At 42.3% G+C, this 230686-nt stretch carries 200 protein-coding genes, 3 tRNA genes and 1 riboswitch (2 of these 204 running past the window's edge); of the genes, 89 read left to right on the top strand and 114 right to left on the bottom strand.

The window, feature by feature from the left end; all coding sequences use genetic code 11:
- From FTD44_RS08045 to FTD44_RS08025, 5 genes are all read right to left on the bottom strand, one after another.
- On the bottom strand, positions 1–114 hold the start of the coding sequence (locus FTD44_RS08045) for a penicillin-binding transpeptidase domain-containing protein (protein WP_222165965.1). 753 nt of this gene lie to the left of the window's left edge; only the first 114 of its 867 coding nucleotides appear in the window; the start codon lies at positions 112–114; its stop codon lies beyond the left edge, outside the window.
- 117 nt (positions 115–231) lie between these two features.
- Positions 232–2970 (bottom strand): BamA/OMP85 family outer membrane protein, encoded by a 2739-nt coding sequence (locus FTD44_RS08040; RefSeq protein WP_222165964.1) that lies wholly within the window; start codon positions 2968–2970, stop codon positions 232–234.
- 49 nt (positions 2971–3019) lie between these two features.
- Positions 3020–3772 carry an isoprenyl transferase gene (locus tag FTD44_RS08035; RefSeq protein ID WP_222165963.1) on the bottom strand — a complete coding sequence of 251 codons (753 nt, stop codon included), beginning with the start codon at positions 3770–3772 and terminating at the stop codon, positions 3020–3022.
- 120 nt (positions 3773–3892) lie between these two features.
- Entirely contained in the window at positions 3893–4615 is a 723-nt protein-coding gene (locus FTD44_RS08030; protein WP_222165962.1) for an outer membrane beta-barrel protein, read from the bottom strand.
- Positions 4616–4711: 96 nt separating this feature from the next.
- Positions 4712–6616 carry a polysaccharide biosynthesis protein gene (locus FTD44_RS08025; RefSeq protein ID WP_222165961.1) on the bottom strand — a complete coding sequence of 635 codons (1905 nt, stop codon included), beginning with the start codon at positions 6614–6616 and terminating at the stop codon, positions 4712–4714.
- A gap of 120 nt (positions 6617–6736) precedes the next feature.
- On the opposite strand from FTD44_RS08025, the gene FTD44_RS08020 reads away from it, so the two are divergent.
- The 6 genes from FTD44_RS08020 (at position 6737) to FTD44_RS07995 (ending at position 12027) form a co-directional block, all read left to right on the top strand.
- Entirely contained in the window at positions 6737–7219 is a 483-nt protein-coding gene (locus tag FTD44_RS08020; protein ID WP_262901663.1) for a low molecular weight protein-tyrosine-phosphatase, read from the top strand.
- Between the two features lie 94 nt (positions 7220–7313).
- Entirely contained in the window at positions 7314–7712 is a 399-nt protein-coding gene (locus FTD44_RS08015; RefSeq protein ID WP_129020468.1) for a DUF3276 family protein, read from the top strand.
- A gap of 135 nt (positions 7713–7847) precedes the next feature.
- Complete coding sequence (locus FTD44_RS08010; RefSeq protein ID WP_222165959.1) at positions 7848–8246, top strand: RNA-binding S4 domain-containing protein; 399 nt, start codon at positions 7848–7850, stop codon at positions 8244–8246.
- Positions 8247–8377: 131 nt separating this feature from the next.
- Complete coding sequence (locus FTD44_RS08005; protein ID WP_222165958.1) at positions 8378–10642, top strand: reprolysin-like metallopeptidase; 2265 nt, start codon at positions 8378–8380, stop codon at positions 10640–10642.
- Positions 10643–10767: 125 nt separating this feature from the next.
- Positions 10768–11532: a L,D-transpeptidase family protein gene (locus FTD44_RS08000; RefSeq protein ID WP_161971229.1), complete on the top strand. Its 765-nt coding sequence runs from the start codon at positions 10768–10770 to the stop codon at positions 11530–11532.
- A 21-nt stretch (positions 11533–11553) separates the two neighbouring features.
- Positions 11554–12027, top strand: a complete 474-nt coding sequence (locus FTD44_RS07995) for a 23S rRNA (pseudouridine(1915)-N(3))-methyltransferase RlmH (protein ID WP_222165957.1) — start codon at positions 11554–11556, stop codon at positions 12025–12027.
- 2 nt (positions 12028–12029) lie between these two features.
- Here the strand turns inward: FTD44_RS07995 and apaG are convergent, their stop codons facing one another.
- Positions 12030–12416: a Co2+/Mg2+ efflux protein ApaG gene (apaG, locus tag FTD44_RS07990; RefSeq protein ID WP_129020463.1), complete on the bottom strand. Its 387-nt coding sequence runs from the start codon at positions 12414–12416 to the stop codon at positions 12030–12032.
- 186 nt (positions 12417–12602) lie between these two features.
- Between apaG and FTD44_RS07985 the strand changes: the two genes are divergently transcribed.
- Positions 12603–13490 (top strand): helix-turn-helix domain-containing protein, encoded by an 888-nt coding sequence (locus FTD44_RS07985; RefSeq protein WP_222165956.1) that lies wholly within the window; start codon positions 12603–12605, stop codon positions 13488–13490.
- Between the two features lie 88 nt (positions 13491–13578).
- The gene (locus FTD44_RS07980; protein WP_222165955.1) at positions 13579–14013 is read left to right on the top strand and encodes a DUF983 domain-containing protein; all 435 of its coding nucleotides are present in this window, start codon (positions 13579–13581) and stop codon (positions 14011–14013) included.
- Positions 14014–14021: 8 nt separating this feature from the next.
- On the opposite strand, the gene FTD44_RS07975 is transcribed toward FTD44_RS07980, so the two are convergent.
- Entirely contained in the window at positions 14022–14486 is a 465-nt protein-coding gene (locus FTD44_RS07975; protein ID WP_246625372.1) for a regulatory protein RecX, read from the bottom strand.
- Between the two features lie 93 nt (positions 14487–14579).
- Here FTD44_RS07975 and ruvB point away from each other — a divergent pair, with 93 nt between their 5' ends.
- Complete coding sequence (gene ruvB, locus FTD44_RS07970) at positions 14580–15608, top strand: Holliday junction branch migration DNA helicase RuvB (protein ID WP_129020460.1); 1029 nt, start codon at positions 14580–14582, stop codon at positions 15606–15608.
- Here ruvB and FTD44_RS07965 read toward each other — a convergent pair whose 3' ends face one another.
- The 3 genes from FTD44_RS07965 to FTD44_RS07955 all read right to left on the bottom strand — a co-directional run bounded on the left by FTD44_RS07965 (position 15609) and on the right by FTD44_RS07955 (position 16793).
- On the bottom strand, positions 15609–16106 hold the full coding sequence (locus tag FTD44_RS07965) for a carboxypeptidase-like regulatory domain-containing protein (protein ID WP_222165954.1): 498 nt from the start codon (positions 16104–16106) through the stop codon (positions 15609–15611).
- Positions 16107–16121: 15 nt separating this feature from the next.
- Positions 16122–16265, bottom strand: coding sequence for a hypothetical protein (locus FTD44_RS07960; protein ID WP_222165953.1), 144 nt, complete (start codon positions 16263–16265; stop codon positions 16122–16124).
- Positions 16266–16331: 66 nt separating this feature from the next.
- The gene (locus tag FTD44_RS07955; RefSeq protein ID WP_222165952.1) at positions 16332–16793 is read right to left on the bottom strand and encodes a hypothetical protein; all 462 of its coding nucleotides are present in this window, start codon (positions 16791–16793) and stop codon (positions 16332–16334) included.
- Positions 16794–17018: 225 nt separating this feature from the next.
- Here FTD44_RS07955 and FTD44_RS07950 point away from each other — a divergent pair.
- Together FTD44_RS07950 and FTD44_RS07945 are read left to right on the top strand one after the other, a co-directional pair.
- Positions 17019–17100 (top strand) — tRNA-Leu (locus FTD44_RS07950).
- Between the two features lie 73 nt (positions 17101–17173).
- Positions 17174–18553, top strand: a complete 1380-nt coding sequence (locus FTD44_RS07945) for a trigger factor (RefSeq protein ID WP_222165951.1) — start codon at positions 17174–17176, stop codon at positions 18551–18553.
- 175 nt (positions 18554–18728) lie between these two features.
- Here FTD44_RS07945 and FTD44_RS07940 read toward each other — a convergent pair whose 3' ends face one another.
- The 3 genes from FTD44_RS07940 to scpB all read right to left on the bottom strand — a co-directional run bounded on the left by FTD44_RS07940 (position 18729) and on the right by scpB (position 20967).
- On the bottom strand, positions 18729–19364 hold the full coding sequence (locus FTD44_RS07940; RefSeq protein ID WP_222165950.1) for a hypothetical protein: 636 nt from the start codon (positions 19362–19364) through the stop codon (positions 18729–18731).
- Positions 19365–19438: 74 nt separating this feature from the next.
- Positions 19439–20191, bottom strand: coding sequence for an MlaE family ABC transporter permease (locus FTD44_RS07935; protein WP_222165949.1), 753 nt, complete (start codon positions 20189–20191; stop codon positions 19439–19441).
- Between the two features lie 137 nt (positions 20192–20328).
- Entirely contained in the window at positions 20329–20967 is a 639-nt protein-coding gene (gene scpB, locus FTD44_RS07930) for an SMC-Scp complex subunit ScpB (RefSeq protein ID WP_129020454.1), read from the bottom strand.
- Positions 20968–21147: 180 nt separating this feature from the next.
- On the opposite strand from scpB, the gene FTD44_RS07925 reads away from it, so the two are divergent.
- The gene (locus FTD44_RS07925; RefSeq protein WP_129020453.1) at positions 21148–21621 is read left to right on the top strand and encodes a ribonuclease H-like YkuK family protein; all 474 of its coding nucleotides are present in this window, start codon (positions 21148–21150) and stop codon (positions 21619–21621) included.
- 30 nt (positions 21622–21651) lie between these two features.
- Here the strand turns inward: FTD44_RS07925 and FTD44_RS07920 are convergent, their stop codons facing one another.
- Positions 21652–22287 carry an MBL fold metallo-hydrolase gene (locus FTD44_RS07920; protein ID WP_222165948.1) on the bottom strand — a complete coding sequence of 212 codons (636 nt, stop codon included), beginning with the start codon at positions 22285–22287 and terminating at the stop codon, positions 21652–21654.
- A 185-nt stretch (positions 22288–22472) separates the two neighbouring features.
- Between FTD44_RS07920 and FTD44_RS07915 the strand changes: the two genes are divergently transcribed.
- The 3 genes from FTD44_RS07915 to FTD44_RS07905 all read left to right on the top strand — a co-directional run bounded on the left by FTD44_RS07915 (position 22473) and on the right by FTD44_RS07905 (position 24285).
- Positions 22473–22545, top strand: a tRNA-Lys gene (locus FTD44_RS07915).
- A gap of 39 nt (positions 22546–22584) precedes the next feature.
- Positions 22585–22657, top strand: a tRNA-Lys gene (locus tag FTD44_RS07910).
- 218 nt (positions 22658–22875) lie between these two features.
- Positions 22876–24285: a site-specific integrase gene (locus tag FTD44_RS07905; RefSeq protein ID WP_222165947.1), complete on the top strand. Its 1410-nt coding sequence runs from the start codon at positions 22876–22878 to the stop codon at positions 24283–24285.
- 308 nt (positions 24286–24593) lie between these two features.
- Here the strand turns inward: FTD44_RS07905 and FTD44_RS07900 are convergent, their stop codons facing one another.
- The 28 genes from FTD44_RS07900 to FTD44_RS07765 form a co-directional block, all read right to left on the bottom strand.
- Complete coding sequence (locus FTD44_RS07900) at positions 24594–24941, bottom strand: hypothetical protein (protein ID WP_222165946.1); 348 nt, start codon at positions 24939–24941, stop codon at positions 24594–24596.
- 92 nt (positions 24942–25033) lie between these two features.
- Positions 25034–25465, bottom strand: a complete 432-nt coding sequence (locus FTD44_RS07895) for a hypothetical protein (RefSeq protein ID WP_222165945.1) — start codon at positions 25463–25465, stop codon at positions 25034–25036.
- Positions 25462–25770, bottom strand: a complete 309-nt coding sequence (locus FTD44_RS07890) for a hypothetical protein (RefSeq protein WP_222165944.1) — start codon at positions 25768–25770, stop codon at positions 25462–25464. Before FTD44_RS07890 ends, FTD44_RS07895 begins: the two co-directional genes overlap by 4 nt.
- A 37-nt stretch (positions 25771–25807) precedes the next feature.
- On the bottom strand, positions 25808–26653 hold the full coding sequence (locus FTD44_RS07885) for a DUF3560 domain-containing protein (RefSeq protein WP_222165943.1): 846 nt from the start codon (positions 26651–26653) through the stop codon (positions 25808–25810).
- A gap of 47 nt (positions 26654–26700) precedes the next feature.
- Positions 26701–27537 (bottom strand): DNA adenine methylase, encoded by an 837-nt coding sequence (locus FTD44_RS07880; RefSeq protein WP_222165942.1) that lies wholly within the window; start codon positions 27535–27537, stop codon positions 26701–26703.
- Between the two features lie 31 nt (positions 27538–27568).
- A complete protein-coding gene (locus FTD44_RS07875; protein WP_222165941.1) occupies positions 27569–28510 on the bottom strand; it encodes a hypothetical protein in 942 nt (313 codons plus the stop codon).
- A gap of 41 nt (positions 28511–28551) precedes the next feature.
- Positions 28552–29481 (bottom strand): hypothetical protein, encoded by a 930-nt coding sequence (locus tag FTD44_RS07870; RefSeq protein WP_222165940.1) that lies wholly within the window; start codon positions 29479–29481, stop codon positions 28552–28554.
- 49 nt (positions 29482–29530) lie between these two features.
- Positions 29531–30325 carry a hypothetical protein gene (locus tag FTD44_RS07865; protein WP_222165939.1) on the bottom strand — a complete coding sequence of 265 codons (795 nt, stop codon included), beginning with the start codon at positions 30323–30325 and terminating at the stop codon, positions 29531–29533.
- Positions 30326–30370: 45 nt separating this feature from the next.
- The gene (locus tag FTD44_RS07860; protein WP_222165938.1) at positions 30371–30892 is read right to left on the bottom strand and encodes a hypothetical protein; all 522 of its coding nucleotides are present in this window, start codon (positions 30890–30892) and stop codon (positions 30371–30373) included.
- A 25-nt stretch (positions 30893–30917) separates the two neighbouring features.
- Positions 30918–31751 (bottom strand): conjugative transposon protein TraN, encoded by an 834-nt coding sequence (gene traN / locus FTD44_RS07855; protein WP_222165937.1) that lies wholly within the window; start codon positions 31749–31751, stop codon positions 30918–30920.
- A gap of 13 nt (positions 31752–31764) precedes the next feature.
- A complete protein-coding gene (gene traM, locus FTD44_RS07850) occupies positions 31765–33054 on the bottom strand; it encodes a conjugative transposon protein TraM (RefSeq protein ID WP_222165936.1) in 1290 nt (429 codons plus the stop codon).
- Positions 33055–33066: 12 nt separating this feature from the next.
- Positions 33067–33387: a hypothetical protein gene (locus FTD44_RS07845; RefSeq protein ID WP_222165935.1), complete on the bottom strand. Its 321-nt coding sequence runs from the start codon at positions 33385–33387 to the stop codon at positions 33067–33069.
- A gap of 2 nt (positions 33388–33389) precedes the next feature.
- Positions 33390–34010: a conjugative transposon protein TraK gene (traK, locus tag FTD44_RS07840; RefSeq protein WP_246625371.1), complete on the bottom strand. Its 621-nt coding sequence runs from the start codon at positions 34008–34010 to the stop codon at positions 33390–33392.
- 39 nt (positions 34011–34049) lie between these two features.
- Positions 34050–35069 (bottom strand): conjugative transposon protein TraJ, encoded by a 1020-nt coding sequence (locus FTD44_RS07835; RefSeq protein ID WP_222165934.1) that lies wholly within the window; start codon positions 35067–35069, stop codon positions 34050–34052.
- Entirely contained in the window at positions 35066–35692 is a 627-nt protein-coding gene (locus tag FTD44_RS07830) for a TerB family tellurite resistance protein (protein ID WP_222165933.1), read from the bottom strand. The genes FTD44_RS07835 and FTD44_RS07830 overlap by 4 nt, the downstream gene beginning before the upstream one ends.
- 24 nt (positions 35693–35716) lie before the next feature.
- Positions 35717–36583 (bottom strand): hypothetical protein, encoded by an 867-nt coding sequence (locus FTD44_RS07825; protein ID WP_222165932.1) that lies wholly within the window; start codon positions 36581–36583, stop codon positions 35717–35719.
- Between the two features lie 5 nt (positions 36584–36588).
- Positions 36589–37242 (bottom strand): hypothetical protein, encoded by a 654-nt coding sequence (locus tag FTD44_RS07820; RefSeq protein WP_222165931.1) that lies wholly within the window; start codon positions 37240–37242, stop codon positions 36589–36591.
- Between the two features lie 16 nt (positions 37243–37258).
- Positions 37259–37669, bottom strand: a complete 411-nt coding sequence (locus FTD44_RS07815) for a hypothetical protein (RefSeq protein ID WP_222165930.1) — start codon at positions 37667–37669, stop codon at positions 37259–37261.
- A gap of 6 nt (positions 37670–37675) precedes the next feature.
- A complete protein-coding gene (locus tag FTD44_RS07810) occupies positions 37676–38359 on the bottom strand; it encodes a conjugal transfer protein TraI (protein WP_222165929.1) in 684 nt (227 codons plus the stop codon).
- 13 nt (positions 38360–38372) lie between these two features.
- Positions 38373–40901 (bottom strand): TraG family conjugative transposon ATPase, encoded by a 2529-nt coding sequence (locus tag FTD44_RS07805; protein WP_222165928.1) that lies wholly within the window; start codon positions 40899–40901, stop codon positions 38373–38375.
- Positions 40843–41235 (bottom strand): DUF4133 domain-containing protein, encoded by a 393-nt coding sequence (locus tag FTD44_RS07800; RefSeq protein WP_222165927.1) that lies wholly within the window; start codon positions 41233–41235, stop codon positions 40843–40845. Before FTD44_RS07800 ends, FTD44_RS07805 begins: the two co-directional genes overlap by 59 nt.
- Positions 41236–41238: 3 nt before the next feature.
- Positions 41239–42036, bottom strand: coding sequence for a hypothetical protein (locus FTD44_RS07795; protein ID WP_222165926.1), 798 nt, complete (start codon positions 42034–42036; stop codon positions 41239–41241).
- A 10-nt stretch (positions 42037–42046) separates the two neighbouring features.
- The gene (locus tag FTD44_RS07790; protein WP_222165925.1) at positions 42047–42418 is read right to left on the bottom strand and encodes a hypothetical protein; all 372 of its coding nucleotides are present in this window, start codon (positions 42416–42418) and stop codon (positions 42047–42049) included.
- A 20-nt stretch (positions 42419–42438) separates the two neighbouring features.
- Positions 42439–42750: a DUF4134 domain-containing protein gene (locus FTD44_RS07785; RefSeq protein WP_449505913.1), complete on the bottom strand. Its 312-nt coding sequence runs from the start codon at positions 42748–42750 to the stop codon at positions 42439–42441.
- 38 nt (positions 42751–42788) lie between these two features.
- Positions 42789–43214, bottom strand: a complete 426-nt coding sequence (locus tag FTD44_RS07780; protein WP_222165924.1) for a hypothetical protein — start codon at positions 43212–43214, stop codon at positions 42789–42791.
- A 99-nt stretch (positions 43215–43313) separates the two neighbouring features.
- Positions 43314–44162 carry an RteC domain-containing protein gene (locus FTD44_RS07775; RefSeq protein WP_222165923.1) on the bottom strand — a complete coding sequence of 283 codons (849 nt, stop codon included), beginning with the start codon at positions 44160–44162 and terminating at the stop codon, positions 43314–43316.
- A 40-nt stretch (positions 44163–44202) separates the two neighbouring features.
- Positions 44203–45231 (bottom strand): hypothetical protein, encoded by a 1029-nt coding sequence (locus FTD44_RS07770; RefSeq protein ID WP_222165922.1) that lies wholly within the window; start codon positions 45229–45231, stop codon positions 44203–44205.
- Between the two features lie 17 nt (positions 45232–45248).
- Positions 45249–45599 carry a hypothetical protein gene (locus tag FTD44_RS07765; RefSeq protein ID WP_222165921.1) on the bottom strand — a complete coding sequence of 117 codons (351 nt, stop codon included), beginning with the start codon at positions 45597–45599 and terminating at the stop codon, positions 45249–45251.
- Between the two features lie 529 nt (positions 45600–46128).
- Between FTD44_RS07765 and FTD44_RS07760 the strand changes: the two genes are divergently transcribed.
- From FTD44_RS07760 to FTD44_RS07735, 6 genes are all read left to right on the top strand, one after another.
- On the top strand, positions 46129–46767 hold the full coding sequence (locus FTD44_RS07760) for a hypothetical protein (protein WP_222165920.1): 639 nt from the start codon (positions 46129–46131) through the stop codon (positions 46765–46767).
- Positions 46768–46801: 34 nt separating this feature from the next.
- A complete protein-coding gene (locus FTD44_RS07755) occupies positions 46802–47929 on the top strand; it encodes a restriction endonuclease (RefSeq protein ID WP_222165919.1) in 1128 nt (375 codons plus the stop codon).
- Positions 47919–48974, top strand: coding sequence for a hypothetical protein (locus FTD44_RS07750; RefSeq protein ID WP_222165918.1), 1056 nt, complete (start codon positions 47919–47921; stop codon positions 48972–48974). The genes FTD44_RS07755 and FTD44_RS07750 overlap by 11 nt, the downstream gene beginning before the upstream one ends.
- Positions 48975–49092: 118 nt before the next feature.
- On the top strand, positions 49093–49806 hold the full coding sequence (locus FTD44_RS07745) for a hypothetical protein (protein WP_222165917.1): 714 nt from the start codon (positions 49093–49095) through the stop codon (positions 49804–49806).
- A gap of 418 nt (positions 49807–50224) precedes the next feature.
- Positions 50225–50524: a hypothetical protein gene (locus FTD44_RS07740; protein ID WP_222165916.1), complete on the top strand. Its 300-nt coding sequence runs from the start codon at positions 50225–50227 to the stop codon at positions 50522–50524.
- Positions 50525–50527: 3 nt separating this feature from the next.
- A complete protein-coding gene (locus FTD44_RS07735) occupies positions 50528–51355 on the top strand; it encodes an SOS response-associated peptidase (RefSeq protein WP_222165915.1) in 828 nt (275 codons plus the stop codon).
- A gap of 55 nt (positions 51356–51410) precedes the next feature.
- Here FTD44_RS07735 and FTD44_RS07730 read toward each other — a convergent pair whose 3' ends face one another.
- The 4 genes from FTD44_RS07730 to dinB all read right to left on the bottom strand — a co-directional run bounded on the left by FTD44_RS07730 (position 51411) and on the right by dinB (position 57584).
- On the bottom strand, positions 51411–52262 hold the full coding sequence (locus tag FTD44_RS07730; RefSeq protein ID WP_222165914.1) for a DUF4365 domain-containing protein: 852 nt from the start codon (positions 52260–52262) through the stop codon (positions 51411–51413).
- 39 nt (positions 52263–52301) lie between these two features.
- Entirely contained in the window at positions 52302–53405 is a 1104-nt protein-coding gene (locus FTD44_RS07725; RefSeq protein ID WP_222165913.1) for a hypothetical protein, read from the bottom strand.
- A gap of 83 nt (positions 53406–53488) precedes the next feature.
- Complete coding sequence (gene dnaE, locus FTD44_RS07720; RefSeq protein ID WP_222165912.1) at positions 53489–56428, bottom strand: DNA polymerase III subunit alpha; 2940 nt, start codon at positions 56426–56428, stop codon at positions 53489–53491.
- Positions 56406–57584, bottom strand: coding sequence for a DNA polymerase IV (gene dinB / locus FTD44_RS07715; protein WP_222165911.1), 1179 nt, complete (start codon positions 57582–57584; stop codon positions 56406–56408). Before dinB ends, dnaE begins: the two co-directional genes overlap by 23 nt.
- A 75-nt stretch (positions 57585–57659) precedes the next feature.
- Between dinB and FTD44_RS07710 the strand changes: the two genes are divergently transcribed.
- Complete coding sequence (locus tag FTD44_RS07710) at positions 57660–58463, top strand: XRE family transcriptional regulator (RefSeq protein WP_222165910.1); 804 nt, start codon at positions 57660–57662, stop codon at positions 58461–58463.
- 228 nt (positions 58464–58691) lie between these two features.
- Here FTD44_RS07710 and FTD44_RS07705 read toward each other — a convergent pair whose 3' ends face one another.
- Both FTD44_RS07705 and FTD44_RS07700 read right to left on the bottom strand, forming a co-directional pair.
- Entirely contained in the window at positions 58692–60647 is a 1956-nt protein-coding gene (locus FTD44_RS07705; protein WP_222165909.1) for a DUF4365 domain-containing protein, read from the bottom strand.
- Between the two features lie 228 nt (positions 60648–60875).
- Positions 60876–61736 (bottom strand): LytTR family transcriptional regulator DNA-binding domain-containing protein, encoded by an 861-nt coding sequence (locus FTD44_RS07700; protein WP_222165908.1) that lies wholly within the window; start codon positions 61734–61736, stop codon positions 60876–60878.
- 88 nt (positions 61737–61824) lie between these two features.
- On the opposite strand from FTD44_RS07700, the gene FTD44_RS07695 reads away from it, so the two are divergent.
- Positions 61825–62208 carry a hypothetical protein gene (locus FTD44_RS07695; RefSeq protein ID WP_222165907.1) on the top strand — a complete coding sequence of 128 codons (384 nt, stop codon included), beginning with the start codon at positions 61825–61827 and terminating at the stop codon, positions 62206–62208.
- Positions 62209–62245: 37 nt separating this feature from the next.
- On the opposite strand, the gene FTD44_RS07690 is transcribed toward FTD44_RS07695, so the two are convergent.
- Complete coding sequence (locus tag FTD44_RS07690) at positions 62246–63076, bottom strand: LytTR family DNA-binding domain-containing protein (protein ID WP_222165906.1); 831 nt, start codon at positions 63074–63076, stop codon at positions 62246–62248.
- Between the two features lie 281 nt (positions 63077–63357).
- Between FTD44_RS07690 and FTD44_RS07685 the strand changes: the two genes are divergently transcribed.
- Positions 63358–63747 carry a hypothetical protein gene (locus tag FTD44_RS07685; RefSeq protein WP_222165905.1) on the top strand — a complete coding sequence of 130 codons (390 nt, stop codon included), beginning with the start codon at positions 63358–63360 and terminating at the stop codon, positions 63745–63747.
- A 181-nt stretch (positions 63748–63928) separates the two neighbouring features.
- Here the strand turns inward: FTD44_RS07685 and FTD44_RS07680 are convergent, their stop codons facing one another.
- Positions 63929–64375 (bottom strand): hypothetical protein, encoded by a 447-nt coding sequence (locus tag FTD44_RS07680; RefSeq protein ID WP_222165904.1) that lies wholly within the window; start codon positions 64373–64375, stop codon positions 63929–63931.
- Between the two features lie 391 nt (positions 64376–64766).
- Here FTD44_RS07680 and FTD44_RS07675 point away from each other — a divergent pair, with 391 nt between their 5' ends.
- The 5 genes from FTD44_RS07675 to FTD44_RS07655 all read left to right on the top strand — a co-directional run bounded on the left by FTD44_RS07675 (position 64767) and on the right by FTD44_RS07655 (position 73223).
- Positions 64767–65342 (top strand): RNA polymerase sigma factor, encoded by a 576-nt coding sequence (locus tag FTD44_RS07675; protein ID WP_222165903.1) that lies wholly within the window; start codon positions 64767–64769, stop codon positions 65340–65342.
- Positions 65343–65441: 99 nt separating this feature from the next.
- On the top strand, positions 65442–66599 hold the full coding sequence (locus FTD44_RS07670; RefSeq protein WP_222165902.1) for a FecR family protein: 1158 nt from the start codon (positions 65442–65444) through the stop codon (positions 66597–66599).
- Positions 66600–66777: 178 nt separating this feature from the next.
- Positions 66778–70335 carry a SusC/RagA family TonB-linked outer membrane protein gene (locus FTD44_RS07665; protein WP_222165901.1) on the top strand — a complete coding sequence of 1186 codons (3558 nt, stop codon included), beginning with the start codon at positions 66778–66780 and terminating at the stop codon, positions 70333–70335.
- Positions 70336–70339: 4 nt separating this feature from the next.
- On the top strand, positions 70340–71722 hold the full coding sequence (locus tag FTD44_RS07660; RefSeq protein WP_222165900.1) for a RagB/SusD family nutrient uptake outer membrane protein: 1383 nt from the start codon (positions 70340–70342) through the stop codon (positions 71720–71722).
- A 67-nt stretch (positions 71723–71789) separates the two neighbouring features.
- On the top strand, positions 71790–73223 hold the full coding sequence (locus FTD44_RS07655; RefSeq protein WP_222165899.1) for a thioredoxin family protein: 1434 nt from the start codon (positions 71790–71792) through the stop codon (positions 73221–73223).
- Positions 73224–73280: 57 nt separating this feature from the next.
- Here the strand turns inward: FTD44_RS07655 and FTD44_RS07650 are convergent, their stop codons facing one another.
- Positions 73281–73589, bottom strand: a complete 309-nt coding sequence (locus FTD44_RS07650; RefSeq protein WP_222165898.1) for a DUF6520 family protein — start codon at positions 73587–73589, stop codon at positions 73281–73283.
- Between the two features lie 879 nt (positions 73590–74468).
- Between FTD44_RS07650 and FTD44_RS07645 the strand changes: the two genes are divergently transcribed.
- Both FTD44_RS07645 and FTD44_RS07640 read left to right on the top strand, forming a co-directional pair.
- On the top strand, positions 74469–75509 hold the full coding sequence (locus FTD44_RS07645; RefSeq protein WP_222165897.1) for a histidine kinase: 1041 nt from the start codon (positions 74469–74471) through the stop codon (positions 75507–75509).
- Positions 75496–76206, top strand: a complete 711-nt coding sequence (locus FTD44_RS07640) for a LytR/AlgR family response regulator transcription factor (protein ID WP_222165896.1) — start codon at positions 75496–75498, stop codon at positions 76204–76206. Before FTD44_RS07645 ends, FTD44_RS07640 begins: the two co-directional genes overlap by 14 nt.
- Here the strand turns inward: FTD44_RS07640 and FTD44_RS07635 are convergent.
- The 8 genes from FTD44_RS07635 to FTD44_RS07600 form a co-directional block, all read right to left on the bottom strand.
- A complete protein-coding gene (locus tag FTD44_RS07635; protein WP_222165895.1) occupies positions 76192–78954 on the bottom strand; it encodes a lantibiotic dehydratase in 2763 nt (920 codons plus the stop codon). The genes FTD44_RS07640 and FTD44_RS07635 overlap by 15 nt on opposite strands.
- A gap of 324 nt (positions 78955–79278) precedes the next feature.
- Complete coding sequence (locus tag FTD44_RS07630) at positions 79279–80106, bottom strand: hypothetical protein (RefSeq protein ID WP_222165894.1); 828 nt, start codon at positions 80104–80106, stop codon at positions 79279–79281.
- Positions 80103–90398, bottom strand: a complete 10296-nt coding sequence (locus tag FTD44_RS07625) for an RHS repeat domain-containing protein (RefSeq protein ID WP_222165893.1) — start codon at positions 90396–90398, stop codon at positions 80103–80105. Before FTD44_RS07625 ends, FTD44_RS07630 begins: the two co-directional genes overlap by 4 nt.
- A gap of 23 nt (positions 90399–90421) precedes the next feature.
- A complete protein-coding gene (locus tag FTD44_RS07620; protein ID WP_222165892.1) occupies positions 90422–91153 on the bottom strand; it encodes a hypothetical protein in 732 nt (243 codons plus the stop codon).
- Between the two features lie 29 nt (positions 91154–91182).
- Complete coding sequence (locus FTD44_RS07615) at positions 91183–97194, bottom strand: hypothetical protein (protein ID WP_222165891.1); 6012 nt, start codon at positions 97192–97194, stop codon at positions 91183–91185.
- A gap of 1 nt (position 97195) precedes the next feature.
- Complete coding sequence (locus tag FTD44_RS07610) at positions 97196–97786, bottom strand: hypothetical protein (RefSeq protein ID WP_222165890.1); 591 nt, start codon at positions 97784–97786, stop codon at positions 97196–97198.
- Positions 97786–98913: a hypothetical protein gene (locus tag FTD44_RS07605; RefSeq protein WP_222165889.1), complete on the bottom strand. Its 1128-nt coding sequence runs from the start codon at positions 98911–98913 to the stop codon at positions 97786–97788. The genes FTD44_RS07610 and FTD44_RS07605 overlap by 1 nt, the downstream gene beginning before the upstream one ends.
- Positions 98914–98932: 19 nt before the next feature.
- Positions 98933–101824, bottom strand: coding sequence for a hypothetical protein (locus tag FTD44_RS07600; protein WP_222165888.1), 2892 nt, complete (start codon positions 101822–101824; stop codon positions 98933–98935).
- A 413-nt stretch (positions 101825–102237) separates the two neighbouring features.
- On the opposite strand from FTD44_RS07600, the gene FTD44_RS07595 reads away from it, so the two are divergent.
- Positions 102238–103080 (top strand): RteC domain-containing protein, encoded by an 843-nt coding sequence (locus tag FTD44_RS07595; RefSeq protein WP_222165887.1) that lies wholly within the window; start codon positions 102238–102240, stop codon positions 103078–103080.
- 130 nt (positions 103081–103210) lie between these two features.
- Here the strand turns inward: FTD44_RS07595 and FTD44_RS07590 are convergent, their stop codons facing one another.
- The 4 genes from FTD44_RS07590 to FTD44_RS07575 all read right to left on the bottom strand — a co-directional run bounded on the left by FTD44_RS07590 (position 103211) and on the right by FTD44_RS07575 (position 108240).
- Positions 103211–104329 (bottom strand): MBL fold metallo-hydrolase, encoded by a 1119-nt coding sequence (locus FTD44_RS07590; RefSeq protein ID WP_222165886.1) that lies wholly within the window; start codon positions 104327–104329, stop codon positions 103211–103213.
- Between the two features lie 7 nt (positions 104330–104336).
- Positions 104337–105335 (bottom strand): ComEC/Rec2 family competence protein, encoded by a 999-nt coding sequence (locus tag FTD44_RS07585; RefSeq protein WP_222165885.1) that lies wholly within the window; start codon positions 105333–105335, stop codon positions 104337–104339.
- Positions 105325–106638 carry a patatin-like phospholipase family protein gene (locus FTD44_RS07580; protein ID WP_222165884.1) on the bottom strand — a complete coding sequence of 438 codons (1314 nt, stop codon included), beginning with the start codon at positions 106636–106638 and terminating at the stop codon, positions 105325–105327. Before FTD44_RS07580 ends, FTD44_RS07585 begins: the two co-directional genes overlap by 11 nt.
- Positions 106639–106803: 165 nt before the next feature.
- On the bottom strand, positions 106804–108240 hold the full coding sequence (locus FTD44_RS07575; RefSeq protein WP_222165883.1) for a hypothetical protein: 1437 nt from the start codon (positions 108238–108240) through the stop codon (positions 106804–106806).
- Between the two features lie 307 nt (positions 108241–108547).
- Here FTD44_RS07575 and FTD44_RS07570 point away from each other — a divergent pair, with 307 nt between their 5' ends.
- A complete protein-coding gene (locus FTD44_RS07570; RefSeq protein ID WP_222165882.1) occupies positions 108548–111214 on the top strand; it encodes a DUF7948 domain-containing protein in 2667 nt (888 codons plus the stop codon).
- 201 nt (positions 111215–111415) lie between these two features.
- On the top strand, positions 111416–113491 hold the full coding sequence (locus FTD44_RS07565) for a gliding motility-associated C-terminal domain-containing protein (protein ID WP_222165881.1): 2076 nt from the start codon (positions 111416–111418) through the stop codon (positions 113489–113491).
- A gap of 75 nt (positions 113492–113566) precedes the next feature.
- On the opposite strand, the gene FTD44_RS07560 is transcribed toward FTD44_RS07565, so the two are convergent.
- Both FTD44_RS07560 and FTD44_RS07555 read right to left on the bottom strand, forming a co-directional pair.
- Positions 113567–115033 (bottom strand): hypothetical protein, encoded by a 1467-nt coding sequence (locus FTD44_RS07560; RefSeq protein WP_222165880.1) that lies wholly within the window; start codon positions 115031–115033, stop codon positions 113567–113569.
- Between the two features lie 347 nt (positions 115034–115380).
- Entirely contained in the window at positions 115381–115902 is a 522-nt protein-coding gene (locus tag FTD44_RS07555; protein WP_222165879.1) for a hypothetical protein, read from the bottom strand.
- A 70-nt stretch (positions 115903–115972) separates the two neighbouring features.
- Here FTD44_RS07555 and FTD44_RS07550 point away from each other — a divergent pair, with 70 nt between their 5' ends.
- Complete coding sequence (locus FTD44_RS07550) at positions 115973–116731, top strand: hypothetical protein (protein WP_222165878.1); 759 nt, start codon at positions 115973–115975, stop codon at positions 116729–116731.
- 41 nt (positions 116732–116772) lie between these two features.
- Here FTD44_RS07550 and mobC read toward each other — a convergent pair whose 3' ends face one another.
- The 9 genes from mobC to FTD44_RS07505 all read right to left on the bottom strand — a co-directional run bounded on the left by mobC (position 116773) and on the right by FTD44_RS07505 (position 126815).
- Complete coding sequence (gene mobC / locus FTD44_RS07545; protein ID WP_222165877.1) at positions 116773–118761, bottom strand: conjugal transfer protein MobC; 1989 nt, start codon at positions 118759–118761, stop codon at positions 116773–116775.
- A 25-nt stretch (positions 118762–118786) separates the two neighbouring features.
- Complete coding sequence (locus tag FTD44_RS07540; protein ID WP_222165876.1) at positions 118787–119962, bottom strand: relaxase/mobilization nuclease domain-containing protein; 1176 nt, start codon at positions 119960–119962, stop codon at positions 118787–118789.
- A gap of 23 nt (positions 119963–119985) precedes the next feature.
- The gene (locus FTD44_RS07535) at positions 119986–120378 is read right to left on the bottom strand and encodes a plasmid mobilization protein (protein ID WP_222165875.1); all 393 of its coding nucleotides are present in this window, start codon (positions 120376–120378) and stop codon (positions 119986–119988) included.
- A gap of 231 nt (positions 120379–120609) precedes the next feature.
- On the bottom strand, positions 120610–122196 hold the full coding sequence (locus FTD44_RS07530; RefSeq protein WP_222165874.1) for a hypothetical protein: 1587 nt from the start codon (positions 122194–122196) through the stop codon (positions 120610–120612).
- Positions 122197–122211: 15 nt separating this feature from the next.
- Positions 122212–123465, bottom strand: a complete 1254-nt coding sequence (locus FTD44_RS07525) for a hypothetical protein (RefSeq protein ID WP_222165873.1) — start codon at positions 123463–123465, stop codon at positions 122212–122214.
- Positions 123466–123474: 9 nt separating this feature from the next.
- Positions 123475–124086 carry a hypothetical protein gene (locus tag FTD44_RS07520; RefSeq protein WP_222165872.1) on the bottom strand — a complete coding sequence of 204 codons (612 nt, stop codon included), beginning with the start codon at positions 124084–124086 and terminating at the stop codon, positions 123475–123477.
- Between the two features lie 77 nt (positions 124087–124163).
- Positions 124164–124772: a hypothetical protein gene (locus FTD44_RS07515; RefSeq protein ID WP_222165871.1), complete on the bottom strand. Its 609-nt coding sequence runs from the start codon at positions 124770–124772 to the stop codon at positions 124164–124166.
- Positions 124773–125214: 442 nt separating this feature from the next.
- Entirely contained in the window at positions 125215–125676 is a 462-nt protein-coding gene (locus FTD44_RS07510) for a hypothetical protein (RefSeq protein WP_222165870.1), read from the bottom strand.
- Between the two features lie 116 nt (positions 125677–125792).
- Entirely contained in the window at positions 125793–126815 is a 1023-nt protein-coding gene (locus FTD44_RS07505) for a DNA cytosine methyltransferase (RefSeq protein WP_222165869.1), read from the bottom strand.
- Positions 126816–126969: 154 nt separating this feature from the next.
- Here FTD44_RS07505 and FTD44_RS07500 point away from each other — a divergent pair, with 154 nt between their 5' ends.
- Positions 126970–128271 (top strand): toll/interleukin-1 receptor domain-containing protein, encoded by a 1302-nt coding sequence (locus FTD44_RS07500; protein WP_222165868.1) that lies wholly within the window; start codon positions 126970–126972, stop codon positions 128269–128271.
- Between the two features lie 58 nt (positions 128272–128329).
- On the opposite strand, the gene FTD44_RS07495 is transcribed toward FTD44_RS07500, so the two are convergent.
- Entirely contained in the window at positions 128330–130942 is a 2613-nt protein-coding gene (locus tag FTD44_RS07495; protein WP_222165867.1) for an AAA family ATPase, read from the bottom strand.
- A gap of 191 nt (positions 130943–131133) precedes the next feature.
- Here FTD44_RS07495 and FTD44_RS07490 point away from each other — a divergent pair, with 191 nt between their 5' ends.
- From FTD44_RS07490 to FTD44_RS07475, 4 genes are all read left to right on the top strand, one after another.
- Positions 131134–131412 carry a helix-turn-helix domain-containing protein gene (locus FTD44_RS07490; protein WP_222165866.1) on the top strand — a complete coding sequence of 93 codons (279 nt, stop codon included), beginning with the start codon at positions 131134–131136 and terminating at the stop codon, positions 131410–131412.
- 312 nt (positions 131413–131724) lie between these two features.
- Positions 131725–134520, top strand: coding sequence for an AAA family ATPase (locus tag FTD44_RS07485; RefSeq protein WP_222165865.1), 2796 nt, complete (start codon positions 131725–131727; stop codon positions 134518–134520).
- Positions 134483–135514: a hypothetical protein gene (locus FTD44_RS07480; protein ID WP_222165864.1), complete on the top strand. Its 1032-nt coding sequence runs from the start codon at positions 134483–134485 to the stop codon at positions 135512–135514. The genes FTD44_RS07485 and FTD44_RS07480 overlap by 38 nt, the downstream gene beginning before the upstream one ends.
- Positions 135515–135822: 308 nt before the next feature.
- Positions 135823–136332: an ATP/GTP-binding protein gene (locus FTD44_RS07475; RefSeq protein WP_222165863.1), complete on the top strand. Its 510-nt coding sequence runs from the start codon at positions 135823–135825 to the stop codon at positions 136330–136332.
- A 5-nt stretch (positions 136333–136337) separates the two neighbouring features.
- On the opposite strand, the gene FTD44_RS07470 is transcribed toward FTD44_RS07475, so the two are convergent.
- A complete protein-coding gene (locus tag FTD44_RS07470) occupies positions 136338–137123 on the bottom strand; it encodes a PhzF family phenazine biosynthesis protein (protein WP_222165862.1) in 786 nt (261 codons plus the stop codon).
- 233 nt (positions 137124–137356) lie between these two features.
- On the opposite strand from FTD44_RS07470, the gene FTD44_RS07465 reads away from it, so the two are divergent.
- The gene (locus FTD44_RS07465; protein WP_222165861.1) at positions 137357–137854 is read left to right on the top strand and encodes a MepB family protein; all 498 of its coding nucleotides are present in this window, start codon (positions 137357–137359) and stop codon (positions 137852–137854) included.
- A gap of 78 nt (positions 137855–137932) precedes the next feature.
- On the opposite strand, the gene FTD44_RS07460 is transcribed toward FTD44_RS07465, so the two are convergent.
- Positions 137933–138616 carry an acetyltransferase gene (locus FTD44_RS07460; protein ID WP_222165860.1) on the bottom strand — a complete coding sequence of 228 codons (684 nt, stop codon included), beginning with the start codon at positions 138614–138616 and terminating at the stop codon, positions 137933–137935.
- Positions 138617–138968: 352 nt separating this feature from the next.
- On the opposite strand from FTD44_RS07460, the gene FTD44_RS07455 reads away from it, so the two are divergent.
- The 5 genes from FTD44_RS07455 to FTD44_RS07435 all read left to right on the top strand — a co-directional run bounded on the left by FTD44_RS07455 (position 138969) and on the right by FTD44_RS07435 (position 141755).
- Positions 138969–139856, top strand: a complete 888-nt coding sequence (locus FTD44_RS07455; RefSeq protein WP_222165859.1) for a pentapeptide repeat-containing protein — start codon at positions 138969–138971, stop codon at positions 139854–139856.
- A 167-nt stretch (positions 139857–140023) separates the two neighbouring features.
- Positions 140024–140188: a hypothetical protein gene (locus tag FTD44_RS07450; protein ID WP_222165858.1), complete on the top strand. Its 165-nt coding sequence runs from the start codon at positions 140024–140026 to the stop codon at positions 140186–140188.
- 30 nt (positions 140189–140218) lie between these two features.
- Positions 140219–140767, top strand: a complete 549-nt coding sequence (locus FTD44_RS07445) for a hypothetical protein (protein WP_222165857.1) — start codon at positions 140219–140221, stop codon at positions 140765–140767.
- A 24-nt stretch (positions 140768–140791) separates the two neighbouring features.
- Complete coding sequence (locus tag FTD44_RS07440) at positions 140792–141466, top strand: hypothetical protein (RefSeq protein WP_222165856.1); 675 nt, start codon at positions 140792–140794, stop codon at positions 141464–141466.
- Positions 141459–141755, top strand: a complete 297-nt coding sequence (locus FTD44_RS07435; protein ID WP_222165855.1) for a T9SS type A sorting domain-containing protein — start codon at positions 141459–141461, stop codon at positions 141753–141755. The genes FTD44_RS07440 and FTD44_RS07435 overlap by 8 nt, the downstream gene beginning before the upstream one ends.
- A gap of 86 nt (positions 141756–141841) precedes the next feature.
- Here FTD44_RS07435 and FTD44_RS07430 read toward each other — a convergent pair whose 3' ends face one another.
- From FTD44_RS07430 to FTD44_RS07415, 4 genes are all read right to left on the bottom strand, one after another.
- Positions 141842–142618 carry a T9SS type A sorting domain-containing protein gene (locus FTD44_RS07430; protein WP_222165854.1) on the bottom strand — a complete coding sequence of 259 codons (777 nt, stop codon included), beginning with the start codon at positions 142616–142618 and terminating at the stop codon, positions 141842–141844.
- 37 nt (positions 142619–142655) lie between these two features.
- A complete protein-coding gene (locus tag FTD44_RS16195; protein WP_222165853.1) occupies positions 142656–143843 on the bottom strand; it encodes an exosporium glycoprotein BclB-related protein in 1188 nt (395 codons plus the stop codon).
- Positions 143844–144263: 420 nt separating this feature from the next.
- Positions 144264–148553 (bottom strand): T9SS type A sorting domain-containing protein, encoded by a 4290-nt coding sequence (locus tag FTD44_RS07420; protein WP_222165852.1) that lies wholly within the window; start codon positions 148551–148553, stop codon positions 144264–144266.
- A gap of 654 nt (positions 148554–149207) precedes the next feature.
- On the bottom strand, positions 149208–149459 hold the full coding sequence (locus FTD44_RS07415; protein WP_222165851.1) for a hypothetical protein: 252 nt from the start codon (positions 149457–149459) through the stop codon (positions 149208–149210).
- A 306-nt stretch (positions 149460–149765) separates the two neighbouring features.
- Between FTD44_RS07415 and FTD44_RS07410 the strand changes: the two genes are divergently transcribed.
- The 3 genes from FTD44_RS07410 (at position 149766) to FTD44_RS07400 (ending at position 152928) form a co-directional block, all read left to right on the top strand.
- Positions 149766–150773, top strand: a complete 1008-nt coding sequence (locus tag FTD44_RS07410; RefSeq protein ID WP_222165850.1) for a bestrophin family protein — start codon at positions 149766–149768, stop codon at positions 150771–150773.
- Positions 150774–150891: 118 nt separating this feature from the next.
- Positions 150892–152220, top strand: coding sequence for an MFS transporter (locus FTD44_RS07405; RefSeq protein WP_222165849.1), 1329 nt, complete (start codon positions 150892–150894; stop codon positions 152218–152220).
- A gap of 84 nt (positions 152221–152304) precedes the next feature.
- A complete protein-coding gene (locus tag FTD44_RS07400) occupies positions 152305–152928 on the top strand; it encodes an HPP family protein (protein ID WP_246625370.1) in 624 nt (207 codons plus the stop codon).
- A 3-nt stretch (positions 152929–152931) separates the two neighbouring features.
- Here FTD44_RS07400 and FTD44_RS16190 read toward each other — a convergent pair whose 3' ends face one another.
- On the bottom strand, positions 152932–154524 hold the full coding sequence (locus FTD44_RS16190) for a helix-turn-helix domain-containing protein (protein WP_222165848.1): 1593 nt from the start codon (positions 154522–154524) through the stop codon (positions 152932–152934).
- A gap of 230 nt (positions 154525–154754) precedes the next feature.
- Between FTD44_RS16190 and FTD44_RS07390 the strand changes: the two genes are divergently transcribed.
- The 5 genes from FTD44_RS07390 (at position 154755) to FTD44_RS07370 (ending at position 162561) form a co-directional block, all read left to right on the top strand.
- Entirely contained in the window at positions 154755–155171 is a 417-nt protein-coding gene (locus FTD44_RS07390) for a hypothetical protein (protein ID WP_222165847.1), read from the top strand.
- A gap of 135 nt (positions 155172–155306) precedes the next feature.
- A complete protein-coding gene (locus tag FTD44_RS07385; protein WP_129020432.1) occupies positions 155307–156389 on the top strand; it encodes an efflux RND transporter periplasmic adaptor subunit in 1083 nt (360 codons plus the stop codon).
- A 25-nt stretch (positions 156390–156414) separates the two neighbouring features.
- Complete coding sequence (locus FTD44_RS07380; RefSeq protein ID WP_222165846.1) at positions 156415–159663, top strand: efflux RND transporter permease subunit; 3249 nt, start codon at positions 156415–156417, stop codon at positions 159661–159663.
- A complete protein-coding gene (locus tag FTD44_RS07375; protein WP_246625369.1) occupies positions 159656–161092 on the top strand; it encodes a TolC family protein in 1437 nt (478 codons plus the stop codon). Before FTD44_RS07380 ends, FTD44_RS07375 begins: the two co-directional genes overlap by 8 nt.
- A gap of 170 nt (positions 161093–161262) precedes the next feature.
- Positions 161263–162561 carry a chloride channel protein gene (locus FTD44_RS07370; protein ID WP_222165844.1) on the top strand — a complete coding sequence of 433 codons (1299 nt, stop codon included), beginning with the start codon at positions 161263–161265 and terminating at the stop codon, positions 162559–162561.
- Positions 162562–162578: 17 nt separating this feature from the next.
- Here FTD44_RS07370 and FTD44_RS07365 read toward each other — a convergent pair whose 3' ends face one another.
- Both FTD44_RS07365 and FTD44_RS07360 read right to left on the bottom strand, forming a co-directional pair.
- Positions 162579–163430, bottom strand: a complete 852-nt coding sequence (locus tag FTD44_RS07365) for a VOC family protein (RefSeq protein WP_222165843.1) — start codon at positions 163428–163430, stop codon at positions 162579–162581.
- Between the two features lie 44 nt (positions 163431–163474).
- A complete protein-coding gene (locus FTD44_RS07360; protein ID WP_222165842.1) occupies positions 163475–163969 on the bottom strand; it encodes a DinB family protein in 495 nt (164 codons plus the stop codon).
- Between the two features lie 244 nt (positions 163970–164213).
- On the opposite strand from FTD44_RS07360, the gene FTD44_RS07355 reads away from it, so the two are divergent.
- The 3 genes from FTD44_RS07355 to FTD44_RS07345 all read left to right on the top strand — a co-directional run bounded on the left by FTD44_RS07355 (position 164214) and on the right by FTD44_RS07345 (position 166979).
- Entirely contained in the window at positions 164214–164609 is a 396-nt protein-coding gene (locus FTD44_RS07355; protein ID WP_222165841.1) for a hypothetical protein, read from the top strand.
- A gap of 76 nt (positions 164610–164685) precedes the next feature.
- Positions 164686–165870, top strand: coding sequence for a TlpA family protein disulfide reductase (locus FTD44_RS07350; protein WP_222165840.1), 1185 nt, complete (start codon positions 164686–164688; stop codon positions 165868–165870).
- 98 nt (positions 165871–165968) lie between these two features.
- Entirely contained in the window at positions 165969–166979 is a 1011-nt protein-coding gene (locus tag FTD44_RS07345; protein ID WP_222165839.1) for a helix-turn-helix transcriptional regulator, read from the top strand.
- A 54-nt stretch (positions 166980–167033) separates the two neighbouring features.
- Here FTD44_RS07345 and FTD44_RS07340 read toward each other — a convergent pair whose 3' ends face one another.
- From FTD44_RS07340 to thiS, 8 genes are all read right to left on the bottom strand, one after another.
- Complete coding sequence (locus tag FTD44_RS07340; protein ID WP_129020424.1) at positions 167034–167240, bottom strand: hypothetical protein; 207 nt, start codon at positions 167238–167240, stop codon at positions 167034–167036.
- Between the two features lie 67 nt (positions 167241–167307).
- Positions 167308–168027, bottom strand: a complete 720-nt coding sequence (locus FTD44_RS07335; RefSeq protein ID WP_222165838.1) for a HesA/MoeB/ThiF family protein — start codon at positions 168025–168027, stop codon at positions 167308–167310.
- A 12-nt stretch (positions 168028–168039) separates the two neighbouring features.
- Entirely contained in the window at positions 168040–169158 is a 1119-nt protein-coding gene (thiH, locus tag FTD44_RS07330; protein ID WP_222165837.1) for a 2-iminoacetate synthase ThiH, read from the bottom strand.
- Positions 169159–169161: 3 nt separating this feature from the next.
- Entirely contained in the window at positions 169162–169929 is a 768-nt protein-coding gene (locus FTD44_RS07325; RefSeq protein ID WP_222165836.1) for a thiazole synthase, read from the bottom strand.
- Positions 169917–170543, bottom strand: coding sequence for a thiamine phosphate synthase (locus FTD44_RS07320; RefSeq protein ID WP_222165835.1), 627 nt, complete (start codon positions 170541–170543; stop codon positions 169917–169919). Before FTD44_RS07320 ends, FTD44_RS07325 begins: the two co-directional genes overlap by 13 nt.
- Before the next feature lie 2 nt (positions 170544–170545).
- Positions 170546–171133 carry a thiamine phosphate synthase gene (locus tag FTD44_RS07315; protein ID WP_222165834.1) on the bottom strand — a complete coding sequence of 196 codons (588 nt, stop codon included), beginning with the start codon at positions 171131–171133 and terminating at the stop codon, positions 170546–170548.
- Between the two features lie 12 nt (positions 171134–171145).
- A complete protein-coding gene (gene thiC, locus FTD44_RS07310) occupies positions 171146–172963 on the bottom strand; it encodes a phosphomethylpyrimidine synthase ThiC (protein WP_222165833.1) in 1818 nt (605 codons plus the stop codon).
- 46 nt (positions 172964–173009) lie between these two features.
- Positions 173010–173213 (bottom strand): sulfur carrier protein ThiS, encoded by a 204-nt coding sequence (thiS, locus tag FTD44_RS07305; RefSeq protein WP_222165832.1) that lies wholly within the window; start codon positions 173211–173213, stop codon positions 173010–173012.
- A 67-nt stretch (positions 173214–173280) separates the two neighbouring features.
- Positions 173281–173378: riboswitch (TPP riboswitch) on the bottom strand.
- A gap of 80 nt (positions 173379–173458) precedes the next feature.
- Between thiS and FTD44_RS07300 the strand changes: the two genes are divergently transcribed.
- Genes FTD44_RS07300 through FTD44_RS07290 form a run of 3 tightly spaced genes read left to right on the top strand, consistent with a single transcriptional unit; the run spans position 173459 to position 175186 of the window.
- Positions 173459–173893 (top strand): GNAT family N-acetyltransferase, encoded by a 435-nt coding sequence (locus FTD44_RS07300; protein WP_222165831.1) that lies wholly within the window; start codon positions 173459–173461, stop codon positions 173891–173893.
- Positions 173894–173934: 41 nt separating this feature from the next.
- Complete coding sequence (locus FTD44_RS07295; protein ID WP_222165830.1) at positions 173935–174597, top strand: NAD-dependent epimerase/dehydratase family protein; 663 nt, start codon at positions 173935–173937, stop codon at positions 174595–174597.
- A 4-nt stretch (positions 174598–174601) separates the two neighbouring features.
- Positions 174602–175186, top strand: coding sequence for a HutD/Ves family protein (locus FTD44_RS07290; RefSeq protein ID WP_222165829.1), 585 nt, complete (start codon positions 174602–174604; stop codon positions 175184–175186).
- Here FTD44_RS07290 and FTD44_RS07285 read toward each other — a convergent pair.
- Entirely contained in the window at positions 175183–176379 is a 1197-nt protein-coding gene (locus tag FTD44_RS07285) for a sialidase family protein (protein ID WP_222165828.1), read from the bottom strand. The genes FTD44_RS07290 and FTD44_RS07285 overlap by 4 nt on opposite strands.
- Positions 176380–176565: 186 nt before the next feature.
- Between FTD44_RS07285 and FTD44_RS07280 the strand changes: the two genes are divergently transcribed.
- Both FTD44_RS07280 and fabD read left to right on the top strand, forming a co-directional pair.
- Positions 176566–177924, top strand: a complete 1359-nt coding sequence (locus tag FTD44_RS07280; RefSeq protein ID WP_222165827.1) for an FAD-dependent oxidoreductase — start codon at positions 176566–176568, stop codon at positions 177922–177924.
- A 29-nt stretch (positions 177925–177953) separates the two neighbouring features.
- Complete coding sequence (fabD, locus tag FTD44_RS07275) at positions 177954–178835, top strand: ACP S-malonyltransferase (RefSeq protein WP_222165826.1); 882 nt, start codon at positions 177954–177956, stop codon at positions 178833–178835.
- Between the two features lie 533 nt (positions 178836–179368).
- On the opposite strand, the gene FTD44_RS07270 is transcribed toward fabD, so the two are convergent.
- Entirely contained in the window at positions 179369–179659 is a 291-nt protein-coding gene (locus FTD44_RS07270) for a hypothetical protein (protein ID WP_222165825.1), read from the bottom strand.
- 566 nt (positions 179660–180225) lie between these two features.
- Positions 180226–180792 (bottom strand): cob(I)yrinic acid a,c-diamide adenosyltransferase, encoded by a 567-nt coding sequence (locus tag FTD44_RS07265; RefSeq protein ID WP_222165824.1) that lies wholly within the window; start codon positions 180790–180792, stop codon positions 180226–180228.
- A 62-nt stretch (positions 180793–180854) separates the two neighbouring features.
- Between FTD44_RS07265 and ispE the strand changes: the two genes are divergently transcribed.
- Positions 180855–181667 (top strand): 4-(cytidine 5'-diphospho)-2-C-methyl-D-erythritol kinase, encoded by an 813-nt coding sequence (ispE, locus tag FTD44_RS07260; RefSeq protein ID WP_222165823.1) that lies wholly within the window; start codon positions 180855–180857, stop codon positions 181665–181667.
- On the opposite strand, the gene FTD44_RS07255 is transcribed toward ispE, so the two are convergent.
- On the bottom strand, positions 181660–182325 hold the full coding sequence (locus FTD44_RS07255; RefSeq protein WP_222165822.1) for an aminotransferase class IV: 666 nt from the start codon (positions 182323–182325) through the stop codon (positions 181660–181662). The genes ispE and FTD44_RS07255 overlap by 8 nt on opposite strands.
- A gap of 69 nt (positions 182326–182394) precedes the next feature.
- Between FTD44_RS07255 and FTD44_RS07250 the strand changes: the two genes are divergently transcribed.
- Positions 182395–182805: a RidA family protein gene (locus tag FTD44_RS07250; RefSeq protein WP_129020406.1), complete on the top strand. Its 411-nt coding sequence runs from the start codon at positions 182395–182397 to the stop codon at positions 182803–182805.
- Between the two features lie 80 nt (positions 182806–182885).
- On the opposite strand, the gene FTD44_RS07245 is transcribed toward FTD44_RS07250, so the two are convergent.
- Positions 182886–183365 (bottom strand): hypothetical protein, encoded by a 480-nt coding sequence (locus FTD44_RS07245; protein WP_222165821.1) that lies wholly within the window; start codon positions 183363–183365, stop codon positions 182886–182888.
- Positions 183366–183507: 142 nt separating this feature from the next.
- Here FTD44_RS07245 and FTD44_RS07240 point away from each other — a divergent pair, with 142 nt between their 5' ends.
- The gene (locus FTD44_RS07240) at positions 183508–183771 is read left to right on the top strand and encodes a rhodanese-like domain-containing protein (protein ID WP_222165820.1); all 264 of its coding nucleotides are present in this window, start codon (positions 183508–183510) and stop codon (positions 183769–183771) included.
- 20 nt (positions 183772–183791) lie between these two features.
- Here FTD44_RS07240 and FTD44_RS07235 read toward each other — a convergent pair whose 3' ends face one another.
- Together FTD44_RS07235 and FTD44_RS07230 are read right to left on the bottom strand one after the other, a co-directional pair.
- Entirely contained in the window at positions 183792–186677 is a 2886-nt protein-coding gene (locus FTD44_RS07235; RefSeq protein WP_222165819.1) for a ligand-binding sensor domain-containing protein, read from the bottom strand.
- 73 nt (positions 186678–186750) lie between these two features.
- Positions 186751–187356: a fumarylacetoacetate hydrolase family protein gene (locus FTD44_RS07230; protein WP_129020402.1), complete on the bottom strand. Its 606-nt coding sequence runs from the start codon at positions 187354–187356 to the stop codon at positions 186751–186753.
- A 70-nt stretch (positions 187357–187426) separates the two neighbouring features.
- Here FTD44_RS07230 and FTD44_RS07225 point away from each other — a divergent pair, with 70 nt between their 5' ends.
- From FTD44_RS07225 to FTD44_RS07210, 4 genes are all read left to right on the top strand, one after another.
- A complete protein-coding gene (locus FTD44_RS07225) occupies positions 187427–187864 on the top strand; it encodes a thioesterase family protein (RefSeq protein ID WP_222165818.1) in 438 nt (145 codons plus the stop codon).
- A 10-nt stretch (positions 187865–187874) separates the two neighbouring features.
- Positions 187875–188675, top strand: coding sequence for a nitrilase family protein (locus tag FTD44_RS07220; protein WP_222165817.1), 801 nt, complete (start codon positions 187875–187877; stop codon positions 188673–188675).
- 89 nt (positions 188676–188764) lie between these two features.
- Entirely contained in the window at positions 188765–191593 is a 2829-nt protein-coding gene (locus tag FTD44_RS07215; RefSeq protein ID WP_222165816.1) for an outer membrane beta-barrel protein, read from the top strand.
- Positions 191594–191616: 23 nt separating this feature from the next.
- Positions 191617–192369 carry a GLPGLI family protein gene (locus FTD44_RS07210; protein WP_222165815.1) on the top strand — a complete coding sequence of 251 codons (753 nt, stop codon included), beginning with the start codon at positions 191617–191619 and terminating at the stop codon, positions 192367–192369.
- Between the two features lie 63 nt (positions 192370–192432).
- Here the strand turns inward: FTD44_RS07210 and FTD44_RS07205 are convergent, their stop codons facing one another.
- Positions 192433–192882 (bottom strand): Hsp20/alpha crystallin family protein, encoded by a 450-nt coding sequence (locus FTD44_RS07205; RefSeq protein ID WP_222165814.1) that lies wholly within the window; start codon positions 192880–192882, stop codon positions 192433–192435.
- Positions 192883–192921: 39 nt separating this feature from the next.
- Entirely contained in the window at positions 192922–193209 is a 288-nt protein-coding gene (locus tag FTD44_RS07200; protein ID WP_222165813.1) for a hypothetical protein, read from the bottom strand.
- A 149-nt stretch (positions 193210–193358) separates the two neighbouring features.
- Here FTD44_RS07200 and FTD44_RS07195 point away from each other — a divergent pair, with 149 nt between their 5' ends.
- The 4 genes from FTD44_RS07195 to FTD44_RS07180 all read left to right on the top strand — a co-directional run bounded on the left by FTD44_RS07195 (position 193359) and on the right by FTD44_RS07180 (position 196688).
- Complete coding sequence (locus tag FTD44_RS07195) at positions 193359–194264, top strand: SDR family NAD(P)-dependent oxidoreductase (RefSeq protein ID WP_246625367.1); 906 nt, start codon at positions 193359–193361, stop codon at positions 194262–194264.
- Positions 194265–194285: 21 nt separating this feature from the next.
- Positions 194286–195206 (top strand): AraC family transcriptional regulator, encoded by a 921-nt coding sequence (locus FTD44_RS07190; protein ID WP_222165812.1) that lies wholly within the window; start codon positions 194286–194288, stop codon positions 195204–195206.
- Positions 195207–195267: 61 nt separating this feature from the next.
- The gene (locus tag FTD44_RS07185) at positions 195268–195849 is read left to right on the top strand and encodes a TetR/AcrR family transcriptional regulator (protein WP_222165811.1); all 582 of its coding nucleotides are present in this window, start codon (positions 195268–195270) and stop codon (positions 195847–195849) included.
- A 47-nt stretch (positions 195850–195896) separates the two neighbouring features.
- Entirely contained in the window at positions 195897–196688 is a 792-nt protein-coding gene (locus FTD44_RS07180; protein ID WP_222165810.1) for an SDR family NAD(P)-dependent oxidoreductase, read from the top strand.
- Between the two features lie 96 nt (positions 196689–196784).
- Here the strand turns inward: FTD44_RS07180 and FTD44_RS07175 are convergent, their stop codons facing one another.
- Together FTD44_RS07175 and FTD44_RS07170 are read right to left on the bottom strand one after the other, a co-directional pair.
- Positions 196785–197111 carry a hypothetical protein gene (locus FTD44_RS07175; RefSeq protein ID WP_129020395.1) on the bottom strand — a complete coding sequence of 109 codons (327 nt, stop codon included), beginning with the start codon at positions 197109–197111 and terminating at the stop codon, positions 196785–196787.
- A gap of 11 nt (positions 197112–197122) precedes the next feature.
- Positions 197123–197698: an RNA polymerase sigma factor gene (locus FTD44_RS07170; RefSeq protein ID WP_222165809.1), complete on the bottom strand. Its 576-nt coding sequence runs from the start codon at positions 197696–197698 to the stop codon at positions 197123–197125.
- Positions 197699–197903: 205 nt separating this feature from the next.
- On the opposite strand from FTD44_RS07170, the gene FTD44_RS07165 reads away from it, so the two are divergent.
- The 5 genes from FTD44_RS07165 to FTD44_RS07145 all read left to right on the top strand — a co-directional run bounded on the left by FTD44_RS07165 (position 197904) and on the right by FTD44_RS07145 (position 204005).
- Positions 197904–200861, top strand: a complete 2958-nt coding sequence (locus FTD44_RS07165) for a glycoside hydrolase family 3 N-terminal domain-containing protein (protein WP_222165808.1) — start codon at positions 197904–197906, stop codon at positions 200859–200861.
- A gap of 139 nt (positions 200862–201000) precedes the next feature.
- On the top strand, positions 201001–201930 hold the full coding sequence (locus FTD44_RS07160) for a type II CAAX endopeptidase family protein (RefSeq protein WP_222165807.1): 930 nt from the start codon (positions 201001–201003) through the stop codon (positions 201928–201930).
- 3 nt (positions 201931–201933) lie between these two features.
- The gene (locus FTD44_RS07155; protein WP_222165806.1) at positions 201934–202758 is read left to right on the top strand and encodes a phosphatidate cytidylyltransferase; all 825 of its coding nucleotides are present in this window, start codon (positions 201934–201936) and stop codon (positions 202756–202758) included.
- 46 nt (positions 202759–202804) lie between these two features.
- On the top strand, positions 202805–203470 hold the full coding sequence (locus FTD44_RS07150) for a phosphatidylserine decarboxylase family protein (RefSeq protein WP_129020390.1): 666 nt from the start codon (positions 202805–202807) through the stop codon (positions 203468–203470).
- Positions 203471–203519: 49 nt separating this feature from the next.
- Positions 203520–204005, top strand: coding sequence for a hypothetical protein (locus tag FTD44_RS07145; RefSeq protein ID WP_222165805.1), 486 nt, complete (start codon positions 203520–203522; stop codon positions 204003–204005).
- A 104-nt stretch (positions 204006–204109) separates the two neighbouring features.
- Here FTD44_RS07145 and yidC read toward each other — a convergent pair whose 3' ends face one another.
- From yidC to FTD44_RS07125, 4 genes are all read right to left on the bottom strand, one after another.
- Positions 204110–205915, bottom strand: a complete 1806-nt coding sequence (gene yidC, locus FTD44_RS07140) for a membrane protein insertase YidC (protein ID WP_129020388.1) — start codon at positions 205913–205915, stop codon at positions 204110–204112.
- A gap of 80 nt (positions 205916–205995) precedes the next feature.
- A complete protein-coding gene (locus tag FTD44_RS07135; RefSeq protein WP_222165804.1) occupies positions 205996–207288 on the bottom strand; it encodes a cation:proton antiporter in 1293 nt (430 codons plus the stop codon).
- Between the two features lie 21 nt (positions 207289–207309).
- Positions 207310–208800: a glycoside hydrolase family 10 protein gene (locus FTD44_RS07130; protein WP_222165803.1), complete on the bottom strand. Its 1491-nt coding sequence runs from the start codon at positions 208798–208800 to the stop codon at positions 207310–207312.
- Between the two features lie 49 nt (positions 208801–208849).
- Entirely contained in the window at positions 208850–209584 is a 735-nt protein-coding gene (locus FTD44_RS07125) for a shikimate dehydrogenase family protein (protein WP_222165802.1), read from the bottom strand.
- Positions 209585–209632: 48 nt separating this feature from the next.
- Here FTD44_RS07125 and FTD44_RS07120 point away from each other — a divergent pair, with 48 nt between their 5' ends.
- A complete protein-coding gene (locus FTD44_RS07120; RefSeq protein ID WP_222165801.1) occupies positions 209633–210520 on the top strand; it encodes a transglutaminase-like domain-containing protein in 888 nt (295 codons plus the stop codon).
- A gap of 1 nt (position 210521) precedes the next feature.
- On the opposite strand, the gene FTD44_RS07115 is transcribed toward FTD44_RS07120, so the two are convergent.
- Positions 210522–211034, bottom strand: a complete 513-nt coding sequence (locus FTD44_RS07115) for a gamma carbonic anhydrase family protein (RefSeq protein ID WP_129020383.1) — start codon at positions 211032–211034, stop codon at positions 210522–210524.
- A 13-nt stretch (positions 211035–211047) separates the two neighbouring features.
- The gene (locus tag FTD44_RS07110) at positions 211048–211842 is read right to left on the bottom strand and encodes a thymidylate synthase (protein WP_222165800.1); all 795 of its coding nucleotides are present in this window, start codon (positions 211840–211842) and stop codon (positions 211048–211050) included.
- Positions 211843–212002: 160 nt separating this feature from the next.
- On the opposite strand from FTD44_RS07110, the gene FTD44_RS07105 reads away from it, so the two are divergent.
- From FTD44_RS07105 to FTD44_RS07075, 7 genes are all read left to right on the top strand, one after another.
- Complete coding sequence (locus FTD44_RS07105; protein WP_222165799.1) at positions 212003–212281, top strand: hypothetical protein; 279 nt, start codon at positions 212003–212005, stop codon at positions 212279–212281.
- A 169-nt stretch (positions 212282–212450) separates the two neighbouring features.
- The gene (locus FTD44_RS07100) at positions 212451–213926 is read left to right on the top strand and encodes an OmpP1/FadL family transporter (protein WP_222165798.1); all 1476 of its coding nucleotides are present in this window, start codon (positions 212451–212453) and stop codon (positions 213924–213926) included.
- A gap of 124 nt (positions 213927–214050) precedes the next feature.
- Complete coding sequence (gene trxA, locus FTD44_RS07095; RefSeq protein ID WP_129020379.1) at positions 214051–214368, top strand: thioredoxin; 318 nt, start codon at positions 214051–214053, stop codon at positions 214366–214368.
- Between the two features lie 75 nt (positions 214369–214443).
- Complete coding sequence (locus tag FTD44_RS07090; protein ID WP_222165797.1) at positions 214444–215007, top strand: DUF1572 family protein; 564 nt, start codon at positions 214444–214446, stop codon at positions 215005–215007.
- An 81-nt stretch (positions 215008–215088) separates the two neighbouring features.
- Positions 215089–215907, top strand: coding sequence for a hypothetical protein (locus FTD44_RS07085; RefSeq protein ID WP_222165796.1), 819 nt, complete (start codon positions 215089–215091; stop codon positions 215905–215907).
- Positions 215908–216029: 122 nt separating this feature from the next.
- Positions 216030–217445, top strand: a complete 1416-nt coding sequence (locus FTD44_RS07080; RefSeq protein WP_222165795.1) for an alpha/beta hydrolase family protein — start codon at positions 216030–216032, stop codon at positions 217443–217445.
- 249 nt (positions 217446–217694) lie between these two features.
- Positions 217695–219275, top strand: coding sequence for a T9SS type A sorting domain-containing protein (locus FTD44_RS07075; RefSeq protein ID WP_222165794.1), 1581 nt, complete (start codon positions 217695–217697; stop codon positions 219273–219275).
- A gap of 97 nt (positions 219276–219372) precedes the next feature.
- Here FTD44_RS07075 and hisS read toward each other — a convergent pair whose 3' ends face one another.
- A complete protein-coding gene (gene hisS, locus FTD44_RS07070; protein ID WP_222165793.1) occupies positions 219373–220752 on the bottom strand; it encodes a histidine--tRNA ligase in 1380 nt (459 codons plus the stop codon).
- A 139-nt stretch (positions 220753–220891) separates the two neighbouring features.
- Between hisS and FTD44_RS07065 the strand changes: the two genes are divergently transcribed.
- Positions 220892–222088 carry a pyridoxal phosphate-dependent aminotransferase gene (locus FTD44_RS07065; protein WP_317196831.1) on the top strand — a complete coding sequence of 399 codons (1197 nt, stop codon included), beginning with the start codon at positions 220892–220894 and terminating at the stop codon, positions 222086–222088.
- Positions 222089–222171: 83 nt separating this feature from the next.
- On the opposite strand, the gene FTD44_RS07060 is transcribed toward FTD44_RS07065, so the two are convergent.
- The 4 genes from FTD44_RS07060 to FTD44_RS07045 form a co-directional block, all read right to left on the bottom strand.
- Positions 222172–224754, bottom strand: a complete 2583-nt coding sequence (locus FTD44_RS07060; protein ID WP_222165792.1) for an adenosylcobalamin-dependent ribonucleoside-diphosphate reductase — start codon at positions 224752–224754, stop codon at positions 222172–222174.
- A 260-nt stretch (positions 224755–225014) separates the two neighbouring features.
- Positions 225015–225785, bottom strand: a complete 771-nt coding sequence (locus FTD44_RS07055; protein WP_222165791.1) for a TIGR03915 family putative DNA repair protein — start codon at positions 225783–225785, stop codon at positions 225015–225017.
- Entirely contained in the window at positions 225785–227029 is a 1245-nt protein-coding gene (locus FTD44_RS07050; RefSeq protein WP_222165790.1) for a putative DNA modification/repair radical SAM protein, read from the bottom strand. The genes FTD44_RS07055 and FTD44_RS07050 overlap by 1 nt, the downstream gene beginning before the upstream one ends.
- 137 nt (positions 227030–227166) lie before the next feature.
- Positions 227167–228444 (bottom strand): aminotransferase class I/II-fold pyridoxal phosphate-dependent enzyme, encoded by a 1278-nt coding sequence (locus FTD44_RS07045; protein WP_222165789.1) that lies wholly within the window; start codon positions 228442–228444, stop codon positions 227167–227169.
- 116 nt (positions 228445–228560) lie between these two features.
- Here FTD44_RS07045 and FTD44_RS07040 point away from each other — a divergent pair, with 116 nt between their 5' ends.
- Positions 228561–229055 carry a 3'-5' exonuclease gene (locus FTD44_RS07040; RefSeq protein WP_129020369.1) on the top strand — a complete coding sequence of 165 codons (495 nt, stop codon included), beginning with the start codon at positions 228561–228563 and terminating at the stop codon, positions 229053–229055.
- Positions 229056–229095: 40 nt separating this feature from the next.
- Positions 229096–230686: the 5' portion of a site-specific recombinase gene (locus FTD44_RS07035; RefSeq protein WP_222165788.1), read on the top strand. 476 nt of this gene lie beyond the right edge of the window; 1591 of the gene's 2067 nt are visible here — the first part of the coding sequence; it begins with the start codon at positions 229096–229098; its stop codon lies off the right edge, out of view.

Genomic DNA, 230686 nt, shown 5'->3' with positions numbered 1-230686 from the left:
ATCAAACACAGGCTTCCACTCATCATGATCATTGATCCTTACATCACTGCAGGAGGCCAGACCCAGTGCGATACCTAATGCTGCAACAGCTACTTTTATTTTATGCATCATCATGCTCAGTATATTTTTGCCGCAAATTTACGGCTTATTCGATCAATATCACTGTGTATCATATAAAAAAGCTGCCGCGGTATCGCGGCAGCTTTTTTATATCCAATTCGGATGCAAATATTATTGTGGTTCCTGACCTAACATGAAGGTGAACTTCGCAGCAGAACCCAGTTTTACTTTATTACCATTGACATCGGTCAGGTTATCGATACCGATACCGTAGTCAAGACCTAACAGACCAAACATTGGCAGGTAAACCCTTAAACCCAGACCTACTGAGCGTTTCAGCTGCAGTGGGTTATAGTCTTTCATACTGTTAAACCCGTTTGCTGCCTCGAAGAAGGCCAGACCGAAGATGGTCGCACTCGGATCCAGGGAGAACGGATAACGTACCTCCGCGGTGTATTTATTAAAGATCGTATAACTGTTGGTTGTTGTGCTGGTTCCGTCAAAGCTGCTGTATACATCATAACCTCTGTGTGCTACGATATCGCGACCTACGAAGTAGTTGAAGCCGGAAAGACCGTCACCACCCACCTGGAAGCGCTCAAACGGAGAGAAGCCCAGGTTTTTGTTGTAGTAGCCAAGGAAACCGTATTTAGTACTCAGTTTCAACACCAGGTTACCGGCAATGCGCTGGTACCAGTCAGCAGTGAATTTATATTTATGATACTCTACCCATTTATATTTCTCACGGGCCGTCATCGTGCTGTAATCATTATCGCTGAATGCAGATACCGGTGGGGTAAATGCCAGGCTCAGCATAATGTTGGAACCGGAACGCGGATAGATTGGCTGATCAATTGTATTTCTGGCCAGTGTTAATTTTAAAGCCAGGTTATTGGAATAACCGTTGCGATACTCCGGCATTTCTGTTTGCAGCAGCGGATAATCTTTCAGCTTAAAGTTCATATAGTCTACCCCTACAGAAAGGATAAAGTTATTATCCGGCCAGGTCAAACGACGGCTTAGTGTTACGCCACCACCGATGTTACGGATATATTTATCGTACGGAGAAGCGATCGGACGTCCTGTAGTACTGTTATACCCCTGATCGTTCAGTGCATAACGGCCATAAGTAGCACTTACACTCAATGCGATCGGTTTCTTACCACCTAACCATGGCTCTGTAAACGAGAAAGACAAGGAGTTATACCATAAACCGCTGGACTGATAACGGAAAGACAATTTCTGTCCGTCTCCCATTGGCAATGGATCCCAGTTCTTTGTTTTAAATAGGTTCTTCAGGGAGAAGTTATTAAATGTAATACCTGCTGTACCGGTGAAACCGATACCTCCACCGTAACCGGCAGATAATTCCAGCTGATCTGAAGACTTTTCTGCAATATTAAAGTCAATGTCCACTGTTTTATCCTGCATATTCGGTTTAGGAATAGGATTCACTTTAGTTGCATCGATATAACCCAGAGCAGAAACGCGACGGATTGAACTTACCAGGCTGGACTGATTGTAAATATCACCAGGCATGGTCTCCATCTCTCTTCTGAGTACATAATCATTGGTACGGTCATTACCGATGATATTGATATTTTTCACACGGAACTGCGGACCTTCATTTACGATGATATCGAAATCGATAGTATCCTTACGGATTGCTCTTTCCACTGCTTCTGCACGATAACCCAGATACCCATTGTTCAGGTAAATACTACCTACATCAATACCTCCGGTCATTGTAGCCTGACCCCTGATTTTGGATTCCAGCAGTTCTTTATTGTATACATCACCACGCTTAACGCCCAGTAACTGATTCAGTACAGAGTCGCTATGTTTGGTATTACCTTTCCAGTTGATGTCACCGAAATAATATTTCTGTCCTTCATCTACCTTAATATCAATATTGATATTACCATTCTCTACATTATAAACGGTATCTTTTACGATCTGTGCATCGCGGTAACCAGAAGTATTGTAAAAACTGATTACGCTTGCCTTATCCTCATCATATTTTTTCTCATCAAACTTTGAGGCAGACATGATGCCGTAACGGAAATACGGATTCACAGCGTCCAGTGTCTTACTTAAAGACAGCGGTCCGCTCTGGTTCATATAATTACTGAACTTTCTTTCCGGTTTCGGGTAAGCAGTAAATTCATCTGCAGGATATAAAGAGATGCGGGCCATTTCTTTGGTGCCTTTCATATTCCTTTTCAGGCGGGCACCGTAAAATGATTCATTGCCGACAAAGTTGATATTATTGATCTTCACTTTGCTGCCTTTTTCTACGTTAATAGTCAGGCTGGCGCCGTTCAGCACTTTAGGGTCTACTGCTTCAATGATGCTCACGCTGGCATTGCGAAAGCCCTTCTCCATCAGGTAATGACGGGTTCTGCTTTCAATATCCTTCTTCATGGCATTGGTGATCATTTTATTGCTCACCAGGCCAAGCTTTTCTTTTATTTCTGCTTGCTGAGTATTGGTAATTCCAGTAAACTTGAATGTAGTCAGGCGTGGACGTTCGTCGAGATGGATGGTAAGGTATATTTTATTCCCGTCGATCTTGTTGATGATGATTTCAACATTAGAGAACATGGCCTGGTTCCATAATACACGGATGGATCTTGCAATCTCCTGATCATATGGCAACTTTACATGCTGTCCGACTTTCAATCCGGCAACTTCCAGAACAGTAGCAGAATCGGCAAATTTGACTCCGCTCACCTTCACTCCTGCAATCTGGAACTCTCCTTCGATATCTGTTTCACCGAAATTGACTTCCTTAGTCTGAGTGTTGTTATTGCCCGGATCGCTCAGGTGCTGTGCATCTGCCGAGGTAATAGCAAAGGTAACAGCCGCACAGGTTAGGGTTGCTACACTTTTTATATACTTAAGATCCATTAAAATGGTTTTATAATTTTATTGTTTTAACGCAAAAAGCGTGAAATAATTACTTTTCGTCTGCATTTAACTGCTCGCTGGTCATTCCGAAGCGTCTTTCTCTCTGCTGATAGTTCAAAATAGCTTCATATAATTCCTGTTTCCGGAAAGCCGGCCAGGGTACATCTGTAAAATACAGTTCGCTATACGCAATCTGGTATAACAGGAAATTACTGATCCTATGCTCACCACTGGTACGGATCAGCAGTTCCGGATCCGGAAAGTCTGCTGTCGTCAGGCATTGGCTGAAATAGGCATCATTTATATCTTCTTCTTTCAGGGTGCCTGCTGCTACTTCTCGGGCTATGCGTTTTGCTGCTTCGATGATCTCCCATTTGGCACTATAGCTCAGAGCAAGGATAAGGGTAAGACCGGTACAACCGGCTGTAATATCCATTCCCTCCTGCATCTCCTTCTGACAGGTCTCCGGCAGATCGTTCATATTACCGATCAGTCTCAGGCGTACATTATTCTTTTTCAATTGTTCTGCTTCCAGGCGTATGGTACTGACCATAAGCTCCATCAGCGCATCCACTTCTGCCTTAGGGCGATTCCAGTTTTCTGTAGAAAATGCATATAAGGTCAGGTATTTGATACCCAGCTCTCCGCAACCTTCTACAATATCCCTTACAGACACTACGCCTTCATAGTGGCCCACAATACGGCTCTCTCCTTTTTCTTTTGCCCACCGGCCGTTACCGTCCATAATAATAGCTATATGGTCCGGTAAAGTAGCGCTCTGTATTGCAGCTTTAATATCCATTCTGACAATAGAATATTTAAAAAATATAAAATTAAGGTGGCAAAGGTACAAAAATAGACGCAGTATTGCGTCTATTCCTTATATGATATCCAATTTATTTAAACGTATGTGTGAAATGCGTTAGTACTTGTATTTCTCAAATTTTTTGAAGAAAAAACCAAGACTAAGGCCGGCTTCATAAGTATTGAAGCGATTGCGGGAGTCTGCAAGCGGGTGAATGTTCAGCAGACCTAACTGGCCATAAGCTTTTATATAGAAGCCTGACTTATCTTCATAACCCAGCATTACTGCTGCATCTACGTTGATAGGGGCAATGTCTTTATACTCGCCGGTACCGATTACCAACGGGTCATTATTATCACGAACCCGCTCACTGCCGTTCAGTGAGTTGGAATAAATCTGGTGCAGACGACCTCCTACTGTATAAGATAATGACGGTCCTACGCCTACAAAGAAGTGATTGTAATCAAACTCAGGATCTCCGGATTTGAATACAAAATATACAGGCACCTGTACCTGGTTCAGTACATATTTTCTGTAATCACTTTCATATGTCGGAGTACCACTTCCGGTTGCAGATTGTTTATAGTAACTACTTTCGGAGCCCAGCATACCTCTGTATAATACACCAGGTTGCAGGTGAAAGCGACTCATGCTGCCTAAAGGAATATTTACATTCACGCCACCTTTATATCCTACCATACCGGTAGCATTGCGGTCAGCGCTGTTAAGATATTGAGTCATTCCTCCGTATGCGGCACCTGCTTCTACTCCTATACTAACCTGTGCAAAGGCACTTACACCTAATGCCAGACCTAATATGGTAGTAACTATTTTTTTCATAATAAACTGTTTATCTATATCCAACAAAGATAATAGAGAAGTTGTGATTTCAAAATACTAATCAGAAAAATAAATATTTATAATATTAAAGCAATCTTACTTATCTAATTTGGAATAAACGGAGTTATTGCTGACATATTCCGGTACGATTTCTTTCATCTTAATTACCGTATCCAGGACAATATGCCCTTCGGCCAGTCTCAATAACTCATCTATCTGGGTTTGAACCCATACGAAATCATATTCACGCACCTTAGCGATCAGGATCTTTTCGTGATAAGTAGGTAAGGTATTTTCTGAATTATTCAGCAGTTCCTCATAGAGCTTCTCGCCAGGTCTCAGACCGGAATATACAATGCGGATATCCACATCCGGAACTTTACCTGCAAGGCGGATCATTTTATAAGCCAGGTCAACGATTTTAACCGGACGACCCATATCAAATACGAAGATTTCACCACCTTTACCCATAGATCCTGCTTCCAGGACCAGCTGACAGGCTTCCGGTATGGTCATAAAATAACGGGTGATCTCCGGGTGTGTCACCGTGATCGGGCCACCTTCCTCTAACTGCTTCTGGAATCTTGGGATTACCGAACCATTTGAACCCAGTACGTTTCCGAAACGGGTAGTAATGAAACGGGTATGTGGTAATACATTTGCTGCACCTTTGTGCTGCGATGCCATGGACAAATGTTTGTATAAAGATTGTGTATATATCTCGGCAATCCGCTTGGAGGCACCCATTACATTTGTAGGATTCACGGCCTTATCGGTCGATACCATTACAAATTTTTCCACGCCATAGTCTACTGCCAGTTGCGCCAGGATGCGGGTACCGGATACATTATTTACAATTGCCGCAGAAGGATGCTCTTCCATCAGGGGCACATGCTTGTACGCCGCAGCATGGTACACGATATCGGGTTCATAGATCTCAAAAATCTGCTCCATGCGTACCTTGTCTTTGATATCGCCGATAAAACTTCTTACCGGGGCTCCTTCATCAAAGCTCAGCATCAGTTCATGCAATGGTGTTTCTGCAATATCACAAAGTATCACTACAGCAGGACTATATTTAACCAGCTGTCTTGCGATCTCACTTCCGATCGATCCGGCAGCACCGGTTACCAATACTTTCTTGCCCTTGATTTCCCTTACCACACTCTCATTACGAATAGAGATGACTTCACGATCCAGCAGCTGTTCAATATTGATATTTTTCAACTGTGTATCATCCAGCTGGTTATTGGTCCACTTTTCACTTGGCGGCACCTGCTGTATCTTGATATTCAGTTCCAGGCAGGCATCCACCAGGAAGTTCAGTTTTTCTTTATTAATAAACGGTTCTGCCAGGATCAGCAGTTCGGTACCGTCCTTTTTTAATTTTTGCAGATTTTGACGGGTTGCATTAAATACCGGCACATTTTCGATCTTTTTACCGATAAGGCGCGGATTATCATCCAGGAAAGAGATAATTTTTATCGTAGACCGTTCATTGTTGGCAAACATTCTTTTGGCTAGCATACCTTCATAGCTTGCATTATAAATAACCGCTTTCACCGTCTTTTTACGTAAGGTAAACATCCCTTCGTAAATTGTCTTAATCACGATACGATAGGCAAGGAGCGAGAAGTTGGCACAAAGGAAGTAGATCGCGGTAACCGATAAAGGGAACAACAGCAGATTTTCAGAGTGCAGCCTGGTGTAATTCAGCGCCAGGAAAAGAACACTCGCAGTAAGATTCAGCAGCAGTACACGCTTGGCATCTTCCAGTGTGGTGTAGCGTACAACGCCTTTGTAGTTCTTGAAAAGCAGCAGTAAAACAACATTTACCCCGGCCACAATGCCGAAAGAAGCACGCAGGTCTACAAACTCGACGAATCGGTTAAGGTTAAAGTTGAGTCTGATGATATAGGCTATGAGTATGGATATGAGTACACACGTCAGATCAATTAAAAAGATAATCCATCTGGGTGCAATCGCCAGTTTTTTAAACATAAAGTGTATAATTATGTTAAATTATCACAAAGCTAGGCAAAAGCCTTGTATTGTCCGAGTATAATTTAGTTTTTCCAATGTTAATTTACCTTTTATTGAGAAAAACCCCATAATATATAAATGAAAATTTTAATGGTATGCCTCGGAAATATATGTAGATCTCCTATTGCTGAAGGAGTTATGCAACATATCGTACGAGAACAAGGCCTTGACTGGCAGGTTGACTCTGCCGGCACCAACAACTATCATACGGGAGAAAGTCCCCATCGTTCTGCTCAGAAAGTCTGCCGGCAATACGGAATCGACATCAGTCATCAACGGGCAAGGCAATTTCGCAGCAGCGACTTTGATACCTACGATCATATCCTCGTGATGGCAGCAGATGTTTATGATGATGTAAGCCGTCTTGCACCCTCTGAAACGGCCCTCCGAAAGGTCCATTTCTTTCTCGACAGCCTCTCTCCCGGCGAGCAGGCATCTGTGCCTGATCCATGGTACGGAGATGAGTCGGGATACGCGCCTGTATTTGATCTGATACAGCGCAGCTGCAATGCCTGGTTGACTTTTTTTACGGGAAATACACCCATTTTTAACCGGGGTTAACCATCATAAAAAAATAATTTCAAATATTTGGTAAAATTCTTTACTTTATTATTTTTGCATACATATTCTCATTCACATTAAAATCAACAGAACGGTGTCGTACGAAAACAACAAAAATTACGATGATAAGCGTAACACAGAGGTAGCTTTTAGTAAAAAGATCAAAGCCGGAAAAAGAAGAACTTATTTCTTTGATGTGCGCGAGACGAGAGGTAATGATTATTTCATCACTATCACAGAGAGCAAGAAGAGATTCAACGACGATGGTTACGATCGCCACAAAATGTTCTTGTACAAGGAAGATTTTAATAAATTTCTGGCAGCGCTGACCGAAACTATTGATTTCGTGAAAACGGATTTAATGCCTGATTTTGATTTCGATGCTTTCAACCATGATGAGACAGAGCAATTTGTTGCAGAAACTCAGGAAGGAAGCTACGATACAACTCCTGTAGAGTTGAAAGATACTACTGTTGATGAATGGAAAATGTAATTAGCTGAGTAATACCTTACTACTCATAAAAATATATTAAGAGCGCCCGTTTATAATATAAACGGGCGCTCTTTTATTTAAGATAACTGAAGTCTAAAATCGTACATTTGACAATAGAATTTTAATTTGAGTATTATGGCAGAAAAAACAGAAAAAGAGAAATTAAGGATTGATAAATACCTGTGGAGTATCCGTATTTTCAAAACAAGAAGTATGGCTACTGATGCCTGCGATGCCGGCAGGGTAAAAATGCATGAATCTGCAGTAAAACCATCCAGAAATGTCGCTATCGGAGATACTTATGAAATACGGACCAGTGACCGCAAATGGATTATTAAGGTGACCGGACTGCTGCTGCAGCGTAAAGCCTATAGTGAAGCGATCAATTTTTATGAAGACCTGACCCCGGAAGAGGACAAAACAAATACGAAAAGTGAATCATCCAGCTTCTTTACCGGTAAGCGCCTGAGCAAGGTGGGCAGACCTACAAAGAAGCAGCGTCGCGACTGGGATGACATTATGGACGAAACTTAAAAAAGAATACAAACCTGTAGCGCTTAAATATCGTCTTTATAGTAGGTGAAATGGAAATTATGAAATCTCGCCTACATTTTTTATATTGCAACTTAATAAATTTTAAATTGAAACATATTTAATTTTCAAAAATGAGAAAATTTACATACCTCGCTTTCGCTAGCATATGCATTGCCGCCTACAGCCCATCATTTGCTCAGCAAGGTTTATGGGGCAGCTTTTATGGAAAATCAGCGCCTACAGCAAACCCTAAATCGTTTCTTCCGTCTGAATATTCCATTGTGACCTTAAACCAGCAAGGTATCAACGCACTGCTGGCAGGTGCCGGAACCAGCCCGGAAACTGGTGTAAAAGTGTCTATTCCGGCTCCGGACGGCACTTTCAGAACATTTACCGTATGGAATACACCTGTACTGGACGAGGCTTTGCAAAGTCAGCACCAGGATATCCAGACCTATACCGGTATATCCACTACCGACGGTGGCGTAACGGTTAAAATGAGTGCTACTCCAATGGGATTCTTCGCAAGAGTATTCTCATACAACAACAACGAGTCTTTTGCTATTGAGCCATATGGCTACGATGCCAATGGATATTATACTGTTGCTTACAGCAAGAACGTTAATAGCTTACCGGTATCATCGGCCTGTAATCCTGCAAAACTGGGCAACCTGACAGAAGGAACTCCGGTAGAGCTGGACGGAACAGGAGGCAGTACGGCACAACGCACCAATGGTAGTTCCCGTCACACATACAGACTGGCTATGGCTTGTACTGGTGAATATGCACAGGCGGTTACCGGATCTCCGGTGCCTACTGTATCTCAGGTACTGGCTGTGATCACTGCTACAATCAATAATGCCAACGCGGTTTGGGAAAGAGAAGTATCTGTATCCCTCAAACTGGTGAGCAGCACCACCAGCGTAATCTACCTGGATGGCAACTCCGATCCTTATACTAATGATACCAATGATATCCTGATTGATGAAAACCAAACCAACGTAAATAACGTTATTGGTTCGGGCAATTATGATATCGGTCACGTATTCAATACTGCCGGTGGTGGTCTGGCTGCACTGGCCTCTACCTGTAGCAATGGCTCTAAAGCCAGCGGGGTGAGCGGTTCCAGCGGCCCTTCTGACATCGGTACTGTAATACACGAGGTTGGTCACCAGTTAGGTGCCGGCCACACCTTTACTTCAGAGGCAGGTGGCTGTAGCGGTAATGGTATGGACGAATCTGCTTACGAACCGGGAAGTGGTACCTCTATCATGTCATATAATGGTGCCTGCGCTGCAGATAACACACCATCTGTAAGCACGGATTATTACAACCGCTATAACCTGCAGCAGATGAATATTTTCCTGACCAGTACAGGTATGAACTGTGGTAATACGACTGTAGGTCAGACACCGATTACTATGGCTAACCTGTCTGTTCGTCATATTATCCCGGCTAACACTCCATTTGAACTGATCTCTCCTGAAGCATTTAAAACAGTGGCGAGCAATGCAACCACTACTTATTGCTGGGAGCAGTCCGATAAAGGACCGATCACCATGGTAGAAGCTAATGGTGCTTCAGTAACAACTGGTCCTACCTTCAGCAGTCTGGATCCGGATACCAGCAGAATACGCGTATTCCCATCTTACCTGTTATTATCCAATAACCAATACTCTTCTTCAGGTGCACGCCTGCCGAATGTATCGAGAAATATGTCCTTCAAAGTAACTGCAAGAAGCATTGCTACTGACGGATGGGGTACACACAATATCATCGATAGCTTTGTTCGCCTTAAAGTAGTAAAAGGCAATACCGGTGATTTCCGTGTCCTGACTCCTAGTACAAATGTAACCTGGACTCCTGGTCAGAAATATACTGTTACCTGGAGCATTGGTAATACCATGACTCCGGCTGATAGTATTATGGCTGGTTTTGTGAATATCTATTTATCTAAAGATGGTGGTAAAACATTCCCGATCATCCTGGCTACCAATGTTCAGAATGATGGAAACTTCGATATCACTGCACCGGACCTGTTCACTACAGAAGCCCGTATTAAGATTAAAGCGGTAGGTAATGTATTCTTCGATGTATCTCATGCCAACTTCAAAATCAACGGTAATCCTAACTCCGTTCGTGACATGGAGCTGAATAACAACATCAGTGTATTCCCTAACCCGGCTACACAAAACCTGAATATCAGAAACGACCAGTATAACGGTGAAATACTGCAGGTACAGATGCTGAATGCTCTGGGTCAGCGCGTATGGTCAGGTGATCTGAAAGAATCATTAAGTATCCCGGTAACTGAAATGGGCAGAGGTATTTATTACCTGCACTTCCAGAACCTGAAAGCTAACCAGTACGGAATGAAACAGGTGATCTTAAAATAAGATAGCTTATCATATAAAAAATAAAAGGAGTGATGTTTCACTCCTTTTATTTTTTTAATATATGTTTAGGACAAGTACACTAATTTTTTTCGTTATTTTTGTATGTTCATAATTGCTTTATTTACATGAATAAATACTTTCTAAATATCATTTTATTGCTTGCATTCGGCATTACCGGAGCGCAGGCCCAGTTTACAGATGTAAATACGCTCAGAAGCTATCAGATGTCTATGCCTCGTGTAGTCAGTGCTTATGCCAAATATGACAATACACTGCGCAATGATTTCAAAAGCAAAGGCCTGGAATATCCTGCCAGTAACATTTACCTGCGCTCTTTCAAGGCACAGAATGAGCTGGAGGTTTGGGTAAAAAACAAGAATGCAGATACCTTTACTTTATATAAAAAATATAAGGTTTGTGCCTTATCAGGTGTATTAGGTCCTAAGCGTGCTGAAGGAGATCGTCAGGTTCCGGAAGGATTGTACTTCCTGGCTGATTTCAACCCGAAAAGCGATTTCTACCTGTCTATGCTGGTGAACTATCCTAACTATTCTGATCAGATCCTGAGCCACCAGGAAAAGCCGGGTGGTGACATCTATGTACATGGTGGTTGTCTGACCGTTGGTTGTATCCCTATGACGGACGAGGGTATACAGGAGATTTATACTTTATGCCTGTCTACCCGTTTAAACGGGCAGGTAAATATTCCTTACCACATCTTCCCGACCCGCTTCGATAAAGCCGGACTTAACTTCCTGGGTCGCGAGTACCGCCACGAGGTAGATAAACAAAAATTCTGGGTGAACCTGAAATCTGCTTACGATTACTTTGAACGTAACCACAACATTCTTCCGGTAATGTATGACGAAAAAGGCCGTTACGTATTTTAATCAAAAGCAGCAACAGAATAGATGGATATTGAGATCTGGTCGATAGGAAAAGAGAACGACAGCTTTATTGAAAACGGCATAGCACATTACTTCAAAAAGACTATGCCCTGGAATAAGATCAAACTGGACACTTTTCAGCTTCCCAAAAAGTTGGTGAGTACTGATGTACAGCGCACCAAAAAGCTGGAAGAGGAAATGATCCTCAAAAAACTACAGGCACAACATTACCTGATCCTGCTGGATGAGCGGGGTAAAATGCTGGATTCAACCCAATGGGCGAGCCAGTTTCAATCTTTTATGAATCAGGGAGTACGCACTTTGGTGATCCTTATCGGCGGGGCCTTTGGTGTTACAGATGCAGTACGTGATCGTGCCAACCAGGTATGGTCTTTATCTAAATTAGTATTTCCCCATCAGCTCGTTCGCCTGATGATTGCAGAACAGGTGTACCGCGCATTTAGCATTTTAAACAATACCCCTTATCATCACGAGTAGGCTTAATTACTTTTAAAAGGCGCCAGTAACATAAATTCGGGAATGACCACATCAAACTTTTGATGGGAGTACAGGTTCAGCATCTGGTAAGAACCGTACATTTTGCCCATATCGCTGCGCAGGTTTGCAGCAGATACATACTGAAAGGTTTCATTGGGCTCAATAATAGGCGTTTGTCCGACTACACCTTCGCCTTCCACTTTTCTCAGGCCCAGGGTACTGTCTACAATATACCAGCTGCGGCGGAGCAGCTGCACAGGCACTTCGGTATAATTATCGATGGTGATGCGATAGGCAAACATATATTCCCCATTTACCGGACTGCTTTGCGCATCCTGATAAAATGTTTCTACCGTAACACAAATCCCCTCTGTAATTTTCTTTACCATATAGCCTTGTTACTGCAAATCTAATCAATCGGCTGATAAAATGGTACTGTACCTTGCAAAAAGAATGGTAATTTATCACGATGCTTTGCCTGGTATTATTCCTTGCCGCTCAGGTCACTAAAGCATTGTAGCGGACTATTGTCTCGGAGGAAGACTGTATATTTGTTACGGATTTTCTCAAACAGTATGGCGCAACATGTATACCCCAGTTTTGATATCTGTAACCTGAATACGGATAAGATACTGAAAGACCTGATCAGCATCGAGCCTTTCGGAGGATATGTAAGCCGCAATCCGCACCTGCAGGGCATTCATACCCACAGCTTCTATCACCTGACCTATTTCCGGAAAGGCAGCGGCCAGCACACTATAGATTTCCACACCTTTCCTGTGCGCAATGATTCCTTTTATATTATGAAACCCGGCCAGGTGCATAACTGGGAGTTCAGTGCAGAAGAGGCGGAAGGCATTGTAATTAACTTCTCTCCTTTATTTTTTGACACACTGAAACTTTCATCTGCACTGCTGGTACAATTGCCGGTCCTGGAAGATATACATTCCGGCACAATACCCTTTTCTGATGCAGATAAAGCTAAGGCCTGGTCTATACTGGAACAAATACTCCGGGAGAAACAGGAAGGAGGCAAACAAAGCGCACTATACATGGCTACACTGCTGCTGCAGTTCCTTATACTTGCCGGCAGACAAGTGCAGTCCACAGATCTGGCCAATGCCACAGAACATATACACTACGCGGCTTTCAGACAATTTGAGCAATTGACAGACCTGCACTACCGACAGAAAAAACTGCCGAAGGAATATGCCGAAATGATGTTTGTCAGCACTCATCAGCTCAATGTCATCAGCAAAAGCTTCAGCGGTGTACCTGCCGGCACTTATATCCGCAATAGATTACTGCTGGAGGCCAAGCGCCTGCTGGTGAATTTCGGTATGCATATCAATGAAATAGCCTTTGAGCTGGACTTCAGTGATGCCTCTAATTTCGGGAAGTTCTTTAAGAAATATACGGGAATGACACCGGAGCAATTCCGTAATGCCTATAAGCCGGAATAGGCTTCTCAATCATACCATACAAGCTACTGTTCGTACCATTAAAATTATCAGAAGGGTCGGAACTTTGCAGTATCAAATACCTGATATTATGCAAACCGTAACCGAATATAATACGACAGAACATAAACAAAGCCTGCTGCAGATCGTTCAATGTAAATGCCCAAATTGTGGCAAAGGAAGTCTATTTACCTACAGGAATCCATATAACCTGGCCCATACGCTGGATATGCCGGAACAATGCACCAAATGTGGCGTACAATTTGATGCCGAACCAGGATTTTTCTTTGGTACCGGTTATGTGAGCTATGGCTTATCTGTAGGATTGACCATATTTTCCTTTATCATCTCTTATCTGTTTTTCGGTCTTTCTTTTATGGGCAACAGTCTGTATTACTGGCTGGCGGCTACAGCGCTTTTACTGATCATTGTGCAACCGGTAATGATGCGACAATCCCGTTCTATATGGCTGTATTTTTTCCGTCATAAATTGTTTGTTCCGGAAGCGAAACAGAAAAAGGCCTAAGTACATGATTACTGGCTGTCAAATGCCTTCCAGGTATCCTGTACCAGATCCGACTCATACCCTTTTTGTAATAGGTGCTGGTATACTTTCTGCTTACGTATCCATTCGTTACGTTCGCCAGAAAGGGTGGCCAGCTTTTTTTGCATGAGCTCATGCAGGGTATGGGCATACTCAACCTCATCCAGCTGAGCCAGGGCTTTCCGGATACAATAATCCGATACCTTTTTCAGTTTCAGTTGTTGCTTTATACGTATGCGCCCCCATTTGTTCATACGAAACTTGCCGCGGGCATAGGCCTGTGCATACCGTTCCTCATTCAGAAAATCTTCTTCTATCAGTATACTGATGGCTTCTTCCAGATCTTCTCCATAACATTCCATGCCCAGCAATTTGCTCCGGACTTCGCTGTGACAACGATCCTGGTAAGCGCAATAATGCCTGATAGCGGCCATGGTTGCTTCTAATACTCCCAATGTTTTTTTAAGGTCAAAAATAACGCTTTTTAGCGAGGGTCCTGTAATTGCAAGAAGCGGTACAATCATTTTACTCCTTATCTTTGTACAGATATGGAACCTTCTAATGTACGCCCGAACAATAACCTGACTAATAAAGAACGTGAGTTCGAAAATACCATCAGACCGCAGTCTATAGAAGACTTCTCCGGCCAGCCTCAGCTGATCGAGAACCTGCGTATATTCATCAAGGCGGCCAATATGCGGGGCGAGGCATTGGACCATATCCTTTTTCACGGCCCTCCGGGCCTGGGAAAGACTACACTATCGCGCATTGTAGCCAATGAGCTGGGTGTGAATATTAAAGAAACCAGTGGTCCAGTACTGGAAAAGCCGGGTGACCTTGCAGGTATCCTGACCAATCTTGCGGAGAGGGATGTATTGTTTATTGATGAGATACACCGCCTCAGTGTAGTGGTAGAGGAGTATATGTATGCTGCAATGGAAGATTATAAGATCGATATCCTGATCGATAGCGGCCCGAACGCCCGTACTATTCAGATCGACTTATCGCCCTTCACTTTAGTGGGAGCAACGACCCGCTCGGGCTTACTGACAGCACCTTTGCTTTCGCGCTTCGGTATTAAATCAAGACTGGATTATTATTCTAAAGAGGTATTGCAGAATATCGTGATGCGCTCTGCTACACTATTGCATGTAAAGGTAACTTCTGATGCCGCTATTGAAATTGCCGGCCGTAGCCGTGGTACACCAAGGATTGCCAACGGACTACTGCGTCGTATGCGCGATTTCGCACAGGTGCTAGGAAATGGCATCATTGACCTGGGGGTTACAGAACATGGCCTGAAAGCATTGCAGGTTGATGCCAATGGTCTGGATGAAATGGATAACCGTATCCTGTCTACTATTATTGAGAAATTCAAAGGTGGTCCTGTAGGCATCAGCAATATTGCAACTGCTGTGGGCGAGGAAAGTGGTACTATTGAAGAAGTATATGAACCGTTCCTGATACAGGAGGGCTATATCATCCGTACTCCACGCGGGCGCGAGGTCACAGAGAAGGCATACAAACACCTGGGCCGCGAAGGATATAATAAGGGTGGGGTGGGAATGTTATTTTAGTTAGAAATATTTTGGTTTCCAGAACTGCCACCAATGGCGTTTTTTTGTAGCACAAACGCCACCGACCTGACTTCCAATTGACATATCATAGTACAAGGTAATCAGCAATTGATTTTGTTGATATTGCACCGGAGCTATTATTTTCTCTATCGGTTCATTACCAAAATATTTTACCACAATAGTAAATGTTTGCTGTTGTAGATTTAGAGGTATAGAAAGGGAGAATATGCCAAAATCATCTGAAAGCACCACCACGTCTATATCTTTTATCTGAATTACAGCACCGGGCAGCTCGTTTCCATCCTGATTTGTCACCCTTCCCATTAGATATTCTTTCGCACTATCAATTTTAGACATATCTGCCGGACTAATAGGCACTAATTCTATTTTGTTGGAATGCTTTTCTTGAGCGATCGCATTATTAGTTCCCAAAGCAAACAGCAGTCCCGCTGCAGATCTCCAGACCGCGGAAAACCAATTTGAACTAGGCGTGATCATCTTCAGATCTCTCTGCTACTTCGATGCCCGCATGCGTCCGCAAATAGCACCACTGCTTTGTTCCAGTACACGTACAATCTGGGCATCACTCATACTGCTGAAATCGACAACAGACTTCTGGCAGGATAAACAGAATTTCCCTTTTTCTTCGGGAAGCATAGCAGCCCAGTCTTCAGTGCAGGGGCTACTAATCTGTAATTGATAGGTACGGGGACATGTATAATACTAATAGCGCTCGATAAAGGCCTGGATAGGGGTAGTATAGTTATTTTCTTCGTGGGCCACCGTAATGACTTTGGTACAGGCGGTCTCACAGGTATTAGTACACAGCCAGACACCATTGGACAACTCGGGTGAGCAACCTGTAGTACAACCCAGGCAACTTGCCGAACCTTTGACCAGAGAACTATCGTTCAGGACAATACTATTACCCTCCCGGAATACCTGGGTGGCAATATTAAAACTGTAGTCCTTATTGGCTCCGATCAACAGATAGTAAGACTCTCCTGTCTGCAGATCTTCTTTGCCGATAATTTTAAAATTCTCTAACCGGGCATCCATTTTATTATGCTCCAGGATCATGCTCCAGTAGTTCTTTACCTTATCTATATTTCCTACTGCACATGTGTTATTCACGAAGGTTCCTACCGTCAGTGATTTCTGTTCGGAACATCCGCTTAACAGCATAAGGAGCACAATGCATATCCCCCAAAACGACTTAATATTCATTAAATAATTTATTGCTCTGTCCCTAAGATAAGGTATTTTTCGACACCGTGCACATTCACAGAATGGAAATATTACAATGTTTGGTATAGTGTCTCCGGAACAGATATATTTTTTCAGAAATTATGAGGAAATATGTATTTTGAATATAAAAAAACATTACCTTTGCCTCCCTTTTAAGAGGATGCGGATGTGGTGAAATTGGTAGACACGCTAGACTTAGGATCTAGTGCCGCGAGGCTTGGGGGTTCGAGTCCCTCCATCCGCACAACACGATGCTCCGCACCTGCGGAGCATTTTAGTTATTTTAAAAATTTGTATAAACTATAAAACTGAGCTCAATGGCAACGGTAACACGCGAACCAATAGCAAAATTACACGATAAACTGATCGTGACTATTAATAAAGAAGACTACTTACCTTCTTTCGAAAAGAACCTGAAGCAGTACGGCAAACAAGCTAACATCCCAGGATTCAGAAAAGGAAACGTTCCTGCTGGTATGGTTAAAAAAATGTTCGGCCAGTCTGTATTCACTGATGCAGTAATCCAACAAGCAAACGAGCAGTTACAACAATATTTAACTACTGAAAAACCTAGCATTTTTGCTCAACCATTACCTCTGGAAAACGCTGGTATGAACTTTGACATGAATGCTCCTCAGGATTTCGTATTCAATTTCGAAATCGGTCTGAAACCAGAGTTTGATGTAAAACCAATCAACGATAAGAAAGGTAACCTGAATAAGTTCCTGATCAACGTTGATGATAAAATGCTGGATGAAGAAGTAGAAAACATCCGTAAGCGTGCAGGTAAAGTTGAAAATCCGGAAACACTGGAAGAAGACAGCGACATCGTTTATGCTTCTTACCAGGCTACTGATAAAGATGGTAATGCCGCTGCTGATGCTGCTGTAATCGAAGATGTAGTTACTCTGGACAAAATGCCTAAGAAACTGCAGGAAATGCTGAAGGGTGCTGCAACCGGCACTACCTTTACATTCCAGCCATCTGCTGTTGCTGAAGGTGATGAACTGAAAGAATTACTGAAAGATGCTTTAAAGCAAGATGCAGAAAGCAAAGAAGCTGCTGATGCATACTATACCCTGACCCTGACTAAAGTTGGTCGTCTGGCTCCTCGTGAACTGGATGAAGCTTTCTTCGAAGAAGTATTCCCAGGTCAGGAAGTAAAAGATATCGAAGCTTTCAGAGCTCGTATCAAAGAAGAAATGGGTAAAGAGATCAACCGTATCGGTAGCGATCGTTTACAAAACGATATCTTCGAAACACTGGTTCACGGAACTGAGATCGAACTGCCTGTTGACTTCCTGAAAGCATGGTTACAAAAAGGTCAGGAGCAAGTTAAATCTGATGAAGAAGTTGCTAAAGAATGGCCTTCATTTGAACACCAACTGCGCTGGACTTTAATTTCTGACAAACTGATCAGCGAATACCAGATCAATGTAACCCTGGAAGAAGTTAAAGAAGAAATGAAAACCCGCGTACTGGCTTACTTCGGTAACACTGCTGCTGACGCTCCTTGGTTAGAAGAGTATGTTGACAAAATGGTGAACGATGAGAACACCCTGAACGAAACATACCGTCGACTGCTGATGGATAAATTGTTTGCAACAATCAGTGAGAAAATGGAAGTTAGCGAAAAAGCTATTTCCCTGGAAGAATTCCAGAACCTGCCTAGCGCACACGATGCTCACGCACACTAATCTTAATTGATTTATTATAGAAAAGCCCGGAATTGTTTCCTGGCTTTTTTTATTGACTGGAGCCAGGTACCCAAACAATACCTGGGCTTTACCCGGGAATGGAAGAGTTTGAATAAGGAACATAAATAAAGCAGGACCAAGGTCCTGCTTTATTTATGTAATCAAATGGTATTTCTTATTTGTTTTGAGCTGCATCCAGTAAGGATTTGGCTTTATTCAGGTCTTTTTCTCTTTCTGCAAGCTTAGACTGGTTATCGGCTATTTCCTTTTCCAGTTTCGTTTTCTGCTTGTTGAGGTCTTCTGCTTTTTTAGCATATTTATCATACTCCTTCTGGGCTGCTTCCAGGCCCTTGGTACCGGCAGCAACTGCAATACCTTTAGTATATTCACCCACTTTTACATTCAGTCCGGAAAGGAAATTTTTAATGCCTGCAGCAGCTTGTGCATCACTCTGGTTACTGATAAAATTATCGTAGCCTTTAGACACCAGCATCGTTACTTCACTCTTTCCTTTTCTACCCTCTACTTTATAATATACATCCAGCTTCTCTGTAGAAACTTCCGGCCAGGAAACGGCTTTAAACACCCGAAATCCTTTACTGCTGGCTGATTTTACGGTAAATGTATTTTTGAAATAATCTTCAACGGCGTTGGATACATCTCCTTTATCCGCATCCAGCGGCATAGTAAATGCAGCGGCATCGATGCTATTGTACTTTATAGTAGTTTCCTGCTGCGCAAAAGCATGGGTACTTGCAGCCGTCATCATGCCACCAAAACCTATACAGGCCAATAATACTTTCTTAAACATAAATATGATTTTATTACACAAAAATAACTGCAATTATTCTCTATGCAATTAAATAATATGTCAATAAGGTATTATTAACCATTGCTCAACATGAGCGCGGTAATACCATAGTCGGCCAGCAGGATAGTAATACAGCTCACCACCACTGATGTAGTGGAAGAGCGACCAATCTCCAGGGCACCACCTTCTACATGGTATCCATAATAGGCTGGTATCGTAGAAATGATAAAGGCAAATGTAAAAGACTTGGCTAATGCCACATACATATTGAAGGGAACAAAGTCTGTGGTTAGACCGTAATGGAACTGATCCGGCAATACGGTTCCGGTCATAGACCCTGCGGCATAACCACCAACCATGCTGATCACGATAGCCAGGATAATGAGGCAAGGCACCATAAATAAGGCTGCCACGATCTTCGGCATAATCAGGTAACTTTTGGTATTGATCCCCATGATCTCCAGGGCATCGATCTGCTCACTGATACGCATATTACCCAGCTCAGAAGCGATCTTAGAACCTACTACACCGGCCAGTACGACACAGATCATGGTAGGAGCTAATTCCAGGATGGTAGAGTCCCGCACGATCTGCGCGATCACATAGCGCGGAATGACAGGGCTTACCAGCTGATAGGCTGATTGCAGCGTCATTACGGCACCCAGGAAGGTAGAAATAATCAGCACAATAGGCAATGACCGAAAACCGATATCATTACACTGATGCATGAATTCTTTCCAATATACCTTACGGTTCTCCGGCTTACTCAGCATGCCCATAAGCATCAGTATAAACCGGCCTACATGTGACAGGAATTTAGTTAACATAGCAACAAAAGTAATTAAAGATTGTGGATTAAATACAAATTTTCCTGCCTGTGCGCAAACCTTAACGATGCTTGTATTCCGATATAAAAATGCCTGCAGTAAAGAATACTGCAGGCATTTACTTATTATTATTGTTCTTACTGTTCCATTGTTTTCAGCAGGCCGTCGTCGCCAATGGCCATTTGCTGTTCCTGCTCCGGAACGGCATCTGCAGCATCTGTAGGCAATACGATTTCCATATTAGCCACTTCTTTCAGCTTAGGCAACTCATGGGGAGAGTTTATGCCCAGGTAATCCATAAAATGCTTAGAGGTAGCATAAATCAGGGGTTTACCTATTGCCTCTTCATTGCGGCCGGCAATGATGATCAATTCTTTTTCCAGCAATTTCTGGATCGAATAATCGGCACTTACGCCCCGGATAAATTCTATTTCTGCTTTTGTCACCGGTTGCTTGTAGGCAATGATGGATAAGGTTTCCATTGCTGCTGCAGAAAGCTTCTTGATATACTTATCACCGTTCAGCTGCATGATTGTCTGGTGATATACAGACTTGGTCAGGAACTGATAACCGCCACCGGACGACACCAGGCCGAAAGGATAATGCGGCGTATCATACTTCTCACGGATGGTCTCCACTGCCAGGGCAATACGGTCACCGTGTATCTGTTCTTCAATAACATTAGAGATCAGCTCGATAAGCTCTACCTGAGTTATCGGTTGCTGACTGGAAAATATCAGGGCTTCCACATGTAATATCAACTGTTCTAGTTCCATATGTTAGAGATCATTTTGAATCCGGAATGAGTACCGAAAGTACTATATATAACAATATATTTATTTAAAAGTAATGCACAGGTGTGCGTAATTAAATTACACTTAACAACAATATAATACATTCACATTATATTTTTTGTTAATTTCAGGGAATGAATTTATATACACAACTTTTTAATTATGGAATGGAAACGTTTAAATGGTACCCGGCTCAAGAAGCCCATTACAGAAGTAGTTGAAGAAACTATCATCGCTGAGCATGCCCTCGGCAACCGTATTAAACTGTACATCGGCACAGACTCACAGGTGTTTGGCGGTACCACAGAATTCGCAACGGTTATTGTTTTTCTCCGTGAAAAAAAAGGCGGATTTATGTTTATCCACCGCCAGAGCGAAAAATGTACTTACCAGATCCGGGAGCGTATGCTGCTGGAGGTAACCCGAAGCATACAGATCGCTTATGAGCTCTGCGAGATCCTTACGGCGTATGATGTAGCGATGGAGGTCCATGCCGACATCAATACCGATCCTCATTTCAAAAGCAATGTAGCCTTGCATGAAGCTATGGGTTACATTATGGGAATGGGTTTTGCCTTTAAAGCCAAACCCGATGCCTTTGCCAGCACTTCCTGCGCAGACCGCATCATCCATTAAGGATAACTGAAATTACTTCTTCACCGCAGCCTATTGTAAAAATGGGTTGTGCAGTTTCTCTTCCCCAATTGTAGTGGATGCACCGTGTCCGCTCAGTACAATCGTCTCTTCAGGCAAATCCAGTAATTGTGTACGAATGCTGTTGATCAGGGTATCATGATCACCGCCCGGCAGGTCGCTGCGCCCTACACTGCGTTGAAACAATACGTCTCCGGCAATTACAAAATTATCTGCTTCGTTATAAAATACAACGCTACCCGGAGAGTGGCCCGGAGCCAGTCTTACCTCTACCGTATCTTCACCCAGTGTCATGGTACCGGTCTCGATAAAGAAGTCAGGAGTTGGAGACACCGGAAAATTAAATCCGAACATTACTGCAGTATTTGCAGCATTGCGTAAAATCGGCTCTTCCAGCTGATGTACGCCAAATGGTATATTATATCTTTGCTTTACACTGTCTACCGCGAAGATGTGATCAATATGCGCATGCGTATTGATGATCTGCTGCGGTACCAGTTGCTTTTCTGCTATAAATTGAAACACCTGCTGTTCTTCTTCCACACCGTACATACCCGGATCAATGATCCAGCATTGACGCTGATCGTTGTACAGGATATAGGTATTTTCCTGGAAGGGATTGCAGGTAAATTGTTTTATGTGTAACATGATAATTAAAGAATCTGTTTTGCGGATACAAAGAACGTAATTTTTCAGCACTTCTATATTGTAAAAGGGTCTTAAGAGATTTATTTTCAGAATTATTTAAATTTTTTTTGGTGAATTCGCTTTCTTTTTCATACCTTTGCATTCCATTTACGGAACGCCACAACGGCGGAAAGTGAATAAGGGCTGATTCCGTAGCTCAGTTGGTAGAGCAATACACTTTTAATGTATGGGCCCTGGGTTCGAGTCCCAGCGGGATCACAAGATGAAGGAAAACATCTCTAATAAATACCCCGGATTGATTCCGTAGCTCAGTTGGTAGAGCAATACACTTTTAATGTATGGGCCCTGGGTTCGAGTCCCAGCGGGATCACAAAAAGCGCACTAAGGTGCGCTTTTTTAGTTTAAATCCTATCTAAAACAGCGATTTTCAATAATTTCTAATTCATTTGAATACATCTAAATTCAATCTAAATGGTGGCTATTGTGGTGGCCATTTGATTAGTTTAAATTTGGCCACCACGAATTGTATTTGATTGTGACGATTGGCAAAAGGCTTAGCCTCGGTTAACCTTTAAAATGTGTAGAAAGATGAAAATCAAGCAAGATTTGGACTTGTTACCTATGGTCTTGAAAAGTAAACAGAGATCGAAAGGCAAGGCTCCCATTATTATTAGAATTACGCTGAACTGCGACAGCAATGAAGTATCTCTCTCCAGAACGGTATCCCCGGAAAACTGGCTTGTTAAAGAAAAGGAAGTAAGCAAATCTGAACCTGGATTCAAAGAAATCAATAAAAGGTTAACAGAAGCATTGGTTGATCTTCAAAGGATCTATGATCAATTATTTCTTACTTACGATTTTGTAACCCCTTTGATGATCAAAAGGGTATTTAAAGGACAAGAGCCTATTGAGAAGCCTACTCCTATTCCAGAAGAATTAATTGAAGAATTTACGCTGACAAAAGCCTTTGACGGCTATATTGAGGAATTCACAAAATTAGTAGCATCAAAAGAAAGATCGAAAGGAACCTTAAGGCAATGGAAATCTACAAGAAAAAAAGCAATTGAGTATTTAACATACAAATACCCCAAAAAAGAAATTAAGGATATCACTTTTCCTGAAATAGATGGTGAGTTTGCGATCAATATGTATAAATACTTTACAATACATCTTCCCAAACCGCTATCAGATGCAACTGCAAAAAAGCATATCAAAAAAATAAAGCAGATAATTAATATTGGCGTTACCAAGAAAATAATCCCAACAAACCCAATTGCTGGTTTTAAATGCGGTGGGGATACTAAAGATATTCCACCATTGGAATTGGAAGAAGTAATGAGAATTTACAATAAAGATTTTGGCTGTGACAGGCTAAACGAGGTAAGAGACTGTTTTATATTCCAGTGCTTTTCCGGATTCGCCTTTCAGGATATCTACGGGTTATCGCCAGAAAACATTATTTATGTTGGAATCGAAAAGGAACGGTGGCTTGCCAAGCATAGGGGTAAAACCGATGGCTATGAAATCGTCCCTATTCTGGACATAGTTGATGATCTTATTGACCGATACAAAAGCCATCCTAAATGCATCGTTAGAAATGCCCTAATGCCGGTTAATTCCAATACTATTTATAACGGATATCTAAAAGAAATTGCGGTAATTGTTGGAATCAATAGAAAACTAAACACACACCTCGCCCGCCACACATTTGCCGATTTTATGCTAAATCATGGCATGTCATTGGAAGAAGTGAGCAGAATGCTAGGTCATAAAGTAATCCGCACAACCGAAAGGTATTGTAAAGTAAGTAAAGGAAGAATTAAGAAAAGCTTTAATGAAAATGTAAGGCCTGAGCTTACAATACAAAAGTTGAAAGGAATAACTACCGAAATCATTAAAAACAAAAACGAACCTGCCACAATACCAACACCATTTGTACGGTATTCAATTCCAAGCAGTACAACGCCATGCAATTATAACTTTAATTATATAGGGTAAAATATATAAAAAGGAGCAGTTATGAAACTGCTCCTTCCTTATCCATTTACTTCAATTGGTTCCTTTATGGGGTAATCAGAATTTATTGCTTACTCTTCATTAAAATCTGTAAAGAAACCCTACTCCTCATTGATGAAACTAAACTAAAAATAATTCACAAGGACCACCCTCTCTCGTTACCAAGTGCTTAAGTGTGCATTGGATTAATTCCAATTAGAATCAACTTAGTCCTGCGATATCACCTGTAAAATTCTTTCTTTAAGGATTATTAGACAAGGGGATAAATACCCTAAAAATAACAGTATGATTTACCGTTTTCTTTTACCGTGGCGTTTAAACCCCTCCCTTATCTGATTAAATGACTTTGCATTCAATAGGCAAACCTGCCTGGTTACTCTGTTTTCCATTGCTTTTAATAACGCAACAGATTCTTTACCCTGACGGTAAAGATTCGCTATTTCTGTAATTTTATTAAAGTCAATATTAGGCAAATTCAGGTACCTGATGATATTTTGTATAATAGCAGATCGATCCTTCAGCATCCATAACTTACTTGTCGGTAAACTGGTTTTAAACCCATTAATTGATTGAACAACAGCAATATCTGTCAATGGGTCAAGTTCAACTATAGATCCAATCTCCACAACTACGCCCATTTTATTCTGCTGCGGATATACCTCCCAGGCAACTAGTTTCTTATAGAGGTTGTGATTCCGATCCAATTCCTTACTCCCTTCAAATCCCTATATCACTTTTTTATACCTGCATATTTTCTTAAATCACGCTTCATTTCATAGAGCTGATCCAAACGGGTTACTGCAAACTCCTCGGTCCTTAAATTTGAATAAGCCAGTTTTAGTGCAGCCAACTCTGCTCCTTGAATTACCAATGATACTATTTTGCGAAATGTATCAATCTCGTCTCTATATTTTTGAGCCCTAACCATACTTAAACTGTACAATAAAGCCTTTTTGGGATAAAGCGTTTCCAATGCATTGAACTGGTAGTAACCAGTATTTCCGCCTTCAAACTGAACTATTGCCTTATCCTGCTCCCAATCCGCTTCCAGGATAATACCGAAGGAACCTTTGTGTTCAGCAGGGTCGGTTGTTAAAGATAAAGGTACGCGCACGGGCCTTCCCAAAAACAATTCGCTTCTATGGACTTTCTTTTTCATCATATAATGGCCTCCTTCACAAATACCTTAACGCTATTAATCCCATATTTACGGATACTATCCTTTAAATCCATCCACAGTCTGATCTGAAAATCTGCTAACTCCAGTAATTCTTCCTTGGTTAATCCATGTGGATTATAGACCTCCGGAATCGCCTTATCATCTTTTTGTGACACAGAATAAGCAAATAGGTTCGGAGCATACCCTTCCCCTATTTCCAGACTTTTACTAATAGCTACGCTATTGCCCCATAATTTTAGGGTCTTACCGTTTTCAAACGATAAGACCTTCTTTTTCAGATCAGCCATAAACGCTTCCTTAAAAATTATTATACATTTGATATCACTATAACCCTTTGCCTTTCTTAATTTGCTTTTTGGGCGGCTTATCGACCTGGTAACCAGGATCGATTGCTACCATACAGTTGATATAATAATTCAACTTCTCGGTATGTTCCTCCAGTTTGGAGGTGTAGTGTGTCTTTTCCCGCTCACTGATCTGCCTTGGTTCTGCACCACGCGAAAACTTCCCTTCCAGATACCTGTTCAGCTGCCTGATGTCAGCTCTCTCTTCTTTTATTCGTTTTTCCAAATACCTGGGGTTTTTATATTTGTCTCCTGCCGCAGTTATTGCTGCCGTTTCTGCTTTATCTTTATAATACTGGGCTTTCTTCTCCTCTTCAACAGAGCGCCCCATTGTATTATGTATCCTTTCACGATATCTTCGGTCCCGGTGTTCACTATGATGGCCAATTAATATTGGTTGCCCCATAGGAATGGCTTTTCCCATTTCTGATGCTCGTTCATAGAGTTCATTAGACCGTTTTGTAGCCTGTTCCGCCCTTTTTTCCGATCGTTCGGCACGATTGGCGGCTCTTTCCTGTTGCCTGGCAATCTGCTCGGCAAAGGGTAAACGCGTTCCTTCTGCACCACGGCTATAAAAACCCAACTCAGATAATAACTGAATCAAGTATCCTGCATTTCCAGACTTCGCCTTAGATATCCAACAATCCTGTTTCCGGCTAAACAGACAGAAACGGGTGAAGATCTTCTTTTGATCTATTGGCAGCGCCTCATAAAATGCCTTTGAAGTATAAATATTGATCTTATCTGTTTCTTGATTCTTTATGTAGTAATTGCTGTTTTCCATATCTTCTCCATTTACAATTGTTTCAAATAAACCTATCTTCATCCAGGCATTTCAGTCTAGCAGTTAATCCTTTCCTGACCAATATTTGCCTATAGCTTATATTGCATAAATCCATTACCTTCGGACAGCGGGTAATTTGCTGTGAGGACTTCAACTTTCTTCTTTTGGTTACCACTCTTGGCATTGACACTTACCAGTATTTCCTTTTTCATGCTAAACCAACCATACTGCTGCGAAAACTCCTTTAGCAGATCAGATGGGTATGAAGAAAGTAGGAATTTACCTTTAATAGAGGAAAGCATTTCTAACAAGGCCTTAAAGTCTGCTTCCGTATAGCCCTTATAATGGCCCATATCACTTCCAATATACGGCGGGTCACAGTAAAAAAAGGCTTCGGGAAAATCTCTACTTTGAATTACATAAAGTGCATCGGCACATTCAACCTGAACCCGCTCCAGCCTTTTCATGAGCTCTTGTGTGAAAGCTTCTTTCTTAAAACTCAATCGACCGGCCTGCGATCCACTAGCCCGGTCATAGCCAAAGGGGCCATCCATCCTGGATGAAAACCCCATGGCACAGAGTACCCATACAGCCCAGGCCCTGCGCACTTCATCGAATAGGTCGGGATTATGATATACAATTGTAGCTTTATGATGAAGATCCCTGCTAGCCAGGCTAAGGTCAATTAAAGTATGAAGCGGTTCAAACTTCGTTTTAACAACCTCATAAAAATTCATAAGCTCTTTATTGCTATCATTGATTACTTCCACAACCGAAGGTTCTTTTAAAAAGAAAACGGCTCCCCCTCCGAAAAAAGGCTCTCCATATAACCGGTGCTCCGGTATTAAGGTTTCTATAAAAGGGGCCAATGTCTGCTTGCCTCCGTAATAAGTAAGCGGTGGTTTAATTCTTTTACGCTGTTCCATATTCACTATCCATTTCCTAAATTAAATGAGCTTACAGCCCTAATCCCTTTCGGTTAACCTTTTCCTTAACGATAAACTCTTTTAATGCCTGCTGATCCCTTTGTAGTAAGGCCAGATCTACCCTTTTGCCTGCCTTATCCAAAACGGCAATGGAGCCCGTCCGCGGATCTGCATAATAGGAACCACGGAAAGTATGCCCTGAAATGGTAAATCTGGATTCCAGGATTTTTCCGGCGCTTAAATGCATGATGACCTGGGCAATTGAGGTATTATTCTTTGGACTTGCAAAGGGTAATTTTGCCAGTTCTCCAGACAGATCAAAATCTGGTAGCTGCCGTACCGTATCCCCCTCCTTTATCAGCCAGCCAAGCTGATTGGGGTTATCATTCAAATACCTCGTCACCCCTCGTCCGGCCAACAGTCGAAAAGAATCATCTAGTCCCAAATCCTGCTCATTTCCGTTAAGATCTATAAATATTGAAGATTCATATTTTTTTCTTTTATCGTCAACCGTAAAATGCATAGTTATTGGTGTACCGGTCAGATATTTTAAGGATAGCAGGTCAGCAATATCGCATAGCTTCTGATTGTGGGTAGCATACAGTAAGCCAAGCTGTAAGATTGCCGAACGCGGATGGGAATCTTCACTCAGCACAAGCGGTGATAAATGTTGCCAATCAATTGAGGCAAACCTCTTTTCAATGTCCGCAGTATTTAATCCCGAAATTTCTATATGGTCAATTTCGCCAACATGTAATACAGTGGCCCGATACCCTGGAAGACAATACACCCCCAGGTTCTCCTTTTTTTCCACGGTGACCTCATAAAAGAAGGTATCTGTACCTTGTCTTTTAGTAGCTAGTATCGTAAAATCTTCACCCTTGCTGACCAGGTGATCTATTAAATCTTTTGGTATCAGCCCAGCTTCTGCAAGACACTTGGGTATCTGATCCAATTCTTTCTCTTCAATCATAATTGTATTGATTTATGTATTCCAATAATGAACACAGGTAACTACAATCCCTTCTTCCTACCCCTGTCCTTTTTGTTTAGTGGCTCTTGCGATTGCTGTTTAGGTTTATTGATGGAGGCGAGATCTACCTCCTGACCATCGGTATCATATATGGCAATCCTTGAATGCTGCCCATCCATTTCAATAAAGGCGTTCTTTGCGGTTCCATCCACAATCAATTCAACCGCCTCCCTCTGACCGCAAAGGAGCCTTTTTAAAATATCATTTGGTGGTAAGGCGGCGAAGGGCAATTGCTGCAGACAAAAAGAAACATTAAAGTCAGGATATCGTGTTAACAATCCGTTCTCCAGTTTTATAATATAATTCCGGGCAAATAAATCCGTATTAGAGAAATCAAACTGAACCAGGCTTCGTCCATGAAGCAAATTGTTTATCCTTAAAATATCAAGATCATTCAGGTCCCCATTCAAATCCATCACTACCGAAGTGATATAGTTTCCCCGGTTCGGAAATACCGCGACTTCCGATACCGGAGCTGCCTCCCAATACTTTAACATTAGCATCTCCATCACCTCCTGGGCATGACCACTCCCGTTTAGTTGCAGAAATTGAACATCGGTTATAATTGCCGATATTTTATCCTCCAATAACTCTTCCTTACTTACTTGCTTCCAATTGACTTCCGAAATCCTCTGTTCCAGCATCGCAGTATCCATTCCCTGGGAAACGGTATGCTCCAAAGTAGGAATACAAACCAGCTCTGCGCGAAACCCAATAACCTTATACGCATTATCTTCCCATTCAATCCTTACCTCTAAATTGATTATTTCATTTTCGAGTTCAACATTGCCTTTACAGACCACATCCTTATTGATCTCCCTATGAAGCATCATGGTATGGGTGTTTGCTCCGATCAGCCCCAACATGAGCAAATAGTCCAGTAATTCCTTTTTGTTCGCACTGTATATCATAAGATCCTTTTAAATCCACTACCTGTATTTAATCATTACAGTTGCAATCCTACATATGTGGTCTATTCCTGTTCTGGTTGCCCGGATTGCTCCTTACTTGCTGTCCCTTGCTGAAGGAGTTTTTTTTTTCGCCGGCCGGTGTCTGTTCGGTCTGCTGGGTAATTTCAGGTCGTTTCGTTAAGGAGATCGGCTCCATTTCGCTATCCAGCACATCTATCCGTCCGACTTTAGCATTGACGGTAAGAAAACAAGGTTCTGGCCCATTTCCATTATCATGTTCGACAGCAACCAGTATGCCATGCTTTAATGAAGTTGTCAGGATACTTTCCTTACCCTTGTATTGCTCCAGGATTGATGCCGGTAGTTTAGACACCTCAACTTCGAGGTTAAAAGGATGCTTTTGATAGTAATTATCATGATACAGGTTAAGGTTCAAAGTCCCATCCTCTTTCAGTGGCTCTTCCGTATGAACACTGATCCAGGCATTAAACGGCTTTCTTTCTTCATTTAATAAGCCTTCCTTATAGATTGCTACCTTGCTTCCATACTCCAGGACGCGTCCCATTTCTTCAGGGGCCATCTTCCAGGATTCCCGAAAGGATGCCTGGGAAAGGACTTCATCGCCGCTTACCAGGGCAGCATTGATCCGGTTAAAATAATATACCGGCTTTTCTGCATGCTTTTTAAACTGCAATTCAAAGTCCAGTCTATTGGGCTGCCCATCCGTATTCGTATAAAGTGAAAACTCAGTGACACCGCTGTTTATTTTTTCTGCAAGTTCTGCCTTAAGGTGCTCCCAGCCCCTTTCTGACAACTGCTGTTCCAAATATTCTATATTTTCCATATTCCTTATTGCTTTATTTATATTAAAAAATGAGTATTATTTATGCTAGACGGAATGTCCTTTTCCCTGCCCGTTTTCATAGCTATTTCTCTGTCCCAGATCCGGGCCGACTCTTGGCTTCTGTTCCATTCGTTTTTCAACGGCCGGCTTCTGGCTGGCTTGTTCTCCTTTAGTAAACAAACCCTCAAAACGCAGATTACTGCTGGCAAATGCCTCGCTATTATAATCATATGCCGTTCTCCTATTGAACATTTTAGCAAACGACAGCGCAAAAAAATTACGGATACGGTACAGCAAACGGCTGACAGGCTTTGGATAAAGGATCTTCCTGATCTTTGTACATTGAAAGCGCAACATCACCACTAGCGCCCGCTCGTCTTTAGAAAGCTCCAGATCATCCTTATACCGGTCATACAGGCGCTCATATGTTGCCAGCTTCATTTTTCGGAAATACTTATCTTTTAAAGATTCATCGCCAAAGGTGCTCTGAAACATAGCTTCCAGCCGGTTCCAATCCCCCAAATCGGTCAGTAATCTGTTGTCTGCTGTACTTAATCCGTAATCCATCTTCCCCTCCCCTTTATCGCGTTTTTTAATTCAGGGTCTTTGCCTGCAATAGTTTACCCTGGTCAAAGCGGCATTCCAGATTACGATCTCCACCTTGCTCCATAAATTCGGTTACGAAATACTTGTTTTCTGCTATCGTAAACTTGGGAAAGGCCACTATAATCGATTGTCCCTCCGGATCTTCTGGCTTACCACTACGCTGCACATAAACCGCTTTTACTTCAGTATCTTGCACTGCTGTACGCTTAGCTCTTTTCTTATCACGGATATAAAAGCGGGGTGTTGCGCCATCATAACGGATCTGGCTTCCATTTTTAATCTTATAATGCATCATCAGTACATCATCTTTTACAAAAATGCCCTCAAGTCTAAGGTCCATATCATATTTATCCTGCTTTACCTTCGAAATAAATGGGGCTATCCCGCGAATGGTGGCCGCTTTAAGTTCCAGCTCTTTACTGTTGAGCGAAATCCCCTCAAAGGTTACCGGAGAATGTGGATAAACTTTACCCATATCGATAAGATAGGTACTCGGGTTTTCGGCATAATTAACCGTAAAACCATAAACCTTTCCATCTGTAGTGACCACATGGAGGTTACTTTGTAAAAAATGCTGCTGTCCGGCCTTTACCTTCAGCATGTTTTCTACCCCCTCGGCTTTTTCCGCCTTCACGTAATGGTCCCCACGGTCTGCATCCTGAATCGCAGCAGGAAATATCAGCACCGTTGTTTTATGCCAGGTGATGTCCAGTGGATAGTCCGTAATAATTTCCTTAGCCTTAATCGGCTCTTTTTGTTGGGCTACCGATACAGAAACCGTACAAAAAAGGGCTATGGCCCATAATAAAAGCTGTTTCATTGTATTATTATTTTTATTGTTTATTAGATTGTTGATCATAGAGTAATACCGGATGTCCGGCTTTGACGGTCACCTTGGTCAGCTTTACCTTCTTTGAAAAAAGGCTCTTTGCTGCCTCTATACCTGCTCCTGCAGCCTGAGCCCCAATGGACGGATCCATTGACATAAACTGCATAGATTGTATGGCATTCTCAGAGCTTTCCTTAGCTACATCCCTGGAAATTGCTCCTGGAATCCGGATTCCCTCCACACCATCAAGGTCAAATACCGATAATCTGACCGGTAACAGGAAGTTTCCATAGCGAATGCCACTGATCGCAACAGATAGTCGTTCACCATTCAAAGTACAGGTACCCGTGATAAACTGGCCAGCGGGTATCATAATACCGTTGATATAAATATCTTCTGTAAGCCGCATCTTCATATTCGAGCCTGAAGTAATCGTCTGGCTTTCATGTATCACTGCCGGAATGGCGCTCATTTCTTTACTCTGCTCCATACTACCATTACCTACATGATAAAATCCATTTGTTTCTGAGCTGTTTTCCTTTTGGAAATCCGTTGCCTTTTGACTGGCTGCTGTTTCAGCCTCATTTTCATCGCGCTTCATGTAAGCAACTTCGTTACTCCTGGCTTGCCGGGTTACGGCATACACTACGCCTCGATTTTCCAGGGATGCAGCTCTTAGTTTTTCCCTTGAACGTTCCGGATTCTGGATATCCATAATTTTTTCGAGCATGCCATCTAAAACCTGGAGCTCCTGATCTGGCTCAGCAGGTCCTGCCATCTGCCCCATCATTTGTTCCAGTCGCCCGACAGATCCATCACTAGCCCCATAAAGATTGCTGTTATACTGTTGGCTAAAATCGGTGGCGCTCATATTATTTTGCATGCTCATAATCCGCTCCAGCTCTTCAAGACGCTGACGAACCTTTTGTTCATTGGGATCACCATATCCCTGACCGCCAAATCCAACTGGTCCGTAAGCCCCATATGGAGAGTCCATACTAAATACTCCTGTTGAATCTGGCCCAAGGACAAGCTTACCTGAATCAATGCCCTGCTGTCCTGCGGAGTCAAGGGCGGATTTACCGTACAGGCTCATCTTATCGAGGGTACCGCTCTCCAGCTGCGCTCCGGGCAGTTCCTTGTTGATGCCCTCATGAGCGGCTACTTCTTGATCTGTTGTGCCCTTTCCACCACCAAGCTTCCAGAATGCCATGGTAATAAAAGGCAGTACCAACAGGGGAAGTACCAAAAGGAACTTCTTTCTCTTTACTAGTTGTGCTGTTTGTTGCTCCATTTTCTTTTGTTTTTAATTGTTCTTTTCAATTTGTACACTGTCCAAATGCTTATGCTTTATTGAAGGGTATGGATTTACCCTGATCATATTATTTCTACCTGTGACATGGCTACTACTACCCAATGCTCTGATGAGCAGGTGGCCATATGCGATCACCCCTATGGTAACCAGGGTAAAGAAAACAGCCTTCACCAAGGCTTTACTACCCGTCTGTACCCAAAGGGATAAGCGACGGCTGATGCTTATCTGGGCCCTAACGATATAGCCCGCAATCCATTCGGCGATTTTATCTTTGACGCTGTTTCTGCTATCCGTTTTTTGCTCCCTTTTCATGACTACCGTTTCTGGGAGTTGATATCCCTGTTATCGATAATATGCCAGCGTTCGATAAGAAACCCATGGGGATTATTATCTGACCGGCTCACGTTACGCAGATAGCCTTCGGTGATCAGACTGCGATTAACCAGTGCTGTGGGGCGTATGATCTGCTGCTGTCCATAAAACCGGAAGCGATAGGGGTGCTCCTGCAGGTCCAGAGCAATACTATCCGTCGTAATTTTCTGGCTGATGTTTCCGCTGATAATGCTGGAATAGAAATTACCCTCTTTCAGATCTTCATATTGTTTCCGAGCCGTTCCATCAGCCAGGTACAAGGCCCTACCTATATTTTGTTCAATAACTTTATCGTCCGGGTCCAGCGTAAAAAAGTAATGATGGAACATCCTGATATGGTCTTTTGCCTCTACCGGAATATTATCCTTTCGATCTGCCGAAAAAGCTTCCAGTGCTTTACCATTAGCCAGCAGATAAATGCGTTCCTGTGTCCGGCTAACGAATTTGTAACTCTCAAAGACCGCAAAACAGCAGGTGGCCATACAGGCGGCAATAACTACAAAGGTGAACAGGCGCACATGCCTGAAGGCTGTTTCAATATTATTAAAGTGCTTAAACATCATTTCTCCTCTTTTTCATTCTTCTCTACAATACACTTGCTTTTATACGATCACCTTTGCGGCCAAAGCTGCCCCCTGATGCACTTTGTCGTTTATCTTACCCAACAGGGAGTCATTGCCCCCACCCTGGACGATATAGCCTGCTACCGTAGGCACTGTAGTATATCCTACAATGGCTATAACCATAAAGATGATATAGGCTGTTGAGCTCAAAAAATCACCGTCCAGCACCATCATGTTCTCGAGAATTTTCGAGCAGATCGCACCAAAGACATTAGCGACCGGTAGCCAGAGGTAGACATGGATATAGCGGGCAAACCAATTACTGAGCGAGGATTGAAAACCGTCAAAAACACTAAGCCCCATTACAATAGGTCCCAATATGGCCAGAATCAGCAGGTAAAACGTGCGGATAACGTTAATACATAAACTGGCCGCTGAGTATAAGATATGGGCAATTTCACTGACAAATGTCTTTACCATTCGGGTGATCATACTAAAGCTAAAGGCACTCTGTAGTCCTGAGAAGAAGCCCCCGCCCTGTGATGAGATATTATCAGGCTGTTCATATTTTTCTGTTTCCGGCAGACCGTTTGGATAGATCACATCCTGAGGGGTTTCCTTCACCTGCTCCTCCCGGTGCCGTATATGTTCCTGTATCGCTTTATGTGATTCGGAAGCCATTTCCCTGGTTCCGGTTTCCAAGGGCTGCAATACCCCATTCATCAGCCCGATAACATCCTGGTAAAAAAGCAGTGCAAGCCCTATGGCAAATGGCCTGAGCAACGGAAAAAAATCGATACTTTCGGCATTAGCCATATTTTTCCATACCCTGACTGAAATATACCAGAGTGCAGCAAAGCCGGCTATTGCCCTGCCTATATCAACCAGCTTTCCCGATAAGGGTAGCATCTGGTTAAATAACTGCTCCAGTACACTATTAAAACTATAAAGACTATCTCCTATGGCCTGGCCATAACTTATATGAGGAACAAATAGGCTGGTAATTACCATAAAGGCTGCCCTAATAATCCATTTACCCTTGTATAGTGTATGTTTCATTTCCCGTACATTTTCTTAATTAACACCTGTTCACTTTGCGCTTTTGCCCGGTTATGATCCAGGGCGGTTGCCTGCTTATTAAATCTCCGCAGGAAGACCAGCTTTCCGCCCATATCTTCATAAAGCCTGTCTATGGACCTTAACCGTTCCTCGTCACTCATCCTGAGCTTACTTGCCGTAAGGATCATGGCCAGCTCTTCCAAATTATCGACACTCTGATCAAAGAGGTTTTTATATACCTGCTGCAGGTACCTGATCTCTTCGGGTCGGAAGCGACCACCAGCTGTAAGCCTCTGATAAGCAGATTTATATTCTGAAAGGATTGCCGACTGCAAACGGATAATTTCGGCGACTTTCCGGTAACGGGCAATTTCCGGGTTCACTTTAAGCAGGCCGTCCAGAAACGTTTTATGCAGATCGAAATTCCCCTGCGATATGTTCTTAATCGCATTATAGCCCTTATAGGTCACCTGGTAACCCTTTTTCATATCAGAGAGGATCTGTTTAAACTGGGCCAGTTTCTCCACGTTCAGCAGCAACTGTTGCACCTCCGCCGATTGGGCGGAAACAAGGTGTAGCTGCAGGCAGCAAACCCCTATCAGTAGTAAAAGCAATCTTTTCATCTTCTTTCCTTTTATTCATCTATACTAAGTATGACAGGTGCCCGAGCACTCTCCCCATTCTACCTTTTGGGACTGGTCAAATTGTACCTCGCTCAGGGGGATGCAGGACCGGTGCAGGTAAACCGGGTTATGCACGCCTTGTCGGGTACTGTTCCGTATGGCCTCATCCACGCTTACCGCATCAGCAAAATCCTCCGGTGCCTGCGCTTTGCGCATCGCCCAGGTATGATCTGACTGGTAAGGGCAAAACACACAGCTTGACTTCGGAGGCACGGGAAGTCCTTTTTGATGGTACCATTTTATCACTGCCGCCCTGTCCATCGGTACCGTCCAGGGGATACGCTCCACATTCCCATAACTGTCCACCTTCATTCCCAGAAATGGGTATACATTTACCTTCCACCGTTCTCTTGGAATACTCATCCGTTCGGCTTCATCCAGGGTAATACCAATACAAACATTGGTCACAGGCCGCCTCGCCCCTTTAGGAAGCCCATAAATCTCATCCCGGATATAATTATCAACCGATTTGATCTTATAATCCCCTGTACATTGCCTTTTGAGCATGCCTACCTTGCCATTCTCATTTTTCGTAAATGCTGGTATAGACGCAAACCTGCTGCCCTGACCTGAGTACAACAGATCATGATACAGGTTCTTTTCTGTGCAAACGGCGATTTTAATACCCTTGTTCTGCTGCTGCCAGTTCTGTAAATAATTCAGATAATCATAAGTTGCCCTACTTTCTCTCCCGGTATCAGAAAAGATTGCAACCGTTGCCTTTGGCATCTCGTTCATGCTGGCCATATAATACAGGGCCGTACTCTGGATACCCAATCCAAGTGAAATTACTGTTACCATACCCACCATCTCTTTCTTCACGTGTTCCATAATTTTCAGCGATCCTTTTGCTGAATTTTCTTTAATAATTCCACTTCTTTTAGTTCCTGCTGCCTGCCTGTGGAAAGTGATGCAAGCACCCGCACTGTGCGCTTATGTTGCTGGTAAAGGCTGATGGTTGCATTATAAATTCCGTCAATTCTTCTGATCCGTTCATCATCTCCCATCTCTACCTTTCCATCATTAAGCACCATTTCCAGTTCGCTAAGTAGTCCATTGCAATCTTTTGCCATTCCATCAAAGAGGCCCTTGATCGCAATACGCTCGCCAGAGGTAAACAGATCACCCAATCCTACCTGCTTCCAATACGCAATGCGCATTTGGTCCATCTCCTTTTGCATACGCAGTATAGCATCCACCTTTCCGTTTTTAAGCAGCGCCGGATTTACCGATTTCAGACTCAGGAAATAACGCTGATGCAAGTCAAACTCTCCCCCGGTAATACTGCCGATCAGACCGGAGCCTTCCTTAACGATGCCATAGCCACTACCCAGGTATTTCTTATAGGCCTGTAGCGCCGCTATCTGCTCCAGCAGGTATTTCTTCTGGGTTTTCTTCTGCTTAAAAAGCTCGCCATAGGTCTGTGCTGATACCGACAGGCTCAGCAGGTTTACTACTCCCAATGCTATCCATTTTCCACCTTTCATCATCGTCTTCTTTACAGTCCTACATTCTGTATTTGCCTTTCATATTCCATTCCCAGGGCTTTGGCTTTTTAAATAATCCTTCTAGGCTCATGCTCCCCGGTATGTCCTGGCCTGTAGCGCAGGGAAAAGTACGGGACGGATAGCCAGGCTTCCCTACAGTAAGTTCCTTAATCTTAAAACCCTTATCAGGCTCATAGTCCAAAGCGAAACGGCAGGTAATCTGATCATTGTAAGGGGCCATTGTTTCCAGTTCCAGCGATACGATACCAGAGCACTGCTGGCCCAAAAACTGCTCGAGGCATTCCGTTATTTCACCGCTACATTGCCGCCTGCCGATTGCCCTTAGAGTAAAGCGTCTGCGGTATCCCTTTTGGTTCAGTAACATCCTGAGCTTGTCTGCCAATAAATTTCCCCGTTTTTCTTGTTTCATAGTACCTTATTTTAAACCGTAGATTTCCTTTAAGTGATCGGCCTCTTTCTGATCAGCTGACCGGGAAATACTTAGGCGAAAATTGCGGTCGCTGAACTTCCTAAGGTCAATAAGGGTAGTTTCCATATCCTTGTCTACCTGGGCAATAAGCTCCATACGCTTCCCGTCGCTCATTTGTGTACGGAAAGAATTGATCACCAGTATGAGCTGATCGAGGTTCCGCATACTTTCTTCCAGCATTCCAGAATATACTTTGTACATATACTCCAGCTCCTTTGGCTCAAAATGCTTATCCTTTTGCAATAGCGACCATGCCCTTCTGTATTCTTCAATAATCTGAAGTTGTCTCTGCGTTACAGTCTTTACCTTTTTATAAGTTGCCAGGGCGTTCTTTACCCGCCAGAGCTCCTTGAAATAGGCATCATACTGTTGCCGCTGTTTTTCTGTCCACTGCGATATCTCGCCAAGTTTTAGTTTGGACATCTTGTTCTCCAGTTCTTTTTGAGCATTCTGCAACCATATCGTCTTGTTCTGCATGCGCTGAATCTTCAGGTCAACAGCCTTAATTACCTTGGTAACAGCCGCTTTTATGATTTCATAAATACCAATCGCATGGGACTGCTTCGCTGGTGCGCAAACCATTACTACAATCAGCAGCAGCGCCAGCATTGTTCTTGCTTGTTTTTTCATAACCTCTATACCCTTATTTTTTCTTCTGATCGGCCACCAGTGCCGCGATTCCTTTCTGGATACTGCCATATTTTTTGGCGTACTGTTCTACCAATACCTTTTCACTCTGTTCCGTAGTAAAGGCATAATATTCATAAGGAGATGGCTCGTAACGGTACACTTTCATCTGAGTCCCACCCAGATCAATAAATACTTCCCTATAGCGATAGGCCGGGTCATTTGATTTATTGATCGACAATACCAGATCCCTCCCCTTATCGGTCATGCCCAGCACTTTCTGTATGGCTTCAAAATTGTTCTGGTACTTTTTCATGTCCAGTATAATCTTACAATCCGCACTATTGATGATCGCATCCTTTACAATCTCATTACCGATAATATCATCCAGCTCCTGGGTCACCGTGACCGCTTCGCCAAAATGCTTGCGCACCGTTTTATACAGGTATTTCATAAATTCAGCCATGCCACCTTTGCTGATGGCTTTCCAGGCTTCTTCAATCACAATTACCTTCCGGATACCTTTTAGCTTACGCATCTTTGAGATAAATAACTCCATTGTAATCAGGGTCACGATCCCAAAAAGGATAGGATGATCCTTAATATTGTCCAGCTCTATGACCACAAATGGCTGGTGCAGCAGATCCAGGTTCTCGGTCGCATTGAGCAAAAAATCAAACTCCCCGTTCCGGTAAAATGGCCTGAGCACATAAAGGAAATTATGCATATCGAAATCCTTATCCTTGACATGATCTGCTTCTAGCTCTTTTACAAATTCAGTCTGCAGGAATTCATAAAAGCTGTTAAAGCAGGGAAATATCTCCGGATGGCTACCCAGGTATATGTAATAGGATTGCAGGGCATTGGATATCGCTACGTATTCACTTCGCCTGAAGGACTCATCTGCCTGTTTCCATAATGCCACCAGTAAAGTCTTGATGCTTTCCTTCTTTTCGGTATCCAGAATGTCGCCCGGTGGCAGGTAAAAAGGATTGAACCGGATCGGGTCATCTTCCCTATAGGTAAAATAGTATCCCCCCAACAGCTCGCAGAGACCAGAGTAGCTATGGCCTACGTCTACAATCACACAATGGGCCTGCTGCTGGACATTGGTGTGCAGGATATGATTCATCAGAAGGCTCTTACCAGATCCCGATCCGCCAACCACGAGTTTATTCCTGTTACTGACAATACCTTTGGACATCGGTTCAAAACTGAGGTCTACCAATACAGGAGTACCCGTAAGGCGGTCTCCAAAGCGGATACCATAAGGACTGTTGGAACTCCGGTATGCCGTTTCCATATTCAAAAAGCAGGTCGCCTGTTCGGCAAAGGTGTCAAAGCAATCATTTTCCGGCAGTTCGCCTTCATTGCCGGCCAGCCCCGCCCACCAGATCTGTGGGGCACCGCTGGTTTCCAGGTGTGGGGTAACATCCATCTTTGCCAGTGCAGATGCTGCCTGGTTACGCAGTTCCTTAATACCTTCCCGGTCATCTGTCCAGCAAAGCAGGTTAAAATGTGCTTTAATAAGCGTGCGTCCCTGACCGATAGCTTCATTTAAATACTCCTGTATGGCTTCTTTACCTATCGCATTTTCCCTGCTGTACAAAGCCAATGACTGCATCCGTTTTCTCTTGGCCTCCAGTCGTTTTAAGGTATTGGTCGTATCGGCTATCACCATATATTGGTTGTAGATATGATTTACCGGTAATAACTGCGCTACCGGTGTGGCAAAACCAACCGCAAACTTTGTTTTGTCGGTAGAATACTTACCATATTGTTTCTGAGGGCCACAGCTTGCCGGCATATTTTCCGTATCAGCCATCGTGTACAGCTGGCAATATTGCTCCCCTACCTTCCATTCCGGTTTAAAGGTGATATCCTTTAGTTCCGGTTTTTCTTCTTTGGATAGCAGAAACAGGTAGCGCTCCAGTAATCCGGGAACTGCATCCGTTCCAACCAGATCTTTTTCCAGTAATTGCTCCAGCGATAAGAATCCGCCATCAGAAAGGATACTGCGGAATTGTCCTACAATATCAAGGAGTTGTTGCAGTCCTTTGGCATCAATGCTTTCTTTGACCATGCTTTTTCTCAGCAGCGAGGATACCGCAGACGTTGATGGCCGCCGGTCTTTAGCCTTCAGGGTAAGCATCAAAAAACTATCATGAGCCAGATATGGCCGTTCGTTAAAATGCAGTTCACTTGCCCTGTCCAGGAAATTACTATCCTCGCCAAAAGCAGAACGATAGTTTTGTTTGGTAAACCAGTCCTGCTGGTGCAGGATCGTTCCTGCCGGAAGGACCTTTATAGCCTTTAACCAGATCTGGTGCAGATTATCGTATTCACTGCCTGAAAGTGTAAAGATCTCCGGATGCTGCAGACGGAACGCAATCGTGACATCCCCTTTTTTAGAAAGAATACAATCCTGCTCAATCTTCCAGATGGGCAATAGTGTTTCCAGCTCACCGGCTCCCGATAAGGGCTCTTTACTTTGAAGCAGTACTGCAGCCAGCAGCAGCCCTGATAGTATTAATATTATGATCATCCTTTTTCACCTTTTCTATGCACAAACCATGTTTAAAGACGCTCCTGGAGCGACAAATAATAGCGGAGGGTACCTTTCTATGAGCAAGGGCTTTCATTAAGCCGAATGCTCCATACCTATTGCTCAACCGGTAAACAACCATAAACAACACAGATCCTGACAACACCACCATCGGCAGGCATAGGTATATGGGTACCCCCGCTATATAAGTTGACACGAACAGGACCAGCAACACGGCCAGTCCTACCGCAAGTATATATATGTACTGGGCTTTTAGCCCCCTGAATTCTATGGGCCGGTTCACCCCTTTATTGATCGTATATTTTGTTTCCATGCCCTATCTGCCCATTCCTTTACTCTTCCGGGGCTTCTTTACTACACCTGTCTTCTGCTCCAACTGTCGCCTGTTCTCTTCGATCAGCCTGGGAATTGGGCTCTGGTTCCAGTCCAGCTCCATGGCTTCCATATTAAAGCGGACAGGGAATTTGCCTATCCTTTCAGGATGATCTTCCCAGCCCATGTATCGTAAGTGTATAAATGGATCCAACACGCGTTCATGAGGCACCCTGATCAGCACAGCTCCCTTGGGAATATCCAGGATCTGACCCTCATCATAGGCAATTAGGGCCATTGATTTCTTATCGAGCATACCGTAATAGAAGGTATTGGTAGGGTCTTTTCTGAACTGCTCCAAACGTATAGGATTAAACCATAGATTCTTTGGTTCCAGCTGACCTAAGCGAACGTTGACAAAATAAAGTTGCCCCAGTATTTTCATGGTGGGCAGTGCACCTAACTTCCGGTTGTTATACCAGACAGGGTCCATTTTTAATTCATGGTCATAAACAGGTAGATCTCTAACCTTCATATTATATTTTGCGGCCATACCCTCGGGATCCAGCCGTACCATCGGCGGAATTTTAGCCGTCACCAGACCTCTGCCTCCAACACCATATAAATCAGCTATGCCTGTTTTCATATTGATATCGATTTCATAATGGGTTCCCTTATCGATCATATCACCAAACTCGATAAAGTGCGCCGGATCATGTACACTCCTGAGCAGCCCAAGGTCCACATCCACATAAAAAGGTAACTTTCCCTCGATTTTGTAAATCGGTAATGTCTTTTTCATAACCAAGTGTTTAGTGCTTTCCTTTAATCGTTAAGGGTCTGATTTCTGCCGTAATCTCCTCCGGGATATGGGCTGTTCCTTCGGGACACAGAATTTCCAGGGGTATATCATAGTGACGGGCAATGCCTTCGGGGTCCAGCTCCATAAGCGCAGGCAGCAGTACCCAGCAATATCTTTCAGGACTTGCCAATACCTCTTTTTTACTTTTCGCCACATTCCTGGTTTCCATATCATAAAGCAGGCGGTAACCGTCTCCCTCCGGTTCAAAAAGCTGGAAGGCAATCCGGTTATTCGGCTGATCCTTTTGGCGCAGCACCTCTTTAAATGCGTCCACTTCAAATAGGGTTCCTTTAATATTTACCCTGGTCAGTTTCCTTCCCATAAATCAATTATTTATTTTGTCTATACACCGAAGAACCCTTGCAGGATGGTGGCTACAACCACCAGAAATATACAGGCCCCAAACCAGCTGGAAGCAACTTTGGAGGTATCCGGTTCCCCGTTACTCCATTTACTGTATACCTTTATGGCCCCTACAAGACCTATCACCGCACCGATCGCATAGACCAGGTTGATCGCTATGTTAAAGTATTCCTTTACCTTATTTGTCGCGTTGGTGATCCCCGCTGATCCATTCTGGCCATAAACCATCGTCGTAATGATCATCAGTGCAATCACAATGGCACCATATTTTACTATACTTTTCCTCTTCACAATGCCCTCCTCTTTCCAGGTATACTTTTGATTAATTCTTATGATAAATTGCCCCAGGTACGCTCCAATTCTAACTCTGTAAGGTCTACTCCGCATTGCTCTTCTGCTTCCCGGATGATATGATTGCTCAGGGCTGCTTTAAATGCCGGACGTTCCAGTCCCTCGAATCCGGTCAGCACCCGTCCAATTTCAGCAAGGAGTGCTTGCTTATCGGCCTGGCTGCCCGCATCCTTAAATATGGTATTGATCTGCTGAACCTTTTGCTGCAAGGTTTCAATTCCTGGGCCAGCCACCACGTTATCCTCTCCCGTCTTGCTACTCCCAGCCATTCGCTTCCGGTTCAGTTTCCTGATCAGTATCGGGAGATCTCCGCGGAAATACAGCACGCCGATCACCAGGTAATAGAGCAGCAATAAAATGATCACCGCTGTCCAATAGGTACTCCATGTAATTTGCTCTAACATTGTTCTTTTGTTTTATTGTTCTTTTATTGATAGCAAAATTCAGTCTGGCGGCACTTCGTTTTTGATACCGTAGCAGTGCCTACTAAAAATTCTTTTTTTTCAGGTAGCAAAACGCGGAAACTCATCGGACTCATCCATCCTGCGGATGGTCTGCTCTACCAACCCATTTAAAAATGGGGTACGGTCCTTTTTCCGGATACGCATGCCCTGGAAATAACCATAGTAATTGGCTACCTTATCCACCCCGAAGCAATACTGGAAGTACTCCATTACCTCCTTTACATTCGTTTTACCGTTATTAAATACACCATAACTTTCCAGAGCATAGACCAGCTCAATAAGCTGGGCCTTCGAGCCGGTCCATACCAGCCCAGCTTTCTGATCTTCCTTTTCCGGTATCTTCGAGGCCAGAACATAATTAACCTGTATCCAGCTGGTGAGCTCTGTTAGGGCCAGCAAGCGGGAAAGCTTATGGCTTGCAACGGTCGTAAAACGGCCATCCAGATCCGAAGAATCCTCATCCAACAGCTGATGACCAGAAGCCTGGCGAAGGAAAAGTTCGGTATCAGCATAAGTGCTACCCTTACGCCGGTAAGTATCCAGCCAGCGATAACGGCCGTATTCCGCTTCTATTTCTTTAAGTTTTTGCTCACCGTAACGCTTTAGGCTCCGGCCATCACCGAGCGGTTTATGGGATTCTATATAGATAAGCTCAGACCAGAAGATGAGCTCTTTATGAAAGGAAGGCTTTACCTCTTTGAAAAATTCAATTTCGTCTTCAATGGTGCCAAAGTCACCCGCGGAAATATAGTCCTTCAGCTCAGTTAGGTGTGTTGTGGCAATACCTATACAACGCCCGGCCTTTTCAAGCGTGGTCTCCGGCCCGGCCGTTGCCTGCCGCAAAGCCTGCTGCATTCGCTCGTACAGCGATTGGATATTGATATTCATAAGCCGTCATTAAAAGCGTAAGAGAATTAAAAACAGAGGTTTATTCGTTGATATAGCGTTCCACCGGTCTGCCCCGAAATAGTGCCTTAAAATGAAAATTAAAATGCTCTGGCATCACCTCGGTATGCATGGGCGCTGCTGACCATTTCAGGGTCTTTTCCAGCACATTGGTATTATCTGCACTCAGGATGGCATTTTCATGAAATGGTACCGGAAATATCCCTGGTGTGATAATCCTTCCTTCTGTGCAGGCCTCCATAAAGACTTTATCCATTCGGATATTGGACATCCAGCCACCAAAGCGGGTATCTTTCCAGATCTTTACCCGGATACCGATAGAGGAATAAAACACGTATCCCACCCGCCAGCGGTGATAGTCAATACGGATTCTTCTGCCATTATCCCTAGGCAGTTCGGCACCGGAGTCGTCATGATAGACCGCCCCACCCTTTTGTCCCCACCAGGGAATCATAAATGAGTCGGGAAAGCGGCACAGCTCCCAGGTTGATGGATCGTCGATCTTTATAGGATCATCTGCCCATTTAGGAAAAGGCAGCATGTTCATCGTAGTCTGATAGATCGCTACTCCTTTTATCTTTTGGGGTGGGGTCTTACCTGATAGCAGTTCCTTGGCCGAAGCCATAGGTACTGCATAGGCTATACCTTGTTCCTTACCCGGTTCAAACTGATAAAGGGTATCGGCAATCCGAATCCTGCCTTCTGCGCTGAGCACGGTCCTAAAATATGGGTCAGGGATATTGGCCTGTGACCAGATACTGCCTGATTGATCTTCCAGACCTTGAATGGAGTCCTGGAGCAAACGCATCGACCGATAGCCAGGATACCTTTTTTCAAAGAGTTCAGGGCTTTCTTTATCTCCCTGCATCTGTTCCATCGCACGGTTAAAGGTCTGCATGCTGGCAAAAGCCAGGTAATCCTGTTCTTTTACAATAGCAGAAGGCAGTGGATTGCTTTCTTCGGGATTTTCCTTTGCCGGAAATACATCCTGGCGGCAGCCTGCCAGCACAGTAATGGCCAGCAGCATTGCTGTTTTGATTTTTTTGTTCATAAAATTATGGGTTTTAATTAACTGAAGCGGGGCATGGATATCCAGGTCTGTTCCAGATCTGCTTTGGTGATCACAAGCCCGCAGATACTTTTTGAATGGGAGATGATATAACCATCAAGGGCATTTTGGTAGGCAGGATGACTTAAGCCGCCAAAGCTGACCACGATATCCTTAACTCCTTCCAGAAGTTCTTCGGTTGTGGTATCCTTTCCTGCCTTTTCCAAAACCTCCCTGCGTATCCTTGTAACCAGGTACTCCAGCTGGTCCAGGTATTGCGCTGCAGTTTCTTCCTGTGGCTCGCTACTTCTCCTGATTGCAATACTGAATTCTGTATCCTGAAGATGATTTTCCAGCGCGTCACAAAACATGTTGATTAGCACTATAAAAAGGCAAAGCAGAAGTGCAAGTAATATGATCGTTAGAAATTCCGTTTTTTGTATATCCTGTATCATTGTTTCAAAGTGTTTAGTCCGATATTGTTGTTTGTTTACGATACAAAAATGCTATTGCCAATTTGCATGGATTGACACCGAAATAGTTAGCAGTAAAAGCGCATTACAGAAGGATACAATAGCCTAAAGCATAAATTTTGTATTCAGTGATGAATAAAAACTGAACTTTTATACTTTTTACGATTTATTAAATGATATGGGAATGGTATCAGGATAGTTATAACTATTTGAGGAATTCTAGTATTTAAAACCGCAAAACCCCATAGAATTTTTAAACTTTTTTTTTCTTTTAACCCGGGAACAACGATTTATTTTGCACTTTCTTAAAACCATCTTTTGAATTCCATACCAAAAAATACATTGAAAATGCATTGCCTGTCGGCCACATTTCAATTTAACTGTTAACTTTATAGGGAATTATTACACCTTATTTTAATACCCTATCATGAACACAACAGAAGAGATATACCTTATTGGCGCTATGCTTGAACATGCTGCACCAGATGGACAACTTGACCTGAATAATCCTGATGTCTGGAAAAAACTATTCTTAAATGAAAACACCAAGATTCATGAAGATTACTTTTTAGAATTGGCTGAACAAAATTTCATCTACTATGAGGAAATTGGAGAAGATGGCTTTAAACCTATCATTATGTGTTCTGTTGATGAAAAGACTAGAGTCTATTATAAAAAACTGCTTAATGATCTGCATGAATTTCAGCTTAAAAATGCCACTGAAATTGATCGTTTGAATGACCGTATAAAAGATATACTCACGTTTAATCCAAAAAGGTTATCTAATGAGATAAAGGCCACAGAACAAAAGATACAAGGCACCAAAAAGCTTATAGCGTCTGACCCTACCTTAACATCGCTATCTCCCCAACTTGCTCAGATTGAGGCACATTTTTCTAGTATTAGTAAAGTGGCAGATAATTATGAGGACATTTATAAAAACATTATCCTTCCGGTAAAAGAAGAAGGAAAAGCAGGAGTCCGCCAAACTGTAAAATGGGCTATTATCGGTATAGCCATTTCTTCGATAGTATCAATAATAATTACCTTATTGACAGCTAAGTAATTAATTTTAAACAATAGAATTAATTATCAATTTTATGCAAGCAAAAGTACAATTAAATAAACCAGCCAATTGGCAAGATTTTGAGACCCTATGTAAAAAGCTATGGGGTGAAATCTGGCAGTGCCGGGAGATTAAGCAAAACGGTAGAAGTGGCCAGGCACAACATGGGGTGGATGTGTACGGTAAACCAAATGGGGAAACACAGTATTATGGTATACAGTGTAAAGGCAAGGATAGCTATACCCATGCCCAATTGACAAATGCCGAAATTGATACCGAAATAGAAAAAGCCAAAGATTTCAAGCCTCAAATTAAGAAACTATATTTTGCCACAACTGCAAATAAGGATACCAAAATCGAAGAGTATATTAGATTAAAAGATTTAGAAAACCAGCAACTGGGATTATTTGAAGTACACCTTTTTTCCTGGGAAGATATTGTGGATCTGATTTTGGAACATAAAGACACCTACAACTTTTATGTAAAGTCTATAGGGTTTAAGGTTAATCTGAATACCGAATTAACCTTTTTAGGTGATAAAAATACCATGGATGTTTTATGCGAACGGCAAAAGCATATTACTAAATACAGGCACAAGCCAGGGCCTGAGCGAACATTTATCAAAAATCCGGCAATTCAAAAAGCGTTTAAATTTTCCAATTTGATATCCAAAACATTAGGCGCTCAAATGGACCATAACCTGATCAATAAAAGCTATATATACTTTGGGTTGTTCTTAAAAAACACTGGTAATGAACCTATTCATAATTATAAAGTTGAAATGGAAATAATTGGTAACACCTCTAAAATTGAATTGGGCAAAATCTACAAACGTCAACCTTTAAATTTTGATCTACTTTCTTTTAAAATAAGAAAAATTTCAGACACTCACTGGCAAATTGTTCCCGGAAATACAGTACTCGTCCCCCAGGACTATGCAAAGTTTGAAACCTTTGCGCTAAAACCAATTGATGATAAAGGACAACTTGAAATAAAGTGGAGATTGCTTTCTGCTGAAAAAACAGAATCGGGATCCTTATTCATCAATTATGATACGACCTATTACTGGCAGCTTAAAGAAATTATCATCGACCCTGAACAGCCAGAATATAATGATCCACCCCAATTTACTGATTATTTTGAACATGAATATGAGCACTAGAAATATACACCTTACAAACCCACTGGCAATGGCCCGGGTATTTAAACAACTGAATCATCAACATACAAATATTGCTTTCCTGGAGCACACGGACTTTGAAATACGGTATAACGTAATCAATAGCCCTGATCAGGAATATAAAGAACCCGAAGGTTTTCCATACTGCTGCACGGTTCACGAGCGGATTGTTGAAGATGTACAACAGCATATCTCCATATTTCCTAAATGTTGTGCACAGCATGCAAAACTGGAGGGCCAGGCATGGTTTGATAAATTAAATTATATGGGCTTACCCCTTCATACCGCCAAAGCAGTTCATTTTACAGAATATCAGATTTTGAATAAAGTAAATGTTGATGACTGGTATGAAGAAATAACTCAGTTTATAGAATACTGCATTTATTCTTTCGGACAGTTTCCGGCAGGGTTTGGGCCACCATTAGGCCTGGAAGACTATCTGGTATTCTCAAAATGGATTATTAAAAATAATTCGGGAAAAGTTCAGTATCCTAAGGATAGAATGACAACAATACTTAACTATCTTGAAGGTTATTCTGAACCAAATACTGAAGTAAAACAGGCAGATTTAAATATTCTCATAAACCAATATGAAAAATGGTTAAAGCTATTTCCATTTGACATTCCTTACTTTTCTCCACTAAAAAACCAATTCTCAGGTATTTATCCCATTTTAAACGGTGAATCAAGTTTCAATAAGTTTCTAGGAACGCAAAAAAGTAGCTTAATCACCTATTCAAAGCTAATTGATGTGCTGGTTACAATCACAAAAAAAATTCTTTCCTCTTATAGTGCATATCAACTGTTCCAAGAGGGAAAGTTGACTGATTTGGAACAAAAGCAATTAGACCTTGCTGGCAGTTTAAGAAGACTACAACTCGATCAAATGCGGGAAGAAATTAGTAGTGATCAAAAAAAGTATATTAAGGTTATCAAAAGGTGGTTAAAAGATGAGCAGTCTTACCTATCTGAAATTGCTCCAATTCTTGCAAGAAGCCAACAATATACAGCATTTTTAAAGGAATAAATATATATTCAATCAGTAAATCAAATTGAAAAACTCAAATTAATCATATTTAATAATACCCATTAATATGAATTATAAATTTTGGTTATTATATTTATCTCAGCCAAAATCTTATATTATGAGAACCATATCTACAATTATCTTTCTGCTAGCAAGCATTTGTAGTTCATTTGCTCAGAAAAACCATGAAATCCTGATGTCCAAATCTGAATTTGAAGCAGCCAGGAAACTTTACATCATCAGTACAGAACAAATAATTAAAGACACTGTAAATCAAACAGCGCTGCTTAAGTTCAAAGTACTCGATTATGCGGATAATAAAATTAAATATTATGAAGCGGGCCTTGACCAATACGGTTTTGTTTCCCAATCGAGACACCAATGGTTATTGGGTTCTTTGAAATCTGTTTCTTTCTTAACGGTTCCATTCAAGATCAGAAAAAGAAATGATGACGGTAGGGTCACCGCCCAAGCTGATTTGAAAAATATTGGGGTATATCTGCCATTTTATGTTTACGAAAAGACCAGATATTGGTTAAACAATACTACAAGCAAACACAAGTTCGCACTGGGGCTACTTATTTCCCCAATGGCCGAAACATTAAACGACAAAAATACAGGGGGCTATTTCAATAACACAGACAAATCTTACACAGCGGTAATGCTATCAACGTCTTTTGCTGCGACTTATACTTATAAGTCCTTAACCTTTGCCCTTGTCCCTATTGGGTTTGACTGGGGATTGGATGATGCAGGAAAAAAATGGGATAATAATGGCAAATATTGGGCAGGTTTTGGGATTGGAATAGATACCAAATTTTTTGGTTTCTAAACAATTTCTCGTTATTAAATATTTGTCTACCAAATATAATCTTTGTGGTGATCTATTTAAAAATAGATCACCACATTTTTTTTTTAAAAAACCATATAGGGCTAAAATTGTTATGGTAAGACTGGGGCATTTCGTATGGATTACTTACAACTTCAAGCACTTCAAAAAAAGGGATATAAGGTATTGTACCGTGACCGGAAAAAGGATTATTTCGTCCCATTAAAGCAATCCTATTCATCCTTGCTCGATAAAATGCACCAAACGCCACTTTGGGAAGATGAACTTATAGATATACATGTAGCCCTGGAAAATTATAATGACTACCAGGAGTATTTATTTTTGCTCAGGGTGGTCTATTTTAATCCTAGGGAAGCATGATTGTTTTGACGTACGGAAATACTGTTGTAAAGCCCGCGAATTGATAACCAAAGATGAACAAAATAATATTTTTCGTAATTTTAATAGAGGAATTTTAATGAGCAATTTATTTCGCTTAGAGGATTTTGAATGGCGGGATGAAGGGATTAGGTTACACATTAGGGAGGCAGAAGTTGGTTCAGACAGGGTGTTCTATATTTCGTTTAGCGATAAAAGGAAACCTCTCGTGCTTACCCGAATGAAAAGCTATGCCGGGATGATTTGGACGAGTATACCGCCGGGGCGAAAAGAAACAGAAGGTATTGGAGCGATTATAGAAGCTCATTTTAAAGGAGAATAGTTTATGTGTTATTATAACGGACAAAAAGTTAGCCGTGCGGAATTTATCCGCCTTATGGATCTGGAAAAAGCGGTCGTAAACTATGACTTCCTGGATAAGGACATCCATGATGGTTTCAGTTATGGCAATATTGCAGTGATCAAACCCACTGCCGATAAATGTAACTTCGATATTGTCCAGATGGAATGGGGCTTTATTCCACCATATACTAAAAACAGGGATGCCGTGGGTAAGATGCGGTTTGGCTACAAAGATGGTACTGGGAAATGGCATCAACCGTACACTACCTTAAATGCAAAAGGTGAAGAACTGCTATATGTAGACCCAAGTACAGGAAAGGAGAAAATGTTTCGGAAAGCTGCTTTGGAAAGACGCTGCCTTATCCTATCTTCTGAGTTCTATGAATGGCAACATATTTATCCTACTAATAAACGGACAGGAGAACCGCTAAAAACGGCTAAAAAGTATCCATACCATATTGGATTAAAGGATAAAGAGTATTTCTTTATTGCTGCGATCTGGCAGAACTGGACGGACAAGGATACCGGAGAAACGGTAGACACTGTTGCTCTGGTAACTACAGAAGCCAACTCATTAATGAGACAGATCCATAATTCCAAAAACAGGATGCCCACCATGCTCCCTGATGAACTGGCCTGGGAATGGATAATGGGCGATCTTTCAGAAGAGCGTATTACTGAACTCGCTACCTACCAGATCAGCGCAAAAGAAATGGAAGCTTATACGATAGAAAAGGACTTTAAAACAACTGGAACTCCCGGTAAAGCATTTGTTTACGCAGAAGTTCCGGAATTAGTTTATGATGTATAATACTATTCTTTTTTAATGGATTATGCTTATTGGATTGGATTTAAATTACAATTTTCTAATAGACAGTATCACTATCATTTTCCGCAGTAAGATTTTCAATAAATTTTATCGAAAATGTACTTGATGCTAAAAGGTCCAAATTGTGATATTCTGGAAAATCTTCCATATCATTTGGTTTTTTTAAACCTCTTTCAATTTCATTTATATATTCCCTTAATTCTACAATTGAGTTTTCATCAATGCAGCAATAATTATATTTGAATAAGGTATGTAAGTTACAGATACGGCTTAACTTTTTCCTTATATGTGCAAAGTATTGGGGATCCAATGTTGAGTTGATGATACAATTAGAAAAAAAGATCTTTAATTCATCCCAAATCTCAAAGAAGTCAGCAAGTTCTTCCAAATATTTTATTCTAGCAGCAATCTGTTCTATCTTACTAAATCTAGATAATGTATTACCAGCAGGAATCTTTATTGAAAATGAATCTTGATCTACATTTCTCCAATTGGGTCGGTCAAAATCTAAAACATCGGCTATATATCTCTGTAGCCAGATAAATGCAATTCGCTCATGTCCTTTTGCCGTGCATACCCTTAATAAAATAAATGGAGTCGCAAATTTCTCAATATACAGTAGCGCTTTTTTTTCAATTTGATATGTGATTGTCTCATTCTTAATCTCCAAAGGAGTTTCAGTTCCTTTTACTTGGAAGTAACAGATATGTCCAGTGCCTGAATAATTTTGATGGCCTTGACTATTTTCCCCATCCTCTGTAAATATTTCTAACATTAGATCTATTCCGTAATCTCGCTCAGTCAATTCCCTGATTACGCAGTGCTCTGGAATATTATTTAAAACTTGTTTAACCGCTTTTGTATCTATTATATGCTGAAAAGTTCTCATTTTTTCTTTCTTTAGAATTTAAAATTACTTCTACTATACTCAGTCAAAGTTAGCTGTTTCTATTCCATGCAAATTATGTTCTAACATTCCAAAAATTGTTGACGAATAGGGCTGTATATAGCCTTTTATTAATTCAATTCCTGAAATATCTGGATTTACATTAGATTGTATTGATGGCTGGTGGGCGAGCCTATCAGATACCGTAACAAACTGCCTTATTTGGAGCGGAAGTACTTGGGTGGATCGAAATGCTGCAAGTAATTGTGAGCAATGTCCTTCTTCCTTATTAAATGTCCGTACTGGAATTACTACATTGTAAAAGTATCCATCATGATTATCTTCTTTTCTGTTAATATGGGTTGAGGAATATTTGATGCCGTATATAAAACTCTTATTTACCCATTGTAAAAGAAGTTGTGGAATGATATACTCCGGCTTAAAGGAATCTAAAGGATTTTTGACTTTAAAGGAACATGCTGCTATTAGAGGCCATACCATTACTTTATAAAGCAAACTCCAACTGTAAGAGAAGTTATTCTCCAAATGATCATTCTTTGAAAAAATATCGGACGTTAAATCTAAAAGATTCAACGAATTGTTATTTACAATTCTAGCCGCTTGGATTTCGCTAATTCCTGGACGCTTAAGTTCTTCCCAAGCAACATAAATAGAATTGGATAAATATAAGGATGGTAACCCTGGGATACTGTACCGCTGAGTATTTACCTTCGTCCTCAATTCAAATGGAATATGAAACATTTCTTCTTTGGATAGTGCATAATTAGAATTAATTGGACGAATTCTGAATAAACTGGAATTTGCAGGTAGCTCACTTTTTTTATCTAGAAAGTTAGAGAGATGGGATTTTTCCAGTGCTTCTTTTAATGTGATATATGCTCCACTAGGATTACCTTCATAATAAACATCCACAGCCTTAAGAATTCCATCTCTTAAAATCCTATTATTTTTTTTAAAATAGTCCTCATGGAATGTTTTATCATTCATTCCGTCACACAAATTATCTGAACTATCAAGTATTTCACCGAATAATTTAATACGGCTATTTATCTCTTCACGAAACGGCCGTGTATATTGTATTGGTAAATCCGTTATTGGATGCCTTATAATTTCTAAAAAAGTCATAATGTAGTTGTTGAAACTAAAGATATATGGATTTTTCTTCGTTTTAAATATAATCTCTATTATGTGCTTAATTTTTTAAAAAATCAAACGCTTCTCGGATCAGCCTTTAATGGCATTTTCCCACACCTGGAAACCTCTATTGCCGGACAGCCGAATTCCTCCACAACCTTTCCTTCAATCAGGTAAAGGCCCCAATCCCTTAGCGGATAAGCTTCCAAAGAAGGTGGAAAATGCACCGTATCGAAAAAATCTCCGTCTTCATCAAAGAACGTCCCAAATTTCATATAAGTTCCATGTTTGGTTTTTACCGTTTTATCCGTCACAAAGTCACCCACAATCCGTATAGTTCTTCCTAGAAATTTTAATAAATCCTTCGCTTTGCATTCTCCCCGATACTCAGACCTGGCCAAGTCAAAAGAGCTACCGGACACGACAAAGCCGATCAGCTCAATTTCATCATAATAGTCTTCAAGGATAGAATGCTCCAGTTTAGGCAGTACCGGCTTGCGACTCATCGATTCAAATAGCACCATCCCCTTGGACTGCTCCTTTTTGTCCGTGCTGAGCAGTAAATGGGCCTCCCACAGCAGTTCCTTTTTACCTATGCCCAGGAAACGGAAGGCACCAACTCGTATCAGGATAATGAGCTGTTCCAGGCTGGCCCCTGTCCGTATCACAAAATTTTCCAGACCTGTATAATCGCCATTACGTTCCCGTTCCGGCGCAATCCCGTGCGCCAGTCCCTCTTTCATATTCAGCAACCGGTCAAACCCCAGGTAAATATCCTTTCCCTGAATGATTGCCTGGAAACCAGAGGTATTTACACATGGCAGACAAATAGTAGCCCCGGAAACTTTTGCCTCGTTGATATAAACTTTTGCATTATAAAAGCCCCCGTAATTATTGAGCACCGAAACCATAAATTCTAGCGGGTAGTATGTTTTTAAAAACAGACTCTGATAGCTTTCAACCGCAAAGCTGGCTGAATGCGCCTTATTGAAACTGTAGCCTGCAAAGCTCTCCATCTGCCGCCATATTTCCCGGCTCACCTCCTCTGGGTAGCCTTTGGCCTTACAATTGGCAAAATACTTATCATGGATCAGCACCAGGTGATCCTTGCTCCGGTATTTACCCGACATCATTCTACGCAGTACATCGGCATCAGCCATATCCAATCCCCCGTAGGCATTAGCTATTTTCATTACATCTTCCTGGTATACCATTACTCCATAGGTTTCCTCGAGCTGTTCTTTAAATACCGGGTGAGGATACTGCACGAGACTTGGATCATGATGCCGCTTGATAAATTCTGCCATCATTCCCGAACTGGCTACACCGGGACGAATAATAGATGAAGCCGCCACTAGGGTCAGGTAGTCATCACACTTTAACTTGGTAATCAGCTGGCGCATGGCCGGGCTTTCGATGTAAAAACAGCCTATGGTTTTTGCGTTGCGCAACTGCTCGGCAATCTTTGGATCTTTAAAAAACCGCTTGGGACTTTCCGTACTAATCACCTGGCCTGTGTTCTGCAGCACAATGTCCCTGCAGTCTTTAATATGGCCAAGACCTCGCTGGCTCAGGATATCGAATTTTTCAAATCCTATATCTTCGGCCACATACATATCGTACTGCACGGTGGGCAATCCCTTCGGCGGATAGTCCAGGGCAGAGTAGCAGGTTAAGGGCTGCTCGGAAATTAATACCCCTGAAGCATGGATAGTTCGCTGATTGGGAAAATCTTCAAGGCGGTTAAATACACTCAGGATCATATTGGCCACCTCATTTTTGTTCAGCATATTTGCCGGCTCATGCACCAAGCGGTCAATTTCGCCTTTGGGCAGGCCATAGATCTTGCCCAACTCCCGGAGGATGCTTCTTCCCTTGAACGTGCTCATTGCGCCCATCAATGCGGTATGCGGTCCTTTGTATTTGGTAAAAATATATTTATAGATATCATCCCTTTCGTTCCATGAGAAATCAATATCAAAATCCGGTGGTGATTGCCGCTTCGGATTTAGAAACCGTTCAAAGGGAAGATTTAACTCAATGGGGTCTACATCGGTTATGCCCAGGCAATAGGCAACCGCGGAGTTTGCGCCACTGCCCCGGCCCACATAATGGAAGTTCCGTCCCTTTGCGTAGCGACAAATATCATTGGTAATTAAAAAGTAGCTGGAGAAGTTCAAGTTCTCGATGATCTCCAGTTCTTTAGTAATCCGCTCTTGCGCTATTTTATCATGCTTTTGATATCGATTGATAAATCCGTCCCTGGTGTATAACAGCAGCAGCTCTTTATCGCTATACCGTGCACCGGTAAAGGTTTCCTTATTCTTGATCTTTTTAAAATCCATATCAAAGGAACACTGTCCCATCAATCGGTTTGTATTGGCAATAAGCTGCGGGAACTGCTGGTACAATTCCAGTAGTTTTACACGAGTTATAAATACTTCGTCCTTTGGCGCAACCTGGCTCTTTTCCAGCTGGGAATACAGGATATTATGGTCAATTGCCCGCAACTGGCAATGTAGCTTATAGTCCGCTGATTTATAACTCACAGGGGCCAATATGACATAGCGCTCATAATTGGTTTTGGGTTCCAGTACGATCAGATTACGTTCGGACGGCCGTAGGCCGATATACTCATAATCCCGAAGTTGGCTTACGGCTATACTACCAAATGGGTAGATGACAAATACATTGCGGAACTCGGGGGCGCGTTTCGGGATTGATAGCTCATGTTGGTTGGCATGGGTACGGTACTCGTTGATCTCGCGGAATCCTTCGGTATTTTTAGCAATGGCGATAAACCGAAGTTCATCACCCTGGCGCAGTTCCATACCGGCCAGCATATTTAGCCCTGCCTTCCGTCCCTTCTGGATGAAGTGAATGGATGCAGAACTATTATTAATATCGGTGAGTACGGCACTATCATGACCAGTGGCCATCATCCCAGCGATCAGGTCATCCAGGCTCATTGTACCATAGCGAAGGCTATAATTACTGTGCAAATTGAGTAGCATACTTCCCTCCTTTTCCTTCCAAACAAATGCCTTTCATAATATACTCCACCCCGAAGCGCTTGCGGATGTGATCCATCGCCTGCATCAGGTGGATTTCTTCCATCGTATCGTTAAAAATATCTACCTGGTAGTTCCCGGTAATCAGGTTGGAAAACTTTACCCCGATCAGACGGATGAGCATTCTCCGGCTGTAGAGTTTTTTAAAAAGCTCCATCACCTTAGCGGTAATCTGTTTATCCGAATTGGTATAGGATACTTTTACCTGCTGGGTATGGGTATCGAAATTGGAATAGCGGATCTTTAGTGTAATACATCCGGTGAGTTTGCCGTCCTTCCGTAATTCATAGGCCAGCTGATCCACCATAGAGACCAGGGTTTTCCTGAGCCGTTCCATATCCGTGGTATCAGCCTCAAAGGTTGTCTCCTTACTCATGGACTTTTGTTCCCGGAAGGGCACGACAGGGCTTTTATCTAGACCATTGGCCTTATTCCAGATAGACACCCCATTTTCACCGAGTACTTTACGCATGGTAAAGACTTCCATTTGCTGGAGCGTATAAATTTGTGAGATGCCCATATTACGGAGTGTCGTATATGACTTTTCCCCTACCATCGGTATTTTCTTAATAGATAGTGGTGCCAGAAATGACCGTTCTGCCCCGGTGTCCACTTTTTTCTCCCCGCAGGGCTTAGCCTCTCCTGTAGCAATTTTGGAAACGGTCTTGTTCACGGAGAGCCCAAAGCTGATTGGTAGCCCGGTTTCTTTAATGATCCGGCCTCGCAGTTCCTGCGTCCACTTCCAGCAGCCGAAAAAGCGGTCCATTCCAGAGATATCGAGGTAATGCTCGTCAATGCTCGCCTTTTCTACCAATGGAGCGACTTCTTCAATGATCTGGGTGACTATATTGGAATATTTGGAATACTGATCATAGTCTCCCCTGACCAGAACGGCTTCGGGACATAGCTGACGGGCCAGCCGCATGGGCATGGCAGAATATATGCCATACTTCCGGGCCTCGTATGAGCAGGAAGCCACCACTCCCCGGTCACTTGTACCCCCAATTAATACCGGTTTGCCCATCAACTCAGAATTGAGCAACCGTTCTACAGATACAAAAAATGTATCTAAATCACAGTGAACAATATGCCTATCCATAATTTTACAATTAATTTTTACTAGATTTGTTCAAAATATGAACATAAATCATGTTCATAATATAAACATGTAAAAATGAATACGCAAAAAATATATTTTTTCTCTAATTTGAGATTCCTGCGTAACCGAAGGAAAATCACTCAGGAACAGGTTTCTGCGGCTTTGGGTATGCACAGAATAAAATATACCAACCTGGAAAATGGAAAAACCAAATCGCCCAATATGGAAGAACTTCTGAAGCTGTCGAGATTTTACAGGCTCAGTATTGATACACTGTTACAAATTGACTTATCCAAAATTGGCGAGCTTAAGTTAAGAGAGCTGGAAAATGGAGATGATGTATACATCAAGGGAGGTAATCTTAGGGTACTGGCTATTAGTATAGATAAGAGCAATAACGAAAATATAGAGTATGTACCGGTCTCTGCTAAAATGGGCTACAGTTCAGGGGGCTTTGCAGACCAGGAGTTTATAGAAAAAGAACTACAAAGATTCAGTATGCCCGATATGCCGGGTACAGGGACCTTCCGTTTCTTTCGTGGTCAGGGCGATTCGATGCTTCCCATACCAGATGGAAGCGTTATAGCGGGTGAATATGTGACGGATTGGTTTATGCTAAAAAAAAGAACTCCGGCCATTGTGGTACTTTCATTTGCTCAGGATATCGTTTTTAAAATGGTAACCGTACAGGAAGATGGAAATATACTATTAGAATCCACAAATTCCTTGTATGAGCCATACCTTGTACCTATAAATGAGGTGGCGGAAATTTGGAAATTCTATAGTTTTACAAGCAGGCAGATGCCGGAACCTCAAACTGATCTTGAGATGGTGCTCAGTGAAATTAGAAATTTCAGATCTGAAGTTGTAGGAAAATAAAAAGGTTCGAAAATATCTCTTTCCTTATATTTGCAATGGACAAGAATCACTTATAAAATATTGCTTCTGGCTGCACCATTTCTGGTGCGGCTTTTTCATTCGTATTACCTAAAGTTAGTTGGTTAATGCAGCAATGAAAGAAAGGATTTTGTACCTATTTACTTTTTTATCACACCTTTGTAACCTTAGACGCTCCTCTATTCCTGTTCTTTTTCAAAACAGCCTTTTTCAAAATCCCCAAGATTTTAAAAGTCCATCCAAGTCGTTACTTGGCAAAGACACCAGATTTGTAATACGGTTTTTCAGAATAAAAATAACTGGACTGGAGTATGCAATTTGGTCCGCAACTAAAACCTCCTGTACTTCAATAGATGGATCTTTACAACGCTCATAGAATAACTGATAACTTTTCATTTGCTTTGTGATATTAATTTTCTTAGCCATTGGAAATTTATTAGACTGCATCATTATCTCTGCGAGGGTGTCTAATTGCCCGTCATTCAAGCCTATTAAATGCGCCAAATTAGATGTCTTTTCAGTGTTATTCTCAGTTTTACTTTTCAACAAGGAAGGAATACTGAGTTCCCCATTGAATTCATATTCCCTTTCCATAGCAATTTTGATTTTGAGTAATTCATCGATCATTTCCTTATTTTCAATCCGATAGCGATTAACTCCCACATAGTAGAGGTCAATTTGGAACAGAAGTACCTGATAGGCATCGTTATACAGGTTATTTAAAAGAAAAGTATTGAAAGCACTACGCGTTAAGGTTAAAAGCTTTGGTATTTTTGATTCTACGTCATTGGGTCGAGGAGAATCATGAGAAATCTGGTCAATTTCAAAACTCAGCTCAAATCTGATCATTAACTTTATTACATGTGCTTGAAGTATCAGATTGTCATTTGCTTTTGCGTAGCTGTCAATGCCGTTTAAAAAGGTGTAAAACATATTGTGCACCTTCACGAATGACTCAGCTCTTTGCAATCGCTCTGATAAGGTAAGAGGCTTACCCATGTTCTCGCGCACAGAGAGTTCAGCAAATCCCTCGCTTCGAAAATGACCTATCCAACGCTCCAAATTCTCAGCATTCCATAGTTTAAGATATTGCTTCTGTAGAGGGTCAATGTTTGCATTATCTATGTCAAAAAACAATTGCTGAATTTGCTCTCCCATGTCCAGAGGCATCGGTTCCAATCCTTTAACCATACATAGCTCGAAATACAAAATATTGACCCTTAAGGTCAGTGAATTGGCACTGACAACATCAGGTAACAGTTTTCTAGTCCGTTCAATGTATTCCTTTGGTCCTATATCTCCGAGACGTAATTGATTTTTCAATTCTATAAAATCCACCGAGCCTTTCTCGAATTCCGTCAACTCATAACGTTTCCTTATCCGCTCGGTGTAAAAAACAGAATCTGCGTATTTACCAGACTCAGCATAAACTATCAATGCAATTAGACAAATTTCTTTATCACTCAGAATCTGGGATGTTGGCAATTTAGTGATCAGATCATAAACAATTTGAAGATCGAATTGGGATAGCAAATTCATTCCCCATTTTTTCAAAGCTTTCTTCACATCATCCAAGTTGTTAAAATCAAAACCTGACTTGCTCTCTAAATTGACGGTTGGCAGTCCATATTTCGCACCTTGAGACAAATGCATCAGTGCACCCTGTTCAAATCGAGCAATGAATTTTTTATGTAATGCCTCTGCACTCTGTTTTGTTAAAACATTATCAACTGGAATAAGGATGTTTACTTGGTCATTAGCTTTCCAATCGTCAGAACCGCGATCTAGCATTAAACGATTATAGATTTCGTCTGCGTAATCATAATAAAGTTTTTTCGAAACCACGTCATAAACCACCACAAGGCCATATGCAGGCTGCCTTCTCAAAAGATATCCAAGGCGAGACGTCTTAAATGAATAAGAAAGATATAGTCCATCCCGTATAAAAGAAATAGACTCAACGCTTTTTAGTTGAAGTGCAAATCGCCAGTTTGATGCCTGTGTCTCATTTTTTATAAGTTCGACATCGAAATCACAACCGAGGTCAGGGACATCCTCACGAAGTATAAAACCACTGTTCCTATTCAGTAAAATCTGAAGCTCGATAGCCGAAGCATCACTATTTAAAGAAGGCCGATCGATCTGTGGTAAGTCTTCAAAAGCCATATTAGTAAATCAGTATTTAACAGGTGTATGTATAAAAATAGCAATATTTTTTCATGTATTCATCGCTTGTTTCTTTTGCTTGTACGGTTAAGGTCAATTCTTTTGCTTCTGCTACTAAAAAGAGGGCTATTCAGAAGAAAGGTAAATATCTTGAAAGGAATAGCGTATACGGTCCCACTGTATTCAATAGCTTAAAATTTCCTAAGCAATAGGAATTCTATGAGACAGCTAATTAATAGTTATCTCTTGTAACCATTTCTTAAAAGTCCTTGCTTTTACCTGGCTGACAATGGGTTCTACGGGTACTGTTATGTTAAGGTCTACTTTTAACTTCCCATTTTCTATCACCTGGTATCCTCTGCAGTACCTCCTTGTTGCAATCAGCTGTCGGTTAATCCTAAAGAATGACTCGTCCAAGAATGACTCCAGTTCATCCAGCGTTATATCAGCTATCAGATCATCCCCATCTTTGGTTCTGACCATGACTCTGCCTTCAATAATATATCCTGCAATAAGGTCTTTACCCGATAGGTATCTTATCTTCTGTCCCTGGTAGACCTTAACGGTGCCATTGAGTGTGGTATTGCTTTCTTCAGCAATAGTTCCATGCCCCGCAATACTCACGACCCCTGTAGTCCCTCCACCTCTAACCGACTGAAGCCCCAGGATGAAATACGGGGTCATAATCAAGAGCACATTCAAAAAGATAATTAAGACAAGAACAAGCGGAAAGATATAATACAGGTAATCGGTTTTTAGGATATTGACACCGAAGAATCTAAAATATCCTGTTGCCAATAAAAGCACGGCTAATGAAGGAATGACTATTCCTAGCCCTATCTGGGCAAGAAGTCTTTTAAACCAGCCTGAAGTCCAGTCATACCTCTTATCCAATCTACCGTTGAGATAGTGCACCAATTCAAATACGATCTGCGCTATAAAGACTGTTGCAAAATACTCCTTATAAAAGTCAAGTGTTAACAGCCGATGGGTAAGTCCAATGGTGCTGCCCGTTTCAGAAACGAACAGGGATATCAATAAAACCAGAATTAACCTAACGTAGAATTTATCCAAGATATTTCTCATCATGCTATTTGCTTTTAATTCTTTACTTAAATATTTGAATTGCTTATATTAGGCATACAAGTAATCAAAGTATAAACTAAAACGTCCCTTTATGCCCGCACCTACACTTACCCCGGCCAATGTAACACTTGTCCTGGATGAATTTTACCTCTTGACCGATGCTGAATTGCGCGTAGCAGCAATTGAAATGGCATCGGATTTCTACAATTGGATGAACACCAATTTTACATTGACCATTGAGCAACAGGAGTATATTTCCGGAGCACCCCTTAATATCCAATCGTTCTGGGGATTTATTCATGCCGCCTGCCTGTTAAAAAGAGGTACCATAAATTTTGCTCTGCCACCACTGAACCCGATTCCCAGAAGAGCTAAAGAAACACGCGAGAATATGTTCTGCGATGTTGTCTACTCTAATGCAACCTTGGAACTCACCGGAAGTTTTCAAATAGACGTTTCCTTCACCCTGGTGTAGAACCATTGCGGCATGGATAATTTCCTGCCGCAATATTTCAGCGATCAATCCAACGTTTAAATGCTGACACCCTATCGGCACTTACGGTACATATCCTGATCAAATCTTGTTGTTCCATACCGATCCATTTGGTAATATCCGGTTCCAATATTAACACGAGCGATCTGTCCTGCCCACTTTTATAGGCTCTGATCACATCGAAGTTTACTATACATTTCCTGTTGATCCTAAAGAAACGATCTCCATCAAGGCTCTGCTCAAGATCCTTTAAGGTACTATTTACCACGTACGCATCCTGCAGTCTCTGCATGCTTTTTAGCATAACGAATGTGGCTCCGCTGTCTACAAATGTAAATGCCAGCTCTGAAATACGGACCGGAATACTTCTGGTTGCCATATCAATAATCAAAATCTCCTTCTTATCCCGCTGATGTAGTTCGTCCACAATATTATGAACTACCTGCATCGAGAAATCCTTATCTTCCAGTTGCCCTGACAGATGACTTTCTCTTCTGAGCTGATAGAAATAGAAGGTTACATAAAAGAAGTTCAGGCAAAGAATCAATACTACGGAAAACGGGAATTCATATGCCGGATAGGTGGATGCCAATATATCCTGACCAAAAGAAATGAAGTAAATAAAAACCAGAGCAAAGGACAGAACAGATACCGCAAACACACCAAAAACGAATTGCAGGATCAGGCGGCGCAGGAGATCATTTTCCCACCGTAAGGTTTTATCCAGGCTAACCGTAACCTTTTTTACCGCAAAGGCAATCAGAAGGGCGATTATATAATTGATCAAAAGGGTTGGATAGTATGAAGGAATAGTCAATGCTTCCAACGTATCTACCTTCTCTCCCACCATAACCAAAAAATGGGCAGACAGCAAACAGACAATTATTCTAAACCACAGATCATTATATTTAATGGGCGGTATACTCATTACTTTGCAATTACCTGGAGCTTACTTAATAGCTCAACAATAATCAATCAATTAATTCATTTTCTTCCTTATTGCTAATATATTATTTATTTTTTATATTTGAAATAGTAGTGTAAATTGATGCAGCTACTTTCCAGATAATTTTGAATCGGTAAACTTTCGATATAAGAACGCAATATTTTATCTCTTAAAACTGAAACAATATGGCAAAAGTTCCTTTTACACCAGATGGGTTCGATGATCTGCAAACGACCCTTTATGCATTGACCAATGCAGAACTGGAAGTTGAAGCAAATGCAGTTTTTACAGATTATATCTCCTGGGTAGATGATCACGTAGTTCTTAACGCTGCACAACTAGCATACCTAAATGCCTTGGACCCTGTATTTATCGCGCAACTGGCCAGCAGGGCTTCCATTGCTTTTTTAAACCGGCTGCCCTTAAATCTTGTTCTTCCTCCAGATTATGATCCAACTGCAATCCCCTCTGTAGGAAAATGGTTTTTAGATGGCAGCACTATCGCAGTATCAAACAGCCCCGGCCAAGCTGTTACTGCAACCGGTGAACTGATTTACGAAATACAGTTTGAATAATTAGCATAAAAAGACATTATTCAGTTCAAAATAGGAAACCATTAGAATTTCAATATATTTGCTCGCTCAAATTGGAAACAGAGCTGCCAAAAGTAAAATGATTTCCTATGAACTAAAACAAAACAGGATTGGGCATGCATTGCGTGCCCAATTAATTTACCAAGTCTATACTTTTATTCTATCAATTTCTACTGCCCTCCATAACAAAATCATAAAAAGGCTCCTTATGAATCTTCCGGTCATTGCTTATCAAAACAAATAACTGGCCCATTTCCAGTTGAAAACTAATTTTAATATTATAAACAAGCGGAAATATATCCCTTAATAGAATTACTTTTTTAATCTGCTGCCCATACAATTCTACCAGCACTTTGCGCCAGTTGGAATCACTAACTTCATTTGAAAAAACCAGGTGTTCTTTACTATCCATCAATAATTCAATATCGCGGCTATTTTGACCTATTTCATATAAGGAAGCATCTTCATGCCCCATTTGAACTTGGTGCATTTTAGCCAGCAACGGCTCGTTGTAAGGATGTATCATTAGCCCCTTTACAATACCAAGATTCGGCCACTTGAAATTTTGCAATACTAGGTACTTATTACCTGATCTCGCCAGTTCATCCAATTGCGTTTTGATTAGGAGTTTAAAGGGAATATACACGGGCTTAGGATGTTTAAACTTTTAGTATAAGATAATATTACGATTTATTTTTTAACCATGAAACTACAGTATTTATAATTTATAGATAGAGTATTAGGTTACCGGTACAAGCCCTTTACTGGTAAAGATGGCAGCTAAAACCAGCCCATTTATGCTTCCAGGTTATTCCTCATTGTTGACTACCCCATTTTTCTCACGGTTTTTACAGTCACATGGCTGTCATTCAAATTAATTATTTATATATTTGAACATACTTATTGAATGCATGTCCCCCTGCCTTGCAGGAACCTTATTTGTGATTTCCCTATTTTATATATGCTGCCGCCGGACACAATTGTAATTAACCAGATTGCACATGAAAGCTGATATCATACTTCCGGAAAAAGAACTTATTAATCGCGTAAAATCAGGTGATCAGGATGCCTTTGAGGTTTTATATAAAAGCTATTCTCGCAAACTGACCTATCGACTCCTATATCTACTCAAGTCTGAAGAGCTTGCCAAGGACATCTTACAGGATGTCTTTCTAAAAGTTTGGGAAGTTCGGGATCGGCTCGATCCCGAACTATCATTCGGGGCATTCCTCTATACCATCGCATCAAACTTTTGCAAAAAGAGCTTTAGAAAGGCCCTCTTAGACCAGGCCTATCACCGCCATAACGCTTTTGAAGAGGCATATTCTCCTATCGAATGGCAGCTGGATAAAAAGGATGCGAAGAGTATTCTGGAGTCTGCCCTCCAAAAGCTTACCCCCAGACAAAAGGAAGTATTTACGCTGCATAAGATCGAAGGCCATAGCTACAGTGAAATCAGCGAACAGCTGGGTATCAGCCCCAACACCATTAACCAGCTCTTACAACAGGCCAATAAGCAATTGAAAGCTGGACTGATCGGTCAATCCCTGTTATTAGCCGCAATTTTATTAAGCTAATTACTAGCTACTTACATTTTATTTTCCTTTTTTTTGATTTCTATATAGCTAATAATCTTTGGCTAAGGGTATTTCCTATATATACCTAATCAAAAGATCATGGAGCAGAATATAAAACAGCTATTTGACAAATACGTTGCCGGTACAGCCAGCACCCTGGAGACCCGCCAGCTCTATGATTATTTTGAAACAACCGGTAAGAGTGATGAGCTGGATGGACTCATAGATAACTACCTTCAATCCGAACAGATTAGGGATGCCGAAACTGCAGAAGAACAGGTAGATGGTGTTACTGCAGAAGCCTGGGCACATATTAAGGCTAATTTACCTGGAGATCCGGAAACAAAAAGAAAAATACTGCCATTCAAATGGATCGCTGCCGCTGCAGCACTCCTGGTTATCGGCATGACCATTACTTTTATGAATATGGACAATAAACCGGATGTACCGCAGCTCACGAGTATTTATGGATCAGATGTCTTGCCAGGGACCAATAAAGCAACCCTAACCCTTTCCAATGGGAAGCGCTTTGAACTAAAAGATAGCAAATCAGGTGTAAGTATTGAGGGCAGTAGCATCGCCTACGAGGATGGAGAGACAATTACCGCAACCGATGAAGTATTACTGGCTACTATTGAAGTACCTAAAGGCGGTATATACAGCCTAAAACTAGCAGACGGCACAAGAGTACAATTAAATTCAGGTTCTACTTTCTCCTATCCTACCAGATTCAACGGATCGGAAAGACTCGTGAAGTTAACCGGCGAAGGGTATTTTGAAGTCAGTCATAATCCAGCTAAACCATTTAAAGTACAATCGGCCGGACAGGTACTTACGGTACTGGGTACTCATTTTAATGTACAGGCATACGAGAATGAACCGATTGAGACTGCCTTACTCGAAGGAAAGGTACTGGTGCAGGCTACTGCTTCAAAAGGTTCTGTCATCCTTTCCCCTAATCAGCTTGCAAAATTTACTAACGGAAAGTTCAATTTAAAGAATATCAACGGACAGGATTATATCGGCTGGACAAAGAACCTGTTTGTCTTTAATGATCTCACTTTAGGGCAGATCTTTAAACATCTCGAACGCTGGTATGATGTAGACATCGACTATCCAGCCAGTATATCAGAGGAACTATTTATGATGGAAATACCGAAGAACAGGAAATTATCGGAAATTTTGGAGCCAATCTCTGATCTGGCAGGATTATCATTTAAAATACAAGGAAGGAGGATTACGGTAACAAAGCGATAAAGACGTTTCATATGTTTGCCAGGGTACCATAAAAATGCCGGGGTTGCGCTAACAACTCCGGCGGGTATCGGGTAAAAATTAAAATTCAGACAATCTACATTTTTAACCCTGATACAAACTTACTCATTGTCGGCATTATTGTCAACAGGTGTAAGCTGTATCCACTAACCAAAAAATTATGAATGGTTTATTTCATTCAATGGGCGGCAGAGGTTTCAACCTGCAGGAAAGTAAACAAAAACTACCCTCCTATGCCCATTCCCTACGAGTGCTTACCTTATGTGTATCACTCTTTGCCGCCAGCAGTATTGCCCGTGCGCAAGACATTAACCTAACGGCCAGAAACGAGTCACTGGAACAAGTCATTAAAAAACTTCGTGCGCAGACCGATTTTGTAATTATGGCACCTTCAGCAACGCTTACCAAAACAAGGCCGGTAACCGTTAACCTCAAAGGGGTAAGTATTGATCAGGCTATGCGGGAGATCTTTAAAAATCAACCAGAGAATCTGGATTATGAAATCAAAGGAAAGAACATCATTATCCGTCAAAGACCGACTCCTGATAATACCCCAGATAAAAAAGGAGATCAACCGGCAAAGAAATCAGGTCGGGTTCTCGACCAGGCAGGCAGTCCTCTGGCAGGAGCTACTATCACTGCTGGTAAAGGAGGAAATGCTACAAGCACCAGCGGATCAGGTGCTTTTGAAATTACCGTACAAGATGGTGATCACCTAAGTATAAAAATGCTGGGTTACGAGCCACAGGATATCGAAGTAAATGGAAACATCGGTGATATTCACCTCACTGCGACAAATATCGTAATGGAAACTGCAGATGTGATCAATACCGGATACCAATCTATACCTAAAGACAGAGCGGTGGGCAGTTATGTTCAGGTAGATAACAAACTGCTCAACCGTTCGGTTTCCACCAATATATTAGATCGGTTAAATGGGGTGGTGCCTGGACTGAATTTTAATTTTAATAATAACCCGGAAGTAGGCCGGATTCAGACCAATCCAAATAACAGAACTTCAGGGTTAATCATCAGGGGACAAAGTACCTATCTCTCTTCCACTGATCCACTGATCGTGGTGGACAATTTCCCCTTTGAAGGAGAACTGTCTTCGATCAATCCAAATGATATAGAAAACATTACCATCCTTAAAGATGCAACAGCTGCTTCAATCTGGGGGGCACGATCGGGAAATGGCGTAATCGTGATTACGACCAAAAAGGGAAGGAATAATGAAAGAATTAACATCGACTTCAATAGTAATCTTACCATTTCAGGAAAACCAGATGTATTTTATGATAAATTGTTCCTGGATTCAAAGAGTTTTATTGAAACAGAGCAGTTTCTTTTTGATAAAGGATACTACAATGCTGACCTTACCAATACTTCTAATCATCCAGTGGTTAGTGATGCCGTCCGGATAATGGACCAGGTCCGTTCCGGTTTAATATCAGATGTTGAAGGACAAACCAAACTCGACGCTTTACGAAATATCGATGTTCGTAATGATATAAGTAAGTATATATATCAGAAAGCAGTAAAACAACAGTATTCACTGGCCTTACATGGTGGAACCCCGAACCTGACATACCGACTGAGTGCCGGTTACGATAAAAATAAGGAAAGCCTTGTAAGAAACGGCAATAACAGGATAACGATAAATTCTTTAAACACATACCGTCCCCTGAAAAATCTCGAAATAACTGCCGGACTAAATTATTCAGACAGCAAAACAGATCTGAATAACACCTTTAACACCTATACAATTTTTAATTCAAAATATAGCGGAAATTTCTTACCCTATTCCCGTCTGGTACAGGATGATCGAAGTCCTTCAGCTGTTCCCTATAAATATAGTGACAGCTTTTTAGAGGAAATGGAAGCCATTGGCTACAAAGACTGGAGATACCGGCCACTTCAAGAATTATCATTAGCCGATAATGCCACAAAAGTAAACAGTATCCTTGCCAGGATCAGTGCACAGTACAAGATACTTCCGGAATTAACCGCTTCTGTTAATTACCAGAAAGAACAGCAAAAAATCAGTACCCGCAATTATCAGTCGCCTGAAAGCTACTATGTTCGTGATCTATTCAATAGTTTTTCCATATACAATAATACAACCAGGACGTTTACATATAATTTCCCAAAAGGCGCCATCCTTGACCTGTCCAACTATAATTGGTCCGCTACAAATTTGAGGACGCAACTGAATTTTGACAAAACTATCGGAGTACACAATATTGCTGGCCTGGCCGGATTCGAGACAAGGGAACTAAAAACGGAAGGAAGTGCCCAAAGCCTCCTTGGTTATGACGACCAGTTTGGAACAACAAATATGACCCTGGATTACCTCACTTACTTCCCGACAAGCCCTTCCGGATCTGCACGACTTCCGGGTCCTGCCGGTAAAATTTTCGGGATCACCAACCGCTTTGTATCCTATTACGCTAATGGTTCATACAGTTATAAAAATCGATATATCCTAACGGCCAGTGCCCGAACTGATGGCGCAAATTTATTTGGGGCAAACGTAAATAACCGGTTCACTCCTTTATGGTCCCTGGGTGCAGGATGGAAAATCAGTGATGAATCCTTTTTTCATTCAACCATGATACCTTACCTGAATCTAAGAGGCTCATTTGGATACAATGGAAATACATACAGAAACGGTACCGCCCTTCTGACCGGAAGATACATGTCTTCTGTGCTTACCGGTGCGCAGGCCATTTTAAGTTTAACCGCACCAAATCCAGACCTAAGCTGGGAACGGGTGAAAAACATGAACCTTGGTTTGGATTTCAGATTACGAAATAATGTAGTCACGGGAAGTATAGAATATTATAAAAAGAATGGAATCGACCTTGTACAAAAAACAAATCTCGCACCACAAACCGGTTTTGTTTCCTATAATGCCAATACTGCTGAAACAAAGACAAAAGGAATAGACATTAATCTTAATATCAAATGGTTACAAGGACCATTACAATGGAACACAGCAATACTTTACAGTTTCATTAAAGATGAAGTGGTGCGCTATGATGCCCCTTACACGAGTATAAGCAATTTCGGTGGAGTGAAAGGGAAACCACTTAATGCAGTCTTTGCCTACCGCTGGGAGGGCTTAAATCCTGAAAACGGGAATCCGGTTGGATGGGTCAACGATGGGAAAAGTGAAGATTATGCTGCAATAACTGCCAACCTAAAAGAATCTGATCTCGTGTATGCAGGAAATTTTATTCCCCAATCGTTCGGCTCATTAAGAAATGACTTCAATTATAAAGATTTTAATCTTTCCTTTAATATAACCTATTTTCTCGATTATGTTTTCAGAAGATCTTCAGCCAGCCCAAGTTACACTGCTGCCCTTACCAGTGAAGGACATATGGATTATTTGAATAGATGGCAAAAGCCCGGGGACGAAAACAACACAAATGTTCCCTCATTTGTTTATCCCGATAATTTCAACAGATCCTCTTTCTACCAATACTCTGAAGCATTAATCACGGCTGGAGATCATATCAGGTTACAGGACATAAGGTTGGGTTATGACCTGAGTAAACATTTAGTCACTCAAAAAATTAAATTGAATGTTTTCTTGTACGCAAAAAATCCTGGCATCATATGGAGAAAGAACAAATTGGGAATTGACCCTCAATCTACTTTTGGTGTACCACAACCAAAGTCATTTTCTTTAGGAATAAACGCTAATTTTTAAAACTATGAACCGCAATTTAACCTTTTATACCTTTGTCCTGTTTTTATGGTTGCTAACAGGATGCAAACAGGACTGGCTTGACGTTAAACCAGACAAAGGGCTTTCTGTACCACAAACGTTAAGTGATTTCCAATCTATACTTGATGATGAGAATGTACTCAACCGGCAATATACTTTTGTGGCCAATGCCGGAACAGATAATGTGTTTGTCGCAGATGCCGATGCAGGAAACTTATCTGAATCTGATTTGAACCAATATACCTGGAGCCTTAAAATAAATTGGCTTAATGGATCGGCAAACGAATGGAACCATCCCTTTACGGTAATCAATTCCGCAAATATAGTACTGGACGGCATTGATAAGTTTCCGTCAAATGATCAGACCGCATTATACCTTAAGGGACAATCGCTCTTTTACAGGGCTTATGCGTATTATACACTCGCCCAGGTATTTTGTAAACCTTATAGTAAAGCAACTGCCAGCAATGACCCAGGGCTACCCATCAGGACAAATACTAATACAAATGAAACTAAGCAACGATCTTCCCTTCAGGAGGTATACAATTTAATCTTAAATGATCTTAAAGAAGCCTCAAAATTACTTCCTGAAACAAAACCAATTCTAACCAGGACGACGGCTGTAGCCGCTCATGCATTACTTGCAAGAGTATATCTAACCACCGGAAACTATGCAAATGCAAAATTGCAATGCGACGCCGTATTGTCCAAACAAGCAACATTAATTGATTATAATGATAATCAAATTGTTTCTCCCTCCCGCACCTTCCGGTTTCCTGCAAATGGCATCGGCAATCCCGAAATCATTTTTTATGGGTATTCTATTGGCGGTAATTTCAGGGGTTCGACAAAAGGCTCTGTCGTCCAGGCCAGCAGGCAGTTATATAATCTTTATGAAGACAATGATCTGAGAAAAGAATTGTGCTATGCCCTAACCGGAGACAGGCTCAACTTTGTAGCCAGTTATACAGGAACTTCTGCCACTTTTGGTGGTATTGCGACAAACGAAATATACCTGATAAGGGCAGAGTGTTTGATACGTACCGGAAATGTTGCGGCAGCACTAAAGGATCTGAATTTGCTGTTGCTTAACCGCTATAAAAAAGGGACTGCACCCACCATAACCCAAAATGATCCAAAGAAATTGCTGCTAACCATTATTGACGAACGAAGGAAAGAACTCGCCCGGTATACTAATTCTCGTTGGGAAGACCTCAGAAGATTTAACCTTGAACCGGAATTTGCAGTGGAACAAAAGATCACTCTAAAGGGTCAAACCTATATCCTTGCTCCAAATAGTCCACGATATGTCTTAAATATCCCTGACCTTGAAATCAGAATAAGCGGCATTGACCAAAATTTAAGATAAGATGAAACACTCAATCATACACTATTTCCTGTATATTGTTTGCTTTGTAGCAAACCTAGTCCCAAACATGGTTCAGGCGCAGGAAAAGAAAACATATACAATAAATATTAAAGTAAAGTATGCTTTAAATGCCCCGGGTGACACCCTGTCCCTTATGTTCGGCCCGCAGACAGTAAATCAAAAAATAAGAAACAGTTTTATTGCAATTGTAGACAAAAGTGGATATTGTTCACTTAAGGCTGATGTGGAATTTCCTTACGGATATGTGTCTATTAAAAAACTTAAAACACATCCTCGCTGGAGGGGGGATTCGAGAATGCTAGCTAACGAATTATTCTGGGAAGACGGCGACGATATTACTATAAATATTCCAGACAACGCACAAATTAGTGATTATTCCACTAATACAACCTTTAGCGGAAAGGGGGCGGAAAAATATAACACGCTATATGCCGTCAGAAAAGAACAGAATGATTATAACAATGAATTACAGACGCATCCGGAAAAAAACGCAGCTTATTTTAAGGATCCTTATACAGACACTATTCCTGTGGATAAAGAAAAGATCGAGCGGTTGCTTCATGTTTTACAAAAAGGGAAAAATGTTATGTCCCCTTTTGCTTTTGAAGTGCTCCAGACAGATATCTTAATGAGGGATCGACAATATGTTTCAGAGTTTTTAGTCTCCTATTCCCAAAGAGAACTTAAGAACAAAACTCAGGCCGATCGCAGTTTCTTTGCGGACAAGGTCTTGTCAACTTTTTTCCCATACCCGAAATTGGCCGTTTCCGATAGTGCAATAGCCTCTTCTCTTGAATTTCAAACCTGTTACGGCCGGATAGCATATCTGGTAGCGAACCTTAAAACCAGCACGCCTGACATTTCCAATATAATCAAAGAAATCAAGCCGATCGGCAATGGATTCAAAGAACAATCCATGTTGCTTGGTGCAATAAACCTTGTGGGGGTGTCAGAAAAAAAACACGGCCTTAACATAGCAAATAACCTGGTTACCATTCCAAGGTATAAGCTGATGCTGGAAAAACACCGGCAATTGTTGGGTAAAAATATTTCTGGATTTGTTTTCGATGATCCGTCCGGTAAAAAGATTGACCTCGGATCTTATAAAGGAAAGCTCTTGCTCATAGATTTCTGGTTCAGCGGTTGTGGGGCATGCGCCACTTATTACCAGAATATAGTATCCAAAGTAGAAGAGGAATTTAAAGAGGATAAACGGTTCATGGTAATTTCTGTTTCCTGCGACACTAAAAAGGACATGTGGTTAAGGTCTATTGCCAACAATACCTATTCAAACAAAGAATGCGTAAACCTTAACACGGGCCCGGAAGGTAATCTACACCCCTTGTATAACTATCTGGGTGTGTACAAATCTCCTTATGTAATGCTTGTTGATAAAAATGGCGAAGTCGTCGTTTTAGACACGCCTGAATTGCGTGCAAGTACAGTTTCACTGGCAAAAGCAATACGGAAGTATCTTTAAAAATAAAGGGGGCAGTAAACTGCTCCCCTTATTTTTAACCTTTATAGTCCCAAAAAACTATGGACGGTAATCTGTTACAGTCGCTTGGCTCTCGATTTGAGCAGGGCTCATAGGAGAAGTCAACGGTGCGTCAGAAACCCAACGACATGGAGTTTCACCGTCGGTACAATCATTTTGACCTGGTTCCCCAGGTAAGAAATTGATCGTACCATTGCTATTTTTAGAATCATAGTGATAAACCTGTGAAGCAATTTCGGTTTTTACTTCAGGTTTTGCTTTTGCTTCGGTTTTTGTCTCAGGAGTGCCTGCAAACGAGAATGCTGTAGCCAGCATAAGGGCAGCTGTTGATAAAACGATACGTTTCATAATTTTAAATTTTTGGGGAGTTTTTGAAAAAATTATCGGCTCCGGCCAATTACTAAGCAACTGGTTTTGCGGGTTAGAAATAGTGCCTACTCTTTTTTACTGGTTTTCAGCTACGCCAGTTTTTATGAAAAAGTCATCTTTCCGCCGAAATCACATTCTATGCCAAATGACTAATATTAGACTTAATAATTCACAGAATTATGGAAATAAAAATTATATTTACAACAAAAAGCAATTCGACACAGCACCATTTTTATTGGCTTTTATATCCTTTAAAATCTACTTGAAAATCAAAAATTCTTTGTCAATTTTTATTATTATATCTGCATTTCAATCCTGAACTTTTAATATTTATTCCTATTCCATTCTGCCTTTCTTGAACACAAAGTTATAGTCAAAAACAAATACGAAAATCAATTCATTTCCCAGTTTTGGGATTTTTTATCTGAACAGCAGCATTCTTTGTACGAACGACAAATAAATTATTTAAACGACAGTATTTCCTTTACGAATGACACCTACTTTTCTGAAAGCATACCTATATAAAACAAAAAAAGCCGGGATAACCCGGCAAAAAGTTGAACAATCTTCAAATAAATTACTTTACTACACATAGAAAAGTTACTGTGGGATTAGTGCCAACCGTTGTAGTAGTTGGATCACCACCCGACTTCCCTGTAGTTTTCTTGTTTAAATTGCTTTGGAACTTAAAAGAAGAAATTCTTTCAATTTTAATACTTTGATTTTTCATAATCTGTTAGTTCTGAATTGTTATTAATATTTAATTGACTTAAATATAAGCACAACCTCAAAATCTTCACATTATTATGTCTAAACAGCATTATTACCTATTTGAATGTCATACTTTAAAAAATTTCTATGTCAAAAACTAACAAAATATTATGGCACATATTTGCAATAGCGCTATTCATTTTTATAGAGTCCTATGTCGTACTCTTAATGGGTTCAAAAGCTTTTCTCGGCGATTTTATAATTTTTTATGGTGTACAAATTGTGTTTTTCTTTCTGGCAACCCATTTAATACTCCCGAAGATAGACCTATTAATAAAGCTTTGGTCAATTAAAGTATTATTACTAGCAATTTATGTAGTAACATTCGCATACTTAATTTTTGGAATTACTTTAGGCCAATATCGTTTTAGAAATGTAGCATTTGACTATAGCCAATATAAAACCTATATATTAAGGTATTTAATGAGGCAGATTTATATTTTCTCTATCGCTTTCGGATATTGGTATGCCAAAAAATCAATTCTTTACGAGAGACAAAAGAGAGAACAAGATGTCGCTATTTCAAAACAAAATGAGGAATATGCAAAGTTAGAACTAGCGTTACTCCGTACCCAAATGAGCCCTCACTTAATGGTAAATGCATTAAGTAGTGTACAAGGAATTTTAATGGAAAGGGCGCCAGAAACGGTACGGATTATTTACTCCTTAATGGATATTCAAACCAGCGCGCTGGAAATGAGCAACCCAGCCTTTAGAAACTCCTTATCAAACGAGCTTAAAGTCATGGAACAGGTTATTGATCTTTTCAAAAATTTAGGTAAAACAAATTTTCAACTTTCTTTAGAGATAGATGAAGAATCTAAACAGATGGATTTCCCCCCTCATGCGCTGGTTACCTTAATCGAAAATGTGTTTAAACATGCAGATTTCAATAAGAAAGATATGCCACCATTTATATTGATTAAGGCAGATATTTCAAAAGTCCAGATACTCATACAAAACAAAACTGCCATTAATTTACCTAATAGTGAGCGGGAGCAAATGGGAACAAAATCAGTTCTTCAAACTCTTGAAAACTTTTACCCAAAAAGGTATCGATGGAAAGAGTCTTTTGCTGCCGGATTCTATGAACTCGACCTAAAAATATTAAGAAATGACCCAGCTTAAATGCTTTATATTAGATGATTTCCCTTCACAATTCAAAGTGCTGGAAATTATGATAAAGAACCATGAGGACCTCCAACTCATCGGAACTTCCAGTAGTCCTGCAGATTTTTTAAAAGAGGTCGACAATGGATTGCACATCGACCTATTATTCCTGGATATTGAAATGCCCGGCATATCCGGATTAGACGTTGCAGATTTGATGAAAGGCAAAACAATAGTAATTTTTACAACAGGATACAGAGAGTATGCATTCGAAGCATTTTCTCTTAATGTAGCAGACTATTTATTAAAGCCAATAAGACAAGAACGATTCAACGAAGCAGTAGAAAAAGTCAAAAAACTTATTTGTGGAGATCAGGTAAGTGTTCTCAAGCAAATAATAACTATTCCAGGGAAACATAAAGGCAGCTTTATTAAGATAAAATTGGGTGATATTTTTTATATCAAATCCGACGGAAACTATATGACCCTTGTTCTTAACAACAAAAATTACATATTCATAAGTTCTCTAGAAAAGCTCCTCGAGCAATTTTCTTCAAAGCATTTTATAAGGGTCCATAGGTCCTACCTGATCAATACTAATAAAGTAAGTTCAATCCAGGGAAACCTAATTTACATGGAAAATGGAAATAAAATTCCTATCGGCAGAACGTACCGATTATCCGTTCTGCCGAAGATTATTTCATCCTTCCATTAATGAAGTTCGCTTGAATTGAATCTCCTTGATCCGGTTCATCAAAAGATTATATATAATAGTCTCATGTTCTCTTTGCTTATCGGAAAAGAGTCTATTTATATGCATATGGAAAAAATCTGCAAATAGTTGAATCTGCCTCTCCCGTGCAAGAGGCCTTAGAACGGCAATATAGGCATTTGTAATTTCAATTTCCGACACGGTTGAAATTTCTGCTTGCCTTGGCCTAATCTCTATCTTATAAAAGCTATTGATGGCTTTAAATGCCTTCGAATTTAAATTATGTTCATTATTATGGACTGATAACAATTTACTAAAAACAGGTTGTAATTCCAACTTTCCAAAAATGGAGTTTCCCACCCTGATCATTATGTCAACTGTATTCAGATAAAGTGTAACTTTATCAGGGAGATTTTTAATAACCTGCAGAACATATACTGAATCATGACAAAACAGCTCTTCGACCTGATCTATGATATTAGAACCATAACGCTCCAATTCCCGCCTGTAAGTACATATTCTTAAATCTTTCAGAAAGCCTCTGTCTCTTATCTCAGCAAAAAACTTTTGTATAAATTCCATTACCATGCTATAATCGGATAAATCATTTAACTGAAGTCGTAGCCTAAGGTGATCCCCAGACTCATTGTACCGGATAAAAAACCACTTCTGAATCTTACCTTTAAGTTGGTTTAAGACAGAAGATATTTGGGCAATTAGTACTTCGTTTGCCTTACATGGATGTATAAACAATTCAAAATACATCCATTCACTTCCAGGCAAAAAGGTCCTCTGCACATTTGTTTCGTTGCTATTCAGTCTTACACCAGGATAAATGGTACTATTATGGGAAATACTTAATACCAGCTCAGTTGCATAGGAATTACCAATTGAATCACGGATCAGAATTTCTTCCTGGGTAAAGCTCTCCTGTATCCAAAGTTCCTTTTTGGTTTTCAGAATCGAATAGATTAGATCCAAATCCTCCACTGAACCACTATTCAGATGTAGTGTTTGATCAGCATACCCAATTTTTACAAAACGATACCTCCCATTAAGGCTTACCCCATTTTTAAAATTTTCATTGGAAACAGGAAAATCTTCGAGCCTAATTCTCCAACCTGCAGGTGATAGTATCAAATTTTTGAAGCGGATTTGGGGTTTAAAGTCTACGTTTTCAAACGCAGTATCTAAATTGGGGATTAAAGAGAGCTTGATATTTTGGCTCTGTATATCACATAGGAACCGGAATAAAGAAAGATCAGAACGTGTATAAGTATAAGCACTGGAAAGTCTGGGAATAAGTCTCTTTTTTAATGTTTTTGAATACAATATGACCTCAGCCGAACGGACTCCTATATAAATGTCATTTAAAGGGATTTGGGCTGTATTTTTTGAAAAGGAATGAATAGAAACCTGATAATCATAAATTGGTCTCCTCCTATTGATATTATCGACATTTCTCTCGCCACAATAAGCAATATCAAAAAAGAGCACCTCTGGATTAGCTTCAGATTCTAACCTCGCATTATCTCTGCACAACATAAGAATTTCATCGTCTACCAGATTGAATCGACCTAAAATGGAATTGGCAGATGCCCCCCCTAACATACTGACAAAATAGCCATCGCCCGCAGGACTGACTATAGCGTTAAATGTGTTCGGTATTTTATGCCACTCTTTCTTTTTAAGATCATTGTAGTCCTCCAGATGAATAACGGATGGCAAAGTCGCTTTTGTGAATAGACTCTTTTTCAACAATTCTGACAGATCAGGGCTCTTTTCTTTAATTGACTCAAAACCCGTAAACAGATCTATAAGTTCGTCTCCATTATAATTTTCCAGGTCCCCATATCCGATACCCATTTCGGGATCAAGGGCTTCCAGCAATTTAATGGCCCGCTGATCGTATTGGTTTAAAAACCGATCTTTAAACCGTATCAGATCTTCAGGCTCTGAACTTGAGTATTGTCCAGAAAGAAAAGTTATCAATTCCTTGAGTTCAACTTCGTATGGAAAATGGATTGAACCGCTATCACTTGTTCTTTGACAAATATCATAAGTTCTTACCCGACCGGGGAAGCACTCTAATTTATGAAGGTCATCAATAATGCTTGCCTGGCAATTAGTAAATATCAGTTGGTTTATAATAAGCGTTACAAGTATTTCTTTCAGATCAGATTCACTCTCAAAATCTGCAAGAAAACGAGCTTTGATTTCCATGAAAGATCTAGTTTCCGTGCAGAATTCAATCAAGTCTACAATAACTTGATAATATGGAATATCACTTAATTCAAACTGCTCCCCATTCTTATAAATACATCGTATCAGTTCACCGCATTTATAACTGGCTGAATTAGATTGAAAACAAAGATCTTGTATCGAATATTGTGACCACTGATCCTGAAATTCAATAATTTCCCGCCAGTCAAGAAAGGAGTGCCTGATCATTTTATCATTTAGGGTTAGGATATCTCCAGGATTCCCTAGGCCAGCTATTCCGATACTTGCAAAAGTGCCATAAGGCGTAGGGCGAAACCGTGCACGATTAAAATACTTAGCGATCGTGTACTGCACTGGCCTTGAGTCATTTTCGATATCTTCAAAATGCATGTGCTCTATAATCTTATAAAAGTCAGGCGATGATATCTTAATTGAGGCTTTTAGGTCATCCCAGCAGTCTTCAAGCTTAGCATTGATAGGAAATTGTGGTGTCCTAAAAAGGACTTTTTTATTGAGGTTATATTTCATGATAGTTGTTTTAATCCAAACTATCCGATTTTTTATAAATGCATTAATAAATTATTTGAATGGCATTATACGTTGTAAGTAAGGAAAAACAATTGAAGCGACGAAAAGTTGTCGCTTCAATTATTGGTATCGATTTTTCCTTAAAGCTACAAATGGTGAAATTTAAAACTTAATCCCAAAAGCTATAAGCTAATGAATTTATCGATTCTTCTTGTATGCCAATGTTGATTTCGACAATTGGTAATCCTTTTGAATAATAAAATGATCTTGTAGTGCTTCGATATTCTACGATACTCTTGAACTGCCTCAATACAAGGGCAAAAATTATTTATAATATTTATAAATAATCAATTTTTTTTTGCCATTACTCAATATTGATCCTATTGAGCTTAATAGTCCGTTGTTATATGAATAATTGTAAACTATAACATCACCATCACTAAAGCAAACAACCCTTTGAACAACTTGATTAAGACCATTTAGGGTCTTCTTTTCAAATTGTGTTATTTTGTTATTATTTTCATTTTGAATCCCGTTTGAAAAATCATTATAATCCGAAAAATATTCAATTTCGTTAAAAGGATCAAGTTCGCTAATAATTGTTTCCGATTGAAGTCGTTTTCCTTCGTAAAGTTTACGCGACATGGATTTTTTTGAATATAAGAACTCAACCCAGTTATAAACTTTGCCATTTGCATCCATCCTTTTCTCAACATTTATGGTTGAATCTTTATTAAATTTCTGAATCGATAGAAGAGTAGTTTTTTCTCTTCTCTTCTCCCATAAAGTAATTTGAGGGAACCTATATTCATATAAATAAAATATTGAATCCTTATCATCTCTTTTAATCGCCATTGATTGTAAATGATCATTGTTCCAATTAAAGAGCAATTCATTTGTTAACAAATTACCGTCGTTTGTTTTTGTATATTCTATTTCTTTTTTAAGCTTTCCATTTGAAATTATATATTCTTGATATTTAAAAGTATCATTTCCTTCCACTTTTAAAAGCTCAATCTTGGAGTATAATGTTAAGTCTATATTCTGAAGTTCCTGTTTTATGAATTTTCCATAAAAGGGAAAATTTGGATTTTGTCCATGACAGAAAGAAACTAAAAAAACTAAACCGGTTAATAATCCTATTTTTATCATTTTGATTTTGTTTTAGATTTACTGTTGCTTTTCATATTTTCAATTTGCCTATCAATCTCCCTTTGAATTTTCCCTGCAACTGAATTTGGAAGATGATCTTTTATATAGGTATATTGGGGAGATGTACCTTTACTTGCATCCCATTTAACATCAGAACTTTCATCTTTAAAGAACGTATCGTGATCTTGCTCTTCTGTAAATTTACTTCCATATTTAACTCTTCTAAACGCGTGAGCAATCGCTTCATGAATAATAGTATTTGCTGCATCAAAAAATTTAAATCTTTCATATATATCGTCTAATTGCTTTGCTGCTAATCTAGACTTTTCGACTGTTCCTTTAGGTAAATAAATAAATACAACACCTCTTTTTTGCGCTACAGTTTCTTTAAATGCCCTGCTACCCATAACCTCTGGGGTAAAGATATCATCATTTGCCGTTAGGACACCAGTGCTATACATTTCCACCATCTTTGCATCTAATCGAGGCCCTGTATAAGCTTTCCCCATCCCTCTAAATGCCTTAGAAGACATTGACTCATTTTTCACCTCTTGGAATCCATCTAATATTATTATATTATAACCTTTATTTATATCGGGATTTTTAAAATCTGCCATTTCTTGTTGCATGGTTTCAACTCCATTAATTATCGTAACAACTGGTTCTCCTTTAATGGATTCAATCTTTTGATCCATAAAATACAAATCCTCTAGTCCTTCAATATCGATACTTGATATTACTCGATTTCCCGCGAATTGATAAGGTGTATAATATGGATACTTTTGCGAAAGTGGGTCCACTGCAAAGAATCTCCCTAATCTAGGATCAAAATCTCTAAATTCAAATGCTAATTGATTACCCTTACCTTTTACTTCATTATCCTTTTCCTGTCCATTAAATCCGAACCTTCCTCCACTTCCAGTACTCCGCTCATTCATCCCAAACCCAAACGGATAATAATCCGTTGTACTGCTTACATCGGCATGGAAGCCTTTGTACAATAAATTGGCTGCACCATAGCCCGTCTTACGGTCAAGTACATTAGCTAGTACATTCCCTAAGTGATCGGTAAGTTCATATTCTTTAGTTCCTAGTGTTCTTACCGTAGCAAAGGAATCCACCAGACGGTCTGCAGGGCTCTGCGGATTGCGTACACCCTTCTTCACCATTTCCTCGTAGGCCAGGCTGTACCAGGGCACTCTTGCACTGGCTCCCTGTACCACTGGACTACCGGGTGTATAGATGTTTCTATACTGTTCCGGCTGGTAGTACTTGATGCCCAGTCTGCTGCTGCCATACAGGTGATGCTCGGCCAGGTATAGCGTATCGGCATCGATATTCTGTGGATTTGGTGTATTTACAAACTGCATTACCGACATCGGCAGTATACCATTATTGGCCGCATTTACAATCCAGCTGTTCACCGATATGGCTGTTACTCCTGGTATGGCTTTGATCGCATGACTTACATTGGCTATACCGTAAGTGCCGATATAGGTTTGTAAAAATAAGGGTTTATCTTCATCATAGATCACATTCAGTTTGGTCGCAGGGCTGAACTGGCCCAGGAATACTCCGGGGTCATTACCGTCCATCCAATCGGCCATATAGCCGATCAGGTCTTCGTTATTGCCATCGGTACGGTCAGCAAGCCCATCAATAAGGGCCTCGGTCACCGGGCGGATATTATCGAGTATATCCTGGCGCAACACCACAGGATCCTTAAGCATATTTTCCCAGAAAGGTGATGGGTCATAATCCCTTACTCTATCCACGAACAGATTACCAAAATCTCTACTTCCGTGCTCTTCAATAAAGTTCTGCATGGCCATAACTTTATCCCACTCGGTCAAACCTTCGGGATCATAGCCCATATTGGCAAGCAGATCATCAGCCAGCGCGCGGGTATCGCTTACCAGGTGCAAAAGGGTCTGGCTCCGCGATTCCGCATCATTCTCAGCATTGGTCAGGTTTTCGATCAAGTAGCCGGCGCGCATCGTTTTTTCCGGTGTTCCCATAAAGGCATTGCCGATCAGATTCCAGTCCGTAGCTACAATATCTCCATAACTGGTGGGCAGGTACATTTGCAGGGCCTGACCATACATCGGCTGCGACTGGCTCATATAATAAGCCGTCGATTTGCTGATGATTTTATTATAAGCCCAGCTGCCGTTGGTACCCACCACCTGGTTCATAAAGTCATTGACAAAAGCACCATTGCTGCCCACCTGGTTGGTGTAGAAAGGAGCCAGCTCTGTAGCCGTAGCAGACATAATCAGCTGATCATTCAACCAGTCTATGGTATTGCTACCATTAATGGTTGCTTTCTCTTTATATACTGCAAGGATATTGCCCTGGGCATCACGCACATAAATATCGCTGGTACGCAACGCTCCTGTATTACCACTGCCGATATTCTGCCAGTAGTCTTTACGGATACGGTTACCCATACCATCGTAGGCAAACTGCAGCTGCATTGTGTCTTCCTGGGTAGTACCCTTACTTAAGGTCAGCATTTTACCGTACACATTCCAGCGGATATCCTTAATACCCTCACTGGCGTCGCTCTTGAGGTTACCAATGGCATCGTAGGTATAGTTGCCGGTGGCCTGGTTATTTTTCAGGTCATTGCCACCGGTGGTGCTTACCGCATCGCTTACATAGCCCAGTTTATTATTCTGGCTGGCATTTAGATAATGGTAACTGAGGTTATCCAGTGGGTTACCCGCTCCGTCATTACGGGTCAGGGTCTGGATATTGCCGTCAGGATCGTAACTGTACGTATTTTTATAGGCATCAACCATGCTGGTCATCGCCATAGTAATATTATCATACAGGCTGTACTCTGTCTTTTTGATCCGGTGCAGCTGGTCATAGGTATAGTCGCGCACCATATTAGGGCTGCCCACCGTAGCGGTAGCCTGGCGCACAATATTACCATTGTACAGGGAACGCGTAGGATTTGGAAGGGTGCTTACGCTGGCAGCCGGGTCTATGGCCTTATAATCACTGGCATAATAATCCAGTGTATGGCTCATCACATCGGCCGGGTATACGCTATCTACACCATCATGGCCCATATCGCGATCGGTATTTAGGCCGTCCCCATTAATGGCTTTCAGCCAGCCCTGAATGGTATAGGCATACTGTACGCCCTGTACATTCAGGTCGCCGTACTGCACTTCGGCCAGCGGACCATGCTTATAATAGGCATAAGCCGCATCACGGTCCCATTCCAGCCCGTCTTTGGAGCTGAACGTGGCTACCAGGCGATTATCAGCATCGTAATCGTAACGCTGGTAGAACTGGTCGGCAAAGCCGCGGTTATAGCTCAACATATTCACCTTACCACTCAACAGGTCATAATCGTAGTCAATCCGTTTGAAGCGCTGTTTCATGTAATCCAGGTATGGGTTGTCATGGGTAAGCGTTTGCACATTGCCCATGGCATCATAACTGAAGTGGGTCGCATAGTGATAATAGGAGTCGATAGACATCTGCGTGGTTACCGTCGGGCTATACAGGATTGCACTCACCCGCTTACGCAGGTTCTGCTGATCGGAAAGCATATTATCGAATCCTTGCAGGGAGATCAATGGTTTGTCATAACGGGTAGCCACTACCTCTTCCCTTACTTTAACTTTAACCCAATCGGCAATGCTACCGGCCCCGTTCATATTCTTCATGAACAGATTTGTAATAAATACCGGGTGCTGACCTACAGAAAGGGTCGTATCTCCGGTAATCTGTCCTGTTTCCACCACCCGGCTCTGGTCGTCATATAAGGTATAACTATACTTTTTTCCAGCGCGTTGTACAGCATTTTGTGAGAACACCAGGCGACCAGCCTTGTCATAGAAAAACTCGGTAATGCCCCCATCCGGCGTCTGCTGCCATACCAGCTGGTTAAAGCTGTTATAGCGATAGTTACTGGCCTTATTATGTTCAGCTTTCATACTCAGGTTGGTAACCGATGAGCTGGCATTACGGGCGCCATCAACTGCAGCAGTTGCTACAGTTCCCAGGGCCTGTACCCCTGCCGGCGGTACAGTACGGGTAAGATTTCCGGCAAGGTCATAATAGTATAGAGTGTAGTGATACTGCTGGGACTGCATGCTATGTTGCAAGGTGTCTATCGCATTTTTAGGGTAAAACCATGCCATGGCAGCGGCAAGACCTGCCTTCACAGAATCGATATAGGTAAAGTGCAATTGGGTACCCTGCTCCACCGCAGCCAGCAGGCTACTGTGCTCACAACTATTGGTATCGATACATTGTAATTGCTGCCCATAATTATCCTGCAGCACTACATCCTGCAATTTGCTTCCAGCAGCAATCGGGAAGTCAGTATATCCATAAACGGTTACCGTATCGGTACCGCGGGCCATGAGCACATTAAAGCGGTATACATCAGTTGCGCCTTCTGTTGTATATACAGATGGACTCACGCTGAGCATGGCATACTCCTGGGCAGGACCGGCCATCTTTACAGATGGGGTGATATAGATATTGTATAGTTTATTGTCCGTATCAAAAATACGGTACCAGGCATTTCCATTCCCCTGGCGGAAGGCTTTTACCGATGCATTGCCACTACCAGTGTTTCCACTGATATTTACGGTAGCAGCAGCAGGGAATAACTTATTACTGCCCAGGCTGGCTTTTACCTGGCCCAGTAAGGTGTTCAGGCGCTGAAATCCACCGTGGCTTCCCTGGTTCTTATTCCAGTAATACAAGCTACCCTTATTGTCGGTACACCAGGGGCTGTTATAACTCAGTTTCAGGTCTGTTGAGGAAAATGCACTGATCTGCTGTTGCAGGGTTGCCGGAGCAAGGGCTGCAGCAACCTCACTTTCACTAAGGCTTGAGAGTCCATATACATAGGTAAGGTAAGCCTGCTTATCGGTCGTATTGTAATCGCTGCTTCGGTATAATTTATTACCCAATACAATTTTTATATAGGTCGCTGTGGTATCAGTCCCCGCAAAATTCAATACCGCCTGGCTTACGCTTGCTTTATCTATGGGCAACGTACCTGTTGCATCGATCATATAACGGGTTGCATCGCTATAGCTTCCATCCTGGTTCAGTATGCGAACACTTTGATTGCTGACTGCCCCTCCACTAATCGCCGGTGCGGCACCATTTTGTTTAAACAATTCCGCACTGTAACCTGCAGGCAGGTACTGGTAAACCCCTGCCCCCGCATTGGTTTGGATATAATTTCTAAGGTTTCTGATGGTGTCTCTATCGCTGATCGTTGCCAGATCAAACCATACCGTCACCTTATTATCCGACATATTTTTGAACATAAAATGATCAATGCGCACATAAGGGAAAGCCTGCTGCAGTGATTGAACAAAGCTTTTGGCAGGACTAAAGTCTGTGGCGCCAGCGGTGGCAAAAGTTACCTGCACGGTAGCGGGAGATCCGGTTATGGCAATCTTATCGGTAAGGCCACAGCCTGCTGCCAGCGCTTCATACTGTTCTATGCCATGTTTTTTACCCAGTTTATAGTTCAGGTAGTTTTGCAGGCTGGTCTCAAAAAACGGGTGTGCAGCATTGGTAGGCATAAGGTAAGTAGCGGCAGCACTGTAATAGTCGGCAACTGCCCGGCGCAACAGTTCACAGTTAACGCACTCCTCTACCCCATCCGGACTTCTTGGGTCCATCATAGGGAGGTTATGGCTCCAGATATTATACAAAGTGCTGGTATTACGCGTAGCACCCGTTGACTGTACCACAACCTGCTTATTTAAGGTAATGTAGGCCAGATTATCTGCCACGCCACCTTCGGCAAGGCCATAAGTAAGGCTATCGGCAAAAAGGTTATGACTGTTGCTAAAATTTATATAAGTAAATAAAGTGGCGCCTAAAGGATCGGTTTCTTTTAAGGGGCTGGCCAGTACATTACCCGCTACGTTTCGCTCTGCAAGAAACAGCGTATCGCTCAGGCTACCGGAAGTAATTGCCAGTTTATATACTGTTGCATTTACCGTATTGCCGGCACTGATCGGATAGGTAGTTACGAAACCATTAATATTAATACTACTTCCACTGGATAATGCAAACCGGGTAAGCAGCGCCTTTTCAAATACATTACTATTAGTAATCGTTATTGAAGCAGAACCACTGCCTGTCGCCTGGGCATTTAATAATGCATTGGTAACATCTATACGGTTCATAAAGTCACCCAGACCCTGGTAGAACTCAGGCGATTTAGCAATATAACTACCTTTTTCTGTCAGCAGTTTTTTATTAAATACAGCATATTTGGTTAGGAAAGGCCCACACATGTCATCGTACTTGCCCATGGCTACGAGCTTGTTTTTGATAATGTCCGGGGTAATATTTTCGCCCATGGAAGTGCCTGTACAAAATGATTCCAGATAGGTGCCCATGCCGGCTAGTTCCGCACTGTCCAAATTACCGCAACTTTTAAGGTCTTCCATTATAATGGCGATCTGGTGTTTACAGAAATCCTGACTGCCACCGGAAACCATACCGGCAACCATTGCCGGCCGAGATGTATCGCTGGTATTATTTTTTCTGCTGTTAATCAGATCTTTCACATCCTGGTCTATATAATCACTGGTTACATCTCCGTTTGCATCAAAAATGGTTGTAAAATTAGGCATGCCAATCATGTTCATGCGGAAACTGTCACATGGTCCGCAATCGGCCGTTGCTCCATCTGTCAACCTTTGTTTCAGTAAACCCCGGTTGGCCAGGTATAGGGCTTTAAGGGATTTAATATACAAATCCTTAATTTCCTTACTGGCCAGTGTCATGCTGCTGATCTGGCTCTGATACTGCTGTTCGCGGCAATAAACGGTTGCTTCTGCTGAATTACATCCACAATATGCCTGTGCAACAGCCATCGAGTCAAAGCGTTTGAGCAGCGCGGCATTGGATGCGCTCAGGCTTCCATCAGCCGCGAAATAAGACAACTGATCGGCACTGTAGGGTGCGCCTGATTTATTGGCAGTACATAAAGGATCTTGAGCAACAATACCGGAAAGGGTATGCAAGCCTAGAGAGACTGCCTGATCGTATGTTTCCAGTCCGGACAAGCGGGCCTCAAAATTGCCTGTATCACAGGCCAGCAGTTTACAATATTCAGGATGCAATGGCAGTAATGTTTCAGCAACATTATCGTTAAACCCTTGAATTAACTGCTCGGGAGAAGCATCCTCAAGGGCTACAGTCAGGGTGCTGATCTGTCCATAGACATCCATTTGTTCCAGCTGAAGGTCTAAGCCGTTTAAACAGGGAACCTGGTAACGGTAATAGGGCGTTCCATCATTACACTCAATAATTTCATAGTTCGTTGTATCCAGATATACCGTACAGTTCACTTTCGACATAAAGTTACCTATAGGCACTGACTGGGTAACCACCGTTGAAGTTGGAATTTCGGCCAGGCTTGTTGCCCAGATATATTTATCTGTTCCAGTAGCCATGGATCCGCCAGTAGAGCCGGGAACAGAACAATTTCCGAGGTAGTAGACATGATAGAGGCATTTACCCACATTTACCGCATTGGGATAATAGGCTTTTTTTGTTTCACAGTAAAGCGTATCGATATAGGTGTGCTTTACTTTATATGGTGCAGAGCCCGTATAAAAATAACCACCCTGAGGATATGGCGCCATTACCTCATCATACCATACCCATGGTATTTTATTGTCACTACCCATTTCGGTTAACAGCAGATTAGATCCGGGTACAGTCGGTTCATCTTGCCAGTCATCAATCCTTAATTTGTATTTACAACGATCGCCGATCTTTGGCGTATCGGTATGCTCCCAGTAATAGCTAACGCTATCATACACATCATAATAGGTAAAAATAGAGTTACCGCTTCCGGCAATAAATGAGCCGTCATCCGCTTTAATGTACTGTCCGTACTTAGCTCCGGGATACAGCTCTGATTTCAGTCTCTGGCGCAGCGCGTCACAGGCATTAAAGGTATCAGAAGGAGGACATGGAAAGCTTGTATTTTCAATTTCGCTCCGGATAAATACTTCTTTACCTGTATAACACAGGCCATTTCCGGTATTATTGTCGACAAATGAAGAAGCCATACTCCTGATAGTACTATCCGGAAAGCTGAGCTCCTTAATGATCGTATACTTTCCGGGCATCAGCTGAACAGAATCTTTAGTTCCCCAGTAATATTGGTGCTGATTACTGGTAGTAACCGAGTTAGTACCAGCGACATCTGACTTAGATAAATATATGCCACCACACTCGTCTATGATCTTATAATTCAGCTTTCCGGCAATATTGATATACTGGTTGCCACATCCGGTAGGGAACGGAGCAATATCCGCACTATAGCGAAGGCCGTTAAAACCCACCGCTTCATTATAATAACTATATTCAGCACGGCGCAAGCCATTATCTATCTGCTGCAGGTTACCGGCTAAAATATCCTGCACTTTATAGCTTGCTGAAGCCATATCTGCGAGCGTATCAATAGGATATAGCAGTGAAGAAGGTGAAGTTCCAGCCAGGGCCGTTGCCACGGTTTTCCCTGCAGGGTTTACAATAGCAAAGCTGGCCTGCCCATTCGGGTCTACCGTTACCTGCTTAGGGTAATACTGGAAATAGCCGGCCTCGGTTCCAAATAATCTGTTGAGCTCATTCTGCCCGGCCCGGACATAAGCATATCGGGTTCCGTGGTCTTTACCACGCTGAAAATTCTTCCCGGCTCCACCCTGCCAGAGTACCTTATCGGTATAATCAGGAGAATAGATGGTCTGAATAAATGGATAACCTCCCGCGTCAGGCACAAATTTTTGCATCCCGGATTTATCTGTGTTCTGATCAGAATAATATACACTTGCCAGCGCAACTGATGCAAAAGGGGCTACTGTATCGGTTACGCAACCGGTGTCAAAGTCTGGAGCCCTATAGGGCTGGTTGGTTCCTGCATGTAAAGAGAGGTTGCTTTTGAACTGCAAATTACTGCTAAGCACCGGTGTTGGTAATGTAGTAATGGCCGGACGCCCTTCAAAATCATAGATTTTATCTATTGCCACCACATAATTGAGGTCTGAATTAATTTTTGTCTGTGTTTGCCGATTCTTTCCCATACCATCAAAGTAATTCAGTACATGCTTATACTTACCTTCTTCCGCAAAACTGATGCTATACTGGTAGTTTACACTATCACTCTGATGGGGCGTTTCTACAATCAGGATACAATTTGAAGGTGCGCGATAAGGATTGACATTAAGACCGCCTGTTCCGAATGAGGTATTAGTAAGGTTTCCTGACTCCGGAAGGTTCCAATCGGAATAAACAAGATCGGTAAAGTTGACATTATCGGGACGGATCCTTCTTACACGGAATACAACTGCGCCATGTCCATAAACCACCGGGATAAAGAAATAGTTGTTCTCCGTCTGGATTCGTGTAGCATTATTTTTGAAATTATAAGGTACAGAAAAGGTACTTGCCGTATTTTTATACCCCGCACTTCCGCTTGTATGATTATAATCATTCAGCTTATAATCATCTATATAAGTCCACTCCAGTTCATACTTCACCGGTTTAAAATTATCATACATCGGCATAAATCCGGAGGGCAGGCTGCTTACTTCCGATGGTGCGTAATTCCCCCATCTCACCTCCAGTTCCTGGCTGGCGCTGTGGTAAGCCGAATTGACGAAAATCATTTTACCAGATAGATCATCATCATAGCGCTGGGTTACCACCTCAGCCTGGATATAAAAGTTTGGGGCCAGACCTGATTTAGAGACTGCCATAGGACTGGAGCCACTGATTTCCTGAACATCAATTAAGGTAAGATCAAAGGAATAAAATCCGCTTCCCGGTAGTTTAAGCAGGGTTGCATCCTTATAGGCAGCCAGGGAATCCTTATTATATTCAAGGGTAATGATATGGTTTTGGGTGGTATAGGTACCCGGACTGGCCGGATCACTATATCCTTTAACCTGGAATGTAAGCTGGTATTTGTAATTGCTCACTACATCTTTTGCATTATGATCTATAGCTACCTTAATGTAATTGGATACGCTTTTGAATGTATACTTCTGAGACCAGGAGGAAGGAATTGAGGTCATTTCGAACCATTCAAATGCACTGGTAGTACCCAGCAGATCATTGTATCCCGATGGTGATCCCATGGTTTTAATACTGCGGGAATAATATGCTTTTGATTCATGGTCCGGACGAAACTTAATATCCTGACCGTACCCGATCATACCGGTACATAATACCAGTAAAATAAATTGATATATATATTGAGCAATTTTTCTCATAATACCTTATTTAAATCCTTTACTTAGAATAATTTTTGTACATGGTATTTAGCCATAGATGCCGATGGTTTTAAGACCCCGTTATTAAGCGAAAACTGCTCTGCTGTTCTCGCGCGGGTATCTACCGGAACAGTGCTGATTTCAGACATTTCAATCTCCGCGCTCTGGTCGCCCAACACCGTTCCCGGTCCAAGTGTTAGCTGTCCGGAAACGATTTGCTGGCGGTTGCGGTGGATCACAAATCTGGCTTTTTGTAACTGCTGGGTACTATCGGTTACTTCAAATTCTATCGCGCTTAAGGAATCATTCAGCTGTTCAATTGGTTTCCAATGGCCAATCTTTGCCAGACTTGAATCCGGAAGGCTAAACAGCTCTGCGTTCATATCTTCCCGTTTAAATCCCAGCTTTTGTTCCACATCTTTTAAAAAGGCATAATAGGCAACGGATGTTCTTCTGTCTAAATTGACAAATACGTCCCCGGTAAGGGCTTTATAGTACATATCATTGCTATCTATATAGTCTGTGCCGGCCTTATAGATGGCTCCCCAGGTAGTATCAACCGGGCCATTATCATTAAATACCGTTACCTGGTAGCGGTACGATAAGTGCTCACCGCTAAATGTTTTTTCCAGCATCGCATTGTAAACCGGATTATTACGCTCTGCTTCCCTTCCACCATATTGACGGATCACTGCCCCGGCAACCGCAGACCCGGTGAGTACCAGCGCCAGTAAGATTTTATATTGCTTTCTCATTTCGATTTTCTTTTTAGATTAGGTAGTAATTATTTGGCTGCAGACATTCTGCTTTCGCTCAAAGTAAGGATACCCTTGTTGGTTTCTTTTTTGGTACGTACCAGTTTTCCTTCTGCATCGTACTCATAGAAGGTTGCAAAGTTGTTTTCATCCAGCTGGGCCATGAGCCTGCTGGTCAGCACATCATATACAAAGGATTTCATGTTTGCCTTATCCGGGCATATGCGCAGGTCATCAAATACAATTCCACCCATACCGGCAACGCTTAAGGTTGTATGGGTCGGGATGGTAATTACCCCTTCCATTTTATACCACCCTTCGATTGGTTTGCTAATGGTGGTAAAAGGATAATAATTGTTGGTTGAACCACCGGTTGTGCCGACTATATATAAGGAAGTATTGGTCGGTGCAGTATTTGATTTTACCCAGGCGCTGACATAGTAGCTATTTCCAAAGCCAAAGTCTGCCCCGGCCCCAATTTTAAGGGCCCCGCCATTTAACTTTAAGCTGTACAGGCCACTATGGCCTTCTGTTTGCATCGCCAGACCAGAACCAAGGGTGCCTGCCGGACTTACGCCAAATTCCCGGTTATAATAAGTATTGGTCAGCTGACTGTAAGAGATAGGTGTACTGCTTCCGGTAAACTTAAGCATCATCCAGTGGTTGCCACTGTTCAGACTGAACATATCGTCAAACGAAAAATAGCGTACTTGCTTGTACCTTGCATTTTGGGCTACGGCAACCGGAAGGTTCCCTCCATAGCTGTATAATGCTGTTGAATACACGCCCGATGCGTCCTGCTCTTCCAGTGACAGCCCATTGCTGCCATATTTGGTAATTTTAGAAGCCAGTAGCCAGGTAGAGTCAGCTTGCCAACCGGAGCTGTATTTGGAAGCCAGGTCCTGACAAGAACCGGGTACAATGGTATTTGGATTTTTCCAGGGCTGTGTAAATGATGCCAGGGTTCCGTTTTTACGTGCATGGTCATTATTATAATCACGGGAACCCAACAATCCGTATTGTTCAGTTGGTCTATAGGCCCCCTTCAGTCCACGAACAAAGGTGTTGAAGCCATAGTTTGCCCCCCATAATGTTCCTTCAATCTGGTCTTCTTCCGCATTATTTCCATACCGTGTTGCCTGGGTGGCAAGCACCTTGCCCTGCAATGTGCTGTTCGAAAAAAGATCGGCAAAGCTTGTGGGCACATAGCTTCCGGAAAGACTAAGACTAAGCATTGGGCTTCCCAGCTGGTTTTTCCTTCCCGAACGGATGACTTTAATGGTAATATTTTCCAATATCGTTTTAGGTGTGCGCCAACTGACACCATCACCATTAGGGTATTTGGCTCTTGGCGTAACCTTCAATGCACAACAACCTGTTGATTGAGTAGAAGAGCCCCAGGAAATGGTCCCGAAAAGATTGTCTTTGATCGGTACCATTGTGGTGACCAATGCTCCGCCACCACCTGTTCCTCCGCCAGTACCGCCACCACTACCACTGCCACTGGTATCAATAACCGGACAGGCAGTTTTGCCCTCAACCCAAAGGATATACTGGGCGCCCTTGTCATCTGTAACCAACAGCTCATCCCCTTCGGTAAATAAATTGAAGTCCTGGATATTTTTAATATAACCATCAAGGGCGCTATCTACATATAGCAGACCGGCTCGGGAACTATACCCCTGGTTGGCATAAGCCCCACCCATATTAGGATGCATCCAGCTGGCAGGGTAATCTATTTTAGTAAGGGGATCATTAAACTCGTTATTTGTTTTTGAAACAACAACCTGACCATTTTCCGCATTATATACCAGATTTTCCGTAAGCGTTTTGGCCCCATGATCGGTCACCTCTGTAGATTTTAAGATACCATATTGCTGAACCACTTTGGTTACGGTATGGGTTCTGAATGTGTTGATATTCTGCTTTACCGGTGTAAATACCGTTGGAACCGGTACCACTACAAAAGGTGCAAAGAATAGAACGTTAAGGTTAAAGTTTACAGGTATAGATAAAGAACTATTAACCCGCTGTCTGGAGTCAACGGTTAAGTCAACTTCCTGGCCCAGTGTAGTATTAGCAATTTCATACTGCGGATTAAATGGATCGTTGTTCCTGCCCACAGCGCTTACGGTATTATCTAACTTACCCTGGGCATTTAGCTGGTAATTATATTTTACTGAAGAGATCAGCTCCTGCTCACCGCCTTTTCTGGCCACATAGTTACTGATGGCTTTACTTTTTCCATGCATATCATTGAGCACCAGGCTATAGCCCTGGCTCAGGCTTAAGATTTCCTTTTGCTGCACAAAACCACCACGACGGTATTGCTCATCGGTATTGATCACTGTTTTATCTATATAGTTTGGAAAATCTTTTGCCGTGTAGAATTCATATTCATCCACCCCTTTCGAAGCAGCGCCTTCTTGTTTGTGGATGCTGCTCACTGTGACTTTACTATATCCCACTGAGCCTCCTGGATAAAAAGATTCACCCAATGGCTCTTCCTGGAACAGTTGTACGGCAGGTAGTAATTTTCCGCCATCTCCGGAGTAATACACCGGCTTACGGCAAGGATTCTCATCGGCGCCAATCATAGGCTCATAATTGGCTACACCGCTACTGATCTTCTTACCGGTGGTGGCATCTGTCATGGTATAACTGTAATCTTTACCCATGACACTTACCTGTCCGCCAGCGGTCATCTGGTTCCAGCCATCTGAGAAGGTCAGTCGTTTAACGCGGCAGCCACCACCCAGTTTAGACATGCCAGGAGTACCTACACGGATATAGCAACGCGTCAGATCGATAGATTTTGCCAGGCCACGTTTCATAAACCGGATATTCGGATTCTGTGCGATGGTAAACAGCTCTTCTGTAGCCCCTACCATACCCTGGATTGTTTGCTTTAGGCTGAGTTCCCCGTCGGTATAACCCGGGTAAATGATATGGGGGAGATAGAACCTTCCAATATTCAGACCTGCAAGGGTAACGGGATTCATTAACCTATCTGTACTTTTGCCGGCCTTTTCCTGTTTCAGCTTCACATATCCATATAAGGAATCGTTTGTACATTTACCTATTTCTTCGACTTTTCCATAAGCCTTTATGGGTTCATAAGCATTCTTGTTTCCTATATCTACAAAGAAATTGAAATATAACAGGTCATCTTCCGGCAGGTAATTTTCTTTTAGGCTCCTTCCGCTTATTTCCCTTGCTGTATCGCGTTTAAAGTAGATATAGTTGTTGATAATATTTTCACCTTCACCTTCATATAGCTCAGATTTTGCGATAAAATTTTTATCCGCGCCAACTCCGGAAACTTTAAACATTTCCATAGCACGCTTATCCTGCACATAGCTGTAATCATCTGATTCATATTGCACATTAATAGAACCACCTGATGGTAGTTTGACTTCAGTCAGCTGCCAGGCCATGGCACTGCTGTCGGCAGCAGCCTTATTTTGGGTAACATAAGGGAACTCGTAATTTGACAGTCCTCCCACAGCGGGCTTATAATTCCCCCAGCGGTCTTTAGCCATAAAATTATATGATGGGTTAAAGGCACTGTAATTGAACTCATAAGGATTAAGCAGACTACGATTGGAGTTACCAAACTTAAAATAGATCCTTTTCAAAGTGAGTTTACCGATACCGGAATTAGCTCCGGTATAGTTGGGGATGCCTGGGCATAACTGGTTTGCTGCGTTTTCCTCATAAACCAATACAACTGTTTTTATCGCAGTAGCATTAGCTCCATTAATAAAACGGTCCCGTTTACTGAATAGTTTAATGGAATCCAGGCGGTACAATCGCTGACTGGTGTCTGAACCGATATCTCCGGATACATTATCTACACCCAGGCTACCTTTATAGCCCATGCCATCTTTACGTGGAGAAGTATAGAACTCTGCAATGTAGTTTTTACTTTCAATAGAATGGATATACCACATCTCCTTTGATCCTACAATATAGTTCGCCTTGTCATCACCTTTATCAGAATAATAACCCGGGCTAAACTGTGCTCTTTTTTCTCCTGGACGCTCATAGGGCGTTCGCCATTTAAAATCTTTGCTGGTTCTGCTATAATTGATTTTTGTATAAGTTCCATGATCATCCTCTGTTGGCCCGTCGCCGGTAATATCTACATAATCTGCTGATAATACATCGGTAAGCAAATAACTATGTACATACGACGGTGTTGTAGTTGATTGATAATAACGATCACGGCCACTTGGATTGGCATAGGAATTTTCCTGGTCTGAATAAGCGCTAATCAGGCCACTGGTATAAGCCGGATCTGACATTTCTTTATAACCGGTGCTAAAAGTTACTTCCCTTTGAACATTATTACGGGCACCGATGCTATAAATATACCTTCTGCCATCCGGAAGTATCTGACTGATCTCTCCGATATGGTTAGGTTTTGCAGCATCGATTTGTTTGGTATTGGTTTTTAAACGATCAACTTTTTCAACCTGAGGATTACCAGTGAATTGGTTTCTTGGATAATTTTCAATTTTTTGATGGATAGCTACCCCTGGAGTGATGGCTTCTTTATTAGTAAACACGGACATATTATTTGCCCTTGGATTACGATCTTCATGTTGCCCTATAAAACGGGGCAGTAAGCCAATGGCTGCCCGCTGTTTATTGAACATATTCATCGAACTATCGACCCTTAAAGGTTCTTTACCACTGGTAATGGCTTCTCCTGATCCTACAGAACGGGTCAGCTCTCCTGCCTGCTTGAAAAATACATTTTCAAATAAAGACCCGGTTTGAGACGCAAGGAAAGGCCGCTTTTTCCAGGCACCGGTTTTCATGCTGTAAAAAAGCATATTTACATTCGTTCCAATCTCAAACAGGCCACCAAAGCCCGTTCCGAACCCCGCCTCTACATTGGAAGAAAAGTTATCATTATCACTATCAAGCTTAGGATCAGATACGGTTCCGATATCGTTACGGAACGGACGGAACATACCGCCGGTACCCTGACCTGAAATGGAATATAGGTCATAGGTCAGGGAAGAGAGCGGTAAATTCGGCAGGGACTTATTGTAAATGCCATCTTTCTCACGGGAAAAATCCGTTATGGAACGTTCTCCTGATTTTTCCAAATAAAGATATCCATAGGCCGGCATGGAGCCATCTTCTTCGTGGTGCGTTACACTTCCTGACACTTCAGTTCTGAAATGGGGAAATGTACCAAGCACTTCCATACCGAGTCCGGTACTGAAAGATATACCTCTTGCATGAGTAGCATTGGTGATCGTAGATACATAGTTGCGCAGACCAATGGGAATATAAGAATTAAACGTAAGCGGGAACTGGTTGGTTGAAATCCCGTAACTAAGATCACGTAGCCCGCTTCGGGTATTAAACCCTGTGCTTCCCTGTACAGAACCACTTACACCAGCGCCATCACTGGCATTGGTTGAGAGGTTGGCATCCAGCGTCGCACCTTCTTGTGAGCCTACAGTTAAACCAAGCCCGGTGGTTACATAATTGGTCTTTAAATTTAAACTGGCATCAAAGCCTACTCCCATTCCCTTGTAGTTATTATAGGTAATACTGTTTCCTATGCCGCCTCTTAAAAACTCAAGACCAAACAATTCCACATCTGCACCAAGCTTTAAGCCGACTGTGGTTTCATCTTTTACATGCAGTTGTTTTTCAATTTGCTCCCCGCTAAAGTCATCCGGTATACCCCGTACTGAACGGTTGATCGCGCCCGGGTTAATATTCCATCCGAGCCCTACCCAACTGGCCTCCGACTCTACATTTGAGCCACTATGATAGGCAATATTTACAGGATATCCTTCCACATCAAGTAAAGGAATATTATATACAAAGTCGCCGGAAAAAAGATCAACCATGTCGGTAGTACCCACTGGCTCAAAGCTCTGTACCTCGGGTTGTGAAGGTCCACTTGTAAGGGCATAGCTTCTTATGGCAGGTGAAACCAGTTCCAGGGCCAGAACGGTAAACATAGTTTTGGCGGTCAGTCGAAACAGCTGAGAATTATACTTCATCATCATATTAGTACTGTTTTGCTCTCGGAGCGTTTTGAATATCTTTATAAGCATAACTTGCCCTGATCTGGTAATTATCAAAAGCACGGTCATGGAAAATTAATTGAATGTCACAGGTATCTTTACCTACCGGGAATGCAGCAACCATCCGGTTCTCGGAAACAACACCCATGTTGTTTTCATACAGGTAAGCATCGGGAGATACAGTATCCCGGCAACTGGCCAGCCACATATCCTGCTGTGCATCGGTCTGGTAGTACTGGTAACGCTTAGCATACATTTCTTCATTACCCGCATTTTGTTCCAGTACATTCCGGTCATTTCCACCTTTTTGTGTAATTACAAAATAGAAATGGTCTTTGGTCTGTTCGAGCTCTTCGGCGTATCGCTGTTCATCGAGTTTTTGTGTTTTACTATCAAATGCTCGCAAGTAAGCCATTTGTTCTGCTGTTTGCAGGGTAATGGTATACTGCACCCCATTATTGTTCATGATCTTTGTAAGCGGATCTTTATATTGCCAGCCTTTAGTTTCATTGTCCTGTTGTTTTTGATTACAGGCCGACAAAATGACCAAACCAATCAGAAATATCTTTTTCATTATTTGTCCAGGTATAAAGAATTGATGTAAATAAAAGGAACTGTGTATTTTTTGCCCTTAGCATCAGTTATATACATATAATAGGTTTTCTTGTGCTGGAACTTACCAATCCCTGTCAGATCCATGGCAAAATATGTAGGTTCGCTGTAAAAGGACAGGGTACCGGAAATGACTTCTTTGCCTTTTTCTGAAACGATCTGGTATTTCATAGAATCTTTAAGACGCGTATATGATTGATATTTTAGCTTTAGCGTATCCACTGCAAATATTTTTGTTTCTCCGATATGCTTTGCAAAGTCATAGTAGGATATCTCCTTCGGTACCGCTTTCAGCAGCGTATCTTCTATGATCGTAAATGTCCAGGCTTCTGCGCCACCCAACAGGATGTCCTTGTAGTAAGCATCTACCGTCCAGGCATAGGTATGGTTCAGTTGCAGCGGTTTGGCATATACCGGATAGGTCTGGCTCAGCTGCATCAGGCCTTTCTCTTCATACACAGCATTATTGCGCTTTACGGCATTAATTGCATTCTGTCCCTGCTTCAGTTCTACGACTTTCAGCTTGTAACTTAAGGCAGCAGCAAATGGATAATTCACCGTCCAGCTCAGCATGGGATTATACTCATACAATCTGGCCTTATCTTCCGGATCTACCAGGTTGATCAGGAACACATCTGTACCTCTGCCATATACACACTCCTGGTAAGTTTCCTTTGCGGTCTCTCCCGAACCGTTGCTATTCAGGGTCAGGGTTACACAATATTCATAAATGCCTTCCGGCAGTTTACCATATTGTTCAAACAGTTCTTTCATAGAACCGGAGGAGTACGTCATACGTGCGCGGCTGGCGGCTTCGCGAATATTATTGACACCCGGCTGTATGCTCAGGTCTATGCTATACCCAATGGAATAAGGCATGTTCCGGTAGCGGATCTGCCCGTTCAGCGTGGCCGCACGGCTACTGCCTAATGAGGAGATGATCTGGTAGTCAAACAGGTTGGTTTTGCTTAATTCAACACCGTCTACCATACCCAGGTTCAGGACCATACGCTGCTGGCCATGGGTATACAATACCCCGCAAAGCAGGAGCAGGCTTAAGACAATGCGTTTGAAAAAATTGTGGTTCATATAACGGTATTAATATGTTTTATAGTTTAGTATTGATCTGCCATAACAGTTCCAGGCTGCCTCCGTAAAGGTGCTCCCATGCTGTAGTTTCAGCCATTTTATAATTACTGTTTCTGAAATTTAATCTTATAGTCAGGGGCTGTTTGGGCAGGCGGTAAAATCCGTTACAACCCCAGCCGTACTTAGCCAGGCCGGTTTCGTTTACGGCGATATCGGTACTGAGGCCAACACCTGTGCCCTTACTGAACTGCTGCGTACCGCTCAGCATCAGGTAACTGCTGTTATTAAATGCCGGATAAGGCACGGCAATGCTGGTAGATTGTATCCCGGAGCGACCCAGTGTCAGCATCAGGCTTTGTGTGGCAGTACTGTACAGGGTATTGAACTGCAGCATGGAACTACTGTAATTCAGTGTATCCATGATGCTGGTGTTTTTATTATACACCAGGGTGAAGCGCAGCGCGTAGTTTTTCTTCTTGATCTGGTAATTGGCTTTAGCGGTCCAGACCTCTCCCAGCACCGGCTTCTGCGGTACATTTAAGGTATCGGTAAAGGTGCGGAAGGTCGTAAATGGCTTGTAGGATATGCTTACAGACGGATAACGCTTACTGTGTGTAGATAAGGCAAATCCCCACTTGGCATTCTTTCCGGTATTGGTAAAGTTTTGCTGTATCATGTAGTTGTACTCTACATTCATCCGCAAAAAGGAACGGAACAGATTGCCCTCTGCACCTACCTGCAGACGCTCTATACCGGACAGCATCATGGGCAGGGTATTGTTCTCGAAATTCTTGCCGGCATATTCGTATTCGCCGCGCAGCAGTACATTGTTGTTTAATAATGATCCGTCTGCTTTCAGGCTATAGGCCGAGCGCTCTTTCCAGGCTATAGCGGCATTACCCTGATCGGTATACTGACTGCTGCTACGCTGCTGGTTAGAGAAAGCATACTCCCCTTCTACATGTATGTCTTTACCGAAGCTGCCGTTATAAGTGGCTGCTACAATACTGATCGGGTTTCGGAAGCTGGGCAATGACAGATCCGCCCCTTTAAAAAAATCATCATTTTTGAGCCAGCGTTTAGATGGGGAATAACCATAGTACACAAATCCCAGTTGCTGCTGCTTAACCGGTTTGCTGGTCATACGCAGGTTATAGGCCTTATAGGTCTCTACGGTTCCGGTACGGTCTACAAACTCGGTATTGCCATAGCCACCGCCGATCTCGGCAAATCCGATATCATAACCCGCATCCAGGCCTTTCATCATCTGACCGGATTGGGTAAAACGGGATACATATTTGGGGAAGATACCGGCATCGAAGCTGGTCAACCCGGCAATAAAAGTCTTGGCCTTGCCCTCCGGCAGCAGACCTGCTGCTTTTTTAGCCATATCTTTATATGACATCTGATCAAGATCTTTCAGGTCCTTCAACTGGTCATAAGCCAGCAGCGAGTCATAGTGCAGGTTCTGCTTATATTGCTGCACCAGTTTTTCATATCGTCTGATCTTTTCTTCAAGTGCCTGGATCTTGTTATAGTATTCCATGGCCTTTGCATATTGCGCTGTGGCTTTGGCCTGCAGGGCTTGTGCTTTAGCTTTGGCTGCGGCAAGGGTATCATTACCCGCAGCCAGCTGTTGTGCGCTGTCGATCGCTTTTGCTTTCAGCCGGGCAACCTGTTCTTCTGCCCTGGCTTTAAAATACGCTTCGTTGTATACCGATGGGTCGAAGTTTTCCACCCCGGCTTCTTTTTTCAGGCGATTCAGCAGGTTGTTTTTTTCGGACTGTAGCCCGTTTACAAACTGGCTGTACACCATATCATAAGAGAATCCTTTATTAAAGGTCTGCTCATATTTTTTATTGTAACTGCCCACCAGTTTCATCAGCTGCTCTTTGGCCTTCTGGGCATCGTAGCTGAACCGGAAGTAACTGGCTTTGGCTTCGCGATGCTGATCCTGAGTAGTATAATATCCCGTAAGGGTAATGGGTATATCGGCTATAGGGAAGGACAACTGCCCCCCTACTTCGTAATACTGATTATCCTGCATAGAGTTAGGCTCCTGCTGGTTGGCCCAGTTGCCCGACACATTGATGTCACCGGTAATGCTGCGATCCTTTTTTTCTCCTTCCAGTATTTCGCGAAACTGGTTTTGCAGGGAACGCATATTCTCCAGCTGATCTTTGGAGAAGTCTGCGATACGATTATTCAACTGCTCTTTTTCCTGCACATAAAGGTTAGAAAAGGATTGTGCAGCCGGCAGGCTTATCGTGCCCACAAGCAGCGTATCGCTGTACAGATGCAGCAGCTCATCATCTCCTGAGCGCAAATATTGTGCAGTCAGCTGCTTTTTGCGCAGATAACGGTCTATTTTGTTGTGAGACAGGTTCAGTGCATTACTGACTTTATTGGATGCTTTTTGCTGCAAGGCTTTTAAATCACCATTTCCTCCGTTAGCTTTTACAGAAGTCTGTACGATCTCCATAATATCCCGGCGCAGCGCAGACTCGGCCGATATTGCACTGTCGACCTGCTTGAGGAAATAGGTATGGGTAAGGGTATCATTGCCCTGGTACAGGCTTACAGTATATACATACCTGCCGGCTGGCAACTGATCTGCATACCGAAGACAGGCTGCGAAGCCTGGTGCTGTGTACAGTTCTTTAGACTGTTTACCGTAATGGTACTGGAGTATATGTTTATCGGCGGGCAGCATGATCTCGTCCGACACGGAACGAAGAATGAGCGTACTATCGCCTCTTGGGCTGATGTAGTGTGCTTTTACAGCGAGCGTAGCCTTAAGTTCTTTAGCAGTGGTATAGAAAAAATCCTGGGAAATCGCTTTATCATTAGCCATATACAACAAATCCGTGCTCAGTTGTAAGGAGTCACGGTAGACCTGGCCTAAGCCCATTTTGGGAATCAGGCAAAAAAGTAGCCAGGCAAAAGACGTCTTGAACTTAAAATTGGTCAGGAGTAAATTGTTAATTTTTTAGGCTTTTGGCTAAAATTTAACAACGAATCTAATACCTACTTTTGAGAAAAGCAATGAATAATTATCAGAATTATAATATACTTATTGATTATCAATAGAAAAAATCAAAAAAGGGTGATTTGCCCGGCTAACAAAGGGTAAAATTACCCACCCTGCTGTTTTCCGATAAATCTATCGTTCTTTATAAAAGAATACCTTATTTCACATTATTGTGTTATATTTCAGTTACAAATTTCCCTGATTCGCCATTTTTGAAATAGAATGCCTTGTAAATTAAAGGGCAACACTACAGATTTGTGCTGTTAGTTCATTAGCACCTAAATCAACAGGTTATGATAAAACATGCAGAAAAACTTAGTCAACAAATGTACAACAGGCTAAATGAAATTTGTTCTACTGGAGTAACCGGCCTTGACTATTATAAACAATGTTACGAAGTTACCCGTGAAGCCTATTATCAGTTGAGACTATCAATCGAAAAATATAAATTTTCGACGGAAAGAGAAGAAATTGAAATATTCAAAACAATTATACCAAAAATACATTCGGAAACACTCTACTATATTGAGTTGATGCATATCGAATTGCAAAGACCCGAATTTGAAGAAAGGAAAATTCAACTCGGTTTCTTCAAACAACAGTCAAATTATTACGATCAGCTATTACAACGAAATATTATGCTCAAGCTTTACCATAAAATCCAAAGGGAGGAGGAAGATTCAGTTTTATTTAGCAGAAAAACAGTTTTACCTTCATTTTTACCTGTTGAACCCATACAAGAAATGGAAAAAAATATCCCACAGGCAAGCATCGAACTCTCAAAAGTTATAGCATATAAAAGCATATTAAAATATGTTAGCGAGCAAATTGCTAAACTAAAAAACAAAAATGGAGATCAAAATACCAAAAACCCAGTATTTGTTGAATGGACTACCAATAAGGTAGCTCTCATTGAATTGGCTTACGCATTACATTCTGCCAAATGTATAAATAACGGAAAAGCCGAGGTAAAAAAGATCATTACTGCCTTAGAACAACTATTTCATGTGGATCTTGGCCCCTTTTACAGAACCTTCCAGAACATTCGTATCCGTCAATCCAGTAGGACTGCTTTCCTTGACGAGCTGAAAGAAAAGCTTATTCAGAGAATGGATGAAACTGACTTAAGTAATTGATACAAATAAATCTTTAAACGATTTTAATACACTTTATATTAACAGAGCACAAACTATATGAATAAATAATTCCATAAATATTTTAAATCTTTTTGTCTAAAACCAAAATAACATACGGTTCACAAACGATTTATTTAATGTAAATCTGTTCTACGGTCATGCTTTCCGAATATTCAGATACAAGGCTTAAATTACACGTTCTTAAACAGTTTTCTATAACAAAATCGGCCGGATGCCCCCATGGGTTATTAGTTCCATAGCTTATAACTAAATGCCTCAAATTTTCATTCAGCAATTTACTATTAAAACTACGATTAGCGCCATGATGAGGGATTTGTACAGTAGTTACATTTCCCCATAAATTCCCTAACCTTTGAAATAGGTCGTCAATAATATTTGAGACATTTAGATCAACATCACCCATATATAAACAACCACCTAAACCACCAAGATAATACCTATCAAAGGGCCTTGTAATTAAACAATCCACGATAAATCGATCATTGATTTTATTTAAAGGACCAGAATAACAGACTAAAGAATTAATATTAATACTTCCATCAACTTTTTTATAAACACTCCGAAGTTCGGATTTCCTTTCATTCAAATATTCAACGTTTTCTAAATTTTCAAATTCTAAATTGTTATAAATTAATAACTCCTTAAACAAACGAGATCTTTCCTCTTGCTTGTAATTAAATGGAATAAAACACCAATTGGCTATAATCGAGCCGGAAATTCTTGTTCCACTAGGATAGTGATTTATTCTCAAATTTTTATCAAGGTCAATGAAATTATCATTTTGACCAGAATTTAATTCAAAAATATTTCCACCAAAATCCAATGGCTCAATACTGATTACTTGAGTCTCTGGACCAAAATAATTCGTTGGATTATCCAAAAGGCTATTATCAGTATTTCCTGAATCTAAAAATCGTTTAAATTTGATTAAAACCTTCTCTTCTTCATCCACGAGAGGAACTACAACCAATTTTATCTGAAAATGCTTTTTCAAGTATTCAACCCCATTTATGTGATCGTCATCAAAATGAGAAAGGAACAAAATATCGATTGTAGAACCTTCTCTAAAAGCACCTTTTACCTTCCTCTCCAATTTTATTTTCCTGATTGTCAAAGATCCACAATCATAAACAATATTGAAGATTCGACCATTTTCTTCATAGTGGCTTTCAGAATAAAACGCGCCTTGACCAACTGGGTGAAACACCCTCGAAACTTCTAAACTCATAATATTATTAAATTGTTATAGGTGTAGCATTTTTATATTCACCCCTAGGCTCTACCCCATAAGAAAGCCGTAAACTTCCAGAATATGTAGCATAAACATTACATCTATTTTGTATTAGGCATTTAACCACACCTTCATCTGGATAATGGCTATTCTTTTTACAAGATATGTATGCGATTTTAGGTCTTAGTTTTTCAACAATTAGGTCTTCTAGGTTACGCCTACTACCATGGTGTGGTACTTTCAACCATGTTAAATCTGAAATTTTAAACGAATCAATTGCTCGTTGAAGCCCAATGGGCCCTACATCTGCTGTGAATAAGTATTTTTCACCATCCTTTGGCTCAAACATTAAAATCACACTACTGTTATTTTCTTTACCAGTATCATTTAAATGACTAATAAAATTTTGAGTAACTGATTCAAGGTGCCTTTTATATTCTCCTGGAATTAACATTGATGAATTGGCACTTTCAAAAAGCGAAGCTATATTCCTAAAGCCTTTGACTTGTTCTTTATAAAAATCTTCAGATGGCCCAACAACTGTTAAACATGCATCGTCAAATTTTAAATCAGCAAATGGTTGATCGTTTCTTGGTATTTTACGGGAATCAATAAGGCTTAAAAGTTCAGTTGATTCTTTAATACTCTCAAACAAAGGGACAATTATAGATTCAGATAAGAGTGTATTTTTAAGATGTTGATCACTTTCAATATTATCTTTAATATAACTCAATTTTGGATCATGAATCCAAAATTGCTTAATATCCATATTTCCTACGATTTCTTTGAAACCGCCAATATGATCACTATCAGGATGAGTACAAATCGCGAGATCAATACATTTCTTATCAGTATAATTCTTGATATGCTCCATTACTTTTTCACCATCACCTTTATTACCTGCATCAATTAGAACAACATACTCTTTATCACTATCATCAATATATCTGAGTATAATTGCGTCGGCATTACCGACATTTAAAACATCAATTTCAAATTTCATAATTATTATTTTTAAGGGATGGACAATATAGACTAACTTGAATTCCTGTTAACACGCTGCCATGGCGAGCCAGTTTCTCAATTCTATCCTCACTAAAGGATGCAAGTCCGGTTTTTATCTTTGACATTTCGAGAACTTCTTCGTCAGATAAGCCCTCTTTGATCAATTGATCAAAACCAATTCTTGTTTTAACAATTTCAGTAATATTAGAAATACAATCCTTCTTATCCAGCCAGCATTGTATATCAATATTATGAAAGGAGAGTAATTCATTGGATAATTCCCCATTAACGGCCTTAGTAACAAAAGAACCTAGGCATTTTTCGTAAGTCCAGTCAAGAGAATAGTACGCGATCTCTTGCTTGTTTTCATATACATTTCTAACAAATTGAAGATTCTTAATTCTTCTCATCATTATATCTGAAGTTCTTCTTAATAATCCAATAGAATTTTTGGTTTTAAAAGAATAGGAAAAGGGCTGGGAACCATCGCAGCAGATAATTACATTGCAATTGTATGACGATTTTAATTGAGTAATTTTATGAATACCTTGATTGTCATAAAGACCTCCATCCATTAATGCTGGTTTCACCTCTTTTGACATTTCTAAAGTTTTAAAATATTTTGCCCTTATCCCAACTGGCCCAAACGGAAATGGAACATTCGTCGAGCTGTTAACCGCTAACGAAATTGGTATTGCTTCCCCCTTAAATGAGATTTTCAACCCACCATTTCTGGGATAGTGATAACTAGAATCGTCAATTTTCGTTTGTGAAAATGTAAACAAAGTTCCTGTCTCAAGATTTGTTGCATTTATTGCAAAAATTGGACTTAATGGTAAGTCAGAAATTGTTTTATTCTTAAAAAAAATCTTTTCAAAAGCTATTTCTTTCGCTTTTGTAAAGGCCAGTAGCTTAAATTGAAATATAAAAATTAGTGAGAGCATTACAATAATTGACATTGAACCCAAATACCAAAGATTGCCTTTTATATATAAAATACAGATCCCACAGATACATGCAAGAAATCCTACATAAAAGAGAATGAGCCTCAATGAAAATATCATTCTCAACATCATTCCTTTTTTCAGGCATTTTCTAAAATTTATTTCAAAATCCTTAAAATCATTTTTATTTAAGCCGTAATAAGCACCAATTATCGATCCTCCAGAAATTGTGGAAATAACATCAACATGATCCAAAATACCCATAGATTTCAACCTCTTCAAAGCACCCAAATGAAATGCTGCAGCCCTAAAACCTCCACCAGACAAACTAAGACCAATTTTTTTCCCATTAATCATTTAAAAAATATCCTTTTGGTTTGCAAACGCCAAAGATTAAAAATTTAAAAAATTGAGAAATGTGAAAATTACCCATTTAAATAGAGTAAAAACCCCATAGCTTTTTTGAGTATATTTAAATAAAAATCCTATTTCTATTTACAATTCCACCTGAAAATCCATTTTTTAACGATTATAATACCACTCCTTTGCGGCCTGATAAAATGGAATTCCTTTTATAATCGCCTCACACCAGATTTCATATCGGCTATAATGTTCCTGAAAACAAATCACTCCTGTTTTTGATTCAATATGTGCAGTAAATAATCCTTTAATCTCCTCTAGTGCTTTCTTTCTCGCGCCCACATCCTCCCACTGAATTGATCGGGCAAAGTACCTGGTTATCTTATGCTCAAAAGCATAACTTTTTTTTTCTTCTACCACATCCTTATAATAATGGTTTGCCGAAAGCGCAATACTTTTGACCAGTTCATAACGGCCTGTTTGCAATAAGAAAAAAATTCTAAACAGAAATAAATCAGCATAGATGTCCTGTCGTATCCTCTTCGATGAATGGGTAAAAAGCTGATTCCATATTTGCTCCGCATGCTCATAGTCTCCAATAGCCATATAAGCATTCATCAAATTACCCTTCATTACCTGTCGTAGTTCAGAAGGTAGTGTACCCGCATAATACTTTAACCTAAGCTCAACTTCTTCAATCAGGTCCTTCATTTCTTCAATATTACCGGTATAGGTATAGATAATAATTCTGTAGGTAGCATCGTAAATAAAGAAAAACTGCTGACGTGCACTGTTTTGATCCAGATTATATTCCCCCATATGCAGTTCAGCTAAACCAATACAGTTTATGGCTTCTGTAAATTTTACCAGGCATACACAGGAGGTAATATGTTGGAATAGCCCGTTCAGATAATCTTCAGGAAGAATTATCCGACCCTGGGTTAGTAGTAATTTATTACTGTAAAAATAAGCCAGCTTATGGTCAAAGACCATCCAATTATATAAAGACAAAATAAGGTCGTGGTAAAACCTGGCCTTTATGCTCTTACATTGTTTCTCACTTGGGAAGCCAGAAGATTCCATCAAAAGACTATCCAACTGTTTGCGGACAGTTCCATTGGCATACCCATGGGTCTTTTTCATAACCACAATCTGATGATAGAGCCCCATTAACTTAAGGATCTGGAGGTGCTTTACTCCAATAGCCTCCTCTTCCTTTCTAATGGCCTCAATAGATCGGGTGGGTTTCTCGGCTACAATATTGAGCCTCTGTTCCCATTGTAAAATCTGAAGCAATAAATTGAACCGCTCATGTTCCAATGCGAGTTTTTTAGCTTCTTCCATTAGGTGAATAGCTTGATCAGGAAGGCTGTGACCATATAAGATCTCGATGTCTGTGAGGTTATTTTGAAGGATAATGTCTATGGACAGCTCCTGATGCATCTGCCGAAGATGCCTGCGGATATATTTATAAAGCCCTCTCTTTTGATCAGTCATTTTACTAGTTGGCAAATCCGAATTATTTTTTACCATCCCAGATTCACTGCCTTTAATCGCATCATACAGCTGTTGATATCCCGTACCTACCCCTGCTTTCATAAAGGACTTTGAAATATACGCCTTTTCGCTACTGGAAAGGCTCTTAACCAACTGAATCAAATCACTTCTACCCTGGTACATAAACAGTAATTTACCCGAAGTTACACCAATAATCTTAAAAGTGACACTCCACATTTGGTGAAAATCTCAATGAAATAATTTAAATATAAGTCTTTGCTTTGTGGAAAAAGGGAGGCCTCCTTATTATCAACCTTTAAACTATTGAATTATGATTACGAGGATTTTTACGCTAATGGTATGTCTTTGTTTTTTACAGGTTCGTCAATGTTTTGCATTTACGGGATTTATGGAAAATACAGGCCAGGTCACAGACCAATATCTTAACCCCCGAAACGATATCCGTTTTTCCCTGGATACCAAAGATGGGATCAAAGTTTACTTCTCAACCGGTGGCATACACTACCAGTGGCACCAAAATGGACAGATATATAGGATGGATGTTCTGCTATCAGACAGAAACGAGAACATCAATATCATCGGTCAGCAAAAGCAGCCCTATTATGAGCAATATGCCGGAAAGAGCAAGGCGGCCTGTTATGCTCAAATTGCATACAAAGAGGTATATCCGGGGATCGATTGGATTTTCTACCTGAATAGTGATGGAAAATTGGAACATGATTTCATTATCGGCAAAGATGCAGACCCTTCTAAAATAAAAGTACAATATCTGGGTGCCGATCAACTTCAATTAGACAGGAGTGGCAACCTTCTTGTTACAACACCCTTCGGTTCTATAAAGGAACAGAAGCCCTACGCCTACCAGCAGGATGGCAAGACTATTTCAAGTAACTACCTGTTACAAGATGGAATACTCAGTTTCGGATTGGGTAAATACAAAGGTGCAATTGTCATTGACCCTGTTATTGATTGGGCTACCTATATCGGCAGTACAGAATTTGAGGAAGTTTGGGATACAAAAGTTGCCAAAGACGGCATGGTGTATATAACCGGTGCTACAAACAGTAGCAACAATATAGCTACAGTCGGGGCACATCTAACAACTTTTGCTGGAGGTAGTAACCCATCAGGCGCAGACGCCTTTCTCATGAAATTCAACCAGCAGGGACAGCGATTATGGGGCACCTATATTGGCGGGTCTAATGTAGAGCATGGCTTATCACTAGCTATCGATACCGCAGGCTATCTTTACGTTGCGGGTAGAACCAATTCTCAAAATGGCATTTCTACTGTTGGCGCATACCAGGAGGTAAAAGCAGGAACCAATGCATCTTATGATGCCTTCCTGGTTAAATTCGATACTGCTGGCCAGCAGATATGGGGTACTTATTTTGGTGGCACTGGCGTGGAGGGCACAGATCACGTAGCAGTGACCGCAGATCGGTATAACAATATATATCTTGTAGGCAATACTCAAAGTCCAGCGGGAATTGCTACACCTGGTTCCTTTCAGGCTACACGTCCTGGTACAAATGATGGGTTTATTGCAAAATTTAGTAGTTCAGGAAACCGGATCTGGTCAACTTATTTAGGTACAACTGCCAATGATGCAATTATAGGCGTTACTACAGATACACTTGCAAACGTTATTGTCACCGGTTATACAGTTAGCACTACCGGCATCGCTACTAATGGTGTTTACCAACAGACTGGCAGTGGCGGCCAGGATGCATTTGTGGCAAAGTTTGACAGCGCAGGAAACCGAGTTTGGGCAACTTATTATGGTGGCACCGGCTATGAACGTCCTTATCGTATTATAACAGACAGCCTAAACGACATCTACTTTACCGGAGCAACTGAAAGTCAAACTGGTATTTCAACAGCTAATGCATACCAGGTCTGGTACGGTGGAGGTACTACTGATGCTTTCCTGGCTAAGTTAAGCTCCTTCGGCTCTATGCTCTGGAGTACCTATTTTGGTGGCAGTGGGACAGAAATCTTTAGCGCAATAGACTTTTCAGGTGGATCCCTTTACATGAGCGGAGAAACAACCAGTCCTTCAAGTATTGCTACCCCTGATGGAATTAAGCCGGTATATGACAATTCACCGGAAGAGGTGTTTTTAGCTAAGTTCGGCCCTGGAGGCAATAGAACATGGGCTACATACCTTGGCGGTGATGTAACAGAAACAGGCAAATCCATTTCTGTACAAAATGGGAATGTATTTATTGGCGGAGGCACAAATAGCGTAAATAACTTTGCCACAACGGGCGCCTTTCAGACCGTATTTGGCGGGCTGACGGACGCTATGCTGATGAAAATAAAAATGTGCGATCTTCCCCCAGCCCCTGGGGCCATTGTGGGCAAATTAACCTCTTGTGAGGGAAATGCGGAGAACTACCAGGTTCCGGCAGTAAGCGGGGTTATTGGTTATACTTGGATACTGCCAACAGGCTGGACCGGAAGCAGTACAAGCAATAGCATAACGGTTACATTAGGTGGTACCAGCGGTATGATAAAGGTAGTTGCCATAAATAGCTGTGGGAATAGTGATACCGCCACCTTACAGATTACGGTAAATCCGGCGCCACATCCTACCATTACTCAAACCGGAAATATCCTTACAGTAAATCAAACCTACAACTCCTACCAATGGCTACGGAACGGACAAGATTTAGCAGGGGCAAACGGAACAAGCTATGCTGTTAACCTTAACGGAACATATAGTCTAAGGGTAAACGGTAGCAATGGTTGCAGCGGATTGTCCAATGAAATAGAGATAACCAATTCCAATGGAATAAAAGATGTATTGGCACAAAATGGCATATTGGTTTCACCAAATCCATTTAACCGTTCTATCCGCCTTGAAATGCCTCAAAATGGCCAGCTGCGTATAATGGATATAACAGGAAATATGGTGTTAATGGTAGCACTTAAGGCAGGTAATAATACCATTGCAACGGAACAGATTGCAGCTGGGACATATCTATTACAGGTTTTTGACCGGAATGGGAAAAGCCTGGGATCTATGCAAATGATCAAAACAAATTCTTAACCCTAAAAATGTATTGTGATGAGAAAGATATTTGGGTATCTATGGATACTCATGCTGTGGCAAGCTGGTTACGGCCAGGGACAAAACAATATATGGACCTTTGGAAATCATTATTCCCTTGACTTTAACCACAATCCCCCCCTCCTTCGGGATACCACTTATGTAAATGGTACCGTTTACCAGAGCCAGAATGCAACCACTATGTATCCAACCGAACATCAGTATAATTATGCCCAGGCGGTCTGTGATGCGGGAGGCTCATTGTTGTTTATCGTTAAGAGGTATACTTATACCAGAAATGGCCAGGACGCGCCCTGTATTTTCGATAAAAACGAAGTACCCATTGCCGGAACTGCGTTCCTGCAGACCAATGATATGGAATATAGCAGACCGGTTATTATTCCGCGTCCTGGAAACAGTAATCAATATTATATTTTCTATGTCCGTAACGGTGGATTAATTTATTGTTTGTTTGACATAACACTAAATAATGGCCGGGGGAATATTGTACCCGGATACAAAAATGTATTGGCCTATACCTATAACACCTTAATTGGCTGTAGGATGGTTGCCATTGCCGGATGTGACGGCATCTGGCTTGTGGCCCGGCATAGAACATACAATCAGTACCTGAGCTTTAAGGTAACAAGCAACGGAGTATCCAGCAATCCTGTGGTTTCAGAAATCGGATCATTTCCTGTTATGAACTATTGGGGCAGCAATGGGATATTAGCAGTTTCACCAAATGGGAAAAAAGTAGCAACGGCAGTAGATCATGGAGGCATACTAAATTTTCCAGGTGGCCTGGAAATGTATGATTTTGAAAAATGTTCTGGTAAATTAAAAAACCTACAAGTTATTGATACCGGAGAAAAAGTATATGCTGTCTGCTTTTCACCAGATAACTCAAAGCTGTATGCAGGATATGCGATACCTTGGGCTAATGGTGAATGGAAATTTGATCAGTATGTCTATCAGTTTGATCTCAACCAATCCTCGCTTTCAGCAATTACCGCATCGAAGTCAATGATCCTTACAAATCCGTATGCACAATACTATGCACCATTTTGTCCTATCACAACCAATATCATGGGAAACATGCAAATAGGTCCCGATGGAAAAATATATCTTGGGAATAGCCATCCAGAAGTTTGTGAAGGAACCGGTCCCGGTTTGGCACTACACGTTATTAGCTTCCCAAATAATTTAGGGATATCCTCCAACCCACAAGTCAATGCCATCTGGAACCAATGGAATGGTATGGGTAGTTTGGCAATAACTGATTTGCCCTATCAAATGGTCTTGCCGAAAAGTGGAAATATAGATACTTTAAATGGTAATAGTAACCGTATTACTGTATGTTTCAAAACAGATACTTTAATAGAAACACCGGAAGGAATATCCTGTTATCGTTGGGAAAACGGCAGTACAAATAACCATAGAACGATAACTGAAGATGGCCATTACCTACTTTATTATACTAAAGATTGCTCGGTATTTATTGACACCTATTCTGTAGTATTCATACCGCTTCCAGAGGTTAAAAGCCAACAATATGGCTGTCCCGGAAATATTAGCCTGCAAGCAGGAAAAGCAGGTAACAGACAATATGATTATACACTAAGAAATGGGCAGGGACTTGTTGTCCATGCAGCATCTACAGATTCGGTATTTCAGACTAGTGGATTAGAGGAAGGAATATACAAACTACAAATCAGCTCTTCGGAAGGTTGTACCACTTCAATTGATATTTCCCTTACCGCTTATCCCAAACCTGAAGTAAGTATCTCTCCCGCCTTTGCAGAAATAATTAATGGGGAGCTGATTACTTTAAGGGCCAGCGGAGCTACTTATTATACCTGGAAGCCAATTAGTCCATTGGACAACTCTTTTCGGGAAGAAGTACTGGCCAGCCCAACAGAAAATACTACCTTTAGCGTAGTAGGTATCAACGACTATGGTTGCTGGGATACGGCCTATTCAGAAATTATAGTAAACGCAGACGAGCGGATGATTATGCCCAATGCATTTACGCCAAACGGTGATGGGCTGAACGATCTCTTTAAAATACCCGGAGACCATTTTACTATCCGGAGGTTTGAGATTTATAATAGGTATGGACAGATAGTTTACCAGGATAGCGGAAATAACAATGGTTGGGATGGTAACTTTAATGGAGCGGCAAGCCAGCAAGGGGTATATCAATATTATATTATACTGGACTTCTACAACGGAAATCAGAAGATATTAAAAGGGGACATAAACTTGATACGTTGATTATTAATTTTGGAAGTTAAATGAAAACAAGCAGCGGCGCTTTTTAGCGCTGCTGCTCTACTTTTATGGAATTGCTTACAAACAATAATTACGTGTTTGCTGGCAGAAATCAATCCAGGTATTGACAAGCCAGGTATCCATGGACGATTGTAAAGCCCCCCTATAATCTGGCTGATCAAAGAATGCACCTAACATGGAATAATCCGGCACATCAAGATCTGAAGTCGAAGTATTGATGTAAAGATTAGGAAATGAAGAACATTTATCTCCACATAGACTACTGTTATAGTATCCACTTACAATACCGCCGTTGATCTGGTTACCGGACTCACGGCAAGAGGGTGGCGGGCCTGCAGTTAACCAATCAGTCATTGTATTTAAAGAGTTAGCACTACATCCTCCTGCGGCAAACCAGGTTGTTGCCCCTAACCCATTACCATAAGGCACTGTAGCACTAGAAAGAATAGAGTTATGAGAGAATTGGAGTTGATCCGTACCACTTGCAGTTTTAGCTACAATTCCTGCATCATCAAGATATAATCCGTATTGACTAAACCCTTCAATAACAGAATTGTAGATTCTTGCATCTCCATTATTACGTATTAAAACAGCAGTTTTAAAATCAGTATCCCCGCTTGCACAATAACTGCCACCTAGTAAGCTCGCATTTGATATGGTTGGATAAGTAAATGGGCTGTTGTTAGACCCTCTTAAATAATTTGACACTTCTAAGCTTGGAATGGTAGTAACTGTTGTAGACGCATCATCTTTAAAACCAAAGATATTTTGAACATTACCCCGATAACCTTGAGACATTCTAAAGTCTGACCTTGAAATTTTGTGCGTAAATACCTTTTTCACTCCAGCTTCACCACCCCACACTCCTAATCCATCTTTAAGAGAATTTGAAATCTGGACATTTTTAACGGTCATGCCACTTCCAACAGATCCAAGAATTAATGAACTTTCAGTTAGAACATCACTTGATCCTCCACCAGCACCGGCATAGTGAATTTGCACATATTCAAAATTACCGGATGACGATGCTGAGGAAGGCCCTCCAAAATTAAAGGTTGAAGAATTGATAGTTAAATTGATGCTATTACTTTGATTATTTGGTGCATTACCTAAGATAGCAACCCCAAACCAATCTCCTGCAGCACGGCTTCCGGCGGCCTGATCAGAGGTAAACACGATCGGACTGGTAATCGTTCCAACAGCACTGATCTGCGCATTAGGTTTTATAATTAAGGCTCCATTACTGGATTTTTCACCCATAACCACCACTCCAGGCTGGATAGTCAGTGTGGCACCATCAACCACTACGTTGCCGCTGAGTAGGTATGAAGTACCTGTAGTTAGGGTGGTATTAGTACTGATCGTTCCGCTGAGCACTGTGGGTGGACAGGAAACAGTTACATTTGTTGCCCCTAATTTACTTTCTAATTTTTCATCGTTAAACGGATTGTCGCCAATTGGTTTGTGACAACTTGCCAGAGCCATAACTCCTGTTATAGCCAGCATGATTAAAGTTCTTTTCATGATATAGAATTTTTTAGTTTCATAATTATGGTAGCCCTATCCGGGGTTACCATTATCTCCCCATATACCTTAAACCTGGCGGAAGGCGAGCTCTTATAAGTGTAATTTTGCTTTCCATATGTCTGCATTTTGATAATACTAATTTAGGCATGGCCATAAGGCTTTGCTGTAAAAACGGGGCTCTAATATGGTCAAATCCCCATATTTCGGGCTGAATACCACAATTCGAAGGTTGAATTCCTCATATTTCAAACTGAGTACCGTAGCCGTTTTTAGGGAACAATCGTAAGTATTATCGCAAATCAATAAAGCATAAGGAGCCCGTGTTAAAAAGGGAGAAGGATTTGTTAAATCCCTCTCCCTTTTTTGCGCTGTATCTTTGATACTTTCCCCTTCTCTTTTATGACAGTATCCGATATTTGCTTGTCTTTATCAATGAATTTAGTCACTGTATAAGTAAACTCAGTACCCTTTTTTATAAATTCTTTTGCGTCTTCCAGGTCGTATCCATCCTGGATCAGCCAGCGCTCCAAACTCTTTGTATTTTCGAATATAGGGCTTACAGGTGTGCCTTCAGAAGTTGTTTCATAAACCTGGTAACAATTGGCTTCCTGTTTAGACCAATTGTTGGGATTATAATATTCCACGTTTGGTGGATCACCTGCCCACTCTGCGTAAAATTTACAATCCCTGGTCTCCTTTGGGAATTCAGCCTGACTGGGATGCTTACCCTCACTCCAAAGACTGTTATTTTCAATCCATTTTTTTAATACCTGTTCATAGGACTCTGCAAACATTGGTTTGAATTTACCGTTCTCATCCCTAGGATGCTCCCAATTACTGGGCACTTTCCTGATTTCTCTTCCCATCTATTTATAATTTTTAATCGTTCATAATATTTTCTATTTTTAATAATCATATTATATATTCAATTTATTTATGAAAGGCAAAACAGAGGAGCTTATTAATTCCTATTATGACCAACTTGACGATGGATCTCCCTTAAAATTAATATTCAAAGAAGTCCTGGTATATTACCTTGAGTTTCATAATACACCAACAGATATAGTTAGTATTGGTGATGAATCCTTGTTCTGTACCATTCATAATTATTTTGAATCAGAGGACAGTCATAACTGTGTTGGATGTAATATGAACGAGTCTAACCGCCGAATTGAAAATTTTCTTTTAGGTTATCGTTACTTCAGAGACTATTATGCTACCCTCTCAACGTTCATTTTCCTTTTATACCTCCAGGTTGAACAGATATTCCAATATTTTGATATTGTACAATTGCCAAATGAATATAAATTGGAACATTTTCGAGTATTTTACGATGTAAAACGTTGGGCAAACTTTTTAAAGCATCCAAAGCAATTCAACCTTGTTCATCACCCAAATTGGGTGTACGAAAGTCCGGATTATGTATCCAGCGGCAACACCCCTGTCATTGATACAGTGTTCGTAAACAGATTTTACGCTGGTGAAAAAAGGAAAGAAGAACTTTCCAGCTTACTTTTTAATAAACAAGATCTTGAAGTCCTCTTTCCTAACCCACTAGAACTTATCCATGCCTTTTGTGAGGCACAAAAAAGATTTGTTTTACTTATAAGAGACAACCCACATGTAAGAGAAATACTGAACGACAAAGCCACAATCAGGGAATTTTACGAATCTCTTTCAGATAGTGACACGTAAAAAAATCAAATGGTTTTCATAATTCCTTTTCTATTCTTAATTTATTCATTTCTTGCTACCAGTAGGTGCGCCAGCTCAGGTGTATTATAAATCCGTTCCATTTCCTCGTCAATAATTGCGGCCACTTCGTCTTTTATCCGCAGGTAATTGTCCTCTATATCTTTGGCCGTCACCGTCCCCGGTTTGGGTATGGGCACGAAAGCTTTCTCCTCTGTTGCAATAGCTGCGTGATCGTTAATGATTTCGCAATGGAATATCTTTTGCGGTATTTTCATGTCTGGATTATCAGCTACAGCCCCCACAAATTCCCCCGAAGACAGGTTGGAAATAGTAGATGCAGGTATGGCCGTTTCCAGTTGCGTAGACTTACTTACAGAGACATCACTGGCATTTATGGAAAGACTTTCCCTATCCTGCATGATCTTTCCAAAACGCTCGCTCAGCGATTTGGCTGTATCCCCAAGCACCTGTCCAGAGATAATATTACCTACTATATTAAAGATTACATCTGCAGATTCCTTGCCGTAATCCTTGCGTAATTGCGATATATCCTGGACTGCCAAAGTAGTACTTGCCCTATTCCCTCGGGCAGTGGCAATAGTACCCTCTATGCCTGAAACGCCTCCAATATATATAGTTGGAAATTCATCGAAAATAAGCGAGCTGGGCAGTTTCCCCTTCTGGTTGACCAGCTTCAACATCCTGGATACATATAGAGAAAGCACTGCGCCATATACCTGGGTCTTCTGCGGATTGTTTCCCACACAGACCAGTTTCGGTTCCTCCGGATTGTTAATATCCAGCGTAAAGTCATTACCGGTTAGTACATAATAGAGCATCGGAGACGACAACCTTGCCATAGTAATTTTAGCGGAAGCGATTTGGCCTTCCAGTTGTTCCATCGCCCCATTAACATAAGCGGTTACAAAAGGATTGATCAGTACCTCTATTTCTGGTTCTGTCCTTAACACCGGAAACAAACTATCATAAGGCATCTGCATCAACTCTATGCAGTGCGGTAGCGTACAGTACTTCCCTTCCTGATATTTACGCAGGTACCAGATAATGCCCGTCAGAAAATTAATTGGTGACTCGACAAAGAAATCACCGGATTTTTTAATCCATTCACGATTGAGACCGAGCATGATCGTCCGACTGCTCTCCGTAGCATCGGTAATATCAGTCATCGATTCGGGATAAAGGGGATTGCATCTGTGATAGATATGATCAAAATCAATTACATAGAATTTCGGCTCTACCTGATATTTCTGTTTGTATTTAAGAAAGGCATTATACGCAATGATGGATAAATCCGGGAATTTAAAATCATAGAGGAACATGGAGAATCCTTTTTCAATATGTTGCGTGATCACATGACGGACCACAAAGTAGCTCTTACCCGCGCCGGGAGTGCCGGCAACCAATAAGGCCCGAAATGGATTAATGATATTGATAAATGATTTGCGGACCTTTCCCTTAAAATTGTATCGGGCAGGCAGATTTATGGAATACTCGTTTTGCAACAAACGCTCCTCCTGCGGAAAGGTTTCCTGTAGTTTGTTGAAAATATCAGTATCCAATCGCTTGCTAATGATCCTGGACAAAAGGTTACCACCATAAAGAATTAACAGGTAGCCAATGGAAGTAACGGCCATATATAAACCGGCTAGGTCCTGCACAGAGGCATCGAGCTTAAACAAAAGATAACTTAGCCCATATATAATTAAGCCAGCCATAAAATGCCGAAGGGCTGCAGAGAGTTTTAATTTCTCATCCTTTTTACCTTTGGCTCCGATTAGCGAAACGAGCAGCAGCAACAACGCCCCCGTCTTTGATACATAAAAATGGTTAAAGAGTCCCATCCTGCCTATACTGCTTAAAAGTTGTACCCCAATTCTATGCGTAAGTCCCCATTGCTCAAAGGCGCCGTAACAATATACATAATAGTGCAGGCCCAAAACCAATAAGCTGACTTTCCGAATAAAATCTATAATCTTTCTTAGCGCTTCCGCATTCTCTCCTGTATTCATCTCCTCTAACTAATAATTCCATTATTCACTTATCCGGCTGCATTCCTTTTCTTTTTATGGACTTTACCTGCCTGCTTTCTTTATCCTTATCTGCACCTGGCTGTCCCTTTATGAAGATAAATACTGCCTTATCTCTGTCTTCTTTCCTTGAATCGATACTTATAGTGGCCAAATTTCCATTATCATTGACCATTCCCTCGATGCGTTCCATAAATGATTTTACCCCATACTCTTTGCCAAGACTGCTCCCATTAAAAACAGATCTTGTAGCATTGTCCACAAAGGTGACTCCCTGCAGGCCACCCTGAGCATTTTCCCGAAGCAGTATCCTGATCCCCTGCTCTCTCAGGTTACGTTCCAGTGTTTCTCTATCTCCGGATTGCTTAATGGCCCTGTCCAAAAGGTGTTTTAACCTTAGTCCGTATGGCTTCCGCTCTTCGAGGTTACGCCCATATTTCTTCTCCAGATTCTTAAGCGTCGGACTACCATAAATAGAGCTGGCCTTTATTGGTACCCCGACCTTCTGTCCCTGGTCATCCAGTAAATGAAAGGTCAGCCCACCGTTTTCTCTCATCAGACTACCTTCCTGACCATCGCAAGCAATAACATTAAACTGCCTGAGCACGGCATTCAGTTCCGGTAGCGAAGTAAAGCGATACGTTCCGGTGACCTCCCTGACAATGGCCGTAATAGCGGCCCTGGTTTCCTGCTTTCCATAGACCTTTTTTTCCAGTATGGCTGGCCGCAGCATATAATCTGTTTCCTTCTGTTGGTCTTCGGCACGGATTAAATGGTAACGGTCTTCAATTTCCCTGCGCGCCTTTTCGGATTGATTCTTTCCTATATTATGGGTTTCAATCCGCTCTCCACTTATAGCAATATTTACGGTTGCCACATGAATATGAGGATGTGCCGCATCGTAGTGCCGGTACACAAGGTAAGGCTGCTGCCCAAACCCGATGGCCTGCATGTAATCGCTTGCCAGCCGGCATAATAGCTCATCATCAAGGACATCCTGCCGGGAGAAGTTAAGGGAGATATGCAGCGTATTTGTCTGTGTCCGCTGATTCTGACCGGTAAGTTTCTGGAAGCGGTCAAGTTTACTTTTAAAGGAAAGATCCCCCGCGTCCCGACCGAAGCCGACGGCCATAAGCAGGCTGGCCTCTGCCCTTTCCACCTTCCGCTCATTATAAACGAGCACCCCCCGAATACTTTTCCCGCTAACTATCCTGGCAACCATAGCGCTGAAAGTTTTTGTATGATTTCAAAAAGTCTATCTACCTTCTTTCCAACATCCCGGTATTGTTGTTCTATTTCCATAACCTGTAGTAACCTTGCCTCCGGTAATTTCTCCGCGTGGAATCTCCTGGTTACCTGGTTAATGTTTACTCCCATAGCATGTAGCTCTGTTCGGATAGAAGACAGCTGCTCCATAACAGTATCCAGTGATCGGTCATAGGTTTGGATATTAATTTTCCGGTTGCTGAGTATATCCCGGAGCAGTTCACTGAGCGATTTTATCCCCCGGCATTGGGCCAGTAATACGGAGAGTTCCTCGTATTTTTCCTTCGTAATCCGGGTATGTATCCTGTGCGTTAGCCTGTCTTTCTTTCCCATTTTCTCCCCCACAATTGTCCTATTCTACTGAACAGTGGCCAAAGGAAAACCCGACTCCGAAGGGTTTTCCCAGTCCCGGCGCTATATAATAAGCGCAGGGCAAGATGCGGATTGTCGACAATCCTACATCTTGCTGATGCCCGAAAAGGCATCGGTATCTCCAAAAAGGCCCTGAATATGGCCTTTTAAACCTTGTTTATAATAAATGATATTTGATCGCACTAAGCCAAATCAGCCTGGCCTCTTCCGTTTCAGTTTGCTCTTGTTCTGCCTTCCTTTTGAGGAATTTTCATTTCCTTTTTGTTTAAACTCTTCATTGATTTTGGTTGGCTTTACTGGGCTCCAATCCGGATCTAAGCTGAAATTAAAAGGAATTATCTTGTCATCTCCAGTTGTCAGTAACAGGCTGTTATGTTCAGGATCAGCCTGGACTTTTATCGTGCTTTTACCTCCAATTGTATGGATAGGAAGCTCAAATTGATTGCCTTTCGCAAGGTTTCTGACAATATCTCCAATGTACATTGTCCCGTCAGAGGGGAGCATGTTCACCATAGTTTCCAATTGCAAATAAGTTGGTCCTTTTATAGTTCTAATCAGATTAAGACCCTTTTCATTTATTGCTTTCAGATCCATTTCCAACCAGGTTCCCTGCATTTCACGATAGGAAGTTAACTGTTGGCTTTGAACAGCAACCCCTTGCATCAGGTTTGAAATTGTTTCCAGGTCATCTTCTGGATGGAAGTACTGACGGGTTCCTTTCCACTCCTGCATGGCAACCACTGCGCGCTCCATATTACTATCCATCTGAGTCCAGAGCCAGTACTTTACCTTCAAATAATTGACGATTTCTTCTGCACCAGGCTCAGTACTCAGACGATTTACCTGGTCTACTATTTGCTGCACATGAGGATGAAAAATAAGATTATCATCCGCTCCAACAACGGCCAGCTCATCTTTTTCCCAGTTAATTTGCTGCATCTTTTGCTCTAAAAGTGCTGTGTCAATTTCGGAGTACGAGCCATGAACCACAGTTGGATACTGCTTAAAGGAAATATTCATAAGCTCAGGCACATATTCTCTCCCTCTATCAATTTTTACCGGAATTTCGATTTCCAGTACACCTTCTTTTAGTTTAAGGGAGTGGTACAGATCAAACGGTGCCTCCAGCTTAGAACAATATAAATCGAGAATACTACTTAGATCAAATGATCCAAAATGCTCAATACCTGATTTGGCGATCTTTTTATACAGGCGTTCAATTCTACCGCTTACGATATTTATAGCATGATTTTTTGTTGGCAATCCAATTACTCCAGGTATAAAAACTTTTCGGTTTCTAAGCGTCTGGTATAGTTGTATTTCCTCATTGGACCATTTATGTTTAGGCCAGTATTTACACGTCAACAAAGCGCTCACCTTTAGGCCTTCTTCTCCGCTATTCCGTATATACTTTAGCTGGTTAATAATGTCTAATTGATCCCATGTTGCCTGTTTACCTTCTGACAATTCCTGAAAATGTGCAGTCCAATCAATTGCCGCTACTTTTTGTTCAAGCATTGCAATATCAATACCGGCAACAATTTTCTGTTCTATCTCAATATTCGGGACAGTGGATACAATATACCGGTTTAAACGATAATCTTTAAATTGGTTGTCGTAAACAAAATTGAAGTCAAATTTCACCTGTTCATCTTCATATTTATATATTTCTTCCACATCAAAATCTGACCTCTGGTCGTTATATCCCTGGATAATGGTCGCCCTTAATTCAGTGCTGGAAAAACCTAATGATTCCATGTAGTCTAATAAATCATCCATATTCCTTCTCTCCTCTTAATGTCTATTTCTATATCTGGACGTCCTATTTTCCTTTCCCTGCCCTGGCCTCTTTTTTTGCGTTTTCAAGTCCTCTTCCTGGTCTTTGTTTATAGGGGCTTCGGTTTTCCAAAACTGATTGTAGATATGATCGACGGTTGTATCCGCATTAAAACTGGCAAGCCTTCTGGGAAGCTGGGCAACACTGTCCAGTAAAGCTGGAGAGATATATTCATTCACTTCATCACTCTTTTGGATGTATCGCAGATAAAAATACATGGCCATGTCCTGTCCTTCACTCCCGCTCTCCCATAGCCGGGTAAGATCAACAAGCAGATGAACGACCTCCTTTCTTATCCTCGATTCTTTTACCGGATCATGCTCCAACACTGCTTCAAAATCTTGCCAGGAAATCATTTTCACTGCATTTTCAAAGTCATGTGTATCTACCTCACCGTATGTACCATGTACCTGCAGGGGATAAGTAATGGCAGTCGCTTCTAGTGATTGCATCCTAAAGCCGTCATCACGACAGATTACCTGCGTACGAATATCCAATGTTCCTTCACGCCCATATTTTGTCGCATAGAGCTCAAATAAAAATTGAGGCCGGGATAGATGAACCTTTAGGCAATCCTCTATGGGGATATCACTATAAAGCTCCATTCCCGTATGCTTTATTGCCTCCAGTAACTCCTGGTTCTGCCCAGAGCATATTCGATATGCCAACAAAGTATTAGCCAGACCATTATCCCCGGCAACGAAAGATTGCTTATGTTCATATAGTTCACTTAACTCTTCCTGGCTAATACTCCATGTTTCCCTGGGCAGATACTTAAACAACAAGTTGTCCCTAATAATACTTCCATCAAAATCATTATGGATTGGTAATTGCTCCAGATCCTTCCATATAAGGCTAGCCAATGGATCTTTCCATAGCCCCTCTCCCTTTTCCTGAAATAACCTATCCCAATCCATTGCGGCCATACGCTGTTCAAGCGTCAAGGTATCCACTCCGTTGATGACCCTATGATCGATGACAATAGGGTTGCAATGGATAGCTTCATAACCGGATAAACGGTAAGCACTAAATTGTCTGTCATAATTGAACTGCAAATTAAACTCCATCCGTTCTTCACCAAATTTCATATGATGCCTTAGCATAAAAGAAGATTTAAATTCCAGATACTGCCGACGAACCTGGTCGATCAGCTGCTCACCTTCAAAACCTAATGAAAACAAATATTCCAATAGTGCTTCTATCTTTGACATATATCCTAATTAAAGTGATTTCCCTTTTTTCTTTGTAGCTTCAGGTTTAATATTTGATTTTATTTCCATGGGCTGATAGGATCCTTCTTTTATACCAAAGTCTCTATACTGTTGAACAGGTATATTGGGATTCAGGATCTTCTCGCCGTCTTTAAGCTGTTTTTCAATATCTAAAAGAGCCAGCTGTATATAATTTCGGCCCTTTTGATTGGAGAGCATTTGATCTATTGGTTGAGGTAACCGCAACGTCTGATAATAAACAGAAACATCCCGGCTAAAAACAATATGTTGCTTCATCTTAGCCAGCAGTTTTTTTGTTTGCTGCTCTTTCAGATATTTACTCATTAGGTCATCGATATATGACTCCAGGCTCATTTTAAGTGTGTAGGTCTGACCTCCGGATTCAAACGTCTCAGACGGAAGTCCCTTACAATATTCCTCTGCTTTTTTAATCAAAGCCCTGCCCTCCTCTGAATAACTTTCGTAATCGGTCGGACCTCCAATTCCAGTATTGGAAGCCTCCCCCACATACTTGCCATCTATATATAAGTTAGCCGTAAAGCAATTGGTCTCCTGGCTCATCCGTTCACTAAACTCAATTTTTTTCAGTTCAATCTTCATATGCTTGTATTTTTAAGTAGCGATTACAGCCTTTATCAGCGGTCATTTAGGCGTAAATCATTAGGTTGGTTAATTGTTTATGGTTTTAAACCCGAGGACTTCTTTGTGGACTTCTTTTGCACAACAGGAGGTTCTTCCAGGAGATGTTGCTCTTGAGTAAGGCCTGCATTTGATAGAATATCCAGTGGGATATTGGTATTGAGAATCTTTTCTTCTCCAGATAGGGATTGCAAAACTTTATGGGAAAGTATCTCTGATAACATGGTAATACCTGATTGAGTATGCAACAAAACCTCTAAAGGAATTTGCAGGCTTTGATTGCGTGTGTACTTCCCAGCTACTCCGATAACTACATTTTTCTTTTGTAAGAGCTCAACTCTCTTGTTAAATTTCTTCAGCTCTTTATCTCTTAAGTACTCATCGAATAAGGTAAACAGGTAGCCGGACAAATCTAACTTCACAGGAGTATATTCTCCACCAACAAACTTTATGTGCTCTTGATTTTGAATAAAGGCTTCTGCTTTCTTAAGCAGGTCCACTGCTTTTGTTGTTGCAGGCAAAACCTGTACAATTCCATTCTTAGCGGTAACACTGGCAACCTTTTCCCCATTAATCAGCAAATTTGCAGCAAAGGCCTGGTCATCCAGGCGCGGGATGTATGCAATTTTTGATAGCTCAATTTCCATGTATCCTCCTTTTGTTTGAGTATTTTTCAAATTCTGGATGTAAAAATCGGAATGCGCAGAAACAATTATTGATACTTTATGGGTGTACACTAAAAATTATTCAATCAGATTACATTAACTAAATATATTATAAGATTGACTAATTAGATTATGCCTTTTTATGCTTAAATTAGAAATAACCAATTCTAAAATGTTATGGGAAACCTGCTATTTCTATTGGGAATTTTATCCTTAATTATTGGCTATGGGCTTAGATACTGGATTAATCGGAACCGTTTTTACAGGCGTAACCAAAGCGGGCTTCAGGAATTCAAAAGCTATGAAAGTTCAGTTGGCACCTCCTGTCTTGAAAGAATAGGCAGACTATTTGGCTTTACTTTGATCGTTCTTGGGATCCTTCTTCTCTGGTACTGGCTTTTCAAAAAGTAGGAGTGTTACCTAACTATTCTTTAAAAGGATGTTGTAACCAGCCAAAAGGAAAGCCCATCATTTCGCTGATAAAGTCTGGATTTAGCTTTATGGGTGGCTGTTGCTCCCCAATAATCCGAAATAGAGCGTCTTCCAGATTCCCCTTATTCCTATTCTTTTTAAAACTTGCCTTTGTTAAACGGGCAACCGGCGTGGGCAAAAATCCTTCTTCTGCAAGCTGACGAATTGTAACCCCGTATCTTACTCCTTTTTTTGAAATATTTGCCGGTTTACCATTTACAATTGTAATTTTCCTGCAAGTATCGAATTTTAACAGGGAACTTGTAGGTGTTGGAATTAAGGGGGTATAGAGTCCTTTAGGTATATTCAACCCTAGTTGATAATAAAATCTACCAAAACTTGTACTTCTAAGTGTCCAATGAATATTTGCTTTCGAACAGGTCCACCCCTGCACACTAATTACCGACCAGGTCATATTTGAGCGCCAATTATCATTTCTGTAGACGGCATTAATCGCCTCCTTCAGCACGATAGTGGATCCGGTCGAGACCTGGTTCTCCCCATTATAATTATATAACATAAAGTACAGTACTATCTCTGATTAAAATTGTTATAATAGGCTTCTATAGCCCTAAATATTTGATAGGCGACTTGGGGAATTATGGCGTTCCCCAGGCTTTTAATGGATTCATTTCTCCATTTTGAAAGGGTAATACCAGCCAATTCTTTGGATAACCCATCATCTCCTGAACAAAGAGGGGGTTCAGTCGGCCAGTTTTTCCAATAGTCTGATATATAACTGAATTCAGGTCGCTTTGCCTTCCCTCCCTGATCCGCTTTTCCATGCTTTGGGGGGTGATCCCCACCGTCTTGTAGAATCCGGAAAGTGGAGTCGGGAGCATCCATTTCTGCTGAATCGGTGATATGGCCAACAATTTGGTCTCCACCATCATCCTGACCTGTTCCGCCAAATTTCCGGGAGGGACTGTTTTCCGTCCGTTCGACTCCCGCCATCTCTTTCTCCGCTCCATGGCCTCTGGACTCCTTTGAGAAATCATCGTAACGCTCGGCGTAAGCAACAATCCAGACCCGCTCCCTTCGGTGCGGGGCACCGACACCTGCAGCTGGAATAAGGAACGGTATGACTTTGTATCCCTCAGCTTCCAGCTCAGCGCACACCGTCTCGAAAACCAACCCTTCATTCCAACTAATAAGCCCGCGAACATTCTCTGCCACGACCCATGCTGGTTTAGCTTCCCGAATAGCTCTAAACATTTCTGGCCACAAGTGGCGCTCATCTCCTGTCCCAAGTCTTTTACCTGCAACCGAAAAGGGTTGACAGGGGAAGCCCCCTGTAATAATGTCCATCTTTCCACTTTGTTCTGTAAAATCTGTTTTCCTGATGTCTTCATAACCTTTTGAATTAGGGAAATAGTATTTTAATACTTTCCGGCAGAACGCATCTATCTCGCAGTAAAAAACGTTTTCCCATCCCATCCATTCTGCTGCCAAATCAAATCCTCCTATCCCGGAGAAAAGACTCCCATGTCTTAATTTCCTCACTATCTCCATTCCACGCAAACAGAAAGCGCTTATGCTTTCATTCCAATACAAAAATGGAATTTGTATTCAGTGAAAAATCAGACTTTGTGAGTGGGAAGTAGAAAATTATTTATACCAGCTCGAAGTAAATCTAATTAGTAAATTAGCATTTCAGAACCTAAAAATTAATACTGATATTTGATAAATAACGAATACTTAATTATTCATGGGGAAAGAAAAAATAGTTCTGGACGGTACTGTTTCAGTAATGGAATATATCAGGAAAAATGCTCCGGGGTGTATTGGTGTGCCTAAAACTGGCTATGACGTAAGAAAAAATCGTATTGTAAGAAAAACATTCAAAAACATTAAATTCACCGGTAATTTACACGATATTGAATTTCGTAGTGTAAAATTTATAGATTGCGAATTTGCTGGAATATATGGTTTCTTTTTTGCATTAATCAACTGTGAATTTAAGAAATGTTCATTACGTAATTCCAGGTTCACCCATCTTGAATTTGACTGGTTGGGAAATCGTTTTATTGATTGCTATCTAAGAAATGTCGAATTTGAAGAAGGTAGTGTGGCAACATTGTTATTCATAAGTACTACCTTATCTCATTGTAATTTTACAGGTTTCTTTCTTTCCGAAAATATCAGGTTTTACGATTGTAAAATTGATGAGACAACCTTCTTCCCAATAAAACATTATGAGGAGAATGAATCAGTAACCAGAGATGATGAATATATCGATTGGCTGTTTGAAGGTTGCCTGATTGACCGATCCACATTTCAGGAAATCAATTTTAAAAATAGCCGATTTATAAACACCGTATTGTATAAAAGTGCATTCGTTGATTGTATTCTGGACAATGAATGTTTCATTGTAAACAAAGATCTGCCCTACGATTCATTCGCTTCAATCGACTTACAAACAATTCTTAAAAGTGATGAATTAGACAATGAAATCCTTAAAAGGTATTTCCTCATTAATAGTAAAATAAATATCAAAAACTTAGTATCCAAAATGACAGAAAAAATAAACCTCCATACCGTATTCATATCCTATAGCTTTAAGGACTCATTAATTGCAAAAAGAATTAATCATGACCTTAAGAAGGAAGGTATCAGAACCTTCATGTGGGAAAAGGATGCCCCTGCCGGAAAACCACTCGAAGAAATCATGACCTCCGGGATTACCGCTCATGACAAATTGTTATTTATCGCATCTGAACATTCCATAAAAAGTAAAGCATGCCAGTTTGAGTTGACAACAGCACGCAAAAAACAGGAACAATCATGGGAGAATGTATTTTTTCCCATAAAAATTGATGACTATATTTTTAAAGTAAAAAAATCTCAGATCCGCCCAATTGAAACGGCTGATGATTACTGGAAAAATATTGAAGAAATAAAAGCGATAAATATGCTTGATTTTAGTCCGTTCCAGGAAGAACAGTACGATAAAAAAGCATATAATCGATTATTCAAAAAAATTGTCGAAGGCTTAAATATCGAAGCTTGATGTCCTATAATGATTTAGGCCAGGAATGCAATTGCCTGGCCTAAAGGTTATGGATAAATTAATTTGCACTACTTTTTTTCTTTCTAATTTTAGCCCTAATATCATCATACCTCAGGATTTCTTCATTAAGATTTATTACCTCTGGTCGCTTGTACGCAAATGGATCACTATGGGCATGTCCTTCCATATACCGACAGCATTTTCCAAAACTGTCCTGCAATTCATCAATCAGTTCAGAATCAAAATGAACCGATTTAAGAGAATCAATACTTACACGCTCATTAAAACGCTGAACAACGCCACTGAATAAATCATGAATAACCAGGACTTCATAACAGGTCCTTAATGCAGCAAAACCGGATTTCAGTAAATATTCTCTGCGTTCAGGCGGACAATCGGACTTCTTGGCTTCGTCATATATATCTTTTGCTGGTTTTGCATTCCGATAACTCTTTTCATAGGAAGGAGCATTATTCAACCAGATAACACCAGGGGTTCCATTGTTGTTTTCAATCCAATGGCAAACGTGTTCAATGGAAATATCCGCACAATGGCCAATTAAAGAAGATACAAAAACCAAATCATGAGTAAATACTATGGTCTGTTTTTCTTTGGATACTTCAGCTAATCGTTTGGCAATTTCACTTTTGCGCACTTCGTCCAATGAAGTAACAGGATCATCGAAAATAAAGCCCCTGTTTATCTCTGACATACCCATTTCCGCAAGGAAGTCTGCTACTGCAATAACTTTTTGCTCTCCCTCACTTAAAACTGCATGAGGATTGCTTCCCTTTAGTTTTAACTGCCGATAAGATTTACCGGCAGCGGCTGTATGACTTATTGATATATCAAAATTACCATTCAGTTTTCTACATTCTTCATTAAATGCATCAATATATTTCTGATTAAAATACTTTTCAGATAGCGTTTTTTCAGTGGTGGTAATTTCCGTTTTAACTTTTCTAAAGTTTATTTTCCCCGCCCGGGAAACCCAAATCAGATTCTCCAACAGTGTTTTAAATTTAGAAAGATGGTTATTATACCGTTCTTTATGCGTCAAAAATGTCCGCTGAGCTTCAATTTTTTCTAATTCTTTGGCAACTTCATCATTTCTGAGCAGCGCTATCGATTCGTCTATATGCTGCTCGATCTGTGAATGATTCGAAGTAGCCACCTCGATAGAAGTATAGTGCTGAACTTTTCTATCTTGTATATTCTTTACAATTTCATCTCTCAACTTTTCTTGGTCTGCCAGTGACTTCTTTAGATCCGAAAGTATTTGTGGATACTTTTCTTCCATCCAGGCACTTAATGTATTACCGGAAGGAAAAAGGTTAAAATTTAATTTTAATAACCCGCTTTCTAACTGCGTCAATATACTCCTGGCTCCTTTAACATTCTCTTCAGCAACACTCTTAATATATAACCAGTAATTTGAAATCAGTAATCTAGCCTCATCCGTTAATGGTTGCTGACAGAGTAAACAATTATTCCCCTGCACTGGATAGGATTCGGTTGCCTGTATTTGGGAGAATCCTTCTGCTGCGAGGATAAAATCCTTCCATTGCGAAGACCCAATACCAACTATCTTTGAGGTCTCAAATTTCCCAATTCCTTCCGCTTTGGCCAATATTTCTTTTTCCAGGAAATCATTAATGGATTCGTTTATTTTTTGGATATAATCATCTGTAAAGCATCTATTCCGTTTTTCTAACTCAACTTTATTATCATTCAGTAATTTTTTAATGCTGTCAAGGGTAGCGATTTCTTTTTCCTTTCCCCTTGATGCCAGATATAATTCTTCATAAGCCTTATTAAGGTCTTTTAACTCCTGCTCCTCTTCAGGTGAAAATGGGACATATTTATCAAGATCAGCAATTTTCGTCTTTGCAGTTATAGATTGTACAAATTCTCTTATATCTGAATTTCCTTCAAAAAGATCAGCTAAATCTTGTGAAGTGTTACCAGAATTACGTATCAAAATATCTTGCGCCAGTTTTTGTTCTACTTTTAAAACTGCCGAGGAATATTCAGAAAAAAAACTTAACCCGGCTGGCCTAAATTCAAATTCATTCTTTTGATCAAGATGCCGTATAACACTTTTTCCATCAAATACTGAAAATTGGCGAAATGCCGCATTTGATTTATCGGAATACATTAACGTGATATCTCCCTGGCTCGAAGTAAACGTAAATTTAGCGCCAACTGGTTTGTGACCTGATTCAATATGAATATTATGCAGAATTTCCTCCGGAGATTTAGAATAAAAAACTTGTTTTAAAAGCCTTGTATAACCGGATTTTCCAGAACCATTCGATCCGTAAAGAATAGTAAGATGCTTACCAAAGTCAATTTTCTGACCTTCCTTTAAAGCATTGACACCTTCGACGTTTTCTAGGCAAAGTAAATTAAGATCTTCTACATAATTTACAGGTTTATTTGAACCTACTATAATGGAAATAACAGGCCGTTCCGTTTTTTCACTAATGCCTAATTCTTCCAGCAACCAGCCATAAGATTTATCAATATCCTCATCGAGCACTTCGTTTCCCGAAAGCCTCCGGTCTGCCAGATATTTTGACCAATAAGGTAATCCTTCTGCAAATACTTTTATTTCAGTATCTAAATTATTTGATAAGATTGAATTATTAGATGGTATGGTATCCTCCATGTAAACAGGTTTTAATAAGTTAATTAATGCTATGGAAACACTAAGATATTAAAAATTAAACTTTAGTCACATAGCCGGGAAATAGATTAGCTCAATTCACTCCATAATTTTTTAATACCAACTATAAAAGTCTGAATTTAATTTCTGCATACTGCATATTTTGCTGTTTAATAAATTAAATGTGGTGAGGTATGAATAGTGAAGACAGACAAGTTACTTATGAGGATTTAATTGCCTTAAAAGATGCAATTTTATCAGAAATCCGACTTTTAAATAAGCATCAAACCAGAAAATGGATTAAATCAAAGGATGTAAGAAAGCTTTTAAATATATCTGCAGGCACACTGCAAACTATGCGGAACAACAAGGAAATTCCGTTTACCCGTGTTGGTGGGGTTATTTACTATGATCCGGAAGAAATAGATCAATATTTAAGAACCAAATCAACAAAGTATGTCAACGAAAAATAAAAAAGATCTAAAGGGCCTGGGAGAAAATATACCTCCAGACCCTTTTTTAGTGAACTTATATTTCGAAGCTAATGGCTCGACAATTGACTTTGCGCAACGATTTTATAATTATTATAAACATAAAGGCTGGCTAAACCAGTGCCATAAACGAATTAGGAATTGGAAAGTAATTGCTTGGCAGTGGATTTATTATGGACCTAAAATCTGCTAAATTAATTTACAAAATTGTTAATAAATACCTATCTTTTGAACAATTTTTATTTTATTTTAATACAACGGTTATAGCATCCTAATCTTCAATTTAAATTATTCATGGTCACACATAAATGGTATACTGCTTACCGAATATTAGCGGAACAATTCGAATTCTTTTATTATCAAAATCATTCAAACTCAGGTATAGAACTATATAAACTTTGTAGTAAATGGCAAAAAGACAAGAAATTCGCAAGTTTCTTGCATTTTATCTCCAATATTTCAAATAAGATGTTGGATCCCATCATGATATTTGCCTATATAAATAATGTCAACAACTCCAATAAACTAAAAATAGATAGGTTTAATTTCTTTCTTGAGATGATGTGTAGTCATTCAGGAATGGACTATGAATTTGTTCAGATTAATGACTTTAATGGATGTCCGGCACCGAAAACAAGTCATATAATAGTTGAAAGATCGGAGTCAGATATTCAAAATATTTGGCAACTTTTAGCTAATGTGATAGATCAAGGAAGAATAGGATTAAATGAAAGTATGTTTACCAGTATCGATGTATGGAAAGGTTTGGGAATACCAGCAGTCACTATATTTCTTTTTTGGATAGATTCTAATAACTTCATTGCCTTAGATAATAATATGGTTTCGTTCTTACGCGCAAAAAAAATTATCAATTCCAGACACTTTACTTTTCAACTTTATAGCAAACTATTACAGGATACAGCAGAAATGGATTATGTATCGCTTTCCATTGATGCATATAATTTTAAAAATTCTTTGCCGATTATTAGACAAATCGAGAAACCATTGTACGTGGGAATACCAGTCGGAAAACCAAGAATACCATTAAAACCAGTTGCTTTAGATATCGAAAAATTTAAGACACAAAAAAAGGAAAATGCTCATACAAGACCTTTCATAAAAGGTGGAAGAAGTGATTTTAAAATAATTGGCCTAAAAGTGTATGATAAGACGGTTGATAGTTGGAAGAGGGTTTTAGAAACAGATAGATTGTACAAATTCTCAAACGCCTATGAGTTCATCGATAAGGATAATATAAATTATGATCCAACAAAGGATTTAAGGCTATATAATTTAAATGAGCTCTCAGTATCTATTTCAGCTATTGTAGGGAAAAATGGGTTAGGAAAAAGTAGCTTGATTGATTTAATTTATGTTCTAATAAATAACCTATCGAAAAAGCATCCATCAATTAAAGATAAAATGATATATGTTCCTGATGTTTATTTGGATTTCTATTATGCTACAGAGGATTTATATGGAATAGAATTAAGGAATAAAACTATTAAAATTAAGAGATATGAGATAAATGGCAATAATTATAAATTTACTAATACAGTAGATATAAAAAATTTCCAACTGGAGGACCTCTTCTATACTGTCTCATTAAATTATGCACATTTCTCCCTAAATTCTCGTCATTTGGGAGATTGGATTGATTATTTATTTCATAAAAATGACTCCTATCAACAACCGCTTGTTCTAAATCCCCATCGAAATGAAGGCAATGTTGATATTAATGAAGAAGAAGACCATGCAAATGCTAGACTATTATCAAATGTCTTATTTTTTGATCCTGATCCATCGGCATCTGAAAAAATAAAAATGTTTAGAGAAATAACCGATAAACAAAGTGCTGAAAAAATCAGTTTAAAATATAATAATGAAAAAATGGAGAGCTTATATGTGATTAGTTCGCCAACTGAAAAAGATCCAAATAATAAGATTGTAGGCAAATGGGAAGTAGCAAGTAAAATATGGCCCACCTTCATTACAGCAATAAATAAGATATTCGATATTCCAGAAGGGCCTGTTTGCAAATCTATTTCAAATGAAAAAAGATGGATAGACGTAGCATACAAATACATTCTAAAAAAAATTATAAGTATATCCATCAAGTATAAAAAATATAAAAACGAATTTAAAGTAGAAACAAATACATTCAAAAATCTAGATCGATATTTATTAAGTTTAAAGGCGGATTCATCTCATGTAACTTACAAGCTTAACCAAGCAATAAATTTTATAAAATATACACATCTTACAAAGTTTACAAATAAAATATTCACACCAGATAATACCTTTGAAATTTCAATTGATAAACTATCAAATGAAATCTCCAAGATATTAACCAAAAATGGGGACAAAGAATTAAGAACTGTAGACCTTATTCCACCTTCATTTTTAAAGCCAGAGATCATTTTGACAAATCAAGTAAAATTATCTAGTCTTAGTTCTGGTGAGAAACAACGGATATATGCTGTAAGTACAATCGGCTATCATTTGTTGAATATAGATTCTGCTAACAACGATCAAGATATGATAACCTATAAATTTGTCAATATTATTTTTGATGAGATAGAATTATATTATCACCCTGAAATGCAAAGAACTTTTGTAAGCTATCTGCTGAAATATATCAGCTATTTGCCAATTGAGCTAGCTGGGTTAAATATCACCTTTGTTACCCACTCCCCATTTATTCTCTCAGATATCCCTGCCCATAATATTGTGTTTTTAGGTGAAGAAAAGAACGAATGGGATACCTTTGGTGCGAATATTCATGATATGTTATCCGATAGTTTTTTTCTGCACAAAGGCGTTATGGGCGAATTCGTAAAAGAGACAATTTTAAGCTTAAACGATTTTCTAACTAATAATAATTATTCAGGTAAGATAAAATGGGATAGAGAATCAAGTTGGAATGTAATTAATATTATCGGAGAACCAATAATAAAAAAACAGCTTTCCAAAATGTGGATTAGCCGATACAATGAAGAAGACTTATCAATGAAGATAATCAATATGGAAAAAGAACTGAAAAAATTAAAAGATGCGCAAAATTCCGTCAACAGAAATACTCAAGAATAAATTCGCCAATTATCAAAAGACTCTATTTGATTCCCGTAACTTTCAAAAGCCAAAAGATGCTTTAAAAGACATTTTAAAAGTCAAAAACACGATTAAAAAATACGGGCTCAATAAAAATAAAGTAAATGCCTATATAAATAAGATAATTAACGAATATGATGATATCCTTATTGCAGATCCTAATAGAATAGAGGAATTGATTAATGAATTTGAGCAGCTTATACCAGCTAATAATATTACACAAAAATTCAGTGAGGATATAGTAGATGCTTTAAGATATAATGCTCTGAGGGAAAAGGAATTCATTATGATCATTCAGGAACTTGGAATTAAAACATGTGTATATTGCCATGCACAATTAACTGTAGTTATAGATAAGGACAGATATGAAAGAAACTATAAAGATTTAGGAGTAAAAAAAGGTGATATAAGAACCAGAAGGGGGTTTCTTGAACTTGACCATAGACATGCAAAATCAAAATACCCATTTCTTGCAACAAGTTTTTATAATCTATATCCGGTTTGTGGAAACTGTAATAGGGCAAAAAGTGATAAGAAATCCCCATTTGACCTTTACACAAATTCTGAAGAATTAGACATCCTCAAATTTTCAATCAAGGACAGTAGTACTGTTTTAAGTTTAGTAAATAATGACTATAACCAAATAGAAATTGAAATTACAACTCAGAATTTATCAAAAGCAGATTCTGATTTTTATATGCAAACATTTGATATACAAGGGATATATGATACTCAAAAAGATCTTATACACGAACTCTTATATAAAAAGGTAGTATATACTGATAAATATAAAAATGAGCTAATTGAAGAATTTAAAGATCTGTTTCCTGATAAAAGTATTATTGATAGGTTAATAATTGGAAACTATGATAAGCCAGAAGATGTCCATAAAAGACCGATGGCTAAATTTGTTCAGGATATTGCAAGAGACATTGAGCTTATACCACCCTTACCGGCTAAAAATGGCCACTAGATGGCCACCAGGAATTGCTACAATAGCCACCGGAAATCTGAAAAATAATTAGCCTTAAATTTTGTCAATCCAAAAGATCGATCTATATTTGCACTCCCAAGCGCTAAGGAATTAGCCAAAAACGTTCATTCTAATACAAATAATATGGCGGCCATTTCAGTGGCTATTCAATATTAATTAGATGTAAAACACTGAATAACAGCACGTTAGTGTGAAATTATATGATCCCAGCGGGATCACAAAGGTAAAACAGGTTCGCAAAACGCGAACCTGTTTTACTTTTGTCGTATTCCAAAATCGAACTAACTATGAGAATAGCCATATTGGGTGCACATAAGGTTGGTAAAACCACATTAGCAGAAGCGCTCCTGGAGTATCTTCCCGGTTATGCATTAGAAGCGGAGCCATATTACCAACTGGAATCATCTGGATATGAATTTTCAGCAATTCCCACTGCCGATGATTTTATGGAGCAGTTTAATTATTCAGCCAAACTGATTTCCAAAAGCGAAGACGATGTGATATTTGACCGATGCGTCCTTGATATCTTAGCTTATCTCCATGTTATTGAACCGCGCAGGGATATTCAATTGCTATTTGAAGCCGCTCAAAAGGTTATTGCCGAAATAGATCTTTTTGTATTTGTTCCTATTGAAGTACCGGACCCGATACCCGGCCATCAGGCAGATCTGCCCAGGCTCAGGGCTCAGGTGGATGATCTGCTTCATGACTGGATTGCTGATTTTGGCATAGAGGCGATCGAAGTAAGTGGTACCTTACCGAACCGCATAAACCAGGTATTGGCCAAGCTTTCCTGATTGCATCAGATATAAATTTCCCCCTTCATATACAACACTGCATTACCGACAAGTTCAACCCTATCTCCCAGCAAACGGCAATCCACTGCTCCGCCACGGGCGGAAAGCTGAAAAGCATGTAACTCCATTTCATCTAGCTGTTTTGCCCAATATGGGGTCAATGTGGTATGTGCCGATCCTGTAACAGGATCTTCATTTATACCCGAAGCTGGTCCGAAAAAACGGGAAACAAAATCGTAGGTATCCCCTTTTGCAGTTACTATAATCCCCCTTGCATCCAGTCCAGCAATTATGGACAGGTTAGGTTGCATGGTTTCAATATCTTCCTGGTTATTGAATACGAGCATATAATCAGTCTTGCCTTTATAGGCCGCAACCGGTATTTTATTTGTCGTTGATATCAGCTCTTCTGTCAACGCTATTGATGAAAACTGATCTGTAGGGAAATTCAGTACTAATCTGCCTTCCTGAACGGTTACAGGTAAAGCGCCGCTTCTCGGGGAATAGAATTCGATGGTGTTGTGTTCATAATGCTCACAATGATACAGTACAAATGCTGCAGCAAGTGTTGCATGTCCGCAAAGGTCGACCTCAACTGTCGGAGTAAACCAACGGATTTCTACCTTGCTATCCCTGATGAGGTAAAATGCCGTTTCGGGAAGGTTGTTTTCTGCTGCAATATGCTGCAACACATCATCCGGTAGCCATTCCGCTAGTGGACAGACTCCTGCCGGATTACCTTTGAATACTTGGCTGGTAAAAGCATCTACGTGATACATACTAAGTTTCATATGCTTGCTTGTTTTATTCCAAATGTACTCCCTTAATATCTATGGACACAGATACAGTTCCTGTGATTTCTATAGGACACAGTAATTCAATGTTCAAGAATTCAAAGCTGCGGCCGTAGTCTTTAATATACGGGTGAGATCCAAGTCCCGGCGGGATAAACAATTAGTACTACTTTTGGATATGCCGGAACGGAAATATCACCTCTACGATTCATGCACCTTACAGAAATAGAATGGAAGAAACATTAAAGACAGTAGCCAATGCAATATTTGCCGCAAATGGTCAGACCCTAAAAAGCATATGCAAAGACCTGGAATGCGAAGAATATGCCGGTTATAATGCTCGGATCGGAAAACTGAATATCAAATTCAGAAAGGCAAAGATTACCCCTAAAAAGATCGGGCAATTTGTGACGCTATGGAAAAGGAACAGCCAAGGGCAAACAGAACCCTTCCATGCCAGCGATAATTTCGATTTTTATATTATCGCAACGGAAACAGCATCCCGGTTTGGCATTTTCTTATTCCCCGGACATGTACTATGCGATAAACATATACTTACTGCGCGGGTTGAAGGGAAAAGAGGTTTCAGGGTATACCCGGATTGGGACATCCCGGAAAACAGTCAGGCAAAGCGAACCAAAGAGTGGCAGACCGCATTTTTTATTGACTTAACTCACCCAGAAGGAAATGGTATAGACAAGCTCCGTTTAATCTTAAATCAAGACTAAAGAAAAGTACAATATAAGCGCAGTATATATCCGTTCTGCTTTTGCTATCTCTACTAAATTTCAAATAATAGAAAGCCCTTAAGTGCGCTCTGAAGATTGCATCACCTCATTATGGAACAATACAACATTACGGGACAGCACTACCCTCTGCACACTTCGCTCCTGATAAATGAGTGAGCCATCTTTAGTGTCTTTACTTATAAAGCAGCCCGCACCGATGATATTATGCTTTCCCACGCGAACACCTTCTTTTACACCTGAGTTTAAACCGAGGAAAGAATTGGAGTCAATAGTTACACTTCCCGCAAGTGCTGTGCCCGACAGCAGTGAATGACTGCAAATGCGGGAATGATGTCCGATACGTGCCCCGATCAGCATACAATTATCACCGATTGTTACATATGGCTGTACTACGCTGGCCTGGTCTATAAATACATTTTCACCTATCTTCAGATCCGGCCACACGTTTGCCCTGGAACAGATATAATTGGCAAAGGAATACCCTGCATCACGTACCTTATTAAAGATCACTTCACGGGCATTATTTCTTCCAACAGCAATGTGCATTAAATATTGATGAGGCGGAAATTGTGCTTTTGTATCTGCAAAATTTAAGACCGGACAGTCAAATAAATATTGTCTTGACTCTTCCATATAATCATCATCCACACAAAAAGCAACAACGTCATAAGCACTATCATTGCGAAAGGAGTAGTATATAAATTCAGCCATCCTCCCCACACCATAAATCACAACTTTCATATCAGGTATAAGTATGTTTTAGTAAAATAACATCTAAACATTTAATAATACATAAACGTTTTTCCTTTATCCACTTGCAAAGTAAATAAAGGTTTTCCATATATACAGTATATTTTGAGCAAATAGCATATAAATCCCGGAGGCATCACTTTAGAAATCAGCGCCGGACATTTTTCTCGCTAATCAGTTATTTTTACCTTTTTTAGTCTATGATAACCAGCATACCACTTTCAGTTGCCATAATACAACTACAAGTAGCGGTCATACAACTAAGGGTATAGGGCATTTTCAGTGAATCGGGTATTGGCGTAGATACCTTTGCAGTATCGATAAAAAATAAAAATCAGTCCTTATGGATACAAAGATCATGGGCAATAAAATTGCCGAGGCCAGAAAAAATGCAAATCTATCTCAGGCGCAACTGGCGCAACATTTGTTTATCAGTCCGCAGGCCGTAGGTAAATGGGAACGGGGTGAGTCTGTGCCGGATATCATTACGGTTAACCGCCTGGCCGAAATACTGGGAGTAGACCTTAATTACTTTTCCGCACAATTTCCGACAACGACCTCTTCTGCGGCAGCAGAACCAATTAATACTCCAACCGAGACTCCTGTAAAGACAGAACGCAAACTGAGCTGGGATATGTCACGTGGAAACTGGGCAGACGCCGACTTTTCGGGTTTAAAGAACCTTCATGAAAAATTCGGTTCTTCTAATATGCAACGCTGTAAATTTATTGGCTCAGACATGTCTGGCCTACAGCTGAAAAGGAATAATGTGGACAGCTGCGACTTCTCCGGTTCCGACTTCAGTGACAGTCATTTTCAAAGCACCTACTTATCCGGCAATCAATTCAACAATTGTATACTGCGCTCCGTTGAGCTACAGGGAAGCTATGCCAGCAGCTGTGATTTCTCCGGAGCTGACTTTACCGGTATGGTCATCAGATCCGGCGGACTGGAAAAAAGCAATATGACTGATGTGGTACTGAGCCATACTTCATTCACGGATACACATCTGGCAGATCTTGTTTTAGGAGGCTCTATTGAAGACTGCTCTTTTGAGCAATGTACCTTTACCCGGGTTACCTTTCAGGATGCAACCATAACCAATACCTTTTTTAAGAGCAATAGCCTGAAGAAAATCAAATTCATCAATTGCCAGGCCGACCGACTGACTTATGAATTCCTGAAAAGCGGAAAAGCAGATTTAAGCGGCATCAGTATAATTGCTGAATAATCTAACAATATAATTAATGATAAAGAGGGCTCCAATGGGGCCCTCTTTATCATTAAAACATGCAATTCAACCTCAAAAAATACCGTACTATCACTATTTAGTGAAAATATAATGCGGATTTTATACATTTAGCATTAATTTTATTCACTATATATAAATCAATAATCATGAAAACAATCTTTACTTCAGCGCTGCTTTTAACTGCAGCCATTCTGCTGCATACCAATGAGGCTTCGGCCCAGGTTGGTGTGGGTACTACTACACCCCATGCTTCTGCCATGATGGAGATCAATGCAACCGGAAAGGGTTTACTTATTCCCCGCATGAACTAGGCAAACCGTCCGGCATCACCTGCTACGGGTTTGCTGATTTACCAGACCGATAATACACCAGGCTTTTATGTATATAATGGCACCGCCTGGACAGCGGTTTCAAATGCGTCATCTTCCAGCCAGGATTCTACCATCATCATGACCCGGGCAGTTGCGGCGTACAAACAAAATGGTGCTCCGGCTCTGGGACCATTATACTTTAGCCCTGTGTCACTGGGTGGACAGTCCAGTGTAAATGAGACCCAGGATGCGGCTACCTCTGTTAATGGTACCTCTCCGATTACCAGTTATGTGGTTCCAAATGCCTGCACCTTTTACAAATTAAAGATCGCGGCACGTGTAGCTCCCGGTGGTGTTTTGGGGACAGGCAGCCACTCGGCGACGTTCACCCTGTTTAAAAACGGAGTGAGTACGGGTGTTGCAGCTACAGTCGCTATTTCTACTACGGTGGGTACTACCGCGGTTGTTGAGGTAAGCGGCACGGTATCTGTAGTACCTGGAGATGTGCTGTCTTACCAGTTTACGCAGACCAACCAGGACCCTAATACCTCGTATACGCTGTTATTAAAAGGTTTATAAATCTATCCACCTAAACAGATAACCATGAGAAGTATTTCTATCATATTATGTCTTGCCGGTCTGACTACTGCTGCCCATGCACAGCTATTCACCGGCAGCACTGGCCTTACCGTTAAATCCGGTACAGCATTTTCTACCCAGGGTCTGGTATTGAGCCCTTCTGCTGACATTACCTTGCAGAACAATACCATCAGCCAGTCGACCACACCCCTGAGTGTAGGCAGCGGCGCAACGATTGCTAAAGTTTATACCATCGCTCCGGCCATTACCTTTTCCGGTACGGCAGGTATCCGGTATGTTGCGGGAGAACTGAATAGTAACCAGGAAAATACCTTATCCCTGATCAAATCAGGTGCGACGACTACCTTTACCTCTGTAACGAGTAGTACGGGGAGTACAGGGTCTTATTATGTATCGGCTACAGGGTTGAACAATGTATTACTGAACCGGGTTACGGCGACGAGTACGGCAGTACCTTTGCCAATCTTATACCATAACTTTATAGTAACGGCAGGGTCTTCCTGTTCTTTACAACTGAGCTGGTCTGCAGATGATGCCCTCGCGAGTAATTTCAATATTGAACGCAGCGCAGACGGGAAATCATTTCATCCCTTAACCGCTACTGTAATGCAAGCCGGCAAAAGGTTTACCGCTACAGGGTCGGAATTTCTATCGCCTGGCTATCAGAGAAATGGGTGAGCCAACACTGTACAGCACGATACTGACAAGTGGTAATCCTTGTCTTACCCCGATTCAGGCCAATGTCTATCCTAATCCTGCAAAGGAATCGATCACAGTAGACCTGGGCATTGCACCTTCAGGAAAGGTAACGATTGACCTGATCGACCTTTCCGGTAAAGTGGTGCGGACATTCCAGACCATGAAACAGGTGAGTATATTGGATCTGCAGCACATTGCAGCCGGCAGTTATTTCCTCAGCATTCAAAATGGCCAATCGGCAGAACAGCTTAAAGTAATTAAACTTTAAAATGCTTTCTTCATAAAAGCCGACAGCCCCGGAATATTCCGGGGCTGTCGGCTTTTAATCCTGAGGGGATCAGGTTATTTCACTCTTTATTGTTTAACCATTTTTATTACGTCGGACTGGTTATTGCGGATGCATTTGATATAGTAAGCACCCTGGCTCAGTACAGACAGGTCAAGGTCTGTATCTGCAGCGGTAACCTTTATGGCTTTGAGTACTTCTCTACCCGCAACATCTACTACCTGTAAAGTCACCCCATCAAAGTTTCCTTTTATGGATACCCTTACTTTGTCTGTAACCGGGTTAGGGAATACGGTGATGGAAGACTGGCTTGCGTCATTCACCAGTTTGATCACACCCGTGTAGGCATAATGCTTATCCAGATCTACCTGTTTCAGACGGTAATAGTTAACCGCTTCGGTAATGCTACGGTCATCGTAAGTATAGGCCAGTTCCCAGCTGCTGTTACCGTTCCGGGCTTTGCTGTACACTGTTCCGATTGCAGTAAATGTTACACCGTCGGTACTGCGTTCTATTTCAAAATGACTGTTATTCTTTTCCTGGGCAGTGCGCCAGTTTAAGAGGTTGTAGCCTTCGCGCGCAGCTCCTGTAAAGTCCAGCATGTCTACCGGAAGAGGAGTGGCACTGGTACTGGGTTGCTGGAACCCTTGTGTCAGTTGCGGATTAGTACCAACTGATGCGATGATGCTTTCGCCCACAGTAAAGTCTACCGTATAACCTACAGAGACGATCGGAGCAGAGCCACCACCTGCTGCTACCACATATGGCAGTGCAGACTGGGCCTGTACCTGTGTACTCAAACATAAAAACATCAATACGGCCCATCCTGAAAGTATATTTTTCATAATAATTTCTTTTAGGAGTTAAATAAATGAGCCGTTCTTAGTTGATATTCACACCACCGCTGGCATAACCGGCTATAGTATTGATCAGGGTAATACCCGCTGCTGTTGCAGAATACACCATCAGGTAACGGGTACCGGCAGTTACCGGAATATTCAGACCAGTGGTAATACCAGATGATACAGTACCTAATGAAATAATACCGGTCAGGGCAGGTGCCATCGTCACGGTTGCTCCAGCAACAGGGCTGAAGGTATTAGAACCGCTCGGAGCAGAATACAGTTGTCCGGTAACGGTTACTGTACTACCGATCAGGGACAATGCTGCTGTAGTGCTGAACTGACCTGCGATAGAGGTAATGGTTCCGGAACGTGGTGATACGAAAGAGAAGTTCAGTAAAGTACCTGCCGCACCGGTAAGGTCAATGTTAGAACCAACCAGTGAAACACCGGAAACGGAGTTACCGAAACCTACCAGTCCGGTTGTACCTACAAGACCACCCGCAATGGTAGTCAGCACAACAGGCGTACCAGAAGCGTAAGGGATAATAGACCCTGTAGTGCCTGCATCATTGGTATTCATCATTCTTATCCAGGCACTGCCTGTATAGTAATAAAAACCAGGAGTATTATCTGTCTGATAAATGAGCAGACCTGCTACAGGAGCGGCAGGACGGTTGGCCAGCGTAACCCTTGGAATGAGGATACCTTTGTTGGTAGCGGCAATATCCAGTTGTGCAGCGGCATTAGGCGTGCCCCCGATACCTACATTACCAGAGTTGTTGTTGGTAATGTTTCCGGCACTGAGGGTCCAGCTGTTATCACTGCTGGTCAGGGCATTCAGTGCATACGGTACACTGATCAGTTCAAGTGTAGCCAGAGTTGTGTACGTAGTACCACCGGTAATATCGGCCTCTACTTTGAGGTACTTGCCGGGAGTGTTCCAGGTAACTGCGCTAAGCGTACCTGTTACCGGCGTACCATTCCCGATCTGGACATTGGCCAGACCAAACCCGTTAGTGGTTACAGACTGTGTCTCTACGTACTGTGCTGTACCTACAGCAGAAGTGTTCAGGATACTGAGGCGTAGAGAAATGGCCTGGTTGGTTACGGGATTACCGCTACTGTTGCGCACAACAGCCTGGTAGTTAATTCTTTGTGGTGCCTGGGCGAGCAAGTTCATGCTGAAAGCCAGACACAAGGCGGCTAAAATGTAAAGTTTTCTCATAATGTTTCAAATTTTGAGGATTAGTGTGTACCACGAATTTACAAACCTGAGAATTAACATACGTTCACACATGTTAATGAAAATCAATATTTAACCTTTTCTTTAATATGTAAATACAAAAAGGTCCGTTGCAGACGCAACAGACCTTTAGCCGTAATTTAATGTAAATGCAAACAATTAATAAGGAAAAAGACCGTAAACACTCTTTTATAACGGAGCTTTCCATGCAATACATGCTATAGATATAGCCAGCATTTATACATATTGTTTATGACAAATTATTATTTTACGATTGTTTTCATGCAATTTATTCACCTAAGCATGAGAAAGTGACTCCTCCGGCCGGCCAGATTACAGGATATAGCTTTTCAACTCACCAACGTCTAGGCAATACGTACCGGCCGGAAGCGTAAATCAATATTATGGTTGGTATACCACTTTAAACGTTTGTGTTTCGTTACCGCTAGTTACTTTCAGCAGGTAAGTACCTTGAGCCATACCACTCAGATTGATTTTTTGCTGAGCAGCGTTAGGGCTCACCGGAATGTTCAGTACCTGACCCATAATAGTTGTCAGTTCAATTTTCGCATTGGCATAACCCACAGGTAAGTTGATATACACCATACCTTTGGTCAGTGTAGGATACACTTCGATAGCTTGTGTACTGCAATCAGATTGTGCTGTTACCGTCTGGCTGTAAGCATACATACCATCTGCATCAACCAGGCGTAAGCGATAGAACGATTTTCCGTTAGGGGTTGCTTTATCGGTATAAGCATAAGCACCTTTACCGTTTGTATAAGCGATCTGTCCGATTTCATTGTAAGAACGACCGTCGTTGCTGCGCTCTACCACAAATCTGTTGAAGTTTACGGCATTGGCAATCGTCCAGTTCAGGTTGGTCTGACAGTTCGCTACTGCAGCATCAAAGCTCAGCAGGGTAACCGGCAGTGGCGCCGCCAGGGTAATGTGCACATTATCGCTGATGGTACAACCGTCTACGAAATTCACCGTAACACTATACACACCGGTATCAGTAATCACCAGGGAATCAGCTGTACTGCTGTTGTTCCATGTATACTGAGAAGAAGGTGCTCCGAAGAAGCCGTCTGTATGCAGGGTGTATGGGAAAGCAGTTGCCAGCAGGGCAGTATCAGGTCCCAGTCCGTAGATAGGCGCGGCACCGTTGTATGCTGCAATGTTCCAGTTAGTATTATTACCTAAGTTAGTCGAATGCTGTTGTGCAACAAACGGTGCTGCTGCACCTGCAGCTGTAATGCGGCGCAGACGTACGTAATCAAAGGTTACATCACCATTCACTTTCGTAATGGTAGCATTAGCTGTAGTGCTGCTGCTCAGGATCTCTGTCAGGCGGCAAGGCGTACCGCTGCCATACCATTCCTTATTGATGGTAGTATTGGTACCGGCTGTAAAGGTGTATGTATTACCCGGGAAGAAGATCAGGGTATCAATAGTATTAGAACCGTTAATGATACCACCGCCTTTGTATTCTACTCTGCCGAGTGTATTGCCAGAACCTACGATACCTACAACAGAGGCGGTATTAGGATCGGTAAAATTAAGGCTCTTAACTGTAGTAGAAGCCATATTAACAGATGTAGAGAGTGTATTGGTTACATTCACCGTATCATATGTCATACCGTTGGCCTTGAAGTCGCCGGTAGTTACGGAGGAATTTGCAGCATTCAGGGTATGGTTGGCTATAATGCCCTGGAAGCGCCAGCCAAATGGAGCCACAACGCTGGAGTTACTGATATTGACGGTAAACACATTGTTTACTCCCACAGAATTGTCTACCTGCCATACATTCAGCTTGATGCCGGAAGCATTCCAGGTACCATTGTATAAGCTGATGTTGGTTTGTGCATTGCTGAAGTCATTCAACATCGTGAGGCTGCTTCCTGGTTTGTCTACACTGAAATCGAAGTCGCCCAGTACATTTCCTTTCAGGAATACAGGGGTACTACCTTTGGCCGTAACTGATGCATTAAAGGTTGCAGCAGGGTTGAGCACGATACTATCTCCCCAAACTTCCATGTTCCAGCTTGATGATTTATTCCAGATAGGTGCATTAGTAGCGTTGGCCCAGTTCAGGTTACGGCTGTAAGCATTACCATTGTTAATGGTAACCGTTTTACTCGCACCGGTAAAGCCACTGTTCGCATCAAAGAATACATTGTCATATACGGTAGGGATACATGCACCGCCTGTACCACCGCTGGTTGTACTCCAATGTGCATTATCGTTCCAGTCTCCGGAACCGCCGATCCAGTAACGTGGTGCACCGGCAGCGGAAGAAATATTCCAGCCAGTATTACCACCGGCATCAGCACCGGTAACGGCAACTGTAGGCACACCGGTAGCCGCCATGTTCTGCAGGTATACATTAGCCATGCTAATGGTAGCAGCAGGGTTGAATTGGATAGTACCGGTATTATTACCCCTCATTTCCAGCAGACCATTACAGGTAGCCGATTGAGCCAGTAAATACTTATTAATAGTTGTTGTTCCGGCAAACTTGTAATTACGGGAACCAGCCAGCAGCAGGGTATCAATTGTATTTACACTACCCATAATGTTTCCGGCACCCTTGAATTCCAGTTTACGAATGATATTGCCATTGTAAATCTTTGCCACACTGGTCGCAATAGGCGACGTAAAGGTAAGTTGACCGATGGTACTTTGTGCAATAGAGAAAACATCTACAGCCCCTGCATAAGCAAGATCAATGGTAGGATATGTTCTGTTCGCAATATTGATGTACTGATCAGAAAGCAGGTAAGAGCCATCAGATTGCAGCAGGTTATTGTTACCTGTATACGCCCAGGTATTAATCACATGTATATTGGCATTGGTAATGTCTGTATTACGTACATTATCATTACTACTGGCAAATGCGCGTGCATAAATCGTTCTGCCGGCCATGCTCAGCTTTCCGGTATTGAGCGCAATAGTTCCCAGTGTATTGGTCCAGTTATCTGCATAGGTCAGTGCACCGCTTCCAGTTTTCGTTACCGTAACATTCAGTGTACCCAATGTGCTTCCATTGGAAGTAAAGGTCGATGCAGTGTCGCTGCCTACAAATTCAAGTGTTGCATTGACAGTCACTACAGGTGCCAGCAGAGCAGAACCATAAACCTTGAAGCTGGTTCCGGCTGCCTGGTTGAATGTAGAGGTACCCACACCGGACAACCAGGATATATTACGACAATAAGCATTACCACTGGTAGTTACGATGTTACCAGATGCCAGACCACTGCCCGAATTAAAGATAACGGTATCGGCAATAAAAGGGATACAGGCACCGCCTGCACCACCACTGGTATAGCTCCAGTGCGTATTATCGTTCCAGTCGCCGGCACCACCTACCCAGTACAAAGTAGTACCGGTGAGCGATCCTGGCTGGGTAATCGTAAAGCCCGTATTGCCACCGGCATCCACACCGGATACGGCAATAGGTGTTATGTTACCCTGTGCCGCAATATTATTCAGCAATACATTGTTCAGCAGGGCCGATGCAGATGGTCCGAAAACCAGTTTCGCAATATTGCCTGTATCAGCAATTACTTCTGTAAAAGCCTGACAGGTTACCCCGGCGGCACGCATGTAGTTATTGATATTGATCGTACCACCCAACTTAGCACTTTTATTGGCAGCCAGTAATAAACTGTCTACAGTAGTGGTATCGGTAGTGGATACCGTGAAATTATCCTGAGCCAGAATAGTACCGAAGACATTCTTATTGCCTAAGATACTGGCCGGGCGCAGCGTATTCAGGTAACCGATGTTATTAAGGTTATAGATACGGCCACGTCCCATAAAGACAACAGTATCGATGTTGTTACTGTTGCTTACAGTTGCAAAAGAACCCGTGCTTACATTGGTAAAGCTCAGTTTTGAAATCGTAGCATTAGATACGACCATATCTCCGTCAAAAAGCCCTCCGCAAGACACCTTGTTGTAAGTACTTCCGTCAATACCTAGTATTGAGTTTACGGTAAGGAAGGAGTTTGTGGACAGCAATGTTTTATTTGTACCCGTGTACGTCCATCGATTGGTAAAGTTCAGTGTAGAACCGGTAATATCAAAAGACCTGGTATTACTATTACTGCTTACAAACTGATACGCTTTAATGGTCTTACCTGCAGCATTGAATGTACCTGCCGTAAGGCCGATATTATTCTGCGCACTGGTTGATGGGCACACAAAGCTATCCACCAGGTTAAGCGTACCGCCAGCCTTGTTTACGTCAAAAGCAAAAGCACCATTTACCGTACCATTGGTGGTAAAGGTATTGGTAGTGCTACCACGGAAGGCAAAGCCCTGAGCAAAGGTCACAGCCGGCGCAATAGCCAGGTTACCCCATACCTCTACTGTATAGGCCGTATTGCTGCGGCTGAATACAGGATTGTTAGGCACATCTGTTGCCCAGCTCATGTTGTTACAGAAGCCATTGGCATCAAGCGATACGGTACGGGTCGCTACAGTAGCACCGAAGCCGCTCTGATTGGTAAAAAATACATTGTCCGAAGCTGAAGGGACAATGCTGGGGATACTGCCCGAGCTGCTGCCCAGGCGCCAGTGGTTCAGGTCGCTCCAGCTGCCGCCACCGTTGACCCAATAATAGTCAGCGGCATTTGTTTTTACAGCCATGAGCGCCAGTACAGAGAGGAGTAGTACTTTTCTCATAAAAGAATAATTGAATGGTTAAAAAATAAATATTTGATTGGACAGCATAGCTTGTATACTGCACCTAAGCATAAGGTTTGTGTATTTTTTTGCAGATCATTCGCTATAGATGGTAACACGTAAGGCATTCACTAGAAGACATAATGGCAGAAATCTGAGCTATGCTTATTTTACTCCGGTTTGCAAACAGATAGGGATGTATCATCATATCACACAGATTTTTATACATGCGGGCAGGCAATATAGCCGCATTCAAGAGCACAATATTATTTCGCGCCTCACTAGCATCCTAAAGCTTCAGTATCTGTTTTCCCGAATTTGAAAAGCCTAACCACGTGTTTATCATTGAAAAAAGCCTGTGCGCATTAAATTTTCCGCCTTCTGAAAAGCCTGGTTTTACCCAAAAGCAGCATTATATCTCTTAAAAAAGAATACAAAATGAGCCCATACCAGCACAGCACCACATGTGTGTACCGCACCCGGCCGACTAGCCGGGCCAGAAAGTATTAAATAAAAAAGAAATACAACAAGTGTGCAATTTTGTCATACAGATCAACAAATAGAGCACGCGCTGTTATACACCCATGCCCCAGAATATGGGGAGGAGCATCTCCCGTCCGGAGCGCTTGCGGAGTAATGCGCGATACAAGATTGTCAATTCTGGAGTCGTAGCAACCATGCCTTATCCTGCTTCGTCATACTTACAGAAGCATACATGTTGTGGACATCTCTGGCAATAAATGCACGTTGGGGAGCAACGGCATGGGGTATGCTGTTATGATGGCTGCCCGGTTGCCGGTGATTGGGATCGCTGCGGCGACCACCAATGGGTACAGGATTACGGTCTGCCGCGCTGGCTTGCATAGCTATGAGCGGCAGCAAATAGAGGAGTAATGCTTTTCTCATAAAAAAATGATTGATTGGTTAACAAATCGAATCACCTTTTGATTAAAAGCAAGTGAATTATATAAAGTAAATGAGTGAGACCTTCATAGGGTATTGTCTCATAAGGCTTTAACGAAAGTAATACGCCAAAATCTTTTTTCATCATTAAGTTAAAAAAACTGACGCCCATTAACCAAAGTGAAAAACAGACCCGATAACATTGGAGGAAACGGTTTGAACGTGCACGCTACTTTCAGAATAGGTGCAGCATATAAATCCTAAGCATTATATTTATAGTTCAATACCTATTCAAAAAAATAAACATTTATGCATACCGGAAGAAGATATACCCCGCTGGAGTTTTTCAGATGGAGCTTCAGAGATACCATCCTGCTACTGCTGATCGCTACCGTACCCACTGTATTATATGTATGTGGCCTGACCTTTATAGCTATACCCTGGCAGCCCATAGCGGTGCTGGGTACAGCCATGGCTTTTATCGTGGGCTTTAAAAACAATGCGAGCTATGGCAGAATATGGGAGGCCCGCCAGATATACGGCGCCATCATCAATGACAGCAGGAGCTTTGCCTATACCCTGCGGGATATTATAAATAACCAGCAGCCACAGACGGTACAACAGATCTTCTACCGGCACTTTGCCTGGCTTACGGCACTGCGTTTTCAATTGAGGGAGCCCCGCAGCTGGGAAAACATGCGGCGTTCAAGCAATAAAGACTTTCTGAGGGGCAGGTATATCATACCAGAATGCGAAAGCACCCTGGAAGAGGCATTGAAACCATACCTGACCGGGGAGGAACTCCGTTATGTGCTGTCTAAAAAGAACAAGGCTACCCAGCTGACGGCAATGCAATCGCAGGCGCTGGCAGCACTAAGGCAGGAGGGCCTACTGAACGATTTTGAATGGACAACCTTGCAGGGCAGTATCATGCGCCTTACCGACAGCGAGGGCCGGGCCGAGCGCATCAAGAACTTTCCCTACCCCCGCAACTTTGCTTCAGTAACGACGTATCTCTTGTTTATATTCATCATCCTGCTGCCCTTCGGCTTGTTGAAGGAGTATAGCAAACTGGGCGATGGTACTGTGCTGGAAGGGTATACTATATGGTTCAACATTCTCTTCTCTGCCGTCGTGGCCTGGGCCTTTCATATACTGGACACGATCGGGGAGAGTGCCGTAAATCCTTTTGAGGGCAGCGCAAATGATATTCCGATTACACAGATCAGCCGTACGATAGAGATCGATATGAGGGATATGCTGGATGAGCCCTCCCTGCCGGAACCTATTGTACCGCAAAACAATATTGTACTCTAAGTTAATCGAAGATAACCGGGCACCAGCGTGGCATAGCGGCCTACTTTTGACTTATTATACAAAGTATTTTTTTGATATGGGATTTACATAGACCTTTGCAGCCATTTTACATCCTTCATTGAGCAGCAAAAGACATATTAATAAAAGGCAGATCGGCGAGAGCCTGCTGCTGGGTATTGCGCAGATATTGTTATGGGGCGGCTCTTATTTCTTGCTGGCCATACTGGGCGATGCTATTATAAAAGATACAGGATGGTCACACCAGTACATCTACGGATGCCTGTCTCTGGCGCTGCTCCTATCCGGCCTCATCTCTCCCCGGATCGGGAAGATGATCCAACACAGCAGGCGCAACTTCCTGCTACCGGTCTCGGGGCTCATCATGGGACTGGGGCTGATCATACTGGCCCTGACCACAAACCGGATCTTATTCCTCGGTGGCTGGCTGGTGCTGGGTTTTGCTATGGGAATGGGCTTGTACGATGCGCTGTTTGCCTCGCTGGGCAGAAAGTATGGCATGCGCTCCAGGGCTGCTATTGTACAGATCACCCTTATATCAGGTTTTACCACTACGGTGGTCTGGCCTCTGCTCTCTTTCCTGCTGGCACATTATGGCTGGAGGGGTGCTGCACTTATCTATGCTGTAATACTGATTGTACTCATTTTCCCGATACACTACTTCAGCTTTTTCAAAGACCGGAACGTAGCTCCGGAACCTGACGAAAAGCTACCGGAACAGACCCTGGTCATGGTACAGCAGCTAAGCCCTGCCAAATCGCGCAGTGCCTACCTGCTCCTGCTTTGCAACTTTACCTTGGGCTCCTTCATCATGACGGGTATATATGTATACCTGATCGATATACTGACGCATAAAGGCATTGGCCTGACGCATGCCATATTTATAGGCACCCTCATCGGGCCCAGCCAGGTGGGTGTGCGCCTGCTCGACATCTTCTTCCCGGCTAAGACCCCGGTCAAAACAGGCATCATCTCGGCCTGTGCTATTCTCACAGGGCTTATCTTACTAGCAACCAGTCCTGCTATTGCATTTCTGGGCATCATTATTTATTCGATGGGTAATGGTGTACGCTCTATCCTGCGGGGCACGATGCCCATGTGGATTTTTGGCCCTAAAGATTATGGCACCATCATCGGCAAACTGGCCCTGGCACCATTGGTAGCACAAGCAGCTACACCACTGGTCGGGGGCATCATCATCCAGTATTATGACAGCGGCATGCTATTGTATGTCTTATGTATACTGGCGCTGATCAATATCAGCTTCCTGGTGATGTTGCAGAAGCTGGTGCAGGGTCGCCGACTGAAAACGGTGCTGAAGCTGTACCGGATCAGCCGCAATGTACGCACCAGAATGCCTCATTTCCGTAATGGCTACAAAGTCTTTGCTCCGGCGCGCAAACGCAGCCGTACGAACAAACAGGACTGATGTCCGGAACCATTTCATCTGATTAAAGTATTTTTGTACCCGGCTTCACTACATATGCTGAACCAATACACCCCGCATTAGGATATGATCAGGCATAAACTCAAAAGACAGATAAGGCTATATCGTTATGTAGTCTATAAAGAAACCCTGGTCGACTTCAGGGAGCATTTCTGGTCCTTCATAGGGGCCATATTCGGTATCGGTATCATTGCCTGGCTACAGCACCTGCAACTGCCCCGGCTGGAGAATGTATTCCTGATCGGCTCTTTCGGGGCCTCAAGCGTACTGGTGTACGGTGCGATACAAAGCCCGCTGGCCCAGCCCCGTAACCTTATAGGCGGGCATGTGGTCTCTGCTCTTGTCGGGGTTACGGTACAACTACTCTGCCCGGACATTATCTGGATTACCGCTCCGCTTGCTGTGGCTTGCTCTATTGTGGCTATGCAGGTTACGAAAACCTTGCATCCGCCAGGAGGTGCCACTGCACTGATTGCGGTTACCGGCGGCACCAAAATTGCCGCTATGGGGTACTGGTATGTACTCAGCCCCGTATTATCGGGAGCACTGATCCTGTTTTTGGTGGCCCTTCTCTTTAATAATATTACCCCCAAGCGGCACTATCCGGTTAAGGCCTCCAGGCTCAGAAGGTCGAGGAGGCAGGAGATCCGCAGCAGATTTACTGCAGGCCGCAGACACAGCCGGTCATGATGCCTAAGACTGTACTTCTTTCTCCAGGTACTGGATAAATAAGGATGGCGAGAGCCCTGTTATGGATTTAAACACGGTCGCAAACTTGCTGTGAGATGAGAATCCGGCCTCATCGGCCAGGGTACTGATCTTATATTTACGCCATACAGGATCACTATTCAGCTGCACAATAATATAATTTACACGCAGTTCATTAATATACCCGTTAAAATCTTTTTGCTTGTGCTGGTTAATGACACGGGAAAGGTATTTTGTATTGGTATTGATGTGCGTGGCCAGGTAAGACAGGGACATATTACGATCGGTAAAGAGTGTGCCTGCTTCAAACTCATCAAGACTTTGCAATAGCTTCTGCATGGTTTCAGGGGTCATCATAGGCCCATCCGGTTCTTTCTGCCCCTCCTCACCAACTGCCGGGATCGGTTCGGCAAACTGGTGCACTTCTACAGCAGGTACAGCTTGCGCAGCCAGCGCCAGTCTATGCTCCTCTCTTTCTTTAAGACGTGCCAGTACCTTTCTGAATCTGGCTTTTTGCTGGCGCTTTGTTACGACCACATACGTCATTGTACCCGCAAGAATGATCAGGGCTGCAAGAATCAGTATATTCTTATAGCTCCCCTGCTTTGCTTCCTTTTTATAATTGGTCTCCAGTCCGTTAACGGTTTGGTTCAGAAAAGCATTTTTTCGTACCGTCATCTCCGTTCTTATTGTATCCTGCACTTGCTGTGCCTGGTTTATCTTTTCTACGTCCTTTACTTTGCTGGCATATTTTTTAACTGCCTCATACACTTCCAGTTTTAATTGCAGATTGTTTGAGTGATCTACCATGGCCTGTGCACTATCCAGATAGCGCTTTGCCTCATCCAGTTTGCCCAGCTCTATATAACTGGTGGCTATACCGGTCATAATAAATCCTGTGACAAAGTTTTCAGGCATTTTCTCCAGCGCTTTCAGACCTTTTTGAAAGTGCACCAATGCAGAATCATACTGCTTTAATCCAATATGGGCTTCTCCAATAAACTCCTCATTGCCGGCTGTGAAAAAATCCAGATTCTTGCGACCGAGGTTAAAATGTTTCTGGGCATTGTGAGCCAGTTCAATCATTTTCCGATACTGCTTCTGATCGCGGGCAACGCATGCCTGCTCCTGGTACATCATACCCATATTAACATTGGCCAATTCAGGGTTACTGATCTGCCGGGCAGCGGCCATTGCCTTATCGGCATGCTCGCTGGATTTCTTATATAATTTCAACAAACGGTACTGGGTGGACAAAAATCCGGCCACGCGGGCCTGCCAGTTATAATTATCGGTTTGAAAGATAATGTCCTTTGCTTTTTCTGCGTACTCAACGGCCCGGGACAGGTCTACAGCTTGCTCGTATAAAGAGGCAGTCAGCATCAGGCTGCGCACTTTGTATGTTTCCGTTTCTGAATGCTCGTACAGAGAGTCGGCAATTTTCAATGCTTTATTGAAATCGGTATGTGACGTTTCCAGATATGTCTTAACGTATACTTTCTCATAGGATTCAGGATCCTGGGCAGATACATATAGGTGCATGCCAGTCAGGCACACCAACAGGAAGAGGTATTTCACAATAAAAAAATTATTCTGGTACAAAAAATAATAGCGGACGGCATAAAAATACTACGTTTTTTCTAAGATCAAACAACTATAACACAATCAATTAACCATAAAGTAATTTCAACATTTATAATCTATTCCGTTTTAATAACCCTCACCGACCACCGGTCTACCGCAATTATGTTATTAATTGATTAAGGAGTTGGGTGGAATAATTAAGTTTACATAATTTTGGCCGTCAGATGAAAAATTGGGTAATCAGATTGTGCAGCCTGCTGGCTCTGCTTATATTGAGTATAAGCGGCCGTAATTATGCGCATACGGTTACCGTCACTTATCCCGACTCCACACTTTCTCTTTCTGTTGTGCAGCCTTATCTGCAACTGGATACAGACGATTCTCAGGAAGCACTGAAATTTGCCGCCTCTTCCGGCACACAGGAGTATCACGAAAAAGGCGATACCCCGGACACCGAAACTGAAGATGACAACAGCTCATCTACCCCTAAAGCTATAGCCGACCGTAATGATGCTGTGTATTACAGCAACGGACCTGCGGCGCATCAGAACAATACTGCCTTTCGCTTACCCTCCGGTAAGCATTTTTTGTTTGCCCCTGCCTATAGAAGGCATGTACTACTCGGGGTATTCAGAATATAATTTCACCTGCGGGCCATTAGGTCTGCCTTTCCATGCTTACAAAGAGAACTGATCTCCGGCACCCGCCGGATAGGTTATTTATTTTCCACACTCATATCACATCAACAAAACACGGTTGCTTAAATGCAAATTATTATGAAGAGAATGCTCATGATCCTGGGCTTGGGGGCTGTCGTATGCCACACAAGCTGCACATCTCACAAAGAAGAAAAAGAAAGCCAGACTACCTTCCTGGCGACCAGTCCTATCCAGATGGACACCACCATTACCAAAGAATATGTAGCGCAGATACGCTCTATACGCAACATCGAATTAAGGGCACAGGAAAAGGGTTACCTGCAAAAGATCTATGTAGATGAGGGTAAGTATGTAAAGGCTGGCCAACTGCTGTTCAAGATTATGCCTAAAGTATATGAGGCCGAACTGATGAAGGCCCAGGCTGAAACCAAAGCGGCTTCTATCGAAGTACAGAATACCAAATCACTATCGGACCGTAATGTAGTATCCAAGAATGAACTGGCGATGGCCAATGCCCGCCTGGACAAAGCCCGTGCAGAACAAGCCCTGGCCAAAGTGCACCTGGACTTCACCGAAATCCGTGCACCGTTTGACGGTATTATCAATCGCCTGAATTTAAAACTGGGTAGCCTGGTAGATGAGGGTGACCTCCTGAGCAGCCTGTCTGACAACCGCCAGATGTGGGTGTACTTCAATGTCTCTGAAGCAGAGTACCTGAATTACAAAACCAGTGTGCAGAACAAAGCAGAATTACAGGTAAACCTGCTGATGGCCAACAATGAGGAGTTTAAATACCCTGGTGTTGTAGAAACCATCGAAGGGGAGTTCAATAATGAAACGGGCAACATCGCATTCAGGGCTACATTCCCTAATCCGGAAGGGCTGCTGCGCCATGGCGAAACCGGCAGCATCCTGATGCATACGCCGATTAAGAATGCCATTATCATTCCTCAGAAAGCAACATTTGAGATCCTGGATAAGAAGTATGTGTATGTAGTAGATGATCAGAAAGTAGCGCACCTGACCCCGGTTACGGTTATCGCTGAAATGCCGGACCTGTTCGTGATCGGAAGCGGACTGAAAGCATCTGACAAAATACTTCTGGAAGGATTGCACAAAGTGAAGGACAAAGAGAAAATCTCCTTTAAATATGCCGATCCGCACCAGGTTATGAATCATCTCGTAGTACCATCAGAATAATTCTAAGATCAAAAAAAGAAATTAAATGTTCCAGAAATTCATAAAAAGACCCGTACTGGCTATCATCATGTCAGTGGTCATTGTCTTTATGGGCCTTCTGGCCATAGAGACGCTTCCTATATCACAGTTTCCGTCTATCGCGCCACCTGTGGTTGTAGTAAATATCGCTTATCCCGGGGCCAGTGCCAATGTACTGGTAGAGTCTGTACTGATCCCGATGGAGAAAGCCATTAACGGTGCACCGGGTATGAAATACCTGACCTCAGATGCCACCAGTGCCGGTGAGGCAACTATCCAGGTTGTATTTGACCTAGGTACCGATCCAAACCAGGCGGTAGTAAATGTAAAGAACAGGATTGAACAGGTAACCAACCGCCTGCCACCACTGGTGCAGCGCGAGGGTTTAGTGATCAGTTACACCTCTCCCAACATGCTGATGTATGTGAATGTGTACAGTAAAGACCCTAAAGCCGATCAGAAGTTCCTGTACAACTTTGCCAATGTAAACCTCATCCCCGAGATCAGTCGTCTGAAAGGGGTAGGTAGTGCCAAGATCCTGGGTAGCCGTCAGTATGCCATGCGTATATGGCTGAAACCGGACCGTATGCGTGCCTATAATGTATCTACCGAAGAGGTCATGGAATCATTAGCCCAGCAGAGTATCATCGGTTCCCCGGGACGTCTGGGACAGGCCACCGGTAAGCGATCACAGGCACTGGAATATGTACTGACCTACAAAGGCCGGTATAATAAACCGGAAGAGTATGAAAATGTAATTATCCGTGCAAACCCCGATGGGGAGATCCTGCACCTGAAAGATGTGGCTGAAGTAGAGCTGGGCTCTGAATTCTACGATATCTATTCCAACATGGACGGACATCCTTCAGCAGCCATTACCCTGAAACAAACTTACGGAAGTAATGCGAGTGATGTAATCAAAGAAGTGAAAGCAAAACTGGATGAGATCAAAGAAAGCTCCTTCCCTCCGGGAATGGATTATGAGATCAGCTATGATGTATCGCACTTCCTCGATGCCTCTATCGAAAAGGTAATCCATACCCTGGTCGAGGCCTTTATACTGGTGGCGATTGTGGTATTCCTGTTCCTGGGCGACTGGCGTTCTACACTGATCCCGACGCTGGCGGTGCCGGTATCGCTCATTGGTGCCTTTATGTTTATGCAGTTGTTCGGACTCACGATTAACCTCATCACGCTGTTTGCCCTTGTACTGGCAATCGGTGTCGTGGTCGATGATGCGATCGTCGTCGTTGAGGCAGTGCATGCCAAGATGGAGGAGGAGCACCTCCCACCATTCAAAGCGGTTAAGAAAGTAATCGGAGAGATCAGCGGTGCCGTAATTGCGATTACCTTACTGATGACGGCAGTATTCATTCCCGTAGCCTTTATGTCTGGTCCGGTAGGTATCTTCTACCGACAGTTCTCCATCACTATGGCTTGCTCTATCGTGATCTCCGGCTTTGTGGCACTGACCCTCACACCGGTATTATGTGCTATGATCCTTAAAAACAATCATGGACAGCCAAAACGAAAGACTCCGATAGATAAATTCCTGGATGCATTTAACCGTGGCTTTGAAAAGCTGACCGGAAAGTATACCGGCTTACTGAATAAAATTGTGAACCGCAGACTGGTTACATTCGGATTACTGATTGTATTCAGCCTGGGTATTTTAGGTGTTAATAAAGTATTGCCCACGGGTTTCATTCCGAATGAAGATCAGGGTATGATCTACGCGATCATCCAAACCCCTCCGGGCTCTACCCTGGAACGGACCAATGATGTAGCGCGTGAATTGCAGGACCTGGCGAAGAAAGTAGAAGGCGTACAATCAGTTTCTGCACTGGCAGGATATGAGGTACTGACCGAAGGGCGCGGTTCCAATGCCGGTACCTGTATTATCAACCTTAAAGACTGGGCAGACCGTAAACATTCAGTAAAAGAGATCATTGAAGAACTGGAAGAAAAATCTCATGAGATACCGGGTGCAACGATAGAATTCTTCGGGCCTCCGGCCGTTCCGGGCTATGGTGCTGCAGGTGGTTTCTCCCTGCGTTTGCTGGACAAGAGCAATACCGGTGACTACAAAGCGCTGGAGCAGATCAACAATCAATTTATGGCTGCGCTGGGCAAGCGTAAAGAGCTGACCGGTTTATTTACATTCTTCAGTGCCAACTATCCTCAGTATGAATTGCAGATCGACAACGAGGCTGCTATGCAGAAAGGGGTGTCGATCGAACGTGCGATGGATAACCTGTCTATCCTGATCGGTAGTACCTATGAGCTGGGCTTTATCCGCTTCGGTACCTTCTACAGGGTGTATGTACAGGCCGGACCGGAATACCGTCGCCTGCCGGAAGATGTACTGAACTTATATGTAAAGAACAATCGTGATGAAATGGTGCCTTATTCTGCCTTTATGAAAATGGTAAAAACCCATGGTCTGAATGAGATTACCCGTTACAATATGTACCCATCCTCTGCGATCAGGGGTGAACCCGCAAAAGGGTATAGTAGTGGTGAGGCGATTCAGGCAATTGAAGAAGTTGCTGCAAAAACCCTCCCTCGCGGCTATGGTATTGACTGGGAAGGTCTGACCAAAGATGAAGTAGGCCGTGGTAATGAGGCACTCTATATTTTCCTGATCGTACTGATCTTCGTATACATGGTACTGGCTGCACAATATGAAAGCTTCATTTTGCCTTTCTCAGTTGTGCTCTCTTTACCGGCCGGTATCTTCGGTTCATTTATGCTGCTGAAAGCAATGGGACTGGCCAATGATATTTATGCACAGGTCGGATTAGTAATGCTCGTGGGTCTGTTGGGTAAGAATGCCGTACTGATTGTAGAGTTTGCCGTACAGAAACAGCGTGAGGGAATGACGGTACTGGATGCGGCCATCGAAGGGGCCAAAGTACGTTTCCGTCCTATCCTCATGACTTCATTTGCCTTTATCGCCGGTCTTATTCCGCTGGTATTTGCGCATGGTCCTGGTGCCCTGGGTAACCGTACAATCGGTACCGCAGCAGCAGGTGGTATGTTGTTTGGTACCATCTTCGGAGTAATCATCGTACCGGGACTTTATTTTGTATTCGGCACCATTGCATCTAAACGCAAGCTGATACGCGATGAGGACGAAAACCCGCTGACAGAGGATTTTGTGCAATCGAAAAAGAAAAAGAAAAAACTGCTGCTCAAACTGTTTAAAAGCAGAACGGATAATTCTATAACGGATAAAAATGATCAAAATGACTAAACAGCGCATATATACATGGGCAGCGCTTGCAGGAATAGCAGTGGCATACAGTTCCTGCTCTATTCCGGCTATCGTCTCCCGGCAGGAAAATAAAGCAGTACCAGAGGCATATACAGCAGGTAGTACTGATAGTACGAATACGGCCAGCATCAACTGGAGAGATTATTTTGCTGATCCTTACCTGGCTGCACTGATCGACACTGCGCTGGATCGTAACCAGGAACTGAACATTACATTACAGGAGATTGAGATCGCCCGTAACGAGGTACGCATCCGTAAGGGAGAATACCTTCCTTCTGTAGGAATCGGTGCCGGTGCCGGAGTAGATAAGGTGGCACGATACACCAATATCGGTGCCAGCGAAGCCACTACGGATATCAAGCCCGGAAAGGCTATGCCCGAACCTTTGGGCGATTTTAAAATTGCAGCATATGCAACCTGGGAGGTGGATATATGGCATAAATTACGCAATGCAAAAAAGGCCGCTGCACAGCGATACCTCTCTACCATAGAAGGTAAGAATTTTGTAGTGACCAATCTCGTAGCAGAAATTGCAAATGCTTACTACGAATTACTGGCTCTGGACAATCAGTTATCCATCATTCAGCAGAATATCGATATCCAGAGCGATGCCTTGGAGATTGTAAAGCTGCAGAAGGAGGCTACACGGGTTACAGAGCTGGCGGTTCGTAAATTTGAAGCAGAGGTGGCCAAGACGAAAAGCCTGCAGTACGGCATTCGCCAGCAGATCACCGAAACAGAGAACAGGATCAATTTCCTGCTGGGCCGCTATCCGCAACCGATTGTAAGAAACAAAGCTTCTTTCGGAGCTACCATGCCTCAAATGGTACAGAGCGGTATCCCGTCACAGTTGCTGGCCAACCGGCCGGACATCCGCCAGGCAGAGCTGCAGCTGTCTGCGGCTAAACTGGATGTAAAGGTTGCCCGTGCGGAGTTCTACCCTTCACTGGGCATCACAGCTTCTGTAGGGTATCAGGCCTTCAACCCGGCGTACCTGATCAAAAGTCCCGAGTCTCTTCTGTATTCGCTGGCAGGAGATCTTGTAGCACCGCTTATTAATCGTAATGCCATTAAAGCGCATTATTATATGGCTAATGCCAGACAGATACAAACAGTATATAACTACGAACGTACGGTACTGAATGCCTATCTCGAGGTAGTCAACCAGATGAGCAATATTCATAACCTGGAGCAGAGCTATGACCTGAAGAATAAGCAGGTAAAGGCTTTGACGGAGTCTATCGACATTTCCAACGAGCTCTTCAAATCTGCAAGAGCCGATTATATGGAGGTCTTAATGACACAGAGAGATGCGCTGGAGTCGAGATTTGAACTGATCGAAACCCGCAAGCAACAGATGAATGCGCTGGTACATATTTACCAGGCATTGGGTGGCGGCTGGCGTTAGCCTCGCCCGCAACCGGTTTAAAAGTTCCGCATGTTATACATGCGGAACTTTTTTCATATCAAACAGAAATGAAACGTTAAGCAACTTTCTTTTTATCGGACGAGGCCAATTTATACCTAACTTTGCAGTCCCTTCACGTGATACTTAAATCACTGCTTTATTCTTCGGCTATGCGTAAAAAGATTCTTTTATACCATTACACAAGGTTATTTACAGTCTCCCTGTTTATAGGTCTGGTATGTGCAATACTGGCAGAATCGCTCAAGCGGCTTACCGAGCATACAGAACATTTTATGTATAACCGGATTGAACAGACCGAGCCTCTGCTCCTGTTCATTCTCCCATCTGTGGGCATTACCATCATTTATTTTCTCCGGAAATATCTATTTAAAAACAGGAAGAATAAAGGTATTACGGAAATATACAAAACGCTGGATCAGCGCAAAGATCACCTTCCTCTATTTAAAATTCCCTCTCACTATATCAATGGTTTTCTTACAGTCATTTTTGGTGGATCGACCGGTATAGAAGTCTCTACTGTTGTCGCTACTGCTACGGTAGGCAATGCCGCTTATGAAAGAGGACATACCGCATTCGCCTATAAAAAAGAGTTGGTTTGTGCGGGCGTAGCCGCTGGTGTGGCGGTGTTGTTTGGCAGCCCATTAGCAGGTTGGCTATTTGCCCTTGAAGTGATCGCGAGAAAGGTGAACAAGACAATCCTGATCAGCTGTACAGCTGCTGCGCTGGTAGCGGGTTTATGGGTACATTTCTTCGATGCAGTACCTTTATTACCCTTTGCCGTAAATACCTGGAAAGTAACTTCAGTTCCTTTTTACATTATCCTGGGGGCCCTCGGCGGATTGCTGGCCGTATACACCACCATACTGGTGATCAGGGTTAAAGAGCTGTTTGCCTCAATACACAATAACTTCATCCGGGTAAACCTGGGTGCCCTTATGGTAGGCTCTATGATCTATAGTCTACCCTATCTCTTCGGTGATAGCTATCATGGATTGAAAGAGGTATTGAATACTGTAACTACTAGCAGCTTCGACCTTTCTTTCTTATGGATTATATTATTACTGGTGATCCTGAAACCGGTGGCCGCTTCACTGACACTGGGTGCCGGTGGCGATGGTGGCGTGTTTGCTCCAAGCATTGTGGCCGGCTCATTCCTGGGTATTTTGTTTGCGATATGCTGTAATTATTTGCTGGGTACGCAGCTCGTATTACTCAACTTTGCATTGGTGGGTGCAGCGGCTACACTTGCCGCGGCTATTCATGCACCGCTTACTTCATTATTCCTGGTGTGCAGCCTGGTACCTAACGGGTATCATCTTTTTGTCCCTGTGCTGCTGGGCAGTTATGTGGGTAAAATATGTGCGGCAAAAATATTGCCCTATAATGTGTACACCTACCATCTTTCTGCTGCGAAAAATGAAGTGCCAGTGATTACAGGGCAATCATAAATAATATCAATCCACGCTTATGCTTCAGCGTAAGCTGCTTCGAGGTCGGCGATAATGATCTTTCTCATTTTCATCATGGCCTGCATCACCCTTCCCGCTTTTTCACGATCCGGATCGGCCATCAGTTCCAGCAGGCGTGCCGGTGTGATCTGCCAGCTGATGCCATAGCGATCTTTCAGCCAGCCACACATGCTTTCTTCCCCTTCGCTGGTAAAGGTATTCCAGTAGTAGTCGGTCTCTTCCTGGTCCTTAGTGGTCACTACAATAGATATACCTTCATCGAACTGTACACCATGGTCCATAGAGCTATCCATACCCATCAGCATATAGTCATTGATATAAAACTGTGCATGGGCCACATTGCCTGGAGTATCGTCTCCACCCTCCTCATATTTCATAACACCGTCAATTTTTGAGTTAGGAAAAACGCGGGTGTAATATTCCATCGCCTCTACACACTTCCCATTATTGACCCCGGTAAACATCAGTGTAGGTACGAATTTCTGTGGTGCTCCGGCACCCAGGTATAATTGCCAGGATACCCCGAACTGATCTTCCAGCCAGCCATATTTTTCAGACCAGGGATATTTAGCCAGTTCCATCATGATCTTTCCATCCTTAGACAGTCTTGCCCAATAGCGGTCCAGCTCTTCGGCGGTTTCACACATCACCATAAAAGATATGCTGAAATTAGGTTTGAAGTTCGGACCTGCATCCAGTAGCATAAAGGTGCAGTCCGCAGCTTCCCAGGTCACTACCATACCACTGTCATGGGTCACTTTGGCCCTGTCAAAAGTTTCGGCATAGTATTTTCCTGCTTCGCTTCCCCTGCCATTAAACCAGATGCAGGGATAAATATTTTTGTTCATAGTATTGTATTATAATAATGTGAGGTAATAATATAAAATAAACTCTAGAAACTTTGCAGATCGGCCGTAGGTCCGTAACTCTTTGGCAATTCAATATCATTGAGGCGATAGTATACACCCAACTGCGCGCGATGGTGGGTCACCTGGTTCAGCGAGTGCCTTATGGCATCATATTTATTCCAGCTGGCCAGTACATTATCACCATATTTTAAAGCCCAGTCCGGGTTCAGGTCTTCTTCAGATGCCTTATTCAGTGCCGCGATACTTTTATCATAGTGCTCCCGCATTTTGGTCAACAGTTCATCAGGGGTAGACAAGATTTGTGGTCGCTCTCCGGCACCGATATCCAGGTCATTTGTTTCCAGCATGACACCCGGCCAGGAGAAGATCTCCGCTATATGTGTAGCAAGGTGTCCTAGCTTCATACTTTTCTCGTGTGGTGCATAATCGTTTTTTCCCTCGGGGTATATGCGGAAGAAATTTTGTGTGGTGTGGTATTCATGTTCCAGTTCATTCCGCAATTGTTGCAGTGTGTCCATAAGTATACTATTTAGAGGTTAGAGAGAACATACAAGTTACACTTTTTAATATATCAACACTTCAGGGCACACAGAATTTCATGTTAAAATCATAGTAGCAATAAAGAATAGGTAAAGCAAATTCGCTTTCAATTACTTATATAAAAAATGCACATATTAACATTCGGATAAAGATTTATTTGCTCCGGTTCTCAATGTTGGCAATTATTTTTGGATCATTCTTTAACCTTTAAATTCCATTTTTATGAAAAAAATCGCATTCATCTTCGTGATGTTATTCAGCTTTTTGGCTATTCATTCTGTAAAAGTAAGTGCTGCTGGTTGTACTGCAACTTGCAAATTTTCCACATGCACGATTGGCAACTGTGCTGGTCAATATGCCTGCGGCTGTTATTTTGGGTTGGCCTTTTGCAAGTGTGAAGACACAAAAAACACTTCTACAAAAAAAATGGACAATATCGGGATTGAAGACTTCCAGAAATATGCACAAGCGATGCGTAATCCTGCACTTATCAATTTAGGCAACATCCTGGGTATGACGACTCCTGAAAATTTTGACGCGATGTTTGAAATGTATCAATCTGCAATCGAGTCATTAAGTTCCGAAGATTTAGCATTGCTAAATGCATATTTAGGATAACCTTCCATAATCTCGAAAAGTGTTCTCTAAACTATTAGTAGAACACTTTATATTATAAAAAAGCATCCGTATTAAAATGAAAAAAGTAGGTTTATTCTTATTGTTATCAATAATCACTCAAACAACATTTGCTGCTAAAATTTTAGGCCACATGGCACCAGCCGAGGGTTGGCAAAATACAATATACTTAACAGAAGTATCAAGTTATAAGTACTTCAGATCAGGTAGTAGTGATGTGGTAATAGATTCATATCAACTTGACAAAAAGAATAATTTCAAATTTGACAACTTAAAAGAACATACAATTTATAAGCTATCTGTAAAGCCGGAAGGTCAACAAACTGGATTATTAATACAAGATGGGAAAAGAGATAATTATGCATTTGTTATAACAGGAAATAAAGAATCTACTGTTGCAATTAATGCTGAACTATCAAAGCTGTATTTGAGCTATTCGATCATTTCTTCAAATGCTGATTTATCTAAAACAAATGATAATATCCTGAATCTACGTACAATGCAGATGCCGATATATAGAAAAATGAATAGCCTTGATGCTGAACCTTTGAAAACATTGCAAGACCCCGAAAAGATCGCAGAATATCAATTAGGATTAGTAAGAGAAGCAAAAAAGACTACAGAAAACACGAATAAATTACTATTGTCTTTCATATTGAAGGAAACAAATCCAAATTTACTTTTAATCGGAAGCGGTTTATATCAAGTGGAATTTGCATCAAATAAAGATAATGACCTGATTTCAGCTCACTTAGCAACTATTAATAAGGATAATCAAAATATGATTTTAAATTCGGTAATAGATGTGTTGAAAAAAAGTAGAAGAGAAATCAAGTCGGATTTTTTGTTTGATCGTTCCTATATGTTGATGGAGGGCAAAAATTTCAATTTCCTGAGTCCGCATATTCCCTCAAAATTCATTCTGCTGGATTTTTGGGCATCCTGGTGCAGCCCTTGCCGGAAAAGCATTAAAACAGATCTCCCATACCTCAGTAAAAAGTACACGCCCCAGCAGCTACAGATTATTGGTGTGGTGGTGAAAGACAAATTCCAGCCAGCTGAAAAAGCGATAAAAGCGGATAAAAACACATACCCGCAGATTTACGATCAGGACAAATTTTTAGATCAGTATTTTGAAATTGAAGGCATTCCCTATTTTGTACTGATCAATCAGGAAACGCAGGAGGTAAAAGCATTTCAGCTACTTACGGAGCTGGATGAATATTTAACACAGGAACTTTAAGAAGGTAAAGAAAAGGGCACCAACTTTACTACGCAAACATATTGCGCAATTAATTGTTTTGCTGCACCAATAATTTTACCTTAGCGCAAATCCTTTTTATGGCGATTAATAAACTGGCCCTGATCCGCTACCGGGCGATTGATAAATGCCTACGCAACCGTTACCGTAAATGGGCGCTGGAAGACCTGATCGAAAAGGTATCGGAAGCATTATATGATTATGAAGGAATTGAGTCGGGCATCAGTAAGCGTACTATTCAGGCCGATATACAACTGATGCGCAGTGATAAACTGGGTTATAATGCACCGATCATTGTACAGGACCGCAAATACTATGCATACGAGGATCCGAATTTCAGCATCAATCATACTAAAATAACGGATACCGACCTGGATAAGATGTCGGAGATTGTAAGTGTGCTGCGCCAGATGAATGGCTTTGATTATTTTGATGACATGACAGACATCATTGCCCGGTTGGAAAATTCATTGCGGAAGACGACCGACAAATCGGACAATTATATTCAGCTGGAAGGCAATGTACTGGTCAAGGGGATTCAGCATATAACTCCGCTCTACCAGGCCATTCGCAAGAGAGTGCCCCTGCTGATTAATTACCGTTCTTTTAAAGCGAAGGAGGCGAGGGCTTCGGTATATCATCCTTACCTGCTTAAAGAATACCGCAATCGCTGGTTCCTGATCTGCAAACCACAGAAAGGCACTTCACTCCTCACCCTTGCGCTGGATAGGATCATTGATTTTATGGAAATGAATCCGAAAGACTTTGTACCCTACACCGGTGTGGGTTTTGATCGCTATTTTGAAGATACCATCGGGGTCACTAAAGACATTAAAAGCCGGGCTCAGAAAGTAATACTCTGGGTTAATAAATACAATGTACCCTATGTATTAACCAAGCCGATACACCACTCGCAGCAGGTCATTAAAGAAGAGGAAGGCGGTACTATCATCCGACTGGACGTCACCCTCAACTTTGAACTGGAGCGGGAATTACTGGGCTTCGGAGAATGTATAAAAGTACTGGGCCCTAAAAAGCTACAGCAAACGATTGCCAAAAGACTGCAGCAGGCTGCCGGCAGCTATCTGTAGAACATTCCCAAACTGTAAAAAAGAGACTACATGATTATGTAGCCTCTTTTTTAATTACTGATGATCTTCAATCACCTTTCTGCTGTTCAGGTACAACATAGATACCAGGTACAACAGTCCCATGCTCATCAGGGCGGCAGAAACTTTCCAGAAGTCACTGTTGCGCAGCAGTCCCGGAACAATATTAATCACCAGTAACAGGGCCAGTACAGCAGCCATGGCCATACCGATCCATTTATATTCTTTATGTAATGCTTTCATCACGCAATTATTTTTTTGCAAGGTACAAAGCCTGGGCTGAATAATACGGACATTAACATTTATGACATTAAAAAGTGATCTTTCGGAACGTCCAGTGCAGGGTATTAAAGATCAGCAATTGGTTGTGCAATACCGGCAGACCGGTAAGCAATTTCAAGGCTTCTTGTGCCATCATCGTACCGATAATACCGGGTAGTGTACCCAATACGCCATTCTCTCCGCAATTGGGCACCAGTTCTGCCGGTGGCGGCTCGGGAAAAAGCATTCCCAAATGCTTACCGCCATTATGATTGAACACGGCCACCTGTCCTTCAAAACCCAGTATGCTGCCATATACCAATGGCTTATCCTCTGCGACACAGGTATCATTGACCAGGTAGCGGGTGGCAAAATTATCGGATCCATCTATAACCAGGTCATAGTCCGATATAATATCCGTTGCATTTCCAGTACTGATCGCTTCTTCATGAATGTGATACTGTATCGTACTGTTCAGCTGCTGCAGCCCTTCAAGCGCACTCTGAGCTTTGGATGCTGCGACCAAAGATTCGCGGTGCAGGATCTGACGGTGCAGATTATGTATGGCTACTGTATCATGGTCTGCAATGCCCAGTGTACCTATGCCTGCTCCGGCAAGGTATAATAATACCGGGCTGCCAAGCCCACCGGCACCGATCACCAGCACTTTAGCTTCCTGCAACTTCAGTTGCCCGTTTATACCGATCTCCGGTACGATGATCTGGCGATGATAGCGCTGGTAGTTTTCTTTTGTGATTTTAAGATTCATCTGTATACATTATTAGGTAAATACCGGATCCCAGTCCTTCCATACAGGATCATAACCTGCTTGCTGTATCAAGGCTCTGATCTCGGATACCGGCCGCTCATCGCTGGTTTCAAACTGCATGAGGGATTGCGGATCTACCGTATACCCGCCGGGATTGGTTTTGGAACCGGCGCTCATGCTGGTTATACCCAGGCCAATGGCATGATTCCGGAAATGTTCCCGTTCTCTTGTGGAGAGTGAAAGTTCCAGATCGGGATTCCAGAGCCGATAGGCACAGATCAGCTGCAACAGATCCTTATCTTCCATAATAAAATTAGGTTCTATGACACCCTCTGCTGGCCGCAGTCGCGGAAAGGAAACGGAGTATTTACTCTGCCAGTACGTTCTTTGCAGGTAATCGATATGCAGTGCGTTGAAGAAGCTATCGGTACGCCAGTCCTCAAGACCCAGCAGTACGCCCAGCCCCATTTTATGAATGCCCGCACGACCTATACGATCAGGTGTATCCAGCCGGTAATCAAAGTTTGACTTCTTCCCTTTGGGATGATATTGCTTGTATACCTCTCTGTGGTAGGTCTCCTGGTACACGAGAATTGCCTGAACTCCGGCTTGATGCAGTAATCGATACGCCTCTTCCTCCAATGGCTGTACCTCCATAGAGATATGAGCAAACTGTGTTTTCAGCTGTTCAATAGCCTGCAGAAAATACAGCATTCCTACTGCTTTATTGGCCTCTCCGGTCACCAGCAACACATGTTCAAATCCCATTTCTTTCAGGGCATTTGCCTCTGCGTTCATTTCGTGCGTACTCAGTGTTTTACGCCGGATGCCATTATCCATACTGAAACCGCAATAGGTACAGATATTCTGACATTCATTACTCAGATACATAGGTGCATACAGCTGGATCGTCTTACCGAAACGCTGTTGGGTAAGCCTCTGGCTCTGCACGGCCATCTGCTCCAGGTAAGGTTTTGCAGCTGGTGATATGAGCGCCATAAAATCATCGATACTGCGGCGTTCCAGCTGCAATGCACGGATCACATCCGACTCGGTCTTACTGTAAATCTGCTCCTGTACCTGATCCCACTCATAGCGGTCCATTACTGAACGAAAGTCTTTTGTATACATACATTAATCCAGGAAAGCGGTTAAAGGACTGGAAGCCGTGGCGACCTGAGCAACAGGGGCCAGTCTGGCTTCATAAGCATTACGGCCCGCCTGTACGGCATCTTTAAATGCAGCAGCCATTCTTTCCGGATCACCGGCTATAGCAATGGCTGTATTGACCAGCACTGCATCAGCTCCCAGTTCCATAGCTTTAGCGGCATCTGAAGGTGCACCTATTCCGGCATCTACAATTACCGGAACGTTACTTTGTTCGATAATGATCTCCAGGAAGTCTATAGTCTTTAAACCTTTATTACTCCCTATCGGTGAGCCTAAGGGCATGACCGCCGCTACACCAGCAGATTCCAGGTGTTTACACAAAACCGGATCGGCATGTATATACGGTAAAATGAGAAAGCCCATTTTAGCCAGCGCTTCAGCTGCTTTCAACGTTTCTATCGGGTCGGGCAATAAGTATTTGGGATCGGGATGTATCTCCAGTTTAAGCCAGTTGGTCTCCAGTGCCTCTCTTGCCAGTTTTGCGGCCAGTATCGCTTCTTTAGCATTGCGTGCACCAGAGGTATTGGGCAGTAAATGGATATGATCATGCTGCAGATGCGATAAGATCGGATCTTGCTTTTGCTGCAGGTCTACACGCCTGAGGGCGACGGTAACCATTTCTGTTTCCGCAGCCAGTACCGCAGCTTCCATCTGTGCAGCCGAACCGAATTTTCCGGTGCCGAGAAACAACCGGGATTGAAATGCCTGTCCGGCAATATTTAATGTGGACATGTTGAATAATTTATAAGTTGCACAATTTCCGGCACGGCGGAATGGGTCAGTAAACCGGAGGCCGCAATGCCATATATACCTGTGTTCATCAGTGCGGGAATATCTTTTTGCTCAATACCCCCGATCGCAAAAACCGGTACAGGATTATGTTCTATGCTGTTCAGTATATTACGGTAACCTTCCAGCCCTAATACGGGGCTGAGCTTTTCTTTGGTTGTGGTAAAGCGATATGGCCCCAGTCCTATATAATCACAGCCTTCTGCAATACGTTGCTGCACATCGGCCAGTGTATTGGCCGTGCCCCCGATAATCTTGCCGGGCCCAAGTATAAGCCTGGCCTCTGCTACCGGCATATCTTCAAGACCCAGGTGTATACCATCCAGGTCCAGATCCAATGCCAGTTGTGTATGATCATTCAGGATAAAGGTGCAGGCATACTCCTGTTTCAGTACCAGCACCTGTTGCGCAAGCGCTTTCAGATCCTTTATGGGCGCCCCTTTCCAGCGCAGCTGTATCCAGGTACAACCCTCTTCCAGCACCTTTATTATATTCCGGTACTGATCAGAGGCTGTTGTACCCTGGGAGATATATTGCAGTTTGGGATAATCGATCATGTTCATTTGTTTAACGGATAAGCTAATAATTCTCTAAGGGTCTGCAACGGATCGGAAGCATACCACAAACCACCGGACACCGCAAAATCATCAAAGCCTTTGTGATCAATGTCGGATAGATTACCGGCATGAATGCCCCCAAGCGCCACCAGTGCAATACCTTGTTGCACACGAAGCGACACCTGATCCAGCAGGGATACCGGGCTTTTGTAGCCCGGCTTGGAAATACTCTCCAGTACCGGGCTGAGGAAGGCATAGGTATAGCCTTCATCCAGGCTGTTGAAAGTATTGATGTCATGTACAGAGGTAGCATAAGTATACTCCGGAAACAGGTCAACCTGTCCCGCTTCGGCTCGCAGATACTCTGGCACATGCAGCCGTTGAATGCCATACGCTTCTGCCAGCTCATGATGCTGATGCAATACCAGCCGGCTATGAAAATCTGCCGGTATCGCTTCCAGCCATCGCCGCATACATTCCCGTTCTATACCGGGTTTGCGTACATGCAGCAATTCCAGGCCTTCCTGAAAAAAGGCAGTGATCAGTCGCTCTTCTGAGGGCACATATAGCGGAAGCGTCACAGCGATCATAATATTGCAGGTTTATACGTATAAAGATTTACCGCTCTCAATGAATTTTTCAGACTGCTCTTTCAATCCTTTCTCTGCTGTATCCCTGATTTCCTGCGTAATCTTCATAGAACAGAACTTAGGTCCGCACATAGAGCAGAAGTGGGCCACTTTCGCGGCATCTGCCGGAAGGGTTTCATCATGGAACTCTCTTGCAGTGTCGGGATCAAGAGAGAGATTGAACTGGTCCTGCCAGCGGAACTCAAAGCGGGCTTTACTCAAAGCATTATCCCTGTATTGCGCACCGGGATGGCCTTTCGCCAGGTCGGCAGCATGTGCAGCCAGCTTATAAGTAATCACTCCATCTTTTACATCTTTTTTATTGGGTAAGCCCAGGTGTTCTTTCGGCGTTACATAACAGAGCATGGCACAACCATACCAGCCGATCATAGCGGCACCTATGGCAGAAGTAATGTGATCATAACCCGGAGCAATGTCTGTAGTCAGGGGCCCCAGTGTATAAAAAGGCGCTTCATCACAACACTCCAGCTGCTTGTCCATATTCTCTTTAATGAGGTTCATAGGCACATGGCCCGGCCCTTCAATCATTACCTGTACATCATGCTGCCAGGCGATCTTGGTCAGTTCTCCCAAAGTCTCCAGCTCTGCAAACTGTGCGGCATCATTGGCATCTGCAATCGCACCCGGACGTAAGCCATCTCCGAGCGAAAAGGCTACATCATATTCCTTCATAATTGCACAGATCTCTTCGAAGTGTGTATACAGGAAGTTTTCTTTATGATGGAACAGGCACCATTTGGCCATAATAGATCCCCCGCGGGAAACGATACCGGTTACACGATTTGCCGTCAGGTGTATGTACCGCAAGAGTACCCCGGCATGAATGGTAAAGTAAGAAACGCCCTGCTCTGCCTGCTCTATAAGGGTATCCCGAAAGATCTCCCAGGTCAGGTCCTCAGCCACACCTTTCACTTTTTCCAGTGCCTGGTAAATCGGCACCGTGCCGATCGGCACCGGACTGTTGCGGATAATCCATTCACGGGTTTCATGAATATTTTTACCGGTCGACAGATCCATAATGGTATCAGCACCCCAACGGCAAGCCCATACTGCTTTTTCTACTTCTTCTTCAATACTGGAGGTCACTGCACTATTACCGATATTAGCATTGATCTTAACCAGGAAGTTGCGACCGATAATCATCGGCTCACTTTCCGGGTGATTGATATTGTTCGGGATAATGGCACGACCGGCGGCGATCTCGTCCCGTACAAATTCCGGGGTAATTCTGTGCTTCGGGGTATTGGCACCGAAACTATTGCCGGGATGCTGGTGGTCCATACCTTTGGTCGCAGTAGCCAGCTGTTCTATACGCTGGTTTTCGCGTATCGCAACATATTCCATTTCGGGAGTAATGATGCCGTTCTTAGCATAGTGCAACTGGGTTACAATCTTTCCTGCTTTTCCTTTTACCGGCTGGTGCTGGTAAGCAAATCTCAGCTCCTCCAGTTTAGGATCAGCCCAGCGCTTGCGACTGTACTCAGAACTCATCTCCGGCAGCAGGTCTACATCATTACGATCCAGTATCCATTGCTCGCGGATACGCGGTAAGCCTTTACGGATATCGATTACCGCCTGCTCATCTGTATACGGACCAGAGGTATCATATACGGTAACCGGTGGATTATGCTCCAGACTGCCGTCACTGCGGCGGGTGTCATGCAGGGAGATTTCGCGCATGGCAACTTTGATGGGATGTAAGGCCCCGTCTACATAAATTTTCCTGGAGCCAGGAAATGGAGTACGTGATATACTTTCAGATTGCTGCATGAACAATACATTTTGATATGTGAATAAAATTGGATAAAAAGTAGTGTTACCCGCCCTGTGTTGCGGATATGATCAGGACACGATCATTTGGTTGTATATACTGTATTGCCCAATGTGGTTTGGGCACGACAATATCATTAATGGCCACAGCAATACCTTGCTGATGCTGCATTTCACGATCCAGAAGGCTTTGTACAGACAGACTTTCGGTATCGGCTTGTACTAAAACATCATTTAAAGAAAATTCCATTCCCTGAAGATTTAAGTATATAAACAATACTTTAGGAATGGCTGCAATAATGCCATGAAGGCATACGAAGACATATCTTACTTTTCCCTACGCTAGTATGAACTAGATCAGGTTCAGAGGGTAAAATCTCAGCCTGCGGTACCGCAGACACCCCTAAAGTGAATGCCAAAGGTAGACATTTTTATGAAAATCAATCAGCAGCATCAATTTTATATCTTTGCGGCAATCGCTAATTCATTTCTGATATGATTATCAAACCCGCAACCACCGCAGATTACGATAGGCTGATGCACGTTTGGGCATCGGCTGTAAAAGCCACGCATCATTTCCTTGCCGAAGAGGACTTTTTGTATTTCAAAAGCGTTATTGCAGAACAGTTTTTCCCTCAGGTGCAGTTGTACGGCCTATGGGATAAGGACGGTGTGTTACAGGCTTTCCTGGGTACTGCTGATAATAGGCTGGAGATGTTATTCGTGGAGGCCGGTGTACACGGACAAGGTTATGGTAAAACCTTATTGTATTTTGCCATTAATACCTTAGGCATCCGCAAAGTAGATGTGAATGAGCAAAATGAAGGAGCTACAGCATTTTACCTGAGTCAGGGCTTCGCCATACAGTCGAGATCTGAGAAAGACGGTATGGGTAAAGATTACCCTATACTGCATCTCAGCCTAGCCTGATTATACAGAATACCTTAACTTTAATCTAAAATAAAATAAACATGGATGTATTGATAGCAGGCAGTTCCGGGCTGGTGGGCAATGCCTTACTGACATTACTCGCCAATAGCGATCATATTGGTACCATATATGCGCTGGTACGTCATATACCCCACCTGAAGTATGATAAAGTAAAATTTGTTCTGACCGATTTCGAGAGTTTATCATCAGTATTAAAGGATATTCCTAAAGTTGATATAATCTTCTCCTGCCTGGGTACCACAAAGGCCCTGACTCCTGATAAACATCAATACCATGCTATAGAAGTAACGTATCCGGTGCAGCTTGCCGAATGGGGTGTGCAGCAAGGGGTGCAACAGTTTCATTATATCAGTGCATTAGGAGCTAAAGCCAGCAGCAGCAACCATTACCAGCAGCTGAAAGGCAAAGCAGAAAAGGAACTGGATCAGCTAAACATTCCTTCTGTGTATAAATACAGACCGGGATTATTACTGGGTAAGCGCAAGGACAAAAGAACAGGAGAAGCAGTAGCTACCGTGATGATGAAGTTGCTGCAACCAATCTTAAAAGGGAAGTGGGCGCGATACCGTGCCATAAAAGTGGAAACGGTGGCCCGTGCCATGTATTACTTATGCCTGCATGCTAAACCGGAACATAAGATCATACATAATGAAATGATCGAAACATACGGAAACCAAAACTAAATTCATGCCTGTACAGCACCTTACTGCCGATGACTATATCCTGAGCGACTGGGGCGGCGGCCAGACCTGCCAGATGTTTATATACCCCGAGCATTGCCGTTATGCCGATCGTGATTTCATTTTCCGTATCAGCTCGGCCACTATACGTGAAAGCCCTTCTACCTTTACGGTACTGGAAGATTATGATCGTATACTGGTCAGCCTGGAACAGTCTATAGAACTGGCTTTCCAGGATGCATCTTTCCTGTTAAAACCCTTTGTGCCTTTATCTTTCTCCGGGGCCGATTTTGTGAGCAGTACAGGTACTACCACTGATTTCAATGTCATGATGCGCAAGGGCACTGAAGCAAAATTAACCATACTGCACAATGAAGAACAGTACAAGATAGACCTGAACCCTGATTGCATACAGTTATGGTTTGTAGCCAAGGCTGAAAAGCCGGTAACCATCGGGGCAATGAAGCTGGCAGAAAAAGACAGTGCTGTACTTCATCACACGGAAAGCGTAACGATACACAGCACTATTGATATTGTTGCGGACAAAACCGCGATTATCTTCCAGGTAGATATGTACCTGGATAATGATTAGTTCAGTTTTACCACATCGGTTTTGATACCGATCACTTTACCTTTATCGGTCAGTTCATAAACCACCAGCATTTCCTTACCCAGGATCAGACCATTCGGATTAGCACCGGTAGCAGAGTTCTCGATCCATTTATCGTTCGACACTTTGTCTTTGCTGATAGTGCGATAACCTACTTTCATACCGGATTCTGCAGTACCTTGTCCGTAAAGGATTACTGCATTTTTGGCATCACCGGCCAGGGTAGCTGTTTTGATCGTTTCATCTTTTAAAATGAGCAATTGCTTGCCGTCCTGGTTGACCAGGCGCACACCAGGCTTACCTTCTACACCGGAATAATAAGTGATCAGGTTGGTTTTACCATAACGTAATGCAGCCGGACCTGTATGCGGACAAGCATTTACGTTCCAGTTATCGGGAAATACGGTTGCAGATGCAGACCAGGTAAGGCCATTGTCGGTCGATACCATTTTGGAAATATCACGGATATTATCTGCATTCTCACGGTAAAATACATTCAGGCGTCCCTGCTCATCGGTCAGCAGTCCCAGGTTACAGCAATCACACACAAAAGGATCGATTACCTTTTCTTCACCGAAAGTACCATTGGTGCTGGTCACCAGGCGCAGATCGCGCTCATGCGGTTTGTTCGGAATGTCTTTTAAATATACAACCGCCAGCTCATCATTAGCCATCAGTGTAGCATCATAAAAACCACGAATTACTCCCGGCTGCGGGTCCTCGTGAACCGATTTTGGTTCAGTCCAGGTCCTGCCGCCATCTTTCGATTCGGTAACAAATACCTGCAGATCTTTCGCACGGCCAGGTTTTGCCTCTCCGCTTTCACTCACCAGTTTGGCCTGCTGGTTGAAAGAGAATGTGGCAACCATATCACCATTCTTTTTGAACAAGAGTCTTGGTCTGGCCAGCCGGCCGTTCCCGATACCAGGTGAGGAATAGATCAGTTGCTTGTCAGAGAATGTTTTGCCATTGTCTTTAGAAGTTGCAAAATAATAATATACCATGCCATCGGCATCTTTTTCAGTCCAGGACATGACCACTTCTTTGTTATTATTCTGGAAGAGTGCCGGCAGGGCATATACACGTCCTTCTTCTTTCAATACAGTAGACTGGGCAAAGCTCAGAGCAGATCCCGTAAGCATCAGCATGCTCAGGGCTAAGATATATCGTTTCATATTACAACAGATTTACAATTTAGAGTGCCGCAAATTTACGGCAACAATACCCCGGACTGTGTAATAATACTGTTATAAATAGGGGCGGCAGCTAACTTTCTCCCGATTTGAAACAAAATCTATTTTTTAAAACTCTGACCTTTATCTGTATCTTAGCGTTCGCAAATAACATACATTAAAAATAATATGAATAGATCTATAACTATACTGGGTGCCGGATTGGTCGGATCGGTATTGTCTGTACTATTACGTAAAAAAGGTTATGAAGTAACTATATATGAGCGTCGTCCGGACCTGCGTGTGTCGCAGATCGGTGCTGGTCGCTCGATTAACCTGGCCATGAGTACCCGTGGATGGAAAGCTCTGGAGCTGGCGGGTTTACGTGAAGAGATCGAATCGATTGCCATACCCATGACTGGTCGTTACCTGCATCAGGACGACGGTTCTGCTGCATTCCAGCCTTATGGCAAAAACGGGGAGGCCATCTATTCTGTAAGCCGCGGCGAGCTGAATAAAAAACTGATGGACCTGGCTGAAGCCAATGGTGTAAAGATCTATTTCAACGAGACCTGCGATCATGTAGACCTGCAACATAAACAACTGCATCTTAAAGACGAGGCAGGTAATAAACACACCGTAGATTATGATCTGCTGTTTGGTGCAGACGGGGCATTCTCTGCTTTACGCAAAAGCATGACTTTGCTGGACCGTACCGATTACCAGCAATTCTATATCAACAGTGGTTATAAAGAATTATGTATTCCGCCATCTGCCAATGGCGAGTTCTGTATGGAGCATAATGCACTGCATATCTGGCCGCGTCATAACTTTATGATGATCGGTCTGCCGAATACGGATAAAAGCTTTACCTGTACTTTATTCTTCCCGTTTGAGGGTACGCCTTCATTCGACAGCCTGCAAACAGATGCCAAGATCCGTGCGTTCTTTGAACAGCACTTCCCTGATGCGGTACCAATGATGCCGACCCTGATGGAAGATTATAAAAATAATCCTACCTCTTCGCTGGTAACGGTGAAGGTGGCACCGTGGGTGTACCAGTCTTCTGCCTGCCTGATCGGAGATGCGGCACATGCCATCGTTCCGTTCTACGGACAGGGTATGAATGCGGGTTTTGAAGATTGTTCGGTATTATTCGAATTACTGGAGCAGCATGGTGATAACTGGGATGCGATCTTACCGGCTTTCCAGCAATCACGCAAACCTAATGCGGATGCGGTAGCCGAACTGGCACTGAATAACTTTATCGAAATGCGTGATAAAGTTGCTGATCCTAAATTCCTGGAGCGTAAGAAGATCGAGAAAGACCTGGGTATCCGTTTTGCCGGCCGCTTCAATTCTGTATATGAAATGGTGAGCTTCAGTCATACGCCTTATGCTTTTGCCTTAAATGCTATGGCCGCTCAGGACTGGTTACTGGGCAAGATTATGGAGCAGGGCGATTACTTTCAAAATATAGAAAATGCTACTTTTGCAGCAGGACTGGAAGAGTGGGTAAAAGAATATGAGGGAAAAGTAAACGCATAATCAATAAATATAAATACACAACAATAAATATGAAGCACGCATTTGTATTCCCAGGTCAGGGTGCACAATTCTCCGGTATGGGGAAGGCCTTGTATGAGCAAAATGAGCAGGCTAAAGCCCTTTTTGAACAAGCGAATGAGATCTTAGGATTCCGTATTTCCGATATCATGTTTTCCGGTTCTGAAGAGGAACTGAAACAAACCAAAGTAACGCAACCGGCAGTATTTTTACATTCTGTAATTGCCTTCCTGACCACACCGGATCTGAAACCGGATATGGTTGCAGGCCACTCCCTGGGCGAATTTTCTGCTCTTGTTGCCTGTGGTGCATTACAGTTTGAAGATGCACTGAAGCTTGTTGCTAAACGTGCTGCAGCCATGCAGAAAGCCTGCGAATTACAACCGTCTACTATGGCGGCGGTACTGGGTCTGGATGATGCTAAGGTAGAAGAAGTAGTGGGTAATATTATTGATGAAGTTGTAGTACCTGCCAATTATAACTGCCCTGGTCAATTAGTGATCTCTGGTAGTGTGCCGGGTATTGACAAAGCTTGTGAAGCACTGAAAGCGGCTGGTGCCAAAAGAGCGTTGGTCCTGCAGGTAGGTGGTGCATTCCACTCTCCTTTAATGGAACCTGCAAGACTGGAATTACAGGAGGCGATTGAGTCAACTCAGTTCCAGACACCAAACTGCGCGATCTATCAGAATGTAGATGCACAACCCTATACCGATCCGGCACAAATCAAAGAAAACCTGATCAACCAACTGACGGCTCCGGTACGCTGGACGCAAACCGTACAGAATATGGTGGCTGACGGGGCTACACAGTTTACTGAAGTAGGTCCTGGTGCGGTTTTGCAGGGATTAGTGAAGAAGATACATAAAGAGGCAACAACTGCCGGAATTAACTAATATTATCTTTCCATAAAAAGCCCCGGTGACTAATTGTCGCCGGGCTTTTTTATGGAACATATTTTATTAGTTTAAAATTAATTTAATCTCCATATCCAAAGAAGATGTCATTAAAGCTTTTGATTTCAATATTGTAAACTATTCTTGAATGTAGAAAGGTTGTTTTTTCATATTGCTCTATGGTTCGGCAGCTTGGCGAAGGAGTGTAAAAGGAAGCACGAATGTTCAATTTAGCACCGACGTTAGCAAAACTATTTTTTATTTACTAATAAACTTTTTCAGCAAATAAAAATGGTTTTTGCAGATGAGGAAGCCGAAACTTTCAATTAGCCGTTACTCCGCTCTTTTGCCCTTGTTGGCCGGAATCTTATTTTTAATTAAACCAAAAAAATAAAAAACTATAGATATAATAGCACATTCAATATATTTATTCACGCTATTTGTTTCTTTAAATAAAGATATATCATAAAATAAACCATGTAACCCAAGTATTGTCAAAAAGTATATTATTAATTTAAACATGTTTATCTATTTTATAAATACTTAGCGAGTCGTTTCATTAAAGAAAATTCTAATGCTGTTCCTAAACCTGCTTTCATTCTTTCCTTTGGAGTTGGTAGTTCATCCCAAAGCCATGCTTTACCCCATCCATATAAATATCCAATACAATCTGCTTGAACTATGGCCGTAATAGAAGGAGGCGCTTCTAATCCACCAGGGTTATTGTTATTGTTTGTCGGAGACCAAAGTTTAGAAGAGTACAACGCAATAAAAATCATACCTCCCGCTAAATCACCTTCATTTGCAATCCAAGTATTGCTCATGAAATCTTTTGACAGTACTTCAATATTATTAGTTAAGTATTCACTTTGTTTATTGAAGTCATTAATTAAATAAGAATTATTAAATATTTCTTTTAATCTGTTAATGTATATAAGTTCTTTAAAGCTTACTTTATTTTTAAGTTCATCTAATCTAGTAGACCAAAATTGATCGGGGCTATTATATATTTTGTCTTTTATTACATCTGTTAAAATATCAGCATTATTTAAAGAGGGTTACCACCATTAACATCAATCTCAAGAATCGAAGTAAAATCTCTTGGATTTATATTTTAATATAGTTGCTCAAAAGTCTGTTAGTATTGAGTTTTAGGTCTTAGCTTTTGATTTTCTTAGGAATAGTTTCGGTTCGTTGATTTCTGCCAACTTTAAAATTTATTTATACTTCAAAAGTAGCAACCAAATAAAACAAAGTGCAACCAGACGTACTAACTTAAGTACTGTATTTATGGTTTGCCTTAGCATAATAAGCTTCACTCCCCCATACTTTTGTTATGTAAAAAGCGGAGACCAATAAATTGATCTCCGCTTTCTTTAAAATATAATGATTATGCATTCAGTCTCGGTCTCCACGGAATCTCTTTCCCTCCTTGTTTATGCACAATATAGCGTGCCAGTACAAACAAGAAGTCAGACAGGCGATTGAGGTATTTCAAGACATCTTCTGCAACAAACTCATTCGTACTTTGCATATGCACACATATACGCTCTGCCCTGCGGCATACACAACGGGCAATGTGAAAGGTACTGGCGGCAATACTGCCACCCGGCAATATAAATGATTTCATTTGCGGCAGTTCATCATCCATCTCATCAATACGCTGTTCCAGCCAGCTGATATCTTCTGCATGCAGATCGGGTAATTTTTGTTTGGGTGCTTTTTCCGGATCGGTAGCCAGACTGGCTCCTACAGTGAATAAACGATCTTGTATCTCCAGTATCCATTCATTGATCTGCTCATCGCTTAACTGGTCTGTACCCAGTCCCAGATAGGAGTTCAGCTCGTCTACAGTTCCGTATGCTTCTATCCTGATGCTGTCTTTACCTACTCGTGTGCCGCCGATAAGACCAGTAGTCCCTTTATCGCCGGTTTTGGTATATACTCTGAATGCCATGTTTTCTAATTTAGAATTTCAAATTTATGAATAAATTTGTGCTTGTATCCTAAAGACTTTTTATGCTCAGTTTCCCGAATGCCAAGATCAACATAGGCCTGTTTGTTACCGAAAAACGGCCTGACGGATACCATAACCTGGAGACGGTTTTCTATCCCGTTCCGATCAAAGATGTACTGGAGATCTTACCAGCCGATGAAATGGAGATGAAGATACACGGACTGGATATAGCCGGTGAGCAGCACAATAACCTGGTATGGAAAGCCTGGACATTATTACAACAGGACTACCCGGAACAGGTAAGCCCGGTAAGCATACACCTGCTGAAACATATACCAATGGGGGCCGGCATGGGTGGTGGCTCTGCCGACGGGGCTTTTATGCTGTGCCTGTTAAATGACTTTTTTGAGCTTGGACTGAATGCTCCTACACTTAAGGATTATGCACTGCGCCTGGGTAGTGATTGCCCTTTCTTCATTGATAATAAACCGAGCTTTGCCTCGGGCAGGGGAGAAGTATTAAGCCCGATATCTTTAGACCTTAGCCAATACAGCCTGCAGGTGATCTGCCCCGGGCTGCACATCAGTACTGCTACTGCATTTGGACAGTTGGTGCCGAAACCGGCATCATTTGATCTGCGCACATTGTCTGCACTTCCGGTCAGTGAATGGCATAAACAGGTACATAATGATTTTGAACCGGCGATATTTGCCGTACATCCGTTACTGGAGCAGATCAAAGCGCACCTGTACAGCGCTGGAGCTGTTTATGCATCAATGAGTGGTACGGGATCTACGATCTATGGTTTTTTTGAAAAAGACATTCAGGCTGACCTGTCTTATTTTACGGGCCTGCGTCATTATTATTTCAGATAGGAAAGTTCTGGATGATATATTCCTGTATACCTACCCGGTTTACAGGTAGTATTCCTCTTAATGCATTACATACCCATACCGCTTTCGCAGTCTGTAATATTTCTGGATAGAGTACCGCTTCACGGACATAGTCCTTTTCCAGCAGGTAGCCTCTCATGACTCCGGCTATACAACCTTCTCTTTCGGCGGGGGTAAACAATACATCAGTATCGGGATCCTGCCAGATAATATTGTAAATGGCAGTTTCTACCCAATGTCCTTTTTCATTAGGAATAAGTACATCATCGCAGTGCTGCTGCACTGCCTGTGCCTGTGCCTGCACATAAATACCCCTGTCCGTCGTTTTCAGTCCTGTAGCGAGGGCACTGCTTATGACCAGGTCTGTAGCAATGCCCAGCTGTACGACCCGGTCAAGCTCCCGGGTAAAGGCACTGAGTGTCACTTCTGCACCGGTTTCGCTAAGCTCCAGTCTTACTTTTTGCGGCATATTGGTACCCTGTTGTATCCGGTGCATGATCAGCTCACGGATCATGTCTTCGTCTGCGTCGAGGCCATAATGTATGATACCTTTTTGCAGGCGGCGCAGATGATAGGGCCACAAGACGATAGTATGTCCATCCCAGTACATGGTTTCTACTAATGCCGGAATCTGTTTCATACACTCTAAATTAAATAATTTACCAGGTTTATTATCTTTGTTCTTTTAAAATCAAAATAATTTAGCATTATGTCTGAAAAAATATCGACCGACAAAGCGCCGAAACCGGTAGGTCTGTACCCTCATGCCCGCAAAGTAGGCAACCTGTTGTTCCTCTCCGGCATCGGTCCGCGTACGACTACTGACGAAATTCCCGGATTGAAGCTGGACAAAAACGGCAACTTCCTGGAATTTGACTTTGAAGCGCAATGCCGTAGCGTATTTGAGAACATTAAGGTAGTGCTGGAAGAGAGTGGCAGCAGCTGGGACAAGCTGGTAGATGTTACCGTATTCCTGGTGAATATGAAGCGTGATTTTGCTACTTATAACCGCATTTATGCGGAGTATTTTAAAGACAATCAGCCTTGCCGTACCACAGTAGAGATCAACTCTCTGCCTACCCCGATCGCAATTGAGCTGAAGTGTATTGCCACGATTTAATTAACATTATTACATAAAAAGAGGAAGGCTGTAGCAATGCTACAGCCTTCCTCTTTTTATGCTTATTATTGATTCTGGTTCTATTTCAGTAAAAGGCTGGATAACACGCTGGCCGCTCCTGTAGACAGGTTATTGCCACCGCTTAATGCTCCTAATAATGAGCTGGTGCTTCCTTTAGATCCGCCCAGGCCAAGTAATTTAGCATATTGTGCGGCGGTCATCAACGTTTTCAGGCTACTAAGGGTTCCTGTATTGATTCCTAATAATTTGGATGCATATGATGCCATATTAGAATTGGCCAGTGATGAGATGCTATTCGTACCGGTAATATGCTTGGTAAAGATGTTCATCAGTTTACCGTTCTGCGCGGTATTCAGGCCCAGGGTTTTGGTGAGGACACCGGATATTTCTTTTGCTGTAGCGGCAACATTGCCGATCTTCTGTACCGTTTTTACCGCTCCGGCAGCAGAAGCTACTGTATTCAGCAGGTTGTTCTGCGCAAAGGTATGTACACTGCCGCCGCCAATCAGTAAGGCTGCGATGAATAATGCTTTTTTCATTGTAATTATTTTTGTGTTACAAAGATAATTATCCTGCCATTTGCATTACTTACCAAAATGTGATTAACATATTAATAAATACGATCGGCGTTCTACATTTTCACTGATGATTAACCTGTAACTTGCGGCAAAAATTACAACAATGAGTCATTCTTTTAAAACGATTGTAGATGTGCGTACGGTTGAGGAATACCGCGAAGGGCATGCGGCGGGCAGTATTAATATCCCCCTACATGAACTCACTGGCAGACTGGATGAAATCAAGGCTATGGAGCAACCACTGTTACTATGCTGTGCAAAGGGTATACGCAGCGGGCAAGCTGCAGCTTACCTGCATCAACTGGGTATTGATTGTGCCAATGGCGGCAGCTGGCAGGCGGTACAGGACTATATTTCAAAGCAATAATGCACTGCAAAAGCAGTGCATTATTTTTTAAAGCTGTATTTAAACATGCGTAATCGTATGGTAGTGCCCTCTCCGGCATGACTGATGATACTGAGCTTACCCTTTATGGCCCTTGCACGATTGTGCATATTCTTTAAGCCATTACCACCGGTACTGTTTTCAGGATCGTAGCCTTTACCATCATCGGAGAGCTCCAGTACAACGCTGCTGTCTATATCTTCATAAAAGCGCAGGTATATATTTTCTGCTCCGGCATATTTAATAGCATTATTAATCGCCTCTTTAAAGATCAGGATCAGATTGCGGCTATAATCAAGCGGCATCTTTACATCAAACCTGATCGGTGGTTCCTCTTCTATGTGCAGGCGAATGCCGGTATCTTCCAGTATTGCTGAAGCATTCTGCTGTATACGCAGAAGGGCCTCTTTCAGGAAATTGCTTTCTCTCTGCAAAGACCAGATAATATCTTTTGATCCGTGGTAGAGCGATTGTGTATTGTTCCTGATCTGCGACAGTATATCGCCCAGTTCGGTCTGCCCCGAGACCTTGCGCTCTGCCATCATGGTCAGTAGATTGATACGGGTAATCTTGTTGCCAATCTCATCATGAAAATCTTCTGCTGTACGCTGCCGTACCTTGTTCTGCTCTTCCTCTCTCAGTCTCATTTCCCATTGGCGGCGCGCCTCTTTCTTACGGCTGTACCAGTATATAATATAGGCAATCAATATACCCAGTAACAAGCTGACAAATGCTTTGAATATGGTAGTCTGGTAGAATATAGCTTTGATCGTAAACGGATACCGGTATGCATTTTCTGTCCAGTTACCATTCTCATCAGATGCATATACAATAAAGGTGTACTGACCGGGAGGCAGGCTGGTATATACTACAGAGGTCTGCTTGGTCTCCACAAAATTAGGATCAGCACCCTCAAGTTTGTAACGATATTCTATACGCTCAGGAGAGGAGAGGGAAATAGCCCGGAAAGAAAAAGTGAGGTTATTCTGATTATGGTCAAATACAGGCTGATAGGGTATACGAAGATAAGGTATGGTACTATCGCTGTATTTTCCGGTTGGGATATTTTTGGAAAACAACTGTACATTGGTTAGGGTAACAAATGGCGTGCTGCTAAATGTTTTCTCTTTTCGTTTGTTGTACATGTACAAACCTTTGGTAGTACCGAACCATATATTCCCTTCAGCATCCTGGAAAGATGCTCTTTCATTACTTTCAGCACCGGACAGTCCTTCTGTCTTTCCATAGCTTTTGAGCTGATAGGTGCCCGACTCAGAAAACCGTATACGGTCTATACCACAACCGGTTCCTGCCCATAGCATATTGTCTGAATCAATCAGCAGATTATACACATAATTGCAACTGAGTCCGTCATCATGACTTATTGTATAGATTCTGCCTGTCTGGTATTCATACACAACGATACCATTATCATCTGTACCTATATAAAGTCGCTGTGCATTACCGGTCATACATTGCACCCTCAGCATCTGCAGTCCTTTCAGACTATCTGTTGCGCCGGTAAGCAGGTTATATTTCAGCAACCCTTTTTTGGTACCCAGGATGATGGTTTCTTTATCGTAGGCAATCAGTCTGCGGTAGGGCCCTTGCTTCACCAGCCTCAGGCTATCCTGATCTATAACACAAAGCCCCTCACCATTCGTACACCATACTTCGTCATTAATGGTTGTCCAATCGGTGATGAACGGAATGGATTTAGTACCGATCTGCTTCAGCGTGCCGTTGTGTGCATTCCAGAGTCCGCGGTAGGTTGCATAATATGTACCGCGATCGTGGTCATCATAAATAGAGATGATGCTGGTGGCAAAGTTAGGAAGCGGAGTCTGGGTAATGGTATTGGTCTGATCATCGAAGCGGAAAATGCCATGATAGGCAGTGCTCAGGATAAGATCTTTTCCGCGCTGAAAAATGCTGATGATGCTTTTGGCAAAAGGAATCTGTGTATTGTCGAATATTTTGAACGGGCTGTCTGAGTACTTAAAAATACCACTCCCGTTAGTCCCCAGCCATATATTGTTTGTATTGTCTATAAAGATTGAGAGCGTTTGCTCATCGGTATACCCATTACTTGCATTCAGTTTTACAAAACCATGCGTATCATCATAGAACCATAATCCATTACCTACAGCGATCCATATATGCTCATTCTGATCTACTACAATCTTGGTAGCAAGTGTGGTAATATCAAAACCGGGCAGATCATTAGTCAGTAATTGCAGGGAACGATCGTTCACCAGATACAGACCCGTTGTGGTCAGTATATACATTTTACCACTGTACTTAGACTGATACACCGAGAGGCAGAACCCGTCCGGCACCTGGTCTGTAAGTGGTTGCCATTGATTATTGATAAACCTGAAAACTCCTTTCTGCAGATAGCATACGTGTATATACCGCTGCTCATCGAGGAACATAGAGGTTATAATGCCATCTGTTGGCACCAGTTCAAACCGGTCTCCTCTGAAGATATAGATCTTATTACCGGAGCGCAGCCATACCCGATTCTGGTTATCAACTTTTATATCATTGATCAGACTTGTTTCTGAATGCGGGTCCAGAGTATAAGACTTAAAATGTAGCCCGTCGAACCGGCAAATGCCCTCTGCAGTACCGATCCAGGTAATTCCGTTCGGTGCAAATCCGATAGCGGTAACGGTATTACTGATCAGACCATCGGCACGGGTATACGTCTTAAACTCGCTTCCGTCAAAAACGGACAGTCCGCCAAAAGTACCCACCCATAGACGATTGAGCGGATCCTGTACCATAGCCAATGCCTGCGACTGCACCAATCCGTTCTCTGTATTATAGTTCTGTAAGGCATAGCGCTGGGCCCGGCTCAGGGTAGTACCGGATATAAAAAACAAAAGCAGCCCGAAAAAAACGAGCTGCCTGTAAAATCGGTATGACCGAACGCCTGTCATGTGATCAGTTTAAATATTAGATGATAGTCAACTTCAGGAGCTCTTCTCCGTTCAGTTTTCCTACCAGTTCATCGTATGGTAAAACCGGACCTACGCCTTCCGGGGTACCGGTAAAGATCAGGTCTCCCATCTGAAGAGTGAAATATTTGGATACATAATTCACGATCTTATCAAAAGAGAAAATCATATTATCCGTATTGCCGGACTGTACCTTTTCTTCATTCTGGTATAATTCAAACGGTACATTCTTCATATCCTTAGGAATATCTACAAAATCGCCGACGACACAGGAGCCGTCAAATGCTTTTGCCAGTTCCCAGGGTAATCCCTGCTTTTTTAATTTTTGTTGTAGATCCCTTGCAGTAAAATCGATACCGATTGTCCACTTATCGTAATAATTACGTGCATGGCGCTCAGCAATATTTTTACCATTCTTGCTGATTCTCAATACTACTTCAGCCTCATATTGCAGATCATCCGTAAACTCCGGATAATGCACAGGGTAACTTTGGTGTACTAAAGCGGTTTTAGGCTTCAGGAAAATTACAGGGCTACTCGGTATCTCGTTTTTTAATTCTAAAACATGGGCTACATAGTTGCGACCAATACAGATAATTTTCATTTTTTGTTTTTACTAGTGGGTTTGTAGGCACGAAATTAACTATTTTTACAGATGTTGCAACAACAACGCCATGTCTAGAGTAAAAATTATTTTTCCTGATCGTAGTGCAGATTTTGAAACGGCACTGTCTGTTAGAGTTACAGACATCAATTACGGCAACCATCTGGCCAATGATAAACTGGTAGCCCTGCTGCATGAAAGCCGCGTACTGATGCTTTCCGCATGGGCTTATACTGAGTTTGATATTGAGGGTGCAGCCCTTATCCAGTCTGATCTTATGGTACGTTACCGTAATGAGGCATTCCTGGGAGACCTGCTGCATTTTGAATTATTTTTAACAAATTTCACCTCCCGTTCATTTGACCTCTTATACCGGATCAGTACCCTGCGTGAGGGTAATATGGTGCTTATTGCTGAAGCAAAGGTTGCACTGGTCTGCTTCGACTATAATACCCGTACCACCACAACTGTACCTGAAATATTTGCCCAAAAATACCGGAACCTTTAATTAACCCGCCATGCAAGCCCTTACCTTAAGCCTTATACAAACCGAACTTCATTGGGAAAATCGTGATGCAAATCTCGACATGTTCCGGCAACTTATGGATCAGGTGCCGGCAAGTGCCCATGTGATCGTACTCCCGGAAATGTTCTCTACAGGATTCTCCATGGACCCACAGAAGCTGGCTGAGCCTATGGATGGTTATACCGTATCTTGGATGAAGCAAGAGGCAATGCAGCGGCGTAAAATAATAGCCGGTAGTATTATTATAGAAGAAGAAGGGCATTTTTACAACCGCCTGATATGGATGCAGCCAAACGGCATTGCATATCATTATGATAAGAAGCATCTGTTCGGATTTGCCGGTGAAGATGCATTTTATACCGCCGGCAGTAATAAGGTTATCGTTCAGGTGAATGGCTGGAAGATCAACCTGCAGATCTGTTACGACCTGCGTTTTCCTGTATGGGCAAGACAAAATCCGCCGAACGTGCACCAGGAAGAAGGCCCCTCTTATGATGTCCTGCTGTATGTAGCCAACTGGCCGGAACGGCGCATTAAAGCCTGGGATACATTACTTGCTGCAAGGGCTATAGAGAACCAGTGCTTTGTAATCGGTGTAAACCGCATCGGCAATGATGGCAATGACATTTACCATAATGGCAGCAGCTCGCTGATCGATCCATGGGGTGAGGTATTGTGGAACTGTACCGACCGACAAGAAATATTTACTTATACCCTTGATAAAGAAGCACTGCTGTCTGCACGTACACGTCTTCCTTTCCTTAAGGACAGTGACTCTTTTATTATTTTATAAGCTTTTCGGGATTAATTGCATACTATTGTGAATTAACATTGCGTTTTCCACGTATAGCTACATTTACCGAATTGTTATTATAATCGCTTATGCAATTAAGATCTTTACTGCTACTGCTTACTTTTCTATGTCCTTTCTGGTCACAGGCCCAGGACGCTTATACGATTGAGGGTAAGATTATTGATACCGCATCCATGATGAATATGGGGTATACCAGTATCAGTGTTATTAACCAATCAGATTCTCTCTTACAGGATTTCACCCGTGCCAATGAGGAAGGCATATTCAGGCTGACAGTGCCTCAGAAAGGTAATTACCTGCTGATCTATGCACATCCTACCTTCGCCAATTTCATCGGAGAGGTAAAGGTGGATGAAATCAAAACAGATGTAGGTGAGGTACCTATGATCTCCAAACAAAACTTATTACAGGAAGTAATCGTTACCGATGCACGGGCTATCGTCATTAAAGGTGATACGGTCGAGTATGCTGCTGATAGCTTCAAAGTGAGGCAATTTGCTACGGTGGAAGAACTGCTGAAAAAGCTGCCTGGTATTGAAGTGGATCAGAAAGGAAATATAACCGCACATGGTGAGAAGGTGCAGAAGATGCTCGTAGACGGGGATGAATTTTTTGCAGATGATCCTGCTGTATTATCCAAAATGCTGCGTGCTGCTGCTGTAGATAAGGTACAGGTATTTGATAAAAAAACAGAAGAAGCGCAATTGACCGGAATTGATGATGGTACCAAAATCAAAACCATCAACCTGACCCTGAAAGAAAATGCCAAGAGTGGCTATTTCGGAAAAATTATCCTGGGTGGTGGTTTACCGAAGTATTACGAAAACCAGCTTATGGTCAGCGCATTTAAAAATAAACGCAAGATTGCGGCATATGCCATTACCAGTAACACTAATAATGTGGGACTGGGCTGGAATGACGCTTCTAAATATGGTGGCGGCGGTGCTATGATGAGTATGGGTGATGGTGACGGTGAGGAAGGTATGATGATGATGACTTCCGGCGGTGGCGGTAATGAGCTGGGCGGATATAACGGAACCTTCAGCGGAGAAGGGTTGCCGAGAAGTATCAATGGTGGTGTACACTACAGTAACAAATTCGGCGCAAAAGACCAGGTAAACCTCAGTACTGACTACCGGGTAAATAGCTACCAGCTGGAAGTATCGAAGAACACCCGTACACAATATATCATGCCGGATACACAGTATGTCAACAATACTACTGCGTACAGCAAAAGCAGCAACTTACTGAACTCTCTTAACGGTCGTGCAGACATTACCATTGATTCATTGAGCAATCTGGTGGTTACGGCTAAAGGAAGCATAAACCAGGCCAAAACCAACAGCCTGAATACAGCTAACTATACCGATATGGACGGCAACCTGATCAATGACAGCCGTACTGAAAATAACAATACCAGTACCACAGCCAATGCTAGTCTGGACGTTTCTTACCGGAAAAAATACAAGGTACAGGGCCGGTCTTTTTCTGCCACGCTGAACGGAAGTTACATGCAGCGCAATGCAGATGGCTCTTTCCTGTCTGAAAATAATTTCTACACCACCGGTACTGCACAGACGTTCAATCAACGCAAAACAGATAGTACGCTGAACCTGCAGACCAATCTTCGCTTCACCTATACTGAGCCGCTGATCAAGGACAAGATGTACCTGGTCCTGAATGCATACAGTAACTATATAAAAAACACAGCATCAAACCTGAGCTTTGACCGGGTACCGGGTGGAGAAGTGGACACCTTAAATGCAACCTACAGCAGTGATTATGATTATAGTATATGGACCAATTCTGCAGGTGCTAACCTGCGGTATAACATCAGCAAGCAACTGAAGTTTAACTTCGGTGGTAATGTTGCCTATGCACAATATCAGAATACCAACAATTTCAGCGGAGCAGAATTTTCCCGGAATTACCTGAACTTCTTTCCAAGGGCTTCTCTGAACTTTAGCAGGAACCGTTCTCTGAATGTAGGATTTAACTACAATGGTTCTACTTCACAACCTCGTATAGACCAGATTCAGGTTATGGTACAAAATACCGACCCCTTGAATATCCGTCTGGGTAATCCTGACCTGGTTCAGGCATTTAACCATAGCTTCTCCGTTAATTTTAACCAGTATAAAATGCTTTCTGAAACATACTTCTACGGTAATGTCCGTTACAGTTTTACACAGAATGCATTCAGTCAACGACGCGACATTACACCGGAAGGCGTAAATACTTATCAAACGATTAACTTGAACGGCAACTGGAATACAGGTGTGTATGGCGGTTACTCCACAAAAATAAAACCGATAAAAACCAGAATGGGTATAGGCCTTAATGGTAATTACAACAACAGTAACAGCTACCTGAATAGTGTACTGAATACCTCCCGCAATACCTCTGTGGGTCTAAGATTGGATCTGGACTATTATAAAGATTCCGTTATTGAACTGAGCTATAACATAAGCCCGACATATAATATCAGCAGCAGTTCTGTAAATACACTGGCGGTTAATAAGTTTCTGATGACCAGACAGGAGTTTGAGGCTGTATATACTTTCTGGAAAGGTATTGAGTTGGGTTTCAGCTTTAACTGGTTGCTGCGGGAAAAAACGGATGCCCAGGACAAGAACAATAACATCTTCCTGGCCAATGCATTCCTCAGCAAATCGATTCTGAAGAATCGCTCTCTGAACATCCGACTGGAGGGCAATGACCTTTTTAACCGTAATGTCGGTTTCTCCAGAAGCGCTTATGATAACTATATTACAGAATCAACCTACAACAACATCAGAAGATACTTCCTGCTGAAACTGGCTTGGAACTTCACGTACAGCAAAGCAGCTTCAGGTAAGACTCCTGGCAATACAGAAACAGAAGAATCAAACGATTAATGTTTAGTAAGAAAATAAAACACATGAAAGGATTATTACTGATGGTCTGTGCATTGCTGATGGTATCTGTTCGCAGTACCGCCCAGTTCACCTCCTCCGGCTCTATCGAATACCTCAAGACGACAAATGTACGATTGGGTATGCAGCTGGAAATGGACGACGATGAAGACAGTGAATTTATGAAAGAGTACATTAAGAAGCTGCCTAAGAACAAGACAGTCTTTTTCAAAATGGACTTTGACAAAAAAAAGAGCACGTACTTTTATGACAAAGACGGCCCTGAGAAAATACCGATGTGGGGTGGAAAAGACCCTGCCGGTGAGAATATCGTGCTCAAGAGTTTTACGGACAAGACCATTGCTGCACAAAAGGAAGTGTATGATAATACCTATATCGTAAAAGACAGCTTACCAAAATATCAATGGAAAATTCTGGATGAAATGCGGCCTATTGCCGGCTATAATTGCCGAAAGGCCACAACGGTGATTGATGACTCTGTAGTTGTAGTTGCTTACTATACCGAGCAGATCATGGTCAGCGGGGGACCGGAATCATTTGGGGGCCTGCCGGGTATGATCCTGGGACTGGCCATACCGAGGTTATATACCACCTGGTTCGCCACAAAAGTCAGCAACGTACAGCTTCACGAAAATGAGGTAAAGAAGATAGGAAAAGGGAAAGAGATCAATAACGAACAATTGTTTAAAGTACTGCAACCAAGATTGAAAGAGTGGGGTAAATACGGCACTAATATATTGTGGAAAATAAGAATCTAAAATAGGATGGGCGCGGCAATTGCCGCGCCCATCCTATTTTGCTGCGTGAATAGTATTTTAGGATTAAAGCACCTGAATCTCCTGTGCCGGTTTATTGGTTTCCGGATTTTTAGGTAATGTGATTTTCAGTACTCCATCAGTATAACTTGCACTGATCTGGTCAGTAAGTACTTTACCATTCAGCTGGAAGGCGCGCTCAAAAGAAGCCGGCTGGTACTCTTCGTAGATAAAGCTGTTGCCACTGCCTTGCTCAGGAGCTTTGTATGCAACCGTCAGGATATCTCCTGCTCCTACCGAAATCTGGAATGATTCTTTTTTAAGTCCGGCCGCGAACAGGCTGATCTCAAAACCATTTTCTGTTTCTGCGATATTGGCTGCGGTACGCTGACCGAAACCCTGCATCCATGGTGCTTTCATGCCGAAGCGTTCTTCAAATTTTTTACCGAAATCACCTTTACAGTTTTTAAAGCGGTTCCAGTTATGATCGTTTGCGAATGATTGTCTATTGAACATTTTGAAATTGTTTTTGAAATTAAAGATGTGTTGTTATAATTAGCGGATTGGAACAATGGTTAATGGCGCGGCCGTCTTGTAAGGACTTACCGGAGCATCGTAACCGGCAAATTCCTGAGGCATAATACCTTGTTGCGGACCATCTGTTTTCCATTTACCCCTGAACCTGTTTTTACCCATGATCTTCCCGGCGAGGAATACCAGTCCGGCGATAGCTACTACAGCCAGCAACAGTTTGAACACAATAAACAGTACAAATGAAGCGGCACCGATAAGCAGGGTTACAGCCAGCAGACGGGGCAGTATAAAACGCAGTTTACTTTTCATAATTTTTTTAGTTTTTTAAAAAATTTATTATCGATCGATTTGTATTGAAGACGGCCATCATTCTGTTTTACTTTACTATTTCTAAAGTTTTTTTCTTTTTCTTTTTCATACATCAGAATGCGCTCATCAAATAAGCTGCATAAATGGATATGAACACAATAATCCGTGATCAGAACACAAATGCCAAGGGAAAGGAAGGGAATTTTGCAGTACACATAACAATAAAGAATATGAGCAAAGTATGGTTTATAACAGGGGCTTCAAAAGGAATGGGTCTTGAAGTAACTAAAGCCGTTTTAGCCAATGGGGACAAAGTAATTGCCACATCAAGGAACATAACGGAGCAGTTGGCAAAACTAGGTAAAGAGTACAAAAACCTCTTGCCGCTTAAAGTCGATATTACCAATGAGACAGCCGTAAAAACTGCAATAGAGACCGGTATTAAAATATTTGGTCAAATTGATGTAGTCCTTAACAATGCCGGGTATTACCTGGTTGGAAGCCTGGAGGAAATAAGTGATGAGGAATTTCGTCAAACGATGGATGTCAATGTATTTGGCATGTGTAATGTAATCCGTAATTCGGTTCCTTATTTACGCCAGCAACAATCAGGACATATGATCAACATCGCGTCGAACATGGGTTATATAGGCTATGCCAATACAGGTAGCTATAATGCATCAAAGTTTGCAGTAATTGGTCTTTCCGAAGCACTGGCACAGGAAGTGCAGCCATTCGGCGTACATGTTACCGTAGTGGCTCCCGGAATGTTCAGAACAAGCTTTATGAGCGATACCACACTGGCAGTGGTCAAAAATATTATCCCGGACTACCATGTAGCAGAACATGTAAAAATATTGCACAGCATTGACGGCAATCAACCCGGAGATCCTGCGCAGCTGGCAAAGGTCCTGCTAGAAATTTCACAGCTGCCGGAACCTCCATTACACCTGCCGCTCGGGACAGACAGTTATGAGTCGATTTTGGAACACCGTAAAAAGGAGGCCATAGAACTGGAACAATGGAAGCACCTTTCTCTGGCTACCGACTTTTAATTTATTTGTACATTTACGTTAATGAAAAAAGATGTTTCCATTCCTCATCTTATAAAGTCGATTTCGGAACTGCATCAGCTTTTTGCACTTCCCAAACCTGAACATCCTTTGATAAGCATTCTCGATTTTGAACGGCTGAGCTATAGGTATAGTGATGTCTGGAAACATTTTACTAATGATTTCTACTGCATCACTATCAAGAATGGGAGCAACGGTAATTTAAAATACGGGCAAAGGGATTATGATTTTGATGGCGGAATGATGACCTATACAAAACCGGGTCAGGTATTCTCTGTAACGGCAAGCAATGACAATCCGGTTACTGGATATATGCTTGTTTTTAAAGCAGATTTAATCCGGCCCTATGCCCTGGGTAAAAGCATTGGAAACTATGGTTTTTTCGATTATACGGTTGCAGAAGCCTTACATCTTTCCGATAAAGAAGAATCCATCATTTTATCACTGATGAGACAGATGCAGCAGGAACTTAAAAGCAATATCGACCAGTATAGCCAGGATGTAATTGTGTCGCACCTTGAGTTATTGCTTAACTACGCTAATCGTTTTTACAACCGCCAGTTTATTACCCGAAAAGCAGTTAACAATGATCTGCTATCGCGGTTCGAACAAATAATGGACCATTATTTCAACACAGATATTTCGTTGCACAAAGGCTTACCCACCGTACAGTTTATGGCCTCACAACTCCATCTTTCTCCCAATTACCTGAGTGATATGCTGCGAAATACTACCGGACAAAATGCACAACAGTATATCCAGTGGCATATGATTGAAAAGGCGAAAGAATTATTAAGCACCTCAGATAGAACGGTAAGTGAAATTGCCTATCAGCTTGGATTTGAATATTCACAATCGTTCAGCAAATTGTTCAAAAAAGTCACCAGTCAAACTCCTGTGGAGTACCGAAAATTGTTTCAATAAGATTAAAATTCCCCATCTTGCAAAATAATTTACTATTTTTGTAACGATCAATACAAATAAAATGAAAGGCAGGCCTAACATTCACCAGGACGAAGAAATCATTTTAAAAGCACAGGAAGTATTCTGGCAGAAGGGTTATACCGCTACTTCTCTTTCAGACTTAAGTAGTGCAACCGGCGCTGGCGCAGGAAGTTTATATAACACGTTCAAAGGAGGGAAGAAAGAACTTTTCAAAAGGGCCTTGCAGCAGCGAAAAGCCGATTTAGAACAGTTTAAACAAACGTTGATCAATAGTGAGGAGCCAGTAAAGCTGATAAAAAACTTCTTTCTGGATATCGCACATACCGACAACATGGCCCACCATAAAGGTTGTATTGTAGCCAATACCATTATAGAAATGAGTTTTGTAGATGAGGAGCTGGAACAGGAAGCCATACTGATTCTAAAAGAAACAGAGGCCCTGTACAAATCCGTTATCGCAAAAGAGCAGAAAAAAGGAAATATGCAATCAGTACTGCCAGCCGGTACACTGGCAAAGTATTTGATTACACTGTGGTGTGGCATCAATTCTTTACGAAGAATGTATCCGGACCAGAAAGTACTTAAAACCCAGATAGCATTACAACTCGAAATACTGAGCTAAATTTTTTTGGACTATTTTTTGAACGATTATTACAAAAATAAAGAAACATGGATTTACAATTAAATGGCAAAAAGGCATTTATTAGTGGCTCAACCCAGGGAATAGGGTTTGCAATTGCAGCAAAGCTGCTGCAGGAAGGTGCAGAGGTGATGATTAACGGCAGGAATCCTGACAAAACACAAAATGCCCTGGAACAGTTGCAGCAAGCATTCCCGGAGGCAAAAGTATCAGCTGTTGTAGCCGATTTTTCCAAAAAGGAAGAGGTTGCAACACTTTTGAGATCTTTAGAAAATATTGATATCCTCATCAACAATGTAGGCATATTTGATCTCGCCGATTTCTATGAAACTCCGGAGGAAGACTGGTATCAATACTTTGAAGTAAATGTTATGAGCGGCATGCGCCTGTCCCAAAAGCTACTGCCGGAAATGATCAGGAAAAACTTCGGAAGAATCATTTTCATCAGCAGTGAATCGGGCGTAAATGTACCGGAGAATATGATTCACTATGGGATGACAAAAGCGGCTATGGCTGCTTTGAGTAATGGTTTATCAAAACTGACCAAAGGGACGGCTGTCACCGTCAATACTATTTTAGGTGGTCCTACCTATTCTGATGGTGTTGCCCATACGGTAGCACAGATTGCTCAGGCACAGCAGATGGATGCCGGGCAGCTGAAACAGGCTATTATCCAGCAGTCAAATCCGCATATCTTGTTACAACGTTTTATAGAACCGGATGAGATAGCGCATCTCGCGGTGTATCTGTCGAGTCCGCTTTCCATAGCCACGAATGGCTCCAGTTTAAGGGCCGATAGTGGTGTGTTGAAAACGGTATAGCCTTTACCATTCCTTAATTGCTTCAGGGCAAAAGGGTTGTATACGATTGTGGCGCGCCTTAGGCGCGCCACAATCGTATTATAATATGCTGATTATTTAAGAGGGTTTACACCTGTTCCGTAAACTGTCTTTAAAGCGTTGTCGCTCCTCTTCTGTCATTGACATCAGGCGTTCTCTCATATGAGCCCCACCGCCGAATCGGCCATCTCCTCCGGGGCCTCCACGACCTTTAAAACCAAAAGACCCGAACAGGATGCGGCATAATACCAGCAAACCCAGGGCTTGTCCGTAACGGATATCCTTAACCCCGACCAGTTCAGGTAATATGGCATTCCATAAAAACATCACTACCCATCCTATCAGGAAGAAGGCCAGTATAAACAATAAAAAAAATGGCTTGCGCCCACGATTATAGCGATTCATAAAATGCATTTTTAGGGGTATAACTCTTTATATAAAGGCTCCAGCCGCTTGCGCAGGTGCTTGACTGCGTATCCTTTTCGGCTGATCACCGTTTTTATATTTTCCTGCTGCAGATCAGCGATCTCCTGCAGGGTCATATCTTCAATTTCATTCAGTACAAAGGTATCTCTCTGTACCTCCGGCAATTCGGAAAGGGCATCCATAAAGGCTTTCCAGAAGGTTTCTTTAAAGAAAGTCAGCTCAGGATTATTACTGTCATCCATTAGCAGGACCTCTTTTATATCAAAGGTACCATCCTCCTGCTCATAGGTATAATCTTCCAGTGCTTCGGGCTTGCGCTTACGGTATAAATCTGTGATCTTATTCTTTGCTACAAAATATAACCAGCCGCTGACACTATCCAGCTCTCCGATATCCGTCAGCCGGCTGAACTGGTACCAGACATCCTGCAGTACATCTTCTGCATCCTCCAGCTTCTTTACCTTGCCCCTGATAAAGCCCATCAGCTGGGCGCCATATTTCTTTACCGTATCGGTTATGGTGGGGGCAGTACTATCCGGCATAGATAAAGCAATTGAATGGTTCATACCATGGAAGACGAATCTCCGGGCATTTTACTTTAAATCAACAGATCCTTTTTTCAAATGTACAATTTTTCCCGTGCAGGAAATTATTATATGGCCATCTCCATACATTTTGTTTATTTTTAAGACGTGATCATCAAACCGGATTGCGAATTTATTTTAATTTGCAAATGAGTGTATAAACATCTTTCACCTGGGAGAAAACGATATGAAGAAACTAATATTAAGTATACTGCTGGTTACCGGCTGCGGATCAATGCTACTGGCACAGAATGTACGGCAGAAATGGGTAGACAGCGTTTATAACCGTCTTTCTGAAAAAGAGCGGATAGGCCAACTGTTTATGGTGGCAGCCTATTCCGGAGGCGAAAAGTATAACCAGGGGCAGATACAGGCCCTGATCGATAATCGCCTGATCGGTGGTATCATTTTTATGCAGGGCACACCAGAAGCTCAGGCACAGCAAACAAATACTTACCAGGGTAGTACAAAGGTACCGCTGCTGATTGGCATGGATGCGGAGTGGGGTCTTGGTATGCGCCTGACCGGAGTACAGAACTTTCCCCGGCAGATGATGCTGGGTGCAACCCGAAATGCCGCGTTGGTAGAACAGATGGCCACTGCTATCGCGTACCAGTGTAAGCGTATGGGTGTAAATATTGATTTTGCTCCGGACATAGACGTCAATAATAACCCGGACAACCCGGTAATCAATTTCCGTTCCTTTGGAGATGATAAAGAATGGGTGTCTGTTTTGGGATCTTCTTATGTTAAGGGATTGCAGGACAATGGCATTATGGCCTCTGCCAAGCACTTCCCGGGACATGGCGATGTATCGGTAGACTCGCATCTGGACCTTCCGATCATTACCAAAACCAAACAGCAGTTATATGACCTGGAGCTGTATCCCTTCCGGAAATTATTCCAGCAGAAAGTACAGAGTGTAATGATAGCACACCTTTCGATTCCTTCACTGGAGCCGGGAAAAGGTGTACCTTCTACCTTATCTAAAAAGATTGTGACCGATCTGCTGCAAAATGAAATGGGATTTCAGGGGCTGATCTTTACCGATGCGCTAAACATGAAGGGTGTGGCGAAGTACTATCCTAACGGAGAAGCGGACCTGCAGGCCTTCCTGGCCGGTAATGATGTGCTGCTGTTTTCGGAAGATGTACCTAAGGGTATCGCTAAGATACAGGATGCACTGAAACAGAAAAAGTTCACAACGGTCCGATTGGAAAAGAGTGTGAAGAAAATACTGGCGGCTAAATATGATGCCGGCCTGAACCGTGTAGCAAAAGTGGCCCCGGAAAACGCAACAGCAGACCTGAACCGTTATACACAGGCTATATTTGAAAATGTAGCTGCAGAAGCGATCACCATGGTAAGGGACAATAACCATATCATGGATAAGCTGACGCTCCGCCCCAATGGTAATTATGCCTATGTATCTGTGGGCAAAACAGAGAATCTCGTGACCACAGATCCTAAGCTTTTTCATAATATGCTGAAGGCTGCCTTGCCGAATACCAGCGTATTCAGCTTTGCCAAAAGTCAGAGTGCCGCCAGAATGGATGCACTACTCAATAGCCTGAAGCGATATGATGCGGTCATTATCGGCATGCAGGACCTGAATTTATACCCTAAGGATAATTATGGCCTGGATGTGATGCAACTGGCTTTTATGAAACAGCTCTGCCTGCTCAATAATACTTTATTTATTGACTTCGGAAATGCCTATGCCCTGAAATATATCTGTAATGCACCGTCCAGCATTGTTACGTATGAGGAGCACGATGCTACTTACAAGGCTGCACTTAATGTGCTGACCGGGCGCATGACCGCGAGAGGATTATTACCGGTACACCCATGCAGCAATATAGAGCCGGCAACCAGTAAACCGGCACCGGTCAATACGCCTGTGGGAGGCCAGAAGCCGAATGCCGGCACACCGGTTGTAACGAATCCGGTAACCAGTCCTAACCAGTTAATCAAAGATCCTGCTGCACTTTCTGCCCTGGATAGCTACTTAAATGGCTCTGTCAGTCGCGGAGTATTCCCGGGTTGCCAGGTACTGGCCCTTAAGAATGGACAGGTGGTCTATAAAAAGAATTTCGGCACTTTCAGCTATGGCAATAATGTTCCGGTAACGGACAAAACCCTGTATGATATTGCCTCCGTGACCAAACTGGCAGCGACTACGCTGGCCGTAATGAAACTGTACGAACAAGGCAAGATCAACCTGACCAAAACCCTGGGCGATTACCTGCCCTGGACTTTGGGTACCAATAAAGCGGGCTTAAAGATCAGTGATATATTGCTGCATCAGGCTGGTATGAAAGCCTGGATACCGTTCTACAAAAGTACCATTGACAGCACGGGCAATCCGAATGCCAATATCTATGCGGCATTCAAGAATGCGAAATTTTCTGTGCCGGTGGCATCGGGTATGTATATGAATCAGAATTATGTAGATACGGTCTGGAAAACGATTCTTGAAAGCCCGGTTACTGCTCCGGCTTCCTATGTATACAGCGACCTGGACTTTCTCTTCCTGCAAAAGGTGGTGGAAGCTGTAACTAAAACACCGCTGGATGAGTATGTTTCTGAAAATTTTTACGAACCAATGGGTTTGAAAAATATCACTTTTAATCCCTGGGCTAAAAACTGGCAGCAACGTTGTGCTCCTACAGAAAGGGATAATTATTTCAGATTCCAGTTCCTGCAGGGATATGTACATGATATGGCTTCTGCAATGCTGGGCGGGGTTACCGGCCATGCCGGCCTGTTTGCCAATGCAGAGGACCTGTCTATTATTATGCAGATGCTGATGAATGGTGGCACCTACCGCGGTAAGCAATTACTGAGTCCGCAGACGGTAAGCTATTTTACCGGTTACCGTTCAGGAATCAGCCGCAGAGGCTACGGGTTCGACAAACCGGAAAAGAGTTCTGGCGACGGCGGTCCTGCCTCTAATTATTGCAGTAAAAGTGCATTCGGCCATCAGGGCTTCACCGGCACCTGTGTATGGTCTGATCCGGATAAGGGCGTTGTATTTATCTTCCTATCTAACCGCATCAATCCTACAGCCGACAATAACCTGATCAATAAAGCAGGTACCCGTGTGGTAACACAGGATTATATCTATAAAGCACTGGGTTATTAAAAACCCGGATCAGTTATATAAAAAGAGGCTCCTGCAATGCGGGAGCCTCTTTTTATATAACAGTTTTCTTACATAATCTGTTTCGGGCCATTGCGTTCCATTGAGTATCTTTGCAGCTTACCAAGTGATGATCATGCGTATGTTTCAGCTGAGACGGCAGGCTCCGGCCATGCAGTTATTATTTTTTCTGTGTCTTTATTTTCTGGGCACGGCTTTATTTATGGGCAGCAGCCAGGCCCTGACCAGTATGATGCATATAGATCTTAAATCCCTCAATAGTACAGCAACTCCGGTCAACAGTAATCTCAGCTGGGGATTGTTATTGCTGAACGGACTGTCGCAGGTATTGACCTTCCTGTTACCGGCCCTGGCTTTTATATACCTGCTCCCCGACCGCCCACGTTTCTTTTTATCTTTCAAACCGGTAAAAGGTTCCCGTGTTGCCAGTATGTTCATAGTGGCCATAGGTATGCTGGCGCTGATATTAGGGCTTTCTGCATTATTACAATCTTTCTCCTGGGGTACTGAAGCCGATACGATGCAGGAACAGCGCAAAGCTATGGAGGCTGCCTTGCTGCGTATGGATACTGCCGGTGATATCATCATCCGGGTTATCTTTATTGCACTGATTCCGGCCTTCTGTGAAGAAATCTTTTTCCGCGGTATCGTGCAGCGTTTCTTTAACAGCTTTCTGAAAAGACCTGTACTCAGCATTATTGCAAGTGGCTTGTTCTTCGCGATGTACCATGCCAGTATCTACAATTTCCTGCCAATTACCCTGGCTGGGATTGTACTGGGATTCATCTACCATCGTACCGGTAATATCTGGTATGCTATCTTATTGCATTTCCTGAATAATGGTATACAGGTATTGCAGGCATTCTGGGTATCGCGCAATCCGCATCTGGAAGAGGAACAGCTCCCTATTTACGTGATCATTGGTTTAATAGTCGCAGGAGCTGTTATTGTATTTCTCACATTGCGCCGCATATTTGCCGGCACCCATGGCTTCGCCAAGACCTGGTCTATGCCGTATCAATCTTCTTATCAAAATAATATTTCCGGATAATTTATGAACTGGCCTGTATTTTTTACCCGTTTGGGTTCTGCCATTGTTTTTGCTGCTATTATGATGTTTGGCCTGCTGGGCCACTTGTGGACGGGCTCTGTTTACGGCATTGTCGGGCTGGCGCTACTGATCCAGTTCCTGGGCATCCGTGAGTTTTACCGGCTGGCACAGAACATTTTTAAAGAGGCACACTTTCCAGCCTGGCTGCAATGGCTGACACAGGTAATGGGTGTACTGGTATTTGTAGGGGTTAATCTTTCTGCTTCCGGCGCATTCGAAACCGCTATGCTGACGGGTATCCCGCTGATCATCCTGTTTCCCGCAATACTGTCCAAACGTACAGCATTGGCTGCCGGGGTCATGAGCCTTATCGGTTTATTATATGTTGCGGTACCTATGGCACTGATGGTGCAGTTATGGAGCATCCATTTCTCCCTGCCCCTGGCTTTAATTTTAATGATATGGATGAATGACACTATGGCTTATATCGTTGGGTCTTTCATCGGCAAAACACCTTTTTCACCCATTTCACCAAAGAAAACCTGGGAAGGTACTATTGGCGGCGCATTGCTTACGATTGGTGGCGCTGCGATCTGGGCACACTACACTACCCTATTCCGTCCTATGGACTGGATGGTCTTTGCAGCAATTGCAGCATTTGCCGGTACGGCAGGTGATCTGCTGGAGTCTAAGCTAAAAAGACTGGCGGGCATTAAGGACTCTGGCAATATAATGCCGGGTCACGGCGGAGCCCTTGATCGCTTCGATTCGCTGCTGGCCGCACTGCCATTTGCTTATATTTATATAATGTTTGCGATGGCAGCATAATTTGATTTAATTTTGACACTCATTTTTTAACCATTCATATTTAATTATGACGATTCATCGCGAAGGATATAAATATATCACTATTGCTACTATCTTATTTGCCGGACTGGCTATCTTAAACCATTTCCTGCTGAATAAAGCCGGCTGTGCCTTCCAGATTGCTTACTGGACCTTACAAACGGCCTTTTTCTTATTATGGTTCTGGGTGCTTTGGTTCTTCAGAATTCCGAACAGAACCTTTACACAAGGTGATAACCTGGTGATTGCTCCTGCAGATGGTAAAGTTGTGGTGATTGAAGAAACCGTAGAAAACGAATATTTCAAAGACAAGCGTTTACAGGTTTCTATCTTTATGTCTCCCCTGAATGTTCACGTAAACCGCAGCCCGATTAAAGGACTGATCAAATATGTAAAATACCATCCTGGTAAATACCTGGTAGCATGGCATCCGAAGTCCTCTACAGAAAACGAGCGTACTACAGTAGTTGTAGCTAACAACCAGGTAACCCTGCTGATGCGTCAGATCGCCGGTGCTCTGGCTCGTCGTATCTGCTATTACGTTAAGGACGGACAGACTATTGGTCAGAATGCTGAATTCGGTTTCATCCGTTTCGGTTCACGTGTAGATATCTACTTCCCTGTTGGCACAAAAATTGAGGTAAATATCGGTGATAAGACAAAAGGCGGACAGACCATTCTTGCCAGACTGTAAGTACCGCTTTTTTAGTATATTTACTCTATTGAACACAACAGATCAGCGTATGAAATCAAGAGAAACGATTAACAGACTGCGTAAGAGGGGAATCAAACAAGCCAGCACGGGCAAAGATGCTCAGAAGCCGGCCGGGAATAAACCAGTACAGTTTAGTCCTAAAGATATTGAAGCTATACTGATTGATGTAAGCCTTCGGGAATTATATAATAACGGTGACCGCAGAGACCTCGATTTCGTAAAAGAAATACTGACTCCGAATAATATTTCGGTTTCTGAAGGCAAAGCACTGGAATCCTTCTGGGATATCATTACGAACTCCGGCCTGATGAAAGCAGTGATCGGATTTGGCAAAAACGGCAAGCTGACCCTGACCAATGACGGATACAACCTGATGAACCAGTTCGGCAGCTATATGAATTACCTGAATAAGATGAAAGCTGCAGGCAAGGGACCATTAAGTGATGAAGAACCACAACAGGAGCATCCTCCGCTACAGGCTGGAGATACCGATGTGGTAGATGGTGTACAGTAATACTGTCTCTTCTTTAAAATCCAACAACAGTATACAAAACATAAAAAAGGAAGCCGGAATGTGATACATTCCGGCTTCCTTTTTTATGTTACTAAGCGTTTAGCTTATTTTCTGTTTTGCTGTTGCTTCTGCATTTCTTCCAGTCTTTGCTGCCATTTAGAGGTAGCGGCTGGCTTGTTTCTGTTTGCCTTGATCTTCGCATGAATTTTCTCTTCATTAATAAAGAACTTCTGGATAACAAACTGCTGTAATAAGCTCAGCATATTGGAGAAGAAGTAGTAGAAGGTAAGACCTGCTGCAAAGTTGTTGAACCAGCCCAGGAACATAATTGGCATGATGTAAGGCATCCATTTCATCACTTGTCCGTTAGGACCTGCCATTTCCTGACCTCCGGTCATTTGCTTGCTGTATATAGCTAATAACAAGCTGGATACCGTCATCAGCAGGGTGAATAAGCTCACGTGATCTCCGTAGAACGGAATGCTGAATGGTAAGTTCAGGATATTATCATAAGTTGATAAGTCATCAGCCCATAAGAACTTCGCCTGGCGCAACTGGATTGCTGTAGGGAATACATAATACATGGCCAGCAGGAAAGGCATCTGCAGTAATAATGGTAAACAACCACCTAATGGGTTTACACCTGCAGTGCGGTATAATTTCATTTGCTCCATACCAAACTGTTGTTGGTTATCGGCATACTTCGCTTTCAGTTCATCCAGCTCCGGTTTCAGCACACGCATCTTCGCTGAAGACAACTGGCTTTTGTACGTGAAGAAGGATAAAACGAAACGGATGATCAGGGTCATTACGATGATCAGGATACCGAAGTTAGAGATGAATGAAGACAACACATTGAACAATGGAATGATCGCCCATTTCGCAATATATTTTACGAAGAAGAAGATACCGAAACCAAGAGGGATCATTTCTTCCATTTCATAATTATATGATTTCAGGGTATTATAATCATTAGGTCCGATGTACCATCTGAAGTTAAAGGCGAAATCATTAGACGCAGCAACCGGAATGCTCATAGTGCTTAAGTCCGTAGCCACAATGCTGGAATCATTAGGCTCAGCAGCATCATACGATCCTTTCTTAAACGGCTTTTCAGCAGCAATGATGGTTGAGTTGAAGAAGTGTGTTTTTACACCCATCCATTGCAGTGCCTCATCCATAGATTTTTTAGGCTTGCGGGATACGGTATTGTAATCATGCTCACCACTCTGGTAACGGAAGTGTATCTGCGCATTTGTGCGTTCGTTCTTCAGGTCTTTTTCCGTGCTTAATGCTGTTGTTTTCCATTCTACCGGGATTTCAGTAGTTTTAGACAGACCGTCAGCCATACCAACCAGGCGCAGGCTTGCATCCATCATATAACCATCCTTAGGCAGGGTATAGGTCATTACTACACTTTTACCGGCACCGACATCAGCTGTCATTACCAGTTGCGGACTACCATCAGCTGCGGTTTTCTGCTCCGGAGTAAAGTTCAGCTCATCAGACCACATATCTTTACCATTAACCGGGATCTTAAACGCCAGACGGTTGCCTGGTTTTCCGGAGAACAGTAATAAAGGCTTCTGACTATAGGTTTTAAATTTAACCAGGTTAGCCTCAACCGGGAAAGCACCTTTGCTGGTTACTTTAAGGTTGATAAGTCCGTTGCTTACGGTTACCATTTGCTCTGCACCACGGAATGCGGTCGGAAGCGAAGTGTCCACTACAGTAGTAGTGTCTTTCAATACTGCAGTGTTTGCAGCAGGTTGCGGGTGTGCTTTAGCATAAGCTAAAGAATCTGCAGTTTTTTTGGCTTGATACTCCTTGGCGGAATTGTTACTGTAAAAGATGTAACCGGTGGCCAGGGCAAGTAACAATACAAAACCAATGACTGAATTGCGATCCATTATGTGTTAATTCAATATAATATGAGGCGCAAAGGTAAAACTTAATTGCGAATTATAATTTATGCATATAACATTTAACGTTAGAGGCCGGGATTGACTGTGCGATCCAGCTTTCGGGATACCCTGCGCCTGCGCGTAGAGAACGAACGGGGCCCTGTAAGTCTACCCACAGATAAGCCCTGGATAATGATTGAGAAGATGACTACAAAGTAGGTCACCGTAAGGATCATATTCTTATTGGTATGCTCTGACAGAGATGAGGCCAATGCGATAGAGACCCCGCCACGCAAGCCTCCCCATACAAGAATAAGGATGGACTGCTTGCTCAGCTTTTTATTAAACTTGATCAGCCTGGCCGGGATAATAATAGATATATAGCGGGCAAATAATACAATTACAATCGCAATCACCCCCGGAAGCCAGTACACTTTCCATTCCGGGATCAGCAATACCTCGAAGCCGATAAAGAGGAATAAAATAGCATTCAGGATTTCATCATTCAACTCCCAGAAGCGATCTACATACTCTCTTGACGTTTCGCTCATGGCCTTATCACGACCATAGTTGCCGACAATAAGCCCTGCAGCAACCATCGCCAGCGGACCGGATACATGCAGCTGACCGGCAATCAGGTAGCCACCCATTACAATAGCCAGGGTGATGAGTACATCTACGGTATAATCATCGATCTGCTTGATCATGATCGAGCCTATATAACCGATCACGATACCAAGGGTGATGCCACCCACAGCCTCCTTGATGAATAAAATAGAAATGCCTTTAGGCGTAATATCTACAGCGCTACCCTCGGCAATACCCCTGATCAGGATAAACAGTACCAGGGCTACACCATCATTAAACAGTGATTCTCCGGCAATTTTAGTTTTTAAAGATTGTGATACACTGGTTTGTTTCAGAATGCTGAGTACGGCGATCGGATCTGTAGGAGAAATAAGCGCACCGAAAAGGAGACAGTGCACCAGTGGAATCTGTAAGCCGATAAGCCCCATTCCGAAATGGAATAAATATCCGACAACTAAGGTGGAGATCACGACACTAACAGTAGAAAGTGTCAATACCTGCCACATCTGTTCTTTAAGATCTTTGAGGCGGATATGTATGGCTCCGGCAAACAGGAGGAAGTTAAGCATGGCTCCCATAACCAGTTCGGTAAAATCAAAGCCGGACAAGAGGTTCAGGAAACCAGAGAAGGTTTTGGGAAAAAAGCGGCCTGTGGTTACAAGGCCTATAGAGAACAGCATGGAAATCACCATTATTCCGATCACGGAGGGCAGTTTTAAAAATCGGGCATTGATATATGCAAAAACTGCCGCAAGAACAATTAAGATAGAGAACGAGTAGTATAATTCCATGCTGTTTACAATTTAAAATGATTATCGATAGACTAGTATTTCACTTGGTTTGCTTTCATTCCACAGGCGGTCTGCAGCCGTGATCACGTACTGCGCATGTATAAAGTCAGGATCATCATCCACAAATACATTCTTTTGTGTGATGGCTACCAGTTTGATAGACTTATTCAGATCAACGGTTTCACCTTTATTAAATTTATACACAAGGTATCTCAGCGGCTCTTTACTGGCCGATGGCTCCCAGGTAATGATTGCGGATTTCTGGTTATTGGTTACTTTCAGTGTAGCTCTCGGAGCTGCCGGTGCGGTGTTATCCAGCCAGGGCATAGCCGGTGGAATGGCAATAGAGCCGTAGTACTCAGCCTGTTTTAACTGGTTAGATAAACCTGAACCGATTTTATCAAAACTGGACATGCTGTACATAATTGCACCATCTGCTTTATAGCTACGTTCGGTCTGTACCTGTTTCAGGATCTCTCCGTAACCTTTCCATACCGGCTGTGTCGCATTTACCATACGGTATACGCCCATGCCGATATATAATGCACGCTCTTTACAGAGGCTTTTCCACCAGGGTACCAACACATCATAGGCTGCCAGGCGGTGCCCATGCTCCCAGTACAACTGAGGGGCCACATAGTCTACCCATTTATTACGCACCCATGTCGCTACATCGGCATACAGGTCATCGTAACAGCTGGTTCCATTAGTGGCACTACCCGTAGGGTCCTGCCTGTTGTTGCGCCAGATGCCGAACGGACTGATGCCTACCTTCACATACATCTTCTCTTTTTTTACAGACTTGTAGAGCGTTTCTACAAATTTGTTGATGTTATCTCTTCTCCAGTCATCAATGCTCATGCCGGCACCATACTCTGCAAAGGAGCGCTGATCGTTAAATGTTTTACCGGCAATTTTATACGGATAAAAATAATCGTCTATATGCACCCCGTCTATATCGTATCGTCTCACCACATCCAGTATCACCTGGTTTACATAATTGCGCGCGGCAGGATTCCCGGGATCGAAATAGGACTTGCCTCCATAATGAATCACCCACTCAGGGTGTGTACGGGTTGCATGTGAAGGGGGATTAGGATTGATGGCACTGTTGACCAATGCCCTGAAAGGGTTGAACCATGCATGAAACTCCATGTTTCGCTTATGTGTTTCTTCCACCATAAATGCAATGGGATCATACATCGGGAACGGGGCTACGCCTTGCTTGCCGCTCAGGTATTTGCTCCAGGGTTCCCATTCTGATGCATAAAATGCATCAGCTGCCGGCCGCACCTGTACAATAACGGCATTGAAGCCATTTTCATGCAGGAAATCAAGCCGGTCGATAAACTCTTTCTGCTGCTGTGCGGCGCCAAGTCCGGGTTTAGAAGGCCAGTCTATATTACCGACAGTGGCGATCCATACGGCTCTGAACTCTCGCTTGGGCGCTTCCTGCGCAAAAGAAAAAAACGTAACTAACAGTAAAACAAGGAGATGTAAAGTCCTTAACATATTGCGGAATAGTATATGGGGATGTTCGCGAAGTTACGAAATTCTACCCTTAATGCCCAGCAGTCCACAGCCGCCAGTTCTCCTCGGCTTGCAGTTCCAGCATTTCCAGTCCGTTCTTAACCCTTGCTCCGCGCGACTTTCCCTCTTTCAGGAATGCCGTTTCAGCAGGATTGTAAATTAAATCATAAAGAATATGCTGTGCACTGACCCCATCGTATGGTATCAGGGGCAGATCGGTAATATCGGGGTAAGTACCCAAAGGAGTTGTATTGACAATTAAGCGATGCGCCGAAATAGCCTGTTCGTCAAGATCGGTATAAGTCAGGTGTCCCGAAATGGCATTTCGGCTCACCAGTGTATAAGGTATTGCTAATTGCTTCAGCGCAGCGCAAACCGCTTTCGAGGCACCACCGGTTCCCAATACCAAAGCCTGTAGCGGCTCCTGGGGCAATAATGGCTTCAAGGATGCGGAGAACCCGATGACATCGGTATTATAGCCTTTACGTTTATCTCCGTAGAACTGTATGCAATTGACCGCACCGATATCCAGCGCAGCAGCATCCAGTTCATCAAGGTAAGGAATAATGGCTTCTTTATAAGGTATTGTTACACATAAACCGGCCAGCTGGGGACGGGCATACAACAGATCGTTCACCACATCTATCTCCGGCAGTTCGAATGCCCGAAACACTGCATCAATGGATTCCTGCGTAAATTTTTGGTCAAAATAACGTGGAGAGAAACTATGTGATAAACTTTTGCCGATTATACCGTATTCCTTCATTATATTTGTTTCTGTAAGTAAATGTAGGAAATAATCGGCATGAGGGGCATGAATTCAGACAAGGAAATAATAGCGTTATTACAACTGATCGACGACCCTGATCAGGAAGTATATGAAACCGTATCTCAGAAATTGCTGAGTTACGGAACTGCTGTTGTACCGAAACTGGAAGCCCTTTGGGAAGTATCGGACAGCCCGCTGGCGCAGTCCCGTATCGAATCCCTGATTCATCAGACTTTCTACCAGCAATTGCAGACTGAACTGATTCACTGGTCCAAGGCCAGCAGCCCTTCTGCACTGGAAGCCGCACTGATCATTGCCAAATACCGGTTTCCGGACATGGACCGAGAGGCCATTCTGCACCAGTTTGAACTGATGCGCCGGAATGTGTGGCTGGAGCTCAATAACTTCCTGACCCCGCTGGAGCAGATCAATATCATTAATGGTATTCTGTACAATTTCTTCCGCCTTAAAGGGCATGAACTTACAGAACACAATCCCAATCTGTTTTTTGTCAATCATACGGTGGAAAGCCGCCAGGGCAATGCCATTTCTATCGGTATCCTGTACCTCACCTTATGCGAGATGCTGGATGTGCCTATTTATGCCATAGACCTGCCAGACCAGTTTATACTGGCCTACTTCGATCATGTATATTCTTTTGAAGATATGGATGAGCAGAATGCAATCCAGAGAGTTCAGTTCTTTATAGATCCGGCCAATGGCATGATCTATAACCGGAACGATATTATGATGTACCTAAAGAAGAACGGACAATATGAGCGATTTGCAGCGCTGACTGCATTAGACAGCCGCTCGGTAATCGTCTTGTTACTGGAGCACCTGGCTACTACTTATGATAATATAGGAGAACCGGAAAAAGCAATGGAGATTGAAAGCCTGATTCCCCTGATCCAGGTGCAGCAACCGGAATAGATTATTTAAACCAGCCGCTGTACATTACGTAATTGGTGGCAATGCGGTTGATCTCCCCTTCTGTCAGTTCTGCACTGATATCTTTTACTTTTTTTGCAGGCACTCCGGCAAAAATGCATCCTGACGGTACTTGTGTGCCTTCCAGCACTACTGCTCCCGCTGCAATAATGGTATTGCTACCAATATGTACATTGTCCATTACAATGGCACCCATTCCGACCAGTACATTATCCTCTATCGTACAGCCATGCACGATAGCATTATGTCCGACAGAAACATTATTGCCCATGATCACTTTGGTTTTCTCATAAGTACAATGGATGCAGGCTCCGTCCTGGATATTTACCCTGTTGCCCATACGGATGCTGTTTACATCTCCGCGCACTACGGCATTAAACCAGATACTGCACTCTTCCCCCATAATCACATCTCCAACGATGGTTGCATTAGGAGCAATAAAAACACTTTCAGGAATTTCGGGACTGATACCTTTAACAGGAAGTATAACGGCCATTGGAACAATTATTTTATACAGCTACATCTGCTTTAATATGCGGATGTGACTGGTAGTTTTCTAAAGTAAAATCTTCGAAACGGAAGCTGAATATATCTTTCACCTCCGGATTGATGCGCATGGCTGGCAGATCGTACGGCTCACGGCTCAATTGCAGTTTAGCCTGCTCCAGGTGGTTATTGTACAGGTGTACGTCGCCGAAAGTATGGATAAACTCGCCCAACTGCAGATCACATACCTGTGCGATCATCATGGTCAGTAAGGCATAAGAGGCAATATTGAACGGCACGCCAAGGAATACATCGGCACTGCGCTGGTACAGCTGACAACTCAGTTTACCATTCGCTACATAGAACTGGAACAATGCGTGGCAAGGACTCAGCGCCATATCCGGCAGTTCGGCAACGTTCCATGCATTGACAATAATACGTCGGCTGTCCGGGTTTGTTTTCAGCTGGTGTATCACATCTTTGATCTGGTCATACACTTTACCATTTGCACCTTCCCAACTGCGCCATTGCTTACCATACACGGGACCCAGGTCACCGTTAGCATCTGCCCATTCATCCCAGATACGCACCCCGTGCTCTTTGAGGTATTGAATATTGGTATCGCCATTCAGGAACCATAATAATTCATATATAATCGACTTCAGGTGCAGTTTCTTTGTTGTCAGTAAAGGGAACCCTTTATTCAGATCAAAGCGCATCTGATACCCGAAACAGCTGATGGTGCCGGTACCGGTACGATCTTCTTTCTGTACGCCGTTGTCCAGTATATAATTCAGTAAAGTATGGTATTGCTGCATGATGTAAAAATGTATACAAAAGTACAAAAAAACATGACCCGTTGGTTACGGGAAAAGACATGAATGATGCTAATGTTAAATTATACCGCTGCCGGCACCAGAAGCAATCAATGCATTAACTTTACTATCATATAATCTTTAACCTCTTAAAAAATAAATTATGTCTGAAGAACTGAATAACCAGGATGCCCCTAAAGAAGAAAACCTTTGGGATAAATTAAAAAACAAAGCTTCTGATGCATGGGAAGCAACGAAAGATGCCGCAGAACAGGCACGTGACAAAGCGGAAGACCTGCTGGACGCTGCAAAAGACAAGGCAGAGGAAGCCTGGGATAAGACAAAAGATATGGCCGGCGACCTGAAAGATAAAGCAGAAGATGCATGGGATAAAGCAACCCATAAAGATGAAGACAAACCGGAACAAGATAAAAAAGCCTGATATAAAGTCATTTAAACAGCGCGCGGAAGAACTCCGTGCGCTGTTTATTTTTAAGGGGTTTCTTTGCATAAGTTTAAACCATTTGCTAAAATTGTAGTCCTATACGGGACATCTGAAATACACCACAGATAAACATTGTATTTTTACACCCTATAAAATCATGATCTTTATGAATCTTATTACCAAAACCGCAATGATTGCCGGTGCTTTTGCACTGATCGGTTCTGCTGTTTTTGCACAGACTGCAGATGATGCTCTTCGATATGGAATGCTGACAACCGGAACTACTGCCCGCTCACTGGCGATTGGTGGTGCTGCAGGCTCTTTAGGCGCAGACTACTCTGCTGCCAGTGTTAACCCGGCTGGATTAGGTGTATACAGACAAAGTGAATTTACGATTACTCCTTCGCTGAGGATGAACAATAACTCCAGCAGCTACCTGGGTGAAAATACAACTGACGAGCGCACGGCACTGAAGCTGAGTAATGCCAGCCTGGTATTCAATAACAGTCGCAACAAGAGCGGCTGGAAAGGAGTAACCTTCGCGATCGGCTTTAATAAACTGGCCGATTTCAATAATAATGTAACCTTCAGGGGGATGAACGGCAACAGCTCTTTCTCTGAAGTATTTGCCGAAGCGGCACAACTGAATGGAGTAGAAGAGTCCGCAGGCCCTTACGGTTACCTGGGCTACCAGTCTTACCTCCTGGACAACAACCTGAAATCAGTTCCATACCGCAATGTCATTGAGCAGGGCGGCCGCTTAGATCAGATGAAAACCTCCAGCAGCAAGGGTGCCGTTAATGAATATACCTTCAGCCTGGGTGCAAATTATGAAGATAAGTTCATGGTCGGCGGTACGCTGGGCATTACTTCATACCGCTTTAAGCGCATCACCGACTTCATGGAAGCTGATGCTACCGGCATTAACAGTAACGGATTTGACCGATTCACGTTCAGAGAAGACCTGCAAACCACAGGTGTGGGTGTAAACGGTAAATTCGGGATGATCTTTGCGCCGGATAAGGCTTTCCGCATTGGTGCAGCTATTCATACCCCAACATGGATCTCTCTTACCGACTATGCAGATTATAATATCGTAGCTAATGTTGAAGATGGTACAGGCAATCGTACCGTAGTACCGCAAAATATCTATCAATACGAATATACCTTAAGAACACCATGGAGAGGTGTACTGAGTGCTACCGGATTTTTCGGTAATAAAGGGTTTATTACTGCTGATTATGAATATGTCCCTTACCAGACTATGTCCTACCGCTTCAACGGTAACACAAATTACCAGATTGATGTAAACAATTCCATTAATCAATTGTACCGCGGTGCCTCCAATATAAGAGTGGGTGCTGAATATAGAGTAACTTCACCATTCTCTGTAAGAGCTGGCTTTGCGATGTATGGTAACCCATATAGCAGTAAATACAGCGATCTGGGCAGCAACCGCACAGACTATTCCCTGGGCCTTGGTTACCGTTTCGGCAGCAGTGCCTTCCTGGACCTGACTTACCTGTACAGCACTTCTTCTTATAAAGAGAATGCTTATGTTGTAAGTGGTGTGACTCCGGATGTTGCCGCTACTAAAACAAACCGCAATATTGTTGCACTTACTTTAGGGTTCAAATTCTAAACATAATCATAATATTTTTATAAATATAACGGAGGGTGATAAACGTATTATCATCCTCTATTTTTTATTCCGGAATATGCCCCTTATCTTTGTCCAATCATTTAAATAAGTAAAATTCTTAATAATGGCAGCAGTATATAATGATGCTAACTTCGAACAAGAAGTATTAAAATCCGACAAACTTACCGTTGTGGATTTCTGGGCTCCATGGTGTGGTCCATGTCTGGCTTTAGGACCTACTATTGACGCTCTGGCTACTGAATTTGAAGGCAGAGTAAACGTGGGTAAAGTTAACGTAGACGAAAACCCTAATCTGTCTGTAGAGTATGGAGTAACCAGCATTCCATGCATTCTGTATATCAAAAACGGAGAAGTAGTGGACAAACAAGTTGGTGCCGCTCCTAGATCTGCTTTTGAGAAAAAAATTCAGCAACACCTGTAATCTAATCAGGATGTAAAGCATTTTTAAACTCAGGCTCTTCCTTAACCGGAAGGGCCTTTTTAAATTAATATAGATATGGAAACGTCTTTTCTGAAAAACAGTATTGTGCTTTTCGAGTATTATAAAACCCTGGGAGAAAAAACAGTTCAACAGATCGATCCCGAACAATTATTCTGGCAGGCGAACGAGGATAGCAATAGTATAGCGCTGATCATACAGCATCTGCATGGCAATATGCTGTCCCGCTGGACCGACTTTCTCACTACCGACGGAGAAAAGGAATGGAGAAACCGCGATAGTGAATTTGAGACTACCGACCGTAACCCCGACAACATAATGCAGCAATGGAACGAGGGCTGGAAAGTACTGCTGGACACCTTAAATGCACTTACCGATGCAGACCTGAACAAGACCGTCTATATCCGCAGCCAGGCGCACAGTGTCATGGAGGCCATTCAACGGCAGATCGCCCATTATGCTTATCACGTTGGTCAAATCGTATTCCTGGGTAAAATGCTGAGTAAAGAATGGAAATCTTTATCTATTCCTAAAAACAAATCTTCAGACTTTAATACTCATTTCAGCAAGGAACAAAACCAGGGAAATAACTTCACAGACTACCTTAAAAAGAAAGATTAACTTTTTCCTTACAAAATATATTGATTTTGTTAATTTTTACCGAAAAAATTATTACTTTTCCAGTATATAAATTAAACAACAATGAAATTTAATATGCTTAAGACGGCAATAGCCTCAGCTATCCTGCTTGCCGGATGTGCTGAAGCTCAAGCGGGCAACGGCTTACCTAACTTTCTGAAACGCTGGGAAATAGGATACTCTTACTCAATGGCTAACGCTACCTATCAAAGTACTGAAACCATTAAAGATGGTGGATCAGGAAAAGAATTTACACGGGATATCAGCCAGAATGTAAACAGTAAATTTGGTTATGGCGGCTTTGCCGGTACCTATATACCAATGGCACGTCTTGGCGGACATACTTTGCTGGCCTTAGGCATCGATTATGCATACAATGCTTATATGTGGGATTATAAAGTTCCTGAATTCAGTGGCTTTACCACAGATGAGAACGGAAATGTAAACGGTGTTACTTATAGTGATCCGATGTTCGGATTCTCTGCAGTATCTGTACAAATGGCACTTCCGGTAAGTCTTGATCTGAAATTCGGAGGCGAGGCTACCCTGGAAAAATACAGCCGCTGGACGGGTACCTTTGGTGCAGGTGTTCACCCTTCACTGAACATGACTGTAGATTACGGCAGTGGCGGATTCGGCACGGGCATTACCCCATTTATAAAGGGTGAAGTAGGCCTGAAAGCCGGTATCGTATTCAAGTTAAGAGCACAGTATGCTTTTGGTAACATTCCATTCTACGAAAAAGGAAATAATCTGTTCAATATACCTGGCTTACAGAGCAACAGCCAGCTGACCGGTAAAAACGCATTTACTTTATCACTGGTTATCATGCCATTCTCCTTCAACTGGAAAGAAGACGGATGGTGGAATGATCATCATTAACTTTTTCTGCTCATAAATAGTTTTTACGCCATTCTCCTGTTCAGGAGAGTGGCTTTATTTTTGATCTGATATCTTTGTACGATTATCGACCATAACACGTTATTTCTTTAATTGATTTTTATATGACCAGACACTTGCGCACGACCGCACTTTGCTTGTTTTTTCTCCTGTGTACCATACCATCTTTTTGCCAGGATATCTCCGGGTCCTGGGCGGGCACTTTAAAGATTCAGAATATTGCACTGGACCTCATTCTCAATATTAAAAAAACGGATACCGGCTATACGGCCTCTATGGACAGTCCCGACCAGGGCGCCAGGGGCATACCGGTCAGCAAAGTCGCTTTTGAACAAGGGGTATTGCAGTTATCTATTCCGGCTATTATGATGGAATATAAGGGTACCCTGAATGTAGGCGGAGATAAGTTCTCCGGCACATTTTCCCAACGCGGACAAACGATACCATTGGACCTGGAGCGGGATAAAACCCTGACCAAAACAAAACCGCAAACACCTAAAACACCATACCCGTATTATACAGAAGAGATAACCTTCGAAAATAAACAGGCGGGCATTAAACTGGCAGGAACATTGTCTATGCCATCACAGAAGGGCACTTATCCGGCTGTAGTACTGATCAGTGGCAGCGGGCCGCAGGATAGGGATGAAACGATCTTAGGTCATAAACCATTCCTGGTGCTGGCCGATTTTCTGACCCGTAACGGTTTTGCTGTACTGCGCTATGATGATCGGGGAACGGCCGCATCCGGAGGTGACTTCAAAGCAGCCACCAGCCGCGATTTTGCAGATGATGCACTGGCTGCTGTACAATACCTGGGTAAGCGAAAAGAGATCAATAAAAAGCAGATTGGCCTGATTGGTCATAGTGAGGGAGGGGCCATAGCGCCAATGCTGGCTGCTCAATCGGCGAATATTGGTTTCATAGTTATGCTGGCGGGACCAGCGATGCCGGGCTCGGAATTATTATTACAACAGCAAAAAGCCATTGCAGCTGCAGAAGGTATACCTGAAGCACAGGCTGAGGAGGCAAACCGCATCAACAGTGCATTGTATGATATTGTGGTGCGCAGCAAATCAGAAGAAGAGGCGGACAAAGAGTTAAGTGCTTACCTTAAGGTAGCCCTCAAACTGCAGCCCACAAACGATTCTGCACAGCGCATAAGCCAGGATGCGACCGTACGCAATTATGTTTCTGAGCTAAATAATCCCTGGATACGCTTTTTCCTGAAATACAATCCAGCAAAGGATATTGCGAAGGTGCAATGCCCGGTACTGGCATTGTACGGAGAAAAAGATGTACAGGTTCCGGCCAAAGCCAATGCTGAAGCGCTTAAAGAGGCTATGCAGCAGAGTAAAAATGAAAAAGTATCTATACTGGAACTACCCGGCCTGAATCACTTATTCCAGGAAGCAAACACCGGTGCACCATCTGAATACGCTACAATAGAGCAGACCTTTTCACCTAAAGCGATGAATGAAATCCTGAACTGGCTACGCTACCAGGTAAACCATAAATAAGACTATTTTTCTTGAAATCCCCGAAATCCGGACAATAAACGGCCGGTTTTCGGGGATTTTTTTATTGTGGGTACAGATAAATTGAATAAATTTTTATATAGAACTTAATAACATATCTATAGAAATATAGCCATCAATCGTTAAAAAATATATATAAATATGATATCATAACGATTTCCTGTTAACCAATTTTTAGCCCGTAACACGCATGTATACTGCTATTTTAGGCCCTTCTAAAATCAATACAGTATGTGTAAAATCTCAACTAAAGCACTTATGTGTGCTACCGTATCCTTAATGGCCTTACAGGCTCAGGCAGCCATGACCAAGTTCCTTCCTAACACCTATGTCTCCTTGTCAAAAGCAGGAGACAACACCGCGGCGAAGACCTATTATATCGGCACTTCTACGAATCCTGCAGCGGCCACATTTACCCTCAGCGCACCATTTACCCTTCCCTATAATGTGAACGGGATTGGGTTGAATCCTACCGACAGTCTCTTATATGGCGCCACCTGGGTAGGCACTGATAATACTATTGGTAACAGCATGGGTGTAAGCCTGTACCGTATAGGTGCCAACGGGCAATACCAGGATATGGGTCTGCTTCCTACTCCTGGCGCACAAACGCTGGAATATGTAAACTTCTCAGCCGGTACGATCTATAACGGAGCATACTATTATACCACCTATGGCTTTACTCCTACCGGTGTGGCAAAACTAGCAGCAGCACAGAGTACAGGATTATCGCCCAACCTGACAACGGCTGATATTAAAGGATACCTGTGCTGGCTCAATAACGTAGCCGGTCTGAGCCCAAGCCCGGGAACAACCGTGGCAAGCTTATCAGGGTATTATCAGCTGGATTTCAGTAATCCGAGCCTTACAGCAGCATTGCAAAGCTTCCTGGACCAGATCAACAGCAGCTTCCCCAACATATTCAATGCTGACGGTGGTATACAGGACATTGATATCAACCCTGCAAACGGGCTGGTTTATGCCTATATTTCCTATCCGCAGGGTGGTACAACTGTAGGCCGTCCGGTGGTATTTAATGCTCCGGTCAGCGGGGTGTCCAGCGTTGTTCCGGTGGGCAGTACTGTAAATACGGCACCCGGGCAGGAAACAGCGGGCATTATGTTCGATCCGGGAGGTAGTTTGTACAGCTTATTCACGACCGGCGATTATGCAGGCGTAAATCTGGGTACAGGAGCATTAACGAATATGACAATGAGCAATGTGCCGGTCAGCGGCGGCAACCTGCGTGGCGATCTGGCTAAAGCCTTTACAGCAAGTCCTTTACCGCTGGATCTGATGTCTTTTAAAGCAGCGCGGAAAGACGGTACAGTTGCTGTTCAGTGGAAAACCACAAAAGAAGAGGGTGTAAAAATGTATGTGCTGGAGTATAGTACCGATGCCAGAAACTGGCAGGAACTGGATCGCCAGCAGGCACTGTCTATGGCGCAGACCCACAGTACTTACGAGTACAGCTATACGCAGAACAATCCGGCGCAGGGCATTAATTACTACAGACTGAACATGATAGATCAGGATGCTGCGCACCGATATAGCAACATCGTTCAGGTAATGCTCAGCGGCAATAATACGGATCTGTTATTATACCCTGTACCGGCAACGAATACACTGTACCTGAATAGCGGAAAACAAAACATACGTACGGTATACATTTATGACCTTTACGGACGTAAAGTGCTTACTGCAAACGGTACATCTGCAGTAGATCTGAGCAGACTGGCCGGAAGCACGTATATACTGGAAGCAGTGTATGAGGATGGCAGCAGCAGTAAAAAACAGTTTACCAAACAATAAACTGAGCAGACTGGCAAGAAAAAAGCAGCGGCAATTGCCGCTGCTTTTTTGATATGAAGTGAATGACAATCTTGATAGAAGTAGCCACAAAATATGATTACACTAAATGTTCGGACAACTGCTCAATAGAGAGTTGTTGCTGCTCACCTGTAGTCATGTTTTTCAGATTGATCACCTTTTGAGCCAGTTCTGTACTACCTACGATACCTACATAAGGAATCTGGCGTTTATCGGCATACTTCATCTGTTTATCAAATTTAGCAGCATCGCTGTACAACTCGGCAGAAATACCCTGGCCTCTTAAACGGGACAGATAAGACAGTATAGTCGTTTCAGCCTCCGGCTCTATGTTTACAAACAGGATGCGGGTGGTTACATCTACATTTTCGGGGAATAGATTCAGCTCTGTCATTACATCATAGATACGATCGATACCGAAAGATACACCTACACCAGACAAGCCTTTTAATCCGAATAAACCGGTAAGGTCATCGTAACGGCCGCCGCCACCAATACTGCCCATTTTTACAGCAGTAGTACCCACTTCCACAATTACTCCGGTATAGTAGTTCAGACCACGTGCCAGGGTAAAGTCTACCAGCACTTCGCTGGTCCACTCACCGCGTTGCAGCTGTGCCATATATTTCAGTGTCGTACGCAGTTCCGCGATACCCTGCTGTGCAGTTGCACTATCCTTAAGCAATGTTTCCATCGCTACAAGACGTTCTTCTGTACTTCCCGAAATGTTCAGATAGTTTTGGATATAGTTTACTTTATCCGCTTCCAGCCCACGTTCGGTTAGCTCTTTGGCCACACCATCCCAACCGATCTTATCCAACTTATCGATAGCGACTGTAATGTCGGTCAGTTGCTCCGCAGCACCGCAGCATTCTGCAAGTCCTGCCAATACTTTACGGCTATTGATTTTCACTTGTATCCCCGGCACATTCAGGCGGTGAAATGCATCCTGGTATATACACAGCAACTCCGCTTCATTCAGCAGGGAATTACTGCCTACCACATCAGCATCACATTGCCAGAACTCGCGGTAGCGGCCTCTCTGAGGGCGATCTGCGCGCCATACGGGTTGCATCTGATATCGCTTAAAAGGGAAGGCCAGGTCATTCTGGTGCATCACCACATAACGGGCAAACGGTATGGTCAGATCGTAGCGTAAAGCACGTTCCGTAACGGTTGTAGAGCTGTAGGGCTTACTCAGTATTTTATCCCATTCCTCATGCAGTTTAGCCTGATCTTTCTTTTCATGTAATCCGTTGTTCAGGATTTTAAAGATCAGTCGGTCTCCCTCTTCGCCATACTTACCCATAAGGGTGTTCAGGTTTTCCATAGAAGGAGTTTCCAATGGCTGAAACCCGTACACTTCAAATACCGATTTGATGGTATTGAGTATGTACTGGCGACGCCGCACATCAGCAGGCGAAAAATCACGCGTGCCCTGAGGAATTGAAGGTTTCATCTATAATTGTTTATTGAATACGGGAGCAAATTTAACCCTAATTGCCTGAATGAAAAAGTAGTAGAATATTCTGTTTTTCCGGCTACTATTGTGTGCTATTTCTGTTACCTTTGTTTCTTTCCAAACCAAAAAAACTAAGATGATGCAGATTTCTTCATTCGTCGACCGATTTTCCGAACCACAAACTTTACTCATGGCCAAGCTGGGTCGCGAACTGGCGGCAAAAGGGGTTAATGTAATTAATCTGAGTCTGGGAGAACCTGATTTCGACACACCGCAACATATCAAAGATGCGGCAAAGAAGGCATTAGACGATGGCTTTACCAAATACACACCAGTAGCGGGTTTTGCTGACCTGAGAGCAGCAGTATGCCATAAACTGAAAAGAGATAATAACCTGGAGTATACTCCGGAACAAACGTTAGTATCGACAGGCGCCAAGCAATCTCTGGCCAATGTGATACTTGCTACCATCAATGCCGGTGATGAAGCAGTAATTCCTACTCCTTACTGGGTTACTTATTCGGCCCTGGTAGAAATGGCGCAAGGTGTATGTAAGTTCGTATCCTGCGGCATTGAAGATCATTTTAAAATTACTCCGGCAAAACTGGAGGCTGCCATTACGGACAAAACCCGTTTGTTTATTTTCTCTTCTCCATGTAATCCTTCCGGTGCAGTATATTCCAAAGAAGAATTAGCGGGTCTGGTTGAGGTGTTCAGAAAATATCCCAATATCACTATCGTGAGCGATGAGATCTATGAATACATCAATTATGTGGGTAAGCATGAAAGCATTGCCCAGTTTGAAGAGATCAGAGAACAAGTGGTACTGGTCAATGGTTTTGCGAAAGGATTTGCCATGACTGGCTGGAGACTGGGTTATATTGCCGCTCCGGTAGCTATGATAAAAGCCTGTGAGAAAATACAGGGTTCCTTTACTTCCGGCACCAACTCTATCGCACAGAAGGCAGCAGTGACGGCTCTTTTGTCAGACAATACACCTTCTATGGAAATGGTGAAAGCCTTCCATGAAAGAAGAGATTTCTTTATTACAGAGTTGAATAAAATAGAAGGTTTTAAAACATTGGTTCCGGAAGGGGCATTCTATGCATTCCCGGATATTTCTTATTATTTTGGCAAGAAAGATGCGCAGGGCAATGAGGTGAACAATGCTGATGACTTTGCTTTATTCCTGCTCAATGTTGCTCATGTAAGCGGGGTAAGCGGTGCGGCCTTCGGCAATGATCAGTGTATTCGTTTTTCTTATGCAGCATCAATGGCGCAGATCAGCGAAGCAGTACAAAGAATCAAAACAGCACTGGCTACATTATCATAAAAATTTTCATTGCAATATAAAAAGGAGCGGGTCTGCAAATGCAGACCCGCTCCTTTTGTGTTAATATTCAAATCACTATGGGTTTATCCGCATTTGGAGCTACCACAGTCTTTACAGGTCAGGCAACCTTCCTGATACTGTAAATTATTTCCGCCACAGTTAGAACATTTGGCTTTTTGTGCCGTTACGCCATCCGCGATATAACGCTTCAATGCCCTGGCTACACCATTCTTCCAAGTGTTGATATTGTCATCTAATTGCAGACCGTTGATCAGGTCTACCACTCTTTCGATAGGCATGCCATGACGTAAGGTACCGGAGATCAGCTTAGCGTAGTTCCAGTATTCCGGATCAAATTTATGCGAAAGGCCTTCGATTGTGGTTTTGTATCCTCTCTGATTCTGGAACTGGAAGTCATAACGGGTATTACCATCTTCATCCTTGTTTTTGATGATCAGGCCTTCATTTACCCATCTTGGAATCAGGATACCATCATCATCATCAGACAGACCGGTAAAGATTTCATAAGGCTTACCATCAATCAAACCGATGAAGGCAATCCATTTTTCACGATTATTCTGGAAACGCACAACGTCTGCATCCAGTGTTTCAGGGCGTATTGTCGGGAAGATACGGCCATCTGCACTATCATCCGGATCATCGCTTATCTCATTATTATTCGATTCTTTCTTCTTATCATCAGCAGCAATCAGTACACCGCTACGGCTACCATCACGGTATACGGTAACGCCTTTACAACCGCTTTTCCATGCTTCCATATACAGCTCACCAACCAGGTCTTCTGTTACATCGTTCGGCATATTGATGGTTACGCTGATGCTATGGTCTACCCATTGCTGGATTGCGCCCTGCATACGTACTTTGGCATGATAATCCACATCATTTGAAGTGGCTTTGAAGTATGGAGATTGCTCTACCAGTTCGTTCAGCTCTTCCTGTGTGTAATTTTTACTGATATCATGTCCGCTTATTTCCATCCATTTTTTAAAGTTGTGGTGGAATACAATATATTCTTCCCAGCTATCACCTACTTCATCCACAAAATCAACACGCACATCTTTATCATTCGGATTCACTTTTCTACGGCGCTTGTACACCGGCAGGAATACAGGCTCAATACCGCTGGTGGTCTGAGACATCAGGCTGGTCGTGCCGGTAGGAGCGATGGTCAGTAAAGCAATATTTCTGCGACCATATTCTGTCATTTCAAAATACAGTTCCGGATCAGCTTCTTTCAAACGGTTGATAAACGGATTATTTTTTTCTCTTTCCACATCGAAGATCGGGAAGGCTCCACGTTCTTTAGCAGTGTACACGGAACTGCGGTATGCTTCCAGGGCAACGATTTTATGTACTTCTGTAGAGAAAGCAATACCTTCTTCGCTACCGTAACGGATGCCTAATGCAGCCAGCATATCACCTTCGGCTGTGATACCGATACCGGTACGACGACCTTCCTGTGCTTTATGATAGATATTGTCCCAAAGTTTACGCTCAATACGTTTGATCTCTGCATCTTCCGGATCTTCATCGATTTTCTGCTGAATCACAGATACTTTTTCCAGTTCCAGGTCGATGATATCGTCCATCATACGCTGTGCAGCGTGGATGTGTTTCTTAAACAGATCCCAGTCAAATTTCGCTTCAGGAGTGAATGGGTTTTCTACGTAGGAATACAGGTTGATGGCCAGGAGACGACAGGAGTCATATGCACATAAAGGAATCTCTCCGCAAGGGTTGGTAGATAATGTCTTATAGCCCAGGTCTGCATAGGTATCCGGTACAGATTCACGGATAATAGTATCCCAGAATAAGATACCCGGCTCTGCCGAGCGCCACGCATTATGTACAATTTTTTTCCACAGATCACGGGCATTTACATCTTTTGTAAATACAGGATTTTCACTGTCAATAGGATATTGCTGACGATAAACGGTTCCGGCTTCTACGGCTTTCATGAAGTCATCGGTAATTCTTACCGAAACATTGGCACCGGTTACTTTACCCTGCTCCATTTTAGCATCGATAAATGCTTCAGAATCCGGATGTTTGATGGATACAGAAAGCATTAGTGCTCCACGGCGGCCATCCTGCGCTACCTCACGGGTAGAATTGGAAAAACGCTCCATAAACGGAACCAGACCGGTTGAAGTCAGTGCCGAGTTCTTAACCGGAGAGCCTTTAGGACGGATGTGAGACAGGTCATGACCCACACCACCACGGCGTTTCATCAGCTGCACCTGCTCCTGGTCTACTTTCATAATACCGCCGTAAGAATCGGAATTTCCGTTATTACCGATTACGAAACAGTTAGACAAGGAAGCGATCTGGTACGGATTACCAATACCGGTCATCGGACTACCCTGAGGAATGATGTATTTAAAATCTTTAATAAGATCATATACCTCATCTTCACTCATCGGATTGGTATAATTTGCTTCAATACGGGCAATTTCCGAAGCAATACGACGGTGCATATCAGCCGGAGATTTCTCATAAAGATTCCCGTAAGAGTCTTTTAATGCATATTTATTGAGCCACACACGTGCAGCAAGATCGTCACCTTTGAAATAGGCCAAACTGGCTTCGAAAGCTTCTTCTTGTGTATAAGTGACCATAGCAGAAGTGGATTCTTTTACGTTCATATTAAAAATATTTTGAAAGGTTAGTCGAGTTGAAGTTAAAGCCAAAACTATAAAAACTAAACATTCTAAACAAGAGAACAGAACATAGGTTATCAACACATATTTATAACTTATTAATTTTCAATATATTTTTTTGATAATTAATGATTTCAGTTGAAATTTTTGTTTAAATATATAACCAAAAAATATTTTTCAGAGTCGAAAATTTTGCGTATATAACATTAAGAGAATTTCAATATATTAATGCCTGATGGCGAAAACTACTCCCATATTATCTTTTTTTCTGTAAGCAGGTGCCAGTACCGCTTAGGAACATGTTGCTGATGCAATTTCGGATTTTTGCGGGCTGCTATATTCGTACTTTTAAAATAATCTCTCCAGAGCGTAGCATAAAGTGTTTCATCCTCATCCATTTGCACAGGCTTATCCGGCAACATATGATCCGACAAATCCTCCGGCAATTTGCGGATATGATGCACCTGGTCTGTATCATACAGTACACCATACTGTCGCTTCTGATCATATATAATCCAGGGCTGATCTGCATACCGGTTTTTAAAGAATGTAATGATCAGAGGTATGACATTAAAATCCGGTGCTATCCGGGCAAAGTACATTCCGTCTTCACTCTTCTCAAAGCGGATAAAAGCTTTCATCCGATGCTTCTCCCGTTCAACTTTCTTTGCCGTCTGGGAAAGCAATAGTATTGCTGCATCTCCGAAATTCCGCAGATCTACCTGGCCTGCAAACAAGCGCACAAGCACCATAAATAAAGTATGGTGCACTTCGGTAAGTTCGGACAGGAAAGCACAGTACATGATCCGTTGCCAAGCGGCATCAGCCTTAGTCTGTATGCCATTCCATACTCTTTCCGATTTTGCATTGCTGCTGTACACGGTATGCGCCTCCTCAAATAAAGCCTGCTGCGCCTGATCTGCAGGAAGCAAGCGGGAAACATCATGCCTGTATTCAAACCGGTCAAATACTGCAGACAACAATCCTTCGAAGCTTTTATCAAACAGGTAGATCATCAGAAGAGGCTTAGCTGAGTGGAAAATGCAGGGGCATATTTACTTTTGCCCAGGCTCAGAATGCGGGATCTTACCTGGTGCTCCTGCAGCGACCCTAAGCCAACAGGCGTATCTGCACAGACAATAAAGTACTGTGCCCGGTTATAGGCAATCCCCAGCTTGCGCAGCTGATCGATCCTGAGCCGGCCGAACTTTCGGGCTTCGAGTATTTTCTGTACAGACTGCCGGCCAATTCCGGGCACCCTCAGGAGGCTCTGAAAATCAGCGGTATTAATGTCTACCGGGAAGCAGTGCATATTGCGCAGTGCCCACATCAGCTTCGGATCTACCTGCATATCCAGGTCCGGATGCTTTTCGTTCAGCAACTCATGCACATTAAAGCCATAAAAGCGCAGCAACCAATCAGTCTGGTACAAACGATGCTCCCGCATCAACGGAGGCTGTACCACTGGCAGCACATCATCCATGCGAATAGGAATATAGCCGCTATAATAAACCCGCTTAAGGGAAAAGTTTTTGTAATAGGCCGATGCGGTATGCATGATCTGCATATCGTTTTCAGGCGTAGCACCGATCACCATTTGTGTACTTTGCCCGGCGGGCACAAACTGAGGCACATGCTTTATCAGCTTTCGTTCTTCACTGAACTGTTGTATTTTATTTTGTACAATTCCCAAAGGGCGCTTTACGGCCTCATGGCTTTTTTCCGGTGCCACCTTTTTCAGCCCTTCTTCCGTAGGCATTTCCAGATTGATGCTCATCCGATCTACGTAAAGACCGGCTTCATTGATGAGCTCCTCGCTGGCGCCGGGTATTGTTTTCAGGTGTATATACCCATTATAGCGCTCTTCTGTGCGCAGCTTTTTTACAATTTTCAGCAATCGCTCCATTGTATAATCGGCATTTTTAAAAATGCCCGAGCTCAGGAACAGCCCTTCTATATAGTTTCTGCGATAGAAATTCATCGTCAGTTCCACTACTTCATCGACGGTAAAAGCCGCTCTTTTAATATCATTGCTGCTGCGCGATACGCAAAAGGCACAATCATATATACAATAGTTCGTCAGTAAAATCTTAAGTAAGGATACACAGCGTCCATCTTCCGTATAGGTATGACAAATTCCGTTTGAGGCATCTCCGATACCCTTATCTGTATTTTTTCGCTTACTGCCGCTGGAACTGCAACTCACATCATATTTAGCCGCATCGGCCAGTATACTTAGTTTTTCCCTGATCCGCTCCATAGTATCCTCCTTGATTTTGCGGGCAAAATAAGCAGAGCATACGACAAGCTGTGACGTAGTATAAATATTTACGAGATTTGCGATAGCATAAAAAAGCGGCTACTGAATCAGTAGCCGCTTTTTTATATCTTATATAATTACCCAACCTGAGTATCTGTTTTATGTACCATCAGATCTTTGATATCTGGGAACACATCCGGGTACTCGCCATTCTTCAGTTTCTCACTTACAATGGAGAATGCCTCTAAAGTTTGTTTGATATCCTCATCGGTATGCACCGCTGTAGGAATCAGACGCAGGATGATTTGTCCTTTAGGAATTACAGGATATACTACCACTGAACAGAAGATATTGTAGTTCTCTCTGAGGTCTACGATCATCTGCAGTGCAGGATGCAATTCACCTTCCATGTACACAGGTGTTACTGGTGTATTGGTTGTGCCGATGTTGAATCCTCTTTCTTTTAAGCCTTGTTGTAATTTATTTACATTATCCCACAGCTTTTCTCTCAGTTCCGGCATGGTTCTGATCAGCTCCATACGCTTCAGACCACCAACAACCATTGCCATAGGCAATGATTTAGCGAAGATCTGTGAACGCATATTGTAGCGCAGGAAATACAGTACATCTTTATCAGCAGCGATGAAACCACCTACTCCGGCCAGTGATTTTGCAAAAGTGGAGAAATACAGATCGATACCATCGGTACAATCCTGCTCTTCACCAATACCACCACCTGTTTTACCCATAGTACCAAAACCATGTGCATCATCTACGAACAGACGGAAGTCATATTTTTCTTTCAGTGCTACGAGTTCTTTTACTTTGCCCTGGTTACCGTTCATACCGAATACACCTTCAGTAATCACTAAGATACCACCTGGAGTACCTTCGATAAATTTAGTCGCACGCTGTAACTGTTTTTCACAATCAGCTACATCATTGTGGTTAAATTTATAACGCATACCCGGGTGCAGACGCAGACCATCCAGGATACATGCGTGGCTTTCTGCATCATATACGATTACGTCATGACGGGATACGATAGTATCAATTGCAGACACCATACCCTGGTAACCAAAGTTCAGCAGCATAGCATCTTCTTTACCTACATGCTGTGCAAATTCTTTTTCCAGCTGATCATGGTTATTAGAGTTACCGCTCATCATACGGGCACCCATAGGGTAAGCCAGACCGTATTCTGCAGTGGCATCGGCATCCGCTTTTCTGATTTCAGGATGATTTGCTAAGCCCAAATAGTTATTCAGACTCCAAACGATTTTTTCCTTCCCGTTAAACTTCATTCTGCTCCCGATCTCTCCTTCCAGTTTAGGAAATGCAAAATATTCATGAGCCAGGTCCTGATATTGACCGATTGGGCCTCTATCTTTCTTTATCTTAGCAAAGATGTCCATTAATAGAAAATATTTAAAATGTATTAAAGTAATTTAGATGTGCAAAGGTACAAAAACTTTAATATCCCCAAATATCCGGCAGAAATATTGTACGCATAATTATATATTTGCACTTTATGAGTACAATTCCTTCCTTTACAGCTATTGATTTCGAAACGGCACATGGCGCTTACCACAGTATTTGCCAGATCGGACTGGTACGTGTAGAGAACGGAATAGTTACACATACTGTAAATCAACTGGTGCAACCACCGGACAATTATTACCACTGGGGTAACTCCCGTGTGCATGGTATAGATCGGCGTAAAACAGCTCATGCGCCTAAATTTGACCAGGTATGGCACCTGATTGAACCCTTCATTACCAATCAGACGGTTGTCGCACACAATGCATTATTTGATGCTTCCTGTCTGAAGAAAACACTTGCCTTTTACGAAATGGTTATTCCTCCGTTTCAGACAAAGTGTACTTACAAAATTTACAAAACCAATCTGAAAGCTCTGTGTAATCAATATGCGATACCGCTGAATCACCACGATGCTTTATCAGATGCCATGGCTTGTGCTACACTGTATTTAAAACATTTGAAAGAAACGCTGCAGATCGGCTAATACGATACCATCGTTGAGGTCGGCAGCTACTGACGACAAAATGATAAGACAACTCCGCACAAAATGGAAACATAAACGCGACCTGATTACAATTGATAATATTGTAAAAGAGATCAGGACCAATACCGACAGCAACCGGTACGGAGATCTGTTTATACAACTGTTCGGCTTTATACGCCCGCGTAAGCAGCAATTGCCTAATACAAATCTGAAAGTGCTTATAGAAACATTAAAGCACGATGCCGCATTCCGCAATGGCCTGCAGCAAATGTTTCTCTTTCTGGTCCATCATCGTGAGATCGAAACACTTTTTGTAAAAGTTGGCCTGCTGAACAGCAACTCATTTACTGAAGAACTGACCAAACAGTTAAGGCACCGGATCCTCCCACCGGTACCGGAGAAACGCTCCTTTAATTATCTACTGGAAAAAACATTTAATAAAAAGGATGACTTTGAGTGGGTCAATGCAATCGGGAATGAAGAATGGACTGCATTCTTTAAATTAATACAGGTATCTGCACAGGAAATTTCTTTACCTATACGCAGACAGCTGAATAATGCACTGGCCACCATTTCTGTAAAGATCTCTTACCTGGGACTGGAAGATGAGTTCAGACATTATACCAAAGCCACAAAACAGGAAACACCGCCATTTCTGGAACAGAACAGGAGTGTTCAGAACTTTATTGAGCTGCTGAATGATAATAATACCTCTCCCAATACGATTATACTTGCCGCGGAAAATATCCGGGAGCAGATTATACAATGTGAGCAGATCATTGAACAGATCCGTAAAAACACCATCCGCAACGGCACCAGCCTGAAACAATCTTATGTATTGCTGCGCACGGCACAATTGCTGAACCGCATGCGCGTCATTGTACGCTTCCTTACGCCGGAATATCTTTCAGAGACCGCCTGGGAGCATACGGTTATCATGTTTAAGGGTATCATATTCGGGGTCAATACCAGAAACAGCATCGGATTGCTGTATACCCGAAACATAGAAATGCTGGCCTACCAGATCGCCGAACATAAAAGTGAATCAGGAGAACATTATATTACGACCACCCGTAAAGAATATGTAGACTTCTTTTACAGCGCGGTAGCCGGTGGTTTTATCATTGCCTTCGCGGCTTTGGTAAAGGCTTTGCTGCATATGATCAAAATGCCGCTGTTCTGGCAGTATTTCTGCTATGGGCTTAATTATGCGATTGCCTTCGTAACACTTTTTGTAACGGGAGCATCCCTGGCGACCAAGCAGCCTACAATGACCGCCAGTGCGATGGCCAGCGGGCTCGACTCTAAGAAAAACAAAGGTGACATCTCCTTCCGGGGTTTGGCCATGACCTTTGCCAAAGTATGGCGCAGTCAGTTTGCCTCATTTGTCGGTAACCTTATTGTCGTATTCCCGATGTCTTACCTCATTGCTGTAGGCTGGAGTTACCTAACCGGCGATCATTTACTGCATACTGCTGAGGAGTCGGTGCAGGCCATGCGGGATCAGAATCCATTAAAAAGCCTGGCCTGGTTTTACGCCAGCATCACGGGTATAGCATTGTTTATCAGCGGGCTGATTACCGGTTTTTTTGACAATAAAGCGGCGTACAGTAGTGTAGCCAATCGTATTA

It is taken from the genome of Edaphocola aurantiacus (genome assembly GCF_019797745.1).
GTDB lineage: Bacteria > Bacteroidota > Bacteroidia > Chitinophagales > Chitinophagaceae > Edaphocola > Edaphocola aurantiacus.
Note: the sequence above shows the minus strand (reverse complement) of the source record. Positions and strands in the feature narration are given on the sequence as shown.

Coding starts and splice junctions, on each gene's coding strand:
- dnaE (WP_222165912.1), bottom strand. CDS start 56,428: ATGCTACTCAATTTGCACAGTAATTATAGCCTTCGCTATGGTACAATG.
- FTD44_RS07885 (WP_222165943.1), bottom strand. CDS start 26,653: ATGAAGATAGGTTTATTTGAAACAATTGTAAATGGAGAAGATATGGAA.
- FTD44_RS07455 (WP_222165859.1), top strand. CDS start 138,969: ATGGATACAAAGATCATGGGCAATAAAATTGCCGAGGCCAGAAAAAAT.
- FTD44_RS07730 (WP_222165914.1), bottom strand. CDS start 52,262: ATGAGAACTTTTCAGCATATAATAGATACAAAAGCGGTTAAACAAGTT.
- FTD44_RS07530 (WP_222165874.1), bottom strand. CDS start 122,196: ATGGATGATTTATTAGACTACATGGAATCATTAGGTTTTTCCAGCACT.
- FTD44_RS07780 (WP_222165924.1), bottom strand. CDS start 43,214: ATGTTAGAGCAAATTACATGGAGTACCTATTGGACAGCGGTGATCATT.
- FTD44_RS07565 (WP_222165881.1), top strand. CDS start 111,416: ATGTATCCAACCGAACATCAGTATAATTATGCCCAGGCGGTCTGTGAT.
- FTD44_RS07430 (WP_222165854.1), bottom strand. CDS start 142,618: ATGAAAAATATACTTTCAGGATGGGCCGTATTGATGTTTTTATGTTTG.
- FTD44_RS07735 (WP_222165915.1), top strand. CDS start 50,528: ATGTGTTATTATAACGGACAAAAAGTTAGCCGTGCGGAATTTATCCGC.
- FTD44_RS07230 (WP_129020402.1), bottom strand. CDS start 187,356: ATGAAAATTATCTGTATTGGTCGCAACTATGTAGCCCATGTTTTAGAA.
- FTD44_RS07520 (WP_222165872.1), bottom strand. CDS start 124,086: ATGAAGATTGAACTGAAAAAAATTGAGTTTAGTGAACGGATGAGCCAG.
- FTD44_RS07225 (WP_222165818.1), top strand. CDS start 187,427: ATGTCTAGAGTAAAAATTATTTTTCCTGATCGTAGTGCAGATTTTGAA.
- FTD44_RS07880 (WP_222165942.1), bottom strand. CDS start 27,537: ATGGAACAGCGTAAAAGAATTAAACCACCGCTTACTTATTACGGAGGC.
- FTD44_RS07370 (WP_222165844.1), top strand. CDS start 161,263: ATGCGTAAAAAGATTCTTTTATACCATTACACAAGGTTATTTACAGTC.
- FTD44_RS07350 (WP_222165840.1), top strand. CDS start 164,686: ATGAAAAAAGTAGGTTTATTCTTATTGTTATCAATAATCACTCAAACA.
- FTD44_RS07755 (WP_222165919.1), top strand. CDS start 46,802: ATGCAAGCAAAAGTACAATTAAATAAACCAGCCAATTGGCAAGATTTT.
- FTD44_RS07375 (WP_246625369.1), top strand. CDS start 159,656: ATGACTAAACAGCGCATATATACATGGGCAGCGCTTGCAGGAATAGCA.
- FTD44_RS07215 (WP_222165816.1), top strand. CDS start 188,765: ATGCAATTAAGATCTTTACTGCTACTGCTTACTTTTCTATGTCCTTTC.
- FTD44_RS07050 (WP_222165790.1), bottom strand. CDS start 227,029: ATGGAGCGGATCAGGGAAAAACTAAGTATACTGGCCGATGCGGCTAAA.
- FTD44_RS07645 (WP_222165897.1), top strand. CDS start 74,469: ATGTCAAAAACTAACAAAATATTATGGCACATATTTGCAATAGCGCTA.
- FTD44_RS07390 (WP_222165847.1), top strand. CDS start 154,755: ATGAAAAATTGGGTAATCAGATTGTGCAGCCTGCTGGCTCTGCTTATA.
- FTD44_RS07200 (WP_222165813.1), bottom strand. CDS start 193,209: ATGAAAAGTAAACTGCGTTTTATACTGCCCCGTCTGCTGGCTGTAACC.
- FTD44_RS07295 (WP_222165830.1), top strand. CDS start 173,935: ATGGATGTATTGATAGCAGGCAGTTCCGGGCTGGTGGGCAATGCCTTA.
- FTD44_RS07860 (WP_222165938.1), bottom strand. CDS start 30,892: ATGGATTACGGATTAAGTACAGCAGACAACAGATTACTGACCGATTTG.
- FTD44_RS07285 (WP_222165828.1), bottom strand. CDS start 176,379: ATGAAACGATATATCTTAGCCCTGAGCATGCTGATGCTTACGGGATCT.
- FTD44_RS07900 (WP_222165946.1), bottom strand. CDS start 24,941: ATGGGCGTAGTTGTGGAGATTGGATCTATAGTTGAACTTGACCCATTG.
- FTD44_RS07590 (WP_222165886.1), bottom strand. CDS start 104,329: ATGAGTTTAGAAGTTTCGAGGGTGTTTCACCCAGTTGGTCAAGGCGCG.
- FTD44_RS07805 (WP_222165928.1), bottom strand. CDS start 40,901: ATGATCATAATATTAATACTATCAGGGCTGCTGCTGGCTGCAGTACTG.
- FTD44_RS07810 (WP_222165929.1), bottom strand. CDS start 38,359: ATGAAAAAACAAGCAAGAACAATGCTGGCGCTGCTGCTGATTGTAGTA.
- FTD44_RS07410 (WP_222165850.1), top strand. CDS start 149,766: ATGCATACCGGAAGAAGATATACCCCGCTGGAGTTTTTCAGATGGAGC.
- FTD44_RS07170 (WP_222165809.1), bottom strand. CDS start 197,698: ATGAACCATTCAATTGCTTTATCTATGCCGGATAGTACTGCCCCCACC.
- thiS (WP_222165832.1), bottom strand. CDS start 173,213: ATGGAATTTTCTTTAAATGATGTTTTAGTACAAGCCGATACCGAAAGT.
- FTD44_RS07440 (WP_222165856.1), top strand. CDS start 140,792: ATGAGAAGTATTTCTATCATATTATGTCTTGCCGGTCTGACTACTGCT.
- traK (WP_246625371.1), bottom strand. CDS start 34,010: ATGATGTTTAAGCACTTTAATAATATTGAAACAGCCTTCAGGCATGTG.
- FTD44_RS07750 (WP_222165918.1), top strand. CDS start 47,919: ATGAGCACTAGAAATATACACCTTACAAACCCACTGGCAATGGCCCGG.
- FTD44_RS07965 (WP_222165954.1), bottom strand. CDS start 16,106: ATGATCACGCCTAGTTCAAATTGGTTTTCCGCGGTCTGGAGATCTGCA.
- FTD44_RS07985 (WP_222165956.1), top strand. CDS start 12,603: ATGGCGCAACATGTATACCCCAGTTTTGATATCTGTAACCTGAATACG.
- FTD44_RS07210 (WP_222165815.1), top strand. CDS start 191,617: ATGAAAGGATTATTACTGATGGTCTGTGCATTGCTGATGGTATCTGTT.
- FTD44_RS07685 (WP_222165905.1), top strand. CDS start 63,358: ATGGCAAAAGTTCCTTTTACACCAGATGGGTTCGATGATCTGCAAACG.
- FTD44_RS07195 (WP_246625367.1), top strand. CDS start 193,359: ATGAACACAATAATCCGTGATCAGAACACAAATGCCAAGGGAAAGGAA.
- FTD44_RS07175 (WP_129020395.1), bottom strand. CDS start 197,111: ATGAATCGCTATAATCGTGGGCGCAAGCCATTTTTTTTATTGTTTATA.
- FTD44_RS07560 (WP_222165880.1), bottom strand. CDS start 115,033: ATGAAAAGAACTTTAATCATGCTGGCTATAACAGGAGTTATGGCTCTG.
- FTD44_RS07640 (WP_222165896.1), top strand. CDS start 75,496: ATGACCCAGCTTAAATGCTTTATATTAGATGATTTCCCTTCACAATTC.
- FTD44_RS07625 (WP_222165893.1), bottom strand. CDS start 90,398: ATGAGAAAAATTGCTCAATATATATATCAATTTATTTTACTGGTATTA.
- apaG (WP_129020463.1), bottom strand. CDS start 12,416: ATGGTAAAGAAAATTACAGAGGGGATTTGTGTTACGGTAGAAACATTT.
- FTD44_RS07290 (WP_222165829.1), top strand. CDS start 174,602: ATGCCTGTACAGCACCTTACTGCCGATGACTATATCCTGAGCGACTGG.
- FTD44_RS07690 (WP_222165906.1), bottom strand. CDS start 63,076: ATGGTGGGAGAGAAGGTAGATACGTTGGAAGCATTGACTATTCCTTCA.
- FTD44_RS07265 (WP_222165824.1), bottom strand. CDS start 180,792: ATGGCATTCAGAGTATATACCAAAACCGGCGATAAAGGGACTACTGGT.
- FTD44_RS08010 (WP_222165959.1), top strand. CDS start 7,848: ATGGCAGAAAAAACAGAAAAAGAGAAATTAAGGATTGATAAATACCTG.
- FTD44_RS07100 (WP_222165798.1), top strand. CDS start 212,451: ATGAATCTTATTACCAAAACCGCAATGATTGCCGGTGCTTTTGCACTG.
- FTD44_RS07995 (WP_222165957.1), top strand. CDS start 11,554: ATGGATATTGAGATCTGGTCGATAGGAAAAGAGAACGACAGCTTTATT.
- FTD44_RS07465 (WP_222165861.1), top strand. CDS start 137,357: ATGGAAGAAACATTAAAGACAGTAGCCAATGCAATATTTGCCGCAAAT.
- fabD (WP_222165826.1), top strand. CDS start 177,954: ATGAAGCACGCATTTGTATTCCCAGGTCAGGGTGCACAATTCTCCGGT.
- FTD44_RS07960 (WP_222165953.1), bottom strand. CDS start 16,265: ATGCTTCCCGAAGAAAAAGGGAAATTCTGTTTATCCTGCCAGAAGTCT.
- FTD44_RS07865 (WP_222165939.1), bottom strand. CDS start 30,325: ATGGAAAATATAGAATATTTGGAACAGCAGTTGTCAGAAAGGGGCTGG.
- FTD44_RS07145 (WP_222165805.1), top strand. CDS start 203,520: ATGAAATCAAGAGAAACGATTAACAGACTGCGTAAGAGGGGAATCAAA.
- FTD44_RS07725 (WP_222165913.1), bottom strand. CDS start 53,405: ATGACTTTTTTAGAAATTATAAGGCATCCAATAACGGATTTACCAATA.
- FTD44_RS16195 (WP_222165853.1), bottom strand. CDS start 143,843: ATGAGAAAACTTTACATTTTAGCCGCCTTGTGTCTGGCTTTCAGCATG.
- dinB (WP_222165911.1), bottom strand. CDS start 57,584: ATGGATAGGCATATTGTTCACTGTGATTTAGATACATTTTTTGTATCT.
- FTD44_RS08035 (WP_222165963.1), bottom strand. CDS start 3,772: ATGGATATTAAAGCTGCAATACAGAGCGCTACTTTACCGGACCATATA.
- FTD44_RS07665 (WP_222165901.1), top strand. CDS start 66,778: ATGAATGGTTTATTTCATTCAATGGGCGGCAGAGGTTTCAACCTGCAG.
- FTD44_RS07125 (WP_222165802.1), bottom strand. CDS start 209,584: ATGAAGGAATACGGTATAATCGGCAAAAGTTTATCACATAGTTTCTCT.
- FTD44_RS07875 (WP_222165941.1), bottom strand. CDS start 28,510: ATGATTGAAGAGAAAGAATTGGATCAGATACCCAAGTGTCTTGCAGAA.
- FTD44_RS07340 (WP_129020424.1), bottom strand. CDS start 167,240: ATGAAAGCATTACATAAAGAATATAAATGGATCGGTATGGCCATGGCT.
- FTD44_RS07790 (WP_222165925.1), bottom strand. CDS start 42,418: ATGGGAAGGAAACTGACCAGGGTAAATATTAAAGGAACCCTATTTGAA.
- FTD44_RS07205 (WP_222165814.1), bottom strand. CDS start 192,882: ATGTTCAATAGACAATCATTCGCAAACGATCATAACTGGAACCGCTTT.
- FTD44_RS07845 (WP_222165935.1), bottom strand. CDS start 33,387: ATGAAAAGGGAGCAAAAAACGGATAGCAGAAACAGCGTCAAAGATAAA.
- scpB (WP_129020454.1), bottom strand. CDS start 20,967: ATGGAACTAGAACAGTTGATATTACATGTGGAAGCCCTGATATTTTCC.
- FTD44_RS07955 (WP_222165952.1), bottom strand. CDS start 16,793: ATGCTGTTAAGCGGATGTTCCGAACAGAAATCACTGACGGTAGGAACC.
- FTD44_RS07510 (WP_222165870.1), bottom strand. CDS start 125,676: ATGACCTGGTCGGTAATTAGTGTGCAGGGGTGGACCTGTTCGAAAGCA.
- FTD44_RS07675 (WP_222165903.1), top strand. CDS start 64,767: ATGAAAGCTGATATCATACTTCCGGAAAAAGAACTTATTAATCGCGTA.
- FTD44_RS08025 (WP_222165961.1), bottom strand. CDS start 6,616: ATGTTTAAAAAACTGGCGATTGCACCCAGATGGATTATCTTTTTAATT.
- FTD44_RS07155 (WP_222165806.1), top strand. CDS start 201,934: ATGAACTGGCCTGTATTTTTTACCCGTTTGGGTTCTGCCATTGTTTTT.
- FTD44_RS07480 (WP_222165864.1), top strand. CDS start 134,483: ATGCGCAAAATTCCGTCAACAGAAATACTCAAGAATAAATTCGCCAAT.
- FTD44_RS07345 (WP_222165839.1), top strand. CDS start 165,969: ATGGCGATTAATAAACTGGCCCTGATCCGCTACCGGGCGATTGATAAA.
- FTD44_RS07420 (WP_222165852.1), bottom strand. CDS start 148,553: ATGAGAAAAGTACTACTCCTCTCTGTACTGGCGCTCATGGCTGTAAAA.
- FTD44_RS07830 (WP_222165933.1), bottom strand. CDS start 35,692: ATGAAAAGATTGCTTTTACTACTGATAGGGGTTTGCTGCCTGCAGCTA.
- FTD44_RS07525 (WP_222165873.1), bottom strand. CDS start 123,465: ATGTCAAAGATAGAAGCACTATTGGAATATTTGTTTTCATTAGGTTTT.
- FTD44_RS07770 (WP_222165922.1), bottom strand. CDS start 45,231: ATGAACAAAAAAATCAAAACAGCAATGCTGCTGGCCATTACTGTGCTG.
- FTD44_RS07105 (WP_222165799.1), top strand. CDS start 212,003: ATGTCTGAAGAACTGAATAACCAGGATGCCCCTAAAGAAGAAAACCTT.
- FTD44_RS07110 (WP_222165800.1), bottom strand. CDS start 211,842: ATGCAGCAATACCATACTTTACTGAATTATATACTGGACAACGGCGTA.
- FTD44_RS07355 (WP_222165841.1), top strand. CDS start 164,214: ATGAAAAAAATCGCATTCATCTTCGTGATGTTATTCAGCTTTTTGGCT.
- FTD44_RS07450 (WP_222165858.1), top strand. CDS start 140,024: ATGAAAACAATCTTTACTTCAGCGCTGCTTTTAACTGCAGCCATTCTG.
- FTD44_RS07180 (WP_222165810.1), top strand. CDS start 195,897: ATGGATTTACAATTAAATGGCAAAAAGGCATTTATTAGTGGCTCAACC.
- FTD44_RS07150 (WP_129020390.1), top strand. CDS start 202,805: ATGACGATTCATCGCGAAGGATATAAATATATCACTATTGCTACTATC.
- traN (WP_222165937.1), bottom strand. CDS start 31,751: ATGAAACAGCTTTTATTATGGGCCATAGCCCTTTTTTGTACGGTTTCT.
- FTD44_RS07060 (WP_222165792.1), bottom strand. CDS start 224,754: ATGAACGTAAAAGAATCCACTTCTGCTATGGTCACTTATACACAAGAA.
- FTD44_RS07245 (WP_222165821.1), bottom strand. CDS start 183,365: ATGAAAAAAGCATTATTCATCGCAGCCTTACTGATTGGCGGCGGCAGT.
- FTD44_RS07615 (WP_222165891.1), bottom strand. CDS start 97,194: ATGATGATGAAGTATAATTCTCAGCTGTTTCGACTGACCGCCAAAACT.
- FTD44_RS07120 (WP_222165801.1), top strand. CDS start 209,633: ATGAATTCAGACAAGGAAATAATAGCGTTATTACAACTGATCGACGAC.
- traM (WP_222165936.1), bottom strand. CDS start 33,054: ATGGAGCAACAAACAGCACAACTAGTAAAGAGAAAGAAGTTCCTTTTG.
- FTD44_RS07115 (WP_129020383.1), bottom strand. CDS start 211,034: ATGGCCGTTATACTTCCTGTTAAAGGTATCAGTCCCGAAATTCCTGAA.
- FTD44_RS07890 (WP_222165944.1), bottom strand. CDS start 25,770: ATGGCTGATCTGAAAAAGAAGGTCTTATCGTTTGAAAACGGTAAGACC.
- FTD44_RS07710 (WP_222165910.1), top strand. CDS start 57,660: ATGAATACGCAAAAAATATATTTTTTCTCTAATTTGAGATTCCTGCGT.
- FTD44_RS07435 (WP_222165855.1), top strand. CDS start 141,459: ATGGGTGAGCCAACACTGTACAGCACGATACTGACAAGTGGTAATCCT.
- FTD44_RS07935 (WP_222165949.1), bottom strand. CDS start 20,191: ATGTTAACTAAATTCCTGTCACATGTAGGCCGGTTTATACTGATGCTT.
- FTD44_RS07075 (WP_222165794.1), top strand. CDS start 217,695: ATGTGTAAAATCTCAACTAAAGCACTTATGTGTGCTACCGTATCCTTA.
- FTD44_RS07495 (WP_222165867.1), bottom strand. CDS start 130,942: ATGGAGGATACCATACCATCTAATAATTCAATCTTATCAAATAATTTA.
- FTD44_RS07920 (WP_222165948.1), bottom strand. CDS start 22,287: ATGTTACACATAAAACAATTTACCTGCAATCCCTTCCAGGAAAATACC.
- FTD44_RS07800 (WP_222165927.1), bottom strand. CDS start 41,235: ATGGAAACAAAATATACGATCAATAAAGGGGTGAACCGGCCCATAGAA.
- FTD44_RS07610 (WP_222165890.1), bottom strand. CDS start 97,786: ATGAAAAAGATATTTCTGATTGGTTTGGTCATTTTGTCGGCCTGTAAT.
- mobC (WP_222165877.1), bottom strand. CDS start 118,761: ATGAATACAGGAGAGAATGCGGAAGCGCTAAGAAAGATTATAGATTTT.
- trxA (WP_129020379.1), top strand. CDS start 214,051: ATGGCAGCAGTATATAATGATGCTAACTTCGAACAAGAAGTATTAAAA.
- FTD44_RS07300 (WP_222165831.1), top strand. CDS start 173,459: ATGATTATCAAACCCGCAACCACCGCAGATTACGATAGGCTGATGCAC.
- FTD44_RS07320 (WP_222165835.1), bottom strand. CDS start 170,543: ATGATCGATTATCCCAAACTGCAATATATCTCCCAGGGTACAACAGCC.
- FTD44_RS07650 (WP_222165898.1), bottom strand. CDS start 73,589: ATGAAACGTATCGTTTTATCAACAGCTGCCCTTATGCTGGCTACAGCA.
- FTD44_RS08005 (WP_222165958.1), top strand. CDS start 8,378: ATGAGAAAATTTACATACCTCGCTTTCGCTAGCATATGCATTGCCGCC.
- FTD44_RS07380 (WP_222165846.1), top strand. CDS start 156,415: ATGTTCCAGAAATTCATAAAAAGACCCGTACTGGCTATCATCATGTCA.
- FTD44_RS07595 (WP_222165887.1), top strand. CDS start 102,238: ATGATAAAACATGCAGAAAAACTTAGTCAACAAATGTACAACAGGCTA.
- FTD44_RS07550 (WP_222165878.1), top strand. CDS start 115,973: ATGAAAGGCAAAACAGAGGAGCTTATTAATTCCTATTATGACCAACTT.
- ispE (WP_222165823.1), top strand. CDS start 180,855: ATGCTCAGTTTCCCGAATGCCAAGATCAACATAGGCCTGTTTGTTACC.
- FTD44_RS07760 (WP_222165920.1), top strand. CDS start 46,129: ATGAACACAACAGAAGAGATATACCTTATTGGCGCTATGCTTGAACAT.
- thiH (WP_222165837.1), bottom strand. CDS start 169,158: ATGTATACAAAAGACTTTCGTTCAGTAATGGACCGCTATGAGTGGGAT.
- FTD44_RS07270 (WP_222165825.1), bottom strand. CDS start 179,659: ATGAGCAATACTTGGATTGCAAATGAAGGTGATTTAGCGGGAGGTATG.
- FTD44_RS07815 (WP_222165930.1), bottom strand. CDS start 37,669: ATGAAACAAGAAAAACGGGGAAATTTATTGGCAGACAAGCTCAGGATG.
- FTD44_RS08040 (WP_222165964.1), bottom strand. CDS start 2,970: ATGGATCTTAAGTATATAAAAAGTGTAGCAACCCTAACCTGTGCGGCT.
- FTD44_RS07485 (WP_222165865.1), top strand. CDS start 131,725: ATGGTCACACATAAATGGTATACTGCTTACCGAATATTAGCGGAACAA.
- FTD44_RS07490 (WP_222165866.1), top strand. CDS start 131,134: ATGAATAGTGAAGACAGACAAGTTACTTATGAGGATTTAATTGCCTTA.
- FTD44_RS07895 (WP_222165945.1), bottom strand. CDS start 25,465: ATGATGAAAAAGAAAGTCCATAGAAGCGAATTGTTTTTGGGAAGGCCC.
- FTD44_RS08000 (WP_161971229.1), top strand. CDS start 10,768: ATGAATAAATACTTTCTAAATATCATTTTATTGCTTGCATTCGGCATT.
- FTD44_RS07765 (WP_222165921.1), bottom strand. CDS start 45,599: ATGTTTTGTGACGCGCTGGAAAATCATCTTCAGGATACAGAATTCAGT.
- FTD44_RS07775 (WP_222165923.1), bottom strand. CDS start 44,162: ATGAATATCAATATCCAATCGCTGTACGAGCGAATGCAGCAGGCTTTG.
- FTD44_RS07575 (WP_222165883.1), bottom strand. CDS start 108,240: ATGAAAGCAGGGGTAGGTACGGGATATCAACAGCTGTATGATGCGATT.
- FTD44_RS07500 (WP_222165868.1), top strand. CDS start 126,970: ATGGGGAAAGAAAAAATAGTTCTGGACGGTACTGTTTCAGTAATGGAA.
- FTD44_RS07580 (WP_222165884.1), bottom strand. CDS start 106,638: ATGATTAATGGGAAAAAAATTGGTCTTAGTTTGTCTGGTGGAGGTTTT.
- FTD44_RS07695 (WP_222165907.1), top strand. CDS start 61,825: ATGCCCGCACCTACACTTACCCCGGCCAATGTAACACTTGTCCTGGAT.
- FTD44_RS07980 (WP_222165955.1), top strand. CDS start 13,579: ATGCAAACCGTAACCGAATATAATACGACAGAACATAAACAAAGCCTG.
- FTD44_RS07365 (WP_222165843.1), bottom strand. CDS start 163,430: ATGAACAAAAATATTTATCCCTGCATCTGGTTTAATGGCAGGGGAAGC.
- FTD44_RS07555 (WP_222165879.1), bottom strand. CDS start 115,902: ATGGGAAGAGAAATCAGGAAAGTGCCCAGTAATTGGGAGCATCCTAGG.
- FTD44_RS07940 (WP_222165950.1), bottom strand. CDS start 19,364: ATGTTTAAGAAAGTATTATTGGCCTGTATAGGTTTTGGTGGCATGATG.
- FTD44_RS07605 (WP_222165889.1), bottom strand. CDS start 98,913: ATGAACCACAATTTTTTCAAACGCATTGTCTTAAGCCTGCTCCTGCTT.
- FTD44_RS07570 (WP_222165882.1), top strand. CDS start 108,548: ATGGAAAATACAGGCCAGGTCACAGACCAATATCTTAACCCCCGAAAC.
- FTD44_RS07165 (WP_222165808.1), top strand. CDS start 197,904: ATGAAGAAACTAATATTAAGTATACTGCTGGTTACCGGCTGCGGATCA.
- FTD44_RS07055 (WP_222165791.1), bottom strand. CDS start 225,785: ATGATCTACCTGTTTGATAAAAGCTTCGAAGGATTGTTGTCTGCAGTA.
- FTD44_RS07250 (WP_129020406.1), top strand. CDS start 182,395: ATGTCTGAAAAAATATCGACCGACAAAGCGCCGAAACCGGTAGGTCTG.
- FTD44_RS07825 (WP_222165932.1), bottom strand. CDS start 36,583: ATGGAACACGTGAAGAAAGAGATGGTGGGTATGGTAACAGTAATTTCA.
- FTD44_RS07820 (WP_222165931.1), bottom strand. CDS start 37,242: ATGATGAAAGGTGGAAAATGGATAGCATTGGGAGTAGTAAACCTGCTG.
- FTD44_RS08030 (WP_222165962.1), bottom strand. CDS start 4,615: ATGAAAAAAATAGTTACTACCATATTAGGTCTGGCATTAGGTGTAAGT.
- FTD44_RS07705 (WP_222165909.1), bottom strand. CDS start 60,647: ATGGCTTTTGAAGACTTACCACAGATCGATCGGCCTTCTTTAAATAGT.
- FTD44_RS07835 (WP_222165934.1), bottom strand. CDS start 35,069: ATGAAACATACACTATACAAGGGTAAATGGATTATTAGGGCAGCCTTT.
- FTD44_RS07925 (WP_129020453.1), top strand. CDS start 21,148: ATGGAATGGAAACGTTTAAATGGTACCCGGCTCAAGAAGCCCATTACA.
- yidC (WP_129020388.1), bottom strand. CDS start 205,915: ATGGATCGCAATTCAGTCATTGGTTTTGTATTGTTACTTGCCCTGGCC.
- FTD44_RS07045 (WP_222165789.1), bottom strand. CDS start 228,444: ATGGACATCTTTGCTAAGATAAAGAAAGATAGAGGCCCAATCGGTCAA.
- FTD44_RS07255 (WP_222165822.1), bottom strand. CDS start 182,325: ATGAAACAGATTCCGGCATTAGTAGAAACCATGTACTGGGATGGACAT.
- FTD44_RS07415 (WP_222165851.1), bottom strand. CDS start 149,459: ATGAGAAAAGCATTACTCCTCTATTTGCTGCCGCTCATAGCTATGCAA.
- FTD44_RS07795 (WP_222165926.1), bottom strand. CDS start 42,036: ATGAAAAAGACATTACCGATTTACAAAATCGAGGGAAAGTTACCTTTT.
- FTD44_RS08020 (WP_262901663.1), top strand. CDS start 6,737: ATGAAAATTTTAATGGTATGCCTCGGAAATATATGTAGATCTCCTATT.
- FTD44_RS07220 (WP_222165817.1), top strand. CDS start 187,875: ATGCAAGCCCTTACCTTAAGCCTTATACAAACCGAACTTCATTGGGAA.
- FTD44_RS07085 (WP_222165796.1), top strand. CDS start 215,089: ATGAAATTTAATATGCTTAAGACGGCAATAGCCTCAGCTATCCTGCTT.
- FTD44_RS07160 (WP_222165807.1), top strand. CDS start 201,001: ATGTTTCAGCTGAGACGGCAGGCTCCGGCCATGCAGTTATTATTTTTT.
- FTD44_RS07945 (WP_222165951.1), top strand. CDS start 17,174: ATGGCAACGGTAACACGCGAACCAATAGCAAAATTACACGATAAACTG.
- FTD44_RS07745 (WP_222165917.1), top strand. CDS start 49,093: ATGAGAACCATATCTACAATTATCTTTCTGCTAGCAAGCATTTGTAGT.
- FTD44_RS07905 (WP_222165947.1), top strand. CDS start 22,876: ATGAAAATCAAGCAAGATTTGGACTTGTTACCTATGGTCTTGAAAAGT.
- FTD44_RS07040 (WP_129020369.1), top strand. CDS start 228,561: ATGAGTACAATTCCTTCCTTTACAGCTATTGATTTCGAAACGGCACAT.
- FTD44_RS07535 (WP_222165875.1), bottom strand. CDS start 120,378: ATGGGAAAGAAAGACAGGCTAACGCACAGGATACATACCCGGATTACG.
- FTD44_RS07185 (WP_222165811.1), top strand. CDS start 195,268: ATGAAAGGCAGGCCTAACATTCACCAGGACGAAGAAATCATTTTAAAA.
- FTD44_RS07090 (WP_222165797.1), top strand. CDS start 214,444: ATGGAAACGTCTTTTCTGAAAAACAGTATTGTGCTTTTCGAGTATTAT.
- FTD44_RS07660 (WP_222165900.1), top strand. CDS start 70,340: ATGAACCGCAATTTAACCTTTTATACCTTTGTCCTGTTTTTATGGTTG.
- FTD44_RS07360 (WP_222165842.1), bottom strand. CDS start 163,969: ATGGACACACTGCAACAATTGCGGAATGAACTGGAACATGAATACCAC.
- FTD44_RS07600 (WP_222165888.1), bottom strand. CDS start 101,824: ATGGGCTTAGGCCAGGTCTACCGTGACTCCTTACAACTGAGCACGGAT.
- thiC (WP_222165833.1), bottom strand. CDS start 172,963: ATGCAGCAATCTGAAAGTATATCACGTACTCCATTTCCTGGCTCCAGG.
- FTD44_RS07385 (WP_129020432.1), top strand. CDS start 155,307: ATGAAGAGAATGCTCATGATCCTGGGCTTGGGGGCTGTCGTATGCCAC.
- FTD44_RS07585 (WP_222165885.1), bottom strand. CDS start 105,335: ATGAAATTTGAAATTGATGTTTTAAATGTCGGTAATGCCGACGCAATT.
- ruvB (WP_129020460.1), top strand. CDS start 14,580: ATGGAACCTTCTAATGTACGCCCGAACAATAACCTGACTAATAAAGAA.
- FTD44_RS07475 (WP_222165863.1), top strand. CDS start 135,823: ATGAGAATAGCCATATTGGGTGCACATAAGGTTGGTAAAACCACATTA.
- FTD44_RS07700 (WP_222165908.1), bottom strand. CDS start 61,736: ATGATGAGAAATATCTTGGATAAATTCTACGTTAGGTTAATTCTGGTT.
- FTD44_RS07130 (WP_222165803.1), bottom strand. CDS start 208,800: ATGTTAAGGACTTTACATCTCCTTGTTTTACTGTTAGTTACGTTTTTT.
- FTD44_RS07240 (WP_222165820.1), top strand. CDS start 183,508: ATGAGTCATTCTTTTAAAACGATTGTAGATGTGCGTACGGTTGAGGAA.
- FTD44_RS07630 (WP_222165894.1), bottom strand. CDS start 80,106: ATGATAAAAATAGGATTATTAACCGGTTTAGTTTTTTTAGTTTCTTTC.
- FTD44_RS07460 (WP_222165860.1), bottom strand. CDS start 138,616: ATGAAAGTTGTGATTTATGGTGTGGGGAGGATGGCTGAATTTATATAC.
- FTD44_RS07515 (WP_222165871.1), bottom strand. CDS start 124,772: ATGGAAATTGAGCTATCAAAAATTGCATACATCCCGCGCCTGGATGAC.
- FTD44_RS07635 (WP_222165895.1), bottom strand. CDS start 78,954: ATGAAATATAACCTCAATAAAAAAGTCCTTTTTAGGACACCACAATTT.
- FTD44_RS07400 (WP_246625370.1), top strand. CDS start 152,305: ATGATCAGGCATAAACTCAAAAGACAGATAAGGCTATATCGTTATGTA.
- FTD44_RS07325 (WP_222165836.1), bottom strand. CDS start 169,929: ATGTCCACATTAAATATTGCCGGACAGGCATTTCAATCCCGGTTGTTT.
- FTD44_RS07065 (WP_317196831.1), top strand. CDS start 220,892: ATGATGCAGATTTCTTCATTCGTCGACCGATTTTCCGAACCACAAACT.
- FTD44_RS07315 (WP_222165834.1), bottom strand. CDS start 171,133: ATGATCGCTGTGACGCTTCCGCTATATGTGCCCTCAGAAGAGCGACTG.
- FTD44_RS07620 (WP_222165892.1), bottom strand. CDS start 91,153: ATGAGAAAGCAATATAAAATCTTACTGGCGCTGGTACTCACCGGGTCT.
- FTD44_RS07470 (WP_222165862.1), bottom strand. CDS start 137,123: ATGAAACTTAGTATGTATCACGTAGATGCTTTTACCAGCCAAGTATTC.
- hisS (WP_222165793.1), bottom strand. CDS start 220,752: ATGAAACCTTCAATTCCTCAGGGCACGCGTGATTTTTCGCCTGCTGAT.
- FTD44_RS07670 (WP_222165902.1), top strand. CDS start 65,442: ATGGAGCAGAATATAAAACAGCTATTTGACAAATACGTTGCCGGTACA.
- FTD44_RS07190 (WP_222165812.1), top strand. CDS start 194,286: ATGAAAAAAGATGTTTCCATTCCTCATCTTATAAAGTCGATTTCGGAA.
- FTD44_RS07335 (WP_222165838.1), bottom strand. CDS start 168,027: ATGAATCTTAAAATCACAAAAGAAAACTACCAGCGCTATCATCGCCAG.
- FTD44_RS07080 (WP_222165795.1), top strand. CDS start 216,030: ATGACCAGACACTTGCGCACGACCGCACTTTGCTTGTTTTTTCTCCTG.
- FTD44_RS07655 (WP_222165899.1), top strand. CDS start 71,790: ATGGTTCAGGCGCAGGAAAAGAAAACATATACAATAAATATTAAAGTA.
- FTD44_RS07135 (WP_222165804.1), bottom strand. CDS start 207,288: ATGGAATTATACTACTCGTTCTCTATCTTAATTGTTCTTGCGGCAGTT.
- FTD44_RS07280 (WP_222165827.1), top strand. CDS start 176,566: ATGAATAGATCTATAACTATACTGGGTGCCGGATTGGTCGGATCGGTA.
- FTD44_RS07870 (WP_222165940.1), bottom strand. CDS start 29,481: ATGATATACAGTGCGAACAAAAAGGAATTACTGGACTATTTGCTCATG.